Below are 229328 nucleotides of genomic sequence, written 5' to 3' on the forward strand. Positions count from 1 at the left end.
CGGCCGACGCCGCGCGGCGGCTGGAGAGGGGGCTTGCCCGGGGGCGTATCTTCGGCGTGTTGCAGCGCGCGGCGGCGGTGGCTGCCTTCGTCGCCGCCGGCTGGCTGGCAAACGGCATTATCGGCCCGATGTCGGTGACCAAGGTCGTCGCTTCGCCACAGCCGCCGGCCTATGTCGAAGAGGCGGTGCGGGCGCACAGGACGACGCTGGTGCGCGAAACCATGTCCTCGCAGCCCGAGGCGCCCAATTACGACGCCGGCGAGATCCGCGCCGCGACCGCCATTGTCATGCCGTCGCTGCCCAAGGACTGGAAAGTGCGCGACGTGCAGATCTATCCGTCGCGCTTCGGTCCAAGTGTCGAGATGGCTGTCGATACCGGCGATATGGGACTGGTGTCGCTGTTCGCCATCCGGCCGGGAACCTTCGACGTCATCAAGCCGACCGTCGCGCCCTCGGGCGATATTGCCTCGGCCTATTTCCAGATCGGCGAGGTCGCCTACGCGGTGGTCGCGAAAAGCGACGTCCACGACCTAGACCGTGCCGCCGAGATGCTCGCCAGAACGCTTTACTGACCGATCCACAAAGGAGAACTCAAATGAATACGCCCAATCTGGGATATCGCGTCGGTACCGGCGCCCAAACCGGAGCCGCCTTCGACGAGGGCCTGCGCCAGCATATGCTGCGCGTCTACAACTATATGGGCCTTGGCCTCGTGGTGACCGGCCTCGTCGCCTTCATGGTGTCGTCGACGCCGGCGCTCTACGTGCCGATCTTCTCCAGCCCGCTGAAATGGGTGGTGATGCTGGCGCCGCTGGCCTTCGTGATGCTGTTCTCGTTCAAGATGCAGACCATGTCGGCGGCAAGCGCGCAGATGATGTTCTGGGCCTTCTGCGGGGTGATGGGCCTGTCGCTGGCCTCCGTGTTCCTGGTTTTCACCGGCACCAGCATCGCGCGCACCTTCTTCATCGCCGCCACCATGTTCGGCGCCACCAGCCTCTACGGCTACACGACCAGGCGTGACCTGACGCAGTTCTCGTCCTTCCTGATCATGGGCCTGATCGGTGTGGTGATCGCCAGCATCGTCAACATCTTTCTCGGCTCGACCGCGCTGCAGTTCGCCATCTCGGTCATCGGCATCGCCGTCTTCATCGGCCTGACCGCCTGGGACACGCAGACGATCAAGGAGCAGTATTCCGAGAATTTCGACGGAGAATCGCGCCAGAAGCTCGCCGTCTTCGGCGCCTTCTCGCTCTACCTGAACTTCATCAACATCTTCCAGCTGTTGCTGAATTTCACCGGCGAGCGCGAATAACCACCATCCGCTGTGGGCAGGGGCGAGGATCATCGCCCTTAATGCAGGGTGGCCGGAGGGAAACCTCCGGCCACAATTCGTTTGCGTCCCAGGAGCTTGAGTCCCCTGGAGCTTTTGCTAGTCTGGCCGCCGGCCTTCAACACCGTGCGAGGACATGTGGCAGACAGCCAAACGCTTCATGGCGACGGCATCTCGGCTGTTATAGTCGGGCAGGGCGCTGAACTGGTTTCACTGCGGGACGAGCGGGGATTTGAGTTCCTGTGGCAGGCCGGACCGGAGTGGCGGCGCCATTCACCGGTGCTGTTTCCGATCGTCGGCCGACTGAAGGGCGACCAATTGCGCCATCGTGGCCAGACGTATCCGATGACCCAGCACGGCTTCGCGCGCGACAAGCCGTTCGCATGGGCGCAGCGGAGTTCCCGGTCCTGCACGCTGGTGCTCACCGACGATGCCGACACCCGCGCCCGCTATCCCTTCGCCTTTCGCCTTGATGTGACCTACACGCTGGATAGCCGCCAGCTTGGCGTCGCCTTCGAGATCAGCAACACCGGTGACGAGCCGCTGCCGGCATCGATCGGGGCGCATCCGGCCTTCAATTGGCCGCTGCTGCCGGACCTGGCCAAGGCGGACTATAAGCTCGCCTTTGCCGAAGACGAGCCGGCGCCGGTCCGTCGGCTGAAGGATGGTCTGTTGCTGGCAGCGCCGCAGCCGACGCCCATCGAGGGCAGGACGCTTGCACTGTCCGAACGACTGTTCGATGACGACGCCGTCATCCTCGATCGGCCCGCGAGCGCCAGCGTACGCTATGCCGCCGACCACGGTCCGGCGATCGAAATGTCATGGCAGGGAATGGAAGAGCTCGGCATCTGGTCCAAGCCAGGCGGCGCGCCGTTCCTGTGCATCGAGCCCTGGCACGGTATGGCAAGCCCGGCCGATTTCGACGGCGAATTCGTAGACAAGCCAGGCCTGATGCTGATCGAACCGGGCGCGAAGCGTTCGCTGAGCTATTGGATTGGGCTGGAGCAGGGGTCTAGGTAGTCTCTCAACGACTGGAAGGAGCGCCCAACGTATCTGGTCAGGATTGCACAACCGGCCGGATGCGGTCACTTTTGGCCGGGTTCGCTTGAGGCAAAGCCGTCAATTTCGCGACGCATTACAGTAGGTAATGGCTCCGCGCGTTTTCCCTTGCGGCTACCGCGGCGGTATTCGCTCTGATACTCGCGACGCTGTTTGGCAATTTCGTAGAGAACGACACCCGAACAGGTTCCGAGGTTTAGGCTCTCGATCATCCCGAACATTGGGATTGCTACGCACATCTCGCTGCGCTCGACCGCCAGTTGGCTGATACCCCGCTTCTCGTTTCCGAACCAGACGGCAAGTTTAGTGTGCCGCGTATAATCCCCTTCATGCAGGAAGATGCTGGTCTTTCCCTTTATGTGCGGCGAGGTAACGACGGATATAAAGCCCCGCTCTTCCAGATGGTTGAGGCAGGCGTCCGTGCTGTCGAAACGTTTCACAAACGTCCATTTGACAGCAGATACAGACGTTTCCGAAAGTGACTTCCGCCGGCGCATTTGCTGCCAGTCATCGGGAAGTGCTTTGCGGGGATCGACGATGTAGACTTTTTCAACACCGAGAGCGTTTGCGTTTCGAATTACCGTTCCGATGTTCCTGATGTCATTTGGATCCTCGACGACGGCTACTAAGTTCTTGCAGCGAAACGGCTTCACCGCGGTCGCGCGCCAGCGAACCGATGCTCTGGGTTTGTTAGCCTCAGGGATTTCCATAAGAGGCTTCTTACCAGAGGCGCTCCTAAATCCAAGGCCCGTGGGGACAATTTGACCCGCAGCTCACCTCCGCAATGGCTATAACAAAAAGTCGCATAAGATAGATTATGGAACTGACGCATTGGCGAGCAGCTGGAAATTGCTGCTGATTTTCATGGGCTTGAGGCCATCGATGCGTGTTGCCTTGCGTGAATGGCCAACGCTACGCTGTGCGTATGACGACAGCAAAGCGTGAGATGGATTCGGCGATCGAGGTGTTCGTACACGGGTTCAGCACCGACAAAAGCCGCACCTTTCCTTATGAGGCCAGCCGTGTCGGGCCATTGTGGCTGATGCGCGATGCCGAGCGCAAGAATCCTCGCGAGTACCGCAGCGAGGAATGGGTCGTCCATGACGTTGCCGCCCAGGAGGCCGATACGATCGTGCGGCAGCATGCGCGGCCGGGTTTCACCATGTCCGTCATGATCGCGAACGACGATCCGGACGGGCCGACGCGAACCGCGTACAAGGCTCTCGGCTATCGGCTGCTGCGGACGGAAGGCTTCTTCGTCCAGCCATTGCGCCGGATTCCAAGCCCACCGATTCCAAGCCCGCCGATTCCAAGCCCACCGGCAGTCGTCTCGATCGAACGCGTGCGGACAGCCGAACGGGCGGCGCAGTTGGCAAGGATCGTGCGCAGGCGGCCGATCCCGGACGAATTGCTCGGCGACGGAGCGCCGTTCCGCCAATATGTGGCGGTCGATGGCGACGACATCGTTGGACGCGTGCGCAGCATAGACGCCGTGGGCGCCACGTGGTGCGCGGCCATGTATGTCGAGCCTTCGCACCGGCGTCGCGGCATCGGCCAGGCGCTGATGTCGAAAATGCTGCTCGACGACCGGGCCCATGGGTCGACATGCTCGGTCCTGGCTGCGACCCACGCCGGAGCGCTGCTATACAATCGCGTGGGCTATGAGCGGATCGGCACGCTGCTGATATTCCAACCGAAGAAGCAAGCGGCCAAATGAGAAAACGTGCTTATCACGCTGTTTCATAAGGGATTTCGATCACCATGCCATCGTAGGCGGGCTCGACGTCATCGGGCGTCTCGGCCGCCACCGTGGCGTAGTCGAGCGGCACATGCATATGCGTCAGGACCGAGCGTCCGGGCGCCAGCCGTTCGATCCACTCGAGCGCCTGGCCAAGCGACAGGTGGCTCGGGTGTGTCCTGTACTGCAGCGCGTCGATGATCAGCACGTCGAGGTCGCGCAGCCGCTCGACGGTGGCGTCCGGAAAGTCGCTGATATCAGGGCAATAGGCGAGCGCGCCGATGCGGAAACCGAGCGAGATGATGTCGCCATGGATCTGCGGCAATGGCTCGAGGGTGAGGGTGCCCCCCTCGCCTTCGATCACGACAGGCCTTGCGTGATCGATGATATGGGCGTCGACGATCGGCGGATAGGAACTGCCTGGCGGCGTCTCGAAGCAATAGCCGAACGCCTGGCGCAACCGCAGCATTGTCGGCAGGTCGGCATGGACATCGATCCGGTGCCGCTGGTCGAGGACGAAGCCGCGCAGATCGTCAATGCCGTGGATATGATCGGCATGCGGGTGCGTGTAGACGACCGCATCGATGCGCCTGACCGACGCCAGCAGCATCTGCTGGCGGAAATCCGGTCCGGTGTCGACGACGACGGTGGTGCGGCTGCCATTGGCCTTGATCCGTTCGACCAGGACGGCGGTGCGCATGCGCCGGTTCCTTGGATTGTCCGGGTCGCAATTGCCCCAGTCGCCGGTGATGCGCGGCGTACCCGGCGACGAGCCGCAGCCGAGAATGGTGAGGCGCAGCAGGTCAGTCATCGTTCAGGCGCTTTGCTCGACAGGTCGCGGCATCTTGCCGAACAGACGGAAGAAATTGTTGGTCGTCGACGTGGCGATTTCAACCTCGCTGATGCCGATCGTTTCAGCCAACACCTTGGCGGTCTGCGCGACATAGGCCGGCTCGTTGCGCTTGCCGCGAAACGGCACCGGCGCCAGGTATGGCGCGTCGGTTTCGACGAGCAGGCGGTCATGCGGGACATTGGCGGCGATGGCGCGCAATTCGACTGAATTCTTGAAGGTCAGGATGCCCGAGAACGACACATAGCCGCCGAGCGCGACGCCGACCTCGGCCAGCCGGCGCCCCGAGGAAAAGCAATGCAAGATGAAGGGGAAGGCGCCCTTCCCTGTTTCGTCTTCGAGTATGGCCGCCATGTCGTCGTCCGCATCACGCGAATGGATGACCAGGGGCAGCCCGGTCTCGCGCGCGGCGGCAATGTGAGCGCGAAATCCCTGCGCCTGCGCATCGCGTGGCGCCTTGTCGTAAAAATAATCGAGCCCGGCCTCGCCGATCGCCACCACCTTGGGATGAGCCGACAGGCGGACAAGATCGGCGGTGGTGACGTCGAGTTCTTCGGCTGCGTTGTGCGGATGGGTGCCGACCGAACAGTAGACCTCGTCGAAAGATTCCGCGATTTCAAGGATTTGCTGAAACCGTTTCACGCGGGTCGAGATTGTCACCATGCGGCCGATTCCGGCCGCTTTGGCGCGGGCGACAATGGCCGCCCGCTCCTCGGCGAAATCTGGAAAATCCAGATGGCAGTGGCTGTCGACAAGCATCAGGCGTTCACGCCCGGCTGTTCGACATAGCGTGGAAAGACGCCCTCCGGCACGGGCAATGCCGTGCCGGGCACAAGCGCATGGTCGGCATGGACATGCTCGAAAACACGCTTGTCCGCCGGCACCGCCAGCAGATCGAGCAGCTTCGCGGCCGATCCCGGGACAAAGGGCTGGCACAGCACCGTCACGCGCCGGACCACCTCGGCGGTCGTCCACAGCACTGTTTCCATGCGCTCCGGATCGGTCTTCTTCAGCGCCCATGGTGCCTGTCCGGCGAAATATCGATCGGCTTCCGCCACCACATCGAAGATCGCCGCCAATGCAAGATGAATGCCCTGCCCGGCCATGGCCTTTCGGGCCGTGGCAAGAGCCGCCACCGCCTGATCGAGGATCGCGCTGTCGGCCTCCGTCAGGTCGCCACGCTTCGGCACCACGCCGCCGCAGTTCTTGGCGATCATCGACAGCGAACGCTGCGCCAGGTTGCCGAGCCCATTGGCGAGATCGGCGTTGGTGCGGTTGACGATCGCTTCATGGCTGTAGCTGCCGTCCTGGCCAAACGGCACTTCGCGCAGGAAGAAGTAGCGCACCTGGTCGAGACCGTAGTGTTCGACCATGGTGAAGGGATCGATGACGTTGCCGACCGATTTCGACATCTTCTCGCCGCGGTTGAACAGGAAGCCGTGGCCGAAGACGCGCTTCGGCAGCGGGATGCCCGCCGACATCAGGAAGGCCGGCCAATAGACCGCGTGGAAGCGCACAATGTCCTTGCCGATGATATGGGCATCGGCTGGCCAGAAGCGCCATTTCTCATCTTTTTCATCGGGATAACCGACGCCGGTGATGTAGTTTGTCAGCGCGTCGACCCAGACATACATCACGTGCTTTTCGTCGCCGGGCACAGGCACGCCCCAATCGAAAGTGGTGCGCGAGATCGACAGGTCCTTCAACCCCGATTTGACGAAGCTCATCACCTCGTTGCGGCGCTCGGCCGGACCGATGAAGTCGGGCTGGCTTTCGTAAAGCGCGATGAGCTTGTCCTGATAGGCCGACAGCCGGAAGAAATAGCTCTCTTCCTCGACCCATTCGACCGGCGTCCCCTGCGGTCCGTAGCGGACGTTGTCGGGACGGACCTCCGTCTCCTCCTCGCCGTAATAGGCTTCGTCACGCACCGAGTACCAGCCGGCATAGCCGCCCTTGTAGATGTCGCCATTGGCGTCCATCGCCTTCCAGATCGCCTGCGATGAGGCGTAGTGCCGTTCTTCCGTGGTGCGGATGAAATCGTCGTTGGAGGCGTTGAGGGCGGCCGCCATGCGCTTGAAATCGGCTGAATTTCGGTCGGCCAGTTCGCGCGCCGAAATGCCTTCGCGCTTGGCCGTCTGCAGCATCTTGATGCCGTGCTCGTCGGTGCCCGTCAGGAAGAAGACCTGCTTGCCGTCGAGCCGCTGGAAGCGCGCCAGGGCGTCGGTGGCGATCAGCTCGTAGGCATGGCCGATATGCGGCTTGCCGTTCGGATAGGAAATCGCGGTCGTGATGTAGAATGTGTCGCGTGACATGAATGAACCGTCATGAATGTCTGAATGGAAGCTGTGGCGGTGGATATCGCATCGGAATGGCGATTGCCATCCCGGTGGGGCCGTCACATTCGCATCGCAGAGTTCAGGCGGTCGATCATGGTCAAGGCGTGCTGCTTCTTGTCGAGATTGTAAGTGTCGGTCTCAGATATAGCGTCCAGCGCCTCATGCCAAGTGTCCGACAAGTTTTTGGCCCGAGTGAGATCACCAGACAGCGCTGCCTGGCTCGCCGCGTCTGACAACAAATCAAGCGCACGGCGATTGAAGATGTCGAACTGGATCGCCTGGTCGCGTCCGGCGACGGCCTCGGCAAGGCGATAGGCGCCGCCGACATCGCTCTTTCCTGCCGCCACCAGCCCATCGAGGGTCCGGGCGATCTCCAGCCCGCCATATTGCGTGAGAAGGATGGCATTGCGGGCGCTGCCCCCTGCCCGTTCGACCAGCGCCGCCCGCGCGGCCGGATCGTCCGGCGGCGGCGGCTCGGCGGTTTCCAGCACGGCCAGCAACTCGTCGGTATCGAGCGGCGTCAGGCGCACCACCTGGCAGCGCGAGCGGATCGTCGGCAGCAAGCTGCCTGGCGCGTGGACGATGAGAACGAACAGCGTTCGTGCCGGCGGCTCCTCAAGATTCTTCAGCAAGGCATTGGCGGCATTGGCGTTCATGTCGTCGGCGGGGTCGACGATGACGACCCGGTAGCTGCCGTCATGCGAGGTCAGCGACAGGAAGCGGCTGACCTTGCGGATCTCGTCGACGGTGACGACGGTCTTGAAGCTTTTGGTCTTGTCGTTCAGCGGACGGGTCAGATGCAGCACGCCCGGATGCGCCCCGGTAGCGATCTGGCGGAACAGCGGCGAGGCCGGATCGGGAACGGCAAGGCTTTCCGGCGCCTGCCCGAATGCCGGGTGCTTCAGCAAATGATGCGCGAGATGGAAGGCCAGCGTCGCCTTGCCGATGCCGACCGGCCCGGCGAAGATCAGCGCATGCGGTAGCTTTCCCGATCGATAGGCGGCGGCGAGCATGTCCGCGGCCTGCCGATGCCCGACCAGACGAGGCGTTTCGGACGGTTCGGGCACGCCGTCCAGCGTGTCGTGCTGTTCCGGCGCGATGCGTTCGAAGATCATACCGGTGCGGCCTGCCTGTTGCGCGTGGGCGCCCTCGCCTCCAACGCCGTGAACACGGCGGCGGTGACGACGTCCTCCACCGTGTCGGGTTTGGCGGACGCATCGACGACGATGCAGCGCTCCGGCTCGGCCGCGGCGATCGCCAGAAAGGCCGCGCGGCGGGCCTGGTGGATGGCCAGCGTTTCTTTTTCGAAGCGATCGGCGCCGGCATCGCTGCCGCGCCGCAGCGTCGCGCGCCTGAGACCTTCTGCCGGATCGATGTCGAAGATCAGCGTCATGTCGGGCATCATGCCGTTGATGGCGACCTGCTCCAGCGCCGCCATGAACGCCGGGTCGATGCCGCCGGTAACCCCCTGGTACACGCGCGAGGAATCCAGGAAGCGGTCGCAAAGCACGATGGAACCGCGCTCGACCGCCGGCCGGATGACCTGCTCGACATGGTCCGAACGCGCCGCGGCGAAGAGCAGCGCTTCCATCTTCGGTCCGAAGGGTTCCGCGGCACCTGAAAGCAGGACATGCCTGACCGCTTCGGCGCCCGGCGAACCGCCAGGTTCGCGCGTCAGCAGCACATCATACTTCTTGGCGCGCATCTTTCTCGCCAGCCGCTCGATCTGCGTCGACTTGCCTGCGCCCTCGCCGCCTTCGAAGGTAATGAAAAATCCGCGCGCCAATCGAAAGGGCCTTTGTCCATGTTAGAGTGGATTGTTGCGCTCTAGATAGTCCGCGTTCGGGGAAACGTCCATGCTGTCGGCGTTATCGCAGCCAGCCGATCGCCAGTTCCTTGACGGCATCGAGCGCGCGCTGCGGCAACGTGCCGACGCCGATCGACTCGGCGGCGAAAAGCGGTGTCTCCTGGCTCAGCGTGTCGCCGATCCAGACGCGCAGCGCGCCGACCGGCTGGCCTTCCTCCACGGGTGCGGCGACCGGGCCGTTATAGACGATCTTTGCGGTCAGCTTGTCGCGGTTGGTGATCGGCAGGAAGATGGCGATCGGCCCTTTCGCCTTCAGCGTCACGCCGGATTTCGCCCCGCCGAAAACCTGGGCCTCGCCGACCACCTCGTCCTTGGCGAAGATTTCGGTTTTCTCGAAGGAACGAACGCCCCAGTCGAGCAGCTTGCGCGCCTCTTCGGCGCGTTCCTTGTCATTGGCCAGCCCGCTCAGCGCCGCGATCACCCGCGTGCCGTTGTGGCTGACCGAGCCCACGATGCCGAAGCCGGACGCCTCGCTCGCCCCGACGGCCAGGCCATCGGCGCCGATATCCATCGCCAGCAGCGGGTTGCGGTTCCTCTGCGAGATCTTGTTCCAGGTGAAATCCTTCAGGCTGTAGTAGCGATAGAAATCCGGGTAATCGCGCCACAGATGCAGGGCGAGCTGCGTCAGCTCGCGCACGCTTGTCTGCTGGCCATCGGCCGGCAGGCCGGTCGAATTGACGAAAGTCGATGTCTTGAGGCCGATCTGGCGGGCGCGTTCTGTCATCTGCGCGGCAAAATTGTCCTCGGACCCGGCCATGCCTTCGGCGATGACGATGCAGCCGTCATTCGCGGCCTGCACGGTCACCCCCTGGATCAAATCCTCCAGGCGGACGGACGATTTGAGTTTGGCAAACATCGTCGATGTTCCAGACGGGGCGCCGCCCTTGCGCCAGGCGTTCTCGCTCACCACGAAGGTGTCGTCGAGCTTGAGGCGTCCGGATTTGATGGCGTTGAAAACCACTTCCATCGTCATCAGCTTGGCCATCGAGGCCGGCTGGATCGGCTTGTCGGCATCCTTCGAGAACAAAACCGTGCCGGTGTCGGCATCGATCATGAAGGCCTGTGCGGCCTTGGTCTCGAAAAGCTGTGCGTGGGCCGGAGAAAGCAGGAGGCCGAGAAGAAAAAACCCGGCAAAAGGCTGAAGCAAGCGAAACTGCATGAAATTCGACCCGTTGGCCGGTCCCTCCCGGCAAGCCCGTGAAACTATGGGGCTTTTTCCAATGCGGATCAACTGTGACGGATCAACTGCGGCGGATCAACTGTTCAGCGGAAAACCGGCTCTCGAAATCAGTCGCGCACGGCCAGCGCATCGGGCGCGCCATGCGACCATGCCGCCTGCAGCATCTCGTCCAGGCCGCCATGGCCATTCGGATAGAGATTGACCGCATACCAGTCATTGCCGTCGAGATCGGAACACTGGATCTCCGTTCGGCCAAAGGGCTGAAGTGCCGCCGCCACGCGTTTGGCTTCAGCGGCATCGTCGAAGGTGCCGGCGGCGACATAATCGGAACTGGACGGCGACGCCAGCGGATTGGACTTCTTCCACGACCGCAGGATGTCGGCCGGCGACATGCCGCTGTCGTCGAGCGCGGCGAAGACATCGGCACGCTGCACGCGTTCATTCGCATAGGACAGCGAAGCCACGGCAAACGGCGATTGCGGCGGCAGGCTGATCTCCGGCCGCTCGGGCACGATCGGTCCGAAGTCGGGCAGCACCACGTCGCCGAAAGCGGTCGTCTGCGCCGCCAAGCCCGGCTGCGCCGCGAACGCCTCTCCGGAATTCGTCAGCTGGCCCGGGAACGGTGCGGCGGCAGCACCCACCGGCAGGCTCGGCGACGGTCCGTTCATGGCCACCATGACACCGGTTGGCAAGCCGTCCGACGGATCCGGTATCCTGTTGCCTGGATGGTAGGATGCCATCAGATACTGGTCGTCGTCGCCCTCGAGCGGCGCACGACCGACATATTCGACCTTCACCTTCGCGGTACCGACCTTGGCGTAGTCGAGCATCTGTGCCGCGCGCTCCGAGACATCGATGATGCGCCCCTCATGATACGGCCCCCGGTCATTGACGCGCACGATGACCGAGCTGCCGGTTTCGATGTTGGTGACACGGGCATAGCTCGGCAGCGGCATGGTCGGATGCGCAGCGGTCAGATGCGTCATGTCGTAGACTTCGCCATTGGCGGTCAGCCGACCGTGAAAGGCGTCGCCATACCACGAAGCCAGGCCGACCTTGGCGTAGCGCTTGTCTTCCTTGGGATAGTACCACTTGCCGCGCACCTGGTAGGGCTTGCCGAGTTGGTCGCGGCCGCCGCCGCGCCGCATGACGGCAGCACGCGGGCTTGCCTTCACGCCATATTCGGTTTCGGCGAAATATTCCTTGGAGCGATGCCTGGGATTGACCATCCCCTTCGGCTCAGGCTGCGACGCGCAAGCCGCCAGCAAGGCAGCCGACGCGGCAAGCAGCGTAAGCGTGGAAGCGCGACGAAGACGCCGATGCGTCGTAGCCTGCATTTTTCCTGAAATCCCCTACAGTCTCACTCAAAACGCCGTCGTTTAAACATCGGAGGAGCCAAAGCACTCACTCGACAACACCAACGACGCCTTGAAACCCCGATCCTTTGTGCACAGGAATTGTTTATCACGGTATTAACCGATTATGGCCGGAACCGGGCAAGATTGTGGCCCTCCCATTGCTGTGCCGACGGCCAGCCCTGGACCGATCGTTCGGTAGGTTCGTGGTGGTGCATGCCAAAGCTCGGGAATTGTAATAACCCTGTATATATCTACTCTCGGAAATCATATGTGCCCCGATAGTGCACTTTTCAGGGTTTGCCGGAATGATTGTCTGCCCTTGCGCTGACATAAGCTTTGAGGGAGAATCATTCAGCCTTGGGAGGGGCTGGGGGAATGAAAATAAAATCGTTGATGGCACTTGGTGCCACTGTCGCAATTTGTGGCTGCCAGACTAGCAATCAAGATGACTACATGCAGATAGGATATGGGCCTAGCTTTGAGGTCGCGCATGCTCAATGTGAGATGCGGAAAGGATCGGTAGACCAAGGTTATCTTGCGATCGGATCACCGGCTTTTGTTGCCGGTGCTGGCCTGGGCAACGCTCTCGACAATGCGATCGCCGAGGATCAATACATGAAGAACTGTCTGATCATCAGCGGTTGGAAGCTCGCACCTCGCGGGAAAGGCGCCGCCGCGGCAACAGCCGCCGCGACCGGCGCGCCACCAACACCTTATGGCGTGGCACGCGCGCCTGGCAGTTGGATAAACACTGCCCTGCTGGATTGGTCCGCCGCCAACAACAAATGCGTTGCCGGTGACAAAGCCGCCTGTGCCACTCGGACCAAGCTCGGCGCCCAGTTGAGGGCTGCCGGGGTCAATCCGACGCCGGTGTGAGAGTTGACGGGTCTCCGGAGATCCATCTAGGGATGGAAGCGTTACGTCACCACCTGACGGGAAGCCACCAGGCAACATCTTTGCCGGGGTATCTTAGCACCTGCTTGAATTTCGTCTGAAGCAGGATCATGATGCAATGGGTCCAGAGGGGTAAGACGTCATGGAATTCGCAAGCTGTTATGAGCAGAGCGCAAGCATTTTTGCGTCGTCTGCCTTCCTGGACATGACGGCTATTTTCGTAATTTTGGCCGCGTTTGCCGCTGCACGTTTGATAGCAATGTCAGGCACGGGATCTGTCGACCAGCTTCAGACCGCGTAAAGCCCGGCGCGTATGGCCGGGAAAAGGTGACCGCATGGGGTATGATGCTCTGGGCGGTTAGAGCAACGATGCGGTTGCGGCACGCCTTGCTGCCCGACGTGGTAAATCCGATATCGTCGATCGAGAAGACGATGGCAGCCGCCCTACTCCAAAGGCGGCTCTTCGCTCGGGGGCGTCAAAACGGTGATATCCATTCTGGCGATCGTCGATGCGGCGCGCCCCTGGGCCCCAGGATCAGTATCGCCTGTTTCGGCGACCATGGCCTTGGCGCGATGTCCTACGCTATCTGCGCTTTTGCCCGGCGCAAATCCTTCGCCTGTTTCTGTCTTTGCGGGTTTCAGCAGGGTTTCCGGTGTTTGCCGATGCTGACTTCCAATCGCCGAGACCATGGATACCTCCGCTTGTGATGCCCCTACTGTAGCTGGGTAAGCTGTCGCGAGCCTGACCATAGGGATGGCGCCGGCAAGGGACGGTTCAATAGATCTGCACGCCCAGGCGGTCGTTTCGTCTCCATCGGAGCGCCGCACGGTATCGGGCATCGTCCGCCGGCACGAGCAGGATGAAGCGTTCGGGAACAATGGCGCTCGGGTCGACCCTCAGCTCCGCGCCGTGAGCATGCTGGTTTCTGATCGAGCATTTTATGGTCGAACTCTCGGTGACTATCGTCCCTTCCTTCAGGACGGTCTGCCGAGCATGAGAGCGCCGCTCGTTCTGGGGTTGATTGGGATCGGTCATCTCGCTGCCACGACGAACGTCACAAGCATGTACAGAACTTTCACAAGAATCGCGTTTCGATCAGCATGTGCTAAAATAGTTCCGGAACACTTTATTCGATGTAGGAGCTCGCCAGATTTCTCGGCCTTGCCCGCACCGTGTGAGGCCGCGCGGAAACGCGACCGCCAGTCACGCTAAAATTCTGGTCATGCAGAACATTTATGCGCACCAACTGTCGGCACAGCAGGAAGGCACCACAGCGGTGGTTGACGCAGCCCTCGATGCCGCTTTACAGGAATGAACAGCGACCGGTCGGGAATGCCTTCGGTGCCAATCCGATGCCAGCAGACGAAAACCCGCCGGACGTGTACTATCCAAGTGATTGAAAAATCACGACGGAGGGATGGCCGAGCGGTTTAAGGCACCGGTCTTGAAAACCGGCGTGGGCGCAAGTTCACCGTGGGTTCGAATCCCACTCCCTCCGCCATTAAATTCGCCAGTTCAGTGTTTTCCGGCGCAATCCCTAGATCGCGACCCAGCCTGTCACGACGATGAGAACGGCTGTGACGAGGGCTCCCGAGACGTACAGGATGGTCCTGACGCTGCCTCCCTTGGCGGCGTTGCCGCCGCGCAGGTAGATCGCCAAATGAGCAAGGCGGATCGCCAGATGCAGCCAGACCAGTGTAGCCAGCACGACAGGTCCGACGCCGACCATCATCGCCAAGACGGCAGGCACGACAAAGGGCGCCAGCGCCTCGACCGAATTCAGGTGTACGCGGTCTATCCGGTAAAGCAGATTGTCGTCGTCTGCGGGGACTATTGGCCCAGACAGGACACCTGCTCGCCCCTTGGACGAGCCCGAGAGAATCGCCAGCAGGACTGAAACGAGACAAAGCGCCAGGATTCCAACAATACTCAACCCATAGGCTTCCATGTCCGACCTCTCAAAATGTCAGCGGGAGAACAGGCCGTGGAACCGCTGCAGATATAGCGGCCAACCTTGCTCGCCACCAACGCCATTGCGTACGCTTTCCCAGCCGTCGCCATGCCGCTCAAGTTTCCGGTGCTCGATCTCGACCCGAGTCCGGTTTTCGGTTTCGGCGGTGAACCGGACTTCCCATTCGCTGGTCTTGTCGAGATCGGTTTCGACCTGCCACCGGGGACTGATGTCCCAGCTTAGAAGCAGGCGATTGGGCGGTTCGTAGGCCAGCACTCGCGCCCATCGGCACTCGCTGCCGTCGATGCCGCGATCATAGATGTTGCCCCCTACCCGACGCTCGAAGACTGTCTCTGCGATTGGCACGGCGAGCAGGTTGTGCTCGCGCGGCTTGAAGCTGTTGAAGTCCTCGGTAAACACCTTGAAAGCCGTTGCAATGGGGGCTTCGACGACGATCGAGTGCTTCACGGATGTAGGTGCGGTTTGCGGGCTCATTTCTGCTCCTCTGATGACCGCTCGACGGCAACCTTGTAGGCCGCCAGGGTTTTGCTCCAGAACCGGTCAAGTTCCGCGCGCAGGCGCGCCAGCCCATCTGGATCAACCCGGTAGATGCGTTGCTTGCCGGAGCGGGTGTCCGCCACGAGCCCGGCATCCTTGAGCACCTTCAGGTGTTGCGAAACCGCCGACCGGGTGACGGGCAAGGCATGAGCCAGTTCGGTGACCGAACAAGGCTGTTCGACCAGCAACTCGAAAACCGTGCGCCTTGTCGGGTCGCCCAGCGCCGTCCAGCTATTCGCGTTAGTGGCCACTAACGCGAAAATAAGTCAGCCTGCCGATTGTGTCAACTTCGTTATGTCCGCAGGCGGCCTTGTTCATTCCCAGTGTCTGCCGTCCATCCGTTCCCTGTACTGATCCGGGAGCCATGGGACCGGCGCGCCAACCCAGGCTCGCGTCCAATGCGTGCTGACCCCGTTCTCTTCTTCTGGCATTAGCCGGCTATCGACGCCGGACCAAAGTCTTGACAGCCGCAAGCAAAGGTCTGACGTAACCGCTTTGGTTCCGCACTTGTCCATTGGACGTTCTTTAATTTAGCCAATATGAATATATGATTGCGTTGAGGGAGCGCCGCTATGTTCATTGACTACTACGAAGTTCTCGAAGTCAGCCCGAATGCCAACTCCGAAACGTTGGAACGGGTGTTTCGTTATTTCGCCATGCGTTACCACCCCGACAATCAGGCCACCGGCAATGAGGCGCGCTTCAGCGAAATCGTAGAGGCTCACAACACGCTCAAGGACCCTGTCAAACGTGCGCAGTACGACATCCAGTACAAGGACCATGCGGGGCTCAGCCGGGAGTTGTCCGAGGAAGCCGGAAACACCAAGGGCATGGAGCGTGACGTCGTCATTCAAGCCAGACTGCTCGCGCTCCTTTATGTAAAGCGCAGACAGGACGTCAACAATCCCGGCATTGGAGATGTCGAGCTTGAGCGATTGTCAGGCTGTCCGCGAGAGCATCTCGAGTTTCATCTCTGGTATATGAAGGCAAAGGGTTGGATCGCAAGGATCGAGAACGGGACGATGGCGATCACCGTCGAAGGCATCGATCGCGCCAATACCGATCATCGCCGTGACCCGACCACAAAACTCCTGGACCACACGGTCTCCTGAAGCTCGTGCTTGTGGCCGGTCGGGCGGCGTATCCGCAGCGATGAGAAGCGTTGCGGTGCGGCGATGGTCCGATTTGCTCAGTCGGATCTCTGGGTGCGTTCGGCGATGGCAAATGCCTGCAGGTTCCTCGTCTTGCCGACGTCCTGATCCGCATTTGCGATAATCGAAAAGAAGGCCGCCCTGGCGATATCCTTCTTCGAGGCGCCGGGATGCTCCTTCTTGGCAGCCTTGACGAGCTGCTTGGGAGACATGTCGGGCGTGACGACCCTCATGAGGGTGTCACCGATCGCACTCATTTCATTTGCGTCCATGATGGGCATCCCCTGCTGACTGCAAATGCCACGATAGCAAGGACAACTCGCGGCCGCCAACATGGTTCTTGATCAACATGGGCCTTGAAACGAAAAACCCCGCCGGCAGGGACCGGTGGGGTTAGTCCTGGGAGGACGCGCGTAACGCTGCGTTCGTCGACCGCGCGTTCCCCCTATATCGCCCGCGTGCGACACCAATGTGACACGCAGGCGGGCGGCTGCTCCATGCCCGGCATAGTCGGACGCTCGACATCAAGCCTTTCGAAAGGAGAGGTGTGCTTCTCTCGGGAAGCGCAAGCGCTGGAGGCGCTGCCGAAAGACGAGGCGATAGGCGGGCGAATGGATATCTTTGGCATCAAGACGCTGTTGATCTGCGCGCTGATCTTCATTCCGTTCGAACATCTGTTCGCCGAGCGGCCGCAGAAGATCTTCCGCAAGGGCCTTGGTGTCGATCTGCTCTATCTGATGTTCAACGCCTTTATCATAAAGGTGGCCATGGTCATCATGGCGGCGGGTATCCTCGGCGTCGTTGCAATCCTCATCCCGCGATCGGTAACGCAGGCCGTCAGTGGCCAGCCTATCTGGCTTCAGGTTGCCGAAATCACGCTGATCACCGATATCGGCGTCTATTGGGCGCATCGGGCCTTTCACAAAATCCCGGCGCTTTGGAAGTTCCACGCGGTTCACCACGGCATTGAGGAACTGGATTGGCTCGGGGCTTTCCACTCCCACCCGGTCGACGCAATCGTCACCAAGGCGATATCGCTGACGCCGATCCTTCTGCTTGGCTTCTCGGAAGGCGCGATCGCCGTCTTTTCGTTTATCTATCTCGGGCACACGATGCTCGTTCATTCGAACCTGCGGATTCCGTTCGGCCCGTTGAAGTGGCTGATCGCCGGCCCGCAGTTCCATCGCTGGCACCATGCCAACCAGCGCGAAGCCTATGACAAGAACTTCGCCGGGCAGTTACCCTTCCTCGATCTGGTGTTCGGCACCTACAATGCCACCGGCGACAAGGTGCCCGACAAATACGGCGTCGACGATCCGATCCCGTCCACCTATTTCGGCCAGGTCGGCTATCCGTTCATGCCCCGCAAGAAGCCATCGGATCGCGTCGCGCCAGGCCCCGAAACCCGGCAGCCGACATCGACGGAGCACGGCCCGTTGCCGCCGGTCTTGCCCGACATTGGCGGCATCGCCTGATTGCCTCTAGGCCAGGGCGCCTTTCCACGGGCAAGCATTTTGCGTCGAATCGGCTAAGTCTTGCGGCATGAACGAGACCTCACTTTATGCGCCGGTGAAGCGGTTCCTCGAAAGTTTCGACTTCGTCGTGAAAGGGGAAATCGGCGGCTGCGACATCGTCGCGCTGCGCGAGGGTGAACCGCCGGTCGTGGTCATCTGCGAGCTGAAGCTGCAGTTCAATCTGGAACTGGTGCTGCAAGGCGTCGACCGTGCGGCCGCCTGCGACGAAGTGTGGCTGGCGGCACGCATGTCGGCGCGCGGCAAGGGGCGCGAAAGCGACGCCAGGTTCCGCAATCTCTGCCGCCGGCTCGGCTTCGGCCTGCTCGGCGTGACCGCGAACGACCGGGTCGAGGTGCTGCTCAGCCCGGTCGCATTGGCGCCGCGCAAGAATGCGCGCAAGCGCTCTCGGATCGTCGATGAGCATCAGCGCCGTCGCGGCGATCCGGTCGTGGGCGGCGGAACGCGCAATCCGATCATGACCGCCTACCGCCAGAGCGCCCTCACCTGCGCCGCCGCGATGATGGATGGACCCAAGCGGCCGCGCGACCTGAAGACCTTGACACCGATCGCGCCGAAGATTCTGCGGCACAATGTCTATGGTTGGTTCGCGCGTGTCGACCGCGGTCTCTACGGTCTCACCGATGCCGGCCGCGCCTCGCTGGTCCGTTGGCCGCAGGCTTCGCACGATGAAGCCCGACACGAAATTTTGATTGCGCCGCCCCCCTGAAAGCGGGCGCTTGCCGAGCATCAAGCGCTCCGATTGGTTGATTTGTCAGATAAAATATGCTGCTAGTCCCGCCCATGAATAGACCCTGCATGATGGCCATCGCGTCCCTGGCGCTGGCTTTTCCGGCCAGCGCGATGGACAACGCATTGCGTGCCGGACTGATGAAACTCGATCCGCAAACCCGCCTCGAACAGCGCTGCGACGCCGAGGTCCTGGACCGGATCACGCATGACGATCGCAAGTTCAAGGCCGACCGTGTCGTTGCCTATGCCTTCGCGACGCCTGAGATGAGCGCCGACGCGATCAAGAGTTCGGGTGCGGCGTTCCGCAGCAAGGGACAATGGTACCGGCTGAAATTCAAATGCCAGACCGGGCCGGACCATATGGAAGTTCTCCAGCTCCGCTACCGCATCGGAGACGAAATTCCCGAGACCGACTGGGCGAAGTACAATCTCTACGACTAGCTCGTCCGCCGGCGATTGCTGACACCCCTGTAATGCCGCGGCCACGAAAGTGGTTTTCAAGCGTTGTCCATTGCTGCGTCTTGACGCCAGCGGACCATGCCTTTAGGCCCGTCTGGACAGTCGACGACGAACACTCGGCACGAACGAGCAAGGGCCTCCTGGTCGATGGAAATATTCACTGCTGCGGGCTTATCGGCTCTTCTCCAGGTCATCGCCATCGACCTTGCGCTCGCCGGCGACAACGCCATCGTCATCGGCCTCGCCGCGGCGGGTCTGCCCGCCAACCAGCGCAAACAGGCCATTCTCGTCGGCATCGCGGCGGCCACCGTTCTACGCATTTTCTTCGCCCTGATCACGCAATGGCTGCTGACCATCGGCCCCATTCTGCTCATCGCCGGCGGCCTGCTGCTGCTCTGGGTCTGCTGGAAGATGTGGCGCGAACTGCGCGTCAGCCACGAGCAGGAGCGCGATGCGACCGAAGCGCTGTCGAATGGCGACTTCGACAAGGACGGCGTCATTGGCGGCAAGGGACCGAGCAAGACCTTCTCGCAGGCCGCGTGGCAGATTGTCATCGCCGACGTTTCGATGTCGCTCGACAACGTTCTGGCCGTGGCCGGAGCGGCCATGAACCATCCGACGGTGCTGATCATCGGGCTGGCCTTGTCGATCGCGCTGATGGGCTTTGCCGCGTCGTTTGTCGCGCGCCTGCTGCACAAATACCGCTGGATCGCCTATATCGGCCTGGCGATCATCCTCTACGTCGCGGTGAAGATGCTGCTTGATGGCGCCGTGCAGCAATTCCCCGATCACTTCGCCTTCCTGGCGCCCTGGTTTGGACCGGGAGGCGGCCACTAACCGCTCCTGGAGCCGCGCTGCCCGCATCGTTTCGCGGTGTCTTGGCCTGTCGGCCGGTTTGCTTGATCAGGCAAGCCATGCTATTGCGCCGCGCGTATTGGCTTGTGCCAAGCGCCACAGACCGACATCTATAGCGACTTGAGGCCGGACCCGTTTCGGTCTTTACCCCCATTGGAAACTTGCCTATGTCCGCCCCTCGCGTCAGTTTCGTCAGCCTTGGATGCCCGAAGGCCCTTGTGGACTCCGAACGCATCATCACGCGGTTGCGCGCCGAGGGCTATGAGATCGCCCGCAAGCATGACGGCGCCGATCTTGTCGTCGTCAACACTTGCGGCTTCCTCGATTCCGCCCGCGACGAGTCGCTCAACGCCATCGGCTCCGCGCTGTCGGAAAACGGCAGGGTCATCGTCACCGGTTGCCTCGGCGCCGAGCCGGACGTGATCCGCGAAAAGCATCCCAACGTGCTGGCGATCACCGGGCCGCAGGCCTATGAGAGCGTCATGGCCGCCGTGCATGAGGCCGCTCCTCCTTCGCACGATCCCTATATCGACCTTTTGCCGCCGCAGGGCGTCAAGCTGACGCCGCGCCACTATGCCTATCTCAAGATTTCGGAAGGCTGCAACAACCGCTGCACCTTCTGCATCATTCCAGCTCTTCGCGGCGATCTCGTCTCGCGGCCCGCTGCCGATGTGCTGCGCGAGGCCGAGAAGCTGTCCAAGGCCGGCGTCAAGGAGCTGCTCGTCATCTCGCAGGACACCAGCGCCTACGGCATCGACATCAAGTACCAGACGTCGATGTTCGGCGATCGCGAAGTGCGAGCGAAATTCCTCGATTTGTCGCAGGAATTGGGCAAGCTCGGCATCTGGGTGCGCATGCACTATGTCTACCCCTACCCGCATGTCGCCGACGTCATCCCGCTGATGGCCGAGGGAAAAATCCTCCCCTATCTGGATATCCCGTTCCAGCATGCCTCGCCGCAGGTGCTGAAGAACATGCGCCGGCCCGCGCACGGCGAAAAGACGCTCGAGCGCATCCGCGGCTGGCGCGACGTGTGCCCCGATCTCGCCATCCGCTCGACCTTCATCGTCGGCTTCCCCGGTGAGACGGACGACGATTTCGAGATGCTGCTCGACTGGCTGGACGAGGCAAAAATCGACCGCGCCGGCTGCTTCAAATACGAGCCGGTCCGGGGCGCCCGCTCCAACGATCTCGGCCTCGAACAGGTGCCGCAGGAGATCAAGGAAGCGCGCTGGCATCGTTTCATGCAGCGCCAGCAGAAGATCTCGGCGACGCAGCTCGCCAAGAAGGTCGGCAAGCGCCTGCCGGTGCTGATCGACGAAGCGCACGGCACATCGGCAAAGGGCCGCACCAAATACGACGCGCCCGAGATCGACGGCTCGGTCCACATCCAGTCGCGTCGTCCGTTGCGCGCCGGCGACATCGTCACCGTCAAGATCGACCGTGCCGACGCCTACGATCTCTACGGTTCGGCGGTCTGACGGCGTCGAGCTGCCGAAAGGGCGCCTTTACGGCGCGCTCGTTTTGGCAATGTTTTCGTCAGAGCTTCACGGACTCGATTGCAGACAGGGACCGGTCGATGCCCTGATTGAGGGTCTTGTCCAGCCGCGAGCCGGCGGACTGGCCTTCGATCACCGACAGCCTCGCGGCAAATCCCAGATGGTAATCCACGAACCACTCGGGCCGCGGCTCTGGCTCCGGAAACGGTCCCCACCACGGAGGCAGCTTCGGCAGCTTCGGTGGCGTCGGGCACCAATCGTCGAGGTCGCTCAACACCCCTTTCATGTCTTGCCCGCCGCGCTCGGCGATCCATGCATGGCGCACGAATTCGTCGGCTATCGCGGCACCCAGCTCGTGAGGCGGGAGCGGCTGAGGATTGAGGGCGATTTGTGCAAGCCGCCCCTGTGGTCCGCGCGGAATGAGGTCATAGATGGCTGGAATACGCCTGCCAATAATGGCTAGGAGTTTTTTATTCAATTGCATAAGACTTTCTCCTGGTGACGTTCGTAACGCCGGCCAATTTTGTCCAGGCCGCAAGATGAGCATGTAAGTAAAAAGGCAAACGCGTCTGTGAAGGCGGTCACGGAACTGCGTAACAGACAATTGCGCCCGGTCGGATGCTTCTGCCGCCATTTACCAAATTTCGCGATGGTTCAGGCCTCTTAACCCGCTCAGCCGCGATCCGCACTATTGTCTCAGGACCATAAATGCGGGAATTCGGATGGATACCAGACCTGCCGGGCAGGAATACATCGCGACGCTGGACCTGCTCAGGCTGGCCGCGGCACTTGCCGTCGTGCTCTTCCACTATTTCTTTCGTGGCGCGGCCGCCGAAGATGTACTTGCCGTAGGCTATCCCGATGCCGCGCCATTCGCCATCTACGGCTACCTCGGCGTCAATCTGTTCTTTCTGATCAGCGGCTTCGTCATCGCGTGGTCGGCGGAAAGCCGCAGCTGGCACCAGTTTGCGATCGCCCGTTTCGTTCGCCTCTATCCCGGCTTCCTGTTTTGCATGACGATCACCTTCATCGTCGTCGCTTCGGTCGGTGCACCGCTGTTTGCAACCTCTCTCAGACAGTATGCCGCCAATCTGTCGATGTTCGCGCCGGCCCTCGGCCAGCCTTTCATGGACGGCGTCTACTGGTCGATCGTGCTTGAACTGGTTTTCTACGGATGGGTGACGCTGGCCCTGCTCACCGGTGTTTTTCAGAAGCGCAAGCTTGGGCTGATCTTCATCTGGCTGGCGATATCGGCATTGAACGAATTCTTCGTCGGCAGTCACGCGGCAAGGCTGTTGTTCATCACCGAGTTCGGCTCGTTTTTCGCGGCGGGGGTGCTGGTCCACCATCTGCATGCGCACGGCCGGTCGTGGCCGGCGTTGCTGCTGCTTGGCGCAGCGTTCCTGTTGTCCTGCGGCACGCTTTCCGTGACGCAGCACTGGATGCTGAACGAATATGGCCTCGCCGTTTCGCAGCGCCCTCTCTGGGCCGCCAATGTCGTCATGCATGGCGCATTGATCGGCGCGGTCCTGCTGCGCAATCATGTCAGGCCGTCCGCTCTGACGATGGCGCTTGGCGGGCTGACCTACCCGCTCTACCTCCTGCACCAGAACATTGGCTATCTCGTCATCGATGCCGCCGCACCGTTGGTTGGCAAATGGCTCGCGGCGTTCGGTTGCATCGCGGTTCTGCTCGCCGCCTCCTGGGCGGTCTGGCGTTACTGGGAACGGCCCGCCCAACGGCTGCTCAAGACATGGCTTGGCCACGCAGTGGAAACCGTGCTGGCAAGATATCGGACGGCCCCCGGCCGAACCCAACCCGCCGAATGAAAAAGGGCGCCGCGCGGCGCCCTTTCCGTTCGAGATCCGTGCAAGCTTACTGCGGCAGCTTGTCGTCGACACCCTTGACGTAGAAATTCATGCCGAGAAGCGTGCCGTCGTCGGCGACTTCGCCGTCCTTCAGCCATGCCGAGCCGTCCTGCTTGGCGATCGGTCCCGTGAAGGGGTTCCAGCCGCCGGCGATCTTCTTCTCGGTCGCCTCGGCCATCGCCTTCACGTCGTCGGGCATGTTGGTGTAGGGCGCAAGCTTCACCGCGCCGTCCTTGATGCCGAGCCAGACATTGTCCGGCTTCCAGGTGCCGTCGATGGCCGCCTGGACCCGGCTGATATAGTACGGACCCCATTCGTCCGTCAGCGAGGTCAGCTGCGCGTTCGGCGCGAACTTGATCATGTCGGAAGACTGGCCGAAGCCGTGCAGCTTGCGCTCCTCGGCCACCTGCAGGGCGGCGGTCGAATCGGTGTGCTGGACAATGATGTCGGCGCCTTGGTCGAACAGGGCCTTGGCGGCATCCGCTTCCTTGCCCGGATCGAACCATGAGTTCACCCAGACGATCTTGGCCTTGAAGTTCGGGTTGATCGACTGCGCGCCGAGCATGAAGGAGTTGATGCCCATCACGACTTCCGGGATCGGGAAGGAAACGATGTAGCCGGCGACGCCGGACTTCGATTCCTTGGCGGCGATCTGGCCGAGCACGTAGCGGCCTTCATAGAAGCGCGCATTGTAGATGCCGAGATTGTCAGCGGTCTTGTAGCCGGTGGCGTGCTCGAACATCACCTTCGGGAACTTCTTGGCGACCTTCACTTCGGCGTCCATGAAGCCGAAGGAGGTACCGAAGATCAGCTTGCAGCCTTCGCGCGCCAGCCGCTCGAAGGCACGGTCGGCATCGGGGCCTTCGGAGACGTTTTCCAGATACGCGGTTTCGACCTTGTCGCCGAGCGCCTTCTCGACTTCGAGCCGGCCCTGATCATGCTGGTAGGAATAGCCGAAATCGCCGATCGGGCCGGTGTAGACCCAGCAGGCCTTCAACTTGTCGGCAGCCTCCGCTGACACCGCCAGCGACAAGGCCGCTGTCGTCGTCATCAGGGCAATAAGCAGTTTTTTCATTGTGTTACCTCTCTGTGTTAAGCCTTGGAGCTTCCCGTTTTTTATTATTGTCAACGATCCGGAACGAATGGCTGCCCCAGGGATGCCGGCGTGTTCATCATCGTCAGACGCTTGTTGCGCGAGATTAGAACGAGAACCACGACGGTTGCCAGATAGGGCAGAGAAGAAAGCATCTGCGAGGGCACTGGAATGCCAAAAGCCTGTGCATGAAGCTGGCCGATCCAAACCGCGCCGAAGATGTAGGCGCCGGCCAGCACCCGCCACGGCCGCCATGACGCGAACACCACCAGCGCCAGCGCGATCCAGCCGCGGCCCGCGCTCATGTTCTCGACCCACTGCGGCGTATAGACCAGCGACAGATGGCCGCCTGCAAGGCCGGCGCAGGCGCCGCCGAAGATGACCGAGAGGTAGCGGTAGCGGATGACCTTGATGCCGAGCGCATGCGCAGAGGTGTGGCTGTCGCCGATCGAGCGCAGCGTCAGCCCGGTGCGGGTCTTGAACAGGAACCACATCACGGCGGCCGTCAGCGCGATCGAGATGTAGAAGATCGGGTCCTGGCCGAACAGCAGCCTGCCAACGATGGGTATGGAGCTGAGGCCGGGAATATCGAGATTGGGCAGCCTGACGCCGGGCTGGCCGACGAAGCTGGTCCCGATCATGCCGGAGAGGCCGAGGCCGAGCAGCGTCAGCGACAGGCCGGTCGCCACCTGGTTGGTGGCCAGCGACAGCGTCATGACGGCAAACAGCAGCGAAAACGCCGCCCCCATGGCGATCGCCGCCAAAAGGCCGATCCAGGGCGAGCCGGTCAGGTAGCCGGCGCCGAAGCCGCCGACCGCGCCCATGATCATCATGCCTTCGACGCCGAGATTGAGCACGCCGGAACGTTCGACCACCAGTTCGCCGATCGCCGCGATCAACAGCGGCGTCGCCGCCGTGGCGATGGTCAGGAGGATGTTGACGGTGATGTCCATCAGCGGGCTTCCTTCAACTTTGGCGCGGCCTCGAGCTTTGCGGGGGCTTCCTGTTTCGTCAGCGCCAGGCCAATCAGGCGGATGCGGTAATGGATGAGCGTGTCGCAGCCGAGCACGAAGAACAGCAGCATGCCCTGGAAGACGCGCGCCACCTTGTCGGAAATGCCGAGNGCCGAGCGCGCTTTGCACCGCCTCGCCACCGAGATAGGTCAGCGCCAGCACCAGGCCGGCGGCGACGATGCCGAGCGGATTGAGCCGGCCAAGGAACGCCACGATGATGGCGGTGAAGCCGTAGCCGGGCGAAATCACCGGCTGCAATTGCCCGATGGCGCCGGCGACTTCCGAGATGCCGGCCAGACCTGCCAGCGCGCCCGACAGCAGGAAGGCAAAGAACACCATCCGGCTGAGGCCGAAGCCGGCGAAGCGCCCTGCCCTCGGGCTGGAGCCGAGCACGCGGACCTCGAAACCTTTCAGCATGCGGCCCATCAGGATCCAGATCAGCACCGCGGCAACCAGCGCGAAGACGAAACCCCAATTGGCGCGTCCGGCATCCGGCATCAGTTCCGGCAGAACGGCCGAGTCGCCGAACTGGATCGTCTGCGGAAAACCATGGCCCTGCGGATCGCGCCATGGGCCGCGCACCAGCCAATCGAGGAAGAGTTGGGCGACATAGACCAGCATCAGGCTGGTCAGGATTTCGTTGGTGTTGAACCTGGTCTTCAAAAGCGCCGGGATCGCCGCATAGGCCGCGCCGCCGACCATGCCGAGCAGAAGCATCAGCGGCAGGACCAGCGGCCCTTCGAATTGCGGGAACAGCACCGGAATGGCAGAGCCGAAGATGGCACCGAAGATGAACTGGCCTTCGGCACCGATGTTCCAGATGTTGGCCTTGTAGCAGACGGACAGGCCGACGCCGATCAGGATCAGCGGCGCCGCCTTGATCGCCAGCTCATGCAATTGCCAGACCTGGCTGATCGGCTCGATGAAATAGATCCGGAACGCGGTCAGCGGGTTGACGCCGAGCAGCGCGAACAGAACCGCGCCGGCAATGATGGTCAGCGCGAAGGCGATGAACGGCGAGAGTGCCGAAAACAGCGCCGAGCGCTGCGGGCGTTTGACGAGTTCGAGGCGCATCATGCCGTCTCCAGCGTGTGTTCGGCGTGGCCGGGCTCGGCGCCGCCCATCAGCAAGCCGACCTTCTCGAAGGTTGCTTCGGCGATCGGCAGCGGCTTGGAAAGTTCGCCATTGTGCATGACCGCGATGGCATCCGATATCTCGAACAGCTCGTCGAGATCCTGGCTGATGACCAGCACCGCCGATCCGCTGCGCGACAGTTCGATCAGCGCCTGCCGGATGTGAGCGGCGGCCCCGGCATCGACACCCCATGTCGGCTGGTTGACCACCATGACGCTGGGCCGGCGGTCGAGCTCGCGGCCGACGATGAACTTCTGCAGATTGCCGCCCGAAAGTGCCGCGGCTTCCGGATCCGGCGCGCTCTTGCGCACATCCATCGCTTCGATGATGCGTTGGGCGGCGGCGTAGACAGCAGCGCTCTTCACCATGCCGCCGGTGCCGACAAAGGCCTTGCCGTCGGTTGCATGGCGCGACAGCAGGAGGTTCTCCGAAAGTTTCATGCGCGGTGCCGCGCCATGGCCGAGACGCTCTTCCGGCACGAAGGCGGCGCCCAGCAGCCGCCGCCCGGTGATGGTGAGGCCGCCGGCATCCTTGCCGCGGATGCGCACCGAGGCAGAATCCTGTTGCAGGACTTCCCCCGAGACGGATTCGAAGAACTCGCCCTGGCCATTGCCGGCGACGCCCGCGATACCGATCACCTCGCCGGCGCGGACATTGAGGCTGATGTTCTTGAGCGGAATGGAGAACGGCGTTGCCGGTTTGCGGGTAAGGTTGCGGATTTCGAGCAGCGGCTGTGCGGTTTCGATCCCCTCGACCGGCGCGCGCACCACGGCCTGCACTTCGTTGCCGACCATCATGCGGGCCAGCGATGACGCCGTCTCCTCGCGCGGGTTGCAGTGGCCGACCACATTGCCGTGCCGCAGCACGGTCGCGCGGTCGCAGATGCGTTTGACCTCTTCCAGCCGGTGCGAAATGTAGAGGATCGATTTGCCTTCCGCGCGCAGCCGCTCCAGCGTCTCGAACAGCTTGTCGGCCTCCTGTGGCGTCAGCACCGAGGTCGGCTCGTCGAGAATGATGAGCTGCGGCGTTTGCAGCAGGCAGCGGATGATCTCGATGCGCTGGCGCTCACCGACCGACAGGTCGCCGACCAGCGATTCAGGATCGAGCGGCAGGCCGTAGCTGTAGGAAAGCGCCCTCGCCTTGGCGGCGATGCTGCTGATCGGCGAGCCGTCATCCAGCGACAGCGCGATGTTCTCGGCCGCCGTCAGCGCCTCGAACAGCGAGAAATGCTGGAACACCATGCCGATGCCGAGCTTTTTCGCAACACCGGGGCTGGTGATCCGGACCGCCTGGCCGTTCCAGAAAATCTCTCCGGAATTGGGTTCCAGCGAACCGAACAGCATCTTGACCAGCGTCGACTTGCCGGCCCCGTTTTCGCCGAGCAGCGCGTGGATTTCACCTTTGGCGATGTTGAGATCGATATGATCGCACGCCGTCAGTGTGCCGAATATCTTGGTCAGGCCACGAACCTCGAGCAGGTTCGCCCCATCATGATTTGCACTCACAGTGCCTCCCATCCGTATTGCCGGATATGTTCTGTGTTCCCGCAAGCATGGTAGGCGCCGCCGGCTCTCAACGGAAAGCGGCACGCGTCTTGAAAGAGCTTCAAGAATTTCAGCGGAAATTCAAGGGATAACAAGGCTGGCGGGACTAAGGAACGAGAATTGTCGTTCCGGTGGTCCTGCGGCCTTCGAGATCCGAGTGCGCCTTGCCTGCATCCTTCAGCGCATAACGCTGATTGATCTTGATCTCGACGGCGCCGCTCAGCACCACCTCGAACAGGGCCGCCGCCGAGGCGTCAAGGTCCTCGCGCTTTGCGTTGTAGACGAACAGCGTCGGCCTCGTGGCGAACAAGGAGCCCTTCTGGGCCAACAGCGACATCGAGAACGGCGGGATCGGCCCCGAGGATTGGCCGAAGCTGACAAACATGCCGAGCGGCCTCAGGCAGTCGAGCGAGGCCGGAAATGTGTCGTTGCCGACCGAATCATAGACGACGTCGCATTTCCTGCCGCCCGTGATGGCCGCGACGCCGGCGACGAAATCCTGTTCCTTGTAATTGATGACATGGTCGAAGCCGTGCGCCCTGGCGAGCTCGATCTTGTCGGTCGAGCTTGCCGTGCCGATAACGGTTGCGCCCAGATGTTTCGCCCATTGGCCGAGGATGAGCCCGACGCCGCCGGCCGCGGCATGAAACAGGATCGTGTCGCCTGCCTTCACCTTGAAGGTCCGGCGCAGGAGATATTCGGCGGTCATGCCTTTCAGCATCATCGCCGCGGCCTGTTCGTCGCTGATGCCATCCGGAACCTTGACGACCCGGCTGGCATCGATGACGCGCTCCTCGGCATAGGCACCTGTCGTCACCGCATAGGCGATCCGATCGCCCGGCTTCAGCCAGTCGACGTCCTGCCCCACCTCCAGCACCACCCCGGCGGCCTCGCTGCCCGCAATGAGCGGAAATCCGCCCGGCGGCGGATAGAGGCCGGAGCGATGATAGACATCGATGAAATTGAGACCGATCGCCGTATGCTTGACCAGGATCTGCCCCGAACCCGGCTGGCCGGGATCGGCATCCTCGTAGGTCAGAACTTCCGGGCCGCCATGGGCGTGGATGCGGATCGCTTTGGACATGGATGGGCTTCCTCGAGACGTGGGCTGGTCAGGCCTTCTTGGCACCAAGATTTGGAAAGAACTGCATGATGCCACCGATACAGGCGAGGTAAAGCCCGGTAACGGAAATGCCGATCTTGGTGAACGTGCCGACTTGTTCGCCAAGCACGCCGATCTGGTCGTAGAAGGCCGCGAGAGCCGCCTGCGCAAGCGCAAGCGCGCCGAAAGCGCACCACAAAAGCGTCATTGTGAGATTGATGCGCCGCAGCCGCACCACCCGCACCGGATGAATGAAATTGATCGGGACGAAGGTCAGGATGCCGGCCACCACCACCACCGCGAACGAAACCCATTGTCCCGGCTCGATGACAAACAGCGTGAACACCACCATGTTCCAGACGACGGGGAACCCCTTGAAGAAATTCTCCTTCGTCTTCATGCCGGTGTCGGCATAGTAGATTGCGCTGGAGACGACGATGATCGCCGCCGACAGGAACGACAGGCCCTCGCCCATGAAGCCGCGTTGGTAAAGTGCGAATGCCGGGATCAGCACATAGGTCACGTAGTCGATGATGTTGTCGAGCAGTTCGCCCGACCAGGTCGGCAGGATTTCCTTGACCTCGAGCTTCCTGGCGATCGGCCCGTCGATGCCGTCGACGAACAGCGCCAGCCCGAGCCACCAGAACATAGCCGTCCAGCGCTCCTCGCTCGCCGCCACCAGCGACAGGAAGGCAAGGAACGAGCCCGAGGCCGTCAGCAGATGGACGGAGAACGCCCTTGCCTGCGGCCAGGTGACCTTCTTCCTTGGCCGCGGAATCCGGTCCGTGATCTTCTTCGCGGCTTTCCTGGCCGCCGAATTCCTGGCCGCCAAATTCCTGGGCGCCAAATTCCTGGGCGTTGTGTTCTTGCTCACGGGCCCCGCCAATCCAGCTTGCAGATTTCGGCCGAGCGGCCGGCAAAGTTCCAGTTGCGGCCAAAGGCCCGCATCTTGCTCTTGTCGGATTTGGCCACGATGATCTCCGGCGCGATCCAGTATTCTGAATTGCTGATCACGGTATCCTTCTCGCGATCCTTGCCCGCTATCGGCGTCACCGCCCCGTCGATGATCTTCGGTATCTGGAAGATGCGCGTCTTGTCCCGCGTCTCATAGGTGATCGGGACCTGTTCGACGCCCAGGAATTTTCCGACGAGGATCGACAGCAGCGACGTTGTCCCGCCCGCCTTGCCGGTGAAGATCTTGGTCAGCGCCTTGACGGCGTAAATCGAGGCGCGCTTGTCGATGAACAGGCCCGCGGTCCAGTTGCCGCGGCTCATGTAGCCGGGGATTTCCATGACCAGCCCCAGGTTGAGGCCGGAGAGGTCGACCTCTCCGAAATGCCCGGCATCGATACGGAAACCCGCCCAGGTCTGGCAATAGCCCTCGGTTGGCGGATGACTGCCAAGCGACAACACGCAAGGGCAAAAAACCGTGCAATTGCAGGAGAGTACGAGCTCTCCTTTCATTGCCCAGCCCGGATCTGTCATCGAATTTCCCCCACTCGAAGCGAGACTACTAGCAGCGCGGCTGCCCAGACAAGCAGTATCGCACCGGCTAGCCGGGTTGGAAGACGGCTCGCCGTTTGTTTTTCGATGAGGGTGAACAGACCGATCAACGCCATCCAGAAGACGTTCATGACGCCAACGGCGAACATCACGAGCATCAGCGCCCAGCAGCAGCCGAAACACCATAAGCCTTGCGCGATTCCGAGCCGGAAGACGCGGACGGCTCTCGCGCTCCAGTTCGAAAACAGGATCGAGAACGGGTTCCGGCATTTCTTCAAGCAGGCCTCCTTGAGACCGCTGAACTGGTAAAGGCCGGCAACCAGCAATGCGAAGGCGCCGGCGATGCCCAGCACCGGATGGTACATCTGGCCGGACGCGGCGGATGCATGCACCGCAAGCGTCAGCGCCGCGAACATCGCCGAGGCGACGAACCAGACGCTGAGGTACCCTGCGACCAGCACCAACGGGTGGACGACGGGGTCCCCCTTGATCCGCGCCGTATCGGCGATCTCGCAATAGGTGCGGATCATCGGCGCCGCGGAAGGCAGCATCGTCGCGATCGCCATCAGGAACCACATCAAGACGAGCGCCAAGGCGCGCGGGCGGATGCTTCCCTCCAGCGGCGCCGGCGACAGACAGAGCGCGAAGAACCGTTCCAGGACATCGGGCAGCGGCAGTTGCGGCAGGTGGCGCAGCAGAGCGTCGCCGGGCGCGCTGCCGCCGGTCTCGGCGCCCCGGATCGCCATCGCGGCCAGGAACAGCCAGGCAAGCGCGATGCCAGCGCCGACAACGACGTTGACCGTCAAGCGCGGGTTGCGTGCAATGTCGGCCATGGCGCGGCCGGCGCGGTCGAGATGGCTGAAGTCGTCCTGGTGGCCGGTCATGGCAACCGAATGGGCCGAATCGCCGCGTTGATCAAGCCGCATGATCTGACCTATATGCTCAGCAACTGGCAGGCCGGGTGGCCCGCCTTGCACAGCAAGCCGGAAACCGATCTTGGAGCGGAAGCAAACAGCAGGGATACTGGTCGCCGGCACAGGGCCGGCGGGGCTGATCGCGGCACTTGCCTTCGCAGATGCCGGTTTCCGGGTAACGCTCGTCGGGCCGGAAGCTTCGGTCCCCGATGGGCGCACCACGGCCCTGATGAACCCCGCTTTGATGGTGCTTGAGCGGCTCGGCGTGCTCGAAGACATCAAGCCCAAGGCCGCCCCCTTGAAAGTGATGCGCATCGTCGATGCGACCAGCCGGCTGATCCGCAGTCCCGTCGTCACCTTCCGCGCCAGCGAGATCGATGAGGACCAGTTCGGGCTCAATCTGCCCAACGCCGTCTTCGGCCCAGCACTGGCCAGCAAGGTTGCCGCGCATCCCGGGATCGAACGGCTGATGTCGATGGTCAAGACCTGGCATCTCGACGCAGACATGGCCCATGCCGCCCTCGCCGACGGCAGCGAGGTCGGAGCGTCGCTGGCGGTCGCCGCCGATGGGCGCCTGTCGCCCGCCCGCGAGGCAGCGGGCATTTCGATCGCGTCGCGCTCCTATCCTCAAGCCGCGCTCGTCCTGAACTTCCATCATAGCCGCGACCACGCTTTCACCTCGACGGAGTTCCATACAGAGACTGGTCCGTTCACGCAGGTTCCGCTGCCCGGCGATCGCTCGAGCCTCGTCTGGGTGGTCAAGCCGGAGACCGCCAGGGAACTGGCTGCATTGGACGACGCAGCGCTCTCGTTGCGGGTCGAGCAGCAGATGCGGTCGATGCTGGGCCGGGTGACCGTGGAGCCGGGCCGCCAGATTTATCCGCTTTCGACCGTGACCCCCCTGCGCTTTGCCCGGCATCGGGTGGCGCTTGTCGGCGAGGCCGCCCATGTGTTCCCGCCGATCGGCGCGCAAGGTCTCAACCTGGGCATCAGGGACATTGACGATCTTGTTGGAATCGCGAGTGAAAATCGTGACGACCCTGGCACGGCCAAGGCGCTGGCCGCTTACGACTTCAAACGCCGGCCTGACATTCTGGCGCGCAGCAGCGCTGTCAATCTGCTCAACATGTCGCTGCTTTCCGACATGCTGCCGGCGCAGATGGCGCGCGGTGCCGGTCTCGGCGTGCTCGGGGGCGTTGCACCGCTGCGTGCCTTTTTCATGCGCGAGGGACTTCGTCCCGGCAGCGGCTTTGCAGCACTTGCGGGTGGCCTGCGAAAGCCGGTGCGGCGAAACTAGCGATCTTGCGGATTTTGCCGCGATATCGCGACTTCAATCAAAAACTTTGCTCCGCGCGCTGCGTAGCTTGAAGACGCTAAAAACGCTTCGGGATTGAATTGACTCGGAGTCTGCGCCAAATAAAGCCAAGGAATTCAGTGGTGAGTACGATGAAAACGGCCAAATTCGCGATCGGACAGGTGGTTCGCCACCGGTTGTTTCCGTTTCGTGGCATCATTTTCGACGTCGATCCACAATTCGCCAACACCGACGAATGGTACGAGGCCATCCCCGCGGACGTGCGGCCACGCAAGGATCAGCCATTCTACCATCTGCTCGCCGAGAATTCTGAAACCGAATACATCGCTTACGTATCCGAGCAGAATTTGCTGGCGGATCAGTCGGGCGAGCCGGTTCGTCATCCGCAGATCAAGGAGATGTTCGACAAGAGGCCGGATGGGCGCTACGAGCCGAAACGGCAGTCCAGGCACTGATTTTCCGGCATTCCGGATGCGGTCAGGAACGAAAAAAGCGGGGCATGACCCCGCTTTTTCTTTGGCTTCGATATTGGCCCGATGCCGGTGATCAGTTGGCGGTTTTCGCCTTGTCCTGTTCGTCCTTGAGCTTCTTGGCGAAGTCCTGGTTGTTCTTGGCGACGAAGTCCTGCAGCTTCTTCTGACGGTCCTCGATGTCCGACTGCTGCAGCGGCGGGCCGTCATAGGCGCCGCTGAAGCCTTGCAGCGCGATCTTGATCGGGTTGGCCTGGTTCTGGAAATTGATCGAAGTCAGCGTGATCCCCTGGCCCTTCTTGAACGAGGCGACAAGCTGGTCGGTCAGCGGCACTTCGGCCACGCAACGGTCCGGGAAGCAGATGACATAGTCGAGCTTCTGCGCCTTGCCGGTGTCGATCTGCAGGCCGATGCCGGGAGGCACGAGGCGACCGGTCGGGACCGTCACCTGGAACACCTTGCGGTTCACCTTGCCCTTGAGCTCGATCAGGCTGACACCGGTGACGAGCTGGCCGTTGCCGGCGGTGACGATATTCTGGACGTTGCAGATGTCGACGTCTTCCTGCTTGGTGCAGGCCTTGAACCAGCCCTGTGGAATCTGCGGCTGCTGCTGAGCGGAAGCAGCGGGAAGCCCTGCACCCAGAAAGCCGACCACGCCCGCGGCCATGACCGAAAGGCGGTACGCATTGCTGTTCAGGCTCGTCATGTCGTGCACTTCCTCTCAAATAATCCCGGGACCGGCTTCTTCGCGCCGCGTGGTCCAGCTACCTGTTGCCGAAATGAGGCAACAGAATGACTTCGGACGGCGTGTTACACTGCAAGCGGTGTCGAATCCAGCCCGCCCACTTGTAATTCTTGATGACACCATTGGCCGGCACGCAGCCGCCTCATGCTAGTGTGCGCATCGAATCATCAAGCCGACCTGTTAAGGAGACGGTCATGGGCCGCGTTCTTGTTTGGCTGATCACCGCGATATCGTTTCTCACCCTGCCGCAGTCAGCGCTTTCGGCGCCTAAATACGCCATTGCGATGCAGGGCGAACCGGCCCTGCCGCCGGACTACACCCATTTCAGCTACGTCAATCCCGACGCGCCGAAGGGTGGCAACATCACCTATTGCGTCGTCGGCAGCTTCGACAACCTCAACCCTTTCATCCTGAAGAGCCTGCGCACGACGGCGCGCGGCATGATGGACACGATCTTCGGCAACCTGGTCTTCGAGCCGCTGATGCAGCGCAATGCGGACGAGGCCTTTACCCTCTATGGGCTGCTGGCGGACAGCGCCGACATGGACCCGGAGCGCAAGAGCATTGAATTCCATCTCAACCCGAAGGCAAAATGGTCCGACGGGCAGCCGGTGACACCCGAAGACGTGCTGTTCACCTATGATGCCTACACGCAGAAAGGCCGTCCGCCCTACAGCGACCGCATGGCCAGGATCGCCAAGCTGGAAAAGACCGGCGACCACAGCGTACGCTTCACCTTCAACGACAAGGCTGATCGCGAGTTTCCACTGATCATCGCGCTGACGCCGATCATCCCCAGGCACGCCTTCGCCATGGACACGTTCGACAGGACGACGCTGAAGCCGTTGATCGGCAGCGGTCCCTACACGATCGCGCAGGTGCAGCCCGGCCAGCGCGTCGTCTTCAAGCGCAATCCCGACTACTGGGGCAAGGACGTTCCCGCCAAGCGCGGCTTCGACAATTACGACCAGATAACCATCGAATATTTCCTCAACGCCAACGCCAAGCTCGAAGCGTTCAAGAAGGGCCTTTGCGCCATCGACGATGACGGCGATCCGGTCAAGCGCGAGCGCGATCTCGACTTCCCGGCGTTCCATAAGGGCGACGTGGTCTCTGAAACCTTCGACACCGGCATTCCGCCTGTGGTGACCGGGTTTCTGTTCAACACCAGGCTGCCAAAGTTCTCCAATCCGGTGGTTCGGCGCGCGCTCGGCATGCTTTACGATTTCGAATGGGCCAACAAGAACCTTTTCGGCGGCAAATACGCGCGCACGATGAGCTATTGGCAGAACTCCGAGCTGTCCGCGCTCGGCCATCCGGCCGACGACAGGGAAAAGGCGCTGCTGGCGCCCTACCCCGGCCGTGTGCCGTCCGACGTGATGGACGGCACCTGGAGACCGCCGGTGACCGATGGTTCGGGCCAGGACCGCAAGGTGTTGAAGACGGCTTTCGATCTCCTGAAAAGCATCGGATACCACCTGCAGGGCGGCACGATGCTCGATCCCGACGGCAAGCCATTCGGTTTCGAGATCATGACCTCTTCGCAAGACGAGGAGCGCCTGGCCGGCATCTACCAGCGCACATTGGAGAAGATCGGCATCAACGTCACCATCCGCAGCCTCGACGGCGATCAGATCCAGTCGCGCAAGCAGCGTTTCGATTTCGAGGTGCTGGTCGGGTCGAGCGGCTTCAACAATTCGCTCTCCCCAGGCATCGAGCAGATCGGGCGTTGGTCGTCCAACGCCGCCAAGACCGAAGGATCGTTCAACCTCGCCGGCGTCGCCGACCCGGCGATCGATGCCGCGATCGAGGCAATGCTGCGGGCCCGCTCGAAGGAAGACTATGTCGCCGCGGTCCGCGTCCTCGATCGGCTGCTGATCTCGGGCAATTATATGGTGCCGATGCAGTACAACACGCAGCAATGGCTTGCCTACTGGAATTATCTGGAACATCCGAAGAAGACGCCCATATTCGGTTATCAACTGCCAAGCTGGTGGCGCAAGCCGAACTGAAAATCCGGAGATCGAGATGAGCGAAGCGAACGCCATTACCGTCGATGTGGTGTCGGACGTCGTCTGCCCGTGGTGCTTCATTGGCCAGAAGCGGCTGGACAAGGCGGTCGCCGCGGCCGGCGATGTCGAAGTGCACATACGCTGGCGGCCATTCCAGCTCGATCCGACCATTCCGCCCCATGGCAAGGATCGCCGTGAATACATGCTGGCCAAGTTCGGCAGCGATGAGCGCATTCGTGAAATTCACGCCCGCATCGAGCCACTTGGCGAGGCCGAGGGCATTTCCTTTGCCTTCGACGCCATCAAGGTGGCGCCCAACACTCTGGACGCGCATCGCCTGATCCGCTGGGCCGGCGCCGCCGGTGAGGCCGTACAGAACAGTCTGGTGCGCCGCCTGTTCCAGTTGAATTTCGAGGAAGGCGTCAACATTGGTGACCATGCCGTCCTGATCGAGGCCGCCCGCGAGGCCGGCATGGATGCGTCTGTCGCGGAGACACTGCTGCCGACCGACGCCGATGTCGAGGCGGTGCGCACCGAGATCGCTACCGCCGCGCGCATGGGCATATCGGGCGTGCCGTGCTTCCTGCTCGAAGGCAAATATGCCGTGATGGGCGCGCAGGATGCCGCCACCCTGGCCGACGCGATCCGTCAGGTGGCGGCCGCCAAGGCGCGTGGCGAGTTGGATATGGTCGGCTGAGCCGATCCGGGCCATTTCCGGCTGCCAGCAAAGATAACCGGCGGCAAGGAATCAGGCATCCAGCACGGCGTGTTTTCGCAAATTCGGATGGTCCGCCGCTAAAAATCGGCCTGCCGGGTAAGCCAAAAGAAGTAACGATACCGTGTAATGCTTTCCCCAAGGGAAGGTGGAGACGTCTCGCCTCGCCATCGGGTAATCATTTGAAATCATTACGTTAAATTGCCCTTTGGTCGGCTTCCGCGCGACGCTGGGAAAGCCCGTCCTGTTGCCTTGCCGACACGCTCGCCACCACAATCCGGCTGACCCCCTACAAAAATTAATAGAAAATGATCAATTGGTGTTACCATCCGTAACAAAAGAAAAAAGGTTTGGGCGGGATCGTGATTCGGATCGGCAGACGATCGCAGGAGTCAGTACCGGATGGACTACACCGCGGCGCCGCAGGGCAGTCGCTTTTGACGCCGGTATCCTCGATGCGCAGTTTCTGGGGGCTCATGCGAGCCTACTGGATCTCGGATCGCTGGAAGGAAGCCTGGACGCTGACGGTGGTGATCGCACTGCTGACCGCGGCATCCAGCAAGGCAGGCGTCTGGTTCGCCGAAGCGTCTGGCGAACTGGTCAATTCGATCGCCTTCTTCCACGACGCCGCTAACACCACCCCACTGCGAACCCTGCTGGTCAACGCCGGCATCCTCGTATTGCTGGTGGTGCTCAAGGACGCCGGCTTCACGGGCGTCCGCAACCTTGTCTCGGTAACCTTGCACCGCAAATGGCGCGGTTGGCTGGACAGCCGTTTCAACGAGGCGCTGCTCGACGGCAACCACACGCATTTCCATGCCCAGCATGCGTCGACCGGCGGCAGCACGCCTGCTCCCGACAACATCGACCAGCGCATCCAGGAATCGATCAAGGACATGACCGGCGGCGCCATTGGGCTGGCCATGGGTGTGCTTGGCGTCGCCACCTCGCTCTATTTCGTCGGCCAGAAGCTGCTTGAAAACTCCGTCGAGGTGAAGGGGCTCGAGTTCCTCGGCAGCTATGGCAGTGCCGTCCTGGCCTTCCTGGCGGTCGCCACCTACGTGCCGTTGAACACATGGATCGCGGTCCGGCTCGGAAGCCTGCTCGAGCGCCTCAACGTTCGCATGCAGCAGGCCGAAGGCAGCTACCGCGGCGAGCTGACGACGTTCCTGCGCCGCAGCTTCCATGTCGCGGCATCCCACGGTGAAGGTGTGCAGAAGAGCATGCATCGCCGGCTCTATGTCGACATCGACGGAACCTGGTCGCGGCTGAACATCGTCAACACCGTCTATATGTCGTTCGAGCTGATCTACAATTTCATCGGCGCCCGCATTGTCGCCTACGGCCCAGGCCTCGTGCCGTTCATCCATAATGGCCTTGACCTCAAGGGCTACATAACCGGCTCAGAACTGGTCAATTCGTTGATCGGCCAGTGTTCGTGGTTCATCCATGTCATGCCGGCGATCGCCACGCTGCGCGCCAACAGCCAGCGTGTCACCGAGCTCGCGAATGCGATCGAGACGGTTCAGCATCCGCAGGAATTCTACAGCCAGACCGGCCGCTCCGACTTCCACTACGCCAGCCAGAATCCGGTCTTCGGCCTGACCATCCAGAAACTCGAACTGGCGCATCAGGGCGAGGATGCAACGCCGTTCCTCAGTGCCGCCAACCTGCGCTTCCGGCGCGGCGAGTGGACGTTCCTGAAGGGCGAGTCCGGTTGCGGCAAGACCTCGCTGATCAAGGCGATCAATGGCCTGTGGCCCTATGGCCGCGGCACGATCGTCTTCCCCGAAGGGGTGAAGAGTTTTTATGCCGCCCAGGAGGTCAAGCTTCAGCAGGTGTCGCTGAAACAGCTGGTCTGCCTGCCGGGCTCCGAATACCACCATGGCGACGCACAGGTAGCCGCGGCGCTGCACAAGGCCGGCCTTGGCGACTTCATCGAGCACATGGCCAACGAGCACCGTGAGGGCAAAAGCTGGGATCAGGTTCTCTCGGGCGGCCAGAAACAGAAGCTGGTGGTGGCGCGCATCATCCTGCAGCAGCCGGGGCTGCTGTTCCTCGACGAAGCGACCGGCGCGCTCGATCCCGACGGCAAGATTGCCTTCCATCAGGCCATCAAGGACAACTGCCCCGATGTCACGGTGATCAGCGTCATGCACGAAGCCGTGGCGCCGAGATCCGTTGCCGGCACCGAGTTCTACCACTCGATGGTGCTGATCGCCGATGGCGTCGCCTCCAAGAAGCCCCTGGCTCCGAGCCTGCCTGTCGAACTCACCACGATCCTCGCGCAGCCGCGGCCGGTCGAAGACAAATGGCTGCGGTTCCCGCGCCGGCTGAAGCAGAAATAACGACGCTTTCACCGAGACTTGCCGCGCCTGGCGGCGGTCGGTGATCACAGTCTCGCGATCGGAGCCGTCAGGCGCCGTTTTCCTCCCTCACGATGATTGACTCGGCAAAGCGCGCTTCTATGTTGCGCCGGCTTGCAGATAGTCGAAACGCAAACCCGCAAGCGGAAAGGTCACCGCGCCATGCCTGGCGACAGTATTAGTCGAACGCAACCGCCGTCCGCCTAGACGTGACCTGAACGGTTCATGTCCTGCCGGACGGCAAGGAGTGAACCATGAACGATTTTTTTCCCGTAGCGGACGACGAGGCCGTCGCCATCGCCCGCATCCTTGCCAACGACCATGTCGCCGACGTGGTCGAGGCACTCAATCACGAACCGCGCGAAACAGCGACCGAGCTGCTTTGCGAGGTGCCGTTCGAGCGGTTGGTCGAGATTTTCGATCAGCCGGAGCTCGATGGCGCGTCCGAACTCGTGGAGGCCTTGCCCCGCCCCAAGGCAAGCAAGCTGCTTACCGCCATGTCCGTCGACCGCGCGGCCGACATCCTGCGTGAGCTCGATGAACCGGCACGCTCGGCACTCCTCGGTGCGCTGGCGCCGCCGCTGCGCGCGACCCTGCTTTCCATCCTGGGTTATCCCGAAGGCAGCGCCGCGTCGATCATGACGACGGAGTTCGTCAGCGTCCCTTCGGACTGGACCGTCGGGCGCACGCTCGACTACATCCGCAAGGTCGAGCGGACACGCGAAACCGTCTACGCGATCTACATCGTCGATCCGCAAACGCATCTCCTGGTGCGCTCGACCGGCCTGCGCCGGCTGATCACCGGCGAACCCGATGACTCGATCATGTCCGTGGCGCCGGATCGCATGCCGGTGACGGTCACCCCGCTGACCGATCGTGAAACCCTGGCGCAGACGATCTCCAAATACGATCTGCTCGCCGTTCCCGTCGTCGACCATGGCAAGATCCTCGGCATCGTCACCATCGACGACATCATCGACACGATGATCGAGGAGACGACCGAGGACGTGCACCGTTTCGGTGGCATGGAAGCGCTCGACGAGCCTTACATGAAGATGAGCTTCCTCGCCATGATCAGGAAGCGGGGTGGCTGGCTTTGCGCGCTGTTCATCAGCGAGATGCTGACGGCGAACGCCATGCAAAGCTATGAGGGCGAGTTGGAGAAGGCGATCGTGCTCACCCTGTTCATCCCGCTGATCATGAGCTCCGGCGGCAATTCCGGCTCGCAGGCGACGTCCCTGGTCATCCGGGCGCTTGCGTTGCGCGAGATCGGCTTGGGCGACTGGTGGCGGGTGGCGCTGCGCGAACTGCCGACCGGCCTCGTGCTCGGCGCCATGCTCGGCGTGGTCGGCATCTGCCGCATCGCGCTCTGGCAATATATGGGCTTCTACGATTACGGCCCGCATTGGCCGCTGATCGCTACGACCGTCGGCGCGGCGCTGGTCGGCATCGTCACCTTCGGTTCCCTGTCGGGGTCGATGCTGCCGTTCGCCTTGAAACGGATCGGCTTCGACCCGGCCAGCGCATCGGCGCCATTTGTTGCCACGCTGGTCGATGTCACCGGGCTGGTGATCTATTTCTCGGTGGCGCTGGTGATCCTGCGCGGCACGTTGCTGTAGCAGCGTCAACGCTTTCCGCCGCTGGCAGTCGCCGGCGGCGGAACCCTCTCTTCCCCGAAATGACCTTAGACCTGCCTGCCGTAGATGGCGTCGCGGAGTGCGTCGGGAAAGACGCCCATCATGCCTGCTATCGCCGTGTTGGTCAGCACCACCACGGTCAGATCCAATGCCGGATCCACGAACCAGGAATGACCGTAGACACCGCCCCAGCGCCAGGTGCCGGCGGTCTGGGGCGTTGATGCTGCGAGCGGGTCGCGCAGGACGCCAAATCCGAGCCCCCAGCCCCAGCCGGGCATGGTGGTTTCAATACCTGGTATCGCGTCCCTGGTCATCGCCGCCGCCGTTTCGGGACGGATGACCGGGCTACCGCCCGAACGCAGCGCTTCGAGCAGCTTGAGGACATCGCTTGCCGTGCCATTCATCCCGGTGCCACCCGAGGCGAAGGAAGCAGGGTCGAAGACGCGGGCGGGCGAGAATGCGATGAAACCGTCGGCGAAGGGCACGCGATGATACGAGCCCATCGCGACGGCCTTGCCCGGCCCATCGGCATAGGGCGTCACCAGCCGGGATCGATCGCGCACGGCAAAGGATGCGTCATGCATGCCGAGCGGCTGGACGACCAGGCGATCGACCAGCTCCGGCAAGGAAACGCCGGTGGCCCTCGCCATCACCTCGCCCAGCACATCCATCGCCACCGAATAGCCCCAGCCGGTTCCCGGCTCGTAGGACAGCGGCACCGAGGCGATACGGTCGAGATTCTCGGCCATGGAGAGGCCGGGCTGGTCGAGGCCGTCGGAGACGCCGGCGCGATGATAGGGGCCGTCCGCCGGTTGCCGGAAACCGTAGCTCAGGCCGGCGGTGTGCGTCAGCAGCTGCCGGAGGGTGATGACGGGCTCGCTGCCATCAGCCAGCTTCGGGCGGAATTCAGGGATATACTTCGATATGGGATCGTCGAGGCGGATGACATTCGCTTCGACCAGGGTAAGAGCCGCCGTCGCGACCACGGGTTTGGTCACCGACGACAGCCGGAAGATCGCATCCGCCGTCATCGGTTTGTTCGTCTCGCGATCGGCAAGGCCGGCGGCGCGGCTGTAGAGGATTTCGCCACGCCGGGCGACAAGGATCATGGCGCCGACAATGCGCCCGTCCTCGATGGCCCGGTCGACGACCTGATCGACACGTCCGCCAAAACCACCGTCAAGCGGTGTGGAAATGGTGGTCCCGGACATCGATGGCTCCCTTGACCGCAAGCGCCAGACGGCGGACGAAACGTGTCAGACGCGCTCGCCGTTCTTCACACGGTATGTCGGCTTGTACATGGTGACGAGCTCTTCCGCCGCGGTCGGGTGCACGGCCATGGTGCGGTCGAAATCATACTTGGTCAGTCCCGCCTTCAGCGGAATGCCGAGCAGCTGCGCCATTTCGCCGGCATCCGGCCCCAATATGTGGGCGCCGAGCACTTTTCGCGAAGCGCCATCGACCACCAGCTTGATGAGCATTTTCTCGTCGCGGCCCGACAGCGTATGACGCATCGGCCGGAAGCTGGCGCGGTAGATCTCGACATCGGCGAAACGCTTGACGGCTTCATCCTCCGACAGGCCCACCGTGCCGATTTCCGGCTGTGAAAAGACGGCGGTCGCGATCGTGTCGTGGTCGGGTGCGCTCGGGTTGTCCTTGAATGCCGTCTCCACGAAGCACATCGCTTCGTGGATCGCCACCGGCGTCAGCTGCACGCGGTTGGTGACGTCGCCGATCGCCCAGATGTTGTCGATGTTGGTGCGGGAATAATCGTCAACCTTGATCGCGCCGACAGGGGTCATCTCGATGCCGATGCCTTCAAGGCCCATGTTCTCGGTGTTGGGGATACGCCCGATGGCCAGCATCACCTGGTCGACCGTCAGCGTCTTGCCGCTGGTGAGAAGGGCGTCGAGCCGGCCGTCCGGGCGCTTGCGCACCCACTCGGTCACAGAATGGCAGAGTATCTTGATCCCCTTCTTCTCCATGGTCTCGTGCAGCGTGCGGCGCAGATCCATGTCGAAGCGGCTGAGGATTTCCTTGCCGCGATAGACCAGCGTGGTATCGACGCCGAGGCCGTGGAAGATGTTGGCGAACTCGACCGCGATATAGCCGCCGCCTTCGATCATGATCGCCTTCGGCAGCTCCTTGAGGTCGAAGGCCTCATTGGAAAAGATGCAGTGCTCGTGGCCGGGCAGCGCCGGATGCGCCGCCGGACGGCCGCCGGTGGCGATCAGGATCTGGTCGACGGTGACGGTGCGGTCTTCGCCCAGAAGATGGATCACATGTGGGTCGACAATCACCGCCCGCGAGTGAAAGGTCTCGCCGCCGGAGCCCTCGACATTCTTCTTGTAGATCGCCTCCAGCCGGCTGATCTCGCGATCCTTGTTGGCGACCAGCGTCTGCCAGTCGAAAGTGGCTTCCGGCACGGTCCAGCCATAGCCGGCCGCATCGGCAAAATGCTCCGGAAATTGCGAGGCATAGACATAGAGCTTCTTCGGCACGCACCCCCTGATGACGCAGGTGCCGCCGAACCGGTACTCCTCCGCGATGCCGACGCGCTTGCCGAGTGCGGCGGCGACGCGTGCCGCCCTCACCCCGCCGGAACCGCCGCCGATGACGAAGAGATCGTAATCATAACCGGCCATGACGCGGCTCCTTGAACTTCAGGAAATGAGCTTCGGAAATCCCGTCACAGGTAGGCTGCAAACCGTCAAAAGAAAAGCCCGGACAAGCCGGGCTTCATGAATGGCCGCAAGGCCGTTTGCTGGATCAGTTTGCCGAATTGTCCGCGGGGGCCGCGCCATCGGCCGGGGCTGCTCCGTCCGCGGGAGCGGCAGCATCGGCGGGNGCCGCCGGCGCCTTCGCCTTGGCCGCCGCGGCCAGCGTTTCGCCGACCTGCTGTGCGAGATCGCGGGCAACGCCGTTCTGCCAGATGTCGGCCGCCTTGACCAAATCACGCGTCACGGTTGGGCCGCTGTCGAGCAGCTTCTTGCCTGCCTCGGAGGTATAGAAGGCCGCGATGTCGTTGAGATCTTTTTCGGAAAACACCTTCGCGTAGGCAAGGGCTGCTTCCTTCTCGAGATCCGCCCGGCGCGAGGCCATGGCCAGCGCCTTCTCGTTGATCGTCTTGCCGATCAGTTCCTGCATGTCCGGGTTCTTCTGGATGAGCTGCGATTCGAGCGCGGCCGCCGCCTGCGGCAGGATGTTGTCGAACGGGTCGGTTGCATGGATCGCCGCGACCGCCGCCCGGGCAGCCTTCAGGTGCGATTCCGTGACATCCTGTGAAAACGCCGGCGAGGAGAAGGCGATGACGGCCGAAGCCGCCAGAACGGCGCAAATGGTGCGAACCCGGTTATGCAACATCATGGTCGGTAGAACTCCCTGGTTTTCGGGCGGCATGGACGGTTTGGATACCGTCGCCGCCGGCGATGATGGCCGCTGACGCCAGCCCGATGAAAAGACCATGCTCGACCACGCCCGGAATGGCGTGGAGAGCATTCGAAAGCGCTCTTGTATCCGGAATGCGGCCAAAAGATGCATCGAGGATAAAATGGCCGCCGTCTGTAACAAAAGCCTGGCCTCCCGTCATCCTCAATGTAACCGGACCGGAAAGGCCGAGGTTTTCAGCCGCTGCCGACACCGCGATCTCGGTGGCGCGCAGGCCGAACTGGTTGACTTCGATCGGCAGCGGAAACCGGCCGAGTGTCTCGACCATCTTCGACCGGTCGGCAATGACGATCATGCGCTGCGAGGCCGCGGCGACGATCTTCTCGCGCAGCAGCGCGCCGCCGCCGCCCTTGATCAAGGTCAGTTCCGGATCGACCTCGTCGGCGCCGTCGACCGTGAGATCGAGCTCCGGCGTCTCCTCCAGTGTCGACAGAGGCACGCCAAGTTCGCGACACAGCGCGGCCGTGCGTTCCGAAGTCGGCACGCCGATCACGGTCATGCCGGTCGCGACCTTGTCGGCAAGCAGCCGCACGAACTCTTCCGCCGTGGTGCCGGTGCCGATGCCGAGCCGCATGCCATCCGTGACATGGGCAAGCGCCGCCCGCGCGGCCTCGACCTTCAACTGTCTTGCATCCATGCCGCTTATTGCCCAGAAATCTTGGTGTTTTGGGCTCGTAGCATTTTTGCCGCCGGGGTCAAAGCTTTTGACCGTGGTCAAAGCCTTTGGCAGCCTGTCCACCCGTCTGCTTGCCTTGGCGCGCCGCAGCCGCTATCGCCTGCCGATGCACAAACCTGCGCAGGATGGATCATGAGTCGCCCGATCATCGTGTTCGACCTCGACGGAACGCTGATTGATACGGCGCCGGACCTGCTCGACAGCCTCAACCACAGCCTGGCGGCAAGCGAGCTCGCGGCCGTCGACGAAGCTGGCTTCAGGCGCTTCGTCGGCCATGGCGGCCGCGTGATGATCGAGCGGGCGCACGCCGCCCAGCAGCGATCGCTCGAGGTCGCCGAGCACGACCGGCTGCTGAAGCTGTTCCTGGACCACTACACCGACAACATTCCCGGCAAATCCCGCCCCTACCCCGGTGTCGTCGAGGCGATCGCGCGTTTCGAGAAGGCAGGCTATCTGCTGGCCATCTGCACCAACAAGTACGAGGCCAACTCGCTGGCGCTGATCGAAGCGCTCGGCCTGACCAGGCATTTCGCGGCCATCGCCGGCCAGGACACGTTCGCGTTCCGCAAGCCCGACCCGCGTCACCTGACCGAAACCATCAAGCTCGCCGGCGGCGATCCGCACCGCGCCCTGATGGTCGGCGATTCGCAAACCGACATCGACACCGCCAAGGCAGCCGGTATTCCAGTCGTCGCGGTGGATTTCGGCTATACCGACCGGCATGTGCGCGAGTTCGAGCCCTCGGCCGTGATCTCGCATTTCGACGCGCTGACGCTCGATCTGGCGCAAAGGCTGATCGCCGCCGCGGGACACTGACGGAAAGCGCTCGGTGCCAAGCCGGCGACAGGCTCCCGACAGGCGGCAAATCCGATCCGTATCAGAACGCCGGACACCGCCTTGACTTCCCCAGCCTGCCTCCCTTATATCGCGGCTCGCTTGGCCTTCGGGCAACGAGCGGGCGATTAGCTCAGCGGGAGAGCACACCCTTCACACGGGTGGGGTCGCAGGTTCAATCCCTGCATCGCCCACCATTCTTTCCCAGACGTTTTCGGTCTTATCTTTTTGGCGTTGGCAACGGTTCGGCGAGTTTCAGCCTGCGCAACGTGGCCAGCCCCCTATTTTACCCTTCTGGAACAAATCAACCCACCAGCGAGTTTTCCTTTGTTGAACCTTGAGGGAAAACCATGTCCAGATTTCTCATGTCGACAAGCGTTGCCGTCCTTCTCGCTACCGGACCAGCTTTTGCCGCGGACGATATGCCACTGCCGCCGCCTAACGCCAAGAAGCTGTCGGACATCCTCGCCAAGGTCGAGCAACGCGACGGCTTCCGCTATGTGAAGGAAGTCGACTGGGATGATGGCGCCTACACCGTCACCTACTACACGGCGGACAAGGCGAAGGTCGAAATCACCTATGACCCGGTGACCGCCGAGCCGAAATAAGGCTCCTCGCAAGCACCTGTCGTTCGGCTGGTCGTGCGCCGGCAGTTGTCGGCGCACCATTTGTGCGGCGGCGCCTGAGCAGCCTGCAACGCGTGGCCATTACTACACGGCTTTTCGGCTCCCCTTGCGTTGGCTCGCCTTTGATGGCTGACTGCATCGGCGCCGCATTGGGGAATGGGCATGGCGACGGCGAAGCACGTATTGAAGCGCATCCTGATGATGCTTGCCGGTTACCTGGTCGCCGTGCTGGTCGGCTTGGTCGCCGTGGCGGCGATTTACGGCGTGCTCAGTTCCCTGCCCGACGCGCCCCAATATTTCGACGTCATGGGCGTCACCCCGATCGCGGTCCTGGTGGTGCCGCCGCTCGGCATGTTCGTCTATTTCCTGACCATCGTGGTGACCGGCTTGCAGACGCTCATCTTCGCGCTGATTGCCGAGTTCTTCTCGCTGCGCAACTTCCTGCTGCACATGTTCTTCGGCGCCGCCGCCGCTGCCGGCGGCTTCTTCCTGATCTGGCCGGGCACAACGGAGGACATGGATCCCGAACGCTGGGCCGACATCGGCATCATCGCAGCGGCCGGCCTGTTCGCCGGACTTGTCTATTGGCTGATCGCCGGCCGCGAGGCCGGGTTCCGGCGGCCCCTGTCGGCAGGTTGACTATGATCAGCTCGACGGCGAGCGCACCGCTTCGGTCGCGTCCATGGCCTGCTTCAGCCGCGAATCGCGATCGTAGACATCGCCGAAATATTCGACCTTGCCGGACATGTCGGGCCAGGCGGTGAAATAGGCGACATAGACGGGAATCTTGCGGGTCACATCCTGCGTCGAATGCCCATGCTTCAACTTCTCGGCGATATAGTCGACCGAGGTGTCGAGCACGGCGGCGGCCATGCCGCGCGGATCCTGCAGCCGCACGCAGCCATGGCTGAGCGCGCGCATATCCTGCTTGAAGAACGATTTCTGCGGCGTGTCGTGCATGTAGATCGCGTGCTTGTTGGGGAACAGGATCTTCAGTTCGCCCAACGCATTGGCTTCGCTCGGCTGCTGGCGCACGCTGTAGGGAATGTTGGAGCCATAAGCGCCCCAGTTGACCGCCGACGACGGGATGCGCTTGCCGCGCGAATCGGTCACCTCATAGCCGGCACGGTCGAGATAGCCGGGATCGTTGCGCAGCCTGGGCAGCATTTCGTTGACGATGATCGACTGCGGCACGCCCCAATAGGGGTGAAAATCGACCTGCTTGATCTGGTCGTAGAAGAAAGCGGTCTGGTTGGTGGTCCGGCCGATCACGGCGCGCGTCTTCAGCTTTTCCTGGCCGTCGTCGATATAGCTGGCGGTGAATGCCGGCTGGTTGATGAAAACGCGCGGACTGCCAAGGTCGGAAGGCAGCCAGCGCAGTTCTTCCAGCGCCACTTGCACCTTGAGCAGCCTGTCGGCCTTCGACGTCCCGGCCAGCAAGGCGACCGTGCGCGGTCCGATCACGCCGTCACCCTTCATGCCTTCCTTCTGCTGCACCGCCTTGATCAGCGGTATCAGCTCGGGAACGTAGACTTCGCTCGTTGCCAGCCGCGACAGCATCTCGCCATAGGCGCCGCCCATCTCGTCATCGAGATTGCGCGCGATCAGCGTCAGCAGTTTTGGGAGTTCGGGGCTGGTGTCGCCCGGCTTCAGCAGCAGCTTGGGATCGACGACGATCTCGTTTTCGGCGCTGGCCTGCAAGGATTCCAGCTCGACGCGCAACGCCTGGTATTCGGGGTTCTGCGGATGACGCGATTCGAGATAGGTCCGCACTTCCTGTGTATGCGCCAAGGTTTTCAGCACACCGACGAGGTCGAGCGGCTTGGCCGGGAAATCATAATAGCCGGTCATGCGGTTGGGTTCGATTCGGCCGCTCTGGGCGTCATGGGCGTAGCGCAGCACACGTGCCGACAGCGCCATCTCGAAGCGTACGAGTTCCTTCAGCCGTGCCGCCTCGTCGGCCGTCGAGGCGCTGGCCGCGGGCACCTCGACCGTGTAGTCGGCGGGCGTCAGGCCATAGCTCGCGGCCTCGCCCAGCACCCGCACCGCATCCTGCGCACGGCTGTTCGGGGTTGATCCGCCCACCCAGATGAAATCAGGGTTGGCCGAGTAGTAGGCGATCAGCGCCTTGGCGATGTCCGGCTCGGCGTAGAGCTCATAATCGGAAAGCCCTGCAATGGCCTCGTGGAAAGCAGCGACCGTGGCCGATGGCACGAAAGCGGCGTCTTGCGGCGTCGCCGGCTGCGGCGCGGCGGCCAGCGCCGAGAAGTCGACGCGCACCAGCCTGTCGGCCTTGTATGTATAGTAGGAGGGGCTGCTGATCCTCACGCCATCACCGCCGCCAGCCGAAACTTTCGGCTTGGGTTTGTTTGGCGGAGGAGGCGGAAAATCGCCTTTTGGCGAGTGCTTGACGCCGCCGCCGAACAGCATGTCGAAGAGCCCTTGAGCGCCTGCCTGAGGCGTGCCGAAAGCAAGTGTCGCCGTAATCGCCATCAGCGACACCACGGTTGTTTTTTTACCGAGGAATTTCATGGATCACCCGCTCCGGCCGCAACCGGTTCCCGTTCCGCACGTAAACCGTCCCGCTCACCGCATGGCGGATGTAAGGCGCGACTATACCGATTCATACCGATTTCGTTAAGCTTTCATAAATTTCCGGAAGCCTGTTGCAGAACAGTTTCACAACATCGTGACGGCTGGAGCGAGGGTGTTCGCTCCAGCCCGGGCAACGCCCTGGAATCAGGCGTTGGCGCCTCCGTCGTCGATGGTCAGCGCTGCGCCGGCGCGCGACGGTGCTTCGTGCCGCACTGATGGCGACGGTCGCCGGGCGATGGCCGCGTGGCGGACGATGGCCGGCGCCGACAAGACGTGACAAACGCCAGCCATTGTGCTGGAAATCCAAACAGCAGCCAGATGCGCGATCGGGAGGAAAGCCTGTGAAGAAGGGTTATCGCGAACTGCTGGATGAGGCGAATGCCGAGATCGAAGTGGTTTCGCCGGAGGAAGCCGCCGGACTGCTCGAGGATGAAGGCACCATCTTCGTCGATCTGCGCGATCCGCGCGAGATCGAGCGCGACGGCAGGATTCCCGGCGCCAAGCATGTCACCCGTGGCATGCTGGAATTCTGGATCGATCCCGAAAGCCCCTACCACAAGCCGTTCTTTGCCTCGGAAAAGAGCTTCGTCTTCTTCTGTGCCGGCGGCTGGCGTTCGGCGCTGGCCACCAAGACGGCGCAGGACATGGGGCTTTCGCCGGTCAAGCACATCCTTGGTGGCTACACCGCCTGGAAGGCGGCCGGATTGCCGGTCGAGCCCGGCGACAAGAAGAAATAATCTCGACGTCGCTCAATGCAGCAGCGACGGCTCCCGGGCCACGAAGGCGACGGCGCGTTCGACCACGCCCTTGTCGGCGAGAATGCGCCGGTGGCCGAGCCCGTCGGCCCAATGCAGTCGCACGTGATCACCGGCGCCGGCATAGCGCCTGGCATGATCGGCCGGTACCTCGCGGTCGTCAGGCGCGTGGATGACAAGTGTCGGCACGGGCGCCTGGGCGAGCTGGCGGTCGCCGGTGAATTCGTGCAGCGGCCGGCCGGAAAGGTGTTGGACACGGTCCGCCATCGCGACCTGTGAGCGCGGCCCGACATTGAGCATGCGGCTGAAGTCGGCGAAGATCGCCGGCAGCGAGCTTGGCGCCGCGATCAGCACCAGACGTCCGGCCGCCAGTGGCGGGACGTTCTTGACCGAACCGGCGATGGCGTTGGCCGCAACGGCGCCGCCGAAGGAATGGCCGATCGCCGCCGCGAACGGACCGAACCATTCGCCGGCGACGCGCACCGCTTCAACGGCGTTGACCATGTTCAGGTGCCTGCCCTGCGACTGGCCATGCCCTGGCAGGTCAAGCGAAACGACCCTGTAGCCGGCCGCGCGATAGCCTTCGATCAACGCGCGCATATATTCGGTGCGCGAACGCCAGCCATGAACGACGAGCACGGTGCCGGCGGCCGCCCTGCCCGGCTCCGGCCGGAATTCGTGCACCATGACGCAGCCGGTCGCGGTCTTCAGCCGATGATGGCGCGCTTCTGTCATGAACTCGGCGGCGCGGCCGATGGCGCGGCGCTCGCCGTCGGTCAGCGCCTTGGCGCTCGGCGTGCGGCAGAACAGTTCAAAGGCCGCGCGCCCGGTGATGCGTGGCGCGATATGTTCGGCCGCACCAAACACACCTCGGATGACCTTCAGCCCGAATGATGCCATAGTGAGAATCCATCCATACGTTCAAGCATGAACATAATAGTTCAAAGATGAACAATAGACAAGAGCTACCCTGGGACAACCCGCGTTTTCGCAACTGGGTCGCGGTGGCGCGCGCCTGCCATGTGCTGGAGCGTACGCTGGCGGTGAAGCTCGCGCCGCTCGATCTCAAGCCGGCACAGCTCGACGTGCTGATGAACCTCTACCGCCACCCCGGCATGTCGCAGCACGACCTTGCCCGCAAGCTGCTCGTCGGCCGCTCCAACATCACCATGCTGCTGCCGCAGCTGGAGGCACGCGGCCTGCTGCGTCGCGAGACCGACGAGAAGGACAGGCGCATCCTGCGGCTCGCTCTGACCGAAGCCGGCGAGGCACTGCTGATGCAGGCGCTGAAAGTGCACATGGCGCTGATCGAAAAGGCGATGAGCCAGTCGACGCCGGAACAGTGCGACATGATCGGCGACCAGATGCGCAAGATCTATGAAGTGCTGAAGGAAGCCTAGCACCCAAGGTGCACCGGCTACCACATCGTCTTCTTCGCCCGCTCCGGCCATTCCTTGTCGTAGGTCTCGCCGTCGATGTTCTTGCGGCTGGTGATTTCCAGGATCTGTCCGGGCGTCGGCAGCGATTTCGGATCGACATGCCTGGCCGGGTTCCACAGTTCCGATCGCACGATGGCGCGGGCGCACTGGAAATAGACCGAATCGACACCGATGACGGTCACCGAGCGTGCCGGCTTGCCGTCGACACTGAACGACGCGCAAAGCGCTGCATCCGTGGTGATATGGGCCCGGCCGTTGATGCGCAGCGTGGTGCCGGAACCGGGCACCAGGAACAGCAGCCCAACACGCGGATCCCTGATGATGTTCTTCAGCGAATCGGCGCGGTTGTTGCCACGCCGGTCCGGCATCATCACCATTCGCGGATCGACGATCCTGACGAAGCCGGCGAGATCGCCGCGCGGCGAACAGTCGAGCCCCTCCGGTCCGCTGGTCGCCAGGGCGACGAAGGGCGAGGCCTCGATGAACGCGGCATATTCGGGGATGAGGTGGTCGAGTTCCTTGACCAACGAGGCCTCGCCCGGAATTCCATAGAGCGCCTCGAGCTGCTCGACCGTGGTGATGATGGACATCGTTTTCGCCTCCGAACCTTTGCCGGCGCTACTCCAGATATGTGACGTCCTGACGACGCCAGCATGCGGGGAATCAGCGATCCCGGCTCAAGCCCTTCTCCGCCAATTCCGCGAGATAGGCATTCCAGCGCTCGTCCTTCTCGTGGCCGAGCGTGTGCAGGTAGTTCCAGGTGAAGATGCCGGTGTCGTGGAAATCGTCGAAGGTGATGCGCACGGCATAATTGCCAATCGGCTCGATCTTCAGGATCGCCACATTCCGCTTGCCGGGAACCGTCACGCGCTGTTCGGGCGAATGGCCCTGCACCTCCGCCGAAGGCGACGCCACGCGCAAGAGCTCCGCCGGCAGCTCGAAAGGCTGGTGACCGGGAAACGTCACGGTGAGCTGCTTGCGGTCCTTCGAGACCCTGAGTTCTTTTGGCGCGGTCATTCTGTTCGATCCGGTGTCATCCACCCTTCCCTACGCTGCTTCGCCAGGTCGGAAAAGGCTGTTTGAGATGAGCCGACATGCAATGTCGGCCTCGAGATGTTACCAGGGATCAACACCTTCTATCTTGAATGGCTGGCCGCTTCGTATCACATAGCGGTATATAACGATGCCACTCATGGCTACGGGAAGCGCTTGAAGCATGGACATGATCGACCCCTTCGGTCGCACGATCAGCTATCTCAGAGTGTCGGTCACCGACCGCTGCGATTTCCGTTGCACCTATTGCATGGCCGAGGACATGGCCTTCCTGCCCAAGAAGGACCTGCTGTCGCTGGAAGAACTCGACCGGCTCTGCACCGTCTTCATCGAAAAGGGTGTCAGAAGGCTGCGCCTCACCGGCGGTGAACCGCTGGTGCGCAAGAACATCATGCATCTGGTGCGCCAGCTGTCGCGGCATCTCGAAAGCGGCGCTTTGGAAGAATTGACGCTGACGACCAACGGCTCGCAGCTTGCGCGCTTCGCCGCCGAACTCGCCGATTGCGGCGTCAAGCGCATCAATGTTTCGCTCGATACGCTCGACGCCGACAAGTTCCACAAAATCACCCGCTGGGGCCATCTCGACAAGGTCATGGCCGGCATCGACGCCGCGCAGGCGGCCGGGCTGAAGGTCAAGCTCAACGCGGTGGCGCTGAAGGATTTCAACGACGCCGAACTGCCCGAGATGATGCGCTGGGCGCATGGTCGCGGCATGGACCTGACGGTCATCGAAACCATGCCGATGGGCGAGATCGACGCCGACCGCACAGACCAGTACCTGCCGCTGTCGCTGCTGCGTGCCTCGCTGGAGCGCCAGTTCACCTTGACCGACATCCCCTTCAAGACCGGCGGCCCGGCGCGCTACGTTCATGTCGCCGAGACCGATGGAAAACTCGGCTTCATCACGCCGATGACGCACAATTTCTGCGAGAGCTGCAACCGCGTCCGGCTGACCTGCACCGGCACGCTCTATATGTGCCTCGGCCAGGAAGATGCTGCCGATCTGCGTGCGCCCTTGCGTGCGTCCGAAGGCAATGAGTTGCTCGCCGACGCTATCGACGAAGCCATCGGCCGCAAGCCCAAAGGTCATGATTTCATCATCGACCGCCGAACCAGCCGCCCATCGGTGTCCCGGCATATGAGCGTCACCGGCGGCTGACCTTCCCACGGATTTGTGCAAGGATTGCCTCGTGGCCTTCGGACTACGGGGTAAGGCATGAGGCGGTTCTTTTCGATCGTGACGTCTTTCGCGACGATTTCGGCAAGCGCCGCGATTGCCGAGCCTTTCACCTATGTGAACGAGCGTTTCGGCACGGTCTGCACCTTCCCGGATGAGATCTTCAACGATCGCCAGCCTGAGCCGGACAATGGCGACGGACAGGTATGGCTGAGCGCGGACGGTGCCAGCCTGACCTGCTCCGGCATCAACAACATCGATGACGAAACCCCGAAAGGCTTCGTCGCCGAAGAGAAGGCGAGCAAGGAGCCAGGCTACAAGATCACCTACAGCAAGACCGGCAAGGACTGGGCGGTGTTGTCGGGGCTCAAGAACGACAAGATCTTCTACGAGCGGCGTTTGTTCGGAAAGGACAGCGTCATCCGCACGGTGTGGATCGATTACCCGCCGGCTGTGAGATCGAAATACGACCCGCTGGTCGGTGCGATCGCCGTCAGTCTCAAAGGGCCATGAGCATTCTCCAGCACATCCCAGAAAAAGTCTGATCCGCAAACGGTTGTCGGATTTACCGCCAGCACGTTCCGGCCTAGCTTTCGCTCGGCGGAATCGTCGCTCACAGGGGGTCACATCATGCGCAAACTCATTCTTTCTCTCGCATTGCTCGGCCTTGCGGCCGTGCCCGCGGCAGCCCAGTCGATCGGCGGCACCTACACCGTTGCCGGCACCAATTTCGACGGATCGCCCTATGGCGGCGAAGCCACCATCACGCTGACCAGCGGAACCACCTGCACGATCCATTGGGAAACGGGCGGCTCTTCTTCCGACGGTATCTGCATGCGCAACGACAATGCCTTTTCGGCCGGCTATGTCATGGACAAGGACATCGGCCTCGTCGTCTACAAGGTTCAGGATGATGGCTCGCTGCATGGCCTGTGGACGATCGCCGGCAAGGAAGGCAACGGCACCGAGATCCTGACGCCAAAGAAATAGCCATCGCGGCGGCACGGCTTGTCGGGATGCGAATTCGCTTTCCGGCAGATACGCGACGAATCCGGACATGATTTCCCACCAGGACGATGGACGACCGGGCCCTGGTACAGCCCTTTGCCGTTGCTGTTTCGCGGCGGGCTGTTACAGGCTTGCTTGCCAAAGCAACCGGTAGATGTCTTGCCTCTTTCTCCAAATCTTCGCGGCGCGTTGTTCATGATGGTGGCGATGGTTGGCTTCACGCTCAACGACGCCATCACCAAATACTCGTCGCAATCGATGAACATGGCGCAGGTCATGCTGATCAGGGGAGCGTTTGCCTCGCTCTTCGTCGGCCTGCTGGCCTGGCAGCGTGGCGCGCTTTTCCAGCCGCGCCTGATGCTGCAGCCTTTGGTGGCAATCCGCGTCCTGGCCGAAGCCGGCGCCACGGTGTCATTCCTCGTGGCGCTGGCCCATCTGCCGATCGGCAGTGTCTCGGCCGTTCTGCAGGCGCTGCCGCTGGCGGTGACGATGGGTGCGGCGCTGTTTTTCGGCGAAGCGGTCGGCTGGCGCCGCTGGCTGGCGATCGCCGCCGGTTTCGCCGGCGTTATGATCATCGTGCGGCCGGGCTTTGACGGTTTCAGCCTGTATTCCCTTTGGGCGCTGGCCAGCGTTGCCTGCTGCACCGTGCGCGATCTCGCCACCAGGCGCATCCCTCAGGCCATCCCGACCATGCTCGTCTCGACCGCCACCGCCCTTGCGATGACCGTCGTCGGCGCGGCGTTGCTGGCGCCGATGGGCGGCTGGACGCCGATGAGCGGCAAAAGCACGGCGCTGCTGGCGCTGGCGGCGGTGCTGGTGCTCGTCGGCTATCAGTTCATCATCATGGCGATGCGCTCGGGCGAAATCTCCTTCGTCGCGCCATTCCGCTACACCGCACTCCTTTGGTCCATACTGCTCGGCTTGATCGTCTTCGGCGATTTTCCGGACGCGCCGATGATCGTCGGCGCAACAATAGTCGTCGGCTCTGGTCTCTATACGCTCTATCGCGAACGGGTGGTCGGCCGGCGAAGGATCGTCGCCGAAAGCACCGGGCCGGCCATGGCGCCAGATGGTATCTAGATGGGATCTAGCCGGGGATCTGGGAAGACGGGATCCAGGAAGTTGCTTGCGATTTTCGGTGGCAGGCCTACAGGCTGAGTGTCATGAAGCGAGACGTAGCCGGGATCATCCTGGCCGGTGGCCAGTCGAGACGAATGGGCGGCGGCGACAAGAGCCTGTTGCCGCTCGGCGGCGGCTGCGTGCTAGACCAGGTGCTGTCGCGCTTCGGCCCGCAGATCGAGACCCTGGCGCTGAGCGCCAATGGCGATCCGGAACGCTTTTCCCGCTTCGGATTGCCCGTGCTTGCCGACACGGTCCCGGGCTTTGCCGGACCGTTGGCCGGCATCCTGACCGGTCTTGAATGGGCCGTTGCCGGCACGCCTTGCGAGGCGATTGTCACCGCCGCCGGCGATACGCCTTTCCTGCCGCTCGACCTCGTCGACCGCCTGGCAGCGGCGGCAAGCGAGAATCCTGGGTCAATTGCCGTGGCCTCTTCGGCCGGCCGGCGGCATCCGACCTTCGCGCTGTGGCCGGTCGAATGCCGTGATGCGCTGCGGCAGTTCCTGGTCGATGAGGACAACCGGCGGGTTTCGGCCTTCATCGAGCGCCATGGTCATGTCGAGGTGGAATTCCCGGTCCCGCAATCCGCCGGGCCCGACCCTTTCTTCAACATCAACGTGCCCGACGATCTTGCCCAGGCCGCGCGCCTGTTGCAGAGCATGACGCCATGAACAGACGCGTCTTCGGCATCACCGGCTGGAAAAACTCCGGCAAGACCACACTGACCGAAAAGCTGGTCGCCGAGTTCGTGCGGCGCGGCTGGAAGGTCTCGACGGTCAAACATGCCCATCATGATTTCGACATCGACAAGCCGGGCGCCGACAGCTTCCGCCATCGGCAGGCCGGCGCCACCGAGGTTGCGATCGTGTCCGGCAACCGCTGGGCACTGATGCACGAGTTGCGTGGCGAGGATGAGCCGCCGCTGGATGGCATCCTCTCGCGGCTCGCCCCGTGCGACATCGTGCTGGTCGAAGGCTACAAGCGCGAATCCCACCGCAAGATCGAAACCAGGCGGCTGGAAGCAAAGGACCGGACGCCGCTTTCGGTAAGTGATCCCAATATTGTCGCTGTCGCCGCGGATTTCGCCATCGCGGACAAGAACCTGCCGGTATTCGCCCTCGACGACGTAAAATCGATAGCCGACTTCATCGAGCGCACGACCGGCCTCGTTGCCTGAGAACTAACGTAACGGCAGAACGCGATTGCCGATCTTGGTGGTTTTGCAGTTGCTTTTTTCTTGGAAAGAGTGGGAGTATCGCCCTCAGCGGGCGGTCAAAAGCACCGCCCCACAGAGCCGTTTCGGAACGACGGCCGGGACCATAAAGAGAGGACTATCATGCGTATTGCACTGCGTATCGCGCTCGCCGCTTCGGCCGCGCTGCTGACGCTCGGCGTAGCCCAGGCCCAGGAGAAAACCCTGAGGATCGGCACCGAGGGCGCCTACCCCCCGTTCAACAACCTGACGTCTGACGGCAAGCTCGTCGGCTTCGACATCGACATCGCCCAGGCGCTTTGCGACCAGATGAAGGTCAAGTGCACCTTCGTCGCTCAGGATTGGGACGGCATCATCCCGGCACTTCAGGCCGGCAAGTTCGACGCCATCGTCGCCTCGATGTCGATCACGCCGGAGCGGAAGGAAAAGGTCGACTTCTCGCACAAATACTACAACACACCCTCGGCGCTCGCCGTGCCGAAAGACTCGACGCTGAAGGGTGTGACCAAGGAAGATCTCGCCGGCAAGACCATCGGTGTCGCCACCACGACCACCCATTTCAACTATGCCTCGAAGACCTACACCGACAGCACCGTGAAGGGCTATCCGAGCAGCCCCGAGGAGCAGGCGGATCTTGCCAATGGTCGTCTCGACGCCATCGAGGACGATATCGTCGTGCTGCAGCAATGGCTGGATTCGCCTGATGGCGCCTGCTGCAAGATCCTCGGCCAGCCGTCGCCGCAACCCGTCGAGATCTTCGGACCGGGCGCAGGCATTGCGGTGCGCAAGGGCGAGACCGACCTGGTCAACAAGCTCAATGAAGCCATCGACGCCATCCGCGCCAATGGAAAATACAAGGAAATCAACGACAAGTACTTCAAGTTCGACGTCTACGGCGCCGAGTCCTGATAGACAGGTTCAAGACGGCGGGGAACTCCCCGCCGTCTTTCTATTCATCTTGGGAACGCCGTGGGGATAAGATCCGTCGATGCCAGCCCAGAGCATATGGACACTTCTCAGTTGGGGACCTGATGGCTGGAGTGACGATATTGCGTATGGCATCGTAGTAACGGTTCTGCTTGCGCTGGCGACGCTGCCCATTGGTTTGACGATTGGCTTTTTCATTGCGCTGGGCAAGCAATCCGAAGAGCCCTCGCTTCGCCTTGCCGCCAATATCTACACCACGGTCTTCCGTGGCCTGCCGGAACTGGTGACGCTCTTCCTGTTCTTCTTCGGCGTGCCGATCCTGCTGCAGCACCTCATCCGCTATTTCCGCCCCGAAGCGACGATCGACGTCAACAGCTTCGTCGCCGGGATGATCGTGCTCTCGCTGATCTTCTCATCCTACGCCAGCGAGGTTTTCCTTTCGGCCTTTCGTGCCATCCCGAAGGGGCAATATGAGGGTGGCTACGCCATCGGACTTTCCTACGGGCAGACAATGCGCAAGGTGATCTTGCCGCAGTTGCTGCGCATCGCCTTCCCCGGTCTCGAAAATTGCTGGCTAAGCCTGTTGAAGGACACCTCGCTGGTGTCGGTCGTCGGTCTGGCGGAGACGTTGCGCAACGCCGGTGTGGCCGCTCGCGTGACAAAACATTCGTTCCTGTTTTATGGCGTGGCGGCCTTGGTCTTTCTCGGTCTGGCCATCGTGTCGTCTTTCGCCACCAGCGCCATCTTGCGCTCGCTCGGCAAACGGGAGGCGCAACGATGAGTGCCACGGCCACGATGGTTGAACGGCCGCCGCCGCAGGTGCGCGGCTGGCCACGCAAGCGTATCGTCGGCTATGCGCTGGTTGGACTGTGGATAGCCTTTGGCCTTGGCATCGTCAGCTACCTCTTCTTTGCCTGGAACGCCGCCTTCTTCGCCAAATATGCGCCGGCCTATCTGCGGGGGCTGGGCGTCACCCTGTCGCTGGTGGCCATTTCGATGGTGCTTGGCGCTGTTTTGTCCGTGCCTGTTGCCTATGGGCGTATGTCCAGGAACCGGATCCTGTCCGGCCTTGCCTATTGCTACGTCTACTTTTTCCGGGGCACGCCGCTGCTGGTCCAGACATTCCTGGTCTATTATGGGCTGGGCTCGTTCCGGCCGGAGCTCCAGATGATCGGGCTCTGGGATTTTTTCAAGGATGCTTTCAACTGTGGCGTCTTTGCCTTTTCGCTCAACACCGCCGCCTACCAGGCGGAAATCCTGCGCGGCGCCATCGAGAGCGTGCCGAGGGGCCAGTGGGAAGGAGCTGCTTCGCTTGGCCTGCACAAGTTGCAGACGCTTCGCAAGATCGTCCTGCCGCAAGCGCTGATCGTCGCCTTGCGGCCTTACGGCAATGAGCTGATCCTGATGGTCAAGGCGTCGGCGATCGTCGCTATTATCACCGTCTACGACCTGATGGGCAATGCAAAACTCGCCTTCGCCAACTCCTTCGACATCCAGGCCTATATCTGGGTTGCCCTGGTGTATCTTGTCATGGTCGAGTTGTTGCGCCATGGCATCGAATGGATCGAGCGGCGGATCACCATCCATCTGAAACGCTGATCCATTTTCGATTCGGCTGTACCAGTCGATCGGACCATGCGCGTCTTGACGAATTGAACGCAGAGCCTAGAGCTTTCGCAACAATTCCATTTTCAGTCTGAAGGGCAAGCTCATGGCATCTGTGGCATTTCTCGGTCTTGGCGTCATGGGTTATCCCATGGCCGGGCACCTGAAGAACAAGGGCGGCCACGACGTCACCGTCTACAACCGCACCCGCGCGAAAGCCGAACAGTGGGTCACCAAACATGGCGGCAGCCTTGCCGCGACGCCTGCACAAGCCGCCGAGGGCAAGGATTTCGTCTTTTCCTGCGTCGGCAATGACGACGATCTGCGCTCGGTGACGACAGGTCCCGAAGGCGCGTTCAAGGCAATGAAGAAAGGTTCGGTCTTCATCGACAACACCACGGCCTCGGCGGAAGTCGCGCGCGAACTGGCGGAAGCCGCGCGGTCGAGCGGGTTTTCCTTCCTCGACGCGCCGGTCTCCGGTGGCCAGGCCGGCGCCGAGAACGGCGTGCTGACGGTCATGGTCGGCGGCGATCAGGCTGCTTTCGACAGCGCCAGGCCGATCATCGACGCCTATGCCCGCATGGTTGGACTGATGGGACCGGTGGGCGCCGGCCAGCTCACCAAGATGATCAACCAGATCACCATTGCCGGTCTCGTGCAGGGTTTGGCCGAAGGCATCCATTTCGGCAAGAAGGCCGGGCTCGACATCGAGAAGGTGATCGAGGTGATTTCCAAGGGCGCGGCCGGTTCCTGGCAGATGGAAAACCGGCACAAGACGATGAACGCCGGAAAATATGATTTCGGTTTCGCCGTCGACTGGATGCGCAAGGATCTCGGCATCTGCCTGGCGGAGGCCGATCGCAATGGCGCCAGCCTGCCGGTGACCGCGCTTGTCGACCAGTTCTACAAGGACGTGCAGGCGATGGGCGGCAAGCGTTGGGACACGTCCTCGCTGCTGGCGCGGCTGGAGAAGTAGGCGACGATGTCCCTGCCCGTTCCAGGTTGGACCGCGCAGGACATCGTCACGCATCTGCGCTCGATCGGCACCAAGGAGAACCGCGCCGGCATGGCCCGGTTCGGCATCAACACCGCGACCGCGCTCGGCGTCGGCAACACGGATTTGCGGCCCCTGGCGCGCAAGCTGAAGCGCAACCACGAGCGGTCCCTGGCGCTGTGGAACAGCGGCATTCGCGAAGCGCGGCTGATGGCGGCGTTCACCGGCGAGCCGAAGAGGATCACAATCGAGGATTGCCGCCGCTGGGCCGGCGACTTCGATTCCTGGGAGATTGTCGACACTGTCTCCGACCTGTTCGTCGATACGCCGTTCTGGCGCGAGCTGATCGAGGAGTTCGCCGCTGACGAGCGTGAATTCGTGCGCCGCACGGCCTTCGCCATGCTCGCATGGGCGGCCGTGCATCTGAAAAAGGAGCCGGACGCGACGTTCCTGTCCTACCTGCCCTTGATCGAAGCCCATGCCGGCGATGAGCGCAACTTCGTCAGGAAGGCGGTCAACTGGGCGTTGCGGCAGATCGGCAAGCGCTCGGCGGCCTTGCATGCCCCTGCCCTTGTCGTGGCGCGGAAACTTGCGGCCGCCACGGACAAGGCCGCGCGCTGGATCGGCAAGGACGCCGCGAAGGAACTATCCGATGCCAAGACACTCGAACGCCTCGCCGCCAGAAAAGTTTGACATCGCCAATATCCGTTTCACCGAGGTGACGCGGGCAACGCGCGGCAGCTTCGAGACCTTGTTCCAACAGCCCGGCGCGCCGAAATATTGCTGGTGCATGGCATGGCGGTACTCCGGTCGCGAACACATCCAGAGCGACGAGAAGAAACGCCTGATGATGGCGCTCATCGATACCGGCACACCAGTCGGCATCCTCGCCGAGATAGGCGGCAAGGCGGTCGGCTGGTGTTCGGTTGCGCCCCGCGAAACCTACCGCAAGCTTTCAAATCGGCAGGACGACAGCGAGACCGGCGTGTGGTCGATCGTCTGCTTTTATGTGCCAAGGGCGCTGCGCGGCGGCGGCCTTGCCTCCGCATTGCTCGACGCAGCCATTGACCATGCCTTCGCCAAGGGGGCGCACATCATCGAGGCCTATCCGGTGGAGGATGCGTCGCCGAGTTATCGTTTTATGGGCTTTCGCGACATGTTTGCGGTTCGCGGCTTCCACGAGATCGGCATGGCCGGTTCTCGCCGACATGTGATGCGGTTGGAGCGTTGACGTCGTCGTCGGCGGCGTCTTTACTCGCCCGCAAAGGAAGCGGCCGATGAGCAATCTTCTCAAGTCGATCGTAGCGCTCGCGGCCGCACTGTTTGCATCCGCGGTTACTTCCGCCTCGGCCGAAACCTCACATATCTTCTGGAAGGATCTTCGCCCGGCGACCCAGGCGGTTGCCGAAGACGCAGGGTTGCCGATGATCGCGGCAAAGCTGCCCGATCACGGTGAGACGCTGTCGCTCGATCTGAGGGGCAAGACCATAGAATTGGCCGGCTATGCATTGCCGGTCGATCGCGACGGCGACCTCGTCTATCAGTTTCTGCTGGTGCCGTGGACGGGTGCGTGCAGCCACATGCCGACGCCACCGCCCAACCAGATCGTGCTGGTCACGCCAGCCCATCCATACAAGATGTCGCAAGCCTACCAGCCGGTGGCCGTCACCGGCGCCCTGAGGCCGGACATGGAGAAGAGCCAGCTGTTCATTCTCGACGGCGTCAGCGTCATCCAGTCCGGATACACGGTGCGCAAGGCGGAGGTGGTCGGCATCGACACCGTGCCGGACACCATCACCTTGCCGGTGAATTCGCCCTGGAGTTTCCTCAACAAAAAGAAGAACTGAGCGAGCCGTCTCGTCTTAATGCATGTCGCCCAAAAGTGAGCTCGGTTTTGGGAGAACGACATGCATGAAAACAAAGACCTAAAGCACGTCGCATGAATCCGTTTCAGCGCGACGCGCTTTAGGCCGCGTTGGCACCCGATTCCTTGTCCAGCACCATGTAGTCGAGCGGGATTTCGGTGGTGTACTTGATCTGCTCCATGGCGAAGGACGACGACACGTCACGGATCTCGATCTTGGCGATCAGCCGCTTGTAGAAGGCGTCATAGGCGGCAATATCGGGCACCACGACGCGCAAGAGATAATCGACGTCACCGCTCATGCGGTAGAACTCGACCACCTCGGGAAATTCCTGGATCACCTCGGAAAACCGCCGCAGCCATTCGTGACTGTGCGAATTGGTGCGGATCGACACGAAGACGGTGACCCGCACATTGACCTTCTCATGATCGAGGATGGCGACGCGCCGCTTGATGACGCCCTCCTCCTCGAGCTTCTGGATCCGGCGCCAGCAAGGTGTGGTGGACAGGCCGACTTTCTTGGCGACGTCGGCGACCGCGAGCGTCGCGTCCTCCTGCAGGAGGCGGAGAATTTTTCTGTCGAGGCGGTCCATTGAAGCGCTCCTGGGGAATAGATTGGCTATACTCCCTCTTATTTCGGCCTTTCACAAGAAAGAAATTCTGCCGAACAGCATAAAAGCGAGTGATTTCTTGCTGAATGCCTAGCCGAGGCGATAGCGGATTTCCGACCGCAGGAAAGGCAGCAAATCCATTTCAAACCACGGATTCTGCTTCAACCAGCCGGTATTGCGCCAGGACGGATGCGGCAGCGGCAAGACTTTCGCACCAACGGAATTCTCCCAGATGGCGCGCCAGTCCCTAACCGTTTCCGTCAGCGAGGGGCGGCGCGCGGCGCCCATGTGCCAGGATTGCGCATAGATGCCGATCGTCAGCACCAGGTCTATCCGCGGCATCATGGCCATCAAGGGCGCGCGCCAGGCAGGCGCGCATTCGCGCCTCGGCGGCAGGTCGCCGCCCTTGGCGTCCTGTCCGGGAAAGCAGAAGCCCATCGGCACGATGGCGAATTTCTCCGTGTCGTAGAATTCGTCGCTGGTCACGCCGAGCCAGTTGCGCAGGCGGTCGCCCGAAGCATCGGTGAACGGCATGCCTGACAGGTGCACCTTGGTTCCCGGCGCCTGGCTGGCAATGAGAATGCGGGCGCTGGACGATGGCCGCAGCACCGGCCGCGGCTCATGCGGCAGCGGTTTGCCGATGGGATTTTCGACGCAGATGCGGCAGGCGCGGACCGCTGCCGCGAAGCTGTCGAGTTCCACGCTCAAGCAGCCGCACTCGGCCGGCTGGAGATCGCCTGATGCCAACGCAACACATTGGTGCATTCCTCCGGCACTTTGATGCGTGCCGGTTTCATGAAGTCGACGGCGATCAAGCCGGTAATATCGGCAATCGAATAATCGTCGCCGGCGGCGAATTCCCGGTTCGCCAACTCGCCGTCGAGAAGTTTGAGAAATTCGACAGCCTTCGGCTTGTTGGCCTCGCCCCATTCGGGGATCTGCGGGATTTCCCAGTCCTTCATGGCCGGATGGATGTGGCGAAAAGCCTGCGTGACGCTGCTGAGCAGGTTGAACTCCATCCGCCGCTGCCACATCTCGACGTGCGCCTTGCCGAGCGCACCGCGTCCGAACAAGGCCGGCTTGGGATGCAACTCCTCGAAATAGCGGCAGATGGCGACGGATTCGGTGATGACGGTGCCGTCATCGAGCTCCAGCACCGGCAGCCTTTGCAAAGGGTTACGCGAACGTACCGCCTGGCCCTTGTGCTCCAGCGCACCCATGTCGATGGGCACCAGCGGCACCGCGATCCCCTTCTCGGCAAGGAAAACGCGAACCCGCCGCGGGTTGGGCGCCCGGCCACCGTCGAAGAGCTTCATTCGATCCTCCTTTTCCTTCAGACAGATACGCTTCACCAGAAGCGAAAAATCTCCCGAGCGGCGTCGCCAATCGACGCCAGCGTACCGTGTTTTCGTTCGACGACCTCGCCGTGATGGCTGTCACGCCAGTCCTGCGGCTGATCGAACGTGCCCGCCCAGATACCAGATTTCGCCGCGCGGGCAGCCGCTTCCTCGCTTTCGAAGCCGCCATAGGAAACGGCCCAGCCGGCTTCGACCTGGGCGCGATTGAGGTCTGTGCCCCCGGCCTTGCAATCGCCAAGCAACCGGCCATAGCGGTCACGCTGCCAGCCGCTGCAGGTGACGGGCCTGCCGGCGATCAGGCGTACCAGCGACTGGCGCGCGAGCGTTCCACAGGGATAATCGGCGCCGTTCCTGCGGCAGGTCTGGGTGTATTCAGGGGCGTCGATGCCGCGCATGCGGATGCGTTCGGTGCCAAGCGTGATGGAATCGCCGTCATTGACGATGGCCGCGCCTTGCGTCTTGCGCGTCTCGACCCGGTCGAGGCGCGCCGCGAGCAAAATCAGCAGCCCCAGGATAATGGCGGCCAGCCCGTAGTCCAGCACCTTGCGCCACAAGCTTCTCGGGCGCGGCGCCGCGTATCGCCGGCGCGGTCTTGGCGACCAGGAACGACTCATATGGCAAACGGTTGGTTAATCATTCGAACGTAGCTTAACACCTTGAAATCGCTGCGCGCATAAATTGAAGTTTCCATGCCTTTGCAACGCTCGAACACAGCGGACAAGTTCATTGTGGACCGCAGGAAACCCCATCGCAACAGCGATGTGGCACGCGCGGTGCGCAAGACGCGCGACCGTCTTTCCCAGCAGGCCGGTAGTCTCGATTTCGACCGTGAACTCCTGAAACTGCACGCCCGCGCGATGACAAGCGGCGCCGTGGTCATCCCGCTGCTCGTCCTGGCGATCGCCGCGGCCGGCTGGCTCGCCGGTGTCGGCAATGAGATTGGGCTCTGGGCGCTGTTCACGCTCACCTGCTACACGATCGTCGTCTTCATGGCGCGTCGGATCGAGCGTACGGAAGCTTCCGAGCTCAACCCATTGCAAGCGCGCGGGGAATTCCTGGTTGGCCATTTCCTTTGCGGTCTCGGCTGGGCATGGTTCGTCTGGCTGGGCTGCGGCGCCTGCGCGGTCGATCAGTTCCATGTGGTCAAGGCGGTGGTGCTGTTGTTTGCCATGGCAGGAACGGCGGTCATGGCCTCGTCCCTGCGCGGGGCACTGTTGGCGACCTTTGCCGTTCCGGTGGCGCTTTATGCCTATGCCGGCGCCAAGCTGTGGATGCCGCTCGAGGCGATCATGGCCGGACTGCTGGTCTTGTCCTTGCCTTTCTTCGCCTATGTCGCCCGTCACCTCAACGATTCATCCCTCATGATGTTGTCGTTCCGTTCGGAAAAGGACGCGCTGATCGCCGAATTGGAGACGGCGAAATCGATGTCGGACGAGGCGCGGCGGCGGGCCGAGGATGCCAATTTGGCAAAATCGCGTTTCCTCGCTTCGATGAGCCATGAATTGCGCACGCCGCTCAACGCCATTCTCGGCTTTTCCGAGGTGATGGCGAACGAGGTGCTGGGACCGATGAGCAATCCGACCTATCGCGACTACGCGCATGACGTGCATGATTCCGGCCAGCATCTGCTCGACCTGATCAACGAGATCCTCGACCTGTCGCGCATCGAAGCCGGCCGCTACCAGCTCAATGAAGAGCCGGTGATGTTGCTCAACATCGTCGAGGATTGCTGCCACATGATGGAGCTGAAGGCACGCAACAAGGATATTCGCGTGATCCAGGATTTCGAACAGACATTGCCGCGCCTGTTCGCCGATGAGCGCGCTTTGCGCCAGATCACGCTCAACCTTCTGTCCAACGCCATCAAGTTCACCGCCACCGGCGGCGAGATCCGCGTGCGCGTCGGCTGGACGGCGGGCGGTGGACAATACATTTCGATCAAGGACAATGGCCCGGGCATCCCCGAGGACGAGATCCCGGTGGTGCTCTCGGCGTTCGGCCAAGGCTCTATCGCCATCAAGAGCGCCGAACAAGGCACGGGGCTTGGCTTGCCGATCGTGCAGGGTCTGCTTGCCATGCATGGCGGCGAGTTCGAACTTCATTCCAAGTTGCGCGAAGGCACCGAGGCGATCGCCATCTTCCCGCTGAGCCGGGTGATGGAAGAACTGCCGGCGCTGCCGACCGCGGCGGTGGCGGCACGGCGGCGATAGCGGATTTCATCGAAGCGCGGAGCGTCTAGCCCCGAACCGCCGCCGCCATGCCCGAGCTGGTCAGTGCCGCCGCCTTGACCAGGCCTGCGCCAAGTGCGGCCCCTGCCCCTTCGCCGTGGCTTATGCCCCAGTCGAGCAGCGGTCGAAGGCCAAGCCGTTCGGCGGCCGGGGCGTGGCCCGGCTCCGGCGACAGGCTGGCAAGAAGACAATGGTCTATTGCCGAAGGGTTCGCGGCATGCAGCACCGCCGCGGCGGCCGTCGCGGCAAAGCCGTCGAGCAGCACGGGGATATTCTGCATCCGCGCGGCGAGGATGGCGCCGGCCATCGCCGCGAACTCGCGGCCGCCGACCCGGCGCAGCACCTCCAACGGGTCTTCGAGATGGCCGGCGTGAAAGGCCAGCGCCGCATCGACGACGTCCGCCTTGCGGGCCTGCATCGCCGCATCGGCGCCGGACCCCGGGCCGACCCAGTCGGCACCCCTGCCCCCGAACAGCGCGGCGAGCAGGGTGGCGGCGACGGTCGAATTGCCGACGCCCAGATCGCCGAGGCAAAGCAGATCGGTGCCGCCGGCAATCGCTTCCATGCCGAAGGCCATGGTGGCCGCGCAGCCGCGCTCGTCGAGCGCGGCGTCCTCGGTGATGTCGCCGGTCGGGATGTGCAGGGCAAGATCGAACACTTTCAGCCCGAGGTCATTGGCGATGCAGATCTGGTTGATCGCGGCACCGCCGGCCGCGCAAAGCTCGACCGCATTGGCGGTCGCCGCCACCGGACGCGGCGAAATGCCGTGCCTGACAACCCCATGATTGCCGGCAAAGACCGCCATCAGCGGTCTTGTCACCGCAGGCGGAGCCCGGCCGCTCCAGGCCGCAAGCCACGCGGCGACGTCCTCTATACGGCCAAGCGAATTCCCCGGTTTGTCGGCTTTGGCGAACAGCGTGCGTACGCGTGTCTGGGCTGTCATGTCGGCTGCCGGCAGGTTGGCGAGCAGGTTGCGAAAATCGTCGAAAGGCAGTGCGCTGGTCATGTCGGGAGCAATCGTTCCTGGAGGTGGTGAGCGGCATAGCTGCCTTGCGTGATCGGCACAACCTCTCGATCGTCCTTCTTGCCCGGCCGCCCTTCTTGCCCGATCGTCCTTCTTGCTTGATTGCCGCAAAGACGGCGGCGGAGGGCGTGATCGCGAGGGCTTGCATTGGCTTTGCCGTTGCACCATGTGGAGGTGGAACGAGGGATTCCGAGCGGAAACCTCAAGAGAAAGTCATGACGGCCATCGAATCCCCGTGCATCCTGGTCTGCTCGATCGACATGAAGACCGGCTTCTGCTTCGGCTGCGGCCGCACGCGCGAGGAAATCGGTGCCTGGATGGGGATGACGCCGGAAACGCGCCGCAGCGTGATGGCCGAACTGCCGGCCCGGCTGGAAACGGTCGAGCGCCGGCCGCGCCGGGAAACGCGCCGCACCCGCATGGCGCGCGAACGCGACGCACTCTAAAGCAGTTGACCATTTCACGGAAACGGCGAACTGCTCTAACTCTTTGGTTTGATGAGGCACGGATGGGCCGGCTGTTCTGGATTCTGATGGCCGTGATCGGCATGGGGGCAGTCCTGCTCATGCTCAACGATTCCGCCGGCAGTACGCTCGGCGTCGACAATGACGATTTCGGCCGGCTGATCTGGCTTGGCGCCTTCGGTGCCCTTATCGGTGCCGGCCTGCTGCGGTCGGGCCGCCCGTTGGGCGACATGGCCCGCAACCTTGGCGCCTGGGCGGCAATCGTGCTCGCGCTGATCGCCGGCTATCAGTATCGCTACGAACTGCAGGACGTTGCCAGCCGGGTGACCGCGGGCCTCGTTCCCGGCAGTCCGCTGGCGCTCGGCGTCGAAGACGGCCACGCCACCGTGACCCTCGACAAGGCCGACAATGGCCACTTCGAAGCGCGCATCCTGATCAACGGCAACCCGGTCCGCGCCGTGGTCGACACCGGCGCGACCAGCACCGTGCTGACATCGCAGGACGCGCAAGCCGCTGGCTTCAATCCGGCGGTGCTCAACTACACGATACCGGTTTCGACCGCCAACGGCATGGCGCGCGCCGCAGCCGTCAAGACCGACGAGGTGGCGATCGGCGGGATCGTGCGCAAGGACATGTCGGTGATGGTGGCGGCACCCGGCATGCTCAGCCAGAGCCTGCTCGGCATGAACTTCATCGGCTCGCTGTCGGGCTTCGACGTGCGCGGCGACCGCATGATCCTCCGGGACTGAGGTGCTTCAGGCCGCTTCCGCCGCTCCGCCGAATTCCACAGCCGCGAAAGCCGTCTTCAGCACATCCGGCCCGGCGCCGGGCCGGGTCGCGTCGGTCGACAGGATCTGGCGGTAGCGGCGCGCGCCGGGCAATCCGTGGAACAGCCCGACCATGTGGCGGGTGACATGGCCAAGCCGCCCGCCCTGTTCGATATGGCGCGCCGCATAGTCCGCCATCGCATCGATCAAGGCGGCGAAATCGAATGCCGCTGGCTCGGTGCCGTAGAACGCGGCATCGACGCCAGCCAAAATACCTGGTGTGTGGTAGGCGGAGCGGCCAAGCATGGCGCCATCGACGTGGTCGAGATGCCCACGCGCTTCGTCAAGCGACTGAATACCGCCATTGATGCCAATGAATTTGTTCGGTTTTCCGGCCTTCAGCCGATAGACCCTGTTGTAGTCGAGCGGCGGGATGTCGCGGTTTTCCTTCGGGCTCAACCCCTCCAGCCAGGCCTTGCGCGCATGCACCCACAACGCGTCGGCGCCGGCTTCGAAAACCCCGTTCGCCAGCGCATCGAGCGCCGGTTCGGGATCCTGCTCGTCGACGCCGATGCGGCATTTCACGGTGACGGGGATCTTCACCGTCGCTTTCATGGCCGCGACGCAGTCGGCGACCAGGTCGGGCACTTTCATCAGACAGGCGCCGAACGTACCTGACTGGACGCGGTCCGACGGACAGCCGACATTGAGATTGATCTCGTCATAGCCGAACGCCTCGCCAATGCGCGCCGCCTCGGCAAGTTTCGCGGGGTCGGAGCCGCCGAGCTGGAGGGCGACCGGATGTTCCGCCTGATCGAAGCCAAGCAGCCGATCGCGCGCGCCCTGGATGACCGCATCGGCCACCACCATCTCGGTGTAGAGCAACGCACGGGCCGTCAGCTGGCGATGGAAGAAGCGGCAATGCCGATCCGTCCAATCCATCATAGGCGCAACGGAAATCCTATGAGCTTGATTTATCACGCTTTTTCTCGTATTTTCAGGGCCTTAAAACGTGCACACGTTCGCCGTTTGTACGACACGATATCCGTCAGTTTTCGCATTTTGTACTCCTCCCTGTGCACACAGCGTGCACGAAAAAGAGACCACCCATGGCATCCATCAACAAGTTGGCTTCCGGCAAGTGGCGTGTGCAGGTTCGCTGCAAGGGTCACTACCTCAGCACCAGCTTCTCGCTGCGCAAGGACGCCGAGATGTGGGCGCGCAGAATTGAGCGAGAAATCGACCTTGGTCAGAAACCTGCTCCCAAGCACAAGGACGGGATCAAAACGGTCTCCGACCTGATCGACGTGCATATCGCCGATATGGCGGAAGTTGGCAAGGTGATCGGGCGTTCGAAGGCATTCAGCCTGGACCTGCTACGAGCCAGGCTCGGAAGGCTCAACATCGCGGATCTCAATCGCGAACAGGTCATAAAGTTCGGCAAGCAACGAGCCGAGGAAGGCGCCGGACCCGTCACCGTTGGAATAGACATCGGATACATCCGGACATTGCTGGTGCATGGCGCGGCTGTGCATGGACTGCCTTATTCAGCGGAGCCTGTGGAACTTGGTCGTGTCGCCCTCACCCGCTTGGGTCTTGTTGGCAAGGGCAACGAGCGCGATCGGCGACCGACGCTTAACGAGATAGAGGCCCTGATCCGATACTTCAGAGGAAACAACTTCCAGATCATCCCCGTCGACAAGATCATCCGCTTTGCGATCGCGACCGCCATGCGGCTCGGGGAAATCTGCAACGCCACGTGGGAGGACCTCAACGACCGCAACAACACCCTGCTGATACGAGATCGCAAGGACCCACGCCACAAGAAGGGCAATCACATGCGTATCCCGCTCCTCGATGTGAGTGGTTACGACGCCCGCGCGATCCTCGAAGAGCAGCGTTTTTCCACTGAGGGAAAGGGACGCATCTTCCCCTACAATGGGAAATCGGCCGGAACCGCCTTCCGACGTGCCTGTAATGAACTTGAGATCGAGGATCTGCACTTCCACGACCTGCGTCACGAAGGCACAAGCCGCCTGTTCGAAGCTGGCTTCTCCATCGAGCAGGTCGCGATGGTCACCGGGCACAAGGATTGGAAGATGCTACGCCGCTATACCCATTTGAGGCCGGAGCAACTTCATGTGATCGCGGCGAGGCTTCAACAGACATCGCCGAATACGGAGTTGCGGCAAGCAATCGTCTAATGCCACTTTGCCAGACATCCGCCGTTGCTGGGAGGACAACGACGAATCCGGGATGGATTGAGCGATGTTGTCACTGGTCGCAAGGATTGGAAGATGTTGCGTTGATATACGCATCTCAGCCGGAAACCCCGCACACGATCCGAGTTGCGAGGGCAGCCTAGCCGACTACCAATAAATTGGCGCTTCCTGAGGAATCCCTCTCTGAACCTGTCGCGGGCGGCTCCGTGGAAAACGCAGCGATGATCGCCTCGAGCGATACATTCAATGCGTTGGAGAAGGTCCTGCCCTTCTGCCAAATCGCCACGTAGTGATACAGCGCGGACGGTTCCACTGGCTTTATTCCCAGGTGAAACGCCGCGTATTCACGCGCAATGATCTCATTGGTGATTGAAATGCCCAGGCCAGCGGAAACGTATCCGGCTTCGTGACCGTTGCAATCGAATTCCACCAGTATGTTCGGCTCAACGCCAGCGAAACGCATGGCATTGAAGTTCATTTGATGGGCGGCGAACTGGGGATCGATATCGACGATCGTTTCACCCGCCAGGTCTTGTGCCTCGATGCAGGTCTGTTTTGAGAAACGGTGGTCGGGATGAAAGATGCATACGTTGCGAGCTGACCCAAGCGGCGCCCACTCAAACAGACTTGGGTCCAGGGGCAACCTCGAGATTCCAAGTTCCGCACGTCCTGCCAGGATGTGCTCGCCGATCTGCTCGTAGCTTCCTGAAATCGACTGGACATTCGAAGCGGTCTTTGCGTGGATAATCGCCACGACCTTGGGCAAGGTCACGAAACCGAAAACAGAAGGCGCGGCAATCGCAATCCGCTGCTTTTCATCATTCTTCATCGCGAAGATCGACGCTCCCAGCCGATCCAGGGATGTCAGGGCAAGTTCTACGTTCCGCAGGAGTTCCCAGGCTTCCTGCAAGGGGACGATGCGGTTGGCTGATCTCTTGAAGAGTGTGATGCCGAGCGTGGCCTCGAGTTGCTTCACATGTTGACTGACGGCCGGCTGGCTTATCCCGAGTGCTGCCGCCGCTCGCCTTGTCGAACCAGCCCGCAAAACTTCTCGGAAGACCCTCAGTTGACGGAGCTTCAGACGATTTCGCCGGTGAACTCGTTTGCGGTGGTCTTCTTGAAGGCGCCGATGGTAGCCATTGTAAGTCTCCATTTTCTGTTCCCGAGCCCGCACCATGCGGCCTCGATGGGGATCGCTTGGCCGGAGGCGACCGACGACGCATCGCTTGCGACCGGAGCAACGCGAAGGACGGCGCAGGAACGGCTTTCTTGTCTCGCGAGGAATGGCGGCGCTCGGGGCCCCATGCGCTTGCCGCTTGGGGTGGGGCCGGCAGGGGAAGAAAGTCGGGACGCGCCGTTGCGGCTTAGGTGGTCGAGGCTTCAGCCGTCCTTCGGCCAGATCAGCCCATTGAAGAGGCCGTTTGGAGCGCTCTTGGGACAGATTGGCATCGGAGACGTCGGCGTCCAACGCGCCGGCAGCAGATCGCTACGAGCTTCACCGGCATCGCCTACACGTCCAGGCATGGGACCGCGCGCACCTCCAACGACGCGGCGGCCAGTCGCGCTGCCATCCTGCCACCGAATGGTTGGCCTGCCCTGCGGCGTCGACAGAACGTCCAAGTCCACCAACAAGGCCGCGCCGGCGTGGCCATTGCCCGATCCTTGGCATGCAGCCCGATTGCTCCACCACCCATGACAAGGAGGCTAGGCCTTCGTCGGTCTGGTCCACCCGCCGCGTTCGCGCGGGTTTAAGCTTGAACCATGTCCCTACCGGATTGGTCGGCGGCGGCCATGCCCGCGACCCGCAGATAGGCCGTGGCGCCGACCGCGATCGCGCCAATGACGGAAAAGACAATCTGCCAGATTTCCGAAGGCATCATGTGTTTCGCGATGCCATGCGTGGCATGGTAACCGGCAACCATCGCGGGAGCGACGAAGACCATCGCGATCGCCAGCTTCGCCCACAAGGGCCTGATAGCGCCGAGGAGGATTTGGCCGACGCCGAGCGTCAACCCGGCTGCGAGGATGCCGACAAGGAGCGCGCCAGGCCAGCCGGCACCAGTGTTGAATGCCCATGTACTTGCGTTGACGCCGACGAACAACGGGAGGGCGACGAAAGCAAGCGTGAAGAGCAACCAGCACAACATGCCGATGGCCGCGACGCAAAGGAGAATGCCGAGGATGATCATGGTGGTGTCTCCGAGAGAATGACTCTGGCGATCGCGCCTTCCACCACCACCTGGCGCAGTGCACAGCATAGCAAAGGAAAAGCGCGGGTGAAACCCGCCGGTGTTCTTGCATCGCCTAGGTGCGATGTCCGCCCCGTCATGGGGCGAACGGGTCGATTTCGCCGATGATGGCGGTATCCTCGCCGTCATACTCGTTCGCCGGCACGACCGAGAGAGTGCCGTCGCCGGCACGAAAGATGACGATGGTGACCATGAGAGTGGCGGCGAGGCTGAAGGCGAAGGCATGTGCGTCGGCGAAGGACATCGATCCGGCTCCTGTTTGAAGCGGAGGACCCTCCCCCGCTGACAGGCGCCCGATGTGTTCGGCCGATGGCCGCAATCACCGCGAAGGCGCAGCCGGAGCGGCGGCACGCTTGGCGTAGTCCGACCCCTTGCGGGTTGATGGCGTCAGGCCATCGGTTGGACCAAGGATCAGCGCAATGGATCGCGGGGTGCGGTCATCTTCAAGTCAGGGGCAGCGGGCGTTGTTGACGCGCCGCTCTTGCTCCAGGAGAGCCTGAGCAAGCTGCCGCGCGAAGTGGCGGGCGTCGAGCGAGAAACCGGGCGGCCATGATCGCGATGGATCCCGTTGGAAGCCGTCACGCTGAAAATGAGGATGAAGGCGGGCGATGACGCTGTGCAGCTGCGGTGGCAGGCTCAATGCAGCTCTCTCGGCGTAACGAGCCGCCTTGTCGAGATCGTGCCCGATATGGCGGCGGTTCCAGCGATCATCGGTCGCGACCCTGAGAAGATGCGACTTCAGGAGCAATTCAATGGCGATGTCGTGAAGGGCCGCATTGTGCCTGCCTAGATCCGCCAACCGGTCAGCGCCATCGAGGTAAGCGGCGGCATTGCGCAAGAAGGTGTCGCCAAGTGCGATGTTCGGCGTGAGGCTTTCGGGAAAGGATACGAGCGACATGGCTTGAAGGAGGGCGGTTAGATTCCGACGGCGCTTACGTGCCGCCGTTGCCGAGCCGATAGACCGGGATGCCGAGCTTGCGGGCCTTATCCGCGAGGTTCTCCTGAATGCCGGTGCCCGGAAAGATGATGACGCCGATCGGCATGACCGCCAACATCTGGTCGTTGCGCTTGAAGGGAGCGGCCTTAGCATGCTTGCTCCAGTCCGGCTTGAAGGCCACCTGCGGCACCTTGCGATGATCGGCCCAGCGGGCGGCGATCTTTTCGGCGCCTTTCGGTGATCCGCCGTGCATCAGCACCATGTCGGGGTGCTTGGCGCGGATCTGGTCGAGCCTTGCCCAGATCAACTGGTGATCGGCGCTATCGCCGCCGGAGAAGGCGATCTTGGGGCCGGCGGGTAACATGATTTCGGTTTCCGCGCGCCGCCTGGCCGCGAGAAAGTCGCGGCTATCGATCATTGCGGCGGTGAGATGGTGGTGGTTGACCTTCGACCCCGTGCGCGGTCGCCAGGCCGAGCCGGTGTACTGATCGTAGCGGTCGGCGGCCTGGTCACGCATGAGCTCGAAGGCGTCGCGCCGTTCGATCATGGTGTGGCCTTGGGCGGTGAGTGTCTCGAGTTCAACTGCCTTGATCTCGGTGCCGTCCTGTTCGTGCTGCAGGCGGCGCTGGGCCTGCTCGTTGTCGTCCAGTTGCCGCTCGATCCGCTGTACAGCGCGGTGGAAGACATTGGTGACGGACCACAGCAGGTCATCGAGGTCGGGTTCGAGGCGCGTGTCGGCCAGGGTGGCGATGAGGGCGTCAAAGATGTCGGCCACGGCTCCGGCCACGTGGTCGCCGCCGGGGAGCGGTCGCGGATCGGGCTCGTCAGCAAATGGGCGCCAGCCATAAAGCTGGAGTTCGGTGAGGATGTGATCGGTCGGAGAAGCGGCGTGGTGCGGTTCGGTGTCGTCGTGCTCGCTCATGCGAATGCTCCCGTCGGTTTGACCGCGACCCTCGCGGCCTTCATGGCGACGAGAGCCCACGAGCGGGACGGTCCGACACCCGCAGCGAAGCGGAGGGCCGGAGCGCAGCGGAGGATGGCGGCGGCCGGCTATTTTGCCTCGCGGTGGAAAGGCGTCGCGACCAATCGCTGCCATTCGCGAGCAGTCGCGCGCCGCCGGAAAATAGTCGGCCGCCGTCATTGCCAGGCCGGCCAGTTCGTGGGCCCGATCGCCCTCTTGAAGGCCGGGCTGCGGTTCTCTGCCGGCGGGCCACCCATCCATGCGGCGCACCGGCACCATCCGCCGCGCGCTTCCCCTCACGGCTCATGCCGCCTCTGTCAGATAGCGGATGCGATCTTTGCGCATGAGCTGGTCCGCAATCGAGGCCCGGAAGGCGGCAAGTCCGAAATGGCGGAGGTCTTCGTTGAAGTCATCCATCGCCGGCGAGAGCACGATTGCCTCGATTCCGGCGTCCGTCGCGCGCTCGAGCAGGCAGTCTCTGGCACCATCGCCGGCCGGATCGTTGTCGCGGATGACATAGAGCCGCCGCAGGTTCGGAGGGAACAGGATGGCGGCGAGATGGGATGCCGAGAGTGCCGCAGCCATCGCCATGTCGGGCATGGCGCATCTGAGCGATAGCGTCGTCTCGATGCCTTCGCCTGCCGCCATGACGCTGCCGGGTACGCCGAATCGGACGGCGTGACCGAGAAGGTCACCCATTGCCCGACGCGGTGTGTTGACGCGTGCCTTGCCGGTGCCGTCCGATGCGAGCCAGGTGCGGTGCGCGCCGGTCAGATGTCCATCGAGGTCGGTGACAGCGGCGATCATCGCCGGCAAGGTCTTGGTCGGTCCATGATCGTCTGGCCGGTAGTAGCAGTGTGGATGGAACTGCAAGGCTGCGGTTCCGTGCAAAGTCGTAATGCCACGTCCACGCAAATACGTTTCCACGAGGGTGCCGATAATGGGTTTCGACATGGCGACCAGTCGGCGAGCCGCTTCCGGAGATCCAATGGGGGCCTGCGTGATCGGCTCGGCCGGTCGGGATGGCATGGCATCTGGCATAGCGAGAAACACGCGTGCCTCGTCGGCGACGTCCCGGAAATGGACCAGTCCGAGGGATTCGCGGATGACATCGAGCAGGTCGCCGTGCTCGCCGGTAGCGGCGTCGGTCCATTTGCCTGGCGGTCCCTTCGGGGATGGCTGCAGACGCACGAACATCGAGCGGCCAGGCGCATTGCGGACGTCGCCGACGGTCCAATAGTTCCCCTGGCGACGGCCATTGGAGAGGTAGTGGCGGCACACCGCCTCAGCATATTCGCCGAGGCGGTGTGCGAGGTCGGATGCAGCGTGACGCGCAATCATGCCGCCTCCCGCTCACTGACCCGCTCGATTGGGAAGCGGTCGAGCACGCGCTCCAACACGGCGGGCCCGTTGGCGTCGATCGGCACGAACATCCTGAGCTTCCACGAAATGATCTCGTGGAAGAGACCGTAGGCGGTGAGGCGCTCGCGCATCGCGTCGGTGAAGCCGGACAATTCGATGCGCCATGCGCCCATGACGCGGCTGCGGCGAAGCTGGAGATCCTCGGCAAGATCGAGGATGGTCCGGCCGTCCATCAGAGCCGCAAATGCCTGCTCCGGCGAAAGCGCAAGCACGTTCGTCGCAGAGGCGTTGGCGGCCCATGCCGGCGAGACGCGGCGGCCGATAAGGCGCTCGCCCTCGTCGGTCTGAAGTCGATAAACGCGGGTCGACTCGTTGGGCAGGCGCTTCCAGATCGGCAGCAGCAGGCCGGTGACCATGTGCAAGACCGAGTCCGAAAACGCCGGCACCGCGGCGATTTCGGCCGTCCAGGCAGTTGAGAAAGCCTCGCGATCGGCCTCGACCCAGCGTGTCTCGCCCATGGCCTTGAGCGGCATGTTCTGGCCTTCCATCGGCCGGATCAGGCGGACACGTCGCTCGACCTCGCCATCGTCGAGCATGACGCTGGGTGTCGGGATCTGCACGGCGGCGCGGCCCGATTGCTCGTTGATTAGCAGTACGGCACGCGGATCGCGGAGATGATCGAGCGCCGCATTGAGCGTGACGGGCCGATTGCGCTTGCGTTGGGTGATTGTGAGCAGGCGGCTTTCGGCGCCGGTGCGCGGATGGGTGTAGATCACCTGGCGGTCGGTGACGACGAAGTTTTCGGCCTGCAGCGTCTCCAGCCCGGCGTCGTAGGTGCCTGACGCGATCGCGCCCTCGACGCGCGCCGCCAGCAGTTGCTCGAAGGCACCGAACAGCACGCCCTGCAGCGCAATGGTCAGTGCGAGCAGGCGATTGAGGAAGGTGGTGATCGGCGGCAATTCGTCCTTGATGCCATTGGCATCCATAAGCTTGAGACCGGTCGCCGCCTCGAAACGCTCAAGCGAACAGCCCTCGACCTTGCCGCGTACGATCAGCAGATAGAGTTGCCGTAGCGCATCGCGGGCATAGTGGCTTTCCAGATTGTCCTCTGGCCGGAACAGGCCCTGGCCGCCGGTTTGGCGCTGGCCGCGCGTGATTGCGCCCAGCGTGTCGAGGCGCCGCGCGATCGTCGAGAGGAAGCGCTTTTCCGCCTTCACATTGGTCGAGATCGGACGGAAGAGCGGCGGCTGCGCCTGATTGGTGCGATGCGTGCGTCCCAGGCCCTGAATGGCGGTGTCGGCCTTCCAGCCGGCTTCGAGCAGATAATGCACACGCAGCCGCGTGTTCCGGGCCGAGAGTTCGGCGTGGTAGCTCCTCCCCGTTCCGCCGGCGTCCGAAAAAACCAGAACACGCTTCTGGTCATCCATGAAGGCCTGCGTCTCGGCGAGGTTGGCAGACCCGGCACGGTTTTCAACGACAAGGCGCTCGCCCTTGCGGAAAATGCGGCGCGACCGGCCGGTGACCTCAGCCACGATGTCCACCCCGAAATGCTGGATGATCTGGTCGAGCGCGCCGGGGACAGGCGTCAAGCTGGCGAGTTTGGCGATCAGCTCGTCGCGCCGGGCGACCGCCTCGCGGCTCTCGACGGGCTGGCCTTCTCGGTAGACCGGGCGCGACGACAGATTGCCTTCTGAGTCGGTGAAGGGCTCATAGAGCTGCACCGGGAAGGAATGGGCGAGATAGTCGAGGACGTATTCGCGCGGCGTGATGTCGACTCGGACGTCGTTCCATTCCTCAGTCGGCAGCTCGGCCAGCCGCCGTTCCATCAGTGCCTCGCCCGTCGAGACGATCTGGACAACGGCCGCATGGCCCTCCTCCAGATCGCGGGTGATGGAGCGGATCAGGGTCGGCGTCTTCATGCTGGTCAACAAATGACCGAAGAAGCGCTGCTTGGCGCTTTCAAAGGCGCTGCGCGCGGCCGACTTGGCCTGGGCATTGAGCGTGCCGGTGCTGCCGGTGATGTTGGCCGCCTGCATGGCCGCATCGAGATTGTTATGAATGATGCCGAAGGCGTCGGCATAGGCATCATAGATGCGGATCTGTTCCGGCGTCAGCTCATGCTCGATCAGCTCGTATTCGACGCCGTTGAAGGAAAGCGAGCGGGCCGTATAGAGGCCGAGTGCCCTGAGGTCGCGTGCCAGCACCTCCATGGCCGCCACGCCGCCGGCTTCGATCGCCTCGACGAACTCGGCGCGGGTCGAGAATGGAAAATGCTCGCCGCCCCAGAGGCCGAGCCGCTGGGCATAGGCGAGATTGTGCACGGTGGTGGCGCCAGTCGCCGACACATAGACGATGCGGGCATTCGGCAGGGCGTGCTGGAGCCTGAGGCCGGCACGGCCTTGCTGGGAGGGAGCGGCGTCGCCGCGTTCGCCCTTGCCGCCGCCGGCGTTTTGCATGGCGTGCGCCTCGTCGAAAATGATGACCCCATCGAAATCCGGACCCAACCATTCGACGATTTGTTTGACCCGCGAAACCTTCTCGCCGCGATCGTCGGAGCGCAGCGTGGCATAGGTGGTGAATAGGATGCCTTCCGCCAGCGTGATCGGCCTGCCCTGCGGGAATCGGGAGAGCGGGGTGACCAGCAAGCGCTCCATGCCGAGCGCGGACCAGTCGCGCTGCGCATCCTCGATGAGCTTGTCGGACTTGGAGATCCAGACCGCCTTGCGACGGCCATGCATCCAATTGTCGAGGATAACGGCGGCGGACTCGCGGCCCTTGCCTACACCGGTGCCGTCGCCAATCATGAAGCCTTGCCTGAAGCGAACGGCACCTGCTGCGTCGTCGGCTGCGGCGCTCACCACGTCGAAGGTGTCGTCGAGGGTCCAGGCCCCGGCCAGATATTCGGTGTGGGCCTCGCCGGCATAGATGACGGTCTCGAGTTGCGCATCCGACAGCAGGTCGAAAACGTTCCGCGGCAGGCGCGGCCGATAGCTCGGCTTGGGCGGCGCCACCGAGGCCATGGCTGCCGATTGAACGAGCTGGGTGGGGTGAGCCCGAGAGCCGGGGATGCGGATCGCCTGAAGCCCGTAGGGCTCATAGATGGCGTCGCTGATCTGGCCGTCCTCGGCCGCCTTCCAGTCGACAGCCTCATAGACGAGGTCGATGGCTTCCGGCCCGGCGATCGACATGCGTGGCGTGGTTCTCGCCGCACGTGTGAGATAGCCGTGCACGGTTTGGGGCGCGGCGACCGCCGATGCCGCGCTGGAAACGGAGGCCATTACGACCGGCAGGCGCGCGGGAAGGCGCTCCTCAATCCACGCGAGGAGCGTCGCCGCATCCGGAGCGATGCCGGGAGCATCCGCGAAGACGGTGGGATCGTCCGCCGGGAGCTTGTCGATGACGGTGAGGCGTGTCGGAAAGGTCGTGCCATGCTTGGCGTAGGCCGAGCCGTCGATGGCGGCGGAGAAGGCGACGCGCCCACGTTCCTGCAGGCGCGTGAAGGCGGCGGTCCAGGCCGGATGGTTGGGCGCGAAGTTCGCACCGGTGATTGTTACCAGCCGCCCGCCGGGCGCAAGGCGCGCCAGCGCCGAGGCGATGTGCCGCCAGGCCGCGTCGGCCATGCGGCCCTCGACATTGGCCATGACCGAAAAGGGCGGGTTCATCAGCACCACGCTCGGCACGGCGCCTGGATCGAGATGGTCGTCGATCTGGGCGGCGTCGAAGCGGCTGGCGGAGACGGCCGGAAAGAGGAAGGAGAGAAGGGCCGCGCGCGTCTCGGCAAGCTCATTGAGGACGAGCGAGGCGCCGGCGATCTCGGCCAGGATGGCCAGCAGCCCGGTGCCGGCGGAAGGTTCCAGCACTCGGTCGGCCGGCGTAATGGCGGCGGCTGTGGCCGCGACCAGGCCGAGCGGGATGGGAGTCGAGAACTGCTGGAAGGTCTGCGCCTCTTCGGATCGGCGGGTATGCGTTGGCATGAGCCGGGCCATCTTCGACAATGCGGAAAGCCGGAGCGCTGGCGACGCGGCTTTGCGAAACAGCGCCTTTCCATACTTGCGAAGGAACAGGACCGTGGCGGCCTCGCAGGCATCGTAGGCCTGCCTCCAGTCCCAGGCGCCGGCGGTGTCGGAGGCGCCGAATGCGGCTTCCATCGCCGAGCGCAGCTTTGGCGCGTCGATGCGCTCGCCACGTTCGAGACGGGGAAGCAGCAGGCCGGCGGCGGCGAAGATAGCACCGGCTGCACAGGACTGGGCGGGCGAGATCGGCGCGGCAGCGGGAACCGTCGCAGCGGGCGAGATCATGTACATGGTGTGAACCTCGGGAGAGCGGGGACAGGATCGAGCCGCGCGGCGCTCTCTCTGGACCGCGCGGTTTCAAACCCATCCCGGCCAACCTCTCCCTCTCAGGCGCCGGCCGATGCCAAAATGAAACAAGCGCCCCGCCATGAGGTGGAGCGCTTGCCGGTATCAACCGACCTCGATCATATTCCGCCGTCAGGCTCCGGCTTCCGCAGGAAACGATTGCGGTCGTCGTGCTGATCCTGAAAAAGCGTCCGGCGCTCGTCCGATTCCGGGCCGCGATGGTGGAAGGATCGACGCTATGGGTGTGCGGTGTGACTCCGCGCGGGTCAGGCCGCCGCCCGTCCTTCGACGACATCGGCGCCGACCTCGTCGGCGGTGATGTCTTCAAGACGCGCATTGCGGTATCCGGTCTTGGCCCTCCAGAGTTCGGCCGCATCGCGGCTCTCGGCGAGGTGCAGCAACTCGTCGTGGTCGCCGATCTGCTGCAGGACCCGGACCATGCCGATCGCGGGCCGCTCGACGATCTCGAAGCTGAGCGCGCTGTCGAGCGCGTAGGTGCGCATCATGGTCACGAGGATGATGCCGCCAGAGGAAAAATTCCCTTCGTTGAGCGTGATCGAGGCCGGAGCGCTGTAGGTCGGACGGTCGCGCGGGGGTGACTTGCGGACCAGCCTGCCGAGACCGTTGCGGCGCTCCCAGTCCGCGAGCTTGCGGGTGAAGCGCGCTGGCGGCTTCGGCGCACCGTCCGAATAGCGGATGAGCGAACCGAGCGGGGCGTTGTCGTAGACGATGTGGGCTGACATGGACATATCTCCTGAAACGAAAATGGCCCGGCTGGGAGCCGGGCCGTGAGGTGAAGGGGAACGTCGCGACCGGAGCCGCGCTGTCGATAGGTTCTATTCGGCTGCGACCGCGTGAGCCGTGACCTCATCGGCTGCCACCGAGTCGTCTTCATCATCGCCGGCGAGGAATTCGGGCAAGTCACCCTCCTCGCCGTCGTCCGGCTGCATGGCCGGTGCGTCCTGAGCGGTCAGACGGAGTGGTTCAGGCAGCCAGCCACTATCGGCCAGGAGGCGTTCGGCCTCCTTGGCCATGTCACCCTTCTTGAGATGATCGATGAGCTGGGCCGCCTGCTCGCCAGCGCCCTCACGGACGGCTTCGAGGATCCGGGACTTGGTGACCCGGCCGAGATAGTTTGCGACCGTTGGGCGCCAACCCGCAGCCACCATGTCGAGCCCGGTGGCAAGAGACAGCCGATCGGCCTCGCGCAGCCGCTGATCCAGCCCGTGCTGGGAGACGCCGCTGCCATAGGGGTTGGGCCGTTCGAACAGGGCGTTGATGCCATAGCTGACGCAGTGTGCCAGCAGCGCCTGCCGGCTCGCTTCATCGAGACTTTCGAGCCAGACCCACAGAGTCTGGTCGTCACCGAGCGGGATGTCGCCCTTCCATGCCGCATGGCGCTCATCGACCGCCTTGGCCGCCGGGCTGTGTTTGAGGTCGGCGTCCTGCGCCGGCAGGTGGATATGCCGGACAAACGCCTCGACGCAGCCGGTCGCGGAACGCTGACCGAATGTGTCGAGGACGAGCCGATGCAAGAGCGCCGTGATGGCCACATGCTGGTTCTCGGCCACGGCATTGCGCAACGCCAAGGTGCGATGAGCGGTGAGTTCGATCACAAGGCGCTCGGGCAGCGGCTTGATGGTGTCGCCCTCATCCTCCTCGGGCTCGGAAGCCTGAGTGCCGATGGTGATGGTGGGGCTGCGAACGGAAAGATCATCGCTGCCATCCTCACTCCCGGTCGCACCGCAGGGCTGGGCGGAGTCGCCGCCGACTGCCTGTGTCGCTTCATCCTCGGGGCGCACATGGCCCCGATCGATGACGAGATCGCCATCACGATCGATGCTGATGAACACGCCGGCGCGAGCGATCTCGGCCGCATCGTAGATCATCGGCCGGCTCTCAAAGGCCTCGAGCGCGGACTCGATCTCGCCGAGGCGCTGATCGACCTCGTCGGGGAGTTCGTCGGCTTCGCCATATTCGGACTCCAGCCGATCGTATTCCTTGCGCAGCGCTTCACGTTGTGCCCGCTCCGCTTCGGTCAGATCGGTGGGCGTGCCGGCGAGCGCCCTCAGGCCGTGACTGTGGCCATAAGGCAGATCGACATCGACCACGATCCACTTCCAGCCTTCGGCGGCGATCTCATCTGCGATCGACTTCAGCTTGTCGCAGACCAGGCGGTCAAGCAGCACAGGGTCCTGCAGCCAGCCGCCATTGTCGGCCTCAAACAAGTCGCGCAGCATCACGCCGCCGGCTGCGACATAGGCCTCCACACCGACGAACAGCGCACGGCGATCGCTTGCCCGCACCGTGGTTTCCGTCAGCATGCGCCGGATTTGACGCGGCTCGTTCGACCACGAATGCTCGAGCGCCTCCCAGACCTGTTCCTGCCGAGCGTGATCGTCGGTCACGGTAAAGGCCATCAGCTGATCGAGCTTCATGCCGTCCTGCTCGTAAACATCGTGCAGCTTGGGCGAAACCTTCGCGAGCCGCAGGCGTTGCTGCACGAATTTTGCGGATACGAAAAAGCGTGCCGCGATCTCCTCATGGCTGGCGCCCTGGTCGTGCAGGGTCTGGAAGGCGCGAAACATATCGAGCGGATGTAAATCTTCGCGCTGAAAATTCTCGGCCAGGGAGTCCTCCTCGATCGGGACCTCACCGTTGGCGCTGGTGACCACGCAGGGCACGGGCTCGGTCTTGACCATGCGCTTCTGCTTGATCAGCAATTCCAGCGCGCGATAGCGGCGTCCGCCAGCCGGCACCTCGAACATGCCCGTCTCGTTGCCCTCGCCATCCAACACTGGCCGGACGTTGAGACTCTGGAGCAGGCCGCGCCGTCCAATCGAGGCGGCGAGGTCCTCGATCGTTTCCCCGCGCTTGATGCGCCGGACGTTGGACTGGCTCAGCATCAGCTTGTTGAACGGGATGTCGCGCGAAGCGTTGAGGGTGATCTTCTGCTTGACGGTAGCCATGTTCATATCTCCGCGACGGGCGGCCGAGACTCTCTCGACCTCCAAACCCGTCACAAAGACCGGCGCAGCCCTCTCACTCTATGGACCGCCGCCGCACACGGAAGATCCGAGGCACGTGAGGAGGATCACGCCGCCCTCCTGTCGATAACGGTCTCATCGACCTCGCCTGGGCCCGTCCTGGATGCCCCGTCAGGTTCCTGCAGGAAGGAGAGCAGCCAGTCGGCCGCCCTGCTGGCCTGCGAGGCGGCACGCACGATGGCGCGGTTGTCTTCGCGAAGAACCTGAAGCCAGGAGGCCAGGTAGTCGGCGTGGCGCACGGTCGGCACGATGCCAAGCGAGGCGCAGCAAAAGGCTGCGTTCATCTCGGCGACCAGTTCCTCGAAAGCATACTTCTTGGTGCCGAAGGCGCCGCCGAGGTCACGGCCGACCCGGGAGGCATGGCCGGTCGCATGCCCGAGCTCGTGCAGGGCAGTGCGGTGCCAGTCGATGGTCTCGAAATAGGCCTGCGGCGGCGGCACCCGCACGTAGTCGTGCGCAGGCACATAATAGGCACTACTACCACCAATGCGGAAATCGATCCCGGTCGCCTTGATCAGTGCGTCGACGGCCGGTTCGATCAGTCCGGGCTCTGGTGCAGGCGGAGCCACGGCCAGATCGTCGGGCAGATTTTCACATTGCGCCACGTTGAACACGATGAAGCGCTTCAGAAACGGAATGGCCTGTGCTGGTTCGCCGGTTTCTCGTGCGCGATTCTTCTCATCGTCAGGGATGAAGCGGTCAGCATAGACTACGGNTGCTGGTTCGCCGGTTTCTCGTGCGCGATTCTTCTCATCGTCAGGGATGAAGCGGTCAGCATAGACTACGGTGGTGCCGTGTTCGCCCTTGCGGACATGACCGCCCAGCGATAGCGCCTGGCGGAAAGTCAGCCAGCTCTGGACGGGAAACCCATGCTCGACGACCGCGCCCCACAGGATCAGCACATTGATCCCGGAATAGGCGCGGCCGGTCGCGGCGTTGGCCGGCATAGCCAGAGAAGCTGTCGTCGCCGTCGTGCCCCAGGGCTGCACCCAGGGAAAGCGCCCAGCCTCCAGCTCGGCGATGATCTTGTTGGTGATTTCGTCATAGAGGCTTGCCCGGTCGGCGCCGGCGCGAGCGTAGTGTCTGGACATCGCGGTTCTCCGCGACAGGCGCCGGAGGCCCTCCTCCAGCTCTCAACCCGTCACGGCGAACGGTCCGCACTCTCACTCTAGACGGCGTTGCGGGGCCCCCTCCGAAGACCCTCCGAAGGGAGGACGCTCTCGAATTGGGCAAACCCAGTCGGACGCCAAAAAGGCCGCTGACCATCTAGGATGGTTATCGCTACCGGACTGCGTGGCGGATGCGTTCGGTAAGCGTTTGTTCGACCTCGAAATAACCGTCCCAGGCTTCGGGTAGCTGAGCCCGCGCGGCGGCAGCGAAAACATCGAAACGGTTGGCGCTTTCGCAGGTGGGCAACTCCTCCCAGCTGACCGGCACCGCGCAAGACGCCCCCGCGCGTGCCCGAGTCGACCAGGGACAGATTGCAGTGGAGCCTTGGCCGTTGCGCAGGTAATCGAGAAACATCCGGCCCTTGCGCTTCGCTTTGCTCATGTTGGCGACGAAGCGAGACGGATCTGTACGGGCGAGTAGTTCGGCGAAGTCTTGGCAGAAGCTCTTGACCTCGTCCCAGTCTGCCTCCGGGACGAGCGGCACGACCACGTGAACGCCCTTGCCGCCGGACAGCAACGGCCAAGACTGCAGTCCAAGCGCTTCCAAAATGCCCCGAATGTCAAGGGCTGCCTGCTTGACGGCCGTGAAGCCAAGGCCCTCGTCCGGATCGATGTCGAAGATCATGCGGTGCGGCAGATCCGGCTGCTGGCGACGGCTTCCCCAGATGTGGAATTCGAGCACGTTCATCTGGACGCCTGCGATCAGCCCAGCCAGGTCATCGACCCACAAGATGCGGCTTTCCTTACCGGACATCTTCTCTAACTGGCCGTCATGAATAGCCTTGGGCATGCCTGGCAGTCTGTGCTTCTGAAAAAAGGTCTGCTGAAGGTCGCCGTCGGTGTCGCGCACCAGCGACAGTGGCCGATCCTGGATGTGCGGCAGCATTTTCTCGGCGACTGCGCCGTAGTAGGCGGCAAGCGTGGCCTTGGTCACGTTGGTTCCGGGATACATCACCTTGTCGGGATGCGTCAGCTTGACGCCGACAGCAGCAGCGATCTCCTTGCCGATTCCCGGGTCGAGATTGGCGGGGCCAAGAGTTGCCGGCGTCTTCGGCATTTCCATCACCACCTGGTCGGCTGGCTTGTCTTCGCGCATGCCCTCAAAGCTTGGATGTCGCAAGCTGCCGTCCGGTGTCACTTCGGCATAGGTGACTTCGGCGACGAGCTCGGGCTTCACCCACCTGGCACGGCGGGCAATGTCTCTCGGAACAGAAGCGAAAGCCGTTTTCTCAACACCGCGTTTCTCCAGCTTCGCCAGGATGTCCTTGCGCATCGCCGCCGTGAACCCAGTGCCGACGCGGCCGCGATAGATGAGCTTGCCATTGTCGTAAGTGCCGAGGATCAGCGAGGCCATACCATGTCCTGTGTCACTTGGGCGATAACCGCCGATAACGAATTCCTGTCGCTTCGTGCACTTGATCTTGAGCCAACTCCTGGTGCGATCGCCGACGTAGTAGCTGTCGGCGCGTTTGGCGATGATACCTTCGTGGCCGCCCTCGCACATGGCGTCGAACACCCTTTTGCCCTGGTCGACGATGTGGCTGGAGAATTGCAAGCTGTCGTCAGGGGGGCGAGCGCCCAGCAGGGACTCGAGCCGCTCCTTGCGCTCAAGGAGCGGCTGGTTCGACAGATCTTGGCCATCCAATTCAAGCAGATCGAAAGCGTAGAACTTGAGCGGCAGACCCGCGGCAATGCCAGTTTTCAGCATGGAGAAGTTCGAGCGGCCCTGGCTGTCGATGGCGACGATCTCACCATCGATCAGTGCCGCGCCCTTTGTCAGTCTCTGAAGCGGCGGCAGGATGACCTTGAACTGTCGGGTCCAGTCGTGGCCATTGCGGGTATAGACGACGACGTTCGAGCCGGAGATGGCGACTTGGGCACGATAGCCGTCGAACTTCATCTCGAAAAGCCAATCCCCGCCTACCGGGATTTGCTCTGTCAATGTGCAGAGCTGGAACGATCGAAACCCCGGCAGCGGATATGCAGGGACAGATTCCGAGTCTCTGCGCCGCGTGCGCCTTTTGCTGATGCTTAGGATGCCATCTCCAGGCGACATACGGAACTCGGATACATAGTCCGATTCAATAGCCTGCCCCGGGTTCGGTTCCATACCCAAGCATCTACGCGCCGGCGACCGTCGGCGCTCCAAGGAAGAACGGCGTATAAGCCGCAGTCCTGCGCGCGTCCGCGACAGCGGACAATGTCGCGCGCTGGACGGAGGAAATTCGCCCCCGCCGCGGGCGGTGGACGGGACAGCCGTAGGAGCGTCAGCATAGCGCCGGCCGCAGGACGGGACGCGGGACCGACTGTCCCCGTCCGCGGCGGTCCGCATGGTTTGCATTCAGGATATGGATGCGACCGGTATCGTTCGCACGCATCGGCGACGATAGGATTGGCCGGTACAGCGGCGAGTTTGCCTGATGAATCGATCAGGTTGTGCTCCCTTCGGCTCTGCTCAGTTACGTGGCAGCTTGTGAATTTCAAGCCGGACAGGCCCGCCCCTGTCACAGCTCGTGCAGAAAAGCGCTCGCTCGACCGAGCTGAACAGAGCGGCTTTTCCATAGCGTTGGATCAGCCCGGCAGGCTTTACCGTTGCATGGTGCGAGCAGGATCTGCACCAGGCCCGCAACACATGCCATTCGCGAAGATCGCCGAGCGCCACATCGAGGCCGGCATGGACGCTGCCATCGATGATGGTCTGCGGCGGGATCTTCACCTCGCCCGGCGTCAGGATCTTCTCCATCACATGCCGACTGTTGTAGTGGATCAGCAACATGCCCGGCCGGCGCCGGATGGCGGCTTGCCAGGCTGCCTGGCTCACCGTTGAATCGGGGGAACGCGAAATGGTTTCCGCCAAAGCCTGCTCCTCGCGATCCCAGACCTCGATCCGAAAATTGTCTTCCGCTGTCTTTGCCATAGCTTCGCCGGCCAGCGCGATTGACGCCGTGCCATGGTCCCATGCTGCTTCCAGTCACGCTGAAATAAGGAACATATTCCTCTCGCGTCAAGGGTGCGCTTGACTCTTTGTTCTCATTTTGTTCACATTGGCCGGATTAGGTCACAGGAGGCGAACCATGGAACTTCGCTTGAACATCGAGGACGCAACACCCGAAGAGCTCGCACGAGGCATCGCCGCAGCCGAAGCCGTGTTTGCACGCGCTGGCATCACAGCTTTGCAAGGCGCGGAAGGGCTGTTTGCGTTGGAAGGGTGGGATATCAAAGGCTTCCCGGAAGACGACAAGCCTACCGAGGACGAGGACCGGGCCGCCGCAGTTTGGCTGGAGGCCGATGGGGCTGCGGCAACGGCATGTTGTGCGGGCTGGCCGGAGGACAAAATTCCGCGCCATCAAGTCATGGAACTGATCAATGTTCCTCGCACAAAGTTGCAGGCGGAAGCGCTTCCAGACACCTGGCCGGAGCGGAAACAGCTCTATCCTGACGTAGTCAAGCGGCTGGAGATCACGACCGGCCCAGATCGCCAGATCGATTTCGATATTGCCTTCGTTCTGGGTTGGGTTCCCGAGCGGCCGACGCTGGACCGCGTTGAGTCGCTTTCGGAAGATGGAGACCGTATCCCTTTCTTCACCAGCGACCTTGCCCAGGTTGAAGAGATGGCCCGCAAGGCGCTCAAGGACTGGACGATTGAGATTGACCGGGATCCTTGCGATGCCCACGTTTTCGACCCGGCAGCCAGTGATGACGATGATGAATTGCGCATGGCCGCATGGCGTGATTTCGACGGCTCCTTGTATATGGAAAAGCCGCCGGCAAATCCTGCAATCGCGCTGACGCTGGCCATGATGCGCGGGCAGTCTATGCATTTCGAATAGTGGTCAAACGCAGTCGGGGCTTACCAACACCATCGGTCATCGACCGCGACTGGCCACATCAAGTTGCGCTGCTAGATGATCTTTGCACGGACCGCAACTTCACCATGATCGCGAAGTTCTGCCGGGAACGAGGGCTCAAGCACCAGACGCGGCATGTGCAGGCGGTATGGCCGAACGGCAAATATGAAACCTATCGGCTCCATTGCTTCAGCGATGCCGAATCCGCACAGGCCTTTCTGGATCACTTTGAGGGGCTGAGGTTTGATCCGAAGCGGGATCGGGAGAATGGAAAGGTGCGAGGCGTCTGGCGCCGCGCGGGCGAATACCGGCGGGTTCTCGATCTCGGTCCGCTCAGCGTACCAGAGATTCTGCGCAGCTAAGTCACGAGCTTTCGGGGCGAACTGTTTCGACCGAGATTGAGCCGGCTGGAAGCGGCCGCAAAAGCTCAGCCTCGGGCTTCGTCAGGTTGATCCAGGCCGCCCAATTCTCGGGCTGAAGCACCACGACCTGACGATTGTGATATGGCGCGACATCCGGCCCGGGATCGGTCGTCAGCATGGTGAAGGTGGGCGCCTTGTTGCCGACAGCTTCACGCCAAAGCCCCGCGATGGCCATGAACGGAGAGCCGTTGAGCGTGAAGCGATGTTTCGCCTTCGGATATTTCGTTCCCGTGAACTCGAAGAACGCGGACGCAGGAACGAGGCAGCGTTTGCTGTTTCCGAACTGCCGACCTTCGGAGCGGAAGTTGAACACTGGGCCGCCCTTTGGTCCGGTCGGCGGAAACCCGAACGTCATTGACGCCAGTTCGATTGTGTCATCAGCGGCCCGCATTATCGGCGCTGGATCGTTGATGCGGACGTCGTCCGCCTGTGGCAAATCGAGTTCGGTCTGGTGGCTAGGGATTTTGAGCGCCAGCGACGCCATCACCCGGCAATATTCGGCCCATGCGACATGCTGCTCGTAATCGTTGCACATGGGAGGCTCCGGACTTGGGCGGGCTCTCTATGGTAACGCTGTCGAGGGCACGTTGAAAAGCGTGTCAGCGCTCAAAGAAGATGTCTGCCTCCTTTGCGGTCTCAATGAAGGGCTTGCTAGCGTCGCGGATTTCTTTCAGGCCCTCGCCGGGGCGAACCGCTGCACACCGGCTGGCTAATCATTGACCTGAAATCGCGAAGGGTAGGCTTAGGTAAAAGGTTGCACCGTGCCCGTGGGAACCGATCGCCCACATGCGCCCACCATGCGACTCGATGATTGAACGGGCTACCCGAAGGCCCATGCCCGTTCCATCTGGCTTTGTTGTAAAGAACGGATCGAATATCTGTTCCGCGAGGTCCTGGGGGAACCCTGGGCCGGTATCGCTGACAGCAACAAGTATGTGGTTGTCGACGCGCTGCGACTTGACGACGATCTCTCGTACGCCATCGACGTTCTTCATCGCTTCGATGCTGTTGACGATCAGGTTCATCGCGACCTGCTGCAATTGCACGCGATCTCCAGCAATCTGAGGAAGATCGGTCGCCAGCTCCGTTCGTACCGATATCTTGTATCGCGCTGCCTGGTCGCGCAACAGGGCCACGGTTCCTCGATTGATCTCGTTTAGATCGAGAACCTCACGATCCAGGCTGCCCCTTTCGAACTGTGAGCGTATTCGTTTCAGAATGTCGGCGGCACGTTGTGCATCTCTTACCATTCTGTTGACGGCCTTGCGCAGTTGATCGTAATCGGGCTGGTCTCGATCGAGTCCTCGCAGGCAGACGGTGGCATTGGTGAGCGCACCGGTGATCGGTTGAGTGACTTCATGCGCAAGGGATGCTGCCAGCTCTCCCATGGTTGTCACCCGATTAATGCGAGCAAGATCGCCCTGCGCTTGGCGCAAGGCTTCTTCGGCCCGCTTCAGGTCGTCGATATCGGTCGTCGTACCGACGAATCTGAGGAGTTTGCCCTCGGAATCGCGCAAGACCACGGCTTGTTGGAGATGCCAACGATATACCCCGTCCCGAGCGCGCAAGGATCGGGTCTCCATTGCGAAATCCTGCCCCGAATGTACCCCCTCCCAAAAGCTCTTGACCGCCATCGCCCGATCATCGGGGTGGATCGCAGTCATCCAGGCCTCGGGATGCGACCGGGTGAAATCGAGGGTCTGGCCCGCAAACTCGAGCCAGACTTGGTTCACGAAATCCGGCGTCCCATCGGGCTTGAGCGTCCAGGCGGATACCGGAAGTCGCTGCAGCAATCCAACCTGGAGCTGCAGGTCGTCATACGCTTGCTGCAGCCCTCTCCACATCTGGTTGAATGCCTCAACGAGAAAGTCAAGCTCGTCGCTTGGCCGAGACGGGCGCCGCTGGAGTCGAAGCGGTTCTTGCGAACCACGAAGATCATATCCCCTGAGTGAGGTTCCTATCGCCGTGATGTGACGTGTGACCAGCCGGTGGACCGTAAAGAGGATGAAAAAGGAAACCATGAACGTCTTTATCGCCTGAGCGACCATGATCGTCGCCGCGGTGTTGAGAAGCTGGCGATAGATTTCATCGTACGTGGCTTCGACCGCAAGAATGCCAATCAACTGCCTGGCGTCGCCTTTGGAATAATAAATCTTGAGTTCGTGCCGCTCGGGTGGATTGGGTTGGTGGGAACCTGCGGTTACGACCAGGGGGGCAGCTTGATCCGTGGTCTCTCGCAGTTCGACGTAGCGGATATTAGGCAAGCGAAGAATCCCCTCGACCTGCAATTGAAGCTGGCGCCCGTCCATCTCCCAGAGCCCTTCGCTGAGACTTTGCCGGTAGCTGCTGTCAATCTCGGACATCTTTTGATCTATTGCTTGGACGTCGCTGCGATAGTCGAGGTAGAGCTGCGCCAATGTCAGAAGAAGCGTGATCACCGAGCTGAAGATCAAGACGCGAACAAGCAGTCGCCCCCCAATGCCGCGGAGAGGGTCCGGCAACAAGCGCCAAACAGACGCACCGCGCCCCAGCTTCGGCGATCCGCGATCGGATTTGCCGCCGCCGGTGTTGGCGTATGTCGATCCAGGTTGCAAAACACACCCTTGCGGCGACAAACTCGCACAATTCATGTTAGCATCACTGCTAGGCCGCGCGAGATGAAGACCTGTACCATCGCATAGTTCGCCTTCCTACACTATCGTGCGAATGTGGAATGCAAGGGACGCCCGCAAATGGCGAGATGGGCCGGCTTCAGGCGGTTGTTATGTGGGATTGTCGCAGTTGCCGGGACGCTCGGCGGACCAGCGTCGGCGGCGAAGCGTTTGCAGCTCGTCAATGATGATTTTTTGGGTTCCTTCGAGGGCATAGCAGACGACAAGGCGCCGGGATTCGGCGTCGAAGTCGTCAGGCAGGTCTTTGCCGGCATGGGACAGGACGCCTCCTTCGAATTCTTCCCCGCCAGGCGCGCTTGGATGATGGTTGTCCGTGGGGAGCGCGATGGAATGCTCGCCACGTTGCGAACCGAGGGCCAGCGGTTCTGCTCTTTTCCGGACGAACCGCTGATGCGGGATAGGTGGGTTTTGTTCGTGCGGACGGCTGACATCGGGAAGCTGAAGTTTTCGTCGCTTGACGATCTCATTGGACACACCGTCGCTGTCCGCAGACCGATCCCCGGCGTGTCCGAACAACCGACCATGTCGCCCGAGCTGTGGAACTTCTTGCGGGAGCATAAAAACATGATCCCAACAAACGACACCGACTCCAGCTTGCGCATGCTGGCAGCCAGCCGTGTCGATTACGCGGTCACGAGCCTCGTCTACGGGATGAGTGAGATCACAAAATTGAGATTGTCCGGAAAGATCGAACCAATCTTGTCCCGTGGTGTGGCGGAACAAAATGTATATGTCTGCTTCACCAAGGCGCGCGTTTCGCGCGCTCTGATCGACGCCTTCTCGATCGCTTTGAAGCAGTTCAAGCAGACCGAAAAATTCCATGCGATCTACCGAAAATATTTCCCGAACGGCGCTCCGTCCGATTTTCCGCAATGAGCCACTCAGCATCTCAGCCGAGACCGAGGCTTGGCTCGAGGAGAAGGTATGTGTCCTTCCAGGACTAACCGTAAACGACATGCGGTTTACTCTGACCCACTTCGATGATGTAGCCGTCTGGATCGCGAATGTAGCAGCGAGTCTCGCCATACTTTTCCATCGGCTCCGTGATGAACTCAGCGCCCCGGCCTTGCCAGCGTCGATAACAGTCGTGGATGTCAGCAACGCGGATGTTCATGAAGCTGCTGAGCGAATCGGGATTTGGGGGAACACCGAGCGTCACTGAGGGTTTGTCAGGTGTAGGGCCGCCGCCGATGTTGACGATGAGCCACGTGTTCGCGATCCGGATGTATCCCGGCGCGCCACTGCTATCGCCCAGGCTCAGGATGCGGCCTCCGAAGACCATCTCATAGAATCGTGCGGAGCGCTCGATGTCGGCGACTGTCAGAAAATGTGCGACGGTAAAGCCATGCTGCGGGGGCATTGTGTAGATGTGATCCTCAACTCGTACTTCGGGCATCTGCGGCTCCTACTGAGAGAGTCTTTGAGGTCTTCGCGCGCCGCGATGAGCCCGCGCCGACAGGTTTTAATATGGCTTCGCTGACACGGGTCTTAAGTCGACCCTTCGTATCAGATCCGGCTCTGAGCCGGCGCCGGCGAGGTACAGGGCATTCTACCTCGATGGTGTCACACATCATGGCGCCGGCGCCGAAAAGGAAACCGTCTCAAGCTGAGGCTTCGGAGACACGCGATGAGGGCTCAAACGCCCTTCGCGGCTAGAAACTTGCGGTATTCGGCGACGGGCATCCCGCCCCAACCCCAATTCTCCATCTCCACTTCCTCAAACACGACCCAGGTCCACTCCAGCGGCTTCCCGAGGACGTCGAGCAGCACCTCGCTCATGCCCTTGTAGATGGCTGCTTTCTGTTCCGCAGTTATATGGTCCACACCGGGCTCGGTGCCCTCACGCGTAAGCTGGACGGTAACAATAGGCATGAAGAGCCTCCCTTGACTGATAGGTCAGTGGCCAGCGCTTTGGCCGCCGTCGACATGAAGTGTTTCCCCCGTCACGAAAGAGGCGTCCTCCAGGTAGAGGACAGCGCCGACGACGTCGGAAATTTCACCCAGGCGGCCCAGCGGATGCAAGGCCGCCAGCATCTCGTAGGTCTCCGGCGCATGCATCGGCGTCCTGATGACGCCAGGAGACACGGCGTTCACCCGGATTCCGCTGCGGGCATATTCGATCGCGAGACTGCGGGTCGCTGCATCAACTCCGCCCTTGGTCAGCGAAGCAAGCACCGATGGCACCTTCGAACTGGCCTGCTTCACCAAGCTGGTTGTGACGTTGACGACATGGCCGCTACCCCGACGTTCCATTGCGGCTATCACGGCCTGGGTGACGAAGAAGAAACCGGTCAGGTTGGTGGCAACCGCGCGGGCGTAATCCTCTGCCGAATAATTCGTGAAACTGCTGGCAAGGAAGACTCCCGCGTTGTTTATCAGCGTGTCCACCCGCCCGAAACGCTGCAATGTTTCCTCGACCACCCTTGGCCCTGTCGCGGGGTTGCCGATATCGCCCGCGATCGTGAGCAAGTCCGATCTGTCGGAAGGTTGGATAGATCGAGAGGTGGCGACAACGCGGCAATTCCGGCCGAGATAGGCCTCGACCAGCGCCGCGCCAATGCCTTGCGACCCGCCGGTGATGACAACCACTTTCTGTTCAGTTTCCATGACAGACCTCGCCGAGACTGAACCCTGACGACTGGACTGCGCCCCGTCATGTTCAAGACGAAATGTACGTGCAGTATGGTCAGGCGCCATCGTCCAATGGTGTCGCATATACTTTAGTATCGGCATTCATACGACGATCTACGCTCCTTTGTAGGCGAGTGGCGCCTCCACAGTGCCGAGAATATTTGACGGGGACGAGCACTGCTCGCCAATACGCGGGGCGCCGATCCTCGCGGCGTATCTCCTAAAGTATTGCCGACACCTTGGCTCAATAGAATGCTTCGGCGGGATCTGCTGTGATTTTTCCGGAACATCGCGAACGGCGTTTCCGAGGCGGGGCGGCGTTAGTGGAGGATCTGGTCATGCTAACAGGACGCGCGAATCCATCATCCGCATCGTGCCAGCCGCTGGCATCGCATCTTATAGAAGAGATCAGCCATCGGGTGATCAACGAATATGGCGAAGTGATCGCGATTCTGTCGCTGGCAGCCTCCGTGGGAGAGGCTGCGCCGGCGTTAAGGCGCGCAGCGGACCGTCTGCTGACGATGGCAGAGGCGCATCAATCGCTTCTCGTGCCCATCACTGAGGAATATATCGACCTCGGTGATCATGTTGGGAAGCTGTGTCACAGCCTTTCACGCGCCTCCCTCGACGAGCGGAGCATTCAGCTGACCGTGGCAACGGACGAAATCCGGCTCGACGCCGCGCGCTGCTGGCGCGTCGGTCTGATTGTCTCCGAGTTGGTCCGGAACGCAGCACGCCACGGCCTGGGGGATAGCCATGGTTCAATCCGTGTCTCACTGAACAGGAGTGGCAACAGCGTCTGGTGTGTTGTCTGCGACGACGGATGCGCGGCCTATCATCGGCCAGAGGAAGGCGGGCGGCGGCTGATACGCGCGCTGACGGCGGAAATTGGCGGCTCTGCGCAGTGGAAATTCACCCCGCGTGGATCGGTTGCGTGTGTGTGTTTCCCTCTGATCACGTCCTAGCTTCTGCACACGAAACTGCCAGCATCGCGGTCTGCGTTCCATCGGAATGTCGGCGGAAGTCGAGCCAATTTCACGCGCCAGAGCCGATACGGATCGATACGGAACGGAGTGCGCCATCCTTGCCCACTTTTCGCTCAGGCGCGGCAAATCTCGTAGAGAAACCAGCTGCGCCGTTCGCTTTCGTCGATCCATCCTTCGATCAGGCTTGCGGTGGCAACGTCCGAATAGCTGTCGCACAGCTCATGCACGCGACGCAGCTCCGCCACCAACTGCTTGTTGTCGCCATGAAGCTCCGCGAGCATGTCTTGGGGATCAACGTAATCGGCGTTGTTGTCGAGGATGCGCTGGCGTCCCGCGATATCGGAGATCGAACGGATCGTGGTTCCGCCGATCTTACGCGCACGCTCGGCGATCGCGTCCGTCATCGCGAAGATTTGGTCGCCATGTTCATCGAGCAATAGGTGATAGTCCCGGAAATTCGGACCGCTGATGTGCCAGTGGAAATTCTTGGTCTTAAGATACAAGGCGAACACGTCAGCAAGCAGACCGGCGAGGCCGGCAGCGATGTCGCGGGTTGCCTCGGAATCAAGATCTGTCGGAGTGCGAAGGAAGCGATCCGAACCGGCTGTCTTGCTCAACTGTTGCGTCATTTTCTCACTTCCCTCTATAGGCCGCGCACCGGCGTCGTTTCGATAGACGACATAGGAAATGCCGTGTTCTGATCCAATCAGACGAAGGTGTGGGGGAATCGCAGCGACGCTATGCATCTACTCTGGGCTTCACGTGTGAATTGACGCGAGGAGGATTTGGCGCGTTCACCGTCAAACCGTATCCCCGAAAAGCTACCGCATTGAAATGGTGACGCTGAAGCTGCTTGCCGACACCAAGGTGCTATGGACGGTGTCAGTCAGTACCGGCATCGTGTACGCGTCGTTAAACCGATGTCCAAGTGACGAAGACCTGTCGCCGATAACGCTTGGGGCAAGCATCAGGCGCCGCAGTATCGTCTCGCTCGATGAAGCCCACGTCATCATGATGAAAACTGCGGTTGCGCGGCGTCCCCGGTTTCTCTGTGGCGAGTGTATTCGCGGGCTGTTGGAGCGCCGGATGCCTTCAAGCCTTTTCATCTGGTTTGACCAACGCTGTTGACGCAAGGACAGGGCCATGGCTGACGAACTGGATACAAACGCGGCCGCCGTTCAGCCCGTTGCCGTGGAATCCAGCAGTCTGCGCGACCAGGTGACGACAATCAGAGCGGCGCTGGTCGGCTCGCCGGTCCGCAAATGGCTGCTGTGGACTTCGGTTGTCGTCATGGCCGTCATCGTCGCGACATCGATAGGCCAGGTGCTGCTCAACAGCTGGAACCAACCTTTCTACGATGCGCTGGCGCGCCGCGACATGGCGGCCTTCCTGCACCAGCTCATGGTGTTTGCGATGATCGCCGGCGGGCTGCTGGTGCTCAACATCGGCCAGACCTGGCTCGACCAGATGTTCCGGCTGAAGCTGCGCCAAGCGCTGACGCTCGACCTGATCGACCAGTGGATGCGCCCGGCGCGCGCCTTCCGGTTGGCCAACGCCGGGGCTATCGGCGTCAATCCCGATCAGCGCATGCAACAGGACGCCGCACATCTGTCCGACCTGTCGACCGACCTTGGCGTCGGGCTCTTACAATCGCTCATCCTTTTGGTGTCGTTCGTCGGCGTGCTTTGGCAATTGTCGTCCGGCTTCGTCTTCCACGTCAACGGCTGGTCGCTGGCGATACCGGGCTACATGGTGTGGGCCGCGTTCATCTATGCCGGCATCGCCTCGTGGCTGAGCTGGCTGGTCGGGCGCCCGCTGATCAAGCTCAACAGCGATCGCTACACCCGCGAAGCCGAGCTGCGCTCGTCGATGGTGCGCGTCAACGAGAATGTCGATGCCATGGCGCTCTACCATGGCGAAGCCGATGCCAAGCGGCGGCTCGAAATCGACCTTGGCACGGTGCTGGTCGCGATGCGCCGCATCTATACCGCGCAGATCAACCTGTCCTGGGTCACCGATACCTATGGCTGGATCACCGTCGTGGCGCCGATCCTGGTTGCCTCTCCGGTTTATTTCGCTGGTGACATCAGTTTCGGCGGGCTGATGATGGCGGTCGGCGCCTTCAATCAGGTGCACTCGTCCTTGCGCTGGTTCGTCAACAACATCGGCAGCATCGCCGACTGGCGCGCCACGCTGATGCGCGTCGCCGACTTTCACATCGCGCTCGATGAAACGGATGTGCTGCACGACCAGGAAAGGCGCATCGAATTCGGCGACAACGCCAATGGCAGCCTGACGTTCGAGAAGCTCCAAGTCGCCTCGCCAGAAGGCTGCATCAGGCTCACCGACAAGCACGTCGAAATCCGGCCCGGCGAGCGCGTCATGATCACCGGCGAGCCGAGCGCCGGCAAAACATTGTTCTTCCGCGCCATTGCCGGCCTGTGGCCCTGGGGCGGGGGAAAGATCGGCCTGCCGGGTGGAGAAACCCTCATCTTCGTGCCGCGTGTGCCTTATTTGCCGGCCGGCACGTTGCGCGAGGTGCTCAACCACGCGAATGGGCATGCGCCCGCAAGCGATACCGATATCGCGGCGGTGCTTGCCGAGGTTGGTCTTGAACGGCTGGCGTCCTCACTCGAACGGGTCAGGCGATGGGATCATGAATTGGCCGATGACGAACAGCGCTTGCTGGGTGTGGCGAGGCTCGCCTTGCGACAGCCGAAATGGGTGATCATCGACGAGGCGATGGACGCGTTTGAAGGGCCCGTGCTTCGGCGCGTGCTGTCGATGCTGGAAAAGCACCTGAAGGGTGCCACGATCATCAACATCGGGCGCGGCCAGCATCACAACCGGTTCTTTCCGCGTGGCCTGACAATCGTCAAGGATGCCGGTGCCAAGCCGCTGAAACCTGCTCGCGTCAGGGCCGGCGCCATTGATCCGCCGCCGCCTGCCGTCGGCCGCGAGCATTAGACCGATTTCACAATCGCGCCGGCCGGCGCCATCGCCTCTTCGGTCGGCCACCGCTAGATTCTTTTACGCGATGACCAAGCGTTCGCTTGAAGCAGCGCTTATCCCGCAGAGGATCGGCAGACCAGAAGTTTGCAGCGCAATTGGGGCGTGCCGTTTGATCACCGAGGGAAAGGCCCTGCCCCGGCAGACCGACACCATGGTCTCGGCGACACGTTCGTCTAATCGCGGGCCAGCAGCCAATGCCTCATCTTCTAGGCACAGAGTAGGTAAACATCCAAGGAGCTTCCAGTGGACACCAAGGTAACTACCTCGCAGATTCGCCTGACACGCCGGACGCCCAGCTATTGGCGTGTCACGTTCGAGAATGCCCCGCTCAACGTGATGGGTCCACAGATGGTGCAAGAATTCACACATCTGATTGACGCCATTGAGGCTGACGAACACGTTCGGGTGGTGGTGTTCGACAGTAGCGTCGATGGATACTTCCTCAACCATTCAGACTTCAAGGCGCGGATCGAGGATATGCTCGCGCTGCCGCCAGGGCCGACGGGCCTGCCGCCCTGGCCGGATTTTCTTGTGCGCCTGACGCGCGCGCCGGTGGCCTCGATCGCTCTCATCCGAGGTCGCGCTACCGGTAATGGCAGCGAAATCACCCTCGCCTGCGACATGGCTTTCGCTAGCAAGGAAAAGGCCATCATTTCACAGTGGGAGGTCGGCGTGGGTATGGTCGCCGGCGGGGGACCGATGGCCCGCCTGCCTCACCTGATCGGTCGCAATCGCGCCATGGAGGTTCTGCTGACCTCCGAGGACATCCGTGGAGAACAGGCCGAGGCATATGGCTACGTGAACAAAGCCCTGCCCGACGCAGATCTCGATGCGTACGTTGACGCGCTCGCCATTCGGATTTCCAGGTTCGACAAATGGGCGATCGGGCAAACCAAGCGCTTGGTCAACACCAGTCTCACGCCAGATGTCGAGCTAGGCGCCGGCTGGGAAGCCTGCATAGCCTCGCTGGGCCGACCCGCCGCTCAGGAAGGAATAAAAGCGCTGACCGCAAAGGGCTTCCAGGCCCCGGGAGACGTCGAGAATCGGCTGGCTTTCCACCTGGGCGAGTTGCCGGCGCGGTAGATCGCAGTCGATGGTAACGGCGCTCCCTCATAAATAAGGATATCCCCATGGATCTGCTCACCAAAGCGAAGTCGGTTGCCCAACGTGTGGAGGCAGAGGCGACAAAGGCCGATGTCCCTGTCGCAGTCTGCATCATAGACGTTCACGGCAATCTGGTGCTCCAACATCGGATGAACGGCGCGCCTGTCTTCGCGCTCGAGATCTCCGAGCGCAAGGCGTATACCTCGGCCCTCGTGCGCCTGCGCACCGCGGACATCCTGCCGTTAGTACAGCCGGGGCAATCGCTGTATGCGTTGCCTACGGTCGGCGGCGGGCGCTTTTGCCCCATGGGTGGAGGTATCCCTCTGGTCGACGAGGACGGTAAAATTTATGCAGGTGTCGGCGTCAGCGGCGGCACTGCAGAAGAGGATGTCGCCATCGCCGAGGCTGCTGTCGGTTAGCCACTCTTCGGGGTGGTTCGTCAGAGCCTGGGCGAAAAGTGCCCGGATCACGATCCAGTCCGACGTAGTTTTCTTTTGCGAAAGACAGCTGTCCCGAACTTTCCTTAAGGTGACATACCCCCTGCTGTGCGTGAACGCGTTCGCCGTGGTTTGATGGCCAGCATCACCATCGACAAGGGCCACGAGGCATATGGTCCGTTCGAGGTGCTTCCTGGCGTCTCGGCCGACGTTTCCGAACGCAAGTGGTGCTCGTCCGCCGTAAGCGTGCGGAAAATCGACGCTGCCAATTACCCCGGGCATGAAAACATGACCTGCGGGACGGTCGGCATGGGCGGACGGGTCGCTAACGACGTGCCGCGCAAGGTGGCGCGACATCTCCACTGTGTTCCAGAACTATGCACTTTATCCGTATATGTCGGTGGCTGAGAACATGGCGTTCTCACTGAGGCTGGTCGCTCCCACCGGGTGGCGATGGATCTGTCGATCGTGCGCGACCATGTTTTCCTGTCCGATGAATCGCTCTCCGAGCTCGAGGCAAAATCTGCGCGTGGCTATGGGCGCCTAAATCAAGAGCTTGCACCGCAGGCTCGCTACCCTCGTTCACGTGACCCACAACCAGGTCGAAGCCATAAACATGATCGATCAGATTGTGGTTGTGAGCGGGCAGTATCAGCTCGGCCGGCGGCTTGACCTTATGATTACGCCGAGGATGTCGTTACCGAATTCATCGGTTCGCCGAAGATGAACCTACTGAAGGCCACTTAGAAAGCACCGATGGGCGGCCCGTTTTGTCGACCGATGGCGGCATCGTGCTGCCGCTGCCCGGCAGCGTTCCAGCCTTCCGGCACGGAGTCCGTCCACGGTGTCGGCCGGAATATTTCGCCATCTCCGGAACGGTCCAGCATCCCTGCCCAAATCGTGGTCGTCGAGCCGCTCGACTCCGATACGAAGCTAACGCGTGACCGTGGCGTGCAGACAGTGCTGATGACGGTCCACGAGCCGATCAACGGGCAACCTGACCAAGATCTGGCTGCCGTTGCAGGCCATCCCATCCGCCTGTTCGACACTAAGGACGACGCCTGGACGAAGACTCTGGCAATTTGGGCCCTTCCGGCGAACCCAAGTACGCCTTCTGAAGGGTAGCTCCACCGCATCGACGTTACGTGCATGCAGCTGGCTACTGCCCCTCTTTCCCCTCTGGGGCAGCTGGCAACAATGAGCCGGTCGCGGCCAGAATGATTGTTTTAGCGGCCAGCCAGATGATGAGCAGGTTTGCGGCGGCAAAAATTGGGAGCGCCAAGACGCCAGCCAGGCCCGTGTCGCCGCGGATGGCCAGCTTTTCAACCGTTGTCGCCAATGCCGTGGCGCCGAAGCTGACGCTCCAGAGGCCAGCGGAAAAGCGGCGAACGATCCGGGGAAGCACGCCGCCAAGGACAACTGCCTGCAGCATCGCGTAACCGATGAGACAGTGAACAAAGACGTCTCCAGAGGTACCCGACGCGTTGACATAGGCTAGCGAGCAGACCGCCGGAGGGGCGAGCTGGACCCCAAGGGTCGGCCGGATCTGATTTCTAAGCGGCTCGCCAAAATAGAGCCGGTAGAACAAGACGGAATCGATTGTAAGCCATGAGAAGAGCCCAGCGCCCAGAGCCAATTGGGCCCACTCAGATCGCCCAAGTGCCGATAGCCCGATGCTAAGGACAAACGACGCGGCGGCGACAGGCAGGTACAACGCCGGCGTTGCGTCCGATAGAGCGATTGCCGCTTTCCAGATCATCTGCGAGTGCCAGAACCCGAACCCAACCGCGAACACTCCACCCATGCCCAGGAGGATGGTGGCCGCTGTCGCGCTGAACGGCAGCACGCTCACCGCGGTTAGCATAACCCCGACACCCGCTAGGCCAGGAAAGCAATTCTGGACGGGATCCGCGAGTTCGGCGCGCACCGCCAACGGTGCCAGCCACAACTTGAAGGCGTAGAGGATCAAAAGAGCGACCCATACGCATATGGCTAATATCACCATCGCTACAGCAATTCCTTTGGGGGCCGCCCACAGTTGACACGCGACCTGCCACATGACGGCAAAAGAACTTGTCCCGACGCCGATGGCGAAGAATGCGGCCGGAAACCGGGCTATTAGAGATCGCTCTGTCGGCAGATGGAGTACGGGCTGACGCTCCAATGCCGCCATTCCTTCGGTTGGCACTCCACTCACTTGGAGGACGCCGTCAGATTCGAGCAACTCGTTCATAATTGCACCTCACGGATCTGCCCGGAATCGCTGAGCCTTCCAGCCAACGTCCAGTGGATATGACTGACTGAAGGCCCTAGCGCATCGAGCCCCTAGCGTATCGCGGGCAATTTCAACGTCACGACTGTGCCTGACCCAAGGGTGCTTTCAAGATCGATGCTCCCTCCCGATTCTTCAACGAAACGTTTCACCATCGGCAATCCAACGCCGCCCAGGCCGTCGCCTTTCGTAGTGAAGAAGAGATCAAACGCCCGGACCATCGTCTCGCTGGTCATTCCAATTCCATGGTCTTCAACACAAAGATCCACCTGGTCGGAATTTTCCGATAAAGAGGCCCGAACTGAGATCAAACCGCCGTCAGGCATGGCATCGCGCGCATTGAACAGAAGGTTGAGGACTGCATTTTGCAAGCCAACCCGATCGCACCTTACCAAAGGAATGTTGGAGCCGACGCGGACCTCGAGATGAATGTTCTCATTCCAGGCGCTTCGAACCAGGGAATGGACGTCCGCCAAGCAAATGGCCACGTTTGCGTGCGCAATCACGCCTTCGATTTCTTTAGCTGTCCTGATGGTTTGCCTGACAAGGCAACCAGCTCTTTCCAGCGCGCTTTTGGCACCGGCAATTACGTTCACTGCTCCCGGAGCCGTTGCAATGTTCGGGTCTCGACCCAGGTGGTTCAACGCCGACGAGGCGACCTGGATGAGATTCCCCAGATCATGAACGATGCCGGCGGTCGACATCTGCAGGGCCAGACGATCCCGGGGAAAATTCGTCCGGCCGGCAGATACCTCTATCTCTGTACCCGACATTCCATTCCTCCGTTTGCTCGGTCGACAGTACTCGCGTTACACGTGCACACGCCGTCTCGACCGTCCTGGTTGAGCCGGTCTAACTGGATGCCAGAAGCACTCTTCTCTGGGCCGGGTTCAAATAACTCCCGCGCACAGTCCGGCCCCGACGGCCACGCAGATCACGCCGGCAATGCGGTTGATCGGACCCGGGGCCACGCGTTGCAGAGTGAACCCCAAGCCGATGCCGATCGCATGCAGGATGGCCGTTGCGAGCAAAAAACCCCCGACGTATTCCAGCCCATTCACGCTATGGGCGACCTCCGCTCCGTGAGCATGTCCATGCAGCAGCGCAAAAACACCAATGATCGAGGCGCCGACCCATACCGGCGGATTGACCACCAACGCCACCATAAGCCCCAGCATGACGACTGAAGCCAGAATGCCGGCCTCGACGAAGGGGACGGCAATCTGCGCCAGGCCAAGCAAGCCGCCGACCAACATGATTGCGACGAAGGTAGATGGCCACACCCAGAGAGCGCGTCCTCCTTTGACGGTTGCCCATAGGCCGACTGCGGTCATGGCGGCGATATGATCGAGCCCGCTTATCGGGTGTGCGACGCCGGCTGCGAAGGAGGCGCCCAAACCGATGCCCGGATGCGACGAGGCGGACGTCACGAAGGCTAAGGTTAGAACTATCCAAGTCGAGATCACGCGCATTGTAGTCTCCTTCGGTTCAACAGATGGAAAGTCGTTACGCGTCTCCTTGCAGAAAGGGCACGCAGACATCAGAGGGCACTTCTGTTAATCGTGCGCACTGTGAGGGGGACCCAAATAAGGGAACTCAGCTAGCAGATCGCTATGCGGCCCAACCCCGTCTTGCGGCATCTTGCCGTTGGTAAGGATGGTCATAAAAGCATCCGCGACATCATCCGTAAGAGTCCTGCCATTTTCGGGAAAGGACGCAGGCCGTCTCGGGTCGTAGGGCATGATGTCTGGGAGCAATGTTCTTGCCACCCGCTCGGCTTCGTCCGGCACATATCCACCCGTGTGCTCCAGCGCGTGCGCGAATGTTGCGACAAACCGGGCATCATCTGCAGGTTCGCCTGCAAGGTAAGCGCCTTGCTCCTCACCGGGCAGAAATACGGCCTGCTGAGGCCGCGCGCCCCGTTCAACCTGCACCCAGCCCTCACCCTTCTTGTCAAGCGTGCGTGCCCACAGGCCAACCGGTTTGGTTCCCAGCGTGGAGTTGGGCACTTCCAGAACGATGCTGCAGACGTCTTTGTCGGCAAAGAAATCAGCACCAGTAAAATGCAAATCGTTCACGGCACCCAAGGTATCAAAGAAAAATGCTTCGCTTCGCCAGCCCGCGAAAAAACGATAGCCACCGGCCTCGGTCACCTGCGCATCCCTGCCTGTCGACACCGGAGCATCCTGAAAGAGAAGCTCTCCACCGTCGTCTGTCCCAGCGGCCAAACGGCCATCAACGCGGCGTACCGTGGCGATCTGCATCGGTCCTTGTAAGGAGGAGACGCGGACACGAAACGCAATGTCGGCGACTGCATCACCATTGGTGTCAATCTTGATCTCATAGAGGCCGTCAGGCGAGAACGGTTCGTTGGTCGTAGGCTCCGGATCGATTACCGTAGAGGACGGATGCACATTCATGATCAGGATCGACTTCTCCGGGTCCCCCGGCTTCGCAAAGGCATAGAGATCCGTGAGGTCCAGGCGTGCGTCTGCACGGGGGAACCCGAAATTGGGACCTGAATAGTGATGTGACATCGTGATATCCTCCTCGGCGGAAATTGAGCGACCCGGTCGAGATCCGAAACGACAGTCTTTTGTGTCGTCCAAATTCAGCTGCTGGCACCGATAACAATCAACAGCATTCAACCAATAGAGTACTGACAGCGGTCAAAGGCCGGATATATTGAACAATGGTATTCCCGATACTTTGGTGTCGATCGCTTCGGTGGCCCGACGTGCTAGTTTCCATTGATGGGCGCCGACGCTGAGCATCCCTCGATGAGGGCCCGCCGAGCGCAGCTGGCTGAGAGTGGCTGGCAGAAAGGACGCTGTGATGGCTCGCTTGTTGTCGGTCAATGTGGGTTTGCCGCGTGGCATTCCTTGGAACGGAAGGACCGTCGACACCGCAGTCTGGAAGACATCAGTTCAGGGCCTACGCCAGGTACGACGGCTCAACGTCGATGGCGACAGACAGGGAGATATGGCAGGGCACGGCGGCGAGCAGCGGGCCGTTCTGGTCTATCAATCGGAATCCTACCGGTATTGGCAACGCGAGCTGGGCCGCAACAATTTTTCCTACGGACAGTTTGGCGAGAACTTCACAGTCGATGGCCTGCCGGATCATGATGTGTGCATCGGCGATCGCTACCGGATTGGGAGCGCCTTGTTCGAAGTGACCCAACCGCGCGTCACTTGTTACCGGATCGGTATTCGCATGAATGAGCCGCGTATGGCCGCGCTGCTGGTTGCGCGAGGCAGGCCCGGCTTCTATCTGCGCGTCCTGGAGGAAGGCCAGGTCGAGGCTGGAGACGAAATCGTCCAGGTCGGGAACGGCCCTGAGCAAATGACCGTGTCGGAGGTCAATGCCCTGCTATATTTGCCCAGTCATCCTCGCAGCCAGATTGAGCGAGCGTTGCGCATCCCCGCGCTCAGCGAAGGCTGGCAGGGATCCTTCCGGGCGTTGCTCTCACAAAACAACGACCGTGATGCCACGACAGCCAATGCGGGGCTTGATCCGATGTCTGAACCACCTCCTGCGTGGACAGGATTTCGCCCGCTGCGTGTGGTGCACAAGATCCGCGAGAGCATCAGTGTGATGTCGCTGGTCCTGGAGTCCGTCGATGGGTCTCGCCTCACAGCAGCGCTTCCTGGACAGTTTGTCGTGCTGCGCCTGCAAGTGACGCCCGACGCCCCGGCCGTTATGCGCAGTTATTCTTTGTCGAGTGAACCTGGTGAGCCCTACTACCGAATAAGCGTAAAACGGGAAGCCCAAGGTGTGGCGAGTGCCTACATTGATGACCGGGTCGAAATGGGAGACGTGCTGGACGTCAGCGCACCACGCGGCAGCTTCACTCTGCGCCCAGGCGATGGTCCAATCGTGCTTCTAAGTGCCGGGGTGGGTGCGACGCCCGTGATTGCGATGCTCCATGCGTTGGCCGCAACGGGTTCGACAAGGGAAGTCTGGTGGCTCCACGGAGCTCGATGTGGCAACGAACATGTTTTCGCTCAAGAGGTTCGAGACTTGCTGAAAGACCTGCCGCACAGTCACAGCCATGTAAGCTACAGCGCGCCCGATCGCGAGGACAGGCAAGGTGTCGATTTTGATGCCGCGGGACACCTGAATATCGAGGTGCTTCGAAAACTCGACGTTCCGCGCCATGGGAATTTCTATCTCTGCGGGCCATCTGCGTTTATGGGCGACCTGAGCGCAGCGCTTGCAGCCTGGGGTGTCGCCGCAGACGCAATCCATACAGAGCCGTTCGGCCCAGGTCCTTCGAGTACACCGGGTATTGCTACATCCCCGAGCCGGCGGCCCCATCAACCTGCGGAATCGGCCGGCACGGGACCTCTGGTTTCGTTCGCACGGAGTGGCTTGAGCGTCCATTGGGGGGCAGGATTCCAGAGTCTGCTTGAACTCGCTGAAGCCTGCGACGTCCCCACGCGATGGTCGTGCCGCACGGGCGTTTGTCACATTTGCCAGACTGGCCTTGTGGCTGGAACGGTTGCCTTTCGGCCTGATCCAATCGAGCCGCCGACAAGCGGCACCACCTTGATCTGCTGTTCCCAGCCCAGTGGTGACGTCGTCCTTGATCTCTAAAGGTAGCCAGACAGGACTTGTCGGACAGTCATGTCCCCGCACCGACCTCGATTACTGCCTCGGCGAAGGCCCGCGGCGCTTCCTGCGGTAGATTGTGCCCTATGCCGCCCGTGACCAGGCGGTGAGAGTACCTTCCTGAGAACATCTTCGCGTAGGCGCTGGCTTCCGGGTGAGGCGCACCATTAGCGTCGCCCTCCAGCGTGATTGTAGGCACGGTGATGACGGGCGCCTGCGCAAGCCGCTTCTCCAGGTTCTCATATTGAGGTTCGCCCTCCGCGACGCCGAGACGCCAACGGTAGTTATGTATCACAATCGCCACATGATCGGGATTGTCGAAGGCGAGCGCGCTACGGTCGAAGGTCGCATCGTCGAAATCCCATCGCGGCGAGGCGAGCCGCCAGATCAGCTTTGCGAAATCGCGAGTAAATTTCCCATAGCCAGCCTGCCCCCGATCGGTCGCAAAATAGTACTGATACCACCATTGCAATTCCGCGCTCGGTGGCAGCGGCTGCCTGCCTGCCTGCTGACTGCCTATCAGATAGCCGCTCACCGAGACCATGGCCTTGCACCGTTCTGGCCATAGCGCTGCCACTATGTTGGCCGTTCGGGCGCCCCAGTCACAGCCGGCAATAATTGCCCGTTCAATTCCGAGGGCATCCATCAGCGCAACGACGTCCAGGGCAACTGCCGACTGCTGACCGTTGCGCATCGTATTGTCCGAAAGGAACCGTGTTGTGCCGTATCCGCGCAGATATGGAACGATCACGCGATAGCCTTTGGAGACCAACAAAGGCGCGACACCGGCATAGGTCTGGATGTCGTATGGCCAGCCATGGAGCAGGACCACCGGCGCGGCGGTTCGCGATCCCATATCCGCGTATCCGATGTTAAGCATTCCGGCGTCGATCTGCCTCAAAGAACCCAACAACTCTTGTGCCGCTTTGGTCGCGAGACCTTTGCTTGTGTGATCGACCGAGGATCTCGCCGCCGCAGGCCTCTCTGTCCCGAGCTCGAACGCAGTCATAGCCGCAACGGCCGTGCCGAGTAAGCGGCGGCGATTGTGGTCAATTTGTTGGGGCATGCCATTCATGTTCAAGCCTCCTCAGGGAAATGATCCGTGTCTTCTTGCCTCACCTGCAACTCAAATGCGCGGCCGGGCGGGAGGCGACCCGGCCGCGCTACTGGGCGAAGGCGATGGGGGGAGGATCGCCTCTTTCGCCTCAGATTGATCGGCGTAGTGATCTGAACGCCTCTCTTAGCTCGGCACAGAAAACGTAAGGCTGCTCCCACGCCGCGAAATGCCCGCCTCTATCCACTTCATTCCAGTAAATGAGGTTGCGGAAGCTTCTCTCGCCCCAACTCCGCGGTGCGCGGTAGATCTCGGCCGGATACACGGTGACCGCCACAGGGACCTTCGGGATGTCAAACGCGTCGAACGGGCCACCGCCTGCTTGCGCGCCTTCCCAATACGATCGCGACGATGAGGCTCCCGAGTTGGTAAACCAGTAGAAAGAGATGGCATCCAGCATCTCGTTGTAGGTGAAGATCCGTTCTGGCTCTCCCTCGCTATCCGTCCACTCGGAGAATTTCTCGTAGAAGTAAGCTGCCATTGCGACCGGAGAGTCGCAGAGGGCATAGCCGATGGTCTGCGGGCTCTGGTTCATCATCGCCGCGTAGCCAAAACCGTCGCGATAGAAGTGCAGCAGCCGATCGTAGGCACTCTTCTCCCGGTCCGATAATTCCGCCGGCGCCGGGTCGAAATTGCGGAGATGCCGAATAATGTCGAGAGGTACAGTCCCTGGCATATTAATGTGAATGCCGAGAAGACCTTTCGGAGCCTGAACGGCCAACAACTGCGAGACAATCGCGCCCCAGTCGCCTCCCTGCGAGACGTACCCGGTGTATTCCAGCCTGAGCATCAACTCATGAAACGCGGCAGCCATCCGCGCCGGAGCCCAACCGGTCGCGGTCGGCTTACCCGAGAAGCCGTAACCCGGCATAGTTGGAAGCACGAGATGGAATGCATCTTCTGCCCGCCCCCCGTGCACAGTCGGATTGGTCAGCGGACCAATGACCTTCAAAAACTCCACAATCGAGCCGGGCCAACCATGGGTCATTAGCAAGGGCATTGCCCCTTCGTGCGGTGAGCGAACGTGCGCGAACTGAAGATCCAATCCGTCAACGCAGGTGATGAACTGCGGCAACTTGTTCAGTTTGGCCTCCACCTTGCGCCAGTCGTACCGGCTGCCCCAGTAGTCAACGAGCGTTTGAAGCTTTGCCAGTTGGACGCCTTGCGATCGATCATTGACGGTCTCCCTCTCCGGCCATCGTACCGCTTTGATGCGCCTGCGGAGATCTGCAAGCGCCCAAGTCGGGACATGGATACTGAACGGGCGGATGGATTCTTCTCCGGCCGCTGCCCGCAACGCTTTTGGCACCAGATTGACAGCTCCAACTGCGATAGCTCCAACAATGACATCGCGCCGAGTTGGTGATAGCGATATCGCTGACATTATTTCTTCCTCGGTCGTGTTTTATGCGGACAGCAATTGGAAGATCTATATCCGAGGTGCGCAAGTCTATCGCACCATGGTATCGGCAATACTTTCTGGTCAGTCAGAGAAATCGTCTGAAGCCGTGACGATTTCATTCCCGGACGTTACGCACCGTGTATTATTCAGGAAAATACAACCGCTATGCGTCGATACCATATTCCGATGACCGTGATGCCGACCGGCGAGGAGCAGCAACTCCATTGCCGGAACACTACAAACTTCAATGATCGACCCCGCGCATCCTCAGACGCGTTCGTGGGCATCGTCCCTGTCGCCCGCGCGCGCGGCTACACCACCGCTCAGGTCGGCAGCGGTTTACCGGCCTGCTCCGCTACCATGTACTCGGCGTACCAATCGGGCCAGTTCTCATCCCTTTGTCCTCCGGTCCGCTTCTCATGCTCACCATGGGCTCCCGCCGCGCGTCGGAGCGCGGCTGCAAGTTCGGCCGGCGCGGTAAACCTGGTATCGGCATCGATACGTCCGGGGAGTCTCGTGGTGATTTCCTGTAACAGCCACGCATTGCCGTCGGGATCCTTGAACGAAGTGAAAGAGTTGTAGGTTCGCCGCTCCGGATCCCTGCCTTTGATCGCCGGCTGTCCAGGCCCTGTACGGTATGACACTTCGCTCGCGTCGACCCCGCGAGCCACGAGTTCGGCGTGCGCCGCTTCGATATCGGAGACAACGAGATAGAGCCCCTGTACCGAACCGGGCAAGGCGGACGTGAGGCCGATGCCGAAGTGGATCGAGCCCGGGGAGCCCGGGGGCGTGAACTGGACGACCCGAAATGTGTCACCGACGGCAAAGTCGGCATCGAGCCTCCAACCCAAGTCACCGTAGAACCGCTTGGCCCGGTCGACATCCGAAACAGGAATGACAACGACCTCGAGCTTCATATCGACTGCCGGCGATCCCTGGCGCTTTTTCGCGGCCTCGGTGCGCACTACATCATTGCTCATATCGAGCTCCCTCGGTTCGGCGGCGATACCCGCCCAAACGCGAACACGAGAGCAGAGCAGCGCAACGGCATCAATTGCCCGATGGTATCGGTGTGCGGCCTTCCACTGCACACGATGACTGGAGCGAGCAGCGACCTCACCATGGCGCGCGCCCGCTCGCGCAGAGTCATCTTCGATCCATATCTTGAGCGTTCCGGGAGGGGCGCCGACGATCCCCACGGTCGCCAATGCCGAAAGGAACTCGCGCTCTGCAGGCAACAATGATCTCCTTGGCATGACTCCAGCCTCATCCGATGGAGAACAAATCTAAGATCTACCGCTGGGCGGGGCGACCCGCGTAGATGAAACGATGTCCCGCTCGCACCGAAATTGTGGGTCGCTTGAAGTGCGAGGTCCATGACGCTTTGGTATCGGTCCCCAGGCGGCGTGGCATTGGCATTGCGCCAAGGAAGTTCCTGCACATGGCGGGAAGCAATTGGAGAGCTGAGGAAGAATGGCCAACGTACCGAATCCTTCCGCGGAATCCGGCTAACGCACATCGGATCAGCATCTCCCGACCGATCGATGCCAAAGTATCGGCAATACCATTGAACAATAGATTCACGACGATCTACAGATACATAAAAATTCATCCGGTTAAGTTCTGACCGGGGGAGGTTAATAGAAAATCGTCACCAGCGTCGTCGATCCGGCGACTGCCTCATTGAGGAGAAGGAACACATCATGAACGTTACAGCTAAATGTCTCGTCACAGTATTTGCACTCTCAATAATCGGGGGAAGCGCATTTGCCGGCGCACTTGATGTCATCGACCCGATCAACCAGCAGTCGTCTACCTACACCAGTTCCATCAAGGGTCCGACCCATACCGATCCGGTTATGAGGAGCAGGTTCAGGGCAGCGTTGGAAACCCTGCCGATGGGTAAGCGCAAGGCGATGATGAGAGAATGCCAGGACCCGGGGATGACCAAACCGTACGCGGAATTCTGTGCTGATCTGAATGCTCTTGGTCACGGCCATTGAAAGCCGTTCCGACCAGACAGCGGTGTGCTTGCTGCCCGCCACTGTTGTTCGAGGTACCAGGTGAATCGGCCTATCGCATCGGTTCGAGCGGATTGCCGGGTCGGTGAGTTTCGCTTTCTCACAATCGTGAGAAGCTCGCAGGGGAATTTTGAAATCAAAGTATCCGCAATATCCGAGACCAGCAAAACCTTTGGTTTACCGACAAGTCGTCCCCGACGAACAATATTTAAAAATAGGAGATTTGTTATGCTTCTCTACCGTTCCGCTCTTTCGAGGGCAGCGGCAAATGCCGGTTGCCTTATGCTCACTGTTGGATTCGGCTTGGCGCCAATCGGCGGTGCCTGCGCCGACACCTTGCCAGGACAGCCTGGCGTCCCTTACCAGGGCATGCCGTCGTTGGCGCCGATAGGCTCGCGCGTCGATCACTACCTTCCGATTCCCAAGGAAGACGTAACCCCGGCCATCGACCCGAAGAAGGGATACCGGAGCCAAAAGCTGGGTCGTGGCCTCTACATGGTCACCGACAACGGGTACCAGTCGATGTTCCTGGTGTATGAAACGGGTGTGGTTGTGATCGACGCCCCTCCGGGGTACTCGGCTCACATACGCCAGGCGATCACCGAGGTGACGGATCAGCCTATCACACATGTCATCTACAGCCACGCGCACGTGGATCATATTGGCGGCGCGAACGATCTCGGCGGCCATCCAATTATCATCGCCCAGGAAGAAACCCTTAGGCTGCTCGAACGGGCGAAAGATACCAGGCGCCCTCTACCGACCGTCACCTTCAAGGACCACTATACCTTGAAGGTTGGAAGTCAGGTTCTTGAGCTGAGCTATCCCGGCAGCAGTCCCCATGAGCCGGGCAACATCTTCATCTATGCTCCAGAACAGAAGGTGTTGATGGTGGTGGATGTGATCTTTCCCGGCTGGATGCCCTGGCGTCGCTTCGCACTTGCCAAGGACATCCCCGGCTACTTCGAGCAGGTGGCCTATATCGACACCTTGCCGTTCGAAACCCTTGTCGGGGGTCATGTCAATCGCGTGGGCACGCATTCCGATGTCCGTACCCAGCTCGAATTCATGAATGACCTGAAGGCCGCGGCCGCTGCTGCGCTGAAGTCAACACCCCCCGGCGAAGAAATGGAAGCAGAAGACAGGGGCAACCGCTGGGCCGTCTACGACAACTATATCGATCGCGTCGTCGTGAAATGCGTCAATGAGGTCACGCCCAAGTGGCAGTCCCGACTGGCCGGGTATGACGTGTTCATCTGGGACCAGTGCTACGCGATGGAGCAGAGCCTTCGTATCGACTGAAGGCTTGCAAATTCGAGGGTTCAGGCCGGGTCGTCGTTATGGGCGGTCCCGCCGGAAGGTGGTGCGGTCCAAGGGATTACCGGAGCAGCAGCCGACATGGCGACTGGTCGGTGATCCCGGGCACCACCAAGCAATCTTGCAAGTCGACTAGCCACATGTTGGAGATTGGATCGTTGAGATGCTCCGAGCTGAAGGCTTTGTACCCGCGCAACCGCCGTTGAGGAGTGATGACCAATCGCAACCAGCGGCATCTCGCGCATTCGGTCCTGTGGCCTCGCCTGCATCAACGCGGGCGCCGATAGGTCGGGCCCGGAAGGTCGCTATCCTGGTGGTCGCGGCTGTAACGATGTCGCTGTCGGCAGCCTGGGCCTGGCAATGGTATTTTCACGGCCGTTTCGAGGAAACCACCGACAACGCTTATCTGCGCGGCGATATAACGAGCATCGCGCCCAAGCTCTCCGGCTATGTGGTGGAAGTCCCGGTTGGAGACAACGCCGGCGTTCGCAAGGGGAATTTGCTGTTTCGCATCGACGACAGTGACTACCGCGCGAAACTTGACCAAGCCCTTGCCACTCTGTCCACGCGACAGGCCGATATCGCAAACATTGAAGCAACGCAGAAACTGCAAGATGCATTGATCGGACAAGCGGCGGCACAGGAGCGGTCGGTCTCAGCGGATCTGCTGTTCGCGAGAGCCAATCTTGACCGCTACACCGCGCTCCAAAAGAGCGGAACGGCCAGCGAACAAAAACTCCAGGATGCGCAGACCGGGTTTGCAAAGGCCGAGGCTGCGGATAAAGCCGCGGCGGCCAATACTCTGGCGCAGAAGCTCAGGCTTGGCGTGCTCGAGGCGCAACTTGCCGGCGCCCAGGCAGCGATGGCTCAGGCGAAAGCGTCTGTCAGCCTGGCCCGGATGGATCTTGCCAACACTCTCATCCAGTCGCCAATCGACGGTGTCGTCGGCAACCGGCAAGTTCGCGTCGGGCGGTATGTCACTCCCGGCACCCCGGCGATGGACATCGTTCCGGTACAAGATGTTTGGGTCGTCGCCAATTTCAAGGAGACCCAACTAGATCGAATGGAAATCGGACAGCCAGTTCGGGTGACGATTGACGAGTACCCTGGTGTTCAGATTGATGGTGTCGTCGACAGCTTCGCCCCGGGTAGCGGAGCTGCCTTCAGCGTGCTGCCACCGGACAATGCGACCGGTAACTTCATCCGCGTCGTTCAGCGCGTTCCAGTCAAGATAAGACTTACACACAATCCGTTGCCTGGTCGGCTGGTTCCTGGACTTTCAGCTCGCATTGCTGTCCGGGTGGGCCGAGCAACCGATCGCGCAACCACCTCGTCGAACCCGGCCGGCGACGTTGCCGGAAAGCGGCCCGGTGCGGCACAATGAGCCGTCAGGTCGAACCGCGACAGGCGAAGCCCGGAGCGCTGGGCGACGCGTTGGTCTTGATCGGAGTTGTACTGACCGCCGTCATGGATTCGATCGCCAGCACGGCGCTCTCTATCGGGCGCCTGGATATGCTGGGCGACATACATGCCACGAGCGACGAATTCGCGACTTTCGACATCGCCTTTCTCGCGGCCAAGCTGACCGGTTTTTTGGTCGCGCCGCTGTTTGTTGCCGCGCTGAAGCCTACGCCCTGTTTGCGCGCCGGCGCGGTCGCGCTTCTGTTGGCGTCCGCTGCAATGATCTCTTCCGCCGATATTGCCTGGATTGACTTCTGCCGCATCGTTCAGGGTTTTGCAGGCGCGACTGTGCTCGTGGCAGGCCAGACGCTGCTGTTCTTGCGCTTCCCGAGCCGTCAGCAACCGATAGTGCAAGCTGTTTTGGCCCTTGGCTCGGTCATGGCCCCGACAACCGTGACGCCAGCGCTGCAAGGTTGGCTTGTCGACCACTTGTCATGGGACTGGATATTCCTGAGCAACGTGCCGGTGGGTATCGTCGCCCTGGTCATGCTTGCGGCGGACCGCAGGCAAACGTTCCGCGACAAGATCCGCCTCCCCTATCCCCAGGTCGCGCTAGCTGGACTCGCCGCCGCATCCTTGACGTATGTGTCGCAGCAAGGCAGCAGGTTCAATTGGTTCGACGACGGGCACATCACCCTTTTCACCCTGAGCGGCCTGCTGGCGGTCATCCTCCTGCTGCTGTGGGAATTTGAATTTACATCGGACCGTTCGATCCTCCCCACGTCGCCTTTGGGTGATCCCGACTTTCGCTTCGCACTTGTCGTCAGTCTGGTAGCCGGATTCGCCTTGTCCGGCAGCGCCTTCCTCATCCCGGCCTTTGCCCTAAACGTTCTCGCTTTCACGGCTACAGATGCTGGAACACTTCTCTTGCCGAGTGGAGTAATCTTGGGTTGCACACTGCTGGTTGCCGGAGTCGGCGTTCAGAAATGCGGAATAAATCCGCTTGCTTTGGCCCCTGTCGGCGTCGTGTTTTTCGCCTCGTCAATGTGGTTCCTGTCGGGTTCGACAAGCGACAGCGGGACTGTGGATCTGGAGTTTCCACTGCTCCTGCGCGGCTTTGGGCTGGGTCTCTTGTTCATCAGCCTGACGCTGTTTGCCTTAATGCGGCTTCCTGCCAAGGCCCTGCCGTTCGGCATCGGTCTTTTCGCTCTTGGCAAACAGGTTGGTGGTCTGACGGGCACCGCTCTGCTGCAAACTTATCTTGATCGACAACTTGCCTATAACAGGACAATCCTGGCGTCCCATCTGGCCATTGGCGACGTCTCCCTCGAAGAGCGTCTGAAGGCCGTGGCGGGCCAACTTGCCGCCAGGGGCCTCGACAGTGTTGTCTCTGGTAGGGCCGCGCTATCGCTTCTGCGGCAGGCTCTCGATAGGCAGGCGATCGCCATTTCCTTCAATGAGGCCTTCTTCGCGCTTGTCCTGTTGTTCTTGATCGCGGCGCCTTGCCTGGTCATCGCCAGGAGGGTTCTTGGCCGTCGATCTTCGGCCCAAGGTTTATCGAGGATCTAGGCTGCTATTGCTGGGAAACGCCGGTGAGACATGTGTCCTCAACTGATGACGAAAAAATGGTCGACCTGACTCAGGCCTCGTCCTGCGGCGTTCCCATAGCCGCCTGGGCTTCCTGAGCATTGGCTGGGCCTCGGAGAACCTTGGCAGCCAATACGGCAACAATCGTGCCGACGACCGGTCCCACGACGTAGACCCACCACGTGGACAGATCGCCTCGCGCCAGGTCGGGTCCGAAAGCACGGGCAGGGTTCATCGCCGCTCCTTCGTAGGGGCCACCCAGGGTTCCTAGCGACATCACGTACGCACCCACGGCGATAGGGATAAACTGGCCATTGAGCTTCGGGCCGTTTGCCATCGAGATCACCATCAAAACCATTCCAAATGTCAGAATGGCCTCGAAGAACACCGCTTGGATGAGTTGTTCAGGTTGCGGAATCGTGGCCGCGAGATTGCCTTCGATGCCGAAGAATGAACGAGCAAGAAATGATCCCGCCGCCGCGGCAATGAGCTGCACAACGACGTAGGCCGCGCACATCGGCCAACCCATATCGCCGCGCAAGGCAAACGCAAATGTCATGGCGGGATTAAAGTGCGAACTAATGTCGCCGAGAAAATAGATCGCTGCGACCAGCCATAGTGCAGAAATCGCCGACAGGATGAAGGCAGTGACGATGGGCTCAACCTTTATCCCGCCGTGCAAAACCAGAATGGCTGCACCGGCTGACAGCACGAACGTCAATCCTGCAGTACCGATAAATTCTGACAATAGGCGCCGGAACCGATGTCCGGGACTTTTCCAGTCTGCGTTGAACCGAGGCTCGCCGATCTGCAGTGCGAGAGCGGCCTCGCCGAGGCCAACAGGATGGGTGCTCATGGATATCCTCCTGGAATAACTAACTGAAGGTGATGAACGCCTTGGCCAGGCCGGCAGCGGCCGCCTGTACGTTGTGTGGACGAGCGAACGCTCACCTATGCGGATGTCGCGACGTAGGGTCTCACCATCATTTCTGGTTCAACCACGCGGTCGAACACTGCTTCGGAAACGAGGCCGAGCTTCAGAGCAGCCGCCCTCAGTGTGAGATCGTTGTCCATCGCATAGTGCGCAATCTTTGAAGCTTTGTCATAGCCGACCACAGGCGAGAGTGCGGTAACGAGCATCAGCGAATCGCGGACATCCTGGGCAATCTTCTTCCTGTTGGGCTGCGTACCCTCGACCAGGAACCTACGGAAGTTCGTGCAGCTGTCGGTGACGATCGTGATCGAGTGGGTGATGTTGTGGATGATCAGTGGCTTGTAGACGTTCATCTCGAGATATCCGCCGGCACCGCCGAACCCCACTGCAACATCATTGGCCATCACCTGCACGGCAGCCATGGTTAGCGCTTCGGCCTGGGTGGGATTCACTTTGCCGGGCATAATCGAGGAGCCCGGCTCGTTCTGCGGTATTACAAGTTCGGCAAAGCCGGTTCGGGGTCCGCACGACATGAGACGAATGTCGTTGCCTATCTTGTAAAGTGAAGTTGCCAGCGTGCGCATCGTGCCAGAAAACTGTACCAGGGCATCATGCGCGCCCTGGACAGCGAACTTGTTGGGCGCGGTTACAAACGGAAGCTGGGTTTGCCTAGCGATTTCGGACGCGGCGGCTTCTGCGAAACCTGGTGCGGAATTGATCCCGGTGCCAACCGCCGTCCCGCCGAGGGCGAGCCGATAGATGCCGCCCAGTGAACTCTCGAGCCGATCCAGGTTGTCGGTAAGCATTTCGGCATATCCAGACCATTCCTGGCCCAAAGTCAGCGGCGTTGCATCCTGCATATGGGTGCGGCCGATCTTGACGATGTCTTTCCACTCCTCGGACTTGGAGCGGATAGCTTCCGCAAGCTGCTTGACAGCCGGGATCAGGCGCCGTTTGGCGTTGGTCGAGGTCGCGATGTTCATCGCGGACGGAAATGAATCGTTCGACGATTGCGCCATATTGACATGGTCGTTTGGATGAACTGGTGTCTTACTGCCGAGGACGGTCCCGGCCAGCTGGCAGCACCGGTTAGAAATCACCTCATTAACGTTCATGTTGAACTGAGTGCCGCTGCCCGTCATCCACACGTGGAGCGGAAACATGTCCTGATGCTGCCCCGCCAAGATCTCGTCACATGCCTGGACAATCAGTCGATGGACTTGAGGATCGAGCCGTCCGCCTGCATGATTGGCGTTGGCAGCGGCTTTCTTCAGCACCGCATAAGCTGTTATCATTTCGCGCGGGATCAGATCTCTGCCGATGGAAAAATGATGGAGAGACCTCTGCGTCTGGGCTCCCCAAAGCTTGTCGGCTGGGACGTCTACCTCACCCAGACTGTCGGTCTCCTTGCGCATGCGAGTCACGGTCCGTCCTCTTCACAACCCTTGACGTTGCTCCGTCGATTCCCAGTCTCCGCAACCGCTACCGATACTTGGCTGTATATTCGTTGAGGTTTCTCTCGACGTTCCCGGGCCGCTGCAGTCCTTCCTCGACGAGCACCTTGAGACGCGCCTGGGCCGCAGGCCGTTGTACGGAAGTGATGAACGCGTCCCACCCCGGCTGCATCTCAGAATCCGGTGGCAGGCTAGCTTGGTTGATCAGGGTCTTGGCGTCGGCAATCGCCTGCCCGTCGAACGACGCAATTCGCGTCGCCAAGGCGTCGACAAAACTGTCCAATTGTGAATCGGGCAACGCCCGATTCACGTAACCGTAGCGCTCGGCAAGTTCGCCATCAAAGCCCTCGGCACCGATCAACATCTCCATGGCGCGGCCGCGGCCGACCAGCCGAGGCAGCCGCGCCATGGGGCCGCCTCCAGGGACAAAGCCGGCGCCGACTTCAAACTGCGACACAACCGCTTTCTCTCGACTTGCAAAACGCATATCGGCCGCGAGCGAAAGCTCGCTGCCTATGCCACTCGCCCGCCCCCGAATTGAAACAATCGTCGCAGCCTTCAGCCGGCTTATACGTACCATGACGTCAGGCACGGGATGCATACCCGTTGGCCCCGGCTCCATGCCGGTGGAATCCTTAAGGGGACCAAGAAGGTCGTAGTGAGCGATGAAATAGCCCGGGACCGCGCTGTCAAACACCACGACCTTGACCCTCCCGTCGGCTTCGATCTGACCAACAATTTTTGCAAGCTCGCGGACTTCGGACGGGCCGATAATATTGAGTGGAGGATTGTTGAAAGTGACTTCCCAGTAGGCGTCGCTCTTGCGTGTCAGGCGGATCTTCTCCGTCGTTGTGCTCAGTGTCGCTGCAGGCGGTGCGCTAGCAGCACTGGGCAACTTTGATTCCTCTCCGAAAACATGCGCGGGCCCTTGCAGGACGGCGACAACGGAAAACAACAATACCGACTTCTGAATCTTACAATACTTCATAGCCACTTTACCTCGCCAAATGTTAAAACCCGCAACATCCACCATGATCAAACAACGGCGCCATAGGCTGCGTTAAGTCATCCCGATACGCAAAACCACCCGCCACGGCGTCTCACCGCCAGCCCTAAGTCCGATCTTCAATTAATATTTCAGTCTATCTTACCCATCAAAATAGATGTACCAAGATCGCGCGCGCGACCATAGTACGATGGTATCGTCAATACCTTAGGATTGATGGGCTTCCCATTGCGCTATGTCGTTTTAATCGAGGCGCCAGGCGCGGAGAAAAGTCTCTACTGAGTGATGCCCAGTCGGGCCGCCATATTCACCAGCTGGGCCAGTGAGCGAGCCTGCATTTTGCGCATAGCTTGGCCACGATGCGCCTTGACTGTGATCTCGCTGATACCGAGCTCAAAGCCGATTTGTTTGTTCAATAGACCCGAGACAACCAGCGTCATAACCTCTTGTTCGCGACGGCTAAGCGACGTATGGCGATCCTTGAGGGCCTGGAATTCAGAATCGAGAGCAAGCGCGCTCTTGCTTCTTTCAAGTGCCAGCTTGATCGCACTCAAAAGTTCCTCGTCGTCGAATGGTTTGGTCAAAAACTCGATAGCCCCAGCCTTCATCGCCTTGACTGTCATTGGTACGTCGCCGTAGCCGGTTATGAAGATGATGGGCATAGGGGTACGCTCGTTAGCCATCAGACTCTGCAGGTCGAGCCCACTCAGATCCGGCAGATTGACATCCAAGATGAGACAGCTCGAAACCGGCACCACCTGTGGTCGATCGAGGAATTCTTTTGCTGAACCGAAGGTCTGCGGCCGCCAACCCGACGAGCAGATTAGCAACTCCAGCGATTCGCGCACCGAGACGTCGTCATCTACAATGAACACGATGGATGCTTCGTCCGACATTGCGACGCTGCCCAGTTCAGCTGCTCCACCCGTGTACATGGCAAATTATCCTCCTAGACCGGCATTAACAATCGCCACCTTCAAGGCTTACAGACCGCCAGTTGGAGAGCCTCCTGAAGGGCCCTGTCGCTGAACGGCTTGAACAAACACTCGACCGCACCCTGTTCGATGAGACGAAGCCGCATGGCGCTGCTCCGCTGCGCGGTAATGTAGACGATCGGAATCTCTTGCCCGCGACGCGCTAGTTCCTCTTGCAGTTCGGGGCCTGTCATGACGGGCATGGTCACATCGAGAACCAGGCACTTGGTTTCATGGATGCTGTCAGACGCCAGAAACTCCGTTGCCGAAGCGAACGTGTCCACCCTGAAGCCCAGCTCCTTGAGCAAATCTGGTAAGGACTCGCGCACCGATTTATCGTCGTCAACAACTGAGACCAGTGCACCCGCAGGCTTCATCTCGCTCCCACCGATCTTCGAACACCACCGACCGCGGACGCCGTACCAACACTCACATCCTGCACAGACGATCGCTCTCTGGAGTATTCGGGAACAGAAAACGTGAACGTGACTCCCGGGCCATCATTTGCCGCTGCCCATAGACGCCCGCAGTGGCTCTCGATGATGGAACGGCTAACGGACAATCCCATCCCCATGCCTTCATTCTTGGTGGTGTAGAAAGGTTCAAAGAGCCGCTCCGCATTATCTGGGCCGAAACCCGTGCCGGAATCCCGTACAGATAAGCGCACATGATCATCTTCATCGGGCTCGGTCTTGATTGTTAACTTCCTGGGGCGATCATCGACCCCGTTCATGGCGTCCACTGCGTTGCGCAGCAGATTCATGATCACCTGCTGAAGCTGGACACGATCTCCCGCAACGAGCGGCAGACCCTCCGCAAATTCAGGCTGAAGAACCACGCGACTGCTCTGAAGGTCACCCGACGACAAGGCGATCACCTCCCTTGCCGCCTCGTTCAAATCCACCGACTGAACGGTAGGAGCTCGCTTGCTGAAGAGAGCGCGCAATCGCGTTATTACATCTGAGGCTAGATTGCCGTCGCGTATGGTTCGCCGGGCGGTTTCGCGTGCGCCGTCAATGTTTGGAGGATCGGCTGCCAACATGCGGAGGCAGGTGCTGGCGTTGGTGATGATCCCCGACAACGGTTGACTGACTTCATGGGCAATCGAAGCGGTCAAGACTCCGAGGCTCGAAACCCTGGTTACATGTGCGAGTTCAGATCGGGCCCTGCCAAGTGCTTCTTCAGCCTGCCGCCGCTCCGTCACGTCCTGAACCGCGGTGAGGCATTCCATGCGGTCATCCTGATGACGGATAACCCGGCCAAAGGTGCGTAGATACTTGACCCTGCTATCCGGCATCCGCAGCCGGATCTCATAGCCCAGATAACTCTGCCCGGCGCGAACCCGAGCCATCTGGGCAGACAGCGACTGGAGGTCATCCGCGTGGATTCGCTCACGGAGCCGCTCAAGCGTCACAGCGGAGTTCGGATCGAGTTCGAAGATATGATAGAGTTCCTCGGAAAAGGCGATCTCGTCAGTGTCCAGGCGCCAGGAGAACGCGCCGGTGGAACTTAAGCGTTGTGCTTCCGAAAGCAACGTTTCGCTCCGCCGGAGCGCTGCCTCTATAAGGGAACGTTCGATCGCAATGCTGGCGATCTGTGTGGCGTGCGCGATGAGATCCTGATGGTGCGGCGAAGGGCTCGCAGGCTTCCGTTGGACGATGCAAAAGGTTGCAAGCACCCGCCCCTCTCTGGAACAAATCGGCGTGCTCCACACTGACCTGTATCCGTGCTTCAGAACATGTAGCCGCACAGGCGACGTATACCAGCGGGGATCGGATTCCATGTCCACTGCGACCACCTGCGTTTTTTGATAAGCCGCTATGCCACATGGCAACAGATCGCCGTCGACCGGCATGCCGGCAATCGGCGCGATGTAGCCGGGAGACAAAGAAGGAGCCACGGCATATTCGAATGTCGAGCTGCTCCAATTTATCAGGTGGACGTCACAGAAGCAGTCGGGGGCAGCGTCTTCGACAAAAACGCACAACGCGCTGAGAACATCCCGAAGCAAACTGCCCGACGCGATCATCTCCAGCAAATGCTTTTCGCTGGCGACAAAAGCTTCCGCCCTTTTACGACCCTCAATATCGTGACTGATGCCGTACCATCGGATCACTTTTCCAGCTTTGTCGTGGACCGGCACGCGACGGGCAATGTGCCAGCGATACGTCCCGTCACTTGCACGCACGCGGTACTCATGCTCGAACGGTTCTCCGGACGCGACACATTCGTACCATTTGCGCTCTTCGAGTTCGATGTCATCTGGGTGGATCGTGCTTCTCCAGCCACCACCCGCCAAATCGTCGGTTGAGAGCCCTGTAAATTCACGTCCGCGCTCGTTGATGAAAATACGCGTGCCGTCGGCCGCGAAAGCCCCAACCAGGGCTGGAATGCCGTCGACCGTTCGTTGAAGCTCGCGTTCGGCTTCAATTGCTTTTTCCTCGGCGCGTTTACGTTCATCGATGTCGACGTTCACCCCATACCATTTCACGACGTCGCCGCGTTCATCCCGCGTCGGATTGGCGCGGAGCAGAAACCACCGATAACTCCCATCAGATCCACGCAACCGAGCTTCAGCCTCCCCTCCTTCACCCGAAGTCAAGAAGGTGTTCCACGCTGCGAGCAGACCTGTTACGTCGTCAGGATGGATCGCAGCCGTCCAGCCCCAACCTTGCCCCTGCTCCGCTGAAAGCCCCGCGTAGTCGAGGTAGTGCTGGCTCAGAAACTCGGTATACCCATCTGGGCGAGTCGCCCAAGCCAAGGCCGGAATTGTATTGATAATCAGCTTCAGATCGTGCTGACTTGCCGCCAGGGCTTCCTCGCTTCTGCGCAGTGCTTCTTCCGTCCGGCGCCTGTCCTCGACTTCCTGAGTCAACGTTTGATTGGCCGCGACAAGTTCACCTGTTCGTTCCGTAACACGTCCGTCAAGTTCCGAGGCCAGTCGCTTCTGTTCGCCTAGTTGACGGGCCCCCTGCAGGGCAACGACAGCCTGATTTGCGGCAACTTTCAAGAGAAGCCCGTCGGTCTGGTTCGGAAAGTCGGAGCTCTGCGACCCGGTGACCACGACACCGACCTCTCCTTGCAGGCCGAGCAACGCCAACCCAGCGAAGAACTCGACGCCTCCAATATGGATCTGCCCGCTCGGCGGCCATTTCGACGCGGCATCGCCAAACATCTGATAAAGGGCTCGCCCAATCTCCTCCGGCTTTACTTGGACGATCGAATGAGCGAACCGCGCGATCTCGATCGGCCATTCCGTGTCCGCGTCGAACAGACGCACATAAATAAAATCAACCGGCAACATGGCAACAAGCACGTCAAGCAAGGTCTCAACGATCTGAGGAGGACTTCCTCCGGCCCAAATGGCGGGTAGAGCAAGCAGGCTCACCAAATCGTTCATCGAGCGCTTAAGCCGTTGAATCTCTTCGCCAAGGGTGGCCAGCGCAGGTTCCATGCTAGCTCGTCGTCTTGTCGGGCGACACCTGACCCAGCCGCCGTTGACGGAGCTCGCGAAGGAAGTCCTCAGGCGGCATAAAGAATGGATTCTGTTGCAAAATGCCGCCAATGACGATCATCGGATGGGTCCGCATGATGTCAACGACCGTATCGCCACCAAATTTTGCCAAGTCGTACACGCAGATAACCGCGTCATCGTGACGGGACCATACGTCGTTTACCCGAGCTTCAAACTCCACCAGGTCGTCAATATGCGACCTCACCTCGGAGGCCCAATCCATGTGGCAGACAATGCGACTGAGGGGAAATCCACTCTCGGCATTCCCGCTGGCCAGCGTTTCAAACACCTCCAGCATCCGGTCTTGATCGAACCGACCGTCCCGGAGGTAGGCTTCGGTGTTGGTGCGAAATTCAAGCTGACCGCTTTGCTCCGCAGTTGTCGTGTCGATGCCCGCCATCCTTAGTCGGTGCAAATGCCTGCAGCGCTCGCCTGGATTAACAATGTGAATGATTTTGTCGCCGCATGCGAAACCATCCTGCATGAAGGGAAACAACACACGAAAGGCATCATCGTCGCCGTTGAAAAATGCACAGGCATGACGCATGTCCCCAAGTTGGGATCCCGCAAAAGGAATGGGATGTGGGGTCTTCCTCATGAAGCGTCGCCTAGCGGAACGTGCCTACCTCCGAACCATGAATGCACCCGGCCGACACGAACGTCTATTATGCGTTGGTGTCGATTTTGGATGGGCGAGATCGACACCCTTATCGAAAAAGAGGGCTCCATGCCGTTTGGCGTCTAGCGAGGTTCGGGTGCCAGCGCGTTATGATGGAAGCGTCACTGCTTCAGGGCGGCCATCGTGGTCGGGAAGACTATCCGTGGACAAGACCGAAGGCCTGGGATCCGGGCTGGAGGCGGACCGGCTCATGAGCGACGTCCGCTCGGGCGGTCAGCGCATTACAGCGTTGATCGCATCGAGTAGTGCAGTGTCCGTGAATGGCTTCAGCAGGCATTCGATTGTCCCGCTTTGGCGCAGACGACGGCAAAATTGCTCATCTCCATGGGCCGTTATAAAAACAATTGGTATCTGTCGGCCTTGTTGCGTCAGCTCGCGTTGGAGCTCGATCCCCGACATCCCTGGCATTGCGATGTCAAGGACCAAGCACTTGGTGTGATCGACTAGTCTCGAGGCCAGGAACTCTTCCGCGGAGGAGAACGCTTCGGCTCCGTGACCAAACATGCCAATGAGGTCAGGAAGCGCCTCGCGCACGGACTCATCATCATCGACAACAGCGATAATTGCGCGTTCCATCATCATACGCTTCCGATATTCTCCGCCAAACTCGGCGGCATGCCCCTAAAGCTGTTCGACGAAATTCTCACACTGCGCGAAAGAAACGCAAGCCACAAAGAAGAGGCAGAGTGCGTCAAGGCAAAACGCCCCGCCGCCGGCACGCTGATGCTGACTGCGACCGCCGCGCCAGCTTGGTAAGCCGAACGTACCCAAGACCGCTCCGGCAGAAAATGCGCACAATCGGGCCCGCGTCTGGTAAAAATGATTTTGAGAAATAGTGCGGCAACCTGATCGAGTTCGGTATGTAGGCCGCATAGCATGGCCATATTGTTTGCATCTTTGAGGCGGCGGAGTGAAAGCTCTCTGTACTCAGCCAAGAGAGCGCCGGATGTCATCATTATCTCGCAGTTCGCTTAGAGCGCTCATTCATAGCCAGTATCGCCTGCAATGACGTCCTCACCACAGGTTAGGGTGCCCCTGCTTAGCCAGAGAATCCATAGCACTTTGGTATCGACCGGGATCTTTCCATGTTGCTGAGTGCTATTGGTTGGTGAGCCGACACCAAGGCATAATGGACCAGCGCACCGAGTGGGTGCAAACTCGCTCGCGCGTATGTGCCAGCATCTTGGGAGGGCGGGTACATGATACGACGGGGCACCGACACAAACGTCGCCGGCAGGGGCTTTTTCGGAGATCACAGTTTAACATGGGACGTCAACGCGAGGGCGCTAGCGCGGAAACTGAGCGTCTGTATCGGTGCATGAATAACCTAGCCAGGTTGGTTGAGGTTCCCATCTTGCTAAGCGGCGACATGGCTTCCGAAGTCGTTTGCAAATTGCTCGATACGCTCGTCGATATGCTGAGGCTCGATTTTGCTTACATTCGACTGAACCAATCGTCGTACGAGGAACCCGTCGAAGTGGCCCGTGCAGGCCAGCAATTTGCCGTCTCACCCGAAGCGATCATCCGTGAGTTTCACGGACTAAACGAGGTTGATCTGGCTGACTGGCCATTGCTGAACAGCTTTCAAGGAGACGTTCCTATATCGGTCGCGGCCTTGCGGCTGGGGATACTCGCCGACATCGGAGTTTTGTTCACAGGGTCAAGAAGGGTCGATTTTCCACTGCAGACCGACAGCCTTGTTCTGAACGTAGCCGCAAACCAAGCGGGCGTGAGGTTACAGGAGCTGAAACTGTCGAGTGACAGGAGACGTCTGGCCAAGGAATCCTATGAGATCGCGGCTGAAGAGCCATCTGAAGTGGCCGTCCGCGAAAATGAAGACGACGCCAAACTGATAGCGGACAGCATTCCGGCCGGAATTGCTGTTTTGACGCCGACCGGCGAGATCGAAGCCGTAAACAGCTATATCGCTGGATACTTCGGCAAACCTAAGGATGAACTAAAGGGATGGGGAACAGCGGAGACGGTTCACCCCGCGGATATTCAGCGCGTCGTCGAATCTTTCAGATATTCGATAAAGGCGGGGATGCCTTATGAAGTCGAGGCGCGACTTCTCGGCGCCGACAACAAGTACCGTTGGTTTCAGATTAGAGGGCTTCCACTCGAGGATCGAAATGGGCGCATCATGCGCTGGTACTCCCTGCACATTGATATCGACGAGAGGAAGCAAGCCGAAGAGGCACTGCGGGAGAGCGAGGTCAATCTCCGAAAGATCATCAATACGATCCCCACATCCGCATGGTCTACCCTGCCGGACGGGTATTGCGACTTCCTCAACGACCGCTGGCTCGACTATGCGGGGTTCACATCCGACCAGGCCGTGGGATGGGCTTGGGCGGCCGCAATTCATCCGGATGACGCCAGTGGTCTGGCCGAGTATTGGCAATCGTGCCTCGCATCCGGCACACCAGTCTCGACGGAAGCCCGCATTCGTCGATTCGATGGAGAGTATCGATGGTTCCTGTTTCTCGCTAATCCGTTGCGAGATGAGGCTGGTACCATAATCAGATGGTACGGGACGAATGTGGACATAGAAGATCGCAAACGCGCAGACCAGGCGCTGCGGGACAGCGAAGTCAATCTCCGCAAGATCATCAATACGATTCCGACATCCGCATGGTCTACCCTGCCGGACGGGTATTGCGACTTCCTCAATGACCGCTGGCTCGACTATGCGGGATTCACAGAAGACCAGGCGGTGGGATGGGCCTGGGCGGCCGCAATTCATCCGGATGACGCCAGTGGTCTGGCCGAGTATTGGCAATCGTGCCTCGCATCCGGCACACCAGTCTCGACGGAAGCCCGCATTCGTCGATANGTCTGGCCGAGTATTGGCAATCGTGCCTCGCATCCGGCACACCAGTCTCGACGGAAGCCCGCATTCGTCGATACGATGGAGAGTACCGATGGTTCCTGTTTCTCGCTAACCCGTTGCGAGATGAGGCGGGTACCATAATCAGATGGTACGGGACGAATGTCGACATAGAGGACCGCAAACGAGCGGACCAGGCACTGCGCGAGAGTGAGCGCAACCTGAGACAGATTATCAACACGATTCCGACAGCTATATGGTCTACCCGTCCGGACGGCTACTGCGACTTCCTTCACGATCGCTGGCTTGACTTCACCGGTCTCTCGATGGAGCAGGCGGAGGGATGGGGCTGGCGGGTTGCAATCCATCCAGATGACTTTGACGAGCTTGTGCGATTTTGGAAGGCATCCCTCGCATCAGGCAGTCCAGGTGAAACCGAAGCGCGCATGCGCCGTTTCGATGGCGAGTATCGGTGGTTCCTCTTTCTCGGCGACACTTTGCGCGACGAAGCCGGAAACATCGTCAGATGGTATGGGACGAACGTTGAGATTGACGATCGAAAACGCGCGGAGCAAGCGCTGGTTGAGAGCGAGCGCCAGTCACGGCTTATCGTCAATACGATTCCGGGTCTCGTGGCTATTTTTGACGAAGATGGCGAACCGGAAAGTCTCAACGAGCAATTTCTCGAGTATCTTGGCCAGACCCTGGAAGAATTCGCGCACTGGGCGACCAACGGCACGGTCCATCCGGATGATCTCAGCCGCCACATTGACGCTCTAACGCAGTCGCTCGGGACTGGTCGGGGGATTGACTTTGAAACCCGGCTTCGACGTTTCGACGGCACCTATCGCTGGTTCCAGCTCCGAGGCCAGCCACTTCGAGCCAGCAATGGATGCATCGTCCGGTGGTACGTGCTGATGACCGACATCGACGATCGTAAACGCGCCGAAGAAGAGCTCCGGCGCAGCGAGGCGTTTCTAGCCGAGGGTCAGAATCTTGCACGAATGGGGAGTTTCTCCTGGGATGTCTCGAAAGCGGAGATGGTGTGGTCGGAGCAGCTCTATCGTATCTTTGATCTGCAGCCGGGCCTTCATGTGACTTTCCAGCTGATCGCGAGCCGCTTCCATCCCGAGGACATGCCAATGCTAGGCGATATGGTTGAACGGGCAGAGCGCGGTGAGAATGACCTGGAATACCGGCACCGGATCATCACGTCCGACCGGTCTATCAAACACCTGCACCTCATTGCACATGGCGTGCGAAACTCGATTGGCGCGATGGAGTATATTGGCGCGGTCCTCGACATCACACAACGTAGGCTCTCTGAAGAGGCGCTTGAGAAGGTGCGAACAGAGCTTGGATTGGCTATGCGGATCATGAGCCTGGGCGCCCTGACCGCATCTATTGCACACGAGGTCAACCAGCCACTGGCTGGCATCATTACGAATGCCGGAACCTGTCTGCGGATGCTGGCCGACGACCCACCAAACATAAATGGCGCTCGCGAAACGGCACGCCGGACCATCCGCGACGGCAATCGTGCGGCCGACGTGATAACGCGACTGCGAGCGCTCTTTAGCAAGCGAGCGGCCGTCATGGAACCCGTGGATCTGAATGAGGCGATCCGCGAAGTGATTGCGTTGTCCTTGGGAGAACTTCAGCGAAACAGCATATCACTTATTACTAAACTTGCCACCGGACTCCCAATGGCGGCCGGCGATCGTGTCCAACTTCAACAGGTCATCATGAACTTGCTGCGCAACGCGATAGACGCCGTGATGACCGTCAGTGATCGCCCGAGGCGGGTGGTCATCGCGACCGAGCTTGGCGAAGACGGCAACATCCGGCTTTCCGTAGAAGATGCCGGTATTGGCTTCGGCGCTCAGGACATGGAGCAAATTTTTGAAGCCTTTTACACCACCAAAGCCGACGGCATGGGCATAGGGCTTTCGGTTAGTCGTTCAATCATCGAGAACCATCGCGGCCGCATTTGGGCAGAGGCGAATGATGGCTCAGGCGTAACCGTTTGCTTTTCAATTCCCGAATTCCTGGAGGATCGGACATCCCAAGTTGATGGACGCGTGCCGACGCCAGGCGGCGCCGGCATGCAGAGGGGATTTTAGACCAGTTGGGACCGTCCCGATCTGGCGATAAGATCGGCCTGCGAGAGGAACTACCCCTCGCCGGCAATGCCGATGACCATACGATCTGAGCATCACCCTCCAAGGCCGTCACGACCTGTCCGAATTCCCAACGACTTCCGGCTCCATTACATTGAGAGCGGGCTGTGAAAAGTCGCTCCCTAACACGACGGTGAGAATGGAGAGAGGCGAATCTGCGGCGTCTTCGCATCCATCTAAAGGCCTCTGCGCTGACGCGGTGACAAGGTGTGGATTTTGTGGCTGATCGCGGGCGGCCACCATTGGAGGTCGTATTGCTAAGACCATATTTCGTACCAGAAGCTTCCATGTTACGATCACCACCTCATTCAATGGTATCGGCAACACTAACGTATAAATAGATTTGATCCCGCTCCCGCTTTGTAATCTCCTTTGTCTACAAGTTTGGTGACTCGAGTTTTGCGACTTGTCAGCGAGGATGAACATGCGGTCCAATGTCGTACCTGGCTCTATTTTCCCGGACTATGAGCTTTCGGATCACACCGCTGCACGGCGCAGGCTTTCCGAGTTGCAGGGAAGCGACCCTCTGGTCCTTGTTCTCGGCAGGGGTGGCTATTGCCCCAGGGATCGCCGGCAGGCGGAAGGGCTGGTCCAGCTGCATCGTGAAATGGAAGTGGGTTACTGCCGGCTTGTAACCATCACGACGGACAATCTTCTGGAGACGAACGAATATCGTTCCGGGGTAGGCGCCCATTGGTCTTTTCTCTCGGACCCGCGGCGCGTTGTACAGCAGGACCTCGATATTGCCGAGTACACGGATCCCGCGCACAACCCCATGATCCCTCACGTTATCGTCATGGAACCGGGGCTGATCGTTTACAAGATCTACAACGGGTATTGGTTCTTCGGGCGACCCACCGTGGAAGAACTGCGACAGGACATGCGTGCGGTTACGATGAAATGCCGGCCGGATTGGGATATCACCACGCCGGACCTCAGGAACGCGTGGCAGGCGGGTCGTAAGGAGCTCTTCTACCCCTACGGAAAGACTCGCGCTCAAACGCTTCGCGAACAGGAATGACTGGAAGATCACCCGCACGTATGTCGGGTGCATGTCAGCCGTTCAATCGCTTGTTCCGCCCGCCGCGACTGCGCTTGCGATCCGACGAGTGATGGATTGCTCCTAAACTTCCCAGCCGGGCCACCGATGCACGACAACGTGGATCAGCTCGGCGAAACTCAGCCCCCGCTTTACGACCCGTGATGCCAGGGCGCAGGGAGGTAGCTCATCATCCATGCAAGTCGTCGGCTGGCGATTGGCGTCGCTTGATCGGAGAGTGGACCAAGACCAGCCAGCAACGGCGAGCATACACACGTAAGGAGGCGCCGTGCTCGCCCCACCAAAGTGGAACGGCCACGGCGCCAAACGGCCCTGAAATTGGAGGACCGGAGCAGTTCTCTACACGGGCAGGATCAGGCGCTACGCAACGACCCGAATGCGGCCCGAAGCTCATTGGCGAAAACCTGCGGCTGTTCCCAAGCTGCGAAGTGACCACCTTTCGGGAGACGATTGTAGTAGATCAGCTTGGGATATGCCTTCTCGGTCCAACTCCGCGGCGCCGTGTAGATCTCGTCCGGAAACGCACTCACTGCGGTGGGGAGAGGCACGCCTTTTGGCGCGAAGAAGGCCAGCTTGCTTTCCCAGTAGAGGCGCGCCGATGAGACCGCGGTATTGGTCAGCCAGTAGAGCGCGATGTTGTCGACGACGTCTTCCTTGGACAGACCTTCGGACTTTCCGTCGAAGACGCGAGCGATCAGGTCGTAGCTGCGTGCATCGTGGTCGAGCATCCAGGCTGCCAGCCCAATAGGTGAATCGGCCAGGGCGTACAGCGTCTGCGGTCGGTTCGCCATCTCTTGCGCGTAGGCCAACCCATGCTTCCAAAAGAAGTCGAGTTGATCCCAAGCATAGCGTTCGTCGGCGGACAGATCGGAGGGCGCAGGGCCGCCCGTGGCGAGCGCGCTCGACACTTGATCCGGCAACGTGGCTGGCATGTTCGTGTGGATCCCGACAAGACCAGACGGCATCTGGAGGGCCATCTGCTCGGTAACGGCATTCCCCCAATCGCCACCCTGCGCTACATACCGCGTGTACCCGAGGCGGATCATCAGCTCGCCCCAGGCCCGCGCGATCCGGATCGGATCCCAGCCAGGCGCCGTCGGCTTTCCTGAAAACCCATGCCCCGGGAGCGAGGGGATCACCAGGTCGAAGGCGTCGGCAGCACTACCCCCATGGGCCGTCGGATCTGTCAGAGGACCGATGATCTTCAACTGCTCAATAATGGAGCCGGGCCATCCATGGGTTACGATGATCGGCAGCGCGTTCGCATGCTTCGAGCGAATGTGGATGAAGTGGATATCAAGCCCATCAATCTCAGTAACGAACTGCGGCAAACCGTTCAGATAAGTCTCGCATTTGCGCCAATCATATTCGGTCTCCCAGTAATGCGCGAGAGCCCGCATTGTCGCGAGCCGAACGCCCTGACTGGTATCTTTCACCGTCTCGCGCTCGGGCCAACGCGTGGCTTTGAGACGGTGCTTGAGGTCGACGAGATCCGCGTCTGCAACTTGGACGCGGAATGGACGAATGGCAGCAGTTCCGCCACTCGTCGAAATCGCTCCGGCGACACCCGGCGAGGTAACTAGTGCAATAGCCCCTGCGGCGGATGCCGCGAGAACTTCCCGACGGGTGGACATTGAAGATAATGATGACATCTGTACCTCCTCATAACCTGACCAAAGCTGCTCGCGTCGAGACAGCATCAGCCCATGAGGCCAGTAAGTACCGGTAGGCTCTATTGAACGTTGGTATCGCCGATACGTTGGTATGCTCCGGCGTCAAGCGGATCTCTCGGCAAGCCGAGGATCCGCCACGCTGATGCGGAGGCGCTCGCGGCAGGACAGCGCCAATGGCGGCGTACCCACGTCGTCGCCGGAACAAAGGTATCGGCGATACCTGGGTCCAATGGATTTTGCGGGGCAGCGCGGGTCTGATAGCCGCGAAATGATAATTCGGCGGTGACGTCGATTTTCCGAAATGGATTTATGTTGAGTAAAGAAATCAAAGCAGCGGCGCTGACTCGTTCCTGCCGGGCCGCTGGCCATGGACCGGCGGTCCAATGACCGCCGTAAAATCCGCAGTATGTTGGCCGGGACGGAGAAACAGGCGAGCCTGACTGTCCGCTCCGCCCGCCTGGCCAAGGGTTGGAGGCAGGCGATGTCGGAGACGATTTCAATATTGCATCGGCAAGGGAGAAGAAGATGGCTGACGATCATATCAAACCGAATGGACCGGATCTGGCCAACGGCATCGCCTTATCCGACCTTCCCGACGGCGGAAATCTCGTCGGCCATTCTGGCGGTGAACAGGTGTTGTTGGTACGCCGTGGGACTGAGGTCTTCGCCGTCGGGGCGAAATGCACCCACTACGGCGGGCCACTCGTTGATGGTCTGGTGGTTGAGAACACGGTTCGGTGCCCTTGGCATCACGCCTGTTTCGACTTGCGCACGGGCGAAGCCTTGCGCGCGCCTGCCTTCAATCCACTCACTTGCTGGTCGGTGGAGCTGCGCGATGATCGGATATTCGTAAGAGAGAAACAAAAACGGACGACACCGAAGCAGCGCGCAGGAGGCTCCAGCCAGGCTCCCGGGAAGATCGTCATTGTCGGCGGGGGCGCGGCCGGTTTTGCAGCAGCCGAAAAACTGCGACGCGAACACTACCAAGGCAGTATCGTCATGCTAAGCAACGACGACGCGCCGCCGGTTGATCGGCCTAATCTTTCCAAGGACTATCTGGCTGGCAAAGCGCCGGAAGATTGGGTTCCGCTTCGCGACGAAAGCTTTTACGCAAAGAACGATATCGACCTGCGTCTCAATGCGGAAGTCGCCAGCATCGATGCACGCTCTCGCGAGGTTGTACTCGCGGACGGGACCCGGACACCTTACGACAGGCTACTGCTTGCGACCGGAGCCGAGCCGGTTCACCTGGGCATAGCCGGCGCAGACCAGCCACACGTTCACACGCTCCGGTCGTTCGCAGATTGCAAGGCCATCATCGAGCACGCATCGAGCGCGCGCCGCGCTGTCGTGCTCGGCGCCAGTTTCATTGGCCTGGAAGTTGCCTCGGCCCTGCGCTCGCGCGGTATCGAAATTCATGTCGTGGCGCCGGATAAACGCCCCATGGAACGAATTCTTGGTTCGCAAATGGGCGACTTCATCCGCGCCCTCCACGAGGAGAATGGTGTCGTATTCCATCTCGAGGACACCGCGATCAGCATCGATGGCAAGAAGCTGAAACTCAACAGCGGAAATACGCTTGAGGCGGATTTCGTCGTCGCCGGCATCGGCGTGCGACCCCGGATCGGGCTCGCCGAAAAGGCCGGGCTCAACATCGATCGCGGTGTCGCAGTAAATGCTTTTCTGGAGACGAGCGCACCTGGGATCTTCGCGGCAGGCGACATTGCGCGGTGGCCAGATCCGCATAGTGGCGAGAATATTCGTGTCGAGCATTGGGTGGTGGCAGAGAGACAAGGGCAAACTGCAGCACTCAATATGCTCGGCCATCGCGAGAAATTCCTCGCAGTGCCGTTCTTTTGGAGTCAGCATTACGACGTCCCGATCAACTACGTAGGTCACGCCGAGCGATGGGACGAGATCGTAGTTGATGGAGACATTGGCGCAAAAGACTGCCTGCTGCGCTTCAAGCGCGCAGGCCGTACGGTGGCCGTTGCATCGATCTTCCGCGACATCGAGAGCCTCGAAGCTGAGGCGGCAATGGAGCGGCAATTGAGTGTTGGAAAGCCGTAGGGGTTTCGGGACGACCCACAGCGCTTTCAGTGCGCGAAGAATCGCCACAGAGATGAGGCGGCGAGCGTTGCCGTCCAAAATCCTAAACGAGAGAAGTCTCCTCGAACGCCGCAGCGCATTTTCGCCATTGGGTAGGAGAGATTTCTCGGACGCTGGCTAGCTCGGGGTCTTCACATCTCCTTAAGACCGCAGTCGGCAGTGGCACTGAAATTCAAGCCAGGTTCACGTGTTTCAATGTTGAGAACCAGGCACGGCAAAAGGGCTGCTACGCGAGTCCGATCCTGCCATCCAACTGAGCACACCAACACCAAGGTATCGGCGACACTTTGGTGCGATAGATTTGGCGCCGCTCAGCGGTTCTGATGGTGAGACATTTATCAGAAAGGTTGGGTCATGTGCAGCTTCGTCAATATTGGTGCGATCGTTGGGGCATTTAGTCTGGCCGGCGCCACTGCCGCCCTCGCCGGCGAGCCGAAGCCCACCATCGTCTTGGTCCACGGCGCATTCGCGGAGTCCGCCAGCTGGAACGGCGTGATCGCGGATCTGACGCAAGATGGATTCACAGTGATCGCGGCGGCCAATCCTTTGCGAAGCGTCTCTGGAGACGCGGCTCATGTCGCAAGCGTCGTTGGTTCGGTAAAGGGACCGGTCATTCTTGTGGGCCACTCTTACGCTGGGACGGTGATCTCCGATATGGCGGGCCAGTTACCCAACGTGAAGGCACTCGTCTATGTTGCTGCCTTTGAGCCCGACGTTGGTGAGAGCAGTCTCGAGCTGACTGACAAATTTCCGGGAAGCACGCTCGGGCCCACCCTTGCGCCCCCAGTCAATCTGGCAAACGGTGAGCAGGATTTGTACATCCAGCAGGACAAATTCCATGCGCAGTTCGCTGCCGACCTCCCCGAGGTGGACGCGCGGCTGATGGCTGCGGCGCAACGACCGGTGAATCAGGCCGCCCTGGCCGACCGCGCAGTTCGTGCGGCGTGGAAGACCCTGCCGTCCTGGTCGATTTACGGGGCTGCAGACCGCAACATTCCGCCGGTCGCGATGGCTTTCATGGCTGGCCGTGCCCATGCGCGGAAAACAGTGGTCGTCCCAGGCGCTTCCCATTTGGTTATGGTCTCCCACGCTCGGGAAGTGGCTGCTCTGATCGAGGATGCGGCGAACGCAAAATGATAACGCGCAACGGCGCCGGAATAAGCGGTCGAACTTGGACGAACCTACACTGCAGCATTCGCAACACTGAATAGGGGCGCGAGCCGGGTTGCTACGACAGCCCTCAATAGGCCCGAGTGGAGGCGGCGCTGAAGCTTCCCCGTACCGTCACGAGCCTGTTACTCGCTTCGTAAACCTTCGCTTCGCAGTGCGACAGGTCGGTCAAGAATCAAGCTATGCGTCCACTGGACAACGAATGTCTTTTTTCGTTGCCCACGAGGATCATTAAGCCCCGCACGTCGGAGCGAAATATAGGCCCGAAGACGCCGGCTCGAGGCTCTCGATAGCGCGATCAGCCCTCTCGGATGCATCGGCAAACCTCGGCGGTTGAACGCAAAACTTCGCCTTGACGCCCGATCCGATGCACTTTAATACGTATTAGGAGCTTATTGTTACGTATAAGGGACGAGTTTCACTTGCGTACGGGCCGGGCCACACAGAAAGACGTCGCACGGCTGGCCGGTGTGTCGCAGGCCAGCGTGTCGATGGTGATGAGCGGCGGCGGGTCTCCGGCGCTGTCGTCCGAGACCTGGCAGCGGATCACCAATGCGGCGGCGAAGCTCGGCTATACGCCCAATCGGTTCGCGCAGGCGCTCAAGACCAATCGCACCATGACCATCGCCTGCATCGTGCCCGACATCACCAACCCCTTCTATCCGGCATTGATGCGCGGCATCCAGTCGGTGGCCGAGGATCTCAACTATGACGTGATCGCGGTCAGCACCGATGGGTCGCCCGAGCGGGAGCGCCATTTTCTCGACTGGTCCAGGCAGGGGCGCGTGGACGGTGTGATAGGCGTGTTCTTCACGTTGCGCGCCGGCGACTTCAAGCCGCTGGTCGATGCGGGCGTGCCGGTGGTGCGCATCGAATCGAGCAAGAAACGCGGCGGCGATATCGCCATCGACGATATTTTTATCGACAGCTACGCCGCCGCCCTTGCGGTAACACAGTTTCTCATCGGCCGGGGCCATCGCCGCATCGCCATGGTCGCCGGCCGGGGCGGCCCCCAGGGCGTTCGGGTCGAAGGCTACCGCACCGCGCTCACCGAGGCCGGTGGCACGCCCCATATCGTGATCGACGAAGAATTCAGCGAAACCGGCGGAGCCCGGGCGGCCGAGACGGTGCTTGCCAGCGGCTATGCGCCGACGGCGATCTTCGCTGCCAACGATCTCATGGCCATCGGTGTGATGCAGGCGCTGCGCGAGCGCGGCATCGCTATTCCGGGGCATATCGCCGTCGCAGGCTTCGACGATATTTCAGCGGCACGACTGGTCACGCCGTCGCTCACCACGGTTTCCCAATTCCAGGGCGACATCGGCATCAAGGCCGCACAGATCCTGATGGAACGGCTGCGCGGCTCCACGCCCGGCGCCGGCACCGCGCTCGAGATGCCCTTCAGCTTGATCGAACGCGGCTCAACCTGAAACAAGAAACGAGAAAGATCGGAGGAGAAAACATGGAACGCCGTACATTGCTCAAGACCGGCCTCGGCCTCGCCGCCCTGCCGCTGCTGTCGCGCCTGGCCTTTGCAGACGACAAGAAGCCTATCGGTTTCTGGTACGAATCCGCCTCGCCGGAAAACCAGGACAATCTCAAGACCATTCTGATCGACCCATTCAATGCCGCACATCCACAGGATGATCTTTCGATCGACTTCCGCGGCTCCGACCTCGACAAGCAGTTGCGCATTGCGATGCTCTCGGGCAATGGCCCCGATGTCGTCTTCACCGCCGGACCGAGCTATGTCGCGTCGATGGCGCAGGCGGGGCAGTTGCTGCCGCTCGACGACTATGCCGCGAAGCTCGGCTGGGACGACCGGCTGCTGCCGCTGTTCATGGAACTGGGAAAATACGAAGGAAAGCTCTACGCGCTTGCCAAGACCTATGAGACGCTGGGCCTGTTCTACAACAAGACGCTGTTCGACAAGAACGGCTGGAAGGCGCCGACCACAATCGCCGAACTCGAGGCGCTCGCCGACGAGATGAAGGGCAAGGGCCTGGTCCCGTTCGGCTGCGGCAATGCGGACTGGCGGCCGGCCAACGAGCATCATGTCTCGATCGTGCTCAACTCGGTGGCCGGCCCCGACAATGTCTACAAGGCGCTGACCGGCGCCATTCCGTGGACCGACCCGTCCATTCAGGCGGCGATCGATAAGCTCGATGAGTGGTGGCAGAAGGGTTATTACGGCCCGAACTATTTTTCGCTGACGCTGGAGCAGGCATTCGCCCAGGTGGCGACCGGCCAGGCCGGGATGGCGCCGAGCGGCACCTGGAGTTTCACCAACATCCCGACCTATTTCCCGCCCAACAATGCCGAGCCGGCCTTCGTTGGTTTTCCGAGCACGAGCGGCCCGCCGGTCTATGCGCTCGGCATCGGCTCGACGCTCTCCATCAACGCGAAATCCGAAAATGCCGATGGAGCGGCGGCGGTGCTCGACACTATTTTCAGCGATAAATTCTACGGCGACATGAACTCGGTGTGGCAAGGCGAGTGGAACCTGCCGCTGAAGGATCTGTCGGGAGTGAAGCTTTCCGACAAGGTGTTGCCGCTCTACACCGAAACGATGAAGAACCTGTCGTCGGCCGTCGGCGCCGGCCAGTACGGCTACACGACATGGACCTTCCTGCCGCCCGCCACCGACACCTATCTGGTCAGCGGCATGGAGGAAGTCTGGCTGAAGAAGATCAGCTCGAAGGACTACCTCAAGAAGCTCGACGACGCCTTCCAGCAGGAAAAGGCGGCCGGCAAGGTGCCGGCGGTCCCGAAGCGGGCTTGAGGCCGGCACCGGTATCAGCCACGAACCATCCGAACCAGCGAAGGAGCGGCGCCTGACAGGGCGCCCTCTGAAAACCCAGGGCAATTGTCCATGCACCGGCTCTATCTCGTCCCGACGCTGATCATCAATTTCGTCATCGTGCTGGTTCCGGCATTGCTGACGGTCGTCCTGGCGTTCTGCAACTGGGACGGAATTTCGACGCCGACCTTTTCCGGGCTGGACAATTTCCGGGCATTGTTTGCCGACGGCGTCTTCTGGTCGGCGCTGACCAACAATATCATCTGGACCGCCATCTTCCTTGTCGTGCCGATCGCCATGGGACTGCTGGCGGCCTCGATGCTGCTGATCGTCAGGCGCGGCAGCAATTTCTTCCAGGTCGTCTATTTCCTGCCCGTCGTCATCGCCACGGTCATCACCGCGCGCGTCTGGCAAGGCATGATCTACAGCCCCGTCACCGGTGTGTTCGGCATGCTGGCGCGCATGGGCTTGCCCGTGGCCAATCCGCTGGCGCAACCATCGACGGCATTGTTCGGCGTGGCGACTGTCGACCTCTGGCACTGGTGGGGATTTCTGTGCGTCATCTTCTTCGCGGCCCTTCGGCAGGTGCCGCAGGAGCAGATCGAGGCGGCGCGCATCGAGGGCGCCAGCTACGCGCAGATGATGCGCTACGTGCTTTTGCCGGCGATCCGGCCGACCATCATGCTGATGATGATCATGACGGTGATCTGGAGCTTCCTCGCCTTCGACTTCGTCTACATCCTGACCCAGGGGGGGCCGGCGTTTTCCAGCGAGGTGCTGTCGACGCTGGCCTATCGCCACGCCTTCTACGATCTCAATGTCGGCGAAGCGGCGGCAGCGGCGCTGGTGATCAGCCTGTTCGGCCTCGTCGGCACGTTCTTCTATGTGCGCCTGCAGACGCAGGAGGGCGAGCAATGAGAATGGTCGAAAGCCGGGCCACGCTCACCATCTCCTACATCGTGCTCGGCATCGGCGCCTTCATCGCGCTGTTTCCGAATGCGCTTTTGGTGCTCAATTCGCTGAAGCCGGCGGCGCAGATCGTGCAGAGCCCTCTGTCACTGCCGAACCCGATCCGTTGGGAGAATTTCGTCAACGCCTGGACCCACGCCAAGTTTTCGAAGACCTTCGTCAATTCGCTGCTGCTTTCGGGAACGACGATCGTCCTCGTCTGCTCGACATCCTCGCTGTCGGCCTACGTGCTGGCGCGCAGGAAAATCGCCTCGTGGAAGATCTGGACGTTCTATCTGCTGGCGACGACCACGGCGCCGATCCAGCTCTACATCTTCCCGCTCTATTTCGGCTTCGCCAAGCTTGGGCTGATCAACAACGTGTTCGGCGTCGCGCTGATCTACACCGCCCTCTACAGCCCGTTCGCGGTGATGCTGCTGAGGACGTATTTCATCGCCGTGCCGAAGGAACTCGAGGAGGCCGCGCTGATCGACGGCGCCACCCACTGGCAGGTCTTTTCCAAGGTCATGCTGCCCATCGTGTCACCCGGCATCCTGACGGTCGCGCTGATCATCGGGCTCAATTCCTGGAACGAATTCCTGATCGCGACCACGTTCCTGCAGAAGGCGGACAAGGTCACCGCGGTGATCGGCTTCTACCTGCTCAGCGGCCAATACAGTTCCGATTGGGGTGAGATCATGGCCGCCGCGCTGATCATCGTGGTGCCGGTGGTGGTGCTGTTCGTCGCCATGCAGAAGCGGTTCATCGAAGGCATGGCGGGCGGCTCGGTCAAGGGCTGAACTTTTTCGATCATCTGGAGCAGAACATGCAGTTGCCAAACGACTATCTGGAACGGGTCTATGCCGGCGTGCTCGGCAAGCTGGTGGGTGTCTATCTCGGCCGGCCGTTCGAGGGCTGGACCTACCAGAAGATCATGAAGGAGCTCGGGCCGATCGACTATTACGTGCACGAGCGCCTGAACCAGCCGCTGGTGGTGACCGATGACGATGTCGCCGGCACCTTCACCTTCATCCGTGCACTCGAGGATTACGGCATCTCGCCAGATCTGCCGGCCGAGGCCATCGGCAAGGCCTGGCTGAACTATATCGTCGAGGAGCGTTCGATCCTGTGGTGGGGCGGCAGCGGCAACTCGACCGAGCATACCGCCTGGCTCAATCTCAAAAAAGGCATACCGGCCCCGCATTCGGGGTCAATCGCCACCAATGGTGCGACCGTCGCCGAGCAGATCGGCGCGCAGATCTTCATCGACGGCTGGGCCATGGTGGCGCCGGGGCAGCCGCTTCTGGCGGCAAAACTTGCCGAACAGGCCGGCAGGGTCTCGCATGACGGCGAATCCGTCTACGCGGCGATGCTGTGGGCGGCCATGGAAGCTGAGGCCTTCGTGTCCAGCGACATCGACCACCTCATCGACACCGGCCTGTCGGTGATCCCGCGCGACAGCCTGATCGCCAAGCTCATCGCCGATATCAGAGGCTGGGTGAAACAGCATCCGGACTGGCACGACACGCGCCAGAAGATCGAGGACAAATATGGCTACGACAAATATCCCGGCAATTGCCATGTCGTGCCCAACCACGCGCTGATGGTGATGGCCGTGCTTTATGCTCCTGACGATTTCCAGAAGGCGCAGATGATCGTCAACACTTCCGGTTGGGATACCGATTGCAATGCCGGCAATGTCGGCTGCCTACTGGCGCTGATGCTCGGCCTCGACGGCATCGAGGCCGGCCCGGACTGGCGGGGGCCGATCGCCGACCGCCTGCTGATCTCGTCGGCTGATGGCGGCAACTCGATCAACGACGCGGTGCGCACCGCCTATTACATCGCCAATCTCGGCATGACGCTTGCCGGCGGCACTCCGCTCGATGCACCCAAGGACGGCGCACAGTTCCATTTCTCGCTGTCCGGCAGCCAGCAGGGTTTTCGGCCCGTCGAAGGTCATGGTTCGGCGATCGGCGTTCGCGTCGGCAATGTCGAGTTCGAGAATGCCCGTGCGCTGACCATAAACTACGAGGCACTGGCGCCTGGGCTGAGCGCCGCGGTGACGACGCCGACATTCTCGCCGCGCGAGGTGCTGTCGATGCGCACCTACGATTTGATGGCGACGCCGCTGGTCTATCCCGGGCAAGTGGTCAAGGCGCGCGTCGTCGCCGATCGCCACAACAAGGGCGCGGTGTCGGTGCGGCTGCGCATCCGCGCCTTTGATGGCGAGGATCGTCTGCGCGACATCGATGGCGATGCGGTCACCCTGAAGGCGGGCGAAGAGCGCGTCCTGTCTTGGCGCCTGCCGGATCTGGACGGCCAGCCGATCGCCGAGATCGGCATCGTGCTCGCCAGCGACGGCAGGCGCGCCGATGGCAGCGTGCTGCTCGACTACCTCAGGTGGGACGGAGCGCCGGAACTCACGCTGCACCGCCCCGCCGGCGACTGCGATTTCTGGCGCATGGCCTGGGTAAATGGCGTCAGTTTCTTTTCCAAGCGCTATCCGCCGAGCTTCCGCGTTTCGCAAAGCCGCGACGAAGGGATCGTCATTCACGGCACGCGGCAATGGACCGACTACAAAGTTTCGGGCGACATCGTCATTCATCTCGGCAATTACGGCGGCGTCTGCGCGCGCGTTCAGGGCCTGCGGCGCTACTACGCCGTGCGCGCCACCCGCGACGGCAAGCTGCAGATCGTGCGCACACGGGATGCCGACACGGTCGTGCTGGCGGAGACGACTTACGACTTCGTCTTCGAACAGAGGATCCCGGTGGCGCTGACCGTCAAGGGCAGCCGAATCAAAGCGTTGTTCGGTGGTGTGGCGATCGAGGCTGATGACACCAGCGCCGAGGCGTTTGCCAACGGTGGCATCGGACTGCTGATTGCCGAAGGCGCGCTGTCCACCGATGAATTGCATGTGAGCGGCGCCTGAGCGTCCCACGATCACAGGGAAGACCTCGATGGCTTCAGTCGAAATCGACAATGTCCTGAAATCCTACGCCGGGCACGCCGTGCTGCACGGCGTCTCGGTCAAGATACCGGACGGCCAGTTTGTGGTGCTGGTGGGCCCCTCGGGCTGCGGCAAGTCTACATTGCTGCGCATGATCGCCGGACTGGAGGACATTTCGGGCGGAACGATCAGCATCGGCGGCAAGGTGGTCAACAATCTGCCGCCGAAGCAACGCGACATCTCCATGGTGTTCCAGAATTATGCGCTCTACCCGCACATGACAGTTGCCGAGAACATGGCGTTCTCGATGACGCTTGCCAAGGCGCCCAAGGCCGAGAAGGACGAGCGGGTCGCGAAGGCGGCGGAAATCCTCGGCCTGACGCCGCTGCTCGATCGCTACCCGCGCCAGCTGTCAGGCGGCCAGCGGCAGCGCGTCGCCATGGGCCGCTCCATCGTGCGCAACCCGCAGGTCTTCCTGTTCGACGAGCCGCTGTCGAACCTGGACGCCAAACTGCGCGTGGCCATGCGCGCCGAGATCAAGGCGTTGCACCAGCGCCTGCGCACCACCACCGTCTACGTAACGCACGACCAGATCGAAGCCATGACAATGGCCGACCAGATCGTCGTGTTGAACAACGGACGGGTGGAGCAGATCGGCACGCCGCTCGATCTCTACGATCATCCGGTGAACATGTTCGTCGCGACATTCATCGGCTCGCCGTCGATGAACATCATCAGCGGCGTGGTCGCACGCGACAACGGCGCGCCAGTGGTGCGAACAGCTGACGGAACGCCACTGCCGGTCGGTTCAGCCTTTAGCGCGCCAGACGGAAAGCCGGTCCAATACGGGTTCCGGCCAGAGCATTTGAGCGTCTGTGCACCGGGCAAGGGAACCGCCGCGTTGGTTGGCGTGGTTGAGCCGATGGGTTCGGAGACCCAGGTTCATCTGACAATCGGCGGCGAACCAGCGGTCGCCGTGTTTCGCGACAGAATCGGCGCCCGTCCCGGGGAAACCCTCTTCGTCGCTCCCGACATCGCCAAGTTGAACCTGTTCGACGCCGAGACCGGTCAAGCTTTGGATCGATGGTAACGAGATCTCGCCTGGCCAGATGCATTGTCTCGAGATCAAAAGAGCGTGTCGCGACTGATCGGCCTCACATCACGCAGTTTTGAAGAGTTTCGAGTAAGCCATTTCGCCATGCGCCCCTGTGGCGAACCAGTTGTGTGGCGCGGTCCTTCCTGTGCAAGACTCATCGTCGAGAATGACGAATTGCCGGGGCGACGGTTCGGGAGCGAGCTGCGCCGTGCCGAGTTGCGGGATCAGAACGGTTCGCTTCATCAATGCGCCGGACTTCTGACACGAGGAACTCCAGGACAAAAGACTCTTTGTGGAGAGTGGCGTTTTGTCCGGCAAGGCTAGGATCGGGCCGCAGCGCATTCGCAGCAAACCAATAAAGATTGGACGCTCCGGCAGATTGACAGTAGGGTCGTGCTCGACTTCGGATTTCGCGGGCCAATCTCTTTCTGTGACAAGGGCTCATTCTCCTAGCAACAAGAAGCTTGATGGCCGAGGATTCCGAGTACGCCTTGGAGGTGCTTCGCGAAGGGCCGGAGTTCACGCTCTACCGCGGCAAAGAGCTCGGCAACCAGACACCGATTCTAGCGGTGTCGGTCGCTGCTGAGCAGCCGTCACTTCAGAGTATCCGGCGGCTCGAACACGAATACGCGCTGGCGAGCGGACTTGATGCAGCATGGGCGGCCCGGCCCCTCGCCATGGCTCGCCACCGAGGACGAATGCTCCTCATCCTTGAGGATTCAGGAGGTGAACCCTTAGATCAAGCAATAGAGCAGCACAAAGAACTCCCCATCGATTTATCCCGCTTCCTGCGTATTGCCATTGGTTTGGCAGTGGCGCTCGGCCAAGTCCATAAACAAGGGCTCATCCATAAGGACATCAAGCCGGCGAACGCACTTGTAGACGAGCGCGGTCGCGTTTGGCTTACCGGCTTTGGGGTTGCGTCTCGGCTTCCGCGGGAGCGTCAGCAGCTTGAAGCGCCCCAATTCATCGCTGGATCGCTTCCGTACATGGCTCCCGAACAGACGGGGCGTATGAACCGGTCTATCGATTCCCGGAGCGATCTCTATTCTCTTGGTGTCACGCTGTACGAAATTTTGACCAGCCGGCTCCCGTTCACCGCTTCTGATCCGATGGAATGGGTGCACTGCCATATTGCGAGGCGTGCTGTGTCGCCCACTGAGAGGATAAGCGAAATTCCTCAGGTGCTCTCGTCAATCGTGATGAAGCTTCTCCTGAAGACGGCCGAGGAGCGCTATCAGACCGCAGGGGGGGTCGAGGTCGACCTGCGTCGGTGCCTGGTGGAATGGCAGCTACATGGTCGCATCGAACCATTCCCGCTAGCCATCCACGACACATCGGGCCAGCTGATGATCCCGGAGCAGCTCTATGGGCGCGAAACCGAGATCGACTCTCTGCTCGCGTCGTTCGATCGGGTAGTGGTCGAAGGCACCTCCGAGCTAGTATTGATATCCGGCTATTCCGGTGTCGGCAAATCCTCGGTGGTGAACGAGTTACACAAGGTCCTCGTTCCATCGCGGGGACTTTTCGCTGCAGGCAAGTTCGACCAGTACAAGCGCGATAGCCCATACTCAACCCTGGCACAGGCCTTCCAGACCCTGGTCCGTCAGATTCTCGTCAAGAGCGAAGGGGAAGTGGATCGGTGGCGGCGTATCTTGTCAGATGCGGTCGGTGTGCACGGACAGCTGATCGTCAACCTCGTTCCCGAACTGGAGTTCATCATCGGGAAACAACCGCCCGTTTCCGACCTGCCATCCCAAGAGGCACAAAACCGATTTAAGGCTGTGTTCCGTCGCTTCCTTGGCGCGTTTGCCACGCCGGAGCACCCACTCGTGCTGTTCCTAGATGATCTGCAATGGCTGGACGCAGCCACACTCGACCTCATCGGGCACCTGATCACGCATTCGGAAGTGCGCCACCTTCTGCTGGTTGGCGCCTATCGAGACGACGAGGTCGGTCCCGCTCACCTGCTTTTGCATACGCTGGATACGATCAAAAAAACGGATGCGAGGATCGGTGAGATAAAGCTGGGTCCCCTCCGGTCCAACGAGATCGGCCAGCTTACCGCGAGTGCAATCCGCTGTGACATCCAGCGGGCGCGGCCTTTGTCGCAGCTGGTTCAGGAGAAGACCGGGGGAAACCCATTCTTTGCAATCCAATTTTTGACGGAATTGGCCGACGAGGCATTGCTCACATTTGATCCTGTTGCGCAAGCTTGGCATTGGGAAATCGATCGCATACACGCCAAGGGCTATACCGATAATGTGGTGGATCTCATGGTGGAGAAGCTGAAGCGGCTTTCTCCCCCGACCCAAGACGTGTTGAAACAACTCGCCTGTCTTGGCCACGCCACCGACGTCGCCATCCTGACTCTGGTTCAGAAAGAGACAGAGGAAGCAATGCACGAGACGCTCCGGGAAGCCGTCTATGCTGGTCTCATCGATCAGCAGGATGGCGCGTACAGGTTTCTGCATGATCGAATTCAACAGGCGGTTTATTCGCTTATCCCCGACGAGCATCGAGTTGACGCTCACCTGCTCGTGGGCCGCACGCTTCTAGCGAACATGACTGATGACCAGCTCGTCGAGCACCTGTTCGATGTCGCCGGCCAGCTCAATCGGGGCGCTGGACAACTGATTGAACCTCGGGAGAAATTCCAGTTGGCGACGCTCAACCTGCGCGCAGGGAGAAAGGCCAAAGCGTCCGCTGCCTACGTGTCCGCATCCGTGTATCTAGCGGCCGGCATGGCTATGCTCGACAAAACAAGCTGGAACAACCAATACGAACTGACATTCGGCCTCTGGTTAGAACGTGCGGAATGCGAATTCTTGAGCGGCAACTTCGAAGAAGCCGAGCAATTGATAATTGATTTGCTGCAACGCGCGGCGTCGAAAGTCGACCTGGCGACTACCTATCGTCTGAAAGTCCTGCTCCACACTCTGAAATCGGAAAACGCCCAAGCCGTCGACAGCGCACTCTCATGCCTGCGCCTGTTCGGCATTGACATCTCGGCGCACCCGACTGAGGCGCAAGTCCAGGCCGAATACGAAACGGTCTGGCAAACTCTTGGCGGACAGCCGATCGAAAACTTGATCGATCTGCCAATGATGACGGATCCAGAAATGCTGGCCGCGATGGATGTGCTGTCAGTGCTCCTCTCCCCTGCTAATCATACCGACTTCCATTTGTGGTCGCTGCTCGCGTGCCGGATTGCGAAGATGACAATGCAGCACGGAACCTGCGGCGCATCGGCCCATGGCTATGCCGATCTCGGCCAAATCCTCGGACCGGTATTTCGCCGTTACAGAGACGGTTATCGATTCGCCGAGCTCGCCTGCGATGTTGTCGATAAGCAAGGTTTCGTCGCGTACCGCGGGAAGGCCTATCATGCGAAAGGCGTTGTCGCCGTCTGGACCCAACCGATCGCAACCTCGATAGATTTTCTGCAAACGGCCTTTCGCATAGCAACTGAAACCGGTGATCTGACTGTCGCCTGCTACTGCATGGACAAGTCGATAACGAATTTTCTGGCGCGGAACGATCCGCTGGAGGCAGTGTGGCGGGAGTCGGAAAGGGGCCTGGACCTTGTCCGGAAAGCTCGGTTTCATGACGTCGCTACCGTGATCGAGGCCCAGCAACGCTTCGTTGCGACCATGCAGGGCCGAACCTTAACTTTCTCTACCTTCAGCGATGCGCAATTTGACGAAGTGGATTTCGAAGCGCAAATCACCGCAGATGGGACGGCCACGGCGGCCTGCCTGTACTGGATCTTGAAGTTACAAGCCCGGTTCTTGTCAGGCGATTACGTCGAGGCGCTCGCATCAGCCGAGACGGCGAAAGAATTGTTGTGGGCTGCACCGGTCCATTTCCAGCGACTCGATTATATTTACTATACCGCGCTGACCTTGACCACGCTCTATGAAAACGCTTCGGTCGGCGAGAAGGGAGCATGGAATGATCTGCTGGCGCTGCACCTGGAGCAACTTAGAGAGTGGGCCGAAAACTACCCACCGACCTTCGGCGACAAACACGCACTCGTAGCTGCAGAGATCGCCCGTATCGAAGGACGCGACGCTGACGCCATGCGGCTCTACGAGGAGGCAATTTCCTCTGCTCACGATCAAGGGTTCGTACAGACCGAAGGCTTGGCCTATGAGTTGGCCGCGAGGTTTTACAATGCGCGCGGCTCACAGATTTCCGCCATCGCCCATCTGCGTCATGCTCGGCGGTGTTATCTCCGCTGGGGCGCCGAGGGCAAGGCGCGGCAGTTAGACCGGCTTTATCCGCACCTGGCCCCTTCGGAAGCGCAAGGTCGTGACGTGGCCACCGGCTCCCGGGTTCAACATCTGGACGCAGAGAGTGTCATAATAGCCTCTCAGGCTTTGTCTGGCGAGATCGAGTTGCCCAAGTTGATCAAGCGGCTGATGAGAACCTTGATCGAGAACGCGGGCGCGGATCGTGGGCTTCTTATTCTGCCCTCAGGCGGTGAATATTTGATCCATGCGGAAGCGCGGGCCGCCGGAAATCAGATCGAAGTCGCGCTCCATCAAGAGCCGATCACCCCAATCACGTGTCCAGAATCCCTCGTCCGCTACGTCATCCGTACACAGGAAAGCGTCATTCTCGACGATGCCTCGAAACCTAACCTGTTCTCCGTGGACGACTATCTGAGCCATCGACAATCGAAGTCAATCCTGTGCGTTCCGCTGATCAAACAGGGAGAGTTGACCGGAATTCTGCTCCTGGAAAACGCGCTGACGTCACACGCGTTCACGCCGGCGCGAATCGCGGTGCTGGAACTGCTGGCGGCGCAAGCAGCGATCTCGCTCGAGAACACACGCTTGTACAGCGATCTCCAAGAACGGGAGGCGAAGGTTCGACGCCTTGTCGACTCCAATATCATCGGAATATGTATTTTCGATCTAGATGGTCGCATTACGGAAGCCAACGAGGCCTTTCTCCAAATCGTGGGATATGGCCGCGACGATGTTACTTCGGGCTCGTTGCGCTGGAACTCCTTGACCCCCTCCGAATGGAGCGGGGCCGACGAACGAGCATTCGCGGACATGGCTTCCAGTGGAACCTGCAGACCGTATGAGAAGGATCTTCTTCGGAAAAATAACGATCTCGTGCCCGTACTTGTGGGTGGAGCGACCTTCGACGAACTGCGACATCAGGGCGTGGCCTTCGTTGTGGACCTGACGGAGCGAAAACGCGCCGAGGCAGAGCTGGCGCACGCCAACCGCGTAGCGACAATGGGTCAACTGGCAGCCTCCATTGTCCACGAAGTCAATCAACCTATCGCTGCCACGCTTACGAATGCTGGAACCGCGATGCGCTTTCTCGCTCGTCAGCCGCCAGATTTGGAAGGGGCGAAGCACGCCATTGACCGCATCATCAGAGACGGTAAGAGGACCGCCGATATTGTGAGCCGGATTCGTGACTTTTCCAAAAATGCGCCGGCTCGGAAGGAAAATTTGGAAATCAACGAAACAATTTTGGAAATTTCGGCTCTAGCCCGTCTTCCAATGTCAGAGAGGGCCGTCGTAGCGAAGATGCAACTGGCAGAAGGGTTGCCACGCATTTTAGGGGACAGAGTCCAATTACAACAGGTGATCCTGAATTTGATTATGAACGCCATCGAAGCCATGAGCGAGGGTGGGCAGCCACTGCGCGAATTGTCGATCAGCACCAGCAAGGCTGACTCGGACGCCGTGCTTGTCGCGGTAAGTGATACGGGTCCGGGCCTGTCTCAGTCCAATCCCGACAGCATCTTCGAGGCCTTCTACACGACCAAGTCCAGTGGGTTGGGGATGGGATTGCCGATCTGTCGCTCGATCGTGGAGGCGCATGGCGGCAGGATATGGGCAACGCCGAACAAACCTCATGGCGCAGTGTTTTCCGTTTTGCTGCCAATCGGCGAAAAATCACTAGAGAACCCACCTGACTCTGGCTGAGTTCCCCCCCATCGTTGCGCAGTCGGAGACAAGATAAGGTTTGCGGCACCAACGGGAGCTGCGAACCCGTGCCGCGAAACTTTCCCTGCGATAAGTCCGCCCGCTAGCGAATTCGGGTCGGTACGAGAAGAATGGACCCGCGACAAGCTCGCCGGCAATTCAGGCGTGGATCCGTTGGTCATCGAAGAATTCGAGCGTCGGATCACCCTCCCCAACTGGGACATCTGCGACAAGCTACAAACCGCGCTCGAAAACACCGGTGCCGCTTTCATTGCGGAGAACGGTGGCGGTATCGGAGTTCGCCTGAAGCTCAACCGCTCCGAAGTCAGACGGATCGACGTTCTGGAAAATGAAGGCGGCATCGTCGGGATAGATGCCGTTCCATTGGCTCAATTGCTTCGAAGTGAGATTGACCTACACGAGCCATCGGTTTGCGACCAAGGAGATCCTATCAGTGGCTATGACCGACAGCGCACTGTACCTTTCGCCGGGGAGTCCCTCCACCCGCGGAGAGAGGAGCGGCAGCGAGCCCTGCCCCGACTTCAAGCCTGAGAAGTGAGTCTCGTCGGTGATCGCGTCACCGTGGTCATACGCTGGCGTGTGGCCGCGTATCCCTTCGACCTGAAGCCAGTTGCCGGACAAGCCCCAGCAGATCATCGTGCATTCAGGGTGCCTTGGCGCATCCTCTCGTCGAAACAGAAGCAAACTAGAGGGTGAGACCTCGTGTGCATGGCGTGTGCACGGTGCAGTATAAGTGGTTGTTTCTACTTACCTCTCTGTCCAGTCCATCATCGGGGCGATGGCAAGCTCTTGATTGTTCAGCATTTGAAAACTTTTGGCCAACTCATGGACCTTCATATCGACGACATGTGCGATGTAGGCAAGTCCCCTTGCCGCTCCAAGGTCGCAGCCTTCGATGTGCTCCAAAGACATCTTGGAAGTGCAATATCGCGGCCCTCGATCGTCGAACCTGTTGATCTCGCGCGTATCGCCCTAAAGAGGCTTGGCCTTGTGTTGGCAAAGATCCGGGCCACGCTGGTTGGACGGATCGGCCGGCATGAGTGGATTCCTGCGCCTCGCCGCCGCATGTTTCGGCAGAGCGCAAAATGGGCCGGAACAACCGGCCCATCCTCAATCATTCCTCCTCAACCGGTGCCGGTATCTCATCCGGTAGGTTTTGCGGTCCGACCCGGTCGGCGACGAGCATCGAAAGCATCATCTCCACAAGGCCATTGGCAGCCCCCTTCTCGCCACCGGTAGCGCCCATCTGGATCTGCGGCACCAGCGGGATCCTGCCATTCTCGATCGCCTCGGCGAAGCGCATGAGAACCTGCGAGTTGAGCTGATAGTCCGGGCCGCCGAAGGCTGCGACCTTCTTCTCGGTGGCCTCGGCCTCCGCCAGACCGATGGCACGCACCCTCTCGGCATCCGCGAAACCGGTCGCCNCCTTCTTCTCGGTGGCCTCGGCCTCCGCCAGACCGATGGCACGCACCCTCTCGGCATCCGCGAAACCGGTCGCCTTGATGCGTTCGGCATCGGCAAGCGCGATAGCCTTGATCATGTCAGCCTCGCCCTGGCCGCCGAGGCGCACCTTCTCGGCCTCTGCCTTGGCGGTGACTTGAATGGTTTCCGCCTGCTGGCGGGTGCGGGCGAGTTGCGCCTTGCCCTCGTTCTCACTGATCTCGATGGTAAGTGCCGACGTCGTGATCTTGGCTTGCTGTTCGGCGAGCGCCTCCTTCTCGCGCAACGTGCGTTCCTGGATGGCCGCCGCCTCCTGCAGTTTATAAGTCTCGACCTTTTCGACCGCGATCTGGCGCTCGCGGAGCTGGATCAGGATCTGCTCTATGCTGTTCTGGCCATTGGCGGCACGGGGCGTACCAATCAACACTTCTTGCAGCTCGAGACTGTAGGAATTGAATTTTTCGCGCATCTCCTCGCCCGATTTGCGCTGGATATCGCTACGCTCCTGCAAAAGCTGGATCAGCGTCTTTGTCTGGGCGATATTCTTGAAGTAAGCAGAAACCATCGGATCGAGCGTTTGTTCGACCAGCCGCTTGATATCACCGAAACGCTGCACCACCAGTGGCGCCTTCATATAGTCGATATGCACGACGACGGAGAGCGGCAGCACAGGCTCGAACGCATCCTTGGTGATCAATGACACTTCGGACAGGTTCTCGTCCAGCCTGTGTTCGCCAAACTGCTCCTTCGTCCATTTGAGCACGAAGTTGGTGGTCGGCACGATAATGATATTGCCGGCATAGGTATTGAACGCATATTTGCCTGGCAGTAGCGGCGTTGACCAGACACCGCGTGAGCCGATTTCGACCAGCTCGCCGTGACGGTATGCCTGCCCTGAAATATCCGTGCCATGGCGGCCGTTATAGGAGACGACGACACCAACCGTGCCAACATCAATGATCGTCTTCTCGACCAGTTCGACGGTCGCGAAAATTCCATTGAGGAAGTAGCTGCCGTCGGCCAGCACCTGCAACTGCCGGCCACGGTAGCCACCGGCATTGAGAAACTTCTCAGGGTCCTGAAAATTGTTGTGGAAGTTCGGGTCGTTCGGATCATTGGCAACGGTCGGTGCGATGATCTCGCCGTCCGGTAGGGCCGGACCGTCATGGATGGTGACGATGCCGATCATGTCCTCGGCATTGTGGATGACGACTGGCTCAAAGCCGCCCCGCTCCGAGATCATGCTAGACATATTGGTAAAAAGGTTTTGTTCCGACGAACTCAGATTAACAGAATAGATCGACTGGGCGGTCAGCACGATGAATTGTGCGAGATTGATAGCATAGGTGCCTTCACGCAAGATCTTGCGTTGCGGTCCTTTCTGTCCGCCTTTTTCGAGAAAGCCGCGCACATCCTGGAAATCATCGGCTTCGGTATTGGAAGCAAGTGTCTGCGTCGGAGGCAGCGGCTTGCCATCACGGGCAAAGACATAGCCGATCTGACCCTGCGGAATGGTGACAAGGTTGGCGCGATGCATCGAATATTGGAACGGCATGAAGAAATGCAGGCCACCGCGCACGACCTCAGGCTGGTAGCCGGCCTCACGGTTGAGCGCGATGAAGCCATTGCTTACGGAGCCCCGGAAACTCCATAGTTTTTCCAAAATGCCGAGCCTGTCGTTTGAGATATAGCGGACCACGCCGCTCCACCAGAACAGGATTGCCAGCACGATGGCCAGCACGGCTATCTCGATCGCCATCCATTCCATCGGGCCGACATATTGTAGGGCTTCCATCTGCTGTCTCCTATGGGCGCGCGGGTTCGTTCACCCGCCGGCCACCCGGTTGGTGTTGATTGATGAAGCGGGGAGATTGCGCAGCGACATGTTCGGCGCACTAAGGGCGTCGAATGTTTGGGCTGCTCTTTGGATGGGAAAATAACCGCGCATCCCGAGTCCCCAGTGAGGGGAAGCGCGTGGTCGTGAGCTATGTCACATCGGTGTTGCCTTGACAGACATTACAGCAAATGACGTAGGGATCGCGACAACAGGTTTAAAGATGCTCCGCGTAGAAATCGTATAAGTATTTCCAAACGTTTTTATTTCGAAAGCGTGGTGATTGGCTTCTATAAATTGGCAAGAGCGCGAAATGGCGCTCTCGACGGCTTAGAACCGTCGGCCCTCCGATCCGACCGCCTGGGAAGATGGCACGCTCAGCCGGGCCGCCTTGAACGCCCGATGAATCTGTGTCGGGCTTCGTGGCGCTTGGCAACTCCAGATCGCTATTCGCGACGTGGGGAACATGGCCGCCGCGCGCCAACGCATCCCCGCGCGCTATCACGACGCGAAGGCTACGCCTGTGAAGCCATGGCTCCTAACGCCGCAGCGCGTATATGTCCGCCCTGTTTTCGCCGGCTACGGGCAACGCCATGTCATCGTCAAGAAGCCGCGTGATCCGGGCAAAGCCGGTGAACGCCTTCCTTGCTTCTTCGGCTGACATCTGGCCCGACAACGCGGCCGCGCAGCAATTCAGCGCGCACTGATACACAGGCCCGCGCCGGCCCGTCGGCCATTTGCGCAAGAAAACCATCGCCTCGGCGACATTATCCACTTCTTCTACAGGATGCCCCTGCCCGCGCGAAATCCGCACGGGCGAAAAGAAATGCAGGTAGTCCATTGGTTCCTCCCGGTCGATCGCAATGCGTGCGATCTAACCGATTGAAACGCGCGGCTTGGCGGTTGGTTCCACGCTGAAGATAGAATTTTCGGAAATCTGTCGGCCATCGTGCGCCAATGGGCTGCGGGCTATACCGTCGGAAAGTGGCAGGCCACCTTGCGGCCCGGTCGATATTCCCTCAACTCCGGCCGCTCGGTGCGGCAGCGCTCCGCCGCGATCGGGCACCGTGGGTGGAAACGGCACCCGGATGGCGGCTTGAGCGGGCTCGGCACGTCGCCGGTCAGGATGATGCGCTTGCGCGTCCCGCTGGGCGTTGTCTCCACGACGGGAACCGCCGAGATCAGCGCCTGGCTGTAGGGATGGGCAGGCGTTGCGAACACCTCTTCCGCCGGACCTTCCTCGACGATCGAGCCGAGATACATGACCGCGATGCGGGTCGACACTTGGCGCACCACCGACAGGTCATGGGCGATGAAGATGTAGGTGAGGTTGAGCTTCTCCTGCAGGTCGGCAAGCAGGTTGACGATCTGCGCCTGCACCGACACGTCGAGCGCGGAGACGGGTTCGTCCAGAACGACCAGATCGGGGTTGAGGGCAATCGCCCGTGCAATGCCGACACGCTGGCGCTGCCCGCCGGAAAATTCGTGCGGGAACCGCATGACGTGATCCGGCAACAGCCCGACGAGGTCGAACAGTTCGGCAACCCGCGCGCTGATCTCACGAGACGAAAGCTTGCCGTGGATGCGCAGCGGCTCGGCCACCAGGTCGCCGACACGACGGCGCGGATTGAGCGAGGCCGATGGGTCCTGGAAGACCATTTGCAGGCGCCGCCGCAGCGGCCTGAGTTCGGAGAGCGACTTCGAGGTGATGTCGTCACCTTCGAATAGAAGCCTGCCGTCAGTGATGTCGTAGAGCCTTACCAGGCAGCGCGCCAGCGTGGACTTGCCGCATCCGGATTCGCCCACCAGCCCGACAGTCTCGCCGCGCCGAACCGTCAGCGAAACATTGTCGACCGCATGGACGGTTCGCCTGCCTTCCGCCGAAAACCGGGTGCCGATAGAGAAGCGCTTTGCCAGCGAGCGCGTCTCGAGGATTGGCTGATCCCTGTCGGTCATCGGTTCCTTGCCGTTCATTGGCTCCCGGTCGGTCATCGATCCGCTCATGCCTGCGCCACCCGGAAGCATGCGGCGGCGTGGGGTCCAGCCCCAAGGTCGGGCTTGCCGGTCTCGCAGGGTTCGTAGTGGACGGGGCAACGCGGACCGAAAGCGCAGCCCTGCGGCAAGCGCAGCAGCGACGGCGGCGAGCCGGGAATGGCCGGCAGGCGGCGCGGTTTCTCACCGGTCAGCGGCGGGATCGAACCGAGCAGCGCGCGCGTATAGGGGTGGCGCGGATCGGAAAACAGTTCCATGCGGCTGCCGCGTTCCACCACGCGGCCGGCATACATGACCATGACGCGGTCGGCGAGTTCGGAGACCACGCCCATGTCATGCGTGATGAAGACCACGGCCGACTTGTGCGTCGCGCGCAGCTTGCGCACGAGGTCGAGAATGCCGGCCTGCACCGTCACGTCGAGCGCGGTGGTCGGCTCGTCCGCCACCAGCAGGGCCGGATTGCACGACAGCGCCATTGCAATCACCGCCCGCTGGCGCATGCCGCCGGAGAGCTGATGCGGGTAGCGTGACATCGCCTCGTGCGGATTGGGAAAATTCACCTCGGCCAGCAGTTCCTCGACGCGCTCCATCGCCTTGGATTTGCTGATATTTCGATGTGCGCGGATCTGCTCGGCGATTTGCCAGCCGATCGTGTAGACCGGCGTCAGCGCCGTCATCGGATCCTGGAAGATCATCGCGATCTCGTTGCCGCGCAGGCGCCGAAGTTCACGCGCCGGCAGTCCCACCAACTCGCGGCCCTTGTAACGGATCGAGCCCTCGATGACGGCATTGGGGTCGGTGATGAGGCCCATCACGGCCAGCAGCGATACGGTCTTGCCGGAACCGGATTCGCCGACGACGCCGAGAATCTCGCTTTCCCCAAGATCGAAGGAAACGCCGTCGATGGCCCGCACCAGGCCGTCATCGGTCCGGAAGGATACTCTGAGGTCACGCACCGACAGTATCATGACGTCCTCAGGCGGGGATCGAGAAGGATGTAGACGAAATCGACCACCGCGTTGGCGATGACCACGAACATGGAAGCATACATCACCGTTGCCATGATCATCGGCAGATCGAGATTCTGCAGCGCGTCATAGGTGAGCTTGCCGATGCCGTGCAGCCCGAACACCACCTCCGTCAGCAAGGCGGAGCCACCCACCAGCGCGCCGAAATCGAGACCGAACAGCGTGACGAATGCGATGAGCGACGTGCGCAGCGCGTGGCGCAGCAGGATGCGGGTTTCCGACAGGCCCTTGGCGCGGGCCGTGCGGATATAGTCTTCCTGCAGGGATTCGATGATCGCCGCGCGCAGCACGCGCCCGTAGATGCCGATGTAGAGGATGGCCAGCGTGATCCACGGAATGACCAGCGTCAGGAACCAGCCCTTTGGATCGTCCGAGAAATTCTTGTAGCCGAGCGGCGGCACCCAGGAAAACAGCCAGCTGTCGTGATAACGGCTCTGAGTGATCAGGTTCATCACCTCGCCCAGCCAATAGACCGGCATGGAAATGCCGAGCAGTCCAAGCGCCATCAGAATCTTGTCCAGCCAGCTGTCGCGCGTGGCGGCGGCAACGATGCCGATGATGATGGACACCACCACCCACAGGATCGCCGCCCCGAACACCAGCGACAGCGTGACCGGGATCGAATCCAGCACGGCCGGCACCACCTTCCAGCCGCGATTGACGAACGAGGTCAGATCACCGGTGACGAAGATCTTCTCCATCATCGTCACGTATTGGACGTAGAGCGGCCGGTCGAAGCCGAAGCTGTGGCGCACCGCCTCCAGCACTTCGGGCGACGCGTTGCGGCCGGCGATGCGCGCCGCCGGATCGGCGCCCGGCGTCGCGAAGAAGATCAGGAAGACGATGACCGAGATGCCGAACATCACGAACAGCATCTGACCGAAGCGGCGCAGGATCGCGTAGATCATCAGTCGCGCCCCAGCCGAACCTTGGAGCGTGGGTCGAGCGCGTCGCGCAGGCCGTCACCGAAGACGTTGAGCGCCATGACAGACACGGCGATCGCTAGGCCTGGCGCCAGTGCCACCAGTGGCCGCGTATAGAGCAATGCCTGTCCGTCCTGGATGATGGTGCCCCAGCTCGCCGCCGGCGGCTGCACGCCGATCGACAGGAAGGAGAGCGCTGATTCCGTCAGCATGTTCAGCGCCATCATCAGTGGCACGAAGACGATGAGCGTGGTGGTGATGTTGGGCAGGATGTCGCGCCACAGGATGCGCCATCCCGGCACGCCCAGATTGACCGCGGCGTGGACAAATTCGCTGCGGCGCAGCGACAGGACCTGCCCGCGTATCGGGCGTGCCACATAAGGCACGTAGACGATGCCGATGATGATGACCGGCAGCCACAGGCTGCCGGACTCGATCTCGATCGGCCCGATCGAAATGCCCTGCGCGATGGTGACGATGGAAAGCGAAATCGCCAGGAGATAGATCGGGAAGGCCCACAGCACATCCAGGAAGCGCGACAGCACCGTATCGGTGATGCCGCCGAAATAGCCGGCGATCAGTCCCGCCGACGTGCCGAGGATCAAGGTGAAGATGGTCGCGGCGCCGGAAATCAGCAACGAGATCAGTCCGCCATAGAGCATTCTTGCCATGACGTCGCGTCCCTGGCTGTCGGCGCCGAGGAAGTAGTTGCCGAGCCGCCAGGTCGGGCCGAGCGGCGTATAGCCAAGTCCGAGCCCCTCTGTCGACGGCTCCATCACCGCGACGTCGGCGCCGTCGATCTGGATGACGGCGTCGAGCGTCGAGGCGAAAGGGTCGACTTGCGCCCAGTGCGCATAGAAAGGCGCACTGACGCAAGCCAGGACAATGAGGAGGAACACGGCCAGGGACGCCATGGCAGCCCTGTTCCTTGCCAGCTTCGCAAACGCGACAGCCCAAGGCCCTCGCGTCTTGCGCGGCATGGCAGCGACTTGGTTCGACACGGACGTGCCCCTCTCCGCAGTTCGTTACTGCACCCAGGCCATCACTGCACCCAGGATTGGGTGATCATCCAGTTGAACTGCCGGTTGAACTTGAAATTGCCCACGCGCTTGCTGACGAAGTCAAGCCGCTTCGGCGTGAACAGGCCGACGGCCGGCGCCTTGTCCGTGACCTGCCTGTCGATCTCGGCCCACATCTTGTCTGCGGCTTTCTGGTCGGTCACGCCGAGATCGAGCGCCTTTTGCATCTTGGCGTCGATATCCTTGTCGCAGAAGCCGGCGATGTTGATCGAAGCGTCCGACCCTTCACGGAAGGAAGCGCAGGAGAACAGGATGTTGAGGAAGTCGGAAGCCGCAGGATAGTCCTTGTACCACTGGGTGATGGACATCTGCACTTTGTTGTTGGTGTTCTGGATGTAGGTGAACTGGATATTGGACGAGATCGGCTTGACGTCGGCGACATAGCCGATGCTGGTCAGCACGCTCTGCAGATAGACGCCGATGGAGCGTGAGATGGCGGTGTCCTCGGCGATGATGGTCACCTTCTGGCCCTTGGTGCCGGATTCCTCGACGAGCTGCTTTGCCTTGTCGAGATCGGGCGCCGACCATTTGGCGCCAGGGTTCTTGGTGAAGGGGCAGTAATCTTCATGGCCGGGGAAGTCCGGCGGCAGGACCTGGCAGACCGGCGAGGCCAGCACCTTGCCGCCGAACAGCTTGACCAGCGTGTTGCGGTCGATCGCATAGGCAACGGCCTGGCGCGCCTTTTCGTTGTCGAACGGAGCGAGACGGTTGTTCAGCGGCGCATACCACCACGCTGAAAGCGGCGAGATGTGAAGCTGGTCCATGGACTTGCTGCCAAGTTCGCCGAGACGATCGCTCGGCAGCGCATCGAACATCCAGTCTGCTTCGCCGTTCTGGATCGCCGAGACGGCCGCTTCCTCAGACAGGCCGAAATCATATTGGACGACATCCGGATAGCCGTCCGGCTGCGCGTCCTCGCTCCACTGCTTGAAATTGGGGTTGCGCGACACCGTCATGCCCTTGTTGGGGTCGAAGGCGGAGATCATGTAAGCGCCGGTGCTGGGAATCGGCTTGGAGCCCATGTCTTCCGCGGGCGTGTCCGCCGGCAGCACCACGGCGTGCGGCAAGGCGAGCTTGTAGAGGATCTCGGCGTCAGGCTTGGTGAGGTTGAGGGTGACTGTGCCGGCGGCCTCATCCCCGACAACGCCGCCTTCCAGCGTGCAGCTCTTGGTGTCGGCCAGGCACTTGTCGGCGCCGACGATGCCGGCATAGAAAGTACCGGAGGTCGGCCCGGAAACCTTGAAGATGCGCTGGAAGGAGGCGACGACGTCCTTGACGCTGAGATCATGGCCGTCGGAGAACTTGATGCCCTTGCGCAGCTTGAAGGTGAAGGTCTTGCCGTCATTGCTGACCTGCGGCAGCGCCTCGGCGAGGTCGGGTACGATGGTGAAGCCGTCCATGCCCTCGGCTTTGCGGAAGGCGACCAGTCCGTCATAGATCGGCTGGTACATCTGCCAGCCCTGGTCGGTGTAGTTGATGTGCGGATCGAGCGTTCCCGCCGCTGAGCGGGCTAGAAGGCGAATGGTGCCGCCTCGGTGCTCTTTGAGATATTCGGCCTGCGCCGGGGCCAGCCAGGTGCCGGCCAGCAATGCCACGGCTGACGCCGCCAGAAGCAGTTTCTTCATGCTTAGTTCCCCTTTTCTCTGTTGTCGTTGTCGTCCAAGAAGTCTCCCACCAACCGCATGCACAGGTCCTGCTCTTCGACATGCGGCATATGGCTGGAATGCTCGAATATCTCCCAGCGCGATCCCTTGATGCCGTCCTTGTAGGGCTGCACGGTCGCGGGCGTCGCCTCGTCATGGCGTCCGGAGATGATCAGCGTCGGAACATCGACGGCCGGCAGGCGATCGATGATGCTCCAGTTCTTCAGGGTTCCGATGACATGGAACTCGTTGGGCCCGTTCATCACATGATAGACCGTCGGATTGCGCACGACCTGGGCGAAGGTCTCGGCTACCTCGGGTGGGAAAGGCACCACCCGGCAGACATGCCGTTCGTAGAACACCATCGTCGCCGCCTGGTAGGCGGGATCGTCCGTCGTGCCGGCCTGCTCGTGGCGGGTCAGTGTTTCCTGGACATCCCCGGGCAGGTCGGCGCGCAACCGGTTGGCCTCTTCGACCCACAGCTTCATGGAAGCCGGCGAGTTGGCGATGGTCAGCGACTTCAGACCCTTCGGCCGCGTCACCGCATATTCGGCGCCCAGCATGCCGCCCCAGCTCTGGCCAAGGACATGGAAGCCGGCGCGAATGCCGAGATAGTCGACCAGGTTTTCAAGCTCGTCGATGAAGAGCCTGGCCGTCCAGAAGTCGGCGCCCTTCTCGGGCAGCAAAGTCGAATTGCCGCAACCCAATTGGTCGTAGTGGATGACGGCGCGATCTCTTCGGGCAAGAAGCTTGTAGGCATCGACATAATTGTGGGCGACACCCGGACCGCCGTGCAGGATCACGATTGGGGCCTTGTCGGCATCCAGTTCGCCGGAGATTCGATACCAGGTTTCGTAGCTGCCGAAGGCGGCTCGCCCTTCCCTACTACTGATCTCAGACGACATCCCGGCTCCTTGCACGTTTTGAAGGCATCTTGTCGTTGTCCGTGGGCGCCTAGTTCACCTTGCGGTTGGCCTGGACCCATTCTTCCAGCATCTGCACGCCGAACGCTGTGGCGCCTTCCCGGCCGAGCGGTTGATCCTTATCGGCCATTTCCTTGCCGGCTATGTCGAGATGCACCCAGGGCCGATCCTCGGTGAAGTGGCGCAGGAACGCCGCCGCATAGGGCGCGTCGCCATCTTCCATGTCCTTGGCGTGGTGCCGGATATCGGCGAATGGCGACTGCAGCCCCTCATCGTAGGCTCGGTCGAGCGGTAACTGCCAGAAGCGCTCGCCGACCGTTTCTCCGGCCGCGATCATCTGCGTCGCGATGGTATTGTCGGTGCTGAACAGACCGGCGAATATCGATCCGAGGCCGCGCATCACCGAATAGGTCAGCGTCGCCAGATCGACGATCAACGAGGGGTTGAAGCGCGAAGCCGCATAGTAAAGGCAGTCGGCCAGGATCAGGCGCCCTTCCGCATCCGTGTCGAACACTTCCACGGTCTGTCCTGAAGCCGTCGTGATGATGTCGCGCGGCTTCAGCGCGGTGCCGGACGGCATGTTCTCGGCAATGCCCAGAATGCCGACAGCATGCACAGGGCTGCCTTGCCGGGCCAGCGCTATCAGCAGGCCGACAACGGCGGCCGCGCCACCCATGTCGGCCTTCATGTCGAACATCTGCTCGCCGCGCTTGATGCAGAGCCCGCCGGAGTCGAAGCATACGCCCTTGCCGACGAAAGCCATGGGCTGCATAGGAGCACCCTTGCCGCGATAGCGCAGGACAGCAACGCACGGCGGCCGTATCGACCCTGACCCGACAGCCAGGATCGCATTCATGCCGAGTTCCCCGAGCTTTGTCGTATCGAGGATCTCGACGTCGATGCCGGCTTCGCGCAGCGGCTCCAGGTGATCGTGGAAGTTGTCGGGATGGAGATGGTTCGGCGGCAGATTGACCAGCGTGCGCGCATATTCGACGCCGTCGGCAATGGCGTTGATCCGTGCCAGCGCCGGGGCTAGCTCGGCGCGACTTGCGCCGACCAGTTGCACACGCAGGGTTCGATCCGCGCCGGCACCCTGGCGTTGGTTGCGCATGTCGAAGCGATAGCGCCGCAGCCGCATGCCGAGCGCCACGCGCGCCAGGATGTCCGCGCCTGGCAGGTCGACACTGGCGATCGGGTCCAGGAGCAAGGTAGCCGCGCACTCGCTCTTGCCTTCGAGATGCGCGGCCAGCAAACCGCCGGCACGCGCCAGTGACAGCGTGGTTAAAGCCTCAGCCTTGCCCAAAGCGAGAACGATGACGCGCCGGGCCGATACAGTCTGGGGAGCGATCACATCGATGCAGGTGCCAGACTCGGCCAAAGCGTCCGGGTCGGAGCAGGCACGGGACAAAATCCCGCTTAACTCGACATCCAGCGCCGCTGCCCGTGGACCAAAGCCTGTCTTGGCCGTTTGCAGGATAACGACGACAGCGGCTTCAGCCGAAATCTCGTCGGCCGCTTCAAAGACCGGCACTGGCGATTGAGGCATAAGCAGTCATTCTCCCATTTTGGCCCGGCCTCAGCGCCCCTTTGCGCAAAGCTTCGCCTGCCAGCGGGGAAAACCGATCAGGCCGGTCTCTGCCACTGGTGGAATGGTGCCGGAAGGCCCCAAATAATCGTTTTCTGATGGCGACTTGGTCGCTCTTGCCTTCTGGGTATCCCCGAAGGACCCTGGTGATCAAACGCCAATTTTGTCCATGTCGATTGACAAAAACTCAACTGACAATTCATGATCGGGCCATGGCCTTACCTTCACTCAATGGCATGCGCGCCTTCGAGGCCGCCGCACGTCTCGGCAGCGTCAAGGACGCAGCCGAAGAACTGCACCTGACGCCCTCTGCCGTCAGCCGCCACATCCGTGCACTTGAAAGGAATCTTGGCCAGGATCTGTTCGAACGCGGCTTTCGCCAGATCACGCCGACCATCAGGGGCTCCTACTATGCGCGCAGCCTCTCGGAAGCATTCGAGGCCATCTGGCGCGCCACCGACGATGTCAGTTTCTCCGATGGCCCGAGCCACGGCCGGACCCAGCGTGTCCGGGTCTTGTGCGTGCCGGCTGTTCTCAATCTTTGGCTGGCGGACCGGCTGCCGAATTTTCGCCGGCTGCATCCGTCCGTCGATCTGGAGATTTCGAGTTCGGGCAAGCGGGCCAACTTCGATTTGGCCATCGTCGACGAATTCGTCTACAAGGCCGGCCCGGCCTTGACGCTGCTGATCCCGCTGCTGCTGACGCCGGTCTGCGCGCCCTCGCTGCTCGAAGGGCCGGTGCCGCTGCGATCACCCGCCGATCTGGTCAATCACCATCTGATCCATGAATGCGAGACCATGAGGTGGAAGCGTTGGCTGGAGCAGGAAGGCGTTTTGGAGACATCACCGAAATCCAGCACGACCCTGGACGATTGCACGCTGATCATGCGCGAGGCGGTCAACGGCGCTGGCATCGCGCTTGCCGACACGATGATGGCGCAGGATTTTCTGCAGCAAGGCAAGCTTGTCGCCCCGTTTCGCGCCCGCCACACCTATCCGGCCGGCATCTACCTGCACCAGCGTCGCAGCATCGGCAACAAGCCGGGCACCGGCCTGTTTCAGGATTGGCTGCTTTCCGAAGTCGAGGACCACAAGCGCGCGATGGCCATCACCTAGGCGCGTCGCGCATGCATGTCGTTCTCCCAAAGCCGGCGACATGCATTGGACAGTCGAATCACCGATCGTTGGTATTCAACAGCGACCCACCTTTACGATCCCTCGATAATCGCGGTTCGCATTGAATATCTTTAAGGCCAAAGCCGGCAAATTGGTTGCTTGTCGGTTCCCCTGCGTCAGGCGTAACCTCTGCGGTCAACGCGTGAGGGCGCGTTTTTGCAAAAGGGGAACATTGCAATGACGATACAGGGCGCATCGCCTGACCTATACAATGAGGACCTCGCTCCGGCCACGGTTCGAAACTGGGGACCATTCTCGATCTTCAACGTCTGGACGTCGGACGTTCACAGCCTGTGGGGTTATTATCTCGCCGCCAGCCTGTTTCTGTTCTGCGGCGGCTTCGTCAATTTCATCATCGCCATTGGCATCGGGTCGTTGATCATCTACGTGCTGATGAACATGGTCGGCTATGCCGGCGTCAAGACTGGCGTGCCCTACCCCGTGCTGGCCCGCGCCTCCTTCGGCATCTGGGGCGCCAACATACCGGCACTTGTGCGCGCCATCGTCGCCTGCTTCTGGTACGGCGCGCAAACGGCCGCCGCTTCCGGCGCGATCGTGGCGCTGCTGATCCGCTCGCAATGGTTCGCCGATTTCAATGCCAACACGCATTTCCTCGGCCATTCCGGCCTGGAAGTGATCTGCTTCGTCGTGATCTGGGCGCTACAGCTGCTGATCATCCAGCGCGGCATGGAGACGGTGCGCCGTTTCCAGGATTGGGCGGGGCCTGCGGTCTGGGTGATGATGCTGATCCTGGCGATCTATCTCTGCGTCAAATCCGGAACCTTCGCCTTCACCAGCGACATCCCGATGGATGTGCTGAAGGAGAAGACCAAGGACGCCGGCGTGCCCGGTGAGCCGGGCTCGTGGACCTCGCTGTTCGCGGTCGCCGCGATCTGGGTGACCTACTTCTCGGCGCTCTATCTCAACTTCTGCGATTTCGCACGCTACGCGCCGGACAAGGCTGCACTGCGCAAGGGCAACATCTGGGGCCTGCCGGTCAATCTCATCCTGTTCTCGCTGGTCGCCGGCGTTACCACCATTGCCGCCTACGACGTCTATCACGAGGTGCTGCTGCACCCCGACCAGATCTCGGCCAAGTTCGATAGCTGGTTCCTGGCTGCTCTCGCCGCTCTGACTTTCGCGGTGGCGACGCTCGGCATCAATGTCGTGGCCAACTTCGTCTCGCCGGCCTTCGACTTCTCCAACGTCTTTCCCAGGCAGATCGACTTCAAGAAGGGCGGCTATATCGCAGCACTGATCGCGCTTGTGCTCTACCCCTTCGCGCCGTGGGAAGGCAGTGCCGCCTCCTTCGTCAACGTCATCGGCGCGACGATGGGGCCGATCTTCGGCGTCATGATGGTCGACTATTACCTGATCCGCAAAGGCGAGGTCGATGTCGAGGCGCTCTATCGCGAAGATGGCGAGTTCCGCTTCCAGGGCGGCTGGCACGTCAACGCCTTCATCGCCGCCGGCATCGGCGCGTTCTTCTCGTCGATCCTGCCCAACTTCACCAACTGGCTGCCGTCCTGGTGGGGTGTCTATGGCTGGTTCTTCGGCGTGGCGATCGCCGGCGTCATCTACTACGTGCTGCGCACCGCAGCCGTGAGTGCCGGCGCCAAGATGGCGAAGGCTTGAAAATCAGGGAGTAGGCAGTAGGAGCTAGGGAATAGAGAACAGCATCCCTACTGCCTACTGCCTACTGCCTACTGCCTACTGCCTACTGCCAACCATCTCGGCCAGCTTGCGCACCGTGTTCCAGTTGCGCGACGTGCCGATGCCCATGCGCTTGTGACTGGCGGCGGCAAGCAGCCGCGAGCTTGGCCGCTCCCGCGAGAACACCAGCCATATGTCGCCGCCGACCAGGAGCACCTTCTCGTCCTCCCCGGCATGGGCTTGAAGCCCCGATAGGGCATCTTCGGCCACGGCCTTGCGCATCACGCGCACCGCGACCTGATCGCCGGCTTCCACCGATTCTCTCGGGAATGGATTGCGGCTTGCCAGTTTCAGCCAATCTCCAGCGCGGCGGACAACGATGTCGACGTGGCGGCCGAAGGCCTGTTCGAACGCCGCCTCCAACCGCTTTTCAAGTGCGGAGATCGAAGTCTTTTCGCACTCGAAGACAAGGTTGCCGGTCGCCACCAAAGTCCGAACGTTCTTCAGGCCAAGGTTTTCCGCCATTGCCTTGAGGTCCGACATGACGACACGGCGCCCCTCGCCCAGAATGATGCTGTAGAGGAGCGCGACATAGGTCTGCATCAGGCGCGTCTCGCTTGACGGCGCCTACACGAGGCGCGACTGCTCGACCGCCGCCTCGATGAAGCTGGCGAACAGCGGATGCGGATCGAGCGGCCGGCTCTTCAGCTCGGGGTGATACTGGACGCCGATGAACCAGGGATGGTCGGGATACTCGACCGTTTCCGGCAGCACGCCGTCCGGCGACATGCCGGCAAACACCAGGCCGCAATCCTCGAGCCGTTCCTTGTAGTCGACATTGACCTCGTAGCGATGGCGGTGGCGCTCGGAAATCTGCGTGTCGCCATAGATGTCGGCGATCTTCGAGCCCTTGGCGAGTTCGGCCTGATAGGCGCCGAGCCGCATCGTGCCGCCGAGATCGCCGGTTTCGCGGCGCTTCTCCAGCATGTTGCCCTTCAGCCATTCGGTCATCAGGCCGACGACCGGTTCCTCGGTCGGGCCAAACTCGGTCGAGGATGCATGTTCCACGCCGGCCAGCGAACGCGCCGCCTCTATGCAGGCCATCTGCATGCCGAAGCAGATGCCGAAATACGGCACCTTGCGTTCGCGCGCGAACTTCGCCGCCAGGATCTTGCCTTCCGAACCGCGCTCGCCGAAACCGCCGGGCACCAGGATGCCATGCACCTTTTCCAGCCACGGCGTCGGATCTTCCTTTTCGAAGATCTCGCTCTCGATCCAGTCGAGCTTGACCTTGACATGGTTGGCCAGGCCGCCATGCGAGAGTGCCTCGATCAGCGATTTGTAGGCGTCCTTGAGGCCGGTGTATTTGCCGACGATGGCGATGGTCACCTCGCCTTCCGGATTGTGGATACGGTCGGACACCTTCTGCCAGGGTTCCATGCGCGGCTTCGGCGCCGGATCGATGCCGAAAGCGGCCAGCACTTCCGAATCGAGCCCTTCCTTGTGATAGGCCATCGGCACGTCGTAGATATGCGGCACGTCGAGTGCCTGGATGACGGCGCTTTCCCTGACATTGCAGAACAACGACAGCTTGCGGCGCTCTTCCTTGGGAATGGCGCGGTCGGCGCGCACCAGCAGGATGTCGGGCGCGATGCCGATGCCGCGCAGTTCCTTGACCGAATGCTGGGTCGGCTTTGTCTTCAGCTCGCCGGCCGTCGGAATATAGGGCATCAAGGTCAGGTGCACGTAGACGGCGTTGTTGCGCGGCAGGTCATTGCCGAGCTGGCGGATCGCCTCGAGGAACGGCATCGCCTCGATGTCGCCGACCGTGCCGCCGATCTCGCACAGCACGAAATCATAATCGTCATTGCCGTTGAGGACGAAATTCTTGATCTCATCGGTCACATGCGGAATGACCTGCACGGTTGCGCCGAGATAATCGCCGCGCCGCTCGCGCTCGATGATGTTCTTGTAGATGCGGCCGGTGGTGATGTTGTCCTGCTGATTGGCCGAGCGGCCGGTGAAGCGCTCGTAGTGGCCAAGATCGAGATCGGTCTCGGCACCGTCATCGGTGACGAACACCTCGCCGTGCTGGTACGGCGACATCGTGCCGGGATCGACATTGAGGTAAGGGTCGAGTTTTTTGATGCGTGCGCGATAGCCTCGCGCCTGCAGGAGAGCCCCAAGGGCCGCTGCGGCTATGCCTTTTCCAAGTGAGGAAACCACGCCGCCTGTGATGAATACATATCGCGCCATGGGAGTCATCGCTTAACGCGGCCGGATTGATTCCGCCAGAGAAAAAACCGCCGCGAAGGCTTTTTCCCAAAAAGGCGCTCGGACCATGATCCCGAAAAGTGGAATCCGGTTTTCTCGGACAAACGGTTTCGGTTTGTCCAGGGATCACGACCGAACAGGCTTGGTCGTGAGCAAGGCAAAACAAAAGGGCCGGCTGAGCCGGCCCTTTCGCCATGATGGTGGAAACGTCAGATGATTACGACTCTGGTACCGACCCTGACGCGGCTGTAAAGGTCCATGACGTGCTCGTTCATCATGCGGAAGCAGCCATTGGAAGCGCTGGTTCCGATCGACTGCGGCGCGATGGTGCCGTGGATACGCAGATGCGTGTCCTTCTTGCCGTCATAGAGATAGATGGCGCGTGCGCCGAGCGGGTTCTGTCCGCCGCCGGGCATGCCGTCCTTGTACTGGGCGTAGTGCTTCGGCTCGCGCTTCTGCATGTCCAGCGTCGGGATCCAGCGCGGCCACTCCTGCTTGTCGCCGACGGCGACCGTGCCCTTGAACTGCAGGCCTTCACGGCCGACCGCGATGGCGTAGCGACGCGCGGTGCTCGATGATTCGACGAGATAGAGCCGGCGCGCACTGGTGTCGATGACGATGGTGCCGGCATCGTAGCCCGTGAATTCGACGTCCTGAGGCACGAATTCCGGCTTCACCTTGAACGGCTTCTTGGCGTTCTTCTGGGCAAGCGCCGAGTCGAGCGCGCGCGTCTCGGGCAGATAGCTGATCGAGGAGCCGGATGACGAGATCCCGCCGAACAGGCCGGCGAACAGACCACCGCTCGGCTGCTTCTGGCCGCCGAGGACCTCGCTGCGCAACTCGCCATTGTTGCCGGTCAATGCGACGTTCATGGCCTCGGCCGGGAGCGGCTCGGCCGACTGGATCGGCGCGATCGGTTCCATCGGCTCGATGACCTTGACGGTCTTCTTGGCCGGCTTGGCTTCGGCCACTTCAGTGGCAGAGGCACTTTGGCCCCTTTTTGCCAGGAAGTCCTGGCGTGCGGCCTCGGCCCGGGCCTTGGCCGCTTCGCGCATCGCCAGTTTCCTGGCTTCAAGCGCCTTGGCCTTGGCGTCTTCCTTGTCGGCAACGATCTTGGCTTCGATCTTCTTGATCTGGGCGAGATCGTCCGGCGTCGGGTTTTTCTTCTTCTTGAGAAGCCTCAACTGCGCCGCATCGCTCTTGACTGCGATGTTGATGGCGTCGGTCCTGTCGACCGACTGATTGGCGGCCATATTGGCCGGCATGCCGGCGAAAGCCGGGGAACTGAGGCCGAGTGCGGCGCAAAGTCCCAGGAAAATGAAGCTGCGAAGCTGCATGGCGAAGATCCGATCGTTTAATGCTTGTTGCCCACGGCGTCGCCCGGCGTCCCCCAAGGACACCGAAAATGCCGCGTGCAATCTATAGTCGAATAAATGCGGATGCCTCAAGCACGAGGCAGCACCACTACCCGTCGAATCTTCGTGATCGCGCAGCATTTGCCGCGACTGTGTTCAAACGATCACAGATCGCGGTTTGGAGCGAGCGGAAGCTACTGGTTCGGGACCTGGGGGGCGGCCGGCGCGGTGTTGGTGGTGCCGTTGCTTGCAGGCGGCGTCGAACCGGCGGCCGGCGCGGTGGCCGGAGCCGTTGCCGGAGGCGTCGTCGCGGCATCGTTGCCGGATGGCGGCGTCGGCGTGGCGTTGCCGGCGGGTGCCGGGGTGGTCGTGCCGGGCAATTGGTTGAGCACGCCCTTGCCGGCTTCACCCGATGTCGCGGGAACGCGGTCGAGGATGTCGATCGGCTTCTCGCCGTAGCGGGCAATGATCGACAAGGTCAGCGATGTGACAAAGAACGCGGCCGCCAGGATCGCCGTCGCGCGGGTCAGCGCGTTGGCAGCGCCACGCGCGGTCATGAAGCCCGATCCGCCACCAATGCCAAGGCCGCCGCCTTCGGAGCGCTGCAGCAGCACCACGCCGACAAGGGCGAGCACGACCATGAGATGGATGACGATCAGTACGGTTTGCATAGTTTATCCTGGCAAGGCCTTGCCCGGCCGCGAACACGACCGGTGAATTGGAGGCGGCTCAATACAATGCTTTCACGGCATTTCCAAGCCCGTGGCCGGAATATGGGAAGCAACGCCACCTTTGCAACGAATTTGGACGCGCCGCGACGCGTCCATCATCGCAAATCTCATCCGGAAATGCTGCGATAGGCTTCCGCGATAGCAAGGAAATCCGCTGCTTTCAGACTGGCGCCACCGACCAGTGCGCCATCGACATTCCTGACACCCAGCAGTTCAACGGCGTTGGATGGCTTGACCGAGCCGCCATAGAGAATGCGCATTTTGGCGGCTACGGCGCCGAGCTTTTCCGCCAGTTTTTCGCGGATATGCGCATGCGCTTCGGCAACGTCGGCCGCGGTCGGCGTCAGGCCGGTGCCGATCGCCCATACCGGCTCATAGGCAATGACAGTGTTGGACGGGGTGGCGCTTGGCGGCACCGAGCCGGCGACCTGGCGCGACAGCACCTCCAGCGTGGCTCCAGCCTCGCGTTCCTGCTGTGTCTCGCCGATGCAAACGATGGCCACGAGCCCGGCGCGCCATGCGGCGGTAGCCTTGGCCTGGACCGTCGCATCGTCCTCGCCGCGTTGTTCGCGGCATTCGGAATGGCCGACGATGACATGGCTCGCGCCGGCATCCTTCAGCATCTCCGCCGAGATGCAGCCGGTATAGGCGCCGCTTTCCTTGGCGTGGCAGTCCTCGCCGCCGGCATGGACCGGCGTGCGCGACAGAATCTCCGCGGCATGGGAAAGCAGCGTCGCGGGAACGCAGACCAGGGCTTCGGTTTCCGCGTCGAGCCCGCTCATGAACCCGTTGCCGATCATCCTGAGTTCGTTCAGCGAGGCACTGGTGCCGTTCATTTTCCAGTTGCCGGCGACGAGCGGGCGAATTCCTGGCGTCATGGTCTGCTTCTCCGGGCAATATCTGGCTCTGGCCCTCACTACCAAAATCAGGCCACAAAGCAATCGACAGTGGACCGGAAGGGCGCTATTGCGCTTGTTTCAGACTCGGCGCATGCGAAAATGCGCATAAATCGGAAGTAACCATGCTTGGTACATTGAGAAGCGCGGCAGGCACCTGGGTCGCGAAGACGCTGCTTTCGCTCCTGGTGGTCAGTTTCGCCGCCTGGGGCATTTCCGGGCGCCTGATGGGCGGCTTTGCCGGCCACGATTCGGTGATAACCGCCGGCGGCACCAAGGTGTCGATCAACGAATACCGCCTCGCCTACGATCGCCAGCTGGCCGTCATGTCGCAGCAGTTCGGACAGCGCCTGACCCACGAACAGGCCAAGGGGCTCGGCATCGACAACCAGATCCTGGCTCAGCTCGTTTCCGGCGCTGTTCTCGACGAACAAGCAAGGAAACTGGGACTGGGCTTGTCCAAGGACAGGCTGGCGGAACTGACACGCGAGGATCCGGCCTTCAAAGGCCCAGGCGGCCAGTTCGACAGAAGGACGTTCGAATATATGCTGCACGAGGTCGGTATGCGGCCCGAGGATTATCTGAAGAACCGCGCCCAGGTGGCGGTGCGCCAGCAGATCGTCGAGGCGGTTTCGGACGGCCTCAAGGCACCGGACACTTTCTTCAAGGCGGTCGCGCTCTATCGCGGCGAGGACCGCACGGTCGACTATCTGACATTGCCAAAGGCGCTCGTCGAGCCGGTCGAGGCGCCGAGTGACAGCGTGCTTCAGGCCTATTTCGAGGCCAACAAGAAAACCTACGCCGCGCCTGAATACCGCAAATTCTCCTATGTCCGCCTGGAGCCGGTGGACATCATGGATACGACCGCGGTCACCGACCAACAGGTCAGCGACGACTACAACAAGAACAAGGCGCGCTACACGACGCCCGAAATGCGCACCATCGAGCAACTCGTGTTCAAGACGCCGGACGCGGCCAAGGCCGCGCTTGATTCGCTCAAGGCGGGCGCCACCTTCGACAAGCTCGTCGCGGCCGAAGGCAAGACGCCGGCCGACACGTTGCTCGGCACGCTCGCCAAGGACAAGATCGCCGACAAGGCGGTCGCCGACGCGGCCTTTGCGCTCAACGCGAACGAGGTCAGCCCGGTCGTCCAGGGCGCCTTCGGTCCGGTGCTGCTGCGCGTCACCGAGATCAAGCCCGAAGTGGTGAAGCCGCTGGCCGAAGTGTCGGACCAGATCCGCAAGGACCTGGCGCTGGGTGAGGCAAGCCGCATCCTTTTGGATGTGCACGACAATTACGAGGACACTCGCGCCTCCGGCAGTTCGCTGGCCGACGCGGCGGCCAAGCTGAAGCTCAAGGACATCACGATCGACGCCATCGATCGCTCAGGCCTCAGGCCGGACGGTTCGATCGTCAAGGACCTGCCGGAATCGCCGGAGCTGATCAAGGCCGTCTTCGATGCCGAACCCAACACTGAAAACGACGGGCTGACCACGGCGGACAATGGCTTCGTCTTCTATGAGGTCAGTTCGGTCACGCCGGCTCGCGACCGGACGCTTGATGAGGTCCGCAAGAAAGTCGTCGCCGACTGGACGGCCGCCGAGACCACCAAGCGCCTCGCCGCCAAGGCGGACGAACTCGAAAAGCGGCTCAAGGCCGGCGCCACGCTGGACGTCATCGCAGGTGAGCTCAAGCTGGAGAAGCAGACCAAGCGCGGTCTGAAGCGTGAAGCCGACGATGCGGACTTCGGCAAGGAAGGCGCTGCCGTGATGTTCGGCGTCGGCGAAGGCGGCACCGGGTTGATCCCCTCGCCCACCGGCGACGGACAGATCCTGTTCAAGGTCGCCGAAGTGTTCGAACCAGCCGGGGCCGATGCCAGCTCGGTACCGGAGGACGCGCAGAAATCCTTCACCTCCGGCATGTCGGACGATCTGCTCGACCAATTGGTGGCGCAGTTGCAGACGCAGTACGACGTCCGAGTCGACCAGGCCGCCGTCGCCCAAGCCTCGACAAGATGAGCGCGCTGAAAACCCATATCGCCAAGGTCGCGACCGGCAGCGCGCTTTCCTTCGAGGAAGCCCGCGAGGCTTTCGACATCATCATGTCAGGCGACGCGACCCCGGGGCAGATCGGCGGCTTCCTGATGGCGCTGCGCGTGCGCGGCGAGACGGTGAGTGAGATCTCCGGTGCCGTCGCCACCATGCGCGCCAAGATGCTTCGCGTCGAGGCGCCGCCAGGCGCGATCGATATCGTCGGCACCGGCGGCGACAATTCCCATAGCGTCAACATTTCGACAGCCTCGGCCTTCGTCATTGCCGCCAGCGGCGTCCCGGTCGCCAAGCACGGCAATCGCGGCCTGTCCTCGCTGACCGGCGCCGCCGATGTCCTGGTCGCGCTCGGCGTCAAGATCGACCTCTCGCCGGAGCTCATCGGCCGTTGCATCCATGAGGCGGGCGTCGGCTTCATGTTCGCCCCCGCGCACCATCCGGCGATGAAGCATGTCGGCCCGACCCGGGTCGAGCTCGGCACCCGCACCATCTTCAACCTGCTCGGGCCCCTCTCCAATCCGGCCAGCGTCAAGCGGCAGATGGTCGGCGTGTTCCTGCCGGAATGGGTCATGCCGGTGGCCGAGACGCTGAAGGCGCTGGGCACCGAACATGCCTGGGTCGCCCATGGCGATGGCTATGACGAGATCACCACCACCGGTGAGACGCAGGTTGCCGAACTGGTTGGCGGCGAAATCCGCAGCTTCACGCTGACCCCCGAAGAGGTCGGGCTGAAGCGCCATACCAAGGACGATCTCCGGGGCGGCGACGCCGCCTACAACGCCAACGCGTTGCGCGATATGCTGGGCGGCGCAGCCGGTGCCTATCGCGACACCGTGCTGATGAATGCCGGCGCCGGACTGGTGATTGCGGGCAAGGCGACGACCCTTGGCGACGGCATCGCGCTCGCCGCGCAGGCCATCGACAGCGGCCGCGCTCTGCAGGTGCTTGACCGGCTGGTCGAAATTTCGAACGGGTGAACCGTGTCTGACATTTTGCGCAAGATCGAAGCCTACAAGCGCGACGAGATCGCCGCCGCCAAGGCGCGCGTACCGCTGGCGGAGATCAAGGCACGAGCCAAGGACGCCGACGCCCCGCGTGGTTTTCTCGCCGCACTCGAGGCGAAGCGCAGATCCGGCAACTTCGCCCTGATCGCCGAGATCAAGAAAGCGAGCCCGTCCAAAGGGCTGATCCGGGCCGATTTCGATCCGCCGGCATTGGCGCAGGCCTATGAAAAAGGCGGCGCTGCCTGCCTTTCCGTGCTGACCGATGCACCATCCTTCCAGGGCGCGCCGGAATTCCTCACCCGGGCACGGGCAGCCACCGCCCTGCCCGCGCTGCGCAAGGATTTCCTGTTCGACCCCTACCAGGTCTATGAGTCCCGCGCCTGGGGCGCGGACGCCATCCTGATCATCATGGCCAGCGTCGACGATGCCTTGGCGAGCGAATTGGAAGCGACCGCATCCGAACTCGGCATGGATGCTTTGATCGAGGTGCATGATGAGGCCGAGACGCAGCGTGCGGTAAAACTGTCATCGCGGCTGATCGGCATCAACAACCGCAATCTGAGAACATTCGAAACCAGCCTTAAGACCTCGGAGCGGCTGGCGCCGATGGTGCCGGGCGACCGGCTGCTGGTCAGCGAGAGCGGTATCTTCACGCATGACGATTGCCTCAGGATGCAAAAGACCGGCATCGGCACCTTTCTTGTCGGCGAAAGCCTGATGCGACAAGAGGATGTCACCGCGGCGACGCGCCTGCTTTTGACGGGCAAGGCGTTGGATGCATCGGCCCGAAAATCGGAATCGATTTTCGGAGAGCACGATGCATAGATTCAAAGTGATAGAGCGTACTTTGTGCGTCCAAATGGACGCACGTCGCTCTATGGCAGTCTGACGATGGCGGCCGCCCTCACCCATCTCGGCGCGCAAGGCGAGGCCAACATGGTCGATGTCGGCGACAAGCAAGAGACGACCCGTACCGCGATAGCCGAGGGTTTCGTCTCGATGCAGCCCGAAACGCTGAAGACCATCCTCGCCGGCAACGCCAAGAAGGGTGACGTGCTCGGCACAGCGCGTATCGCCGGCATCATGGCGGCGAAGAGGACGCATGAGCTTGTCCCGCTCTGCCATCCGCTGCTCTTGACCAAGATTTCCGTCGACATCGAGCCGGACCATGCCCTGCCTGGGCTGAAAGTCACCGCTCTGGCGCGCGTCACCGGCAAGACAGGCGTCGAGATGGAAGCGCTGACCGCCGCTTCCGTGGCCTGCCTGACCATTTACGACATGGCGAAAGCTGTCGACCGCGCCATGGTCATTTCCGGCATCAGGCTGGTCGAAAAGACCGGCGGCAAGTCCGGCGACTACAAGGTGGGCGCCTGATGGCGCTGCTTCCGGTCGCCGAGGCGCTCGAGCGCCTGCTGGACGGCGCAGCACCCTTGGCCGGCGAAAGCGTTTCTCTTTTCGAGGCGATCGATCGCGTGCTGGCGGAGCCGGTCGTGGCGCTTCGCACCCAACCGCCTTTCAACGCCTCGGCCATGGACGGTTATGCAGTGCGCGCCGCCGACATGGCCTCGGTGCCATCGAAACTCTCCGTGATCGGCATGGCGCCGGCGGGGCGCGGCTTTGACGGTACGGTCGGCAAGCGCCAGGCGGTACGCATCTTCACCGGCGCGCCGCTGCCTGATGGCGCCGACACCATCGTCATCCAGGAAAATGTCCGCGATCTCGGTGGCGGCGATATCGAAGTGATCGAACCCACCGCCGAGGGACGCAACATCCGCCGCACCGGCCTCGACTTCTCGACAGGCGATGTGCTGCTGCAAAGAGGCCGGGTGCTGGATCCGGCGGCGCTTTCCCTGACCGCATCGGCCAATCATCCCCGGGTGAGCGTGGTGAAGAGGCCGCTGGTCGCCATCATCGCCACCGGGGACGAGTTGCTGCCGCCCGGCAGCGAGCTCGGGCCGGACCAGATCATCTCGTCCAACGCCTATGGCGTCGCCGCGGCGGCGCAATCGGTCGGCGCCCGCGCGCTCGATCTCGGCATTGCCGCCGACCGCAAGGACGCAATCGCGGCATTGGTCAGGAAGGCCGTCGCCGCTGGCGCCGATGTCATCGTCACGCTGGGTGGCGCCTCGGTCGGCGACCACGATTTGATCCATGACGTGCTGATCGGCGAAGGCATGACGCTCGGTTTCTGGAAGATCGCCATGCGCCCCGGCAAGCCGCTGATGTTCGGCCGCCTCGGCGACATCAGATGCATCGGCCTGCCCGGCAACCCAGTGGCAAGCCTGGTCTGTTCGCAATTGTTCCTGAAGCCGCTTCTGGCAAGGCTTGGCGGCCGCGATCATCGCCAGGACATCCGCCAGGCCCGGCTGGGCGCTGCAATGGCCGCCAATGATCTGCGCCAGGATTATGTGCGGGCGGTGGCCAGGGAAGACGACAGCGGGCTGGTGGCAACGCCATTCAGCATCCAGGATTCTTCGATGCTGCGGATGCTAGCCGACGCCAACGGGCTTGTCGTGCGCGCCCCCTTCGCCCCCGCATCCACTGCCGGTGACACCTGCAACGTGCTGATGCTACGCTGAAGAATAGTGATATAAGCTGCTGATATAGGTCACAAAAGGTCTGGTTATTACGAGATCAAGACCCGTGTCAGCGGATGCGCCGGATCGACAAGCCCGTCGACAATGTCGTAGTGATGCCGGTCGGGCTCGACCACGGCGCTGGTCGTGGCGCCAAGGCCGGTCCAGATATTGGCCAGCAGCGCATTCTGGCGCAGGAATTCGGAACGCTCGCCGCCGCCGGCCCAGCAGGTGATGCGAGCACCATCCATGGGCCGCAGCAGCGCCGGGCTTTCAGTCAGCGCCTCCTGCTCGTCGATTGCCAGGGCCTCGTTCATGCCGGTGCGCATCAGCGGACGCAGGTCATGCAGGCCCGAAATCGAAACGACATGGCGTATGCGCCTTGCCACATCGGCGGCCAGCGGCGTGGTCGTGGTCACCATTCGGGTGGCAAGATGGCCGCCGGCCGAATGGCCGGTCAGCATCAGCGGTCCCTCAACGAGTGCCGCTGCCTTGCTGATCGCCGCTCCGATCTCGCTGACGATGCCGGCGATGCGTATGTCCGGACACAGCGTGTAGGACGGCATCGCCACGGCGAAGCCGCTGCTGACCGCGCCCTTGGCGAGGTGCGACCAGCCGCTCTTGTCGGACTCCAGCCAGTAACCGCCATGGATGAACACCACGAGCCCCCTGGGAGCGGCATCGGGCAGGAAAAGATCGAACCGGTTGCGCGGTCTATCGCCATAGGCGATATCGAACCTTGCCCGGCCTTGCGCCGACAGCGCATCGCGAAACGCCTGCGCCGGCTCCGCCCACGCGGCGGGCCACCGGTCGCTACCGGCGATATTCGCGCCGTTGGCGTAGGCATTGTTCCAATCGGCAATGCGATGTTCGATCATCGGCACCCTCCCCCGAAGCGGCATCGTTTCAGCGCTAGCAATGGCGGCCACCGTGCCACGCGTCAATGCTCCAGCGCAAAACATTTTAGGCTTGAAACAAATTTCGACTGGTGCGATCCTGCCTCCGGAACAGTCGGCAAAATGGGAGGTCTGCTGTGCTGCCCATCTGCGGATGTTCATCCTTTCTGGATGGCATGATCGAGCAATCGGCGGCACGAAACCTCCACGAAAGACAGGAACGACAGATTAACCGCCTTCGGTCTCATGCCTCGCGCATTGGCCAGGCAGCACATAGGATAGCGGCGAGATGCTTGGGCCTTCAGCGCATATCGACACGTTCACGCGCGATCACCTGCCGCCGCCGGAACAATGGCCCGATATCCTGCTCGATGGTTTTGATTATCCTGAACACCTCAACGCCGGCGTCGAACTGACCGACAGGCTGGTGCAGAAGGGGCTTGGTGACCACACCGCCCTGATCGGCAACGGCCGCCGCCGCACCTACAAGGAGCTGTCCGACTGGACGAACAGGCTGGCGCACGCGCTGGCCGAGAATTATGGCGTCAAGCCGGGCAATCGGGTGCTGATCCGCTCCGCCAACAACCCCGCCATGGTCGCCTGCTGGCTGGCCGCCACCAAGGTCGGCGCCGTGGTCGTCAACACCATGCCGATGCTGCGCGCCGGCGAACTCTCCAAGATCGTCGACAAGGCCGAGGTCACCATCGCGCTCTGCGACACCAGGCTGATGGACGAGATGACCGCCTGCGCCAAGGACAGCGCGTTCCTGAAACAGGTCATTGGCTTCGACGGCACCGCCAACCATGATGCCGAGCTCGATCGTGCCGCCCTCGACAAGCCGGTGACCTTCACCGCCGTCAATACCGGACGCGACGATGTCGCCCTGCTCGGCTTCACCTCGGGCACGACGGGCGTGCCGAAGGCGACGATGCATTTCCACCGCGATCTCCTGATCATCGCCGACGCCTATGCCCGCGAAATCCTGCAGGTGACGCCGGACGATATCTTTGTCGGCTCGCCGCCACTCGCCTTCACCTTCGGCCTTGGCGGGCTTGCCATCTTTCCCCTGCGCTTCGGCGCGGCGGCGACGCTGCTGGAGCAGGCGACGCCGCCCAACATGATCCACATCATCGAGACCTACAAAGCGACCATCTCCTTCACCGCGCCGACCGCCTACCGCGCGATGCTGAAGGCCATGGACGAAGGCGCGGACCTGTCGTCGCTGCGTGTCGCCGTTTCGGCCGGCGAGACATTGCCGGCTCCGGTCTTCGAGGAGTGGACGAAGAAGACCGGCAAGCCGATCCTCGACGGCATCGGCGCCACCGAAATGCTGCACATCTTCATCTCCAACCGCTTCGACGACATGAAGCCCGCATCGACCGGCAAACCTGTCGGCGGCTATGAGGCGCGCATCGTCGACGACGAGATGCATGAAGTGCCGCGCGGAACGACCGGACGGCTGGCGGTGCGTGGACCGACCGGCTGCCGCTACATGGCCGATGACAGGCAGAAGGATTATGTCCGCGACGGCTGGAACCTTACCGGCGATACCTTCACGCAGGACGAAGACGGTTTCTTCCATTTCGCCGCCCGCTCCGACGACATGATCGTCAGCGCCGGCTACAACATCGCCGGACCGGAGGTCGAGGCGGCGCTGCTGTCGCATCCCGATGTCGCCGAATGCGCTGTCATTGGCGCCGGCGATGCCGAGCGCGGCCAGATCGTCGAGGCGCATGTCGTGCTGGTGCAAGGCGTGGCGCCGGACGCGTTGACCGTCAAGCGCCTGCAGGACCACGTCAAGGCCACCATCGCACCCTACAAATACCCGCGATCGGTGAAATTCATCACCGCGCTGCCCAAGACCCAGACCGGGAAGATCCAGCGCTTCCGGCTGCGCACGGAGACCGTCAATTGAGCGAGCCCTACGATCCAGCGTCCGAAGGCGCCCAGATGTCGTTCAAGGAACGCATGTCCTACAGCGACTATCTGCATCTGGAGAAAGTGCTGGAGGCGCAGACGCCGCTGTCGTCGGCGCATGACGAGATGCTGTTCATCATCCAGCACCAGACATCCGAGCTCTGGATGAAGCTCGCTTTGCACGAGATCAGTGCCGCCATCCGTTCCATCCGTGCCGACCGGCTTGAGCCCAGCTTCAAGATGCTGTCGCGCGTCGCCCGCATCTTCGAGCAGTTGAACAATGCCTGGGACGTGCTGCGCACGATGACACCCAGCGAATACACCGAGTTCCGCGATGCGCTCGGCCAGTCCTCGGGCTTCCAGTCCTGGCAATATCGCGCCATCGAGTTCATGGCCGGCAACCGCAACCTTGCAATGCTCGGGCCACACAAGCACCGTCCGGACCTCAGCGGCAAGCTGGAGGCGATCCTGGCGGAACCGTCACTCTATGACGAAGCGCTGCTGCTTCTGGCCCGCAACGGTTTCGATATCGGCGCCGACGCCGGGCGAACCGACTGGCGCGAAACCCGGACCGAGAATGAGGCGGTCCTGGTCGCATGGCAGACCGTCTATCGCGACCCGCAGCGCTACTGGATGTTTTACGAACTGGCCGAAAAGCTGGTCGATTTCGAAGACTATTTCCGCCGCTGGCGCTTCAACCATGTCACCACGGTCGAGCGCATCATCGGCCTGAAACGCGGCACCGGCGGCACGTCGGGCGCCTCCTATCTCAAGAAGATGCTGGAGGTCGTGCTGTTCCCGGAACTCTGGACGGTCCGCACCCGGCTCTAGTTTCTCAAGTCACCGCCGTCTTGACCGCAAATCGCGCCTCTTTCCAAGCTTCAGTGCGCAAAATGTCCTCCAGCACCTCGACCGCCTGCCAGACGTCTCTGTAGCCGACATAGAGCGGCGTGAAGCCGAAGCGGATAGTCGACGGCGCGCGGAAGTCTCCGATCACGCCGCGCTCGATCAAGGCCCGCATCACCTGGTAGCCATGCGGATGCATGAAGGAAATCTGGCTGCCGCGCTGATTGCCGTCCCGCGGGCTCTCCAGTTCGAGGCCATAGGCACCGCATCTTGCTTCGACGAGCTGGATGAAAAGATCGGTCAGCGCAATGCTCTTCGTGCGCACCGCTGTCATGTCGACATCGTCCCAGATATCCAGCGCCCCTTTCAGCGCCCGCATCGAAAGCACGGGCTGCGTGCCGCACAGGAAGCGCCGGATGCCGCTGCCGGCGGCAAAACCCTGTTCGAAGGCAAACGGCCGCGCATGGCCCCACCAGCCGCTCAGCGGCTGGTGGACATCGCCGTGATGACGCTTTGCGGCATAGATGAAGGCCGGTGCGCCCGGGCCGCCATTGAGATATTTGTAGGTGCAGCCGATGGCGAAATCGGCATTGGCGCTGTCGAGTTCGACCGGCAAGGCGCCTGCGGTGTGGCAGAGATCCCAGACGATCAGCGCGCCGGCCTGGTGGGCCTTGCGTGTCAGCGCGGCCATGTCACGCAGCTGGCCGGATTTGTAATTGACGTGGTTGACCAGGATGACCGCGACGCGCTCGTCGATCAGCTCTTCAATATCAGGCGCATCGACGCCTTCGAGCCGCAGCACGGTGCCCGGCCGCGTCGAGGCCACGCCTTCGGCCATATAAAGATCGGTCGGAAAGCTGTCGCCCTCTGCGACGATGACCGATCGGTCCGGCCGCATCCCGAGTGCGGCATGCAGTACCTTGTAGATGTTGATCGAGGTCGTGTCGCAGACCACCGTCTGGCCGGCCGCCGCGCCGATCAGGCGGCCGAGCTGGTCGCCAAGCGCGACCGGCATGTCGAACCAGCCGGCAGTGTTCCAAGCACGAATGAGGTCCTGCGCCCACTCCTGGGTCGCCGCTTTCTGCAGCTCGTTAAAGACGGCGGGCGCCGCTGCTCCCAGCGAATTGCCGTCGAGGTAGATCACACCCTCCGGCAATGTGAACCGGTCGCGCATGGCGCGTAGCGGATCCGCCGCATCCATGGCTTCGACGGCCTTGAGGTCGAGCGTTGCGTTCATGATTGGTGATGTCCTCGATTATTCACGAATGGCTTCGCGAGCCGGCGCGGGTCCCCGGCTGCGCTTGAGGCTTGGCAGAGCAAGCATGGCGAGCACGAACAGGCCCGTAGCAAGCTTCAAATCGGGAGGCGGCATGCCGGCGGCAAGGCAGAACGACACCAGTTGGTAGTAGATGATCGCGCCGGCAAAGGGCGCCAGCAGCTGGCGCCAGACCGTCTGCTTGCCGACAACCGCCTCGCCGATCATCAGCGCGGCCAGTCCGTTGATGAGGATGCCCAGCCCCATATTGACGTCGGCGAAACCCTGCGACTGCACCATCAGCGCGCCGCTTGACGCCGAAAACGCGCTCGCCAGCCCGACGCCGCCGATGGTCGCCGCCCAGACATTGATGCCTTGCGCCTCGGCCATATCAGGATTGGCGCCCACGGCGCGCACCGCGGTCCCTTTCTCGGTCCTGAAGAACATGTAGAGCGCCACGAAGACGACGAGCGCCAGAAGACCGGCAACGACGATCTTGCTGGCCGGAAAACCCGGCCGCGCGAACGGTACCCAGTCGAACACCGCGGGCGAACCGAAGACGGAGAGATTGGACTTCCCCATGATGCGAAGATTGATGCTGTAGAGCATCGTCATCATCAGGATACCGGCAAGCAGCGTGTGGATACGGAAGCGCAGATGGATGAAGGCGGTGCAGCAGCCCGCCGCGAAGCCCACGATGAATGCGACCAGGATGCCGGTCACCGAAGCTGCTCCGGCAGCCAGCAGCACGCCGCAGACGCAACCGCCCAGCGGAAACGCGCCTTCGCTGGTGAGATCGGGAAAATTCAGCATGCGAAACGGGATCATGATGCCGAGCACGACAAAGGCCAGGATCAGGCTTTGCGCCAGGGTGACCGGCATGATCGCGATGAAGCTGGAGAGAACTTCCTGAATAAAGCCCATGGGGATCAGCTCGCCAGCAGCATGCGGTCGGTCTTGACGGAAAAATGGCCGATCAGATCGATAACCGTGACCCTCGCCTTTTCCTCGCCGGTGACTTCCAGCAGGACCCGGCCCGCGTCGAGCATGATCACCCGGCTGCCATAGTCGACGGCGTGCTGCATGTTGTGGGTGACCATCAGGGTGGTCAGCTTCAGCGCGCTGACGGCGCGCACCGTCGCCTGCATGACGATCTCGGCCGTGCGCGGGTCGAGCGCCGCAGTATGCTCGTCGAGCAGCAATAAATCAGGCGATCCGCCGACCGCCATGATCAGCGACAGGGACTGCCTCTGTCCGCCCGAGAGCAGGTCTACGCGCGTGTCGAGGCGATTTTCAAGGCCGAGGCCCAGTATCGACAGGCGCTCCTTGTAGGAGGCGAGCCGTGTGGCGTTCAGCCCTTGCCGCAGAGTGCGCTTGTGGCTGCGCAGATCGGCCAGCAGCATGTTCTCCGCCACCGTCATGCTGGCGGCGGTGCCGCGCATCGGATCCTGGAAGACCCGCGCCAATTTGGCGGCGCGCTTGTGCACCGGCATGTTTGTCACATCGGCGCCATTGATCAGGATCTTGCCGGAATCGAGGATCAGCGCTCCGGAAATGGCGTTGAGCATGCTGCTCTTGCCGGCTCCGTTGGAGCCGATGACGATGCCGAACTCGCCAGTCGCCAATGACAGGCTGAGGCTGTCCAGCGCGATCTTCTCGTCGGCCTGGCCCCTGTAGAATACTTTGCGCGCGGATCGGATCTCGAGCATCGTTCCTCCCTGACCTGACGGGTGACGGCGCCCCGCCGTCCCCCCCCTCAGTCCCGATATCAGTCGACGATGCACCCGCAATCGGCCATCGAAGCCGGTATCTCGATGCCGAACGCAGCCATCGCCTTGCGGGAGATTTGCGGCATGTGGTCGTTGTAGGCCGGGCGCGATGGCGCGATCGTTTTCGGATCCTTGCCCTTGAGGATCTCAGCGGCGATGTTGCCGGCGTTGACGCCGACCTGCGTGTAGTTGACTGCAAAACTTGCCGGTACGGTGCCGTTGCGGACCGCGCTGTCGTCGGAGTTGACGACCGGGATGCCGGCCTGGCGAGCGGCCGCGGAGACGGCGGCGATCGCCGGCTGGATCAGGTTCGAAGCCGGGCCGTAGATGACGTCGGCCTTGCCGGCGAGCGAGGCGATGCGTTGCTGGATGTCATTGACGTTGTCGATGCCGACCTCCACGACCTCGAAGCCGGCCGCGGGCGCCGCCGCCTTGATCTTTTCGACGAGGGCAACGTCATTGGCCTCGCCTGGATTGTAAGGCACGCCGAAGCGCTTGGCGTTCGGCAACAGCTTCTTGGTGAAGGCCATCACCGCGGCGACATCCTGCAGATCGCTGGCGCCGGTCATACCTTCATCTCCCGCGTCCCACGACGGCACCAGCTTGGCCGCCACCGGATCGGTGACCGCGGCAAAGACGATCGGAATGCCGGAGCCCGCGAGTGCCTTCTTGGCGATCTGCGAGACCGGCGTGGTGATGGTGTAGATCAGCTTGGGCTGCTCGGCCTGCAGCTTGGCGATCATCTGCGGCACCAGCGATGCATCGAAATTGGTATGGCTCTCCGTGTAGACGACGTCCTTGCCCTCGACGAAGCCATTGTCCGTCAGCGCCTTCTTGAAGCCGGCTATGGCGGCGTTCAATTGCGGATGCTCGCCGAAATTGGCGATGCCGATACGGATCTGATCGGCCGCGGCGCTGCCGGCGCTGACCATCAATGCGCCTGCCAGGGCCAATCCCGACAGCCAAGCGGATTTCGACTTCAACATCATTTCCTCCCAGATTTGATCAGCGCCGCTTATCGGGGCACCTCCAGCGATCATGGTCAGTCCCTCGGCGCATGTCAAACATTATATATAATTCTTGCCATCACCCACCATCATATATAATTTCCCAATGGCAGAGACCGAATGGATCGCAATGCAGGACCAAAAGAACTCCACCAAGACGGAAGCCGCCTACCAGCTTCTGCGGCGCGACATCCTCACCACCCGTCTCATGCCGGGCGCCCCGCTCAAGCTCAGCGCCCTGCGCGGCACCTATGGAGTTGGCTGGACGCCGCTGCGCGAAGCGTTGTCGCGCCTCGAAGCCGAACGCCTGGTCACCGCCATCAGCAATCGCGGCTTTGCGGTCGCCCCCGTGTCCCGCGCCGAACTTGAGGATCTGGCGCGCGCGAGGATGGTCGTCGAGATACCGCTCTTCCAGGAATCGATGGAGAACGGCGGCCGGAAATGGGAAGACGCGGTTGTCACCGCGCACTACCGGCTCGCCCGCTGCAAGACCGCGGTGGACGATCCCTCGGATGCCGCCGTCGACCAGTGGGACGAGAACCACGAGGCTTTTCATGCCGCGCTGCTGAGCGCCGCGACGTCCAGCTGGCTGTTGCGGTTTCGCTCGACGATCTCGGACCAGCTGCGCCGGCACCATCGCTTTCTTGGGCTGGCGCCGACATTGCGAGCCGCGGCCGGCCTCAAGGCTGGCTACGAGCAGGCCATGGACGCGCTGCGCGAGGCGATGGCGATCGAGCACCACACGGCAATCATGGAAGCCGCCCTGGACCGCGACATCGAGCGGGCAAAAGCGCTGATGACGGCCCACATCGGCTATACGCTGCACGTCTACGTCCACAGCGAGGACGGCGACGCGAACAAGGAAGTCGCGCGCGCCGGCAGCTTGAAAGCGGTTGCCGGATGATTTCGGCACCTCCGCATCGTCCGACGCTCGACGAGATTGCCGAAGCCCGCGATCGGTACCTGCTTCCGAACCAGCTATTGTTGGCGTTTTGATTTCGTTTCGTTCACGGCAGGCAAGCCGATCGCAGGCGCGAAAATCGGCATCGCCGGGCTCTGCCGTCGGCTGATGCCGAGCCATGTCGCAAGACAGGCCACAGGCTATTAACCAAAACATTTCAATGCGGGCGACGAGCGGCAACGGGCGAAAATCCCCGATTTCCGGCCTGTCCGGCCCTGCAAATGATTACGGCCCTCTTACCAAATTCACTAAACTTTAAACGGTTGCAGAACACAACTGGAACAGATAGTGTTTGTTCTGGGTTTGTTTTTTCGATTCTGGATCAGAACCATTCTGGATCAAAACCTTGTCCAGATACCTTGGGGGCCGCCATGCTGACACGCAAGCAACATGAACTCTTGATGTTCATTCATGAACGGCTCAAGGAAAGCGGTATTCCGCCCTCCTTCGACGAGATGAAAGAGGCGCTCGACCTCGCCTCCAAATCAGGGATCCATCGCTTGATCACGGCGCTGGAGGAACGCGGCTTCATTCGCCGGCTGCCCAACCGGGCGCGTGCGCTGGAAGTGCTGCGGCTGCCCGATTCGATCGCGCCGGGCCTCAACGCGGCGAAGAAATTCTCTCCAAGTGTCATCCAGGGAAGTCTCGGCCAAGGCGGTCTCGGTCAGGGCAGCCTCGGCCGCCAGATCAAGCCGGCACCGTCGCGCTTTGCCGCTGCCGGCAATGACGACGATGCGGTTCCAGCGGTGTCCATCCCGGTCATGGGTCGCATCGCTGCCGGTGTGCCCATCGATGCCATCCAGCATCAGACGCATACTATCTCGGTGCCGCCGGACATGATCATGGGCGGCGAGCACTATGCGCTGGAGGTCAAGGGCGACTCGATGATCGAGGCCGGCATCTTCGATGGCGACACGGTCATTATCCGCAACGCCGATACGGCGAGCCCGGGCGAGATCGTCGTGGCCTTGGTCGACGAGGAGGAAGCGACCCTGAAGCGGTTCCGCCGCAAGGGTGCCTCGATTGCGCTTGAAGCCGCCAATCCGGCCTACGAGACGCGCATCTTCGGGCCGGACAGGGTCAAGGTGCAGGGCAAGCTCGTCGGGCTGATCAGGCGCTACTGAGCCGGCACGGCACTTGGCTTGTCAGGTTTGCGATAGGGCTGCAGGCCCCTCGCCTCGCGCGAAAATTTTCGCTGCGCGTGCCAGGGCCGATACGGGCTGTCCACCGCGAAGCTGATGGTTGGCGGACCGGTGGCCGATTGGCGGTCGAAGAAGATGGCCGCGCTGCCCTTGCGGGCGAGCTGCCGTTTGGTGACGACGAGAACCAGCGGATTGTGGCAGGCGTCGTAGGCCGTTGCGTCGTTGACGATGATCAGGTCGGCGAAGCCACAGGCCTTCCAGGTATCCTTGCGGTCTTCGACATGCGCTATGATCGCACCGGACGGGTGCCTGGCGAGACAGACACCGTCAGTGCAATAGAACGGCGCTCCCGGCGGCAGGCTGACGGCGTCGGCAATATCGAATTGTCCATCCGCCTTGTCGAACATCTCCGGCAGGATGATGGTTTCGGATCTCAGCGCGCGTTTCCAGTTGTCGACGGTGAATTCGTTCGGCCGGGCCCGGCTGACCGCGAGTTCGCCACCGCCGATCGGCAGCGCGACCAGCCGCGCGTCTTCCGAGACCAGCACATCCGGCGTGCGCGTGTCGGACACCACCAGCAAGCCGGCGAGCGCGAATGGAAGCGCTGCAAGCCGCAGCCACGTCGTCGCCATCGTCGCGATGACCAGGGCAATTGCCACCAGCAGAACGGATTGCTGTGAGATGAGCCCGACCGCATCGACCGGAGAGCGTTCTGATATCCACGCCGAAATGGCGATCATCGCGGTCAGGCCCTTGCCCATCAGGTAAAGGGATGGCGCATCCAGTCCGAACGGCATCAGCAGCGCGCTGGCAACGGCCAGGAACATCACGACTGAGACGATCGGCATGACGGCCAGATTGGCGAACAGGCTGAGCGGCGACACCCGCTGGAAATGCCAGATGGCAAACAGCGCCGTGGCGCTGCCGGCGATGATGGAGGTCATGGCCAATCCGCCTGTCGCCAGCAGGAATTTTCGCGTCAGGAAGCCGGGCAAGGAGCGCTTCGGCGGCGGTGGCCTCGTTTTTCCCGCCCGGTGATCCGCCCAGCCGGCATAGGCGCCAACTAGGGCCGCGGTCGCGGCGAACGACATCTGGAAGCTCGGTCCGACCACCTCATGCGGGGAAACCAGGATGACGGCGATCGCCGAGATCGCCAGATTGCGCATGGTCAGCGCCGCGCGATCGAACAGGACGGCAATCAGCATCACCGCCAGCATGATGAAGCTGCGCTCGGCAGCGACGACGATGCCGGAGATGACGAGATAGGCGGCGATCGACAACAGTGCTGCCGCGGCCGCGTATTTCTTCACCGGCCGGCGCGCGGAAAAATCCGGGAACAGCGCGAAGGCGCCGCGCAGGAGCCCCATGATGGTGCCGGCGACCAGCGCCATGTGCAGTCCCGAAATGGAGATGATGTGATAGATGCCGGTGCGCCGCATCGCTTCGTTGATTTCGTCGGGGATGCCGGCGCGCACGCCGACGATCAACGCCGCCGCGATCTCGCCTTCTGCGCCGCCGACGCTGCCCCTGATATGGTCGGCAATGGCTTCGCGGGCGTTCTCTATCGCTGATGAAAGGCGGGCCGACAGCGGCATGCCAGCGTCGTCGGCTGCAACGACTTTTGGATTGCCGAGAAAGAACCCGCTGCCACCGATGCCGGCGAAATAGCTGTCGAAGGAGAAATCATAGCTGTCCGGCCGCACCGGACCGGTCGGCGGCAACAGCTTGGCATAGCCGGCAATAAGGGAGCCGGCGGTCATTTCCGGCGGTATCTTGCGTGCCGAAAGCCGGACCCTTTCCGGCGCGTAGCGCAGTTTCGGCCGGGCGGTCGACGTCACGTCGATGGTCAGCCGGATGCGGCCGGTCTCCATCTCTTCGATCGAGACGACGCGGCCGCTCAGTTGCGTCGAGATTTCCGAGCCCAGCATCTGGGTTCCCGTGCGCCACGTCTCGACCTTGGCGGCGAGCAAGCCAAGCGCGCACAGCAATGCCGCCGTCAGGAACAGATGGGTTTTCGGCCACGAGCGCGAGACAATCGCCAGGAAGCCCATGAGGGCCACCACCGCGACAGGTCTGGCAAAAGCCGGTTCGGCCGCCAGCGAAAAATAGCCGATCGCGCCGATTGCAAGGCAAACCGGCACCAGCAGGAAGCCAATGCCGCGGTCAAGCTCCAGCTCCGCCGCCGCAGTGATGCCGTTGCGCAGGCGCGGCAATGACAGCCGGCCGAGTTGCCGACGCACACGCACGATCCTGCCGGCCGGGGACTGAATTGGCGCGGGGATATCCGGTGCGGGCTGGTTGCCGGAACCCGGCACGAGAGGCGATTGCGTCGGCAGCGAGGCCGGCAGCGCAAACAGGGACCGCTCGCTGACGCCAACAATGGCATCCTCGCCCTGATCCGAGCCCCGGCTTCGTCCAGCCATTGGGTCTGCCCCTTGCACCCCTGACGCCCTATGCTACATGAACGCGCGACGCGCGAAAGTCCGCGCACCCACACCCGCCTCAGACGCTTCCCGAGAGTTCCATGTCCGACAAGGTCGTCACCCGTTTTGCCCCCTCGCCCACCGGCTACCTGCACATAGGCGGCGCGCGCACGGCGCTGTTCAACTGGCTGTACGCAAAGCATACCGCCGGCACGATGCTGCTGCGCATCGAGGACACCGATCGCGAGCGTTCGACCGAGGCGGCGACGGCCGCGATCCTGGACGGCCTCACCTGGCTCGGTCTGGGCTGGGATGGCGACGCGGTCTCGCAGTTCGAGCGCGCGCCGCGCCACCGCGAGGTGGCGGAGGAGCTGGTACGCCTGGGCAAGGCCTATTACAGCTACGAGACACCCGCCGAGCTCGAGGCGATGCGCGAGGCGGCGCGCGCCAAGGGCCTGCCGCCGCGCTACAATGGCCAGTGGCGCGATCGTGATCCGTCCGAGGCCCCGCCCGGCGTCAAGGGCGCTATCCGTGTCAAGGCACCGACCGAGGGCGAGACCGTGGTGCACGACCGCGTGCAGGGCGAGGTGCGCTTCCCCAATAAGGATCTCGACGACTTCATCATCCTGCGCTCCGACGGCAACCCGACCTACATGCATGCCGTCGTCGTCGACGATCACGACATGGGCATCACCCACATCATCCGTGGCGATGATCACCTGACCAATGCCGCCCGCCAGACCGTGATCTACAACGCCATGGGTTGGGATGTGCCGTCGATGTCGCACATCCCGCTGATCCATGGCGCCGACGGTGCCAAGCTGTCGAAGCGGCACGGCGCGCTTGGCGTCGAGGCCTACCGCGCCATGGGCTACCTGCCGGAGGCGCTGCTCAACTACCTGGCGCGCCTGGGCTGGAGCCACGGCGACGACGAGATCATGTCGATCAAGGACATGGTGTCCTGGTTCGACATAGGCGACGTCAACAAGGGCGCGGCCCGTTTCGATTTCGCCAAGCTGGAGGCGATCAACGGCGCCCATATGCGCCGCATGGCCGATGCCGAACTCTTGGACATCTTCATCGCCACCTTGCCCTATCTCGAGGGCGGCCCGGCGATGGCCGCGCGCCTCGACGACCGCAACAAGGCGCAACTGCTGGCAGCGCTTCCCGGCTTGAAGGAGCGCGCCAAGACGCTGGTCGAGCTCGTCGATGGCGCCGCCTTCCTGTTTGCCACGCGGCCGCTGCCGATCGACGACAAGGCGGCACTCCTGCTCAACGACGATGCCCGCAAGATCCTGCGCGGCGCTCACGAAGCTTTGAACGCGCTGTCGGGCGACTGGACGGCCGCGGCCGCGGAGGCCGCGATCCGCGACTACGCGCTGGCCGGTGGCCACAAGCTTGGCGCCGTGGCGCAGCCTCTGCGGGCCGCCCTGACGGGCAAAAGCACCTCACCAGGCGTGTTCGACGTGCTTGCCGTGCTGGGGCGCGAGGAGAGCCTGGCGCGCATAGCCGATCAAATCGATTAGGAGCAAACTGGCCCAAGAAGATTGGCATTGAAAGGCGGGTTTCGCAGTGCAACATTAGGCCCTGGCCCAATCTGGCACGCACCCTCCTGAAATGCGGTGGCGAATACGCGCATTGCGGTGATTTCGACGTGTCGCTCTGCAGAAATTTGCCTTTGCCGGCATGAGGAAACGAGAAGGAGTTTGCAATGACCGAAGCTGCGACAAAACTGGAATTTGGCGGCAAGACCCAAGAGGCCACGGCAAAGCTGGAATTCGGCGGCAAGACTCATGAGTTCAAGGTGCGAAGCGGTTCCGTCGGGCCCGACGTCATCGACATCGCTTCGCTCTACAGCACCACCGGTGCCTTCACCTACGATCCCGGCTTCACCTCGACGGCGAGCTGCGAGTCGGAGATCACTTTCATCGATGGCGATGCCGGCATTCTCCTGCACCGCGGCTATCCGATCGACCAGTTGGCCGAACACGGCGATTTCCTCGAAGTCTGCTATCTCCTGCTCTACGGCGAACTGCCGACCAAGGCGCAGAAGGACGATTTCGATTACCGCGTAACGCGCCACACCATGGTGCACGAGCAGATGTCGCGCTTCTTCACTGGCTTCCGCCGCGATGCGCACCCGATGGCGGTGATGTGCGGAGTGGTCGGCGCGCTGTCGGCCTTCTATCACGATTCCACCGACATCTCCGACCCGTACCAGCGCATGGTTGCCTCCATGCGGCTGATCGCCAAGATGCCGACGATCGCGGCCATGGCCTACAAGTACCACATCGGCCAGCCCTTCATTTACCCGAAGAACGAGCTGAATTTTGCGGCCAACTTCCTGCATATGTGCTTCGCCGTGCCGTGCGAGGAATACAAGATCAACCCGGTGCTGGCACGCGCCATGGAGCGCATCTTCATCCTGCATGCCGATCACGAGCAGAACGCCTCGACCTCGACCGTTCGCCTCGCCGGTTCTTCGGGCGCCAACCCTTTCGCCTGCATCGCCGCCGGCATCGCTTGCCTGTGGGGTCCGGCCCATGGCGGCGCCAACGAAGCGGCGCTCAACATGCTGGGCGAGATCGGCCATGTCGATCACATCCCGGAATTCATCGCCCGCGCCAAGGACAAGGACGATCCGTTCCGGCTGATGGGCTTCGGCCACCGCGTCTACAAGAACTACGATCCGCGCGCCAAGATCATGCAGAAGACGGCGCATGAGGTTCTGGGCGAACTCGGCATCAAGGACGATCCGCTGCTCGACATCGCCATGGAGCTTGAAAAGATCGCGCTGACCGATTCCTACTTCATCGAGAAGAAGCTCTACCCGAACGTCGACTTCTACTCCGGCATCACGCTGAAGGCGCTGGGCTTCCCCACCACTATGTTCACCGTGCTGTTCGCGGTCGCCCGCACCGTCGGCTGGATCGCGCAGTGGAAGGAAATGATCGAGGATCCGCGCCAGAAGATTGGCCGTCCGCGCCAGCTCTACACCGGTGCGCCGGAGCGCGACTACGTGCCGATCGCGAAAAGGTAGGGAATAGAATAGGGAGTAGGGAGTAGGGAGTAGGGAATAAGAGGCCTACTGCCTACTGCCTACTGCCTACTGCCTACTGCCTACTGCCTACTGCCTTCTTCATGCACCCCATCACCACCTCCGCGGCGATCTCGCCTGAAGGCCTGTCCGTGGCCATGCGCCTGACAACTTCAGCAAAGCCGTCCTTTTGCCAGCTACGGTAGGCGGTGTCCGAAAACAGCGCCTCCAGCTGCCGCGCCAGATAGCGTGGCCGCACATACTGGTTGTAGTGCTCCGGCACGATCGCCTGGTCGGCTATGAGATTGGGCAAGGCGGCACTCCAGACCCTGACCAGGCCCTGGACCATACGCATCACCGGATCGAGCCGGTAACACGAGATCGTCGGCACGCCCGACAACGCGAGTTCCAGCGACACCGTTCCAGACGCGATCAGCGCGGCATCGGCCTTGCCGAAGGCCTGCCATTTGCGCTCGGGATCGAGAATGATTTCCGGCTCCTGGTCCCAGCGCGCCACCGAGGCCCTGACCAGGTCGGCGACATGCGGCACTGTCGGCAACAGCAGACGCAGTTGATGTCCGCGCTGCCGCAGGATCGAGACCGTCTCGCCGAACGGTTCGATCAGCCGGCTCACCTCACCGCGCCGCGAACCGGGCAAGACGAGCAGCGTCTTGATGCGATCTCCCGAGAGGTCGCGCGGCTGGGTCTGCGCTCTCGCAGCGCTGAGTACGCCCGGATCATGCGCAAGGCGATGTCCGACATAGGTGCCCGGCGGGCCGCCGAGGCGGCCGAGCTCCTTCACCTCGAACGGCAGGATGCACAATATGTGGTCGACATAGGGCTTCATCGCCGGCGCCCTGCCCGGCCGCCACGCCCAGACGCTTGGACAGACATAATGGACGATCGGAATCGACGGATCGGCGGCGCGGACCTTTTTGGCGACGCGCAGCGAGAAATCAGGGCTGTCGATGGTGATCAGGCAGTTGGGGTTTTCAGCAACAACCGCGCCCGCCGTCTGGCTGATCCGCCGCATCAGGCGCGGCAGGTCACGCAGAATGGCGCTGAGCCCCATCAGTGCGATCTCGGCACCATCGAACAACGGCACCAGCCCAAGCGCCTGCAGATGCCGTCCGCCAATGCCTACGAGCCGTACCTCGCGTCCGGTCATGCGTTTCAACGCCTGCACGATGTCGGCGCCCAACAAGTCGCCGGACTCTTCGCCGGCGACGATGGCGATCTTCAGCGGCTTCTCAGTTGCCATGGCCAGGCTCCGCGGCCGGCAGGCCGAACACGAACAGGCCAAGCGCATTGGCGCGCGCGAGAACGACGGGACCTTCGAGGATCAGCGAATGGCCGGCTTCCACGGCGATGCCGGCAAGCCCGGCGGCGTGTGCCGCCTCGACCGTCCGGGGGCCAATGGATGGTAGATCGGCACGCAACTCCTGGCCGGGCTTGGCGCATTTGACCAGGACACCGCGAGTCTTGCCGGCAAGTCTGCCATGGCCGCGCAACTGCTGCGTCCGCTCGAGCAGTCCATGGGTGCCCTCGACGCCTTCCAAAGCGATAGCGCGGCCACCGATGGCAATAGCCGCCTGGCCAATGTCGAGCGCGCCGATGGCTTTTGCCGCCGCGCGTGCCGCCTCGATATCGCGCCAGTCGGACTTTCTCGGCACCGCCTTGGTCAGCGGCCCTTCGGCAGCGAGAAGCCGAGGCACGACCTCATGCGCACCGACGACCTTAACGCCGCGCGCCTCCAGGCCGCGGGTCAATATCTTCAACAGCCCGTCATCGCCGCGCGCAAGCGCCATGGCGACCGAGGGTATCAGCGCCAGCAAGCCAAGGCTCGGCCGCATGTCGACCAGCCGCGGCCTGCGCCTGATCTCGCCGGCAAGGACCAGATGGGTGATCCGCCGGCGCCTCAGCAACGCAGCCAGCGAGCCGATGTCTTCCAGCGCGAGGCTTTCATGCTCGTAGATTGTGAGGTCGGACTGACGGTCGGCCTGACCGTCGACCAGGATGATGATGGGCGGATGTCCGGCCTCTGCCAGGCCGGCCGCCACTTCGACCGGAAGGCTGCCGCCGCCGGCGATGACGCCGACCCTGGCATCAGACGGGAGATCAAGAGCAGTTCCCGCCGTCTCAGTCTTCATCATCGGTGTCGTCGCCATCGCCGCCCTTGAGCGACGGCACGGCATAGTGCCGCTTGCCGCGAGTGGTGATGAAATCGATGATCTTCATGGCGGTCGGCGAAGAGGCGAACTCCGCCTTGGCGATCTCGATGTTCTCTCCAACGGTGCGGGAGCGATCGAAGATCGTCTTGTAGGCGCTGCGCAGCAGATAGATTTCGGAACGCGGCAGGCCGGCACGCTTGAGGCCGATGATGTTCAAGCCGCGCAAGCTGGCGCGGTTGCCGACGGCAATGGCATAGGGAATGACGTCACCCACAAAAGCCGAGCACCCGCCAAGAAAGGCGTTGTCGCCAACACGCACGAATTGATGCACGGCGCTGAGGCCGCCGATATAGACGTTGTCGCCGATCTCGCAGTGTCCCCCCAGCGTAGCGCCATTGGCGAAGGTGGCGTTCTTGCCGACAACGCAATCATGGGCGATGTGGGCGTAAGCAAGGAAATTGCCGTTGTCGCCCACCGTCGTTTCGCCCCGGCTGGTGTCGGTGCCGACATGCATGGTCACGCCTTCGCGGATGGTGCAGTTGGCGCCGATGACCAGGGTGGTGCGGCCGCCCTTGTGCTTGGTGTTCTGCGGCGGCGCACCCAGTGTCGCCATCGGATAGACCTTGGTAGACGCTCCGATAGTGGTCGCGCCCATCACCGAGACATGGCTGACCAGTTCGACACCGTCGCCGATCACGGCATCGGCGCTGACATGGCAGAACGGCCCTATGCGCACACCTTGGCCGATTTGAGCGCCTTCTTCCACAACGGAAGAAGGATGGATTGAAGTCTTGATTTGCATAGGCACTCGATCGTCAGTCGCCGGTGACCATCATGGCTGAAATCTCGGCCTCGGCTGCCTTGGTACCGTCGACCAGGGCTTCGCAGGCGAATTTGAGCAGGTTGCCGCGCTTCTTGATTTTCTTGACATGGATCTTCAACTGGTCGCCGGGGACAACCGGTTTGCGGAATTTGGCATTGTCGATGGTGAGGAAATAGACCAGCGACGGCTTCGATGCTCCAAGGCTGCGGATACAGATGGCGCCCGCCGTCTGCGCCATGGCCTCGACGATAAGCACGCCCGGCATCACCGGCTGGTCGGGGAAATGCCCCTGAAAATGTGGCTCGTTTATGGTCACGTTCTTGATGCCGATGGCGGAGTTGTCGCCATCGATCTCGACGATGCGATCGATCATCAGGAAGGGATAGCGGTGCGGCAGGAGCTTCATCAGCCCCATTATGTCGACCGCTTCCAGCGTCGTCGCCGCCACCATGTCAGCCATTGTCCTTGCCTTGCTTGCGTGCCCTGGCCATCGTGCGCAACATGGCTATCTCTCGCATGGCTTCCGCCATTGGCTGCGCCGGATAACCGCCCCAGATCTCGCCGGCAGGAACATTGCTCATAAATCCACTTCTGGCGGCAAGCTTGGCTCCCGTGCCGATGGTCAGGTGATCCGCCAGCCCGACGCCGCCGCCCATGGTGACATTGTCACCCACGACCACGGAACCGGAAATACCGGAAAGCCCGGCCACTATGCAATTGCGGCCGATGCGGACGTTATGAGCGATCTGTACGAGATTGTCGATCTTGGTGCCCTGGCCGATGATCGTATCGGACATGGCGCCGCGATCGACGGTGGAATTGGAGCCGATCTCGACATCGTCCTGGATGACGACCCGTCCGATCTGTGGAACGCGTTCCGGCCCCTTGGCGCCGCCGACGAATCCAAAGCCGTCCTGGCCGATCCTGGCGCCGCCATGGATGATGACCCGATTGCCGATCAGCGCATACTGGATGCTGGCGCCCGGCCCGACATAACCGTCACGGCCGATCTGGCAGGACTGTCCGATGACGGCGTTGGGCGCGATGACGGTGCCGCTGCCGATCGAGACGCCCGGCCCGATGACCACGCCGGCCTCGATGATCGCGCCAGCTTCGACATGGGCGGTCGGGTCGACGTGGGCATGCGGCGAAACGCCGGTTTCGCTGGTCATTGGCCCTGGCGTGGCGGCTGTGGGAAACAGCAGCCGGCCGATCAGCGCGAATGCCTGTTGCGGTCGCGGATGGATCAGGACAGCGACGCCTTCCGGCGCCTTGTTGGCGAATTCGGCCGGGCACAGGACGGCCGCGGCCCGCAGCGACGGCATCAACGCGGAATTACGCTTGCCGTCGACGAAGACGAGCGCATTGGGACCGCCCTCGCTGGCCGGAGCCAGCGCAGAGATAGAAACGTCGGATTGGCCGGAATCGACAAGCACCGAGCCGGTCAGATTCGCGACTTCGGCCGCCGTGTACCGGCGTGATGGCGCGAAGAACACCGGATCGGTCATTCCAGAAGCTATATCCAGCTAGGTCGGAACATTTCTCCCGGATCCAGAAAATCCGGGAGCATCGTTGGCCGCCGATCAGAAGCGGGTCGATATGCCGAAGTTGAATTCCTGCACGTCGTCGGTCGCTTCCTTCCTGACCGGGATCGCATAGTCGATACGGATCGGGCCGAAGGGCGAGGCCCACATCAGGCCGATACCGACCGAAGCACGCAATTTCATGTCAAGCGAACTCTGGTTCACGCTGGTATCGATCTTGCTGCCGTACAACGTTGCAGCATCCGCAAACACAGCGCCGCGCAGACCGAAGCTCTCCGGAACAACCGGCAACGGGAACTGAGCTTCGGCCGAGGCGTTGAAATAGGTCACACCACCGAGATGGTCACCCGTGGTCGGATCGACCGGGCCGATACCGGCATAGGCAAAGCCACGGATCATGCGGTCAGTGCTTTGGAATTGATCGAATATCCGCAGAGATCCATCGCCGCCGTAAGCCTCCACGTGACCCGCACCGCCTGAAATCAATCCGACTAGGTCAAGCTGCTCGGATAGAGTCTGGTAGACGCTGCCGCGTCCGGTGACCTTCACGAACTTGGCATCGCCACCGAGACCGGCCACTTCGACCGTCGTGTTGGCGTAGATACCCTCGTGCGGGTTCTTCATGTCGTCAATGGTGTTGTAGACCAGCCCCAAGCTGACCGACGACTTGATCCAAGGGCTTTGAGCGATGCCATCCAGGATGGCCGGAGAAATCGTGCAGGTGCCGTCTGGATTTCCGACGGTGGTAGGACCGCAACTATCGTCGACCTTATATTTCTCTTGCGAGATGTTGTAGGCCAGCTGGGTCGTGATGCTGTTGGTGATCGGCAGTCCGAAGCGGATCGTCGCGCCCGTCGTGTCGCTGTCGTAATTGTTGTTGTATTCCCGCGTCGACTTATAGATGTCGAAGCCGGCGGCGATGCGACGCCCGAGGAAATACGGCTCGGTGAAGGACAGGCTGTAGTCGCGTGAATTCTTGCCGCCGCCCGCCGACACCTTGATGAACTGGCCGCGGCCGAGGAAGTTACGCTCGGTGATCGATCCTTCGACCGACGGACCCGCCGTGTCGCCACCGGTGGAATAGCCAGCGCCGACCGAGAATTCACCCGTCGACTTCTCGACCACGTCGACCACCAGGACGACCTGATCGGGCTGCGAGCCTGGCACCGTCGAGATATCGACTTTGTCAAAATAATTCAGGTCTTCCAGCCGCTTCTTCGCGCGCTGGATGAGCACCTGGTTGAACGCGTCGCCTTCGCTGACGTCGAATTCGCGGCGAATGACGTAGTCGCGTGTGCGATCGTTGCCACGGATCTCGATGCGCTCGATATAGGCCTTGGTGCCCTGATCGATGGTGTAGACCACCGAAATCGTATGGTTCTCGAAATTGCGGTCGCCACGTGGCGTCACCTGCGCGAAGGCATAGCCGGAACCGGCCACCTTCTCGGTCAGGGCAATGATCGAATCCTCGACGTTCTTGGCGTTGTAGACGTCGCCCTTTTGGGTCTCGACCACCGATTGCAGCGACTTGGCGTCGACTTCCGGGATCGTGCTTTCGACGCTGATGTCGCCGAAATTGTACCGCTCGCCTTCCTGAACGGTGATGGTGACGGTGTATTTGTTCGTCGCATTGTCGAGTTCGCCGACAGCCGACACGACCTGGAAATCGGCGTAGCCGTGATTGTAATAGAAGCGGCGCAGCAGCTCCTGGTCGGCGCGCAGCTTGTCTTCGTCATAGACGTCATCGCGCAGGATGAACGAAACCCAGGACGAGCGCTTGGTGTTGATCACGTCCGACAGGCGGCGGCTGGAATAGGCGCTGTTGCCGACAAAATTGATCGCCGCGATCTGCGTGCGGTCGCCTTCAGTGACCTTGAAGACCACGTTCACGCGGTTGTCACCGAGATCCATGATCTGGGTGGTCACGCCGGCGTCGTCACGGCCGATACGGCGGTACGCGGCCTTGACCGCCTCGACGTCCGAATCGAGCGTGGCCTGCGAGAACGTGCTGCGCGGCTTCAGCTGAACCGCGGCCTGAAGCGCGTTGTCCTTGAGCTTCTTGTTGCCCTGGAACAGCACCTGGTTGACGACCTTGTATTCGGAAACCTTGACCACCAAGGTCGAGCCGACCTGGTTGATCTGGACATCCGAGAACAGGCCGGTGCCGAACAGCGCCTTGACCGCGCTGTCGATGTCCGAACTGGAGAAGGCCTTGCCCGGCTTGATGGTGATGTAGTTGCGGATGGTTTCGGCGTCGACACGCTGGTTGCCGCTCACTTCCACCCGGCTGACGACAGCGGCTTCAGCCGCCGATGTGGCAACGAATTGCACTGCGAGCGCACCTGGTACGACCAGAGCGGCGGACAGTGCCGCCGCAGACGCGGCGTTCAGAAACTTGGATGCTGCCTTCATCGGGCTTAATAACCTTTTCTCGTAGTCCCCACGGCGAGAAAACCGGACGTGCGGTAATTTCCCCTACCGTATTAACCGGATTTTCCCTACACGCAAGGCTTCTGGTTAATTTGTATTTACTTAACCGAGTTGCGTGGCTTTCGCGTCACTCATATCCCCGGGCATGGTAAACGACGTCTCAACATCGACCATGCCCAGGCCAAATTCCTTCATGATTTCAGCACCCAAACAGATCGTTCCAGAAAACGAAGCCCATGAAGCACAGCACCAGAAGCAGACCGGCCCGATAGGCCATTTCCATCATCCATTCCGACACCGGACGGCGGATGACGGCCTCCACCCCGTAGAACAAGAGATGGCCCCCGTCGAGGGGGGGAATCGGCAAAAGGTTTAGAATGCCTATCCCGACGGACAGCAATGCAACGAGTTGAACCAGCCACTCGAAACCCAGTTTGGCCGCCTTGCCGGCCATGTCCGCGATCTTGACCGGGCCACCCAGCTGGCACTTGTCCTCGCGCCCGACGGCGAAACGCTGCATGAACTGGCCGGTGCGCTGAATGACATGGCCGGTTTCCTCGACCGCCGCGGCGACGGCCCCGACCGGCGTGTAGGTGACGAGACGGGGCTGGCCGAACTCCTTGTTGTTGACGACGCCGATCACCGCGACCTTGACCTTGTTGCCGAGCGCGTCTTGCTGCTCCATCAACTGCGGTGTCGCCCTCACGGTGACTTCCTTGCCACCGCGCAGCATGACGAAGGTGATGGTGTCACCGGCACGGCCCGAAACCAGGCGCTGCACGTCACCGAAGGTCTCGACCTTGCTGCCGTCGACGCTGACGAATCGGTCTCCGGGCAGGATGCCGGCCTTGGCTGCCGGACTGTCAGCGGTAACCTGCGCCACCATGGGCTCGNCGAATCGGTCTCCGGGCAGGATGCCGGCCTTGGCTGCCGGACTGTCAGCGGTAACCTGCGCCACCATGGGCTCGGCGACATAACGCCCATAGGTGGTGAACAGCACGGAGAAGACGACGATCGTCAGCAGGAAATTGAACAGCGGCCCGGCCGCCACCGTCGCCGCGCGCTTCCATATCGCCTGGGTGTGGAAGGCAATCTTGCGTTCCTCATCGGTCAGCGTCTCGAGCTCTCCAGCCGTAGGTTTGCTGGAGGTGGCGCTCATGTCGCCGACAAATTTGACATAGCCGCCTAGCGGTATGGCGCAGAGCTTCCAGCGCGTGCCATGACTGTCGTTGAAGCCGATAAGTTCCGGACCGAAGCCGATCGAGAACGCCCTGACCCCGATGCCGCACCAGCGGCCGACGAGGTAGTGGCCCATTTCGTGGACGAACACCACCACGGTGAGCACGAAGAGAAACGGCACCAGCGTGCCTAGAAAGAGGCCGTCCGTGCTGAAAATCGCGTGAAGAATCTCGTTCAACTCAGGCCCTCAATTCTTCCGCGGTTGCGCCGTGACTGTGACATCAATCCAGGCAAATCCAAGGCATGCCCGCATCGGATCGCGAAACGACACCATTCAAATGGGAAACAGCCCCCGTGCCGGATGATCGGCCCCCGCCGAGATCCAGCCGATGACGTACAGGGCGAGAGCCGCCGCGACAAGCCCATCGACACGATCCATGACGCCGCCATGGCCTGGAATGAGCACGCCCGAATCCTTGCAGCCATGCCGCCGCTTGACCCATGATTCGAAAAGGTCGCCAGCCTGGGCGACAATCGAAAGCGCGAGCGCCACGAGACCGAGCAACGCCAGGTTGCCGACGCCGGCGATGGCGGCCAGGATGAGACCGGCGACAACGCCGCCAACCGCGCCGCCGAGCGCGCCGCTGCGCGTCTTGCCGGGCGAAATCGACGGCGCCAGTTTGGGGCCGCCGACGGCGCGGCCGACAAAATAGGCAAAAATGTCGGTCGCCCAGACCACCGCGAACAGAAACAGGATGGCGACCAGCCCCGAATGGTCGCCATCACGCAGCAGGGCAAGCGACAAGCCAGACACGCAAGCATAGGCAAGACCGCTCGCGTCCCATTGCCCGCTCTTGCCGACCCGGGCGGCAATCGCCGCCACGGCAACCAGCGCCACGACGAGCGGCAGCAGCCAGAATGAGGAAAGGCCGGCAATCAGGGCGACGATGAAAACGGCGGCCAGCGCTTCCGGCAGGAAGCCAAGCCGGCTGGCCGCGGCGGGCCGCGACATACGTGTCCATTCGTAAAAGATCATCGCCGACATCGCCGCGCACAGCAGCCGGAAGGGCAGACCGCCAAGCCAGGTCAGGCCAAGGGCGACGATGGCCAGCACGACCGCCGAAATGACGCGGAGCTGAAGGTTGCTCATCCCGCGGCCGGTCGCGAAGCGACGTCTGGCGGGCCCAGGCCGCCGAAGCGGCGCTCGCGGCCGGCGAATTCGCGCAAGGCCTCTGCGAGGTGCTCGCGGTTGAAGTCCGGCCAATAGCACGGCAAGAAGACGAGTTCGCTGTAGGCGGCCTGCCACAAGAGGAAGTTGGACAGGCGGAGCTCGCCGCTGGTGCGTATGACCAGTTCCGGATCGGGGATGCCTTGCGTGTCGAGCAAGCCGGCAAAGCTTTCGGCGGTGATTGCCTCGCTGTCGATCTCGCCGCGCGCCACGGCCGAGGCAAGCTTGCGCGCCGTGCGGACGATCTCGTCGCGCCCGCCATAGTTGAAGGCGATGACCAGCGTCAACGCTTCGTTGTTGGCGGTGAGCGATTCGGCTTCGTCGAGCAGCCCCCTGATGTCGGCCTGCAGCCCTGTCCTGTCGCCGATGATCCTGACCCGCACGCCGCTCTGGTGCAGATCGGCTAGGTCACGGCGGATGAACAGCTTCAACAGCCCCATCAGGTCGCTGACCTCGGACTTCGGCCGCGACCAGTTCTCCGACGAGAAAGCATAGACGGTCAGGAAGGAGATGCCGAGATCGGGTGCCGCGCGCACCGTCTTGCGCAGCGCCTCCACCCCGGCGCGATGACCCGCAAGCCTCGGCATGCCACGCGCCTTGGCCCAGCGTCCATTCCCATCCATGATGATCGCGACGTGCGCGGGCGTTGTCATGATCTCGCTTTCGGATCAGCCCAAGGCCAACCTAAACCTGCATGATTTCAGCTTCCTTGTCGGAAAGCAGATGATCGATGGTGCTGATCGTTTCGTCGGTGAGCTTCTGCACCTGGTCCGAACGCTTGCGATGATCGTCCTCGCTGATGTCGCCGTCCTTCTCAGCCTTCTTCAGAAAGTCCATGCCGTCGCGGCGCACGTGGCGCGCGGCGACGCGGGCGTTCTCGGCGTAGCCATGCGAGATCTTGACCAGTTCCTTGCGGCGCTGTTCGTTGAGCTCCGGCAGCGGAATCCTCAGATTGGTGCCGTCGACGATCGGATTGAAGCCCAGATTGGATTCGCGGATGGCGCGATCGACCGCGCCGACCATCGACTTGTCCCAGACCGATACCGAGATCATGCGCGGCTCCGGCACAGTGACGTTGGCGACCTGGTTGATCGGCATGGTGGTGCCATAGGCCTGAACCTGGATCGCATCGAGCAGATTGCTGGAAGCACGACCGGTCCGCAGCGAAGCCAGGTCATGCTTGAACGCGGCGATTGCCCCATCCATGCGCCGCTTGAGATCGTCGTACTCACCACTCATCTTAGTCTCCTCGACCCGTCTGCCGCGGGTTCACTGCTTCGGGGGCGTTCGGGTCCGATTGTCGAAAACCGGCTTCCCTCTTCGGGATCAGGCCCCGGATCAATCGTCCGCGACGACCGTGCAGCGGCCGCCGCCCCTCAGAATATCGCCGAAACCACCTTTTTCGTGGATCGAATAAACGATTATCGGAATGTTGTTTTCACGCGCAAGAGCAATCGCAGCCGTATCCATGATGGAAAGGCCGCGTTTTATGACTTCGCCATGGCTGATGCGCTCGAAACGCGTCGCATCCGGGTCCTTTTTCGGGTCGGCCGAGTAGACGCCGTCGACCTGCGTGCCCTTGAACAGCGCGTCGGCGCCGATTTCAGCCGCGCGAAGTGCGGCGGCCGAATCGGTTGTGAAGAACGGATTGCCGGTGCCGCCGGCAAAGATCACCACCTTGCCCTGGTTCATGTAGGCGGTCGCCTGGCGTTGCGAAAAGCTTTCGCAGAGCTCGGGCATGGCAATCGCGGACAGCACGACGGCGTCGACGCCGATCTTGTTCAGCGATGTGCGCAGCGCCAGCGAGTTGATGACCGTGGCCAGCATACCCATGTGGTCGCCGGTGACACGGTCTCCGCCCTTGGAGGCGACGGCCACGCCGCGAAAGATGTTGCCGCCGCCGATGACGACGCCAACCTCGATGCCCAGCGCGCGGGCTTCGGCGATGTCGGCGGCAATGCGGTCCACGACCGAGACATCGATGCCGAAATGCTGTTCGCCCATCAACGCTTCGCCCGACGCTTTCAACAAAACACGTCGGTAGAGGGGCTTCACCGTCATATGGTCCTCGTCATTTGCATGTGGGGCGCCTGGACTGGCCGCCCTCGCGCAGGCACCCGAACATTGGCACGATGCCGAGTTCCGATACACGAAGGGCGCCGCGATGTCACGCGGCGCCCAAACGGCAATTTCATGGCCACCCTGCCCGATCGATCAACTGGTGGAGACGCTGGTCGGCAGACCTTCGACGAGCACCGGCGACGCGTATCCGGAAGGCTTGTCGCCGGTCGCGGCACCGCCGGTAACGCGCGCCTGTATTTGCGGACCGAAAAAGGAATAGGGAAACGGCGCCGGAGTCCTGCTGACCTCGTCCAGCCGGTCGCGAAGCCTTGCGGGAATCTCGAAATCCAGCGCGCCAAGATTGTCCTGCATCTGGGCAAGCTTCGTCGCGCCGAGGATGACGGCGGCAATCCCCGGCTGCGTCGCCGCCCAGTTGAGCGCGACCTGGGACATGGAGCGGCCAAGCTCGGATGCGACCTTCTCGAGTTCCGCCACGATGGCCCAGTTGTGCTCGGTGAACTTCTGAAAGCCCGGATGCGTCGAGTCGCGAAATCCGTCGAGCCGACCCGCGTTTCCGGCCTGAGCCGGCCGATACTTGCCGCTCAGCAGTCCGCTCGCCAGCGGGCTCCAGACCATGATGCCGGCGCCATGGCGCATGCCGAACGGCACGAACTCGTTCTCGATCGCGCGTTCGGCCAGGGAGTATTCGAGCTGTAGCGCCGAGACCGGCTCATATCCACGCAGTTCGGCGATCGCCTGGGCCCGGCCCGCATACCAGGCCGGCACATCGGAAAGGCCGACATGGCGAATTTTGCCCGCGCGCACGAGATCGTCGAGGGTGCGCATGACCTCTTCGGCCGGCGTCAGCCTGTCCCAGACATGCATGAGATAGAGATCGATATAATCGGTGCCCAACCGCTTCAGCGAGGCATCGACGGCCCGCATGATGTTCTTGCGGCCATTGCCGCCGCCATTCGGATTGCCAGGCTGCATGTTCATGGTGAACTTGCTGGCGATCACCGCCATGTCGCGCAAGCCGCGCTCGGCGATGAATTCGCCAAGCCAGGCTTCGGCGGTGCCGCCGGTGTAGAGGTCCGCGGTGTCGAAGAAATTGCCGCCCGCCTCGACATAGGCGTCGAACATCGCCCGCGCGGTGTCCCTGTCGGCTCCCCAACCCCATTCCGTGCCGAAAGTCATCGTGCCCAGCGCCAGACGGCTGACCCTGAGGCCGCTGTTGCCGAGCGTGTAATAGGTCATGCTCATGATCGTTCTCCAATGCTTGGTAGCTGCTGCGTCACTGGCCCGCAGTGTCACTGTCCCGGGGTCGTCTTGACCCATGGATTGCCGCGCTCATGCGTCATGCGGAACGTGAATCCGTCGACCTTCCAGCCGGCGGCGGAGCGCGTCAGGTGGTGCTCATAGGTACCCCAGACTTCCCAAAGCGGGTCGCCATTGCCTTCCATCCGGTTCCAGGCATAGCCGTTGGAACGAACGGTCGCCGCATCGGCCTCGAGGACGACCTGGTGGTTGGTGCGCAAATGCAGACTTGTCTTGCTGCCCTTGAGGTTGCCCGCCCAGGCGCCGATCAGGTCGTCGGAAGCGATGTTGGCCGCCGGCTGTCCGGAAAGGCTGCTGAAATCGGCAGTGACCCGATCCGCGAAATAGCTGCGCGCAAGCTTCCAGTCCTGGGCGTCGACGGCGCGGTCGATGGCATCCGCGATGCGGATCACCGCGCGCTCGTCAGCGAACGCCCGCCAGCCGGATGGTTCCGCCCCGCCGGCATCGATCGGCGCCAACGCCATGCCTGCCGCGAAAGTTACCTGTTTCAACGCATTCATGTCTTTTCTCTTCGATGTCATCAGCCCATCGCCGACGTGTTGGCGACAATGTGGACCGGCACGCTGGCATCGATAAGATTGCATTGTCCGAATAGACTATGCGATATCATGCATGAATGGATCGGGATCTGCTCACCCACCTGCCTGTAGTTGTCGCCGTTGCCCGGCGCGGCGGCTTCGCGCTTGCCGCTGCCGAACTCGGCATGAGCCCTTCGGCGGTCAGCCATGCCGTGCGCCTCGTCGAAGAGCGGATCGGCCAGCCTCTGTTCGCACGCACGACGCGCAGCGTTTCGCTCACCGAGGCCGGCAAGGCGCTGGTAGAAACGGCGGCCCCTGCCCTGCAGGACATCACCGAGCGGATGGACCGTATCCGCAGCGTCAAAGGCAGGCCGTCCGGCCTGCTCAGGATCAACGCCTCGAACATCGCGATCCCATTGGCGGTGACGCCAGTCGTCGCAGCGATGGCCGAGCGCTATCCGGAGGTTACGGTCGAGATTTTCGCCGACCAGGGTCTGGTTGATATCGTCGGCGAAGGCTTCGATGCCGGCATCCGGCTTGGCGAGATGATCGCGCAGGATATGGTGGCGGTCCGGCTGACGCCGCCATTCTCCGTCGTCATCGTCGCCTCGCCCGCCTATGTCGGACGGCACGGCCGTCCCGGCAGCGTTGCCGACCTGGCAAATCACAATTGCATTGGCTACCGGCTCGTCCGCTCCGGGGCACTCTATCGCTGGGATCTGGTCGAGGACGGCAAGGACATCGCCATGGAGACGCGGGGCAGCGTTGTCGTGACGGATTCGCTTGCGGCAATCGATCTTGCGCTTGCAGGCGTCGGGCTCGCCTATATGTTCGAGCCACTGGCGCGCGCCGATCTTGCCGCCGGCCGCCTCGTCCAGGTGCTGCCGCAATCGGCGATCGAGGAGCCTGGGCTTTTTCTCTACTTCCCACGCCGGGCCGCGATGGCACCGAAGCTGAGGGCCTTCATCGATACCGCCAACGAAATCGGCCGGGCGCCCTTGCGGACACCCGGCCGAGTTGCCTGAGTTCGTTGGAGCAATTCCAGGAAAAGTGTGAAGCGGTTTTCCCGGGAAAAGCGCGTAGCGCTTTCCCTTGGGAATTGCGTTAAAACAAAGAGCTAGCCCTGGAAGGGCTTATTTCTTGACCGCCGCCGCGACTTCCGCCGCGAAATCGGACTCTTCCCTCTCGATGCCTTCGCCGAGCGCGAAGCGCAGATAGGCCGTGATCTTGGCCGGTGCGCCGATGTCCTTCTCGGCATCCTTGAGCGCCTTCTCGACGGTGATGTCGGGATTGAGCACGAAGGCCTGCTTCAGGAGCACGACTTCCTCATAGAACTTGCGCATGCGGCCCTCGACCATCTTCTCGATGATCGCTTCCGGCTTGCCGGACTGGCGCGCCTGGTCGGAGAAGATCGCCTTCTCGCGCTCGACCGCTGCCGGATCGATCTGCTCCGCGGTCAGCGCCATCGGGTTGGTGGCGGCGACATGCATGGCGACCTGGCGGCCAAAGGCGTTGGCGGCATGCTCGTTGCCCGTGGTCTCGATCGCGACAAGCACGCCGAGCTTGCCCAGGCCGTCGGCGACGGCGTTGTGGACGTAGGTCGCAACCGCGCCATGCGGAACGGTGAGCTTGGCCGAGCGGCGGAAGCCCATATTCTCACCAATGGTGCCGACGGCGTCCTTGATGGTGTCGGAAACCGACTTGTCCGAGTTCGGATACTTGGCGGCAGCCACTGCTTCGGTCGTGCCGTAGGCGAGCGCCACCTTGGCGACATTGGCAACGATTTCCTGGAACGCGGCGTTGCGGGCGACGAAGTCGGTCTCGGAATTGACCTCTACGACGGCAGCTTCGCGCACGCCATTGTCGACGCCGATCAGACCTTCAGCCGCGGTACGGCCAGCCTTCTTGTCGGCCTTCGAGATGCCCTTCTTGCGCAGCCAGTCGACGGCCTCTTCCATGTTGCCGTTGGTCTCGGTCAACGCCGCCTTGCAGTCCATCATGCCCGCGCCGGTCAAGTCGCGGAGTTCTTTGACCTGTGCAGCCGAAATGCTCATTGTCGCCTCTTTGATTTAAATGCACCGACGCACCATCGGTATTCGATGATGCGTCTGTCTAGCGTGCCAAAATATGAGAAAGATGAAGGCCGCGGGCGGCCTTCGATTGTCAAGCCTCGGGGGCTTCCGAAGCCGGAGCCGGATCGAGCGCGGGCTCGACGGGAGCCTCGACCGAAGCGCCGATGTCGACACCGAGCGCGCCCTGCTGACGGGCGATGCCGTCGATCGCAGCCTTGGCGATCAGGTCGCAATAGAGCTGGATGGCGCGCGCCGCGTCGTCATTGCCGGGGATCGGGAAGTCGATCTTGTCCGGATCGCAATTCGAATCGATGATGGCCACGACCGGAATGCCGAGACGCTTGGCCTCGAGGATGGCGATCGCTTCCTTGTTGGTGTCGATCACGAACATCAGGTCGGGCGTCGAGCCCATGTCCTTGATGCCGCCGAGTGCCTTGTCGAGCTTCTCGCGCTCGCGGTCGAGGTTGAGGCGCTCCTTCTTGGTGAGGCCCTGGGCTTCGCCGGCCAGCATCTCGTCGAGCTTGCGCAGGCGTTGGATCGAGTTCGAGATCGTCTTCCAGTTGGTCAGCATGCCGCCGAGCCAACGCGAATTGACGTAATACTGGGCCGAACGCTGTGCCGCGTCAGCGACAATGTCCGACGCCTGGCGCTTGGTGCCGACGAACAGCACGCGGCCGCCCTTGGCAACGGTGTCGGAAACCTGCTTCAGCGCCTGGTGCAGCAAAGGCACCGTCTGCGAGAGGTCGATGATGTGGATGTTGTTGCGGGCGCCATAGATGTAGGGCGCCATCTTCGGGTTCCAGCGATGGGTCTGGTGGCCGAAGTGAATGCCAGCTTCCAAAAGCTGGCGCATGCTGAAATCAGGCAGTGCCATTCTCATTTCCTTTCCGGTTAGCCTCCACGGACACAGGCATTTTTGGACAAAGTCCTCGAACGCCACCGGAGGTTTCAGCCGGATTTCTCCCGGGCAGACACCAAAGTCCGTGTGTGGAATGAGCGCGCATATAGAAGGGATGCGCGACAAACGCAAGCGATGAGGCGCTTCACCGCTCAGCGTGCGGCAATCAGCGCTCCGGTGCCGATCATGGCGCTGCCGGCAAACCTGTTCATCAGCCGCATGCGCTTCGGCGTCCTGAACCAGCCTGAGGCCCTGCCCGCCAGCGCGGCATAGAGCCCCATGGTCAGGACGTTGACACTGATCACGACCGCAACCACCAGCAAACCATCGGTGAAGGTCATGGTGTCGAGATTGAGGATCAGCGGCATGATCGAGGCATGGAACAGGATAGCCTTCGGATTCCCCAGCGCTATGGACGCGCCAAGGAAGAAAGAACTGGATAATCTCGCCTCGGCCATCTGCGCCTTATTTGATTGCGTCGCCGAGGCCCGCCACATTCTGGCGCCGAGAAAGATCAGATAGGCGGCGCCTGCATATTTCAGCAGGAGAAAGATCCATTCGAAGGTCTGGGCGAGCGCCACCAGTCCGAGCAGCGCCAGAGTGACCAGCACGGCATCGCCGGCGGCGACTCCGACGCCGGCTATGAAGGCGCGAAGAAACCCACGCGACACGCCATTGGTGATGACCGCGAACATCGCTGGTCCGGGTGTTGCGGCGGCAAGGGTGACGGCGGCGCAATATGCGAGAAATGCCGTAGGTGTCATCGCCTGACCTTTCCGTTGGGCACCCGCACGCGTCGGAAGATGGCGACGATCTGCTCGCGGCTGCATTCGATGGCGCCGAGCCGCACCGCGCGGTCGCGCTCGAAGCCGGTTATGTCATAATGCGGCGCCGATGTCTTGGGCGGTCCCTGGTAGGACGAGCGCTTGACGCCGAGTTCGGCGGCAAAGCGATGCAACTCGTCGGTATCGTCGGCCAGGAGATGGCACCAGAGATGGCCCGCCCACTTCCAGATCGCCGCGTCGACGTAGACCGCCATCAAGCCCGCCGTGGCCCGCTCAATTGCACATTCCCGCTATTTCGATACCGCGCCGGTTATTTCGATACCGGGCCAATTATTTCGATACTGGGCCAATTATTTCGATACTGGGCAAGGCTTTGTCTGGTCGAACAGCGAAAGATTGACCAGCTTGCCGGTCATCGAGAAGTCGCCATAGTCCATGGTGAGATCGCGGGTGATGCCGTTCTCATGCAGCTTGAAGCTGATCCGGTATTCCGGCACTTCTTCGCCGTTCTGGGCGCTGTCGTCGAAATAGGCGATGTCGACCGGCCAGTATTTGTCGGTGGCAAGCTTCGCCAGCGCCGGCGCTTCCGGATCGGCCTTCTCGCCATCAGTCTTCTTGCCGACGACGACGGTGGTCGCCATCACCTTGTTGGCGTCTTCCGAACCGTCGAACAGGTTTGTCTGGTAGAAGTTCTCGCCCTTCTCGGCCTTGCCGATCAGTTCGACCAGATGCTGGGTCGGGAACTGGGTGGCGGCGAGTTCGAGGCTGTTCTTCTCGGGCTTGTCGATATCGACCTTGAGCCCCTTGGCGTCTTTCGTGGCAATGCCCTTGACCTCCTTGTCGAGGTTCTGGTCGACGAAGGATTTGGTCACGAACGAAAACGTCTTGCCTTCGGCATCCTCGAACGTGGTCGTCTGCTGGTCGGTCACCCTTGTATTGTCGTTGGTGACGATCTGGGTGACGAAACGGAATTTCACTGTATAGCCTTCGCAGGCGGAGCCGTTGAATTCGTAGACCATACGGCCCGATATGCCGGTTATGCCGGAGCGGTCGGACGCCTTGTTGAGGGTGAGATCGTACACGGCGCGATGCGCCTGCAGCGCCGGCACGGCGAAAGCGGGCCCTATCGAGAAGACCGCCGACAACAGGACGGCATGGAATGCGAGGCGCGTTGCGCGCATGTGGTGCTCCGATCGTCGCGGCTGATGGCAGGGCCGCAGGGAAAGATGGTCCAGCTTAAAAAAAGTCATGGCGGAAGCGAGGCAAAAATAGCAATTTCGGCCCGGCCAGCGCGGCGCCTTCCAGCAATAGGGAAAAGCAATGAGTGAAACAATCGAAAAGCGGCTAAGCGATCTGGGCGTGACGCTTCCTGTCGCCGCCGCGCCTGCCGCCAACTACGTGCCTTACTGCAGGACCGGCAACCTGCTGTTCACCGCCGGGCAATTGCCGCTCAAGGACGGCAAGCTGCAGTCCGTCGGCCTGCTCGGCCGCGATGTCGACACGGCAAGCGGCAAGGACGCCGCGAAATACTGCGCCATCAACATTCTGGCACAGGCCAAGGCAGCGCTGGGCGATCTCGAGAAGATCCGCCGCCTGGTGAAGATCACCGTCTTCGTCGCCTCCGCCACCGACTTCGTCGAGCAGCACCTGGTTGCCAATGGCGCCTCAGATTTCCTGGTCGCCGCCCTTGGCGAGCGCGGCAAGCATGCCCGCTCCGCCGTCGGCACCGCCTCCCTGCCGCTTAATGCCGCAGTGGAAATCGAAGCGATCTTCGAAGTCGAATGAGCGAAGGCCCGACATGACCGACCTTTCCTGGCTGATTGCCCGGCCCGTTGCGCATCGCGGCTTTCACGACATGAACAAGACGCGCTGGGAAAACACGCTTTCCGCCTTCACTGCCGCGGCCGAACGTGGCTACGCCATCGAATGCGACGTGCATCTGTCGTCGGATGGCGTGCCCGTCATCATCCACGATGGCGACCTGAAAAGGCTGACCGGGCAGGATGGTTTCGTCTGGCAGCGCACCGCGGCTGAACTTGCGACGCTCAAGGTTGGCGGGACACCGGATCACGTGCCGACGCTGCAGGAAGCGCTCGACCTCGTCGATGGTCGCGTGCCCATGGTCGTCGAGCTGAAAGGAACTCCCGGCCGCGACGAAGGCCTGGTGGCGCGCGTCGGCAAGATGCTCAAGCGCTACAAGGGCAAGGCGGCGATCATGTCGTTCGATCACTGGCTGATCCGCGATTTCGCCAAACATGCGCAGGGAATTCCTGGTGGACTGACCGCCTACGGCAAGGACCTCAAGCTGATCGAGGCGCATTTCGCCATGCTGGCGCACGAGCTTTCCTTCACCTCCTACGCTGCCGGCGACCTGCCGAATCCGTTTGTCAGCTTTGTGCGTGAAAAGCTCAAAATGCCCGTCATTACCTGGACGGTGCATGATCAGCCCGCGGTCGACCTGACCTTCAGATACGCCGACCAGATGACCTTCGAAGGGTTCGAACCCGACCTCGTCGAAGTCGCCTGAGCGGAGTGCCTGAAACGTGACTTGTAGCAGCCCGGATGGAGCTTAAATAAGCCTCATGGATCAGGGCGACGATGGCGACAGACAAACGGCAAATGCGGACTATTCGATCCGCATCGCCGCAGGCATCGGAGCCTTCACCTGCGATGAATGGAACGGATTTGCCGGCACCGCGCGCAACGACGCGGAAAACGGCTACAACCCGCTGGTCTCACACGCTTTTTTGAGTGCACTCGAGGATTCCGGGTGTGCCGTTCGGCGCACCGGCTGGCAAGGACATCACCTGCGGCTGGAGACAGCGCAAGGCAGGCTGCTCGGTGCCGTCCCCTGCTATCTCAAGTCGCACAGCCAGGGCGAATATGTGTTCGATCACGGCTGGTCGGATGCCTTCGAGCGCGCCGGCGGCCGCTATTATCCAAAACTGCAAAGTGCTGTGCCGTTCACCCCGGTCACCGGCCCTCGCCTGCTGGTCGGCAAAGGCGAGGACCAGGATGCGGTGAAGGCCGGGCTGGCCGCCGGCCTCAAAATGGTGACCGATAAGCTCGGCGTGTCCTCCGCGCATGTGACCTTCGCGCAGGAGAGCGACGTCGCGACGCTGGAGGCGGCAGGCTTCCTGCATCGCACCGACCAGCAATTCCACTTCTTCAACGAAGGCTTTTCCTCCTATGACGACTTCCTGGCCACGCTTGCCTCGCGCAAGCGCAAGGCAATGAAGAAAGAAAGGCGCGAGGCGCTTGCCGATGGCATCTCGATCGACTGGCTGACCGGCAAGGACCTGACGGAAAAAGCCTGGGACGACTTCTTCGCCTTCTACATGGACACTGGCAGCCGCAAATGGGGCCGTCCCTATCTGAACCGTCAGTTCTTCTCGCTGATCGGCGAACGCATGGCTGACGACATCCTTCTGGTGATGGCCAGGCGAAACGGGCGCTACATAGCCGGCGCCATCAACTTCATCGGCTCCGACGCGCTCTATGGCCGCAACTGGGGCTGCATCGAGGATCATCCCTTCCTCCATTTCGAGGTCTGCTATCACCAGGCGATCGACTTCGCCATCGAACGCAAGCTCAAGGTGGTCGAGGCAGGCGCCCAGGGAGAGCACAAGCTGGCACGCGGCTACCGGCCGGTGACCATGCATTCCGCCCATTACATTTCTCATCCCGGCCTGCGCAATGCGGTGGCCGATTATCTCCGGCGCGAGCGTCGCGAAGTCGAACGGATGGGCGAATATCTGGAAGACCACACGCCATTCCGCAAGGACCTGGAGGAATAGCGGGCGCCTTTTGCGCGGCAGCCACCTGATCGTCCCACGACATCGTCTTGCCGCTCCGGGGCAGCTTCGCTACACGAGATGGCGAGGCACAATCCGGAGCGTTCACCATGGCCGAAACCGCCTACGACACCGAAAACATCTTCGCCAAGATCCTGCGCGGAGAAATTCCCTCGCACCGCGTCTACGAGGACGAAGCAGTCGTGGCCTTCATGGACGTGATGCCGCAGGGGCCCGGCCATACGCTGGTCGTGCCGAAGGCACCGTCGCGCAACCTGCTCGACGCCGACCCCTCGACCTTCGGTCCGCTTTTCACGGTCGTCCAGAAAGTGGCGGCGGCGGTCAAACAAGCCTTCGACGCCGACGGCGTCACCATCATGCAGTTCAACGAGCCCGCTTCGGGGCAGACTGTCTACCATCTGCATGTCCATGTCATTCCGCGCTTCGACGGCATCCCCCTGAAGCCGCACACGGGTGGGATGGAGAAGCCCGAAGTGCTGGCACAGAACGCCGAAAGGATCCGAACCGTCCTGCGTACGCGGTTTTAAGTCTTTGTAAACTGAACGACCATATCGGCACCTGCGCCACCGTCGGCGACTGCTTTTTTAATAGTCTTTCAAACCCTCTTGAGGCATTTGTCTTGCGAGGGGCATTCGATGCACGATATTTCCGAAGCTATAGGCGGGCGGGTTGGCGCTGGGGTCGATGGCGCCTTCTCCAACCTTTTGGTCGATGTATTTTTTCGGCACCGTACTGTTCATGCGGTAGCGCTGTTTACGCTCGGATTGGGTTTTGTCGTCGGCGGCAGAGTTGGAAACCTGCCGGATTTCGGATTACTTTACGAATACACTTTCTATCTGGTGGTTTACTTCTGGATAGCCGGATGCGCATACGCGATCTTCCGGCTGTTCTGGCTGGCGTTTGTCGATCGTGCCAGGTCGCCGCTTCGCATGTTGTTGCGTCCGCTCCAGCAGATGCTGACCGATCGAAATCGCATTGCCAACGGCATCAACGGCCTTGCCGCGATGCTGGTTTTTATGTCGGGCTTCGTGGTGCTGAAGGGAGCGATCGCGGTGCTGGTGCCTTTCTCCTGGGACCAGACCCTCGCGCATTTCGGCGCCGGCCTGCATTTCGGCCGCACTCCCTATCAATGGCTCTGGTGGATCGTTGAAAGTCCGCTGGCCGTTCACCTTCTCAATTTCTGCTACAATTTCTGGTTCGCAGTGCTGGTCGCAATGGTCTTTTCAAGCGTCGCCGCCGCCCGCGACTCACTGCTGCGCCATCAGTTTCTGCTCAGCTTCATGCTGGTCTGGCTGGTTGGCGGCTTCTTCATCGCCATGGCATTCTCATCCGCGGGCCCATGCTTTTATGCAAGGCTCGACCTTGGCGATCAGTATCAGCCGTTGATGGATGCGCTTGCGTCCGCGAACCGCCAGTATCCGATATGGGCATTGTCCACGCAGGACAGGTTGTGGAGCGGCTATACGGGCTCAGCTTCGGGAACCATGGGCATATCGGCATTCCCCTCCATCCACGTCGCGACGTCGGTGCTCTTCGCTCTCTACCTGACGCGGTTGTCGACCAGGCTCGGCATCGTGATGTGGATATTCGCAGCCATCATCATGCTCGGTTCGGTGGTGCTTGGCTGGCACTATGCCGTCGACGGCTACGCGGGCGCGCTTATTGCGGTCGCGATCTGGAAAATCACGGGCGGAGCATTGTCCCGGGCGCACGCCTAGTTTGCCACTTGGACGCTCTTGAGATGCTGTCGAATTGCATCCGCGCACTGCACCGAGCTCAGAAGCGAGGTGTCGACTTCCAGATCGTAAACGCCCGGCCGGTGCACCGCCTCCTGCCACAGACGCACCGGCAAAGGCACGGGATCGCCTGAAGAGCCGGTGACATAGCCCCTGCCCGTCTCGCTGGCGGCTCGCCTTTCCATAATGATCTCAATCGGACAGCGAACGCCGACAAACAGCACCGGCAGGCCGGCGAGCCGGTGTGCGCAATCGGCCAGGATGTCGAGCGGTTTCGAATAGCCATCGTGATGACCGACATCCGCCACGACGTTCAGATCCAGCCGGCTATGGACCGCGATCGATTCGTAGAGGGCGGCATAAAATCGCGGCACGAAAACTTCGAGGTCAGGGCGCTCGCCGCCGGGTCGCAGGCCTATTCCCGGACGATATCGCGGCGGCGTGATCTGCGCATAGCTGTCGACGCCCAGGCTCATCCACGGACCTTCAAAACGTTCCTGGATGGCCTGAGCGATGCTCGACTTGCCCGATCGCGGCGCGCCGTTGAGGATGATGATCTGGCCAGCCATATGCCACCTCTATGCCGCCACCTCTCTATATCAATGAAAAAAGCCCCGTTTCCGGGGCTTTTCGACTTTGATCAGGATCAGCCCTTGCGGGGCAGTTGTGGTACCAGGCTGCGCTTGCCGCCATCCTTGCCCTTGGGCTCCGGCTTTTGCGCCACCACCTTCTTCGCGGCGGGCTTCTTGGCCACGGCCTTGCGCGGCTTCGGCGCGTCTTCCGGCTCTTCCTTCTTCGGCTTCACCGGCGCCTCGTCGGCCAGCGATTCGAGCTTCAGGCCGGTCTCGCCGGTTTCCTTCTTCTCGACGGTGACACGCACCGTGCCGCCCTTCTTGAGCTTGCCGAACAGCACCTCGTCGGCCAACGGCTTCTTGATGTGCTCCTGGATGACACGGCCGAGCGGCCGTGCGCCCATGCGCTCGTCATAGCCCTTGTCGGCGAGCCATGCGATGGCATCCGGCGACAGGTCGAAGGTAACGCCACGCTCTGAGAGCTGGGCCTCGAGCTGCATGACGAACTTCTGCACCACCTGATGGATGACCGGCACCGGCAGCGAGCCGAACGGGATGATCGCATCGAGACGGTTGCGGAATTCCGGCGTGAACAGCCGGTTGATCGCCTCGACATCGTCGCCTTCACGCTTGGTCGATCCGAAACCGATCGCCGCGCGCTGCGCATCGGACGCGCCCGCATTGGTGGTCATGATCAGGATGACATTGCGGAAGTCGATCTGCTTGCCGTTATGATCGGTCAGCTTGCCGTGATCCATGACCTGCAACAGGATGTTGAACAGGTCCGGATGCGCCTTCTCGACCTCGTCGAGCAGCAGCACGCAGTGCGGATGCTGGTCGACGCCGTCGGTCAAAAGACCGCCCTGGTCGAAGCCGACATAGCCGGGAGGCGCGCCGATCAGCCGCGAAACGGTGTGGCGTTCCATATATTCCGACATGTCGAAGCGGATCAGCTCGACGCCAAGCGAGGCGGCCAACTGCTTGGCCACTTCGGTCTTGCCGACGCCGGTAGGCCCCGAGAACAGATAGGAGCCGATCGGCTTTTCCGGTTCGCGCAGGCCGGCACGGGCCAGCTTGATCGCCGAGGTCAGCGCGGTGATGGCGGTGTCCTGGCCGTAGACGACGCGCTTCAGCTCGATGTCGAGGCCCTGCAGCACCTTCTCGTCATCGGCCGAGACCGTCTTCGGCGGGATGCGGGCCATGGTGGCGATCGTTGCCTCGATCTCCTTGATGCCGATCGTCTTCTTGCGCTTGGCTTCCGGCACCAGCATCTGCGAAGCGCCGGTCTCGTCGATCACATCGATCGCCTTGTCCGGCAGCTTGCGGTCGTTGATGTAGCGCGCCGACAGCTCGACCGAGGCCTTGATGGCTTCGCTCGTGTAGCGGACCTTGTGGAACTCCTCGAAATAGGGCTTCAAGCCCTTCATGATCTCGATGGCATCCTCGATGGTCGGCTCGTTGACGTCGATCTTCTGGAAGCGCCGCACCAGGGCACGGTCCTTTTCGAAGAACTGGCGGAACTCCTTGTAGGTGGTCGAGCCGATGCAACGGATCGCACCCGACGACAGCGCCGGCTTCAACAGGTTCGACGCGTCCATGGCGCCGCCCGAAGTGGCGCCGGCACCAATCACGGTGTGGATCTCGTCGATGAACAGCACGGCACCCGGATAATCCTCGAGCTCCTTGACGACCTGCTTCAGCCGTTCCTCGAAATCACCGCGATAGCGCGTGCCGGCCAGAAGCGTGCCCATGTCGAGCGCGAAAATGGTGGCATTGTGCAGCACCTCGGGAACATCGCCTTCGACGATGCGCTTGGCGAGGCCTTCGGCGATCGCCGTCTTGCCGACGCCGGGGTCGCCGACATAGAGCGGATTGTTCTTCGAGCGGCGGCACAGCACCTGGATGGTGCGGTTGATCTCCGACTCGCGACCGATCAGCGGATCGATCTTGCCGGCCTTGGCCTTGTTGTTGAGATTGACGCAATAAGCGGTCAGCGCGTCCTGCTGCTGCTTCTTCTTGCCGCCTTCCTCTTGCGGCTCGGCGCCGTTCTGGCCGCCCTGCTCGTCATCGGCGCCGCGCGGTGAACGCGTCTCGGAAGCGCCCGGGCGCTTGGCGATGCCGTGCGAGATGTAGTTGACCGCGTCGTAGCGGGTCATCTGCTGTTCCTGCAGGAAATAGGCGGCATGGCTCTCGCGCTCGGCGAAGATGGCAACGAGCACGTTGGCGCCCGACACTTCCTCGCGGCCCGACGACTGCACGTGGATCACAGCGCGCTGGATGACGCGCTGGAAGCCGGCGGTCGGCTTGGAATCCTCGTCGTAACCGGTGACCAGATTGTCGAGCTCTGTGTCGATATAGGTGAGAACGGTGTGCTTGAGCTCGTCGAGATCGACGTTGCAGGCGCGCATGACGGCGGCCGCCTCGGTGTCGTCGATCAACGCGAGCAGCAGGTGTTCAAGGGTTGCATATTCATGGTGCCGCTCATTGGCGAGCGTCAGCGCTTGGTGAAGCGCCTTTTCCAGGCCTTGGGAGAAAGCCGGCATGTTACCTCACTTCTTCTCCATCACGCATTGCAGCGGATGCTGATTCTGTCGGGCGAAATCCATGACCTGAGACACTTTGGTCTCGGCCACCTCGAATGTATAGACCCCGCACTCGCCCACCCCATGATTGTGAACATGAAGCATGATGCGTGTGGCAGCTTCGCGGTCCTTCTGGAAAAAACGCTCCAGCACGTGAACCACGAACTCCATCGGAGTGTAGTCGTCGTTAAGAATGAGGACCCGGTAAAGGCTAGGCTTCTTGGTCTTGGTTTTTGTGCGCGTGATGACGGCCGTCCCGCGGCCGGCCTCATTGCCGTCGCCACCGCCGTTTTGCATCCGCGCCACCTGTCTCGTGGCAGTCAAACCGATCGTCACGTAATCCTGCCTCTTTCGAATCCTCATGCGAGCTCAACATGTAGGTGTTCGATGGACGATTTTAAGCCCTTCTGGTTAGCTGACAATATGGCTAGGTGACCAAACTTCGCGGATTTTCGCAATCGTGAAGGGGCGCGAGGCGCTGGATAGCAAATCGACATGAAAAAACCCGGCCGCGCTCGCGCCACCGGGTCTTGTCCCGACCCAAAGGGCCGGATCTCGCTGTCGTCGTGAGGCGAAGCTACTTCGCCCGGGCGAAATTACTTCGCCTTGGCAACGATCGATTCGAACGGCTTATAGGCTTCCTTGGCGAGTTCGGCATAGAGGTCGCCGATCTTGGTGGCCTCGGCGACGAACGCCTCGTAGGACTGCTTGGCATAGTCGGACTGGATTTCGATCGCCTTGTCGAGCGACTTGGCAGAGAGCAGCTTCTCGGCAGCGGCACTGCCGGCTTCGAAACTCTTCTTGGTGTATTCGCCGGCTTCGGTGGCGATCGCCTGAGCGCCCTTGGAGAGCGAAGCGAAGCTCTTCAAGCCGGTGTCGGCAAACTCTTTGCCGTATTTGCTGAAGTCCTCATAGGTCTGGGTCATTTCGCGATTCCCTTGACGGTTGAGGCGTCCTTCTTCGGGGCGCCCTTGTGCAATGCACTAGAATATATTGTGCGCCGCACAAAAGTCAATATTTCGCCTGCGTTCAGAGCCCGCCTGCGCAGGCAATGCCTAAAAATCAAATAAAGTGAGTTTCAAGCCCGAAGAAAATGGTGAACGCGGCGGTTACCATAAACGGATTGGTAACGCTGCCCCGCTAGCTTGGCTGAAAGTGCGGCAGGACCCTTTGCCGCCTTCAGCGCAACGAAGAATTCAAGGTAAACATCAGTGCGTAAGGCGTTGTTGGGCATCGTTTCCGGATCCACCTCCCCCCTCAAAGCGATCATGGTCTTCGCCTTGGCGTTGACATTCGTTTGCGCCGACGTTGCCTCGTCGCTGGCGGCGCGGCAGGCGGCCATTGTCGTGGACGCCAAGACCGGCAAGGTGCTGTACTCCGCCGATGCCAACGGCAGGCGTTATCCGGCGTCGCTGACCAAGATGATGACGCTTTACCTGACCTTCGAAGCTCTGGCGAAGGGCAAGATCAGCAGGAACACGCCTGTCGTGTTTTCGGCCAAGGCATCCGCCGAGGCGCCGACGAAACTCGGCGTGAAGCCGGGCGGTTCGGTCACGGTCGACACCGCCATCCTGTCGATAGTCACCAAGTCGGCCAACGACTCGGCGACCGCGCTTGGCGAAATGATTGGCGGCAACGAAACCAATTTTGCCCGCATGATGACGGCCAAGGCGCGCCAGCTCGGCATGGACGGCACCGTCTTCCGCAATGCCAACGGCCTGCCCGACCCCGGCCAGTTCACCACCGCGCGCGACATGGCGACGCTCGGCATCGCACTGCGTGAGCATTTCCCCCAATATTACGGCTATTTCTCGCAGCGGTCCTTCCTCTATGGCCGCCAGCGCATCAATGGCCACAACCGCCTGCTCGGGCGCATCAAGGGCGTCGACGGCATCAAGACCGGCTACACACGCGCCTCCGGCTTCAATCTCGTCTCCTCCGTGTCAGACGGCAATCGCCGCCTTGTTGCCGTCGTCATGGGCGGCACGTCGGGCGGCAGCCGCGACAACCAGATGGCGGCTCTGATCAACACCTATATGCCGCGGGCTTCGACCCGCGGCGGCGGCGATCTGGTCGCCAAGGCTGATAGCAATCCGATCAGGGCGCTTGCCAAGGTCCTGCTGCCCAAGCACGACGCGCCGACGCCGGACGAAAAGCCGGTGGCTGTTGCAAGCGACGATACCGCCGTCGCCGAAGACGCTACCGTCGCGCAGGGCGACAGCAATGCCGAGGACAGCAGCGCGGAGGACGACGCCACGGTCGAAGAACCCAAGCTGGTCGTTCCGGCCAAGAAGGTGAAGACGGTCATCGTCTCCGCCCCCAAAGTCGCCACCGCGCAGGTCGTGGCCGCCCATGCCGAGCCGACGCCCGCGCCTGCTGTCGATCCGGTCAACACCGCGTCGGTGCCCTCGGGCTGGGCCATCCAGGTCGCTTCCTCGCCCAAGCAGTCCGAAGCCCAGGCTTTCCTCGACAAGGCCAGCAAGCAGGCGCCCAAGGTGCTGGCCGATGCCGCCGGCTTCACCGTCGCCTTCGACAAGGATGGCGTCACCTACTATCGCGCGCGCTTCGGCGGCTTCGGTTCGAAGACCGCTGCCTGGAAGGCCTGCACCGCTTTGAAGAAGAAGAGCATCGAATGCTACGCCGTCCAGCAATAGGACGGCGTGCACACAATCTCCCGGAAAATTTTTGCGTCGAAGGAGACTAGTTGTGATTGGAGAGCAAGACGTCCTTGGCTTCGTTGATTCGCGCCGCCAGGAAAGACGTGCCGCCGATATCGGGGTGCAGGCGCTGCATCAGGCGGCGGTGCGCCTTGCGGACATCCGCCGCGGCGGCCCCCGCTTCAAGACCAAGGACCTTGTAGGCCTCCTCCTTAGTCATGGCGCCAGGACCTGGCGCAACACCCAGCCCTTCGCCACCGTTCGTCTCAGTGTTTTTGCGCCAGACGGGAAATCTGCCGTCAAGATACGCCTCTAGCAACTGCCGGCTCTCCGGATCGCCGGAGAGTTCGCGGTAGAGATGCTGCAACTCCGAAAGACCCATGGCGCCAAGCATCTTGCCGTCATGGCGGCCGGCCAGCACCAGCCCTTCGAGACCGCCCGAATTGTGATCCAGTTCCATCTCGAGTGCCGCTGTCCGCACTGTCGAGCGTTTTCCAGACGTCGGCTTGGCATTTGGCCGGCCCGCGCGCGTGGCGCCATACCAGCCGATCGCCGCGAACAGGATGATGCCGCCGATCCCGCTGCGCCCGACCAGCAGCACGGCGCCGCCCACCAGGGCCAGCAGGATCGGCCCCAATGTTCTCGTCGAACTGGCGAGCCTGGCCGGATCGGCGTGAAGAAACGCCGTCGTTGCGATCAGCAGCACCAGCAGCAATGCGACCAGGACGATAATTACGCCTAACATTTCCCACCGCCCCGCGGATTCCCTGCCCGCCTGGACAGCCGCGTCACTTCCTTCAACACTTTTTCTGCGCCGGAATCATGGCCTCCCTCCGATAGGACGAGGGCGTTGGCCCAGCCAACGCGGCGGCCCTTGTCGACTTCGACAGCTTTTCATCGCGCATGAATTTCAAGATGTGGCGTTGTCTCGCCGCTTGCAAGTCCAGTACGGAGCAAGATGGAGGGCCAGCGGACGGCCAGAGCATGTCGCCCAAAAGCGAACTCAGACCCGAAGCGTGCCGCATGAATCCGTTTCAGCGCGAAGCGCTTTAGAGCAAACCGAGATCGGCAAGCTCGCGCCTGAGCTTCGGCGGCATCTCGATCAGGCCGGCCTTGCCCTTGCCCAGATCGGCCGGCGCATCCGACGGCTTCAGATAACGCCAGCCTTGAAACGCCCGGCGCGGCTGCCAGTCGGTGCGAATGACCCGCGGGTCGAGCATCAAATGGCAGCGGCCGATACCTTCGTCATCGGTGAACGGCCGGATCTCCGTGATCAGCTGGCGGCATTGCACATTGCCCTTGATCACCCAGTAGAGCGAACCGCCATCGGTGACCTCTTGCCCACGCGTCGGCACCATGCGGGTCGTGTGCCAGTGTTCGACCGGATCACCGGCCCGGCGCCGTTCGTCGAGACGGAACTCGATCCATTCCTCGAGATCCTCGACACTGTCGCAGCCGACGCAAAGTTTTAGGAGATTGAGGGCCATCCGCTAAGGTTAGTCCGGAGCGCCGGGACGTCAACGGCCTGACGGACTTCTCCACAGTGCCGGTTTAGGCCAGAACCTCAGCACTCCACGACATTGACGGCGAGACCGCCAAGGCTGGTTTCCTTGTACTTCTCGTTCATGTCGAGGCCGGTCTGGCGCATGGTCTCGATCGCGGCGTCGAGCGGCACGAAATGCACGCCGTCGCCCTTGATCGCCAGCGACGCGGCGGTCACGGCCTTGACCGCGCCCAGCGCATTGCGCTCGATGCACGGCACCTGCACCAGCCCGCCGACCGGATCGCAGGTCATGCCGAGATGATGTTCGAGCGCGATCTCGGCGGCATTCTCGACCTGCTCGGGCGTGCCGCCCATGACGGCGCACAGGCCGGCCGCGGCCATTGCCGAGGCAGAGCCCACCTCGCCCTGGCAGCCGACCTCGGCGCCCGAGATCGACGCGTTTGTCTTGATGATGCCGCCGACGGCTGCCGCCGTCAGCAGGAAGTCGCGGATGCTAGGCTGGTCGGCCTCGGGATGGAAATGCAGCCAGTAGCGCAGCACCGCCGGCAGCGTGCCCGCGGCCCCATTGGTCGGCGCGGTGACGACACGGCCGCCCGCTGCATTCTCCTCATTGACCGCCATCGCGTAGATCGACAGCCAGTCATTGGCGAGCAAGGGGTTCGGCCGGTTCTGCTGCCATTGTTCCTGCAGCTTGTCGTGCAACATGCGCGCGCGGCGCCGCACCTTCAGCCCGCCAGGCATGATGCCGTCCTGCGAAAGGCCACGGTCGATGCAACCCTTCATGGCGCTCCAGATGGCGTCGAGGCCGGCGTCGAGTTCCTCGCGCGTCATCTGTGTTTCCTCGTTGACGCGCTTCAGTTCGGCGATGGAGAGCCCGCTCTTGGCCGCCATCTTCAGCATCTCGACGGCGTTCTTGAAGGGATAGGGCACCTTCTTGCCCTCGGTCGTCACCGACCCCTTGGCCTTCATCCTCTGCAACTCTTCTTCCGAAACGACGAAGCCGCCGCCGATCGAATAGTAGATGCGCTTGAGCAGCAGGCGGCCGCCGGCGTCATAGGCGTAGAACGCCATGCCATTGGCATGTCCCGTGAGCGGTGTCTTGCGGTCGAGCACAAGATCGGTGGTCGGATCGAAACGGTAGGAGGGGTGACCGGGCGGTGAAATCAATCTGTCGGCGGTGATGCGGCTGACGATCTCGTCGGCCCGGTCCGGATCGACCGTTTGCGGGGTCTGGCCGGCAAGTCCCAGGATGACGGCGCGGTCGCTGCCATGGCCGATGCCGGTATAGGCGAGCGAACCATGCAGGCTGGCGCCGATGCGGTCGACCTTGGCACCGGCGGGGCGCGGCCAGTCGTCCCCCGCGACCTCGTCGAGAAACCGCCGCGCCGCGGTCATCGGCCCCATCGTGTGGGAGCTCGAGGGGCCGATGCCGATCTTGAACAGGTCGAAAACCGAAAGGAACACGCTGTCTCCTGGATCACGTCGAGGATTACATATAGGAATTCCCAGGATGTTTCCGCTCTTTTGACAATCGCGGCGCGGCACCTGCCGACCTTGTTTGCTCCGGCAGCGACATCGGTTGCTTATCGCTCGATACCAGTGATCGAAGTGGTCACGCCGAATGTGATAAATTCAGCTCATGCGCGATTCCCTCGATCTTTCGACGGCCGATCTCGCGGCGCTGGGCCTCTTCCTCGCCGCGTGGCTGCTGCACACGCTCGCCTCCGACGGCCGGCTGGTCAGCCGCGTGTCGCTGACCACGGCGATGAACGCGCAACGCGAGACCTGGATGCGCACCATGGCCGAGCGCGAGATCCGCATCGTCGACACCGCCATCATGAGCGGCCTGCAGCAGGGAACCGCCTTCTTCGCTTCCAGTTCGCTGATCGCGCTCGGCGGCTGCTTTGCTCTGCTCGGCGCGTCCGACCGGGTGCTCGAAGTGCTGAGCGACCTGCCTTTGGGCGGTGCGCCGTCACGCTCGGCCTTTCAGATAAAGGTGCTGGGACTGGTGCTGATCCTGGCCTTTTCCTTCTTCAAATTCGGCTGGGCCTACCGGCTGTTCAACTATTGCACGATCCTGATCGGCGCGGTGCCGATCCCGCATGGCGAAGCCTCGCGCAACCCGGTCACCGAAACGGCGGTGTGGCGCGCCGCGCAGATGAACATGCTGGCCGGCAAACATTTCAACTCCGGCCTGCGCGGCGTGTTCTTCTCGATCGGCTATCTCGGCTGGTTCGTCGATCCGGTGGTGTTCGTGCTGTCGACGCTTCTGCTGCTGGCCGTGCTGGTGCGGCGCCAGTTCTTCTCGGCGGCGCGCCGCGCCGTCATCGGTCAGCCGCCCGGCGCCGGAAAAGGCCGGTCGATGCGGCCGGACAGCCAATAGGCGAACAATCCGATCCATTCGCGGATCGCCATGGTCGTATTCTCCAGTGAATCGTCCGCATTGTCGCGAAACAGGCCGACACCTTCCTTGCCCGAGGTGCGATAATCGACCGGCCACGGAACGGTTGGAAAACCAGCCTTGTCGAACAGCGCCTTGGCCCGTGGCATGTGGAAGGCGGAGGTCACCAACAGCCAGGTCTCGCCCGGCTTCGGTTCGACGAGCTTGCGGCTGAAGACCGCATTTTCATAGGTGTTGCGGGACTTGTCCTCAAGGACAAGACGACCGGCCGATATACCCAGGGGGCCGAGCAGGCGGGGCGCGGTGTCGGCGTCGCCCTCGCCATCAAGGAAAAGCGAACCGTTTCCGCCGGATACGACCACCTTGGCCTGCGGGAAGCGCCGCGCGAGGATTGCGGTCTCGACCATGCGATCGCCGCTGCTGCTCAATTCATAGCCGCCGCGCGTGAGGTTGATGGCCCCCTCGAACCCACCGCCGAGCACGACGATGCCGTCGACCTTTTGCGGCAGCGGCGGCCGTGGAAAGCGCTCCTCCAGCGGATTGAGCATCATGGCGCCGAGCGACGTCCAGGCCGACAGCGCAAGGATCAGGAAGGCGAGCACGCTGCCGGTGACGGCCAGCCGACGCCGACCGATCATCCCGGCGATCAGCCCCGCCAGAAGCAGGAAGATCGTCAGGTTGAGCGGCTGGATGAAGAACCACAGGATCTTGGAAAGATAGTAGAACACGCTTTCCCCTACGATCTGCCCCTACGATCTGCCTAGAGTGCGGCGGGCGGCAAAGCGCCTGACGGCTTCCGCAACAGCCTCAGCCTCCGAACGATCGAGTTCCCGCCCGAACGAGATTGGCCCGCTTGCCGTGGCCAGGTGAACCACTTCCTTCAGTCTGGTGTCGTCGGTCGGATAGGTGTGTTCCAGAACCTCGGCAGTGAGCTGCCCGTTATATGTGAGGAAGGCGCGATCACGGAACGGACTGCCCCTGATTTCGCGGATGATCGTGTCTTTCGCGATCCGCAGCGTTTCGCCTCCCGATGCGAGCCAGATGAACTCCTTGCCGAGAAAATATGCGAGAAACCCGGCGATCGCCAGAAATGACATCGGGCCGAACAGGCCGCTCGCGATCGTTGCCGGCGATTTGTCGAACAGCCCCATTTTGGTGGTGACGGCGACGATTGCGATCGAGAGAAGAAGAAAGCCGACCCTGATGGCTGAACGCCTGGGCGGATTTGTAATCAGCAGTTCATGTCCCGTCTCGATAATGGAAATGCGAGACGGGGGCGACATATTACCACCATGTCTCCGGCTGGAACCTGCCTGCCGCCTGTTCGATTACGGCGGCAGTCTGGAACAGCGTCTCTTCCTCGAACGGCCTGCCGATCAGCTGCAGGCCAAGCGGCAGCCCCTTGGGATCGAGTCCGGCGGGCACGGCAATGCCCGGCAGGCCGGCCATGTTCACGGTGACCGTGAAAATGTCGTTGAGGTACATCTTGACCGGATCGGCGGCCATGTCCTCGTCGGCGATGCCGAAGGCGGCGGACGGCGTCGCCGGGGTCAGGATGACGTCGATGCCGGCTGCAAAGACGTTCTCGAAGTCGCGCTTGATCAGGTTGCGCACCTTCTGCGCCTGCAGATAATAGGCATCGTAATAGCCGGCCGACAGCACATAGGTGCCGATCATGATGCGGCGCTTGACCTCGCGGCCGAAGCCGGCGGCACGGGTCTTCTCGTACATCTCGACGATGTCCTTGCCCGGCACGCGCAGGCCGTAGCGGACGCCGTCATAGCGCGCCAGGTTGGACGACGCCTCGGCCGGCGCCACGATGTAATAGGCCGGCAGCGCGTATTTGGTGTGCGGCAGGGAAATATCGACGATCTCGGCGCCGGCGTCCCTGAGCCACGCAATGCCCTTCTGCCACAGTGCCTCGATCTCCTCGGGCATGCCGTCGACGCGGTATTCCTTGGGAATGCCGACCTTCATGCCCTTGATCGGCTTGCCGATCACCGCTTCATAATCGGGCACCGGCCGGTCGACCGAAGTGGTGTCCTTCGGATCGACGGAGGCCATGGATTTGAGCAGGATCGCGGCATCGCGCACGTCGCGCGCGATCGGTCCGGCCTGGTCGAGCGACGAGGCGAAGGCGACGATGCCCCAGCGCGAGCAACGGCCATAGGTCGGCTTGATGCCGACCGTACCGGTGAAGGCGGCCGGCTGGCGGATCGAGCCGCCAGTGTCCGTGGCCGTGGCGCCGGCGCACAGGAACGCCGAGACGGCGGTCGCCGAGCCGCCGGAAGACCCGCCCGGCACCAACTGCGCATTGTCCAGGGTGCGCTGCGTTTTCGTGCCGCCGGCCGATACGAAGCCGCCGTCGCCCTGATGCGTCGTCGGCATCACCACCGTGTCGAGGCGCGAACGCCGCCACGGATTGATGACCGGGCCATAATAAGAAGTCTCGTTGGACGAGCCCATGGCGAATTCGTCCATGTTGAGCTTGCCCAGCATGACCGCGCCGGCGGCCCACAGATTGGCGGTGACGGTCGATTCATAGCGCGGCTTGAAGCCGTCGAGCACATGGCTGCAGGCCTGGGTGTGGACACCGTCGGTGCCGAACAGGTCCTTGATCCCCAGCGGAATGCCTTCCAGCGCGCCGCCCTCGCCCTTGACCAGCCTGGCGTCGGACGCCTTGGCCATGTCGCGCGCCTTGTCGCCGGTCACCGCCACATAGGCATTGAGCGCCGGATTGGCGCGATCGATCGCCGAGAGATAGGCGTCGGTGATCTCGGTCGCGGTGATTTCCTTGCCGCGCAGCTTGGCGCGGGCCTGCGAAATCGTCAGTCGGGTGAGGTCGCTCATCAAAGGCTCTTTTCGTAAAACACCGACCACTGGGAATCGGGATAATCCAGCACCGGGCCGCAGCGCGAGAACCCGGCGCGTTCGTAAACGGTCCATGCCGCGGGATGACGATCGCCCGTCTCCAGCACCAGCCGCTTCAGTCCTTCCTGGCGCGCCAACGCCTCGACCCGCTCGACGATGCCGGCGCCGATCTTGCGGCCGCGATGCGAAGGCCGCGTGTACATGCGCTTGACCTCGCCGATGGTATCGCTATGGCGCTTCAGCGCGCCACAGCCAATGGCGACACCGTTGTCGCGGGCGATGAAAACGGTCCTGTCCTGGCCGGCCATCTGCTCGACCGTCATGTGGTAGCAGTGCTCCGGCGGCGTCAGTTCGAGCAAGGTCTCGTTGAGTTCCTTGACCAGGCCGCGCACGTCGTCCTGCAGCGGCGTCTCGATGGCGATCTCGATTGCCATCGGCGCCTTACTCCACGACCTTCGGCACGAGGAAGAAATTCTCTTCGGTCGCCGGCGCGTTGGCGACGATGTCGGCCGCCTTGTTGCCGTCGGTGACGACATCGCCGCGCTTCTTCATCTCCATAGGCGTCACCGAGGTCATCGGCTCGACACCGGAAACATCCACTTCATTGAGCTGTTCGACAAAACCAAGAATGGCGTTCAGCTCGCCGGTCATGCGTTCTGCATCCTCTTCGCTCACCGCGATGCGGGCGAGACGCGCGACGCGCTTCACTGTCTGAAGATCAACGGACATGTATTTGCCTCGGGGAAAAACCAGTCCGGGCTATAGCGGCGCGGCGCGCGGCACGCAACATGCATCGTATCGGAAGCGATGCTAGGTGTTTAGTCCCGGCATTTGCTGGAGCGGATCACGCTTGAAGCGTTCGGGCTGATCGGCCCAAGCCTTGCAGATCGACTCATAGGGTGTGAGGCCTTTGAGAGTCTTGAGCCTGCGGCCGAAGTTGTAGGCCGAGATGAAGTCGGCAAGGTGCTGGCGGAGCTGGTCGTGGCTCTCATAGTAGAAGCGCTTGACGGTTGCATCCTTAATGGTCCGGTTCATCCTCTCGACCTGGCCGTTGGTCCACGGGTGCCTTGCCTTGGTCGTCCGGTGCTCGATGTCGTTCGTGGCGCACGCGTATTCGAACGCATGGGCCCAGAAGCGTTCGCCGTTTGCGATGGCCTCTTTGATTAATGGCACGGCCGACCCACCGGCGCCGGGCGTCGTGAACTGGATGCCGTTGTCGGTGAGCACGGTGTGGATCTTGTAGGGGACGGCCGCGATCAGGCGCAGCAGGAAGTCTCTTGAGACGGCGGTGGTGGCCTTCTCATGCAGCTCAACGAAGGCGAACTTCGAGGTTCGGTCAATGGCGACGAACATGTGCAACTTGCCCTGTTCGGTGCGCACCTCAGCGACGTCGATGTGGAAGTAGCCGATCGGATAGTTTTTGAATTTCTTCTTCGCCGGCTTGTCGCCCTCTANCTCAGCGACGTCGATGTGGAAGTAGCCGATCGGATAGTTTTTGAATTTCTTCTTCGCCGGCTTGTCGCCCTCTACGTCCGACAAGCGACCGATGCCGTGGCGCTGCAGGCAACGATGCAATGACGAACGCGTCAGGTGCGGGATCGTCGGCTGCAAGGCATAGAGGCAATCGTCTAGCGGCAGCAGCGTATACCGGCGGAAGGCGACGATGACGGCCTCTTCCTCGACAGACAGAACCGTCGATCTCGGCTCTCTCGGACCGGTCGGCAGATCGGTCACCGAAGTCCGCTCCCGCCATTTGGCGACAGTCTTCTGGTTGATCCCGTAGCGTTTGGCGAGCGCCCTCAGGCTCTCTTGACTATGTTGTATCGCTCGACGGACCGCCTCTGTCGTCGTGGCGCTCCCATGAAGAACCTGGCCCATAGTGCATCCCTCGATTCGGAGGATAAGGATGCCCCATCAAAGTCCGGGATCAAACAGCTAGGTTACTGCAGCGCTGGCCCGATCCTTGGGGCGGCGCAACGGATTGGGCAATTCGAAAAAGCGCTGCTTTGCCGGGCACATGCCGCAAGCAGCCTCATCCTCCAGTGCGGCGAACGCCTGCAGTTCGGCATTGGAGCAACCGGGATCGAGCGGCCGGTAGGCGAGGTACGGGTCCCACTTCTCGGACAGCCGGTACTTTCCCTTCTGCATCGGCAGATAGGCGAGCGGCGCGCATTTCCAGATCTGGCCGTCATACAATTGCTTGCAGTGGCGAGCCGGGCAGATTTCCCAGCTGGAACGAGGATCGCCATCCTCGAAAGGCGCCATCGCATTGCCGAAGCCTTCGTAGCGCCGGGTCCAGTTCTTGTCCGACGGACGCAGCTCGATCAGGACCTTGTGGTCCCGCCGCCACGCCTCCAGCAGATCGAAAACCGGTTTCAGCCTCTCCCGATATTCTTCGGAATCGTGATGGACCGAGACGATCAGCCGCGCGTCGGGATCGGCGGCCAGGATGGCTGGCAATGTCGGGTGACGATGGAGGAAGAAGCCGTTGCTGACGATTTCCATGCTGGCACGCGGCCAGTGCCGCCGCACAAGCCCGACGAAACTCGGCAGTTGCGGATGGATGCTGGGTTCGCCGCCCAGCAAGGTGAACCGCTTGACCGAGACGCGCCGGCTCCATAGCCCCATCCAGCGGTCCGCCTCATCGAGCGAGACGGTGCCGGAATGCGCATGATTGGAAAAGTGCGAGCAGCTTTCGCACGACAGGTTGCAGCCATGCGCGACATGCAGTTCCAGTCTTCGGAATACAGGCCGCTCGCCGCCAAGAAGCGATCTTACACGGCTCAGTATCGTCATGGCAGCGCAACGCCCTCGCACAGATAATAGCTGCCGCTGTTGCCGCTCGCCTCGCTTTCGTCGTCGATGGGCCGGACCGACACGAGGTCGATCTGCGTCGGGCTGGTCTGCGTCACCGACAGGACATCTGGAAAGACATAACCCGGTTCCTGGCAGATCGCCGTCACCGCCCAGCTTGGAGAGCGCGTCGCCTTGCTGACCTGCAGGAACTCGCAATTGTATTCGACGCCTTGCAGGCCGTGCGCCGAAAGCACGACGTTTCCGGTGTCGATCAGTGTCTGCAGCGTGTCCTTCTTTGCCTGTGCGCAAAGTTCTTCCGACCGGAGATAAACCCCTTCGATGAAATCATCCGCGGCAAGCGCGGGCGATGCCGCGACAAACATCGACACGCAAAGAGATCGCCCCAACGCCATGGATTTGTTCCGCTTTGGCTGTTTCTAGATCGCAATCGTCTCGCCGATTTTCGGCAACGCAACCTTCACCCCGGCCCCTTCCAGGCCGGCCTCGAATTTCTCGGCCGTCGGATCGATCATCGGAAAGGTGCCGAAGTGGCAAGGAACAACTGTCTCGAACTTGAAGAAGCGGCGGCAGGCAAGTGCCCCGACCGCACCGCCCATGGTGAAGCGGTCGCCGATCGGCACGATGCCGATCTTCGGCTCATGCAGCTCGTTGATCAGCGCCATGTCGGAAAAGATGTCGGTGTCGCCCATATGGTAGAGCGTGCTGTCTTCCGGGAAATGCAGAACCAGCCCACCCGGATTGCCGAGGTAGACGTTCCTGCCACCATCTTCGCCAAACGAGGAGGAGTGCAGCGCCTGGACGAATGTCGTGGTGAAGCCGCCGCAATCGACCGTGCCGCCGATATTG

General features: G+C 61.7%; 216 protein-coding genes, 2 tRNA genes and 1 pseudogene (1 of these 219 running past the window's edge). 90 read left to right on the forward strand and 129 right to left on the reverse strand.

The window, feature by feature from the left end:
- From X741_RS156745 to X741_RS156735, 3 genes are all read left to right on the forward strand, one after another.
- Positions 1-572: anti-sigma factor (locus X741_RS156745; RefSeq protein WP_023777277.1), on the forward strand; the 572-nt coding region annotated here is incomplete at its 5' end.
- A 23-nt stretch (positions 573-595) separates the two neighbouring features.
- Positions 596-1312 (forward strand): Bax inhibitor-1/YccA family protein, encoded by a 717-nt coding sequence (locus X741_RS156740; RefSeq protein ID WP_023777278.1) that lies wholly within the window; start codon positions 596-598, stop codon positions 1310-1312.
- A gap of 156 nt (positions 1313-1468) precedes the next feature.
- The gene (locus X741_RS156735; protein ID WP_023777279.1) at positions 1469-2350 is read left to right on the forward strand and encodes an aldose 1-epimerase family protein; all 882 of its coding nucleotides are present in this window, start codon (positions 1469-1471) and stop codon (positions 2348-2350) included.
- Positions 2351-2415: 65 nt separating this feature from the next.
- Here the strand turns inward: X741_RS156735 and X741_RS20480 are convergent, their stop codons facing one another.
- The gene (locus tag X741_RS20480; protein WP_051410430.1) at positions 2416-3099 is read right to left on the reverse strand and encodes an RNA methyltransferase; all 684 of its coding nucleotides are present in this window, start codon (positions 3097-3099) and stop codon (positions 2416-2418) included.
- A gap of 215 nt (positions 3100-3314) precedes the next feature.
- Between X741_RS20480 and X741_RS156730 the strand changes: the two genes are divergently transcribed.
- Positions 3315-4106, forward strand: a complete 792-nt coding sequence (locus X741_RS156730) for a GNAT family N-acetyltransferase (protein WP_023777281.1) — start codon at positions 3315-3317, stop codon at positions 4104-4106.
- Between the two features lie 13 nt (positions 4107-4119).
- Here the strand turns inward: X741_RS156730 and X741_RS156725 are convergent, their stop codons facing one another.
- The 7 genes from X741_RS156725 to X741_RS156695 form a co-directional block, all read right to left on the reverse strand.
- Positions 4120-4938, reverse strand: a complete 819-nt coding sequence (locus X741_RS156725; protein WP_023777282.1) for an MBL fold metallo-hydrolase — start codon at positions 4936-4938, stop codon at positions 4120-4122.
- Positions 4939-4941: 3 nt separating this feature from the next.
- Positions 4942-5736 (reverse strand): TatD family hydrolase, encoded by a 795-nt coding sequence (locus X741_RS156720; RefSeq protein WP_023777283.1) that lies wholly within the window; start codon positions 5734-5736, stop codon positions 4942-4944.
- Positions 5736-7289 (reverse strand): methionine--tRNA ligase, encoded by a 1554-nt coding sequence (metG, locus tag X741_RS156715; protein WP_023777284.1) that lies wholly within the window; start codon positions 7287-7289, stop codon positions 5736-5738. The genes X741_RS156720 and metG overlap by 1 nt, the downstream gene beginning before the upstream one ends.
- A gap of 83 nt (positions 7290-7372) precedes the next feature.
- On the reverse strand, positions 7373-8428 hold the full coding sequence (locus X741_RS156710; RefSeq protein ID WP_023777285.1) for a DNA polymerase III subunit delta': 1056 nt from the start codon (positions 8426-8428) through the stop codon (positions 7373-7375).
- Positions 8425-9099 carry a dTMP kinase gene (gene tmk, locus X741_RS156705; protein WP_023777286.1) on the reverse strand — a complete coding sequence of 225 codons (675 nt, stop codon included), beginning with the start codon at positions 9097-9099 and terminating at the stop codon, positions 8425-8427. Before tmk ends, X741_RS156710 begins: the two co-directional genes overlap by 4 nt.
- A gap of 82 nt (positions 9100-9181) precedes the next feature.
- Positions 9182-10339: a D-alanyl-D-alanine carboxypeptidase family protein gene (locus X741_RS156700; RefSeq protein WP_023777287.1), complete on the reverse strand. Its 1158-nt coding sequence runs from the start codon at positions 10337-10339 to the stop codon at positions 9182-9184.
- Between the two features lie 128 nt (positions 10340-10467).
- Positions 10468-11697: a septal ring lytic transglycosylase RlpA family protein gene (locus X741_RS156695; RefSeq protein ID WP_023777288.1), complete on the reverse strand. Its 1230-nt coding sequence runs from the start codon at positions 11695-11697 to the stop codon at positions 10468-10470.
- A 396-nt stretch (positions 11698-12093) separates the two neighbouring features.
- Here X741_RS156695 and X741_RS156690 point away from each other — a divergent pair, with 396 nt between their 5' ends.
- Positions 12094-12594 (forward strand): hypothetical protein, encoded by a 501-nt coding sequence (locus tag X741_RS156690; RefSeq protein WP_140569814.1) that lies wholly within the window; start codon positions 12094-12096, stop codon positions 12592-12594.
- A gap of 462 nt (positions 12595-13056) precedes the next feature.
- Here X741_RS156690 and X741_RS1000000168160 read toward each other — a convergent pair whose 3' ends face one another.
- Together X741_RS1000000168160 and X741_RS156685 are read right to left on the reverse strand one after the other, a co-directional pair.
- Positions 13057-13302, reverse strand: coding sequence for a hypothetical protein (locus X741_RS1000000168160; RefSeq protein WP_013895608.1), 246 nt, complete (start codon positions 13300-13302; stop codon positions 13057-13059).
- An 85-nt stretch (positions 13303-13387) separates the two neighbouring features.
- A complete protein-coding gene (locus X741_RS156685) occupies positions 13388-13648 on the reverse strand; it encodes a hypothetical protein (protein WP_013895607.1) in 261 nt (86 codons plus the stop codon).
- A 376-nt stretch (positions 13649-14024) separates the two neighbouring features.
- Between X741_RS156685 and X741_RS156680 the strand changes: the two genes are divergently transcribed.
- A tRNA-Ser gene (locus X741_RS156680) sits at positions 14025-14114 on the forward strand.
- A 36-nt stretch (positions 14115-14150) separates the two neighbouring features.
- On the opposite strand, the gene X741_RS156675 is transcribed toward X741_RS156680, so the two are convergent.
- The 3 genes from X741_RS156675 to X741_RS156665 are packed head-to-tail and all read right to left on the reverse strand — an operon-like array spanning position 14151 to position 15373.
- Positions 14151-14561, reverse strand: coding sequence for an MAPEG family protein (locus X741_RS156675; RefSeq protein ID WP_023777292.1), 411 nt, complete (start codon positions 14559-14561; stop codon positions 14151-14153).
- A gap of 18 nt (positions 14562-14579) precedes the next feature.
- Complete coding sequence (locus X741_RS156670; protein ID WP_013895605.1) at positions 14580-15059, reverse strand: SRPBCC family protein; 480 nt, start codon at positions 15057-15059, stop codon at positions 14580-14582.
- On the reverse strand, positions 15056-15373 hold the full coding sequence (locus X741_RS156665) for a metalloregulator ArsR/SmtB family transcription factor (RefSeq protein WP_013895604.1): 318 nt from the start codon (positions 15371-15373) through the stop codon (positions 15056-15058). The genes X741_RS156670 and X741_RS156665 overlap by 4 nt, the downstream gene beginning before the upstream one ends.
- Positions 15374-15694: 321 nt before the next feature.
- On the opposite strand from X741_RS156665, the gene X741_RS156660 reads away from it, so the two are divergent.
- Positions 15695-16234 (forward strand): J domain-containing protein, encoded by a 540-nt coding sequence (locus tag X741_RS156660; RefSeq protein WP_023777293.1) that lies wholly within the window; start codon positions 15695-15697, stop codon positions 16232-16234.
- 77 nt (positions 16235-16311) lie between these two features.
- Here the strand turns inward: X741_RS156660 and X741_RS156655 are convergent, their stop codons facing one another.
- The gene (locus X741_RS156655) at positions 16312-16545 is read right to left on the reverse strand and encodes a hypothetical protein (RefSeq protein WP_013895602.1); all 234 of its coding nucleotides are present in this window, start codon (positions 16543-16545) and stop codon (positions 16312-16314) included.
- 339 nt (positions 16546-16884) lie between these two features.
- Here X741_RS156655 and X741_RS0134420 point away from each other — a divergent pair, with 339 nt between their 5' ends.
- From X741_RS0134420 to rimO, 5 genes are all read left to right on the forward strand, one after another.
- The gene (locus tag X741_RS0134420; protein ID WP_023777294.1) at positions 16885-17748 is read left to right on the forward strand and encodes a sterol desaturase family protein; all 864 of its coding nucleotides are present in this window, start codon (positions 16885-16887) and stop codon (positions 17746-17748) included.
- 67 nt (positions 17749-17815) lie between these two features.
- Positions 17816-18514, forward strand: a complete 699-nt coding sequence (locus X741_RS156650) for a DUF2161 domain-containing phosphodiesterase (RefSeq protein WP_023777295.1) — start codon at positions 17816-17818, stop codon at positions 18512-18514.
- Positions 18515-18570: 56 nt separating this feature from the next.
- A complete protein-coding gene (locus tag X741_RS156645) occupies positions 18571-18978 on the forward strand; it encodes a DUF930 domain-containing protein (RefSeq protein WP_032927719.1) in 408 nt (135 codons plus the stop codon).
- A gap of 165 nt (positions 18979-19143) precedes the next feature.
- On the forward strand, positions 19144-19833 hold the full coding sequence (locus X741_RS156640) for a TerC family protein (RefSeq protein WP_013895598.1): 690 nt from the start codon (positions 19144-19146) through the stop codon (positions 19831-19833).
- A gap of 185 nt (positions 19834-20018) precedes the next feature.
- The gene (gene rimO / locus X741_RS156635; protein WP_023777297.1) at positions 20019-21332 is read left to right on the forward strand and encodes a 30S ribosomal protein S12 methylthiotransferase RimO; all 1314 of its coding nucleotides are present in this window, start codon (positions 20019-20021) and stop codon (positions 21330-21332) included.
- A 58-nt stretch (positions 21333-21390) separates the two neighbouring features.
- On the opposite strand, the gene X741_RS156630 is transcribed toward rimO, so the two are convergent.
- Positions 21391-21834 (reverse strand): hypothetical protein, encoded by a 444-nt coding sequence (locus X741_RS156630; RefSeq protein ID WP_023777298.1) that lies wholly within the window; start codon positions 21832-21834, stop codon positions 21391-21393.
- A gap of 238 nt (positions 21835-22072) precedes the next feature.
- On the opposite strand from X741_RS156630, the gene X741_RS156625 reads away from it, so the two are divergent.
- Positions 22073-23179 (forward strand): acyltransferase, encoded by a 1107-nt coding sequence (locus X741_RS156625; protein WP_023777299.1) that lies wholly within the window; start codon positions 22073-22075, stop codon positions 23177-23179.
- Between the two features lie 46 nt (positions 23180-23225).
- Here the strand turns inward: X741_RS156625 and X741_RS156620 are convergent, their stop codons facing one another.
- From X741_RS156620 to X741_RS156590, 8 genes and pseudogenes are all read right to left on the reverse strand, one after another.
- The gene (locus tag X741_RS156620) at positions 23226-24293 is read right to left on the reverse strand and encodes a BMP family ABC transporter substrate-binding protein (protein WP_023767712.1); all 1068 of its coding nucleotides are present in this window, start codon (positions 24291-24293) and stop codon (positions 23226-23228) included.
- Between the two features lie 50 nt (positions 24294-24343).
- Positions 24344-25264 carry an ABC transporter permease gene (locus X741_RS156615; protein WP_023777300.1) on the reverse strand — a complete coding sequence of 307 codons (921 nt, stop codon included), beginning with the start codon at positions 25262-25264 and terminating at the stop codon, positions 24344-24346.
- Positions 25264-26401 (reverse strand): annotated as a pseudogene (locus X741_RS01000000166445) (ABC transporter permease). The gene X741_RS156615 and the pseudogene X741_RS01000000166445 overlap by 1 nt, the downstream one beginning before the upstream one ends.
- The gene (locus tag X741_RS156610) at positions 26398-27975 is read right to left on the reverse strand and encodes an ABC transporter ATP-binding protein (RefSeq protein WP_023777301.1); all 1578 of its coding nucleotides are present in this window, start codon (positions 27973-27975) and stop codon (positions 26398-26400) included. Before X741_RS156610 ends, X741_RS01000000166445 begins: the two are co-directional and overlap by 4 nt.
- A gap of 133 nt (positions 27976-28108) precedes the next feature.
- Complete coding sequence (locus X741_RS156605) at positions 28109-29086, reverse strand: quinone oxidoreductase (protein WP_023777302.1); 978 nt, start codon at positions 29084-29086, stop codon at positions 28109-28111.
- 28 nt (positions 29087-29114) lie between these two features.
- On the reverse strand, positions 29115-29894 hold the full coding sequence (pcsA, locus tag X741_RS156600; RefSeq protein WP_280801318.1) for a phosphatidylcholine synthase: 780 nt from the start codon (positions 29892-29894) through the stop codon (positions 29115-29117).
- A gap of 80 nt (positions 29895-29974) precedes the next feature.
- Positions 29975-30589 (reverse strand): DUF1326 domain-containing protein, encoded by a 615-nt coding sequence (locus tag X741_RS156595; RefSeq protein WP_023777303.1) that lies wholly within the window; start codon positions 30587-30589, stop codon positions 29975-29977.
- Positions 30586-31533 (reverse strand): DUF2182 domain-containing protein, encoded by a 948-nt coding sequence (locus tag X741_RS156590; protein ID WP_023777304.1) that lies wholly within the window; start codon positions 31531-31533, stop codon positions 30586-30588. The genes X741_RS156595 and X741_RS156590 overlap by 4 nt, the downstream gene beginning before the upstream one ends.
- Positions 31534-31603: 70 nt before the next feature.
- Here X741_RS156590 and X741_RS156585 point away from each other — a divergent pair, with 70 nt between their 5' ends.
- Both X741_RS156585 and hspQ read left to right on the forward strand, forming a co-directional pair.
- Positions 31604-32818, forward strand: a complete 1215-nt coding sequence (locus tag X741_RS156585) for a UbiH/UbiF family hydroxylase (RefSeq protein WP_023777305.1) — start codon at positions 31604-31606, stop codon at positions 32816-32818.
- Between the two features lie 149 nt (positions 32819-32967).
- A complete protein-coding gene (gene hspQ / locus X741_RS156580) occupies positions 32968-33291 on the forward strand; it encodes a heat shock protein HspQ (RefSeq protein ID WP_023767703.1) in 324 nt (107 codons plus the stop codon).
- A gap of 91 nt (positions 33292-33382) precedes the next feature.
- On the opposite strand, the gene X741_RS156575 is transcribed toward hspQ, so the two are convergent.
- Entirely contained in the window at positions 33383-34012 is a 630-nt protein-coding gene (locus X741_RS156575) for an invasion associated locus B family protein (protein ID WP_013895584.1), read from the reverse strand.
- 233 nt (positions 34013-34245) lie between these two features.
- Between X741_RS156575 and X741_RS156570 the strand changes: the two genes are divergently transcribed.
- From X741_RS156570 to mgtE, 4 genes are all read left to right on the forward strand, one after another.
- Positions 34246-36063: an extracellular solute-binding protein gene (locus tag X741_RS156570; RefSeq protein WP_023777306.1), complete on the forward strand. Its 1818-nt coding sequence runs from the start codon at positions 34246-34248 to the stop codon at positions 36061-36063.
- A 16-nt stretch (positions 36064-36079) separates the two neighbouring features.
- The gene (locus X741_RS156565) at positions 36080-36760 is read left to right on the forward strand and encodes a DsbA family protein (RefSeq protein ID WP_023777307.1); all 681 of its coding nucleotides are present in this window, start codon (positions 36080-36082) and stop codon (positions 36758-36760) included.
- Positions 36761-37233: 473 nt separating this feature from the next.
- Positions 37234-39126 carry an ABC transporter ATP-binding protein/permease gene (locus X741_RS156560; protein WP_023777308.1) on the forward strand — a complete coding sequence of 631 codons (1893 nt, stop codon included), beginning with the start codon at positions 37234-37236 and terminating at the stop codon, positions 39124-39126.
- Between the two features lie 272 nt (positions 39127-39398).
- Positions 39399-40763 (forward strand): magnesium transporter, encoded by a 1365-nt coding sequence (mgtE, locus tag X741_RS156555; protein WP_023777309.1) that lies wholly within the window; start codon positions 39399-39401, stop codon positions 40761-40763.
- A gap of 65 nt (positions 40764-40828) precedes the next feature.
- On the opposite strand, the gene X741_RS156550 is transcribed toward mgtE, so the two are convergent.
- The 4 genes from X741_RS156550 to rpiA all read right to left on the reverse strand — a co-directional run bounded on the left by X741_RS156550 (position 40829) and on the right by rpiA (position 44865).
- Positions 40829-41992 carry a serine hydrolase domain-containing protein gene (locus tag X741_RS156550; protein WP_023777310.1) on the reverse strand — a complete coding sequence of 388 codons (1164 nt, stop codon included), beginning with the start codon at positions 41990-41992 and terminating at the stop codon, positions 40829-40831.
- A 45-nt stretch (positions 41993-42037) separates the two neighbouring features.
- Positions 42038-43426 carry a glutathione-disulfide reductase gene (gor, locus tag X741_RS156545; protein WP_023777311.1) on the reverse strand — a complete coding sequence of 463 codons (1389 nt, stop codon included), beginning with the start codon at positions 43424-43426 and terminating at the stop codon, positions 42038-42040.
- A gap of 124 nt (positions 43427-43550) precedes the next feature.
- Positions 43551-44147 (reverse strand): DUF2059 domain-containing protein, encoded by a 597-nt coding sequence (locus tag X741_RS156540; protein ID WP_023777312.1) that lies wholly within the window; start codon positions 44145-44147, stop codon positions 43551-43553.
- Positions 44134-44865, reverse strand: coding sequence for a ribose-5-phosphate isomerase RpiA (rpiA, locus tag X741_RS156535; protein ID WP_023777313.1), 732 nt, complete (start codon positions 44863-44865; stop codon positions 44134-44136). Before rpiA ends, X741_RS156540 begins: the two co-directional genes overlap by 14 nt.
- A gap of 171 nt (positions 44866-45036) precedes the next feature.
- On the opposite strand from rpiA, the gene X741_RS156530 reads away from it, so the two are divergent.
- The 4 genes from X741_RS156530 to X741_RS156515 all read left to right on the forward strand — a co-directional run bounded on the left by X741_RS156530 (position 45037) and on the right by X741_RS156515 (position 47003).
- Entirely contained in the window at positions 45037-45720 is a 684-nt protein-coding gene (locus X741_RS156530; protein WP_023777315.1) for a phosphoglycolate phosphatase, read from the forward strand.
- 140 nt (positions 45721-45860) lie between these two features.
- Positions 45861-45935: transfer RNA gene (locus X741_RS156525), tRNA-Val, on the forward strand.
- Positions 45936-46088: 153 nt separating this feature from the next.
- Positions 46089-46346, forward strand: coding sequence for a PepSY domain-containing protein (locus X741_RS156520; RefSeq protein WP_023777316.1), 258 nt, complete (start codon positions 46089-46091; stop codon positions 46344-46346).
- A 174-nt stretch (positions 46347-46520) separates the two neighbouring features.
- Positions 46521-47003: a hypothetical protein gene (locus X741_RS156515; RefSeq protein ID WP_031249940.1), complete on the forward strand. Its 483-nt coding sequence runs from the start codon at positions 46521-46523 to the stop codon at positions 47001-47003.
- A 6-nt stretch (positions 47004-47009) separates the two neighbouring features.
- On the opposite strand, the gene X741_RS156510 is transcribed toward X741_RS156515, so the two are convergent.
- The gene (locus X741_RS156510; RefSeq protein ID WP_023777318.1) at positions 47010-48896 is read right to left on the reverse strand and encodes a murein L,D-transpeptidase; all 1887 of its coding nucleotides are present in this window, start codon (positions 48894-48896) and stop codon (positions 47010-47012) included.
- Positions 48897-49103: 207 nt separating this feature from the next.
- Positions 49104-49250 carry a hypothetical protein gene (locus X741_RS1000000169680; RefSeq protein WP_156937868.1) on the reverse strand — a complete coding sequence of 49 codons (147 nt, stop codon included), beginning with the start codon at positions 49248-49250 and terminating at the stop codon, positions 49104-49106.
- Between the two features lie 50 nt (positions 49251-49300).
- Here X741_RS1000000169680 and X741_RS156505 point away from each other — a divergent pair, with 50 nt between their 5' ends.
- Positions 49301-49696: a rhodanese-like domain-containing protein gene (locus tag X741_RS156505; protein WP_013895568.1), complete on the forward strand. Its 396-nt coding sequence runs from the start codon at positions 49301-49303 to the stop codon at positions 49694-49696.
- 12 nt (positions 49697-49708) lie between these two features.
- Here X741_RS156505 and X741_RS156500 read toward each other — a convergent pair whose 3' ends face one another.
- The gene (locus tag X741_RS156500) at positions 49709-50614 is read right to left on the reverse strand and encodes an alpha/beta fold hydrolase (protein ID WP_023777320.1); all 906 of its coding nucleotides are present in this window, start codon (positions 50612-50614) and stop codon (positions 49709-49711) included.
- Positions 50615-50661: 47 nt separating this feature from the next.
- Here X741_RS156500 and X741_RS156495 point away from each other — a divergent pair, with 47 nt between their 5' ends.
- Positions 50662-51114 (forward strand): MarR family transcriptional regulator, encoded by a 453-nt coding sequence (locus tag X741_RS156495; protein ID WP_013895566.1) that lies wholly within the window; start codon positions 50662-50664, stop codon positions 51112-51114.
- A gap of 17 nt (positions 51115-51131) precedes the next feature.
- On the opposite strand, the gene X741_RS156490 is transcribed toward X741_RS156495, so the two are convergent.
- Together X741_RS156490 and X741_RS156485 are read right to left on the reverse strand one after the other, a co-directional pair.
- Positions 51132-51743 carry a pyridoxamine 5'-phosphate oxidase family protein gene (locus X741_RS156490; RefSeq protein WP_023777321.1) on the reverse strand — a complete coding sequence of 204 codons (612 nt, stop codon included), beginning with the start codon at positions 51741-51743 and terminating at the stop codon, positions 51132-51134.
- 73 nt (positions 51744-51816) lie between these two features.
- Positions 51817-52170 carry a DUF971 domain-containing protein gene (locus X741_RS156485; protein ID WP_023777322.1) on the reverse strand — a complete coding sequence of 118 codons (354 nt, stop codon included), beginning with the start codon at positions 52168-52170 and terminating at the stop codon, positions 51817-51819.
- A 199-nt stretch (positions 52171-52369) separates the two neighbouring features.
- Between X741_RS156485 and moaA the strand changes: the two genes are divergently transcribed.
- The 13 genes from moaA (at position 52370) to X741_RS156420 (ending at position 62096) form a co-directional block, all read left to right on the forward strand.
- Entirely contained in the window at positions 52370-53365 is a 996-nt protein-coding gene (gene moaA, locus X741_RS156480) for a GTP 3',8-cyclase MoaA (RefSeq protein ID WP_023777323.1), read from the forward strand.
- Positions 53366-53422: 57 nt separating this feature from the next.
- Entirely contained in the window at positions 53423-53896 is a 474-nt protein-coding gene (locus tag X741_RS156475; RefSeq protein WP_023777324.1) for a hypothetical protein, read from the forward strand.
- A 117-nt stretch (positions 53897-54013) separates the two neighbouring features.
- Positions 54014-54373, forward strand: coding sequence for a hypothetical protein (locus X741_RS156470; RefSeq protein WP_013895561.1), 360 nt, complete (start codon positions 54014-54016; stop codon positions 54371-54373).
- Positions 54374-54550: 177 nt separating this feature from the next.
- Complete coding sequence (locus X741_RS156465) at positions 54551-55471, forward strand: DMT family transporter (RefSeq protein WP_023767680.1); 921 nt, start codon at positions 54551-54553, stop codon at positions 55469-55471.
- An 83-nt stretch (positions 55472-55554) separates the two neighbouring features.
- On the forward strand, positions 55555-56181 hold the full coding sequence (mobA, locus tag X741_RS156460; RefSeq protein ID WP_023777325.1) for a molybdenum cofactor guanylyltransferase MobA: 627 nt from the start codon (positions 55555-55557) through the stop codon (positions 56179-56181).
- Entirely contained in the window at positions 56178-56687 is a 510-nt protein-coding gene (gene mobB / locus X741_RS156455; RefSeq protein ID WP_023777326.1) for a molybdopterin-guanine dinucleotide biosynthesis protein B, read from the forward strand. The genes mobA and mobB overlap by 4 nt, the downstream gene beginning before the upstream one ends.
- Before the next feature lie 159 nt (positions 56688-56846).
- Positions 56847-57632: an ABC transporter substrate-binding protein gene (locus tag X741_RS156450; protein WP_023777327.1), complete on the forward strand. Its 786-nt coding sequence runs from the start codon at positions 56847-56849 to the stop codon at positions 57630-57632.
- A 79-nt stretch (positions 57633-57711) separates the two neighbouring features.
- Complete coding sequence (locus X741_RS156445; protein WP_023767677.1) at positions 57712-58431, forward strand: ABC transporter permease; 720 nt, start codon at positions 57712-57714, stop codon at positions 58429-58431.
- Entirely contained in the window at positions 58428-59249 is an 822-nt protein-coding gene (locus tag X741_RS156440; RefSeq protein WP_023777328.1) for an ABC transporter permease, read from the forward strand. Before X741_RS156445 ends, X741_RS156440 begins: the two co-directional genes overlap by 4 nt.
- Positions 59250-59361: 112 nt before the next feature.
- Entirely contained in the window at positions 59362-60231 is an 870-nt protein-coding gene (locus X741_RS156435) for an NAD(P)-dependent oxidoreductase (protein ID WP_023777329.1), read from the forward strand.
- A gap of 6 nt (positions 60232-60237) precedes the next feature.
- Positions 60238-60942, forward strand: a complete 705-nt coding sequence (locus X741_RS156430) for a DNA alkylation repair protein (protein WP_023777330.1) — start codon at positions 60238-60240, stop codon at positions 60940-60942.
- Positions 60902-61480: a GNAT family N-acetyltransferase gene (locus tag X741_RS156425; RefSeq protein ID WP_023777331.1), complete on the forward strand. Its 579-nt coding sequence runs from the start codon at positions 60902-60904 to the stop codon at positions 61478-61480. The genes X741_RS156430 and X741_RS156425 overlap by 41 nt, the downstream gene beginning before the upstream one ends.
- A gap of 46 nt (positions 61481-61526) precedes the next feature.
- Positions 61527-62096: a DUF3299 domain-containing protein gene (locus X741_RS156420; protein WP_023777332.1), complete on the forward strand. Its 570-nt coding sequence runs from the start codon at positions 61527-61529 to the stop codon at positions 62094-62096.
- Between the two features lie 118 nt (positions 62097-62214).
- On the opposite strand, the gene X741_RS156415 is transcribed toward X741_RS156420, so the two are convergent.
- The 4 genes from X741_RS156415 to X741_RS156400 all read right to left on the reverse strand — a co-directional run bounded on the left by X741_RS156415 (position 62215) and on the right by X741_RS156400 (position 64696).
- Positions 62215-62706, reverse strand: a complete 492-nt coding sequence (locus X741_RS156415) for an Lrp/AsnC family transcriptional regulator (RefSeq protein ID WP_006205209.1) — start codon at positions 62704-62706, stop codon at positions 62215-62217.
- Positions 62707-62814: 108 nt separating this feature from the next.
- Entirely contained in the window at positions 62815-63489 is a 675-nt protein-coding gene (locus X741_RS156410) for a uracil-DNA glycosylase family protein (RefSeq protein ID WP_032927720.1), read from the reverse strand.
- The gene (locus X741_RS156405) at positions 63429-64040 is read right to left on the reverse strand and encodes a glutathione S-transferase (protein WP_023777334.1); all 612 of its coding nucleotides are present in this window, start codon (positions 64038-64040) and stop codon (positions 63429-63431) included. Before X741_RS156405 ends, X741_RS156410 begins: the two co-directional genes overlap by 61 nt.
- Positions 64041-64072: 32 nt before the next feature.
- Positions 64073-64696 (reverse strand): thermonuclease family protein, encoded by a 624-nt coding sequence (locus X741_RS156400; RefSeq protein ID WP_023777335.1) that lies wholly within the window; start codon positions 64694-64696, stop codon positions 64073-64075.
- A 75-nt stretch (positions 64697-64771) separates the two neighbouring features.
- Here X741_RS156400 and X741_RS156395 point away from each other — a divergent pair, with 75 nt between their 5' ends.
- The gene (locus tag X741_RS156395; RefSeq protein ID WP_023777336.1) at positions 64772-66292 is read left to right on the forward strand and encodes a HAMP domain-containing sensor histidine kinase; all 1521 of its coding nucleotides are present in this window, start codon (positions 64772-64774) and stop codon (positions 66290-66292) included.
- A 25-nt stretch (positions 66293-66317) separates the two neighbouring features.
- Here X741_RS156395 and X741_RS156390 read toward each other — a convergent pair whose 3' ends face one another.
- Positions 66318-67316, reverse strand: a complete 999-nt coding sequence (locus X741_RS156390; protein WP_023777337.1) for a nicotinate-nucleotide--dimethylbenzimidazole phosphoribosyltransferase — start codon at positions 67314-67316, stop codon at positions 66318-66320.
- Between the two features lie 233 nt (positions 67317-67549).
- On the opposite strand from X741_RS156390, the gene X741_RS156385 reads away from it, so the two are divergent.
- Positions 67550-67780, forward strand: coding sequence for a DUF1289 domain-containing protein (locus X741_RS156385; protein ID WP_013895544.1), 231 nt, complete (start codon positions 67550-67552; stop codon positions 67778-67780).
- Between the two features lie 62 nt (positions 67781-67842).
- On the forward strand, positions 67843-68547 hold the full coding sequence (locus tag X741_RS156380; RefSeq protein ID WP_023777338.1) for a TIGR02281 family clan AA aspartic protease: 705 nt from the start codon (positions 67843-67845) through the stop codon (positions 68545-68547).
- Between the two features lie 6 nt (positions 68548-68553).
- Here the strand turns inward: X741_RS156380 and dusA are convergent, their stop codons facing one another.
- Positions 68554-69546, reverse strand: coding sequence for a tRNA dihydrouridine(20/20a) synthase DusA (dusA, locus tag X741_RS156375; protein WP_031249942.1), 993 nt, complete (start codon positions 69544-69546; stop codon positions 68554-68556).
- Between the two features lie 128 nt (positions 69547-69674).
- On the opposite strand from dusA, the gene X741_RS156370 reads away from it, so the two are divergent.
- Complete coding sequence (locus X741_RS156370; RefSeq protein ID WP_023777340.1) at positions 69675-70769, forward strand: site-specific integrase; 1095 nt, start codon at positions 69675-69677, stop codon at positions 70767-70769.
- 157 nt (positions 70770-70926) lie between these two features.
- On the opposite strand, the gene X741_RS156365 is transcribed toward X741_RS156370, so the two are convergent.
- The 12 genes from X741_RS156365 to X741_RS156315 all read right to left on the reverse strand — a co-directional run bounded on the left by X741_RS156365 (position 70927) and on the right by X741_RS156315 (position 87787).
- Positions 70927-71940: a LysR family transcriptional regulator gene (locus tag X741_RS156365; RefSeq protein WP_245272682.1), complete on the reverse strand. Its 1014-nt coding sequence runs from the start codon at positions 71938-71940 to the stop codon at positions 70927-70929.
- Between the two features lie 595 nt (positions 71941-72535).
- Entirely contained in the window at positions 72536-72976 is a 441-nt protein-coding gene (locus X741_RS156360) for a hypothetical protein (protein ID WP_023777342.1), read from the reverse strand.
- 136 nt (positions 72977-73112) lie between these two features.
- Complete coding sequence (locus tag X741_RS1000000170315) at positions 73113-73280, reverse strand: hypothetical protein (RefSeq protein ID WP_023777343.1); 168 nt, start codon at positions 73278-73280, stop codon at positions 73113-73115.
- Between the two features lie 204 nt (positions 73281-73484).
- On the reverse strand, positions 73485-73874 hold the full coding sequence (locus tag X741_RS156355; protein ID WP_156937869.1) for a hypothetical protein: 390 nt from the start codon (positions 73872-73874) through the stop codon (positions 73485-73487).
- Positions 73875-73968: 94 nt separating this feature from the next.
- Complete coding sequence (locus X741_RS156350) at positions 73969-74895, reverse strand: DUF2493 domain-containing protein (protein WP_023777345.1); 927 nt, start codon at positions 74893-74895, stop codon at positions 73969-73971.
- Positions 74896-75237: 342 nt separating this feature from the next.
- Positions 75238-76275, reverse strand: a complete 1038-nt coding sequence (locus tag X741_RS156345) for a toprim domain-containing protein (RefSeq protein ID WP_031249945.1) — start codon at positions 76273-76275, stop codon at positions 75238-75240.
- Positions 76272-80600: a strawberry notch family protein gene (locus X741_RS156340; RefSeq protein ID WP_023777347.1), complete on the reverse strand. Its 4329-nt coding sequence runs from the start codon at positions 80598-80600 to the stop codon at positions 76272-76274. The genes X741_RS156345 and X741_RS156340 overlap by 4 nt, the downstream gene beginning before the upstream one ends.
- A gap of 320 nt (positions 80601-80920) precedes the next feature.
- The gene (locus tag X741_RS156335) at positions 80921-81397 is read right to left on the reverse strand and encodes a hypothetical protein (RefSeq protein WP_023777348.1); all 477 of its coding nucleotides are present in this window, start codon (positions 81395-81397) and stop codon (positions 80921-80923) included.
- Between the two features lie 93 nt (positions 81398-81490).
- Positions 81491-83623 (reverse strand): ParB/RepB/Spo0J family partition protein, encoded by a 2133-nt coding sequence (locus X741_RS156330; protein WP_023777349.1) that lies wholly within the window; start codon positions 83621-83623, stop codon positions 81491-81493.
- A gap of 125 nt (positions 83624-83748) precedes the next feature.
- The gene (locus X741_RS156325) at positions 83749-84792 is read right to left on the reverse strand and encodes a zincin-like metallopeptidase domain-containing protein (protein ID WP_023777350.1); all 1044 of its coding nucleotides are present in this window, start codon (positions 84790-84792) and stop codon (positions 83749-83751) included.
- Between the two features lie 190 nt (positions 84793-84982).
- Positions 84983-86926, reverse strand: a complete 1944-nt coding sequence (gene ligD / locus X741_RS156320; protein ID WP_023777351.1) for a DNA ligase D — start codon at positions 86924-86926, stop codon at positions 84983-84985.
- Positions 86927-87325: 399 nt separating this feature from the next.
- A complete protein-coding gene (locus X741_RS156315; RefSeq protein WP_023777352.1) occupies positions 87326-87787 on the reverse strand; it encodes a hypothetical protein in 462 nt (153 codons plus the stop codon).
- Between the two features lie 157 nt (positions 87788-87944).
- Between X741_RS156315 and X741_RS156310 the strand changes: the two genes are divergently transcribed.
- Both X741_RS156310 and X741_RS156305 read left to right on the forward strand, forming a co-directional pair.
- Positions 87945-88700 carry a hypothetical protein gene (locus X741_RS156310; protein WP_023777353.1) on the forward strand — a complete coding sequence of 252 codons (756 nt, stop codon included), beginning with the start codon at positions 87945-87947 and terminating at the stop codon, positions 88698-88700.
- Between the two features lie 104 nt (positions 88701-88804).
- Positions 88805-89080, forward strand: a complete 276-nt coding sequence (locus X741_RS156305; RefSeq protein ID WP_023777354.1) for a hypothetical protein — start codon at positions 88805-88807, stop codon at positions 89078-89080.
- Between the two features lies 1 nt (position 89081).
- On the opposite strand, the gene X741_RS156300 is transcribed toward X741_RS156305, so the two are convergent.
- Complete coding sequence (locus X741_RS156300; RefSeq protein WP_023777355.1) at positions 89082-89675, reverse strand: SOS response-associated peptidase; 594 nt, start codon at positions 89673-89675, stop codon at positions 89082-89084.
- Between the two features lie 178 nt (positions 89676-89853).
- Positions 89854-91578, reverse strand: coding sequence for an ATP-binding protein (locus tag X741_RS1000000167475; protein ID WP_198023948.1), 1725 nt, complete (start codon positions 91576-91578; stop codon positions 89854-89856).
- 294 nt (positions 91579-91872) lie between these two features.
- Between X741_RS1000000167475 and X741_RS156295 the strand changes: the two genes are divergently transcribed.
- Entirely contained in the window at positions 91873-92688 is an 816-nt protein-coding gene (locus tag X741_RS156295; protein ID WP_084018469.1) for a transporter substrate-binding domain-containing protein, read from the forward strand.
- A 64-nt stretch (positions 92689-92752) separates the two neighbouring features.
- Here the strand turns inward: X741_RS156295 and X741_RS156290 are convergent, their stop codons facing one another.
- The 3 genes from X741_RS156290 to X741_RS156280 all read right to left on the reverse strand — a co-directional run bounded on the left by X741_RS156290 (position 92753) and on the right by X741_RS156280 (position 94419).
- A complete protein-coding gene (locus X741_RS156290) occupies positions 92753-93208 on the reverse strand; it encodes a VOC family protein (RefSeq protein WP_023777359.1) in 456 nt (151 codons plus the stop codon).
- A 239-nt stretch (positions 93209-93447) separates the two neighbouring features.
- Positions 93448-93684 (reverse strand): 4-oxalocrotonate tautomerase family protein, encoded by a 237-nt coding sequence (locus tag X741_RS156285; protein ID WP_023777360.1) that lies wholly within the window; start codon positions 93682-93684, stop codon positions 93448-93450.
- A 24-nt stretch (positions 93685-93708) separates the two neighbouring features.
- Complete coding sequence (locus X741_RS156280; protein ID WP_023777361.1) at positions 93709-94419, reverse strand: SDR family oxidoreductase; 711 nt, start codon at positions 94417-94419, stop codon at positions 93709-93711.
- 362 nt (positions 94420-94781) lie between these two features.
- Between X741_RS156280 and X741_RS156275 the strand changes: the two genes are divergently transcribed.
- Positions 94782-95408, forward strand: coding sequence for a sensor histidine kinase (locus X741_RS156275; RefSeq protein WP_031249948.1), 627 nt, complete (start codon positions 94782-94784; stop codon positions 95406-95408).
- A gap of 134 nt (positions 95409-95542) precedes the next feature.
- Here X741_RS156275 and X741_RS156270 read toward each other — a convergent pair whose 3' ends face one another.
- Positions 95543-96058, reverse strand: a complete 516-nt coding sequence (locus tag X741_RS156270; protein WP_023777363.1) for a DNA starvation/stationary phase protection protein — start codon at positions 96056-96058, stop codon at positions 95543-95545.
- Positions 96059-96263: 205 nt separating this feature from the next.
- Between X741_RS156270 and X741_RS156265 the strand changes: the two genes are divergently transcribed.
- From X741_RS156265 to X741_RS1000000169685, 5 genes are all read left to right on the forward strand, one after another.
- A complete protein-coding gene (locus X741_RS156265; RefSeq protein WP_023777364.1) occupies positions 96264-96557 on the forward strand; it encodes a hypothetical protein in 294 nt (97 codons plus the stop codon).
- Positions 96558-96572: 15 nt separating this feature from the next.
- On the forward strand, positions 96573-98396 hold the full coding sequence (locus tag X741_RS156260; protein WP_023777365.1) for an ABC transporter ATP-binding protein/permease: 1824 nt from the start codon (positions 96573-96575) through the stop codon (positions 98394-98396).
- Positions 98397-98684: 288 nt separating this feature from the next.
- On the forward strand, positions 98685-99524 hold the full coding sequence (locus X741_RS156255) for an enoyl-CoA hydratase/isomerase family protein (RefSeq protein ID WP_023777366.1): 840 nt from the start codon (positions 98685-98687) through the stop codon (positions 99522-99524).
- A 47-nt stretch (positions 99525-99571) separates the two neighbouring features.
- Positions 99572-99964, forward strand: a complete 393-nt coding sequence (locus tag X741_RS156250) for a heme-binding protein (RefSeq protein ID WP_013895523.1) — start codon at positions 99572-99574, stop codon at positions 99962-99964.
- 153 nt (positions 99965-100117) lie between these two features.
- Positions 100118-100390, forward strand: a complete 273-nt coding sequence (locus X741_RS1000000169685) for a hypothetical protein (protein WP_156937870.1) — start codon at positions 100118-100120, stop codon at positions 100388-100390.
- A gap of 751 nt (positions 100391-101141) precedes the next feature.
- On the opposite strand, the gene X741_RS156240 is transcribed toward X741_RS1000000169685, so the two are convergent.
- From X741_RS156240 to X741_RS156225, 4 genes are all read right to left on the reverse strand, one after another.
- A complete protein-coding gene (locus tag X741_RS156240; RefSeq protein ID WP_023777369.1) occupies positions 101142-102215 on the reverse strand; it encodes a tellurite resistance protein TehA in 1074 nt (357 codons plus the stop codon).
- A 92-nt stretch (positions 102216-102307) separates the two neighbouring features.
- Positions 102308-103027 carry an ATP-binding protein gene (locus tag X741_RS156235; RefSeq protein ID WP_023777370.1) on the reverse strand — a complete coding sequence of 240 codons (720 nt, stop codon included), beginning with the start codon at positions 103025-103027 and terminating at the stop codon, positions 102308-102310.
- 117 nt (positions 103028-103144) lie between these two features.
- Entirely contained in the window at positions 103145-103726 is a 582-nt protein-coding gene (locus X741_RS156230; RefSeq protein ID WP_023777371.1) for a HupE/UreJ family protein, read from the reverse strand.
- An 84-nt stretch (positions 103727-103810) separates the two neighbouring features.
- On the reverse strand, positions 103811-104791 hold the full coding sequence (locus X741_RS156225) for a DUF4331 family protein (protein WP_023777372.1): 981 nt from the start codon (positions 104789-104791) through the stop codon (positions 103811-103813).
- A 298-nt stretch (positions 104792-105089) separates the two neighbouring features.
- Between X741_RS156225 and X741_RS1000000168165 the strand changes: the two genes are divergently transcribed.
- On the forward strand, positions 105090-106853 hold the full coding sequence (locus tag X741_RS1000000168165) for an MOSC and FAD-binding oxidoreductase domain-containing protein (protein WP_084018472.1): 1764 nt from the start codon (positions 105090-105092) through the stop codon (positions 106851-106853).
- Between the two features lie 28 nt (positions 106854-106881).
- Here the strand turns inward: X741_RS1000000168165 and X741_RS156210 are convergent, their stop codons facing one another.
- The 3 genes from X741_RS156210 to X741_RS156200 all read right to left on the reverse strand — a co-directional run bounded on the left by X741_RS156210 (position 106882) and on the right by X741_RS156200 (position 110364).
- Positions 106882-107934: an alpha/beta hydrolase gene (locus X741_RS156210; protein ID WP_023777375.1), complete on the reverse strand. Its 1053-nt coding sequence runs from the start codon at positions 107932-107934 to the stop codon at positions 106882-106884.
- A gap of 139 nt (positions 107935-108073) precedes the next feature.
- The gene (locus X741_RS156205) at positions 108074-109366 is read right to left on the reverse strand and encodes an epoxide hydrolase (protein WP_023777376.1); all 1293 of its coding nucleotides are present in this window, start codon (positions 109364-109366) and stop codon (positions 108074-108076) included.
- 341 nt (positions 109367-109707) lie between these two features.
- Entirely contained in the window at positions 109708-110364 is a 657-nt protein-coding gene (locus X741_RS156200) for a VOC family protein (protein ID WP_023777377.1), read from the reverse strand.
- 723 nt (positions 110365-111087) lie between these two features.
- Between X741_RS156200 and X741_RS156195 the strand changes: the two genes are divergently transcribed.
- From X741_RS156195 to X741_RS156180, 4 genes are all read left to right on the forward strand, one after another.
- The gene (locus X741_RS156195; protein ID WP_023777378.1) at positions 111088-111387 is read left to right on the forward strand and encodes a hypothetical protein; all 300 of its coding nucleotides are present in this window, start codon (positions 111088-111090) and stop codon (positions 111385-111387) included.
- Between the two features lie 246 nt (positions 111388-111633).
- On the forward strand, positions 111634-112707 hold the full coding sequence (locus tag X741_RS156190; RefSeq protein ID WP_031249951.1) for an MBL fold metallo-hydrolase: 1074 nt from the start codon (positions 111634-111636) through the stop codon (positions 112705-112707).
- Positions 112708-113053: 346 nt separating this feature from the next.
- Positions 113054-114106, forward strand: a complete 1053-nt coding sequence (locus X741_RS156185; protein ID WP_245272683.1) for an HlyD family secretion protein — start codon at positions 113054-113056, stop codon at positions 114104-114106.
- Positions 114103-115692 (forward strand): MFS transporter, encoded by a 1590-nt coding sequence (locus X741_RS156180; protein ID WP_023777381.1) that lies wholly within the window; start codon positions 114103-114105, stop codon positions 115690-115692. Before X741_RS156185 ends, X741_RS156180 begins: the two co-directional genes overlap by 4 nt.
- 70 nt (positions 115693-115762) lie before the next feature.
- On the opposite strand, the gene X741_RS0134445 is transcribed toward X741_RS156180, so the two are convergent.
- From X741_RS0134445 to X741_RS1000000169690, 9 genes are all read right to left on the reverse strand, one after another.
- Positions 115763-116566 (reverse strand): MIP/aquaporin family protein, encoded by an 804-nt coding sequence (locus X741_RS0134445; RefSeq protein WP_023777382.1) that lies wholly within the window; start codon positions 116564-116566, stop codon positions 115763-115765.
- A 95-nt stretch (positions 116567-116661) separates the two neighbouring features.
- Positions 116662-118059 (reverse strand): class II fumarate hydratase, encoded by a 1398-nt coding sequence (fumC, locus tag X741_RS156175; protein WP_031249954.1) that lies wholly within the window; start codon positions 118057-118059, stop codon positions 116662-116664.
- Positions 118060-118126: 67 nt separating this feature from the next.
- Entirely contained in the window at positions 118127-119131 is a 1005-nt protein-coding gene (locus X741_RS156170) for an enoyl-CoA hydratase/isomerase family protein (protein WP_245272689.1), read from the reverse strand.
- A 248-nt stretch (positions 119132-119379) separates the two neighbouring features.
- Positions 119380-120039: a response regulator gene (locus X741_RS156165; protein WP_023777385.1), complete on the reverse strand. Its 660-nt coding sequence runs from the start codon at positions 120037-120039 to the stop codon at positions 119380-119382.
- A 41-nt stretch (positions 120040-120080) separates the two neighbouring features.
- Positions 120081-120455 (reverse strand): response regulator, encoded by a 375-nt coding sequence (locus X741_RS156160; protein WP_023777386.1) that lies wholly within the window; start codon positions 120453-120455, stop codon positions 120081-120083.
- Positions 120452-123532: a PAS domain-containing protein gene (locus X741_RS156155; protein WP_051410433.1), complete on the reverse strand. Its 3081-nt coding sequence runs from the start codon at positions 123530-123532 to the stop codon at positions 120452-120454. The genes X741_RS156160 and X741_RS156155 overlap by 4 nt, the downstream gene beginning before the upstream one ends.
- 1 nt (position 123533) lies before the next feature.
- Entirely contained in the window at positions 123534-124190 is a 657-nt protein-coding gene (locus X741_RS156150) for an MEDS domain-containing protein (RefSeq protein ID WP_031249958.1), read from the reverse strand.
- A gap of 294 nt (positions 124191-124484) precedes the next feature.
- Positions 124485-124853, reverse strand: coding sequence for a response regulator (locus X741_RS156145; RefSeq protein WP_085984554.1), 369 nt, complete (start codon positions 124851-124853; stop codon positions 124485-124487).
- On the reverse strand, positions 124850-125206 hold the full coding sequence (locus X741_RS1000000169690) for a hypothetical protein (RefSeq protein ID WP_156937871.1): 357 nt from the start codon (positions 125204-125206) through the stop codon (positions 124850-124852). Before X741_RS1000000169690 ends, X741_RS156145 begins: the two co-directional genes overlap by 4 nt.
- Positions 125207-125640: 434 nt before the next feature.
- Between X741_RS1000000169690 and X741_RS1000000170830 the strand changes: the two genes are divergently transcribed.
- From X741_RS1000000170830 to X741_RS156140, 3 genes are all read left to right on the forward strand, one after another.
- Positions 125641-127245, forward strand: a complete 1605-nt coding sequence (locus tag X741_RS1000000170830) for a PAS domain-containing protein (protein ID WP_245272684.1) — start codon at positions 125641-125643, stop codon at positions 127243-127245.
- Complete coding sequence (locus tag X741_RS01000000166450; protein ID WP_051410435.1) at positions 127221-129224, forward strand: PAS domain-containing protein; 2004 nt, start codon at positions 127221-127223, stop codon at positions 129222-129224. Before X741_RS1000000170830 ends, X741_RS01000000166450 begins: the two co-directional genes overlap by 25 nt.
- Before the next feature lie 481 nt (positions 129225-129705).
- A complete protein-coding gene (locus tag X741_RS156140) occupies positions 129706-130302 on the forward strand; it encodes a redoxin domain-containing protein (protein WP_013895499.1) in 597 nt (198 codons plus the stop codon).
- Positions 130303-130694: 392 nt separating this feature from the next.
- On the opposite strand, the gene X741_RS156135 is transcribed toward X741_RS156140, so the two are convergent.
- Positions 130695-131993 carry an epoxide hydrolase family protein gene (locus X741_RS156135; RefSeq protein WP_023777393.1) on the reverse strand — a complete coding sequence of 433 codons (1299 nt, stop codon included), beginning with the start codon at positions 131991-131993 and terminating at the stop codon, positions 130695-130697.
- A gap of 546 nt (positions 131994-132539) precedes the next feature.
- Between X741_RS156135 and X741_RS156130 the strand changes: the two genes are divergently transcribed.
- From X741_RS156130 to X741_RS1000000170330, 10 genes are all read left to right on the forward strand, one after another.
- Complete coding sequence (locus X741_RS156130; RefSeq protein ID WP_023777394.1) at positions 132540-134084, forward strand: FAD-dependent oxidoreductase; 1545 nt, start codon at positions 132540-132542, stop codon at positions 134082-134084.
- A 393-nt stretch (positions 134085-134477) separates the two neighbouring features.
- The gene (locus X741_RS156125; RefSeq protein WP_023777395.1) at positions 134478-135260 is read left to right on the forward strand and encodes an alpha/beta hydrolase; all 783 of its coding nucleotides are present in this window, start codon (positions 134478-134480) and stop codon (positions 135258-135260) included.
- A gap of 455 nt (positions 135261-135715) precedes the next feature.
- A complete protein-coding gene (locus X741_RS156120; RefSeq protein ID WP_023777396.1) occupies positions 135716-136723 on the forward strand; it encodes a LacI family DNA-binding transcriptional regulator in 1008 nt (335 codons plus the stop codon).
- Positions 136724-136755: 32 nt separating this feature from the next.
- Complete coding sequence (locus tag X741_RS156115; protein WP_013895494.1) at positions 136756-138075, forward strand: extracellular solute-binding protein; 1320 nt, start codon at positions 136756-136758, stop codon at positions 138073-138075.
- 90 nt (positions 138076-138165) lie between these two features.
- Positions 138166-139011 (forward strand): sugar ABC transporter permease, encoded by an 846-nt coding sequence (locus tag X741_RS156110; RefSeq protein WP_023777397.1) that lies wholly within the window; start codon positions 138166-138168, stop codon positions 139009-139011.
- The gene (locus X741_RS156105; protein WP_023777398.1) at positions 139008-139841 is read left to right on the forward strand and encodes a carbohydrate ABC transporter permease; all 834 of its coding nucleotides are present in this window, start codon (positions 139008-139010) and stop codon (positions 139839-139841) included. Before X741_RS156110 ends, X741_RS156105 begins: the two co-directional genes overlap by 4 nt.
- Positions 139842-139867: 26 nt before the next feature.
- A complete protein-coding gene (locus X741_RS156100; RefSeq protein WP_023777399.1) occupies positions 139868-141976 on the forward strand; it encodes an ADP-ribosylglycohydrolase family protein in 2109 nt (702 codons plus the stop codon).
- A 28-nt stretch (positions 141977-142004) separates the two neighbouring features.
- The gene (gene ugpC / locus X741_RS156095) at positions 142005-143084 is read left to right on the forward strand and encodes a sn-glycerol-3-phosphate ABC transporter ATP-binding protein UgpC (RefSeq protein ID WP_023777400.1); all 1080 of its coding nucleotides are present in this window, start codon (positions 142005-142007) and stop codon (positions 143082-143084) included.
- Between the two features lie 473 nt (positions 143085-143557).
- Positions 143558-149047, forward strand: a complete 5490-nt coding sequence (locus tag X741_RS156090; protein WP_245272685.1) for an ATP-binding sensor histidine kinase — start codon at positions 143558-143560, stop codon at positions 149045-149047.
- 174 nt (positions 149048-149221) lie between these two features.
- Entirely contained in the window at positions 149222-149599 is a 378-nt protein-coding gene (locus X741_RS1000000170330; protein WP_198023950.1) for a hypothetical protein, read from the forward strand.
- A 583-nt stretch (positions 149600-150182) separates the two neighbouring features.
- On the opposite strand, the gene X741_RS156080 is transcribed toward X741_RS1000000170330, so the two are convergent.
- The 9 genes from X741_RS156080 to X741_RS156040 all read right to left on the reverse strand — a co-directional run bounded on the left by X741_RS156080 (position 150183) and on the right by X741_RS156040 (position 161476).
- On the reverse strand, positions 150183-152303 hold the full coding sequence (locus X741_RS156080) for a flotillin family protein (protein ID WP_023777405.1): 2121 nt from the start codon (positions 152301-152303) through the stop codon (positions 150183-150185).
- A 577-nt stretch (positions 152304-152880) separates the two neighbouring features.
- Positions 152881-153183, reverse strand: a complete 303-nt coding sequence (locus tag X741_RS156075) for a DUF982 domain-containing protein (RefSeq protein WP_023764959.1) — start codon at positions 153181-153183, stop codon at positions 152881-152883.
- A 128-nt stretch (positions 153184-153311) separates the two neighbouring features.
- A complete protein-coding gene (locus tag X741_RS156070) occupies positions 153312-154298 on the reverse strand; it encodes a dipeptide ABC transporter ATP-binding protein (RefSeq protein ID WP_023777406.1) in 987 nt (328 codons plus the stop codon).
- Positions 154299-154342: 44 nt separating this feature from the next.
- Entirely contained in the window at positions 154343-155302 is a 960-nt protein-coding gene (locus tag X741_RS156065) for an ABC transporter ATP-binding protein (RefSeq protein ID WP_023777407.1), read from the reverse strand.
- A complete protein-coding gene (locus X741_RS156060; protein WP_023777408.1) occupies positions 155299-156270 on the reverse strand; it encodes an ABC transporter permease in 972 nt (323 codons plus the stop codon). The genes X741_RS156065 and X741_RS156060 overlap by 4 nt, the downstream gene beginning before the upstream one ends.
- Positions 156270-157286: an ABC transporter permease gene (locus X741_RS156055; protein WP_023777409.1), complete on the reverse strand. Its 1017-nt coding sequence runs from the start codon at positions 157284-157286 to the stop codon at positions 156270-156272. The genes X741_RS156060 and X741_RS156055 overlap by 1 nt, the downstream gene beginning before the upstream one ends.
- A 41-nt stretch (positions 157287-157327) precedes the next feature.
- Positions 157328-158989, reverse strand: coding sequence for an ABC transporter substrate-binding protein (locus X741_RS156050; RefSeq protein ID WP_023764954.1), 1662 nt, complete (start codon positions 158987-158989; stop codon positions 157328-157330).
- 2 nt (positions 158990-158991) lie between these two features.
- Positions 158992-159912 carry a proline iminopeptidase-family hydrolase gene (locus tag X741_RS156045; RefSeq protein ID WP_023777410.1) on the reverse strand — a complete coding sequence of 307 codons (921 nt, stop codon included), beginning with the start codon at positions 159910-159912 and terminating at the stop codon, positions 158992-158994.
- Positions 159913-159961: 49 nt separating this feature from the next.
- Positions 159962-161476, reverse strand: a complete 1515-nt coding sequence (locus X741_RS156040) for a leucyl aminopeptidase (RefSeq protein WP_023777411.1) — start codon at positions 161474-161476, stop codon at positions 159962-159964.
- Between the two features lie 251 nt (positions 161477-161727).
- Between X741_RS156040 and X741_RS156035 the strand changes: the two genes are divergently transcribed.
- On the forward strand, positions 161728-162630 hold the full coding sequence (locus X741_RS156035; protein WP_023764951.1) for a LysR substrate-binding domain-containing protein: 903 nt from the start codon (positions 161728-161730) through the stop codon (positions 162628-162630).
- A gap of 237 nt (positions 162631-162867) precedes the next feature.
- Positions 162868-164325: an NCS1 family nucleobase:cation symporter-1 gene (locus X741_RS156030; protein ID WP_013895399.1), complete on the forward strand. Its 1458-nt coding sequence runs from the start codon at positions 162868-162870 to the stop codon at positions 164323-164325.
- A 75-nt stretch (positions 164326-164400) separates the two neighbouring features.
- Here the strand turns inward: X741_RS156030 and X741_RS156025 are convergent, their stop codons facing one another.
- The 5 genes from X741_RS156025 to tpiA form a co-directional block, all read right to left on the reverse strand.
- Complete coding sequence (locus X741_RS156025; RefSeq protein WP_023777412.1) at positions 164401-164946, reverse strand: DUF1697 domain-containing protein; 546 nt, start codon at positions 164944-164946, stop codon at positions 164401-164403.
- A gap of 24 nt (positions 164947-164970) precedes the next feature.
- Positions 164971-166608: a CTP synthase gene (locus X741_RS156020; RefSeq protein WP_013895397.1), complete on the reverse strand. Its 1638-nt coding sequence runs from the start codon at positions 166606-166608 to the stop codon at positions 164971-164973.
- A gap of 218 nt (positions 166609-166826) precedes the next feature.
- Positions 166827-167954 carry a L,D-transpeptidase gene (locus X741_RS156015; protein ID WP_023777413.1) on the reverse strand — a complete coding sequence of 376 codons (1128 nt, stop codon included), beginning with the start codon at positions 167952-167954 and terminating at the stop codon, positions 166827-166829.
- Between the two features lie 212 nt (positions 167955-168166).
- A complete protein-coding gene (gene secG / locus X741_RS156010) occupies positions 168167-168643 on the reverse strand; it encodes a preprotein translocase subunit SecG (RefSeq protein ID WP_023777414.1) in 477 nt (158 codons plus the stop codon).
- 167 nt (positions 168644-168810) lie between these two features.
- Positions 168811-169581, reverse strand: coding sequence for a triose-phosphate isomerase (gene tpiA / locus X741_RS156005; RefSeq protein ID WP_013895394.1), 771 nt, complete (start codon positions 169579-169581; stop codon positions 168811-168813).
- 143 nt (positions 169582-169724) lie between these two features.
- On the opposite strand from tpiA, the gene X741_RS156000 reads away from it, so the two are divergent.
- The 5 genes from X741_RS156000 (at position 169725) to glp (ending at position 175230) form a co-directional block, all read left to right on the forward strand.
- Positions 169725-171617, forward strand: coding sequence for a peptidyl-prolyl cis-trans isomerase (locus X741_RS156000; RefSeq protein WP_023764945.1), 1893 nt, complete (start codon positions 169725-169727; stop codon positions 171615-171617).
- A complete protein-coding gene (trpD, locus tag X741_RS155995; protein WP_023777415.1) occupies positions 171614-172624 on the forward strand; it encodes an anthranilate phosphoribosyltransferase in 1011 nt (336 codons plus the stop codon). The genes X741_RS156000 and trpD overlap by 4 nt, the downstream gene beginning before the upstream one ends.
- Before the next feature lie 3 nt (positions 172625-172627).
- Positions 172628-173476 carry an indole-3-glycerol phosphate synthase TrpC gene (gene trpC / locus X741_RS155990; protein WP_023777416.1) on the forward strand — a complete coding sequence of 283 codons (849 nt, stop codon included), beginning with the start codon at positions 172628-172630 and terminating at the stop codon, positions 173474-173476.
- Between the two features lie 66 nt (positions 173477-173542).
- Positions 173543-174025: a cyclic pyranopterin monophosphate synthase MoaC gene (moaC, locus tag X741_RS155985; protein WP_023777417.1), complete on the forward strand. Its 483-nt coding sequence runs from the start codon at positions 173543-173545 to the stop codon at positions 174023-174025.
- Positions 174025-175230, forward strand: a complete 1206-nt coding sequence (gene glp / locus X741_RS155980) for a gephyrin-like molybdotransferase Glp (protein ID WP_023777418.1) — start codon at positions 174025-174027, stop codon at positions 175228-175230. The genes moaC and glp overlap by 1 nt, the downstream gene beginning before the upstream one ends.
- 47 nt (positions 175231-175277) lie before the next feature.
- On the opposite strand, the gene X741_RS155975 is transcribed toward glp, so the two are convergent.
- Positions 175278-176105, reverse strand: coding sequence for an alpha/beta hydrolase (locus tag X741_RS155975; RefSeq protein WP_023777419.1), 828 nt, complete (start codon positions 176103-176105; stop codon positions 175278-175280).
- 307 nt (positions 176106-176412) lie between these two features.
- Here X741_RS155975 and X741_RS155970 point away from each other — a divergent pair, with 307 nt between their 5' ends.
- Positions 176413-178038 carry an AMP-binding protein gene (locus X741_RS155970; RefSeq protein WP_023777420.1) on the forward strand — a complete coding sequence of 542 codons (1626 nt, stop codon included), beginning with the start codon at positions 176413-176415 and terminating at the stop codon, positions 178036-178038.
- Positions 178035-178871 (forward strand): tryptophan 2,3-dioxygenase, encoded by an 837-nt coding sequence (kynA, locus tag X741_RS155965; RefSeq protein ID WP_031249963.1) that lies wholly within the window; start codon positions 178035-178037, stop codon positions 178869-178871. The genes X741_RS155970 and kynA overlap by 4 nt, the downstream gene beginning before the upstream one ends.
- Positions 178872-178875: 4 nt before the next feature.
- On the opposite strand, the gene kynU is transcribed toward kynA, so the two are convergent.
- The 4 genes from kynU to X741_RS155945 are packed head-to-tail and all read right to left on the reverse strand — an operon-like array spanning position 178876 to position 182896.
- Positions 178876-180123 carry a kynureninase gene (gene kynU, locus X741_RS155960; protein ID WP_023777421.1) on the reverse strand — a complete coding sequence of 416 codons (1248 nt, stop codon included), beginning with the start codon at positions 180121-180123 and terminating at the stop codon, positions 178876-178878.
- A gap of 18 nt (positions 180124-180141) precedes the next feature.
- Entirely contained in the window at positions 180142-181065 is a 924-nt protein-coding gene (locus X741_RS155955) for an ABC transporter permease (RefSeq protein WP_023777422.1), read from the reverse strand.
- A gap of 5 nt (positions 181066-181070) precedes the next feature.
- Positions 181071-181850: an ABC transporter ATP-binding protein gene (locus X741_RS155950; RefSeq protein ID WP_023777423.1), complete on the reverse strand. Its 780-nt coding sequence runs from the start codon at positions 181848-181850 to the stop codon at positions 181071-181073.
- 59 nt (positions 181851-181909) lie between these two features.
- On the reverse strand, positions 181910-182896 hold the full coding sequence (locus X741_RS155945) for an ABC transporter substrate-binding protein (protein WP_023777424.1): 987 nt from the start codon (positions 182894-182896) through the stop codon (positions 181910-181912).
- A 151-nt stretch (positions 182897-183047) separates the two neighbouring features.
- Between X741_RS155945 and X741_RS155940 the strand changes: the two genes are divergently transcribed.
- Both X741_RS155940 and lexA read left to right on the forward strand, forming a co-directional pair.
- Positions 183048-183821, forward strand: coding sequence for a GntR family transcriptional regulator (locus tag X741_RS155940; protein WP_032927731.1), 774 nt, complete (start codon positions 183048-183050; stop codon positions 183819-183821).
- 428 nt (positions 183822-184249) lie between these two features.
- On the forward strand, positions 184250-185002 hold the full coding sequence (lexA, locus tag X741_RS155935; RefSeq protein ID WP_013895379.1) for a transcriptional repressor LexA: 753 nt from the start codon (positions 184250-184252) through the stop codon (positions 185000-185002).
- Here lexA and X741_RS155930 read toward each other — a convergent pair.
- On the reverse strand, positions 184996-187443 hold the full coding sequence (locus X741_RS155930) for a ComEC/Rec2 family competence protein (protein WP_023777427.1): 2448 nt from the start codon (positions 187441-187443) through the stop codon (positions 184996-184998). The two genes, lexA and X741_RS155930, sit on opposite strands and share 7 nt — an antisense overlap.
- 101 nt (positions 187444-187544) lie before the next feature.
- Between X741_RS155930 and gltX the strand changes: the two genes are divergently transcribed.
- Together gltX and gltA are read left to right on the forward strand one after the other, a co-directional pair.
- Positions 187545-188969 carry a glutamate--tRNA ligase gene (gene gltX / locus X741_RS155925; RefSeq protein WP_023777428.1) on the forward strand — a complete coding sequence of 475 codons (1425 nt, stop codon included), beginning with the start codon at positions 187545-187547 and terminating at the stop codon, positions 188967-188969.
- Between the two features lie 185 nt (positions 188970-189154).
- Positions 189155-190483, forward strand: coding sequence for a citrate synthase (gene gltA, locus X741_RS155920; RefSeq protein ID WP_023777429.1), 1329 nt, complete (start codon positions 189155-189157; stop codon positions 190481-190483).
- Positions 190484-190556: 73 nt separating this feature from the next.
- Here the strand turns inward: gltA and lpxB are convergent, their stop codons facing one another.
- The 13 genes from lpxB to X741_RS155855 all read right to left on the reverse strand — a co-directional run bounded on the left by lpxB (position 190557) and on the right by X741_RS155855 (position 203754).
- Positions 190557-191741, reverse strand: a complete 1185-nt coding sequence (gene lpxB, locus X741_RS155915) for a lipid-A-disaccharide synthase (RefSeq protein WP_023777430.1) — start codon at positions 191739-191741, stop codon at positions 190557-190559.
- Complete coding sequence (gene lpxI / locus X741_RS155910) at positions 191731-192633, reverse strand: UDP-2,3-diacylglucosamine diphosphatase LpxI (RefSeq protein ID WP_245272687.1); 903 nt, start codon at positions 192631-192633, stop codon at positions 191731-191733. The genes lpxB and lpxI overlap by 11 nt, the downstream gene beginning before the upstream one ends.
- A complete protein-coding gene (gene lpxA / locus X741_RS155905; RefSeq protein ID WP_023777432.1) occupies positions 192620-193453 on the reverse strand; it encodes an acyl-ACP--UDP-N-acetylglucosamine O-acyltransferase in 834 nt (277 codons plus the stop codon). The genes lpxI and lpxA overlap by 14 nt, the downstream gene beginning before the upstream one ends.
- A gap of 13 nt (positions 193454-193466) precedes the next feature.
- Positions 193467-193934: a 3-hydroxyacyl-ACP dehydratase FabZ gene (fabZ, locus tag X741_RS155900; RefSeq protein WP_013895372.1), complete on the reverse strand. Its 468-nt coding sequence runs from the start codon at positions 193932-193934 to the stop codon at positions 193467-193469.
- Complete coding sequence (gene lpxD / locus X741_RS155895; RefSeq protein WP_023777433.1) at positions 193927-194982, reverse strand: UDP-3-O-(3-hydroxymyristoyl)glucosamine N-acyltransferase; 1056 nt, start codon at positions 194980-194982, stop codon at positions 193927-193929. The genes fabZ and lpxD overlap by 8 nt, the downstream gene beginning before the upstream one ends.
- 75 nt (positions 194983-195057) lie before the next feature.
- Complete coding sequence (gene bamA, locus X741_RS155890; RefSeq protein ID WP_023764923.1) at positions 195058-197430, reverse strand: outer membrane protein assembly factor BamA; 2373 nt, start codon at positions 197428-197430, stop codon at positions 195058-195060.
- Between the two features lie 217 nt (positions 197431-197647).
- Positions 197648-198865, reverse strand: a complete 1218-nt coding sequence (gene rseP, locus X741_RS155885) for an RIP metalloprotease RseP (RefSeq protein ID WP_023777434.1) — start codon at positions 198863-198865, stop codon at positions 197648-197650.
- A gap of 96 nt (positions 198866-198961) precedes the next feature.
- A complete protein-coding gene (locus tag X741_RS155880) occupies positions 198962-199777 on the reverse strand; it encodes a phosphatidate cytidylyltransferase (protein WP_023777435.1) in 816 nt (271 codons plus the stop codon).
- Positions 199774-200508 carry an isoprenyl transferase gene (locus tag X741_RS155875; protein WP_023764919.1) on the reverse strand — a complete coding sequence of 245 codons (735 nt, stop codon included), beginning with the start codon at positions 200506-200508 and terminating at the stop codon, positions 199774-199776. The genes X741_RS155880 and X741_RS155875 overlap by 4 nt, the downstream gene beginning before the upstream one ends.
- 31 nt (positions 200509-200539) lie before the next feature.
- Positions 200540-201094, reverse strand: a complete 555-nt coding sequence (gene frr / locus X741_RS155870; protein WP_023777436.1) for a ribosome recycling factor — start codon at positions 201092-201094, stop codon at positions 200540-200542.
- Positions 201095-201193: 99 nt separating this feature from the next.
- Positions 201194-201916 carry a UMP kinase gene (gene pyrH, locus X741_RS155865; protein WP_013895365.1) on the reverse strand — a complete coding sequence of 241 codons (723 nt, stop codon included), beginning with the start codon at positions 201914-201916 and terminating at the stop codon, positions 201194-201196.
- Between the two features lie 153 nt (positions 201917-202069).
- A complete protein-coding gene (locus tag X741_RS155860; protein WP_023777437.1) occupies positions 202070-203179 on the reverse strand; it encodes an aldo/keto reductase in 1110 nt (369 codons plus the stop codon).
- 47 nt (positions 203180-203226) lie between these two features.
- Positions 203227-203754, reverse strand: a complete 528-nt coding sequence (locus X741_RS155855) for a nuclear transport factor 2 family protein (protein WP_023777438.1) — start codon at positions 203752-203754, stop codon at positions 203227-203229.
- A 116-nt stretch (positions 203755-203870) separates the two neighbouring features.
- On the opposite strand from X741_RS155855, the gene X741_RS155850 reads away from it, so the two are divergent.
- The gene (locus X741_RS155850) at positions 203871-204797 is read left to right on the forward strand and encodes a LysR family transcriptional regulator (protein ID WP_023777439.1); all 927 of its coding nucleotides are present in this window, start codon (positions 203871-203873) and stop codon (positions 204795-204797) included.
- Between the two features lie 108 nt (positions 204798-204905).
- On the opposite strand, the gene tsf is transcribed toward X741_RS155850, so the two are convergent.
- The 5 genes from tsf to X741_RS155825 form a co-directional block, all read right to left on the reverse strand.
- Positions 204906-205826 (reverse strand): translation elongation factor Ts, encoded by a 921-nt coding sequence (gene tsf / locus X741_RS155845; RefSeq protein ID WP_023777440.1) that lies wholly within the window; start codon positions 205824-205826, stop codon positions 204906-204908.
- 109 nt (positions 205827-205935) lie between these two features.
- Complete coding sequence (gene rpsB / locus X741_RS155840) at positions 205936-206718, reverse strand: 30S ribosomal protein S2 (protein ID WP_023777441.1); 783 nt, start codon at positions 206716-206718, stop codon at positions 205936-205938.
- A gap of 176 nt (positions 206719-206894) precedes the next feature.
- A complete protein-coding gene (locus X741_RS155835; RefSeq protein WP_023777442.1) occupies positions 206895-207506 on the reverse strand; it encodes a LysE family translocator in 612 nt (203 codons plus the stop codon).
- Positions 207503-207781, reverse strand: a complete 279-nt coding sequence (locus X741_RS155830; RefSeq protein ID WP_023764912.1) for a DUF4031 domain-containing protein — start codon at positions 207779-207781, stop codon at positions 207503-207505. Before X741_RS155830 ends, X741_RS155835 begins: the two co-directional genes overlap by 4 nt.
- A gap of 96 nt (positions 207782-207877) precedes the next feature.
- Positions 207878-208708 carry a cell envelope integrity EipB family protein gene (locus X741_RS155825; protein WP_013895357.1) on the reverse strand — a complete coding sequence of 277 codons (831 nt, stop codon included), beginning with the start codon at positions 208706-208708 and terminating at the stop codon, positions 207878-207880.
- A 139-nt stretch (positions 208709-208847) separates the two neighbouring features.
- Between X741_RS155825 and X741_RS155820 the strand changes: the two genes are divergently transcribed.
- The 5 genes from X741_RS155820 to X741_RS155800 all read left to right on the forward strand — a co-directional run bounded on the left by X741_RS155820 (position 208848) and on the right by X741_RS155800 (position 213060).
- Entirely contained in the window at positions 208848-209312 is a 465-nt protein-coding gene (locus tag X741_RS155820) for a RidA family protein (RefSeq protein ID WP_023777443.1), read from the forward strand.
- A gap of 13 nt (positions 209313-209325) precedes the next feature.
- Positions 209326-210054: a glycerophosphodiester phosphodiesterase gene (locus X741_RS155815; RefSeq protein ID WP_023777444.1), complete on the forward strand. Its 729-nt coding sequence runs from the start codon at positions 209326-209328 to the stop codon at positions 210052-210054.
- Positions 210055-210109: 55 nt separating this feature from the next.
- Positions 210110-211324 (forward strand): GNAT family N-acetyltransferase, encoded by a 1215-nt coding sequence (locus tag X741_RS155810; protein ID WP_023777445.1) that lies wholly within the window; start codon positions 210110-210112, stop codon positions 211322-211324.
- A gap of 107 nt (positions 211325-211431) precedes the next feature.
- The gene (locus tag X741_RS155805) at positions 211432-211869 is read left to right on the forward strand and encodes an HIT family protein (RefSeq protein ID WP_023777446.1); all 438 of its coding nucleotides are present in this window, start codon (positions 211432-211434) and stop codon (positions 211867-211869) included.
- 108 nt (positions 211870-211977) lie between these two features.
- The gene (locus tag X741_RS155800; RefSeq protein ID WP_023777447.1) at positions 211978-213060 is read left to right on the forward strand and encodes a phosphatase PAP2 family protein; all 1083 of its coding nucleotides are present in this window, start codon (positions 211978-211980) and stop codon (positions 213058-213060) included.
- Here X741_RS155800 and X741_RS155795 read toward each other — a convergent pair.
- The 5 genes from X741_RS155795 to X741_RS1000000170835 form a co-directional block, all read right to left on the reverse strand.
- Complete coding sequence (locus X741_RS155795) at positions 213057-213647, reverse strand: chloramphenicol phosphotransferase (protein WP_023777448.1); 591 nt, start codon at positions 213645-213647, stop codon at positions 213057-213059. The two genes, X741_RS155800 and X741_RS155795, sit on opposite strands and share 4 nt — an antisense overlap.
- 77 nt (positions 213648-213724) lie before the next feature.
- On the reverse strand, positions 213725-216193 hold the full coding sequence (clpA, locus tag X741_RS155790; RefSeq protein ID WP_023777449.1) for an ATP-dependent Clp protease ATP-binding subunit ClpA: 2469 nt from the start codon (positions 216191-216193) through the stop codon (positions 213725-213727).
- Between the two features lie 6 nt (positions 216194-216199).
- Complete coding sequence (gene clpS / locus X741_RS155785) at positions 216200-216529, reverse strand: ATP-dependent Clp protease adapter ClpS (RefSeq protein ID WP_010909565.1); 330 nt, start codon at positions 216527-216529, stop codon at positions 216200-216202.
- Between the two features lie 299 nt (positions 216530-216828).
- Entirely contained in the window at positions 216829-217158 is a 330-nt protein-coding gene (locus tag X741_RS155780) for a phasin family protein (protein WP_023764904.1), read from the reverse strand.
- Positions 217159-217310: 152 nt separating this feature from the next.
- On the reverse strand, positions 217311-217574 hold the full coding sequence (locus tag X741_RS1000000170835) for a hypothetical protein (protein WP_245272690.1): 264 nt from the start codon (positions 217572-217574) through the stop codon (positions 217311-217313).
- Here X741_RS1000000170835 and X741_RS155775 point away from each other — a divergent pair.
- On the forward strand, positions 217501-218886 hold the full coding sequence (locus tag X741_RS155775) for a D-alanyl-D-alanine carboxypeptidase family protein (protein ID WP_245272688.1): 1386 nt from the start codon (positions 217501-217503) through the stop codon (positions 218884-218886). The genes X741_RS1000000170835 and X741_RS155775 overlap by 74 nt on opposite strands.
- 46 nt (positions 218887-218932) lie before the next feature.
- On the opposite strand, the gene X741_RS155770 is transcribed toward X741_RS155775, so the two are convergent.
- The 3 genes from X741_RS155770 to X741_RS155760 all read right to left on the reverse strand — a co-directional run bounded on the left by X741_RS155770 (position 218933) and on the right by X741_RS155760 (position 221857).
- The gene (locus X741_RS155770) at positions 218933-219634 is read right to left on the reverse strand and encodes a DnaJ domain-containing protein (protein WP_023777451.1); all 702 of its coding nucleotides are present in this window, start codon (positions 219632-219634) and stop codon (positions 218933-218935) included.
- Positions 219635-219938: 304 nt separating this feature from the next.
- Positions 219939-220376, reverse strand: coding sequence for a DUF1489 family protein (locus X741_RS155765; RefSeq protein ID WP_023777452.1), 438 nt, complete (start codon positions 220374-220376; stop codon positions 219939-219941).
- Between the two features lie 77 nt (positions 220377-220453).
- Positions 220454-221857, reverse strand: coding sequence for an L-serine ammonia-lyase (locus X741_RS155760; RefSeq protein WP_023777453.1), 1404 nt, complete (start codon positions 221855-221857; stop codon positions 220454-220456).
- 175 nt (positions 221858-222032) lie between these two features.
- Between X741_RS155760 and X741_RS155755 the strand changes: the two genes are divergently transcribed.
- Positions 222033-222776: a DUF599 domain-containing protein gene (locus X741_RS155755; protein WP_023764897.1), complete on the forward strand. Its 744-nt coding sequence runs from the start codon at positions 222033-222035 to the stop codon at positions 222774-222776.
- Here the strand turns inward: X741_RS155755 and X741_RS155750 are convergent.
- The 9 genes from X741_RS155750 to X741_RS155710 form a co-directional block, all read right to left on the reverse strand.
- Complete coding sequence (locus X741_RS155750) at positions 222725-223522, reverse strand: YdcF family protein (protein WP_023777454.1); 798 nt, start codon at positions 223520-223522, stop codon at positions 222725-222727. The two genes, X741_RS155755 and X741_RS155750, sit on opposite strands and share 52 nt — an antisense overlap.
- Before the next feature lie 21 nt (positions 223523-223543).
- Positions 223544-224077: a hypothetical protein gene (locus X741_RS155745; protein ID WP_023777455.1), complete on the reverse strand. Its 534-nt coding sequence runs from the start codon at positions 224075-224077 to the stop codon at positions 223544-223546.
- 1 nt (position 224078) lies between these two features.
- A complete protein-coding gene (locus tag X741_RS155740) occupies positions 224079-225644 on the reverse strand; it encodes an amidase family protein (protein WP_023777456.1) in 1566 nt (521 codons plus the stop codon).
- Entirely contained in the window at positions 225644-226099 is a 456-nt protein-coding gene (locus X741_RS155735; protein WP_023777457.1) for a GNAT family N-acetyltransferase, read from the reverse strand. Before X741_RS155735 ends, X741_RS155740 begins: the two co-directional genes overlap by 1 nt.
- 7 nt (positions 226100-226106) lie before the next feature.
- Positions 226107-226394 carry an Asp-tRNA(Asn)/Glu-tRNA(Gln) amidotransferase subunit GatC gene (gatC, locus tag X741_RS155730; RefSeq protein ID WP_013895338.1) on the reverse strand — a complete coding sequence of 96 codons (288 nt, stop codon included), beginning with the start codon at positions 226392-226394 and terminating at the stop codon, positions 226107-226109.
- An 81-nt stretch (positions 226395-226475) separates the two neighbouring features.
- Complete coding sequence (locus X741_RS155725; protein ID WP_023777458.1) at positions 226476-227543, reverse strand: DDE-type integrase/transposase/recombinase; 1068 nt, start codon at positions 227541-227543, stop codon at positions 226476-226478.
- A gap of 57 nt (positions 227544-227600) precedes the next feature.
- Positions 227601-228461: a radical SAM protein gene (locus X741_RS155720; protein ID WP_023777459.1), complete on the reverse strand. Its 861-nt coding sequence runs from the start codon at positions 228459-228461 to the stop codon at positions 227601-227603.
- A complete protein-coding gene (locus X741_RS155715) occupies positions 228458-228874 on the reverse strand; it encodes a hypothetical protein (RefSeq protein WP_023777460.1) in 417 nt (138 codons plus the stop codon). The genes X741_RS155720 and X741_RS155715 overlap by 4 nt, the downstream gene beginning before the upstream one ends.
- 24 nt (positions 228875-228898) lie before the next feature.
- On the reverse strand, positions 228899-229328 hold the 3' portion of the coding sequence (locus X741_RS155710; RefSeq protein WP_023777461.1) for a metal-dependent hydrolase. The gene runs 278 nt beyond the window's last position; the window shows 430 of its 708 coding nt (coding positions 279-708); its start codon lies off the right edge, out of view — the gene reads right to left on this strand; it ends in the stop codon at positions 228899-228901.

This window comes from Mesorhizobium sp. LNHC221B00 (assembly GCF_000502935.1).
GTDB lineage: Bacteria > Pseudomonadota > Alphaproteobacteria > Rhizobiales > Rhizobiaceae > Mesorhizobium > Mesorhizobium opportunistum.

Excerpts from the sequence above, each read along its gene's own strand:
- X741_RS156740 (WP_023777278.1), top strand. The coding sequence starts at position 596 with ATGAATACGCCCAATCTGGGATATCGCGTCGGTACCGGCGCCCAAACC.
- X741_RS20480 (WP_051410430.1), bottom strand. The coding sequence starts at position 3,099 with ATGGAAATCCCTGAGGCTAACAAACCCAGAGCATCGGTTCGCTGGCGC.
- X741_RS156730 (WP_023777281.1), top strand. The coding sequence starts at position 3,315 with ATGACGACAGCAAAGCGTGAGATGGATTCGGCGATCGAGGTGTTCGTA.
- X741_RS156725 (WP_023777282.1), bottom strand. The coding sequence starts at position 4,938 with ATGACTGACCTGCTGCGCCTCACCATTCTCGGCTGCGGCTCGTCGCCG.
- X741_RS156720 (WP_023777283.1), bottom strand. The coding sequence starts at position 5,736 with ATGCTTGTCGACAGCCACTGCCATCTGGATTTTCCAGATTTCGCCGAG.
- metG (WP_023777284.1), bottom strand. The coding sequence starts at position 7,289 with ATGTCACGCGACACATTCTACATCACGACCGCGATTTCCTATCCGAAC.
- X741_RS156710 (WP_023777285.1), bottom strand. The coding sequence starts at position 8,428 with ATGATCTTCGAACGCATCGCGCCGGAACAGCACGACACGCTGGACGGC.
- X741_RS156700 (WP_023777287.1), bottom strand. The coding sequence starts at position 10,339 with ATGCAGTTTCGCTTGCTTCAGCCTTTTGCCGGGTTTTTTCTTCTCGGC.
- X741_RS156695 (WP_023777288.1), bottom strand. The coding sequence starts at position 11,697 with ATGCAGGCTACGACGCATCGGCGTCTTCGTCGCGCTTCCACGCTTACG.
- X741_RS156690 (WP_140569814.1), top strand. The coding sequence starts at position 12,094 with ATGAAAATAAAATCGTTGATGGCACTTGGTGCCACTGTCGCAATTTGT.
- X741_RS1000000168160 (WP_013895608.1), bottom strand. The coding sequence starts at position 13,302 with ATGGTCTCGGCGATTGGAAGTCAGCATCGGCAAACACCGGAAACCCTG.
- X741_RS156685 (WP_013895607.1), bottom strand. The coding sequence starts at position 13,648 with ATGACCGATCCCAATCAACCCCAGAACGAGCGGCGCTCTCATGCTCGG.
- X741_RS156675 (WP_023777292.1), bottom strand. The coding sequence starts at position 14,561 with ATGGAAGCCTATGGGTTGAGTATTGTTGGAATCCTGGCGCTTTGTCTC.
- X741_RS156670 (WP_013895605.1), bottom strand. The coding sequence starts at position 15,059 with ATGAGCCCGCAAACCGCACCTACATCCGTGAAGCACTCGATCGTCGTC.
- X741_RS156660 (WP_023777293.1), top strand. The coding sequence starts at position 15,695 with ATGTTCATTGACTACTACGAAGTTCTCGAAGTCAGCCCGAATGCCAAC.
- X741_RS156655 (WP_013895602.1), bottom strand. The coding sequence starts at position 16,545 with ATGGACGCAAATGAAATGAGTGCGATCGGTGACACCCTCATGAGGGTC.
- X741_RS0134420 (WP_023777294.1), top strand. The coding sequence starts at position 16,885 with ATGGATATCTTTGGCATCAAGACGCTGTTGATCTGCGCGCTGATCTTC.
- X741_RS156650 (WP_023777295.1), top strand. The coding sequence starts at position 17,816 with ATGAACGAGACCTCACTTTATGCGCCGGTGAAGCGGTTCCTCGAAAGT.
- X741_RS156645 (WP_032927719.1), top strand. The coding sequence starts at position 18,571 with ATGCTGCTAGTCCCGCCCATGAATAGACCCTGCATGATGGCCATCGCG.
- X741_RS156640 (WP_013895598.1), top strand. The coding sequence starts at position 19,144 with ATGGAAATATTCACTGCTGCGGGCTTATCGGCTCTTCTCCAGGTCATC.
- rimO (WP_023777297.1), top strand. The coding sequence starts at position 20,019 with ATGTCCGCCCCTCGCGTCAGTTTCGTCAGCCTTGGATGCCCGAAGGCC.
- X741_RS156630 (WP_023777298.1), bottom strand. The coding sequence starts at position 21,834 with ATGCAATTGAATAAAAAACTCCTAGCCATTATTGGCAGGCGTATTCCA.
- X741_RS156625 (WP_023777299.1), top strand. The coding sequence starts at position 22,073 with ATGGATACCAGACCTGCCGGGCAGGAATACATCGCGACGCTGGACCTG.
- X741_RS156620 (WP_023767712.1), bottom strand. The coding sequence starts at position 24,293 with ATGAAAAAACTGCTTATTGCCCTGATGACGACGACAGCGGCCTTGTCG.
- X741_RS156615 (WP_023777300.1), bottom strand. The coding sequence starts at position 25,264 with ATGGACATCACCGTCAACATCCTCCTGACCATCGCCACGGCGGCGACG.
- X741_RS156610 (WP_023777301.1), bottom strand. The coding sequence starts at position 27,975 with ATGGGAGGCACTGTGAGTGCAAATCATGATGGGGCGAACCTGCTCGAG.
- X741_RS156605 (WP_023777302.1), bottom strand. The coding sequence starts at position 29,086 with ATGTCCAAAGCGATCCGCATCCACGCCCATGGCGGCCCGGAAGTTCTG.
- X741_RS156595 (WP_023777303.1), bottom strand. The coding sequence starts at position 30,589 with ATGACAGATCCGGGCTGGGCAATGAAAGGAGAGCTCGTACTCTCCTGC.
- X741_RS156590 (WP_023777304.1), bottom strand. The coding sequence starts at position 31,533 with ATGCGGCTTGATCAACGCGGCGATTCGGCCCATTCGGTTGCCATGACC.
- hspQ (WP_023767703.1), top strand. The coding sequence starts at position 32,968 with ATGAAAACGGCCAAATTCGCGATCGGACAGGTGGTTCGCCACCGGTTG.
- X741_RS156575 (WP_013895584.1), bottom strand. The coding sequence starts at position 34,012 with ATGACGAGCCTGAACAGCAATGCGTACCGCCTTTCGGTCATGGCCGCG.
- X741_RS156570 (WP_023777306.1), top strand. The coding sequence starts at position 34,246 with ATGGGCCGCGTTCTTGTTTGGCTGATCACCGCGATATCGTTTCTCACC.
- X741_RS156565 (WP_023777307.1), top strand. The coding sequence starts at position 36,080 with ATGAGCGAAGCGAACGCCATTACCGTCGATGTGGTGTCGGACGTCGTC.
- X741_RS156560 (WP_023777308.1), top strand. The coding sequence starts at position 37,234 with ATGCGCAGTTTCTGGGGGCTCATGCGAGCCTACTGGATCTCGGATCGC.
- mgtE (WP_023777309.1), top strand. The coding sequence starts at position 39,399 with ATGAACGATTTTTTTCCCGTAGCGGACGACGAGGCCGTCGCCATCGCC.
- X741_RS156550 (WP_023777310.1), bottom strand. The coding sequence starts at position 41,992 with ATGTCCGGGACCACCATTTCCACACCGCTTGACGGTGGTTTTGGCGGA.
- gor (WP_023777311.1), bottom strand. The coding sequence starts at position 43,426 with ATGGCCGGTTATGATTACGATCTCTTCGTCATCGGCGGCGGTTCCGGC.
- rpiA (WP_023777313.1), bottom strand. The coding sequence starts at position 44,865 with ATGGATGCAAGACAGTTGAAGGTCGAGGCCGCGCGGGCGGCGCTTGCC.
- X741_RS156530 (WP_023777315.1), top strand. The coding sequence starts at position 45,037 with ATGAGTCGCCCGATCATCGTGTTCGACCTCGACGGAACGCTGATTGAT.
- X741_RS156520 (WP_023777316.1), top strand. The coding sequence starts at position 46,089 with ATGTCCAGATTTCTCATGTCGACAAGCGTTGCCGTCCTTCTCGCTACC.
- X741_RS156515 (WP_031249940.1), top strand. The coding sequence starts at position 46,521 with ATGGGCATGGCGACGGCGAAGCACGTATTGAAGCGCATCCTGATGATG.
- X741_RS156510 (WP_023777318.1), bottom strand. The coding sequence starts at position 48,896 with ATGAAATTCCTCGGTAAAAAAACAACCGTGGTGTCGCTGATGGCGATT.
- X741_RS1000000169680 (WP_156937868.1), bottom strand. The coding sequence starts at position 49,250 with ATGGCTGGCGTTTGTCACGTCTTGTCGGCGCCGGCCATCGTCCGCCAC.
- X741_RS156500 (WP_023777320.1), bottom strand. The coding sequence starts at position 50,614 with ATGGCATCATTCGGGCTGAAGGTCATCCGAGGTGTGTTTGGTGCGGCC.
- X741_RS156495 (WP_013895566.1), top strand. The coding sequence starts at position 50,662 with ATGAACAATAGACAAGAGCTACCCTGGGACAACCCGCGTTTTCGCAAC.
- X741_RS156490 (WP_023777321.1), bottom strand. The coding sequence starts at position 51,743 with ATGTCCATCATCACCACGGTCGAGCAGCTCGAGGCGCTCTATGGAATT.
- X741_RS156485 (WP_023777322.1), bottom strand. The coding sequence starts at position 52,170 with ATGACCGCGCCAAAAGAACTCAGGGTCTCGAAGGACCGCAAGCAGCTC.
- moaA (WP_023777323.1), top strand. The coding sequence starts at position 52,370 with ATGGACATGATCGACCCCTTCGGTCGCACGATCAGCTATCTCAGAGTG.
- X741_RS156475 (WP_023777324.1), top strand. The coding sequence starts at position 53,423 with ATGAGGCGGTTCTTTTCGATCGTGACGTCTTTCGCGACGATTTCGGCA.
- X741_RS156470 (WP_013895561.1), top strand. The coding sequence starts at position 54,014 with ATGCGCAAACTCATTCTTTCTCTCGCATTGCTCGGCCTTGCGGCCGTG.
- mobA (WP_023777325.1), top strand. The coding sequence starts at position 55,555 with ATGAAGCGAGACGTAGCCGGGATCATCCTGGCCGGTGGCCAGTCGAGA.
- mobB (WP_023777326.1), top strand. The coding sequence starts at position 56,178 with ATGAACAGACGCGTCTTCGGCATCACCGGCTGGAAAAACTCCGGCAAG.
- X741_RS156450 (WP_023777327.1), top strand. The coding sequence starts at position 56,847 with ATGCGTATTGCACTGCGTATCGCGCTCGCCGCTTCGGCCGCGCTGCTG.
- X741_RS156445 (WP_023767677.1), top strand. The coding sequence starts at position 57,712 with ATGCCAGCCCAGAGCATATGGACACTTCTCAGTTGGGGACCTGATGGC.
- X741_RS156440 (WP_023777328.1), top strand. The coding sequence starts at position 58,428 with ATGAGTGCCACGGCCACGATGGTTGAACGGCCGCCGCCGCAGGTGCGC.
- X741_RS156435 (WP_023777329.1), top strand. The coding sequence starts at position 59,362 with ATGGCATCTGTGGCATTTCTCGGTCTTGGCGTCATGGGTTATCCCATG.
- X741_RS156430 (WP_023777330.1), top strand. The coding sequence starts at position 60,238 with ATGTCCCTGCCCGTTCCAGGTTGGACCGCGCAGGACATCGTCACGCAT.
- X741_RS156425 (WP_023777331.1), top strand. The coding sequence starts at position 60,902 with ATGCCAAGACACTCGAACGCCTCGCCGCCAGAAAAGTTTGACATCGCC.
- X741_RS156420 (WP_023777332.1), top strand. The coding sequence starts at position 61,527 with ATGAGCAATCTTCTCAAGTCGATCGTAGCGCTCGCGGCCGCACTGTTT.
- X741_RS156415 (WP_006205209.1), bottom strand. The coding sequence starts at position 62,706 with ATGGACCGCCTCGACAGAAAAATTCTCCGCCTCCTGCAGGAGGACGCG.
- X741_RS156410 (WP_032927720.1), bottom strand. The coding sequence starts at position 63,489 with ATGCACCAATGTGTTGCGTTGGCATCAGGCGATCTCCAGCCGGCCGAG.
- X741_RS156405 (WP_023777334.1), bottom strand. The coding sequence starts at position 64,040 with ATGAAGCTCTTCGACGGTGGCCGGGCGCCCAACCCGCGGCGGGTTCGC.
- X741_RS156400 (WP_023777335.1), bottom strand. The coding sequence starts at position 64,696 with ATGAGTCGTTCCTGGTCGCCAAGACCGCGCCGGCGATACGCGGCGCCG.
- X741_RS156395 (WP_023777336.1), top strand. The coding sequence starts at position 64,772 with ATGCCTTTGCAACGCTCGAACACAGCGGACAAGTTCATTGTGGACCGC.
- X741_RS156390 (WP_023777337.1), bottom strand. The coding sequence starts at position 67,316 with ATGACCAGCGCACTGCCTTTCGACGATTTTCGCAACCTGCTCGCCAAC.
- X741_RS156385 (WP_013895544.1), top strand. The coding sequence starts at position 67,550 with ATGACGGCCATCGAATCCCCGTGCATCCTGGTCTGCTCGATCGACATG.
- X741_RS156380 (WP_023777338.1), top strand. The coding sequence starts at position 67,843 with ATGGGCCGGCTGTTCTGGATTCTGATGGCCGTGATCGGCATGGGGGCA.
- X741_RS156370 (WP_023777340.1), top strand. The coding sequence starts at position 69,675 with ATGGCATCCATCAACAAGTTGGCTTCCGGCAAGTGGCGTGTGCAGGTT.
- X741_RS156365 (WP_245272682.1), bottom strand. The coding sequence starts at position 71,940 with ATGGAGACTTACAATGGCTACCATCGGCGCCTTCAAGAAGACCACCGC.
- X741_RS156360 (WP_023777342.1), bottom strand. The coding sequence starts at position 72,976 with ATGATCATCCTCGGCATTCTCCTTTGCGTCGCGGCCATCGGCATGTTG.
- X741_RS1000000170315 (WP_023777343.1), bottom strand. The coding sequence starts at position 73,280 with ATGTCCTTCGCCGACGCACATGCCTTCGCCTTCAGCCTCGCCGCCACT.
- X741_RS156350 (WP_023777345.1), bottom strand. The coding sequence starts at position 74,895 with ATGAGCGAGCACGACGACACCGAACCGCACCACGCCGCTTCTCCGACC.
- X741_RS156345 (WP_031249945.1), bottom strand. The coding sequence starts at position 76,275 with ATGATTGCGCGTCACGCTGCATCCGACCTCGCACACCGCCTCGGCGAA.
- X741_RS156340 (WP_023777347.1), bottom strand. The coding sequence starts at position 80,600 with ATGTACATGATCTCGCCCGCTGCGACGGTTCCCGCTGCCGCGCCGATC.
- X741_RS156335 (WP_023777348.1), bottom strand. The coding sequence starts at position 81,397 with ATGTCAGCCCACATCGTCTACGACAACGCCCCGCTCGGTTCGCTCATC.
- X741_RS156330 (WP_023777349.1), bottom strand. The coding sequence starts at position 83,623 with ATGGCTACCGTCAAGCAGAAGATCACCCTCAACGCTTCGCGCGACATC.
- ligD (WP_023777351.1), bottom strand. The coding sequence starts at position 86,926 with ATGTCGCCTGGAGATGGCATCCTAAGCATCAGCAAAAGGCGCACGCGG.
- X741_RS156315 (WP_023777352.1), bottom strand. The coding sequence starts at position 87,787 with ATGGCAAAGACAGCGGAAGACAATTTTCGGATCGAGGTCTGGGATCGC.
- X741_RS156310 (WP_023777353.1), top strand. The coding sequence starts at position 87,945 with ATGGAACTTCGCTTGAACATCGAGGACGCAACACCCGAAGAGCTCGCA.
- X741_RS156305 (WP_023777354.1), top strand. The coding sequence starts at position 88,805 with ATGATCGCGAAGTTCTGCCGGGAACGAGGGCTCAAGCACCAGACGCGG.
- X741_RS156300 (WP_023777355.1), bottom strand. The coding sequence starts at position 89,675 with ATGTGCAACGATTACGAGCAGCATGTCGCATGGGCCGAATATTGCCGG.
- X741_RS156295 (WP_084018469.1), top strand. The coding sequence starts at position 91,873 with ATGGCGAGATGGGCCGGCTTCAGGCGGTTGTTATGTGGGATTGTCGCA.
- X741_RS156290 (WP_023777359.1), bottom strand. The coding sequence starts at position 93,208 with ATGCCCGAAGTACGAGTTGAGGATCACATCTACACAATGCCCCCGCAG.
- X741_RS156285 (WP_023777360.1), bottom strand. The coding sequence starts at position 93,684 with ATGCCTATTGTTACCGTCCAGCTTACGCGTGAGGGCACCGAGCCCGGT.
- X741_RS156280 (WP_023777361.1), bottom strand. The coding sequence starts at position 94,419 with ATGGAAACTGAACAGAAAGTGGTTGTCATCACCGGCGGGTCGCAAGGC.
- X741_RS156275 (WP_031249948.1), top strand. The coding sequence starts at position 94,782 with ATGCTAACAGGACGCGCGAATCCATCATCCGCATCGTGCCAGCCGCTG.
- X741_RS156270 (WP_023777363.1), bottom strand. The coding sequence starts at position 96,058 with ATGACGCAACAGTTGAGCAAGACAGCCGGTTCGGATCGCTTCCTTCGC.
- X741_RS156265 (WP_023777364.1), top strand. The coding sequence starts at position 96,264 with ATGGTGACGCTGAAGCTGCTTGCCGACACCAAGGTGCTATGGACGGTG.
- X741_RS156260 (WP_023777365.1), top strand. The coding sequence starts at position 96,573 with ATGGCTGACGAACTGGATACAAACGCGGCCGCCGTTCAGCCCGTTGCC.
- X741_RS156250 (WP_013895523.1), top strand. The coding sequence starts at position 99,572 with ATGGATCTGCTCACCAAAGCGAAGTCGGTTGCCCAACGTGTGGAGGCA.
- X741_RS1000000169685 (WP_156937870.1), top strand. The coding sequence starts at position 100,118 with ATGGCCAGCATCACCATCGACAAGGGCCACGAGGCATATGGTCCGTTC.
- X741_RS156240 (WP_023777369.1), bottom strand. The coding sequence starts at position 102,215 with ATGAACGAGTTGCTCGAATCTGACGGCGTCCTCCAAGTGAGTGGAGTG.
- X741_RS156235 (WP_023777370.1), bottom strand. The coding sequence starts at position 103,027 with ATGTCGGGTACAGAGATAGAGGTATCTGCCGGCCGGACGAATTTTCCC.
- X741_RS156230 (WP_023777371.1), bottom strand. The coding sequence starts at position 103,726 with ATGCGCGTGATCTCGACTTGGATAGTTCTAACCTTAGCCTTCGTGACG.
- X741_RS156225 (WP_023777372.1), bottom strand. The coding sequence starts at position 104,791 with ATGTCACATCACTATTCAGGTCCCAATTTCGGGTTCCCCCGTGCAGAC.
- X741_RS1000000168165 (WP_084018472.1), top strand. The coding sequence starts at position 105,090 with ATGGCTCGCTTGTTGTCGGTCAATGTGGGTTTGCCGCGTGGCATTCCT.
- X741_RS156210 (WP_023777375.1), bottom strand. The coding sequence starts at position 107,934 with ATGCCCCAACAAATTGACCACAATCGCCGCCGCTTACTCGGCACGGCC.
- X741_RS156205 (WP_023777376.1), bottom strand. The coding sequence starts at position 109,366 with ATGTCAGCGATATCGCTATCACCAACTCGGCGCGATGTCATTGTTGGA.
- X741_RS156200 (WP_023777377.1), bottom strand. The coding sequence starts at position 110,364 with ATGAGCAATGATGTAGTGCGCACCGAGGCCGCGAAAAAGCGCCAGGGA.
- X741_RS156195 (WP_023777378.1), top strand. The coding sequence starts at position 111,088 with ATGAACGTTACAGCTAAATGTCTCGTCACAGTATTTGCACTCTCAATA.
- X741_RS156190 (WP_031249951.1), top strand. The coding sequence starts at position 111,634 with ATGCTTCTCTACCGTTCCGCTCTTTCGAGGGCAGCGGCAAATGCCGGT.
- X741_RS156185 (WP_245272683.1), top strand. The coding sequence starts at position 113,054 with ATGTCGCTGTCGGCAGCCTGGGCCTGGCAATGGTATTTTCACGGCCGT.
- X741_RS156180 (WP_023777381.1), top strand. The coding sequence starts at position 114,103 with ATGAGCCGTCAGGTCGAACCGCGACAGGCGAAGCCCGGAGCGCTGGGC.
- X741_RS0134445 (WP_023777382.1), bottom strand. The coding sequence starts at position 116,566 with ATGAGCACCCATCCTGTTGGCCTCGGCGAGGCCGCTCTCGCACTGCAG.
- fumC (WP_031249954.1), bottom strand. The coding sequence starts at position 118,059 with ATGCGCAAGGAGACCGACAGTCTGGGTGAGGTAGACGTCCCAGCCGAC.
- X741_RS156170 (WP_245272689.1), bottom strand. The coding sequence starts at position 119,131 with ATGGTGGATGTTGCGGGTTTTAACATTTGGCGAGGTAAAGTGGCTATG.
- X741_RS156165 (WP_023777385.1), bottom strand. The coding sequence starts at position 120,039 with ATGTACACGGGTGGAGCAGCTGAACTGGGCAGCGTCGCAATGTCGGAC.
- X741_RS156160 (WP_023777386.1), bottom strand. The coding sequence starts at position 120,455 with ATGAAGCCTGCGGGTGCACTGGTCTCAGTTGTTGACGACGATAAATCG.
- X741_RS156155 (WP_051410433.1), bottom strand. The coding sequence starts at position 123,532 with ATGGAACCTGCGCTGGCCACCCTTGGCGAAGAGATTCAACGGCTTAAG.
- X741_RS156150 (WP_031249958.1), bottom strand. The coding sequence starts at position 124,190 with ATGAGGAAGACCCCACATCCCATTCCTTTTGCGGGATCCCAACTTGGG.
- X741_RS156145 (WP_085984554.1), bottom strand. The coding sequence starts at position 124,853 with ATGATGATGGAACGCGCAATTATCGCTGTTGTCGATGATGATGAGTCC.
- X741_RS156140 (WP_013895499.1), top strand. The coding sequence starts at position 129,706 with ATGCGGTCCAATGTCGTACCTGGCTCTATTTTCCCGGACTATGAGCTT.
- X741_RS156135 (WP_023777393.1), bottom strand. The coding sequence starts at position 131,993 with ATGTCATCATTATCTTCAATGTCCACCCGTCGGGAAGTTCTCGCGGCA.
- X741_RS156130 (WP_023777394.1), top strand. The coding sequence starts at position 132,540 with ATGGCTGACGATCATATCAAACCGAATGGACCGGATCTGGCCAACGGC.
- X741_RS156125 (WP_023777395.1), top strand. The coding sequence starts at position 134,478 with ATGTGCAGCTTCGTCAATATTGGTGCGATCGTTGGGGCATTTAGTCTG.
- X741_RS156115 (WP_013895494.1), top strand. The coding sequence starts at position 136,756 with ATGGAACGCCGTACATTGCTCAAGACCGGCCTCGGCCTCGCCGCCCTG.
- X741_RS156110 (WP_023777397.1), top strand. The coding sequence starts at position 138,166 with ATGCACCGGCTCTATCTCGTCCCGACGCTGATCATCAATTTCGTCATC.
- X741_RS156105 (WP_023777398.1), top strand. The coding sequence starts at position 139,008 with ATGAGAATGGTCGAAAGCCGGGCCACGCTCACCATCTCCTACATCGTG.
- X741_RS156100 (WP_023777399.1), top strand. The coding sequence starts at position 139,868 with ATGCAGTTGCCAAACGACTATCTGGAACGGGTCTATGCCGGCGTGCTC.
- ugpC (WP_023777400.1), top strand. The coding sequence starts at position 142,005 with ATGGCTTCAGTCGAAATCGACAATGTCCTGAAATCCTACGCCGGGCAC.
- X741_RS156090 (WP_245272685.1), top strand. The coding sequence starts at position 143,558 with ATGGCCGAGGATTCCGAGTACGCCTTGGAGGTGCTTCGCGAAGGGCCG.
- X741_RS156075 (WP_023764959.1), bottom strand. The coding sequence starts at position 153,183 with ATGGACTACCTGCATTTCTTTTCGCCCGTGCGGATTTCGCGCGGGCAG.
- X741_RS156070 (WP_023777406.1), bottom strand. The coding sequence starts at position 154,298 with ATGACCGACAGGGATCAGCCAATCCTCGAGACGCGCTCGCTGGCAAAG.
- X741_RS156065 (WP_023777407.1), bottom strand. The coding sequence starts at position 155,302 with ATGATACTGTCGGTGCGTGACCTCAGAGTATCCTTCCGGACCGATGAC.
- X741_RS156060 (WP_023777408.1), bottom strand. The coding sequence starts at position 156,270 with ATGATCTACGCGATCCTGCGCCGCTTCGGTCAGATGCTGTTCGTGATG.
- X741_RS156050 (WP_023764954.1), bottom strand. The coding sequence starts at position 158,989 with ATGAAGAAACTGCTTCTGGCGGCGTCAGCCGTGGCATTGCTGGCCGGC.
- X741_RS156045 (WP_023777410.1), bottom strand. The coding sequence starts at position 159,912 with ATGTCGTCTGAGATCAGTAGTAGGGAAGGGCGAGCCGCCTTCGGCAGC.
- X741_RS156040 (WP_023777411.1), bottom strand. The coding sequence starts at position 161,476 with ATGCCTCAATCGCCAGTGCCGGTCTTTGAAGCGGCCGACGAGATTTCG.
- X741_RS156035 (WP_023764951.1), top strand. The coding sequence starts at position 161,728 with ATGGCCTTACCTTCACTCAATGGCATGCGCGCCTTCGAGGCCGCCGCA.
- X741_RS156030 (WP_013895399.1), top strand. The coding sequence starts at position 162,868 with ATGACGATACAGGGCGCATCGCCTGACCTATACAATGAGGACCTCGCT.
- X741_RS156025 (WP_023777412.1), bottom strand. The coding sequence starts at position 164,946 with ATGCAGACCTATGTCGCGCTCCTCTACAGCATCATTCTGGGCGAGGGG.
- X741_RS156020 (WP_013895397.1), bottom strand. The coding sequence starts at position 166,608 with ATGACTCCCATGGCGCGATATGTATTCATCACAGGCGGCGTGGTTTCC.
- X741_RS156015 (WP_023777413.1), bottom strand. The coding sequence starts at position 167,954 with ATGCAGCTTCGCAGCTTCATTTTCCTGGGACTTTGCGCCGCACTCGGC.
- secG (WP_023777414.1), bottom strand. The coding sequence starts at position 168,643 with ATGCAAACCGTACTGATCGTCATCCATCTCATGGTCGTGCTCGCCCTT.
- tpiA (WP_013895394.1), bottom strand. The coding sequence starts at position 169,581 with ATGACGCCAGGAATTCGCCCGCTCGTCGCCGGCAACTGGAAAATGAAC.
- X741_RS156000 (WP_023764945.1), top strand. The coding sequence starts at position 169,725 with ATGCTTGGTACATTGAGAAGCGCGGCAGGCACCTGGGTCGCGAAGACG.
- trpD (WP_023777415.1), top strand. The coding sequence starts at position 171,614 with ATGAGCGCGCTGAAAACCCATATCGCCAAGGTCGCGACCGGCAGCGCG.
- moaC (WP_023777417.1), top strand. The coding sequence starts at position 173,543 with ATGGCGGCCGCCCTCACCCATCTCGGCGCGCAAGGCGAGGCCAACATG.
- glp (WP_023777418.1), top strand. The coding sequence starts at position 174,025 with ATGGCGCTGCTTCCGGTCGCCGAGGCGCTCGAGCGCCTGCTGGACGGC.
- X741_RS155975 (WP_023777419.1), bottom strand. The coding sequence starts at position 176,105 with ATGATCGAACATCGCATTGCCGATTGGAACAATGCCTACGCCAACGGC.
- X741_RS155970 (WP_023777420.1), top strand. The coding sequence starts at position 176,413 with ATGCTTGGGCCTTCAGCGCATATCGACACGTTCACGCGCGATCACCTG.
- kynU (WP_023777421.1), bottom strand. The coding sequence starts at position 180,123 with ATGAACGCAACGCTCGACCTCAAGGCCGTCGAAGCCATGGATGCGGCG.
- X741_RS155955 (WP_023777422.1), bottom strand. The coding sequence starts at position 181,065 with ATGGGCTTTATTCAGGAAGTTCTCTCCAGCTTCATCGCGATCATGCCG.
- X741_RS155950 (WP_023777423.1), bottom strand. The coding sequence starts at position 181,850 with ATGCTCGAGATCCGATCCGCGCGCAAAGTATTCTACAGGGGCCAGGCC.
- X741_RS155945 (WP_023777424.1), bottom strand. The coding sequence starts at position 182,896 with ATGTTGAAGTCGAAATCCGCTTGGCTGTCGGGATTGGCCCTGGCAGGC.
- X741_RS155940 (WP_032927731.1), top strand. The coding sequence starts at position 183,048 with ATGCAGGACCAAAAGAACTCCACCAAGACGGAAGCCGCCTACCAGCTT.
- lexA (WP_013895379.1), top strand. The coding sequence starts at position 184,250 with ATGCTGACACGCAAGCAACATGAACTCTTGATGTTCATTCATGAACGG.
- X741_RS155930 (WP_023777427.1), bottom strand. The coding sequence starts at position 187,443 with ATGGCTGGACGAAGCCGGGGCTCGGATCAGGGCGAGGATGCCATTGTT.
- gltX (WP_023777428.1), top strand. The coding sequence starts at position 187,545 with ATGTCCGACAAGGTCGTCACCCGTTTTGCCCCCTCGCCCACCGGCTAC.
- gltA (WP_023777429.1), top strand. The coding sequence starts at position 189,155 with ATGACCGAAGCTGCGACAAAACTGGAATTTGGCGGCAAGACCCAAGAG.
- lpxB (WP_023777430.1), bottom strand. The coding sequence starts at position 191,741 with ATGGCAACTGAGAAGCCGCTGAAGATCGCCATCGTCGCCGGCGAAGAG.
- lpxI (WP_245272687.1), bottom strand. The coding sequence starts at position 192,633 with ATGATGAAGACTGAGACGGCGGGAACTGCTCTTGATCTCCCGTCTGAT.
- lpxA (WP_023777432.1), bottom strand. The coding sequence starts at position 193,453 with ATGCAAATCAAGACTTCAATCCATCCTTCTTCCGTTGTGGAAGAAGGC.
- fabZ (WP_013895372.1), bottom strand. The coding sequence starts at position 193,934 with ATGGCTGACATGGTGGCGGCGACGACGCTGGAAGCGGTCGACATAATG.
- lpxD (WP_023777433.1), bottom strand. The coding sequence starts at position 194,982 with ATGACCGATCCGGTGTTCTTCGCGCCATCACGCCGGTACACGGCGGCC.
- bamA (WP_023764923.1), bottom strand. The coding sequence starts at position 197,430 with ATGAAGGCAGCATCCAAGTTTCTGAACGCCGCGTCTGCGGCGGCACTG.
- X741_RS155880 (WP_023777435.1), bottom strand. The coding sequence starts at position 199,777 with ATGAGCAACCTTCAGCTCCGCGTCATTTCGGCGGTCGTGCTGGCCATC.
- X741_RS155875 (WP_023764919.1), bottom strand. The coding sequence starts at position 200,508 with ATGACAACGCCCGCGCACGTCGCGATCATCATGGATGGGAATGGACGC.
- frr (WP_023777436.1), bottom strand. The coding sequence starts at position 201,094 with ATGAGTGGTGAGTACGACGATCTCAAGCGGCGCATGGATGGGGCAATC.
- pyrH (WP_013895365.1), bottom strand. The coding sequence starts at position 201,916 with ATGACGGTGAAGCCCCTCTACCGACGTGTTTTGTTGAAAGCGTCGGGC.
- X741_RS155860 (WP_023777437.1), bottom strand. The coding sequence starts at position 203,179 with ATGAGCATGACCTATTACACGCTCGGCAACAGCGGCCTCAGGGTCAGC.
- X741_RS155855 (WP_023777438.1), bottom strand. The coding sequence starts at position 203,754 with ATGAATGCGTTGAAACAGGTAACTTTCGCGGCAGGCATGGCGTTGGCG.
- X741_RS155850 (WP_023777439.1), top strand. The coding sequence starts at position 203,871 with ATGGATCGGGATCTGCTCACCCACCTGCCTGTAGTTGTCGCCGTTGCC.
- tsf (WP_023777440.1), bottom strand. The coding sequence starts at position 205,826 with ATGAGCATTTCGGCTGCACAGGTCAAAGAACTCCGCGACTTGACCGGC.
- rpsB (WP_023777441.1), bottom strand. The coding sequence starts at position 206,718 with ATGGCACTGCCTGATTTCAGCATGCGCCAGCTTTTGGAAGCTGGCATT.
- X741_RS155835 (WP_023777442.1), bottom strand. The coding sequence starts at position 207,506 with ATGACACCTACGGCATTTCTCGCATATTGCGCCGCCGTCACCCTTGCC.
- X741_RS155830 (WP_023764912.1), bottom strand. The coding sequence starts at position 207,781 with ATGGCGGTCTACGTCGACGCGGCGATCTGGAAGTGGGCGGGCCATCTC.
- X741_RS155825 (WP_013895357.1), bottom strand. The coding sequence starts at position 208,708 with ATGCGCGCAACGCGCCTCGCATTCCATGCCGTCCTGTTGTCGGCGGTC.
- X741_RS155820 (WP_023777443.1), top strand. The coding sequence starts at position 208,848 with ATGAGTGAAACAATCGAAAAGCGGCTAAGCGATCTGGGCGTGACGCTT.
- X741_RS155815 (WP_023777444.1), top strand. The coding sequence starts at position 209,326 with ATGACCGACCTTTCCTGGCTGATTGCCCGGCCCGTTGCGCATCGCGGC.
- X741_RS155810 (WP_023777445.1), top strand. The coding sequence starts at position 210,110 with ATGGATCAGGGCGACGATGGCGACAGACAAACGGCAAATGCGGACTAT.
- X741_RS155805 (WP_023777446.1), top strand. The coding sequence starts at position 211,432 with ATGGCCGAAACCGCCTACGACACCGAAAACATCTTCGCCAAGATCCTG.
- X741_RS155800 (WP_023777447.1), top strand. The coding sequence starts at position 211,978 with ATGCACGATATTTCCGAAGCTATAGGCGGGCGGGTTGGCGCTGGGGTC.
- X741_RS155795 (WP_023777448.1), bottom strand. The coding sequence starts at position 213,647 with ATGGCTGGCCAGATCATCATCCTCAACGGCGCGCCGCGATCGGGCAAG.
- clpA (WP_023777449.1), bottom strand. The coding sequence starts at position 216,193 with ATGCCGGCTTTCTCCCAAGGCCTGGAAAAGGCGCTTCACCAAGCGCTG.
- clpS (WP_010909565.1), bottom strand. The coding sequence starts at position 216,529 with ATGCAAAACGGCGGTGGCGACGGCAATGAGGCCGGCCGCGGGACGGCC.
- X741_RS155780 (WP_023764904.1), bottom strand. The coding sequence starts at position 217,158 with ATGACCCAGACCTATGAGGACTTCAGCAAATACGGCAAAGAGTTTGCC.
- X741_RS155775 (WP_245272688.1), top strand. The coding sequence starts at position 217,501 with ATGGTCTTCGCCTTGGCGTTGACATTCGTTTGCGCCGACGTTGCCTCG.
- X741_RS1000000170835 (WP_245272690.1), bottom strand. The coding sequence starts at position 217,574 with ATGGCCGCCTGCCGCGCCGCCAGCGACGAGGCAACGTCGGCGCAAACG.
- X741_RS155770 (WP_023777451.1), bottom strand. The coding sequence starts at position 219,634 with ATGTTAGGCGTAATTATCGTCCTGGTCGCATTGCTGCTGGTGCTGCTG.
- X741_RS155765 (WP_023777452.1), bottom strand. The coding sequence starts at position 220,376 with ATGGCCCTCAATCTCCTAAAACTTTGCGTCGGCTGCGACAGTGTCGAG.
- X741_RS155755 (WP_023764897.1), top strand. The coding sequence starts at position 222,033 with ATGCGCGATTCCCTCGATCTTTCGACGGCCGATCTCGCGGCGCTGGGC.
- X741_RS155745 (WP_023777455.1), bottom strand. The coding sequence starts at position 224,077 with ATGTCGCCCCCGTCTCGCATTTCCATTATCGAGACGGGACATGAACTG.
- X741_RS155740 (WP_023777456.1), bottom strand. The coding sequence starts at position 225,644 with ATGAGCGACCTCACCCGACTGACGATTTCGCAGGCCCGCGCCAAGCTG.
- X741_RS155735 (WP_023777457.1), bottom strand. The coding sequence starts at position 226,099 with ATGGCAATCGAGATCGCCATCGAGACGCCGCTGCAGGACGACGTGCGC.
- gatC (WP_013895338.1), bottom strand. The coding sequence starts at position 226,394 with ATGTCCGTTGATCTTCAGACAGTGAAGCGCGTCGCGCGTCTCGCCCGC.
- X741_RS155720 (WP_023777459.1), bottom strand. The coding sequence starts at position 228,461 with ATGACGATACTGAGCCGTGTAAGATCGCTTCTTGGCGGCGAGCGGCCT.
- X741_RS155715 (WP_023777460.1), bottom strand. The coding sequence starts at position 228,874 with ATGGCGTTGGGGCGATCTCTTTGCGTGTCGATGTTTGTCGCGGCATCG.